This window comes from Paenibacillus sp. FSL M7-1046 (assembly GCF_038007405.1).
Classification (GTDB): domain Bacteria; phylum Bacillota; class Bacilli; order Paenibacillales; family Paenibacillaceae; genus Paenibacillus_AQ.
Map to the genome: position 1 here is coordinate 7,090,683 of NZ_JBBOXB010000001.1, position 230,686 is coordinate 7,321,368.

Consider the following 230,686-nt stretch of genomic DNA (forward strand, 5'->3'; position numbering starts at 1 on the left):
GGCATATTGACCGACGCCGACAGTCACTGTGCAGAGAGAAGACTCTGCCACCTTGCGGATAAGCTCCTCCAGCAGATTCAGGAAGCTGTCCTGCGGGAGATTGCACAGAATTACAAACCGGTGATGCGAAGCGGCAATCAGTGTACCCATCTTGGCATTCTCAACAATGGATTTAATCAATCCGGCCATTTGCCGCGTCTTCACGCGTGCATCCTCCTCGGACAAATCACGCATCTTCCATTCCAGATCATCAATCTCTACAACTGCCGCCGCTGCCCCCTTCAGCAACAACGGAATCAAGGCGCTGCGCAGATGCGGCTCAGCGGGTTCAGGGGAGGTTTCATCGAACCAGCGTAAGATAAGCTCCTTGTTTACAAGCGACAGTGCTTCGCTTAAGGAACGGTTCTGCTCCCGCTCCTGTTCTATGGCTGTACACAAGGACCCCAGCATTTCGTACAGATCCTTGTCCTTAACAGGCTTCAGCAAATAGCCGGAGGCATTGATCTGAATGGCCTCCTTGGCATAGCTGAAATCCTCATGGCCGCTGATGAAGACAATTTTGATCTTGGGATGGATCAACTTAGCCCTGCGTGCAAAATCCGTTCCGCTCATAATGGGCATACGTATATCGGACAGGATGATATCTACCTTTAGTTGCTCAATGATCTTAAGCGCATTGAATCCGCTATTCGCTATCCCCACTACTGCAATATCGAGCGAGCTTGCCAGCACTCTGCGCCGCAACCACTCCAAATCGACAGCTTCATCATCTACCAGTAATACATTGATACTCATCGAAATTATTTCCTCCTGTGCTTGTACAAGATGCAACCTCGTAATTTATCAGCGGAACTGCTCATCAATCTCCTCGCTGTCCTGAAGCCCAGCGGGAAGCAGAAGCTGAACCGTTGTGCCTGCCCCGTAAATGCTTGCAATGGTCACGCCGTACATGTCCCCGTATCTAAGCTTAATCCGCTCATGCACATTTTTAACTCCATAACCACCGGAATGGTTTGGCCCTTGCATCATTTTCCTGATATCATCTGGCCGCATGCCGATGCCATTGTCAATAACCTTAAGCTCAATACAGCCGCCGACTTTCCGGCCTGTCAGACGAATAGCGATCGACTCACCAAACCAGGCATGCTTGAAGATATTCTCCACAAAAGGCTGCAGCACCAGCTTAATTACCTGCATATGCATAATCTCCTCGTCCACATCGACATACAGAGTGAATGCATCCGCATATTTAACCCGCTGGATTTCCAGGTATGTCTCCACCTGCTCCAGCTCCTTCTCCAGTTCAATGTACACATTGCCCTGGTTCAGCGTCAGCCGGTAGAAACGTGACAGTCCCTCGACCATCTCCGTGACCTTGGCGATTTCGCCCAGATTAGCCAGGCTGCTTATGGTCGAAAGCGTATTATATAGGAAATGCGGATTAATCTGTGCCTGCAGGGCTTCCAGCTCGGCCTGCTTCTTCTGGATCCCCTGCACATAGACGCTGTTAATGAGCCCCTGAATATTGGCGGCCATGTCATTGAATGAATCCGCAATCTGCACAAATTCATCATTACCAGAGAAGCGAATCCGTTTCTGGAAATTCCCCTCCTGGAAGGAACGCACCAAGCCTACGATCCGGCTCATCTTGCGCCCCGAAATACGAGCCACCACATATCCGATCAAGGTCATGACGAGGAAGCTGAGCGTACAGACTGCAATAATCACCTTACGCAGCCGGCCAGCATCCTGGGTTAGATACTTTTGCGGAACCATGGCTTCAATTACGAAATCACTGCCCTTGATCTGCGCATGCAAACTTAGAAAGTTCTCACGTCCATCGTCATAAATGGCTGTTCCTCGCTGGAACAGAATGGACCCGGTAGTCTCTTCCACCAGCCGCAGAGTAATCCCCTCTTCCACGGGGAACGTATCGAAGCCGCCGAACAGATCCTCCAGGGAAACGGTAATACGCACAAACCCGATCACCGTTTTGTTATCACTGAAGCTGACCAGTCTGCGGACATGAGAGAGATTGTCCAGCTTCTGGTCTGTATCAATCTGCAGCCATAAATTATCCCGCATCGAATCCTTAAGAGACCGGTACCACTCACTGCCGGTGATATCCTGGATGGGCAGAATATAATAGTCGCTATCATAGATCGGCTCATCCAGGTTATCCCCTGATATAATATTGAGATCACTGTTCGGTGTATAGAGCATGAAGCGGATCTTGTTTCCGAACAGCTGCAGGGGGGCGGTAATCTGGGGAATAATATCATCGATCATCGTCAGATAAATCTCAAACGGTGTCCCCTTCAGCTCAAGCGCACGCTGCAACTGCTGGCTTCCGAACATGTTGTCCGACATCCGTTGTATCTCATCCATTTGATAGCGGATATTATTTCTGGCCTGCTCCAAACCCGTCCTGATGTTGGACTCTGCCATTTCTGTCCTTGAATCGGTCAGCATCGAATAGGAGATGTAACCGATGAACACATCGGTCAAGAGAACTAGCAGCAAGTAAGGGATCATCATTTTGTAAGTGAAAGGCATATATTTCTTCATCTTCAGCTTAGGCATCATTCGCGAGACATCCTCTGTATGGAATTCGTTATGTCTATATTATCGTTCCACTGGCCGGAAATAAAGGTTCCCCGGGTGCTGCCTCTAGTACAACTTCAGCCGCTGCCAGTCCCATTGATACGGCTTTCACCTTAATGGAGCCTGCTGCTGGTGAAGTCTGAATCAAGGCCAAGCACCAGCCGTTAAAAGCCCGCCGGATCGCAGACTTGTCCGGTTCATGGCTGCTTGGATTCCCGTTGCCTACACCAAGCAGAGACCCGGCGCCCGTCACTTCAAAGCGGATCTCATTATCGGCCGCCGGAACGATATGCCCCTGTTCATCCAGGATGGCAACCCGAACCGGAATCGTATCCAAACCATCCGCTTGACCCTCCAGCCGATCAGGGTACAAGCAAATCTGGTATGGCTGGCCTGCTGTAACAACAGCCTTCTCGGCAATCACATGACCGCCGCGTTTTCCGACTGCTTTTAACTCGCCGGGCTCATATACGACCTCCCACGATAAATACCCGGTCTTGTCCACCTGCTGTTCACCCAGGCTTTTGCCGTTCAGGCTCAGCTCCACCGTATCGGTATTCGAGAACACGCGCACCTCGATCCGCTTCCCCTCCGACCCGGGCCAATTCCAATGCGGAAGCAAATGAACGATCGGCTCATCCTTCCAGACCGCCTGCATATAGTAATAGCTGTCTTTAGGGAACCCGCAGGTGTCCATCAGCCCGAAATGCGAGTTCACGCACGGCCACAGATATGGAGTAGGCTCTCCCCGGTAATCGAACCCGGTCCACATGAAGACGCCAGTCAAAAAGCGGTTATTCACAAGATCACTCCACGCCTGCTGCGGGGTGCATCCCCATGAAGGAATATTCGTGCCATATTCGGAGCAGTAGCCCCTTACCGGGTCATCTTCATAGATTCCCCGGGTTGCGGTATAACTGGCACATTCACTGCCGATCATGAGACGCTCCGGATACTGCTCGTGGTCGCGGATATCAATGTTGAGGTGTTCCCGGTGCCCGTAATTGTAGCCTGTAATCTCTACCGCATCATTGTAGCCATTCTCATTCCAGCCGTGGTTCATCGCAGCAGAGGTCGGCCTTGTCGGATCTATCCGGCGGGTAGTATCTGCGAGCGTCTTGAGTATCCGGGCGCCCGTTACGGTGCCTTCCAAAACCTCCTCATTCTCCAGACTCCAGATGATCACACAAGGGTGATTCCGGTCCCGGTAGAGCATCCGCTTCAGTTGACTCAGGCCGCCAGGGCTGCTGTCAAGCTTGCGGTTCTCATCCATGACCAGCATACCGATCCGGTCGCACATATCCAGCAGCTCGGGAGTCGGCGGATGATGTGCACTGCGATAGGCATTAGAGCCCATTTCTTTAAGCAGTCTGAGCTTATATTCGATCAGGCTGTCCGGCAGCGCCACGCCGACCCCGGCGAAATCCTGATGATTGCATGTCCCTTTAATCAGCAGCGGTTCTTCGTTCAGAAAGAACCCTTCATCCGCATCGAAGCGGATGCTGCGGATGCCGAACACCGTCTCATACCGGTCAAGCTCTTTTCCTTCATATATGACAGTCGATTCTGCCTTGTACAGATATGGTGATTCAGGACACCAGAGCATAGGCTGCTCCACTTCGAAAATCTGCTCCAGTTCCGTCTCGGTGTACCAGTCCGCATAGGCGTCCTCCATCTTAGCACAGACCTGCAATCCGGCACCATCATATATCACCGTGCGCAGGGATACTGGAAGGCCCTCTGTGTAATCATTGCGGATGCGGGTGCGGATATTGACCATAGCCTGTTCTTTGGTAACTTCCGGTGTCGTTACATAGGTGCCGTATTCGGCCACATGCAGGCGGTCTGTATTCTCCAGCCAGACATGTCGGTAAATGCCGCAGCCCTCATACCACCAGCCTTCGCATTCTGTTGCATCGACTTTGACGAGAATGACATTTCTGCCTTCCTCGCCGTAACGGAGAACATCCGACAAATCATAACTGAAACCTATATAACCACCATGATGCGAGCCGATCAGATGACCGTTGACCCATACCGTGCTGGTGCCGGATACTCCGTCAAAGCGTACTGTCCACTTGCTCCCGGCAGCGTCTGCCGGAAGCTCGAAGGTTTTGCGGTAATAGCCTATCCCGCCCGGCAAATAACCATGGCTGCCGTCCCGCGAGCCCAGCGACTCATCCTGAACATATTGCTGCTCTACACACCAGTCATGCGGCAGATTCACAGAACTCCATTCAAGCTGCTGTTCACCCATCCCTTTATCGTTAAAAGCGATATCCAGCCACTCCCCCTCCTTCAGAGAGCTCGCATCGGTAATACCGCCTGTCATCCCACCCTTGACTGCGTAGGGAATCCGGATCTCCCCTTTGTGAAAACTCCAACTCCCATCAAACATGCTTTTGCTTCTCACCGTTTTAAGTTTCATTCTGCAACTGCCTCCTCGTTGAACTAATATTCATATTGTAGAGTAGATTAGCATTTCGCAGTTAGTACAATGCTAATAATGAATAGCACAAAATGAATAATACCGGGAGCTGCCGTTGCCAACACAAAAAACACCCCAAGATCATCTCCCATTCATACCCTACAACAAGGGTACATTCTCTTGAAGGTGTTTTAATTTGTCTCACATTATAGGGTCAGTCCCTACTTCTCCAATAATAAAAGAGAATTATGTTTTTCTTCATTATTCATCTGGAGCTTTACACGGTCTTTCACAAGGGCTTCGCGTTCCCAAATCCTAAGAATAACCGAACACAAAGAATATTTTCGCTATTTTGTATGTTCAACCATAATACTCAACACATGTATGAATGTCTCAAGATCGTCCTTGGAAATACCTGCGATTGTTCGTTTTTGAACATTTCGCTTACCCCAAAACATATAAATTCTTATCTTTTAAAATAAACGCTACTAAAAAAATTATTGCTAAGAATGGTTTTTAAGTCAATTTCAGAGGTGTCTATAACATAAATTGCGGGGAGCATTGAGTTAACTGGTTTCTCTAAAATAATGTTACTGTAATCGATAGCGATTTTTTCTTCTGTGGTTACGAGTACTGTTTGGTTAAACATCTGTGTCTGTTGATAACCACATAGATCTGTCAATAGAATCTCAATATTGTTGCTTTGCCTATTTGAGTTACGTACAACCCCAATAATATCAGAGCGATTTATCGGAGGATCGTAATATTGAAAATTATCTCCTTTACAGATGAAAATATCATTAAAATAGCCAATAACTCTATGTGCTATATAATCATTATTAGAGCTATAAACAATTGTATCTCCAATTTCAGGGCTATTATTAAATATATCTACGTCTAGAAGATCTCCTTCCTTGTACGTCGGTAACATGGAAATACCACTTGAATGTATTTTCATCAAGATACCAGTACTATATTTTTCGCAGTTAAATCATTTAGAAACAGCTCAATATCGGTCATTATATTTGGTAGATGAACTGTTTCAATTGCAAAAAAATCTCTAACAGTTGATACACATGATGCTAAGTCTATAGGTCCATCACACAATTTTTTAAAAATAAAAACCGATACATTATCATCAAGGATAAATCCAACATCATCAAGGGATAGGATGACTTTCTTATCACGAATATCATAAAGTAGCTCATCGTTTAGAGTGTACATGATAATTAAACTCCCTCACTGTTAAAGTATAGATACATATGTTCCATAATAATTTCTTTGTTAACTTCACATTCTTTAGAATCTATATTCTGAGGATCTGACCCGTTAGTAGCATAATAATGTGTAGCTCTACACGACCCCCCACATAAATACTTAAATGAACAATCGGAACATTTTTCAAAGGAGTTTACCATGAATTTTTTGGTATCTACAGAATTGAAGCGGTTGGCTAAAATACTTTTTAACGATTCAGAGCGAATGTTGCCTAGAAAGAAATCGCTTGTATCTAGTAATTTGCAAGTATACACATTCCCTGCTGGATTGATGGAAAACTCACTAACCCCTTGGCCACAGTGTAAATTGTAGCAAAACGGTGTGATTTTGTTTGCCTTTGTCTGAATAGATAGCTTTTCTATTTGGACTCGCTCTGAGATAGTTAGAGTATTTTGACTTTGTTTTCCTCTCCCCATTTCACAGTAGGACCCGATATTTACTTGAATATTATGTTGATTAGCAAAGCTGATCATGTCACTGATATCGTACTTATTCCACGAGGTAATAGTTTGGTTAATGTTTATATTGGTATATCCGATATCAATTAGATTTTGTATGGATTGCTTGGCTACTCTGTAACAACCCGTACCTCTATTCATATCATTTTTCCCTTCATCTAATGAATCAAGGCTAACGGTGATTTTGGTGCATCGATCAGCAACAAATTGTGCTCTCACCTTATTAAAAATAGCACTTCCATTAGTGATTATTTTGCAGTTTAAACCTAATGAGAAGGCACAGTCTAAAATCTCGTAAAAATTTTTCTTCAGACCTACTTCTCCGCCTGTAAAAACAATTTCGTTTATTCCAAGTTCTGTTAATTCATTGAATACAGTTTTATACTCATCGACGGTGAGCTCACTAGTGATGCATTTACTACTCTCAGCCTCTGCATAACAATACACACAACTCAAGTTACATCGATCTGTCATTACAATATATACAACACTGGGGAGAGAATTTTCAATTGCAGATAGGAACGTGGAGTTAAGGGAAAGCTCATTATTATCAAAAATTCTGTACAATTTAGTCTTTCTTAACAAATCTAAATTCATCGTATCTTCTTTATTTTGAATTTTTCTGAATTCCTGGTATTCTTCATGAGTTAAGCAAAGCCAACCGTTATTATTGGAATTATGTATAATAAACTGATTCTTATACTCGTAAACATTGACCATTGATAACTCTCCTTTTAGACAAGGTATAGCAGGGGAAAATTAACCTTATCTGCCCATGCCTACAAGCATTCCACAAGCACATGCTAGGTAAGCAATCTTATTCATTTCTTTTACTTCAGGTTTTTCATACTTCATATCTACGCCCTCCTTTATTAAGACTTTAATTCCTGGTATAGCATGTCTTCTTAATCGCTGCTTGTATAAGTAGTGCTGGAAATCATTAAGTAGATTATGCACCTGCCCCGACTAGCATTCCGCATTTGCATCCGAGAGAAACTTCATTGATTAATTTCAAAGTAGGTTTAGTGTATTTCATTATTTTTCCTCCTTTCAACTTGTTTCCTTTTCCCCTGCTACATTTTTTGATTACAATCTATTTATAATATAACTATAAATATTTTACAATACTTAGTTTAATAAAATTATTTAATGGGATTAAAGGGATAATAAGTAATTATTATTACTTATAAATGTCAATTTAGTTATAATATGGTGGTGTTATGAGGTGGAATTAAAAAAATAAAACAAAAAATTTAACTGTTTCACAATTCTTTAAATTTCATTTTTACATTGAAAAATAATGAAATTTGTGGTATCTTTCGAAATTATAAGATTACCGGAAAGCAGTTTAATAAAGGGGGTAAATTCCATATGAAGGATTTAATTACGAAGAATAAAAAATTCGTTGTAATTACCATACTGTTAGTAGTGCTTACTTCTATAACTGCTACAATTACTCCAATCATCATTCAGTTTTCATCCAATCAGCAAACGGAAGTAAGTACTAATACATTCGGAGTTGTTATTGCTGCAATGTTTGTTTCTTTTGTACTGCAATTTACTTTTTTAATTTACAGGCAGAACTATGCTGCAAAGTTTAATACAGAGCATCTATCCTCACTTTTACGGAAAATGTATAAAATGAACTATGATGCGTACAGCAAGCTTGAACCCACATACTTGATTAACAGGATTTTTTCAGCTGTGGATACCTTATATTTGTTCATAATCTCCAGTTTTGAAGGCTTAACTCAATCCAGCTTTATCATAATAGTTTCCCTTATATTGGCTTATTCAGTTCACTGGTCTATATTTTTATTTTTACTGATTCTTATCCCCATTAATTATTTTGGATTCCGTTTTATAAACAAAAACTTAAAGCGAAAGATGGAAGCTATGCAATATGAAAGTGCCACTGCCAACAAAGATTTAGTATCTACGCTGTCAAATGTCGATAATATCAAACAGCTGCCCAATTATGCTTTTTTGGAGAAAGCTGTACTGCCTGGAATAGGGAAAATGTATCAGACATTGGCTAATACAAATAAGTTTGCACAGGGTTCCAGCTCTATCATTGATTTTATCAATCAGCTTTTTCAGAATATAATATACGTAACTATCGCTTATTCAATCACACAGGAATGGTTACCGATGAGTAGCATTGTCATTATTGGCGTTGTATTACCCTTATTTTTTAACTCCTTAAGAGGATTAACTGAAGTTAATCTAAATCTAAAAACATTGGAAACGAGTCTAGACTTCATTAAGAGTGATTTGGACGACAATATAGAGGTGGATAGTTCTATTCATATAGATTCAATTGATTCGATTACATTAGATAATCCTGAGTTTAAGCTTGGTAAGTTAAGTTTCAGATACCCGCTACAAGAAAGTGTATGCAGAGGCCAAGTCGTTTATCTTAAGGGTCCTTCAGGTTCCGGAAAATCATCCTTACTGAAGCTTTTGCTGAAATTCCGGCCCAGTAATGGAATCAAAATGAATAACACTCCAATACATAAAATCAGTAATGTTTCTTTAAGATCAAGAATAGCTTATCTATCTCAAAATACGACAATCTTATCAAGAAGTCTGGAGGAGAATATTGGATTCGGTAATTTGCTGACGAATGAGCAGAAAAGCATGATTGAAAAATCAAAGGTTTTAGAGGCAATACTAAAAGTAAAGGATTGGAATACTCTGTTAACAGAGAACGGGGCTAATTTATCAGGGGGAGAAAAGCAGAGGATTGCCATTGCCAGAATGCTGCTGAAGGATGCGGATGTATATATTTTAGATGAAAGTACAAGCAGCATTGACCAAGCTTCGTCTGATGACATTTTTAATGCTCTGCTGACTATGGCAAAGGATAAGATTGTGATATATACTTCTCATGTTAGTGATTCTGTTAAGTATGCAACCAAAATGATTTCAATAGAGACGGAGAACAAAAATGAAGAACTATTGGACAGTCGAGGAACTGGCAAAAGAATTACAAGTGACCACTAGGACAATAAGTAATTATTTGAAATCTGGTGAACTTACGGGTACTAAAGTGGGCGGTCAATGGCGGTTTACGTTAGCAGATATACGAAAGCTGACTGGAGATGCAAGTCTTAATAATCCATTTACTGAATTTATCGAAAATTTCAATACCCCTGAGACTTTTAAACAATCTTTGTTAGCGTTAAATATTCCAATAAAAAATCAAGAAGAACTCGAAACGATTAGAGATCAGATAATTGAGCAATATAATCAGGTGTATTCAGGCGGAAACCGGAAGTTTTATTATGAACTGCTCTCACCTGATTATTTTAGAGTGGTGCTGTCCGGGCATATAAAGTATACTTTGAATTTTGGATCGTGGATTGAACAAAAATTTTATTAGGGCCTGTACGAAAACTGTACAACTCGTGAAAATCTAGTAAAATAAGGGGTATGAGACGAAGATACGAGTTAACGGATGAAGAATGGAATATCCTTGATCCCTTGCTACCCCCGGCCCGAAAAAAACAAGGAGGTCGTCCGCCCAAGGATCGGCGCCAGATGCTGAATGCCGTGCTATGGGTTGCGCGAACGGGAGCACCATGGCGAGATTTACCGAGCACATATGGTCCTTGGTCTTCCTCCTATAGTTTTTTTCTGGGCATGTTCATGGCATTTTTGACGCTACTTTCTTTTCGTTTATGGCTTAAATAGGTTTGCGTCCAGGCCCTAGTATGTTTTCGGAACGAATTTTACTTGCAGCAGAGATATGCGTCGAATGTGTAGAAATAATAACCTGAGTGTTTTGATAGCCATACTTTTCAAAGAGAGTTTTTTGAATATACGTGTGAATATGATCCTCGGGTTCCTCTATAAGCAAAAAATGAGCTACTTTGTCATTAGATTGTTTTAATTCGTACTCAAGCAATTTAACGAAATATAAATTAAATTCGCCCCTCCTAAGCTCAACTCACTCATTTGTCCATGATAACCACTATCTTCATTATCACCAACCCAAAGAGTTAATGATTGTAGTAGTCTATTTATTTCAGACGGCAACTAAGACTTGATTTCTATATTTGGTGCATATGTCATTCCTACAGCCTTCAAAACAGTTTGCTTCACTCGTTCACGTAAAATCTTGAATAGGCTCAAGATTACCGTTTAAGATTATAGCCTCTCCAGCGAAGTCTCTTGGCTGAAGTTACATATTGTTCCTTATATATTCGGCAGGCCTCTCCAGATTAAAACATCCTCTTTCCGCCCGGAACTACTGGAGTCTACCTCGCCTGTCTATAATGGCTTTGGATTTCGTCATGGATAAGGGACTCATTCTACTGATACAGCCTCAAATCCTTTACGTTTTACCCACCTTCTTCCCTTACCACTATCACGTATCAACGAAAGAAATGAAATTCACTTCACATTGAGTAACATACAATTAGCTAATTTCCCAAACCTTCTTTTTCCTCCATGGTTATTCCTTGTCATAAATTATGGATAAATATCCATAAAATGAAAAACCTCAATAAAAAACGTGAGAGCAACTAAAGCATCCCACGTTATTACATTAATCTTAAAACAATATTTAATTGTGAAATCCTTTAGAAACCTCAAAATCGAATATTTATATGAATATTTGTATTAATATAACTGATTGTATTTTTAAACCATTAGATGTATAAAATCTTTTTTTTCTCTTTTCATGAGTCATTATTTGCAGCTTTCGTGGTCATTTCTTTGGTGATCCATCACAACAATCATTCTTGGTTTCTTTTGAACCTACTTCTTACCCACACCGGCTATACCCGCAGTTGCTGCAGGTCTTACAGCCTTCGATGTTAACCAGCGAGGCGCTGCCGCAGGATGGGCAGAGGTCGCGGGAGAACGCCCCATGGCTGTGTGCGGCATGGCCGCCGTGGCCGTCGTCCGCTACTGCCGCAGACGGTACGCTCGCTTTCAACTCGGCGTTCAGCGCTTCGTTGAAATCCTCCAGCTCCAGCGTTGCCGCGATCGGAGCTGGGACATGGTCGTCATGTGCATTGTTCAGCACATGTGTTTCCAGTGCCTTCGCTACCGCGTCGGCGATGGACTCGACGCGGTTCGCGCCGAAGCCGATGGCGCCGGAGCCGCCGATGCCCTTGAGATGCTTGATCAGCAGCTCCACCTTCTCGCCGTGGTCGCCGTAACGGAGGAACAGCGAGCAGACACGGCCCAATGCTTCCGCCATGGCGAAGACGTCGGAACCCGCTTTGCCGACATTCAGGAAGATTTCTGCCGGAATGCCATCCAGGTCGTTGATAGTGATATACGCCATGCCGAATGGCGTGTTGATCTTATAGGTTGCGCCGCGCAGCACCTGCGGGCGTTTCTTGTACTGCTTGTCGACAACATTGGCATTGGCCTGTGGCGCAGGGCTTGCTGCCACAACCGCACTGGCCGGTGCAACTTCTACTGCCTCCGGTGCAGCCGTTTCCGCTGCCGGAGCCTCTTTCTTGTCTTCCTTCTTCGTGGTTTCCAGCACTTGCACATCGCGGCTGCCATCGCGGTATATAGTTACACCTTTGCAGCCCAGATCGAAGGCCATTTCGTACAGCTCGGCAGTTTCTTCAACGGTGAAGTCTGACGGGCAGTTGGCGGTCTTGGAGATCGAGCTGTCCACCCAGCGCTGAATGGCAGCCTGAGCACGGATGTGATCCTTAGCCGACAAATCCATCGAAGTTACGAAATAATCAGGCAGCTCTTCACCCGGATGGGCTTCCAGCCATTCCTGTGCGATCGGCACGAACTGCTCGTCGTAGCCGAGACGGCTTTGACGGAAATATTTGAAGGCAAAATAAGGCTCAATACCAGTCGAAGTTCCTACCATTGTACCTGTGCTGCCTGTAGGCGCCTGGGTAATAACGGTAACGTTGCGCATGCCGTGCTTGCGGATGGATTCACCCACCTCCGGATAAACTTCGGTGATATTTTTCATAAATCCGCTCTGCAGATATTTGTCGGTATCAAACGCCTGGAACGAACCCTTCTCGCCGGCAATTTCCGCTGAGGCCAGATACGCTTCGCGGGCCATAAAGCCGTACAGCTTGTCCAGAAACTCCAGCGATTCAGGACTGCCGTAGCGGATGTTCAGTTTGATCATCAGCTCAGCCAGACCCATGGTTCCAAGGCCTACGCGGCGTTCCAACTTCTGGTTGGCTTCATTTTCCGGGAAATGATACGGCGTCTTGTCAATGACATTGTCCAGGAAACGAACAGAATAACGGGTAGTCGTCGCCAGATCGGCCCAGTCCACATCATGATTCTCCGCATCGTAGAACTTCGAAAGATTGACAGCAGACAGGTTGCAGACGCCCCAGCCCGGAAGTCCTTGCTCACCGCACGGATTGGTACAAATAATCGGATTAAAGTACCAGCTGTTAGACATTTGATTGTAGTATTCCATGAATACTACGCCCGGCTCTGCCGATTTCCAGGCTGATTCAATAATCGTATGCCATACATCGCGTGCTTTAACTGTACGGTAAGGAATGACCCGGCGGCCGTCCGCTTTCCATTTATCGAGGTCACCGTCCCAAATCGTATCATAATCAGGGTCAGTCGTATCCGGGAATACAAGCTCCCAGTCGAGATCTTCTTTAACAGCTTTCATAAAAGCGTTGCTGACACATACTGAAAGGTTGGCATTGGTCACTTGACCCATAGTCTGCTTCACAGTAATGAAATCAACCACATCCGGGTGCCAGTCATTGATCATCAGCATCAGCGCGCCACGGCGGCTGCCGCCCTGCTCAATCAGGCCGGTCGTATAGCTGAACAGCCCGCCCCAGGAGACAGAGCCGCTGGATGATCCGTTCACGCCTCTAACGATAGCACGGCGGGGACGCAGCGAAGACAGGTTAATCCCCACACCGCCGCCGCGGGCCATAATCTCGGTCATTTCCGACAGTGTCTGCATAATTCCGCCGCGGCTGTCTTTAGGCGAAGGTACTACATAACAGTTGAACAGCGTCAGCTCTTCACTGGCACCGGCACCTGCGGCGATCCGGCCGCCCGGTACAAGCTTCCAGTCATCGAGAATGGAGCGGAACTTGCCTGTCCATTCGTCCTGAAGCTCAGGCGTTTTCTCTACCGAAGCCATGGCGGCTGCGAGCCGGTCCCACATTTCCTCCGGAGTTTTCTCTATATTAAGCGTAAGCTTTTCTACATCCGATTTCACCAGTTCACCACTACGTGTCTTCACGGTAACAATCCGTCCGCTGCGCTCCACAATTTCGCCAACTTCCTTGGTAGGGAATTTGGGATCGTCTTTGGTCAGAACGAGAACAACATCGCCTACTTTGGCATTATTGCTGTCCGCATCCTTCCACGCATACCGGTCCAAAAATATTTTCTCGCTAAGGCCCTCAAGGCGCTGCTTACGTTTCACTGTACTCAATAGAAAAACCTCCCGGATGTATGATATGTAAATCTTCCGTTCCATGATGTGGGCTTACGTTTTGTGACCCACAACAAAAACTTCCAGCTGCCCTGCTTGTGCAAAGGAAGTTCCTCTTGTCAATAACAAATAACCGGCAAATGCTCTGATAAATCAATATTTCAAGCATTTGTAACAATATATTGTGTGCGTCAGCTTTTAAACTATACCACATATTGTATCGGAGGTCTTTTTCGATATAAGAAGCCCCGTGGCGAAAAATCGGCATTCATGACGCCTTTTCTCACTCTTGCTCGTTTTTTTATAAAATCAGAAACTAAAAGTTTCATCTGCGGGTGAGTGAATCTTTAATATGCACAACTCTTTCGCAATCCATATCAGGTTATGAATTCTCTCTTTTACGAGCATACTACTTCTACGCTAGTTCGATATGATACAGCGCCGGAGGAGGCTGCAACATGACGCAATTATCCCGCAATTCCCTGACGCAAGAGCTCAATACACCCGTACCGCTGCTGCCTGTTCCCCTATCCTTTGAGCGAAACTGGCTGCATGATCTGGAGTCGAGACTGGAGAAAGGCGGGCCTTGGGGAGACCTGAGGTTATCCCGGCTTGCCGTTCAGGGCGAAGAATCGGGCCTTGTCACCAGCTTCGACGAGCTGCAATGCCTGAAGCATTTATCAGGTCTGTCTCCGCTTCCCCACCAGCTTGATACCGCTCATAAGGTACTCTTTGAAATGTCGGGCCGGGCGATTCTCGCCGACGAAGTCGGACTCGGCAAAACGATCGAAGCTGGTCTCGTGCTTAAGGAATATTTGGTACGCGGACTGGTAAGCAAAGTGCTGATTCTGGTTCCCGCCTCGCTCGTCCTGCAGTGGGTTCGCGAGCTGAACGCCAAATTCGGCATTACTGCCGTAGCACAGAAGAAGTCCTATTCCTGGGGAAATGACATTGTGGTCGCCTCCATGGACACCGCCAAACGTGATCCGCATAAAGAACTGCTGCTCGGCAGCGAATACGACATGCTGATTATCGACGAGGCCCATAAGCTGAAGAACAAGAAGTCCACCAACTACCAGTTTGTTCAGCAGCTGCGCAAAAAGTACTGTCTGCTGCTCACCGCCACTCCTGTACAGAATGACCTCGGCGAGCTGTTCAACCTGATCACCCTGCTGAAGCCGGGGCAGCTTGGCAATCAGGGGGATTTTGCCGCTAATTTCGTCGTGGACAAACGCCAGCCGAAGAATGAAGTCCAGCTGAGGGGCGAGCTGTCCAAAGTTATGATCCGCAACCGCCGCGGCGAGGGCCCGGTCAACTTCACCAAGCGCAAGGTCCGCAATATTCCGCTCACGCTCTCACCGGAAGAGAAGGTATTATATGACGGCGTTACCGCCTTTGTCAAAGACCAATATCAGGAATCAGGCGGCAATCTCAGCAGCATGCTCTCTCTGGTTACGCTTCAGCGTGAGGTATGCAGCAGCCGTGATGCTGTATTCATTACTCTGGTGAACCTGATCAAAAAGCTGCCTGCCGATTCTCCGAAACGGGAGCGGATGATGGAGCTGCTGCAGAGCATCCGCACCGTCAAGACGAATACCAAAGCGGAGAAAACGATGGAGCTGATCCGTGAAATGAACGAAAAGGTTATCGTCTTCACTGAATACCGCGCCACACAGGAATATTTGCTGCAATACTTCCGCGAACACGGGCTGCAGTGTGTGTCATACTCCGGCGGGATGAACCGCGGCAAGAAGGACTGGATGATGGATCTTTTCCGTGGACGGGCCCAGGTCATGATTGCTACGGAAGCTGGCGGCGAGGGCATCAATTTGCAGTTCTGCCACCATATGATCAATTTCGATCTGCCGTGGAACCCGATGCGGGTCGAGCAGCGGATTGGCCGGGTCCACCGTCTGGGCCAGGAGAACGATGTGGTCATCTACAACCTCTCCACAGAAGGCACCATCGAAGAGCATATCCTGCATCTGCTGCATGAGAAAATCAATATGTTCGAGATGGTTATCGGCGGTTTGGATGTGATCCTGGAACGTTTCGAGAAAAAGGAATCACTGGAGAAAAGCCTTTATAAAATCATGCTTGAAGCCCGCAGCGACGAGGAGCTGCGCAGCGGACTCGACCACATCGGCGAATCCATCAGCGAGCTGACCCAAGGCATACAGAATGAAAGCGAGGCCACCTGATGACCCTTTCTCCGCAGCAAGTCCGCAAGCACGTCATGGATTATCTGGAAGCAACGGAGTGCTCGATCCTTGAGGTATCTCCGCTGCATGTGACAGTGAAGCTCTCACCGCGCGCCGACCGGATGCTCACCGACCGGCCTTATTATTGGGGGTTCGTGGAACGCACCGGCGTCGATCCGGAGACGTTGTCGTTCACCTTCGTCTTCGACCCGGAGAAGTACGACAGCTTGGCCGCGCAGGCCGCTCCTCCGCCCCGGGCACAGCGGGGTGCGGCAAACCGCCCTGCGGCCGGGCTTCTGCCGGGCGCAGGAGGCAACCTTGGCGCGGCAGAGATGGAAGCCGGCGCGGACAGCCCGGCGGCCGGTTTCGGGCAGCCGCCATCCGCAGGGGCGGCTCCCGCTGAAGCAGATCCGCAGGACGGCATTCTCGCCCGCTACTTCGGCGTTGTGCCGGTACTGCCGCGGATCGGCCCGGGCATGATCCGCCGCGAGGATATAGTATACGGCAGCAAGCGGCTGAAGCAGATCTGGGCCGCCGCGCGTGATGAGGGCAAATGTCTGCAGCTGTTCGAGGACCCGGGAAGCAGGCAGCGGATGACGTTGTTCTCTGCGGCCTATGAACCGTGGCTCGGTGTCTGTTACAAAGTAGAGATGACTTGCGATCTGAAGCGGGAAGAGCTGCATTTTATAGGAATATCCTTAACCAGCGGGATCATTGCCGCCGACTTTGGCACGAAGCTGAATTCACGGGAATTAACTCCCCGCTTGCCGGAGAATATTCACATCCAGCCCTCGGAGCTTACCATTACCGCCGGGGCCGACCGGCTGGAGGCTTATTTGACTTCACAGCTTGCGAAACTGGACTACAGCTGGGCGGAGGAGGCCCGGGAAAGGCTGCGGCTTGAGCTGAGCATCGTAGACATTTATTATGAGGAGCTGCTCAAAGAACAGGACGAAGAGAAACGGCTGGCGATCCAGGAGCAATACAACCGCCGCCGGAAGGAGACCTCCTGGCAATACGAGCCGCAGGTTGCAGTTTCTGCCGTAACCTACGGCCTGTTCCATCTGCGCAGCACATAGAATGCGACCCTGCTCGCTAAAAGCAGGCAAAAAAACAGCGGAATTCCCGCAGCCCGGCGCGACATCATGCAACACCCTTTTTAGAGCTTGTCCGCTACAATTAATTTATACCCGTTCCATGAATATGATTTGATTTGGACCAAGAAAGGTGAACGACGACATGACTATAAAATCAAGGCGGAAGGCCGTGCCTGGTCGTCGCGGCCGCTTCCTCCTCATTCTGTGCCTCTGCACAATCGGACTGTCGGCAAGCTCTGCCTTTCCGGCTGTCTATGCCGCTAAGGACACCCGCGTCACTGTCACACAAGCAGTCTCCCATAATGCGTTGGCCTCACTTGCGATCAAGACGCAACCATCAACGGAATCGCTGCAGGACTTCACCAAGCTGACCATCCGCAAGCTGTCCGCCGATGCTCCCTTCACAAGCTGGAAAGAAGCCCGCACCGACTATTATCCGCTGGGACCGGGCACACATAGCTGGCTTGTTAATATCATGGACGGCGAGCAGCGCATCGGATACCTGATTGTCTCGGCTACAGAGCAAGGCGGTTATATGCTTAGCGAATACGGCACCGGAACCTCCGGGCTGCCTTACAGCTTGACCGATCTGCGCCAGTTTCTGGTGCAGGAGGAACTCATCACTTCAGATTATTCAGGAAAGCTTGAACTGACGGCTCTTTACGCCTCTTTGCTCCCGGTGTGGAAATTAACGCTCGACCATACGGATATATATATCAATGCTTCGGTACCGCAAGTTCTGCCGTGGAGTTCAGACAAAGCAGAAGAGGTCCTGAAGGTACAGTTAGATGGAGTCAATACATTCTCCGGGCTGGACTCGAACTGGTCTCCCCTGCAGACCTACCGGAGTGAAGGTCTGGATGATCCATACGCTGATTTGCAGTGGCTGACCAGCCCCAAGCTGAAGCTGGACAGCGCAGAAAACTTCACTGTTCTGCTGAATCAAAGCGGCAGTCTCGTCTTTCAGTCTGCTGGCAGGAATGATACGACCGGAGCGCCTTTTATGATTACGGGGTATCAGCGCTGGCTGCCTGCCGGTTCCAGCGGGAAGACAAGCGGCAGCAGTCCGGCCATCGTCTATGCCGCTGCGGGTCCGAAAGGCAAACGTTACCTTCCTCTCTCAGCGCTTCAACAAAGCGGTACCCTGCACCAGCTGCCTCTAGCCGGCAAAACAGTGATCGGTGCGCTTACAACTTCAAAACGTTAAGCTTACCCTTTTTTAGTACAACGTCTTTCCTGCTAGTATGCAACAAAACAACCTTCCACAGTGCCATATACAGGGCACCTTGGAAGGTTGTTTTCAGTTCAAGCTGTACTTGCGATTTGCCGGTACTCTTGCACCCGGATCATTTCTTGTCGTTCCGGCTCCATTTGCTCCGCCAGATCGACCAGCCGAGCGGCAGCATGCCAAACCATTTCTCTGCCCACGGCTCTTTCTCAGCCTTTCGGCGCGCCCGGCTGGCACGCGGATCTTCGATATAAACGACTACCTTTTCCGTAATATACTTCACCAGTTCATCACCGCTGGAAGCCATTTCGCCACCTCCTGAAACTGAATGCTGAATTTGGGGACTCACCTTTGACTCCTGTCTGTCTGGATATCCATGTTCCTAGTGTGCTCTAGAACAGCTATATCTAAACCGTGATACTGCTTTTCGTATAGGTTTGCCTGTTCCAGCACAATCTAACAAAGTATCCAGTCCGGTCAAAAGATCATTTCCGCACAAGGAGGTCATCCACTTGAATTACTTGAAGTACCTGAACCAAATCAGAACCCAAACCACCCGGGGAAGCGGTACACTGCGCCGGCTGTTCGTTATCGTGTCATCCGCCCTGCTGCTTACGCTTCCCCTTGGAAATGCAGGGATTGTGCAGGCGTCTCCGGTGCCTTCAGGAGCCGGGGCGAAAGAAGAGCGCCAGCATATGCTCGGCCATGATCAGCGGATCATTCTGATTGATGCCGGGCATGGGGGAATTGATGGTGGTACGTCATATGGCACCATCCTTGAAAAGGATATCACGCTCGCCATCTCCCGCCGTTTGTTCCTGCTGCTGCGCAGTGACGGCTTTGACGCGATCCTTAACCGGACCGGCGACTATGCACCCAGCGATGAGAACCGCTGGCTGCGCAGCTCCTCCCGCCATTTGCGGGACCTTGCCCAGCGCAAGGAGCTGGCCGAGACGCTTCCGGCAAATGTGGTGGTCAGCGTTCATATTAACTGGGCCGCTTCCCCTTCCAAACACGGGCCACTAGTGCTGTACCGCCAGGAAGGCCGCAGCTTCCTGCTGGCCAGATCGATACAGGACCAGCTCAACCATCTCTATGATGTGAAAGAAACCCCGAGGCAAGGCAAGCCGTTTTATCTGCTCAATAAAATAACCGCCACAACAGTGATCGTTGAGGCGGGATTTGTGAGCAGCCCGAGCGACCGCGAGAAGCTTTGCAGTCCGCAGGGCCAAGAGGAAATTGCTGAAGCAATTGCTAACGGTATTGCCGGGTATCTTATGGAAGTGTAGGCTTCGAGTTCCATTGCCATTCGTCCCGGACCAGTTCGGAAATGCCTACAAACTCGACACTGTCCTTTATTTCGCCAATGCCGCTGCGGATGCCCGCAGCGGTCTCTTTGCCCTGGATGCCAACATGGCCGATCGTTATACAATAGTTCTGGTTCAGAGCCCTTTCCTGCACCAGCCGCATTTGTTTCACGACATGGCTTGCCGTATGGACATCGTCCAGAAAGATATGATTCTCCACGGGCGGCAATCCGATCTCCCGGGCCATTCTGCCGGCTACCGAACGGTAATTCGTATGGCTGTCCACAAAAAATATTCCGCGTTCCTTGCAGACCGCCAGCACAATCCCCATCACCCGCTCATCACCGGTCACCTTGGAGCCCATGTGATTGTTGATCCCCACGGCAAAAGGAACATTGTCCAGTGCAGCCTCGACCTGCTTGCGTACCTCGGCATCGCTCATCCGGGTCAGAACCGCACCCGGACCCAGCCACTCGGGTTTGCCTTGCTTCGGTTCCATCGGCAAATGCACCAGCACATCGAAGCCCTGCTCATGTGCGCGCCGTGCATCCTTCTCTGTAGTCGATAGAAACGGCATTACGGCAACAGTGATCTTAACCGGCAATTTGAACATTTCCTCCGTACCACGCATGTCATTGCCGAAATCATCGACAATGATGGCTACCCTGCTGCGGGTATGTTGTTTATTCTCCTGGGGTCCTTCAGCCTTAGCGCTGCCGATCACGGCGGGTTCGGCAAGGACGGATGAAGACACTACAGACCGGCTGCCCCTGGCGTGATGTGAAACTGAACCAGCTGATATTCCGTGTGCAGTGTCGGCCGCCGGAACCAGCGCCGTCATCAATGCGACAACAGCAATGAATGGATACAGAATGGTGCGTTTGCCCGTATGATTGCTCTTTTTCAAGAGGATCTCCTCCTTCGTGCTATGGTGCCATTGTTCTCATTGTTTGGAACCTGAAGGAGAAATATGTACGGGACAGGCACGCAATAATTAACAATCGTTATCCGGCCTGCTGCCCTCGGCGGTCAGCGGCAATGATCGCATCAAATACATCCTGCGGGGATACCTCAAACGGCATATTTGCCATCGGGCTGTCTGCCTCGCAGCTGGCTTGGGCCGCAGCCATAAGTTTCCCCGGCTCCATCTCAGAAAGGCCCATTTCCTTAAGAGTTACAGGCAGGCCGACCTCCCGGCAGAAAGCAACAACGGCAGCGATCTCCTCCTCCGCTGCATGCTCCAGCATCAGCTGCGCCAGCGTGGCGAACGCCACCTTTTCCCCGTGAAGCATATGCCGGCATTCCTCAAGCACAGTCAGTCCGTTATGAATGGCATGGGCAGCGGCAAGTCCGCCGCTCTCAAAGCCGATGCCGCTAAGGTAAATATTCGCTTCCACGATATGGCCGACAGCCGCCGAGGCTATTCCTTGGCGGGCATCCTCTAATGCCTCAGCTCCTTCAGCGAGAAGCGTATCCAGACAAGCACGCGCCAGCGCAAATGCGGCGATCGAGCTCTGTCCTCCTGCATGGGTCACAGCGCCGGAATTACGGCAAGCCCTTGCTTCAAAAAAAGTGGACAACGCATCGCCCATTCCTGCCGCCAGCAATCTCGGAGGGGCTTTAGCAATAATATCTACGTCGGCGATTACGGCATTGGGACTTTGCATCAGAGGGAGATAGCGGTCAAACTCGCCCTCCTCCGAATAAAGTACCGACAATGCGCTGCAGGGCGCATCCGTAGAAGCCACTGTCGGAACAATGACCACCGGCAATCCGGTATAACGGCTTACGGCTTTGGCCGTGTCCAGTGTTTTGCCGCCGCCGATGCCCAGAATTACACCTGTCGCGTTCAAGTCCAGCTCCGCAACAATTTGCTCCACCAGCTTTAGACAACATTCTCCCTTGAACTCACGCTGAACAAGCGGCATAGACTCAGCGTCAAAGCTGCTGACGATATCATTTCCGTAGGTAGCGAGGATGTAAGGATCTACAATGGCATAAGCCCCTGTGGCTCCCATTTGTCTGCAATAAGCGCCCAGCTTCGAGATTTCACCGCCGCCTTGAATATACTTTGACGGGGAATAGATGACTTGGTTCATATAAAGTTCCTCCTTTTTCCAATCCTTATCAGTTTAAGGAAGAACCCGCCGCCCGGCAAGGACAAAGCAGACATCATTTGCACTTTTCTAATCCCCTAATCTATTCAACTTCAAGCCCAACTCTCCTTGACTTGGAGTCGGCTCCAAGTTATACAATGAGCGCATCATCAACCGTCAGGCCTAAGGCCACTATTACTGCACTTTGAGGAGAGATTACTATGACAACACAAACACAGCGCGGAACTGCGCTGATTACAGGAGCCAACAACGGAATTGGCCTGGAGCTGACCCGCAAACTGCTGGGTGAAGGCTGGGAGGTGATCGCACTTATCCGCTCAGGATTTCCCGAAGAAGATGCCCCTATCCTTGAAGCACTAAGCAGCAAGCGGCTGCGAATTTATAAGGCGGACCTTTCAGATTTTCATAGTCTGGGAAAAGCGCTCGGGGAGGTTGTCACAGCTGAACCCCGGATCGATCTGCTGTTCAACAACGCCGGCGGCAGCTTTGCGGAATTGAGTTATTCCAAGCAGGGGCGTGAGCTGCACTTTGAGCTGCAAACGGTGGTCCCGTACATTATAATGATGGAACTAAAAGGACTGCTCCTGAAAGGAACTCATAAAACGGTGATCAATACTGCATCCAATGCGGTTCTGACACTGAAGGAATTTAATCCGGATACCCTGGAACGTCCATCATCCTTCAAAAAGCTGTTCGGCCCCTACGCTACTTCCAAAATGGCTCTTTCCCTCTGGACCAAAGAAATCTCCACGCAGCTAGCTGCTGAAGGAATAATGATCCGCAGCGCAGACCCGGGGGGCAATAATACGATCCGCAGCGGCAAAAAATCGGGTTTACCTTTTTATCTGAAGCCGATTATCAAGCTGTTCTTCCCCCATCCCAGTTATGGGGCCGGTCTGCTGTACAAAGCGGCTTTCGGCAAGCACAGCCATGTGCCCGGAGTATTTCTCGTCAAAGACGAGGTGAGCAGCCTGAAGTTCGCCTCCGAGAGCCGCAAGGTTCTGGAAAAAGTACAGGCCATTTATGAACATGAGTATGTTCCTGCCTACAGCAACTCTTGATAATGAACTGTTAGGCTAAGATGTGTTAAAAAAATAAAGGGTTCCGCATATTATGAATAATATGTGGAGCCCTTTATTTTTAACTATCGATCCCCGTCAGCGGAAATGGTGGCAATCTAATTGTTGTGCAACCAGTCCTTATAGGTATCTGCGCGTAATTGCAGTTCACGGAATGCTAGAAATGGGGAAGGTGTTAGGTGGTTCGTTCGCTTTAGCGGCAAATTGTTTAACACTTCCGTACATCTTCATATCATCAAGATAACGGCTGTAGAAATCACCAAAATCTTCACCGTACAAAGTCCAGATGCTTGAAAAAGTCTTATCATCATCATGGAAGATTGTAAAGCTGGGTGACAGGCTGTCCCAATAACCTAACCGGCCTTCAGAATCAAAACAGGTGCGAAACTCACTATGGTGGTTTACCAGCGTAGTTATCATGTGGATTAGTGCCGGGTACAGCTTAATCCCCTTATTCTTAAGTTCTGAAAGCAGACGGGTTATGTCAATATTTGACGTCATGCTATAGGTGCATCTGACATTGTTTAAATAATGTTCAAAATAGGGCTTTCTACTCCAGTTATTCATGACAATGTGATTAAAATTCATATATTCTGACCTCCTAAAATTATTGCATTTTTCATTTTAGGAGGTCAGTTCGACTGATTTCACCATATCCTCATCACAATCCCTTGAGAAATTATATTATGCCGATGAGTATACCATCATCATAACCAAAACATCAAGAATATCCCAATCCTTTAAATGCGCGCAGCAGCAGCAAATTTTCAATCGCAATACTCGCTTTCCACCAGTTTTCGGCGACTGCAAATTCTTTCTCATAAGCAGCCCAGCTCCAAGTTAAATTCCAAACCCCCTCCGGATTTCGGGTGCTCAGTATGTAGTCCAGCTCTTGTTGAACCAGCGCTGCGTGATCCGCGGCACCCAAACTATCCGGAGTTTTGATAAATGCAGAAGGTCTGCAGCTGTATCCGTTCCAATTCCCGGCTCCGCGTGCCAGCAGCACTGCGATTTGGGCTCTGGCAGCTACTATTAGCTGCGGATAAGCGAAAAGCTCCTCGACCTTAGCGGCAGAGATACACTCCAGCATCGTGAGCACACATTTCAGCGGATGCATCTCTATATCGGGATGCTCCAGAAACCTGCCTGCCAAATCTTTGGCTCTTTGCATGCCTTGTTCATAGAGCCGGCTGTCTCTGTCAGCAAATTTGAGGATTGCCCCGGCCAGAATCGCTGTCGGATTATACATACTGCGGGCAGTGCTGTTCGAATCCGTATGCCACCATGGGGCATGAGGGTAATCATTATTGGAGTCCACTACATTCCTCCAGATACCTTCATCCATCTCGGCTCCACTGTCCAGATAACTCATCATCCCTTGAACGATCGGATGGGTCCGGTCATCAAAATGAACCTCCAGCAGCTTCTCTACCGCTGTCGCTGTCTGAATCGGTGTGGAGTTCGGATTCCAGGAGTCGGCTTCAAGCGCATGTCCAAAACCGCCGTCTTCATTCTGATAAGCAGATAAGGCCTCCAACACTGCGGACAAAGACCCTTCTTCAAAATGGAACCTCCATCTGGCGAGATCCAAAGGGCGGGCATTGCGGTAAAACCAGCTGCGAATTCTGTTGTAATCCATAAGCGGTAAACTCATTATGATTCTCCTTCCCGTAATTCGATCAGCCTGTAAGTCTTTGGAGCTAAAGTATATACTTGTATTAAACAAAACCCGCTATGTAGATAGCTATGACATCACTCATTATGTATAAAAATGATGTACAATCTCTATTTCTGAGTCCTAGAGGATACATTGATATTAAACTTGTGAGGTGACACGATGTTTAAGAAGTTGATAGCAGCTGTACCCTTGCTGCTTGTATTACCGTTTTCCACAACAAATATCTATGCGGCCACTCCGCTCCATATCGTAGCAAATTCAGTTGATTATTCTGTATCTCAATTTATGATTAAGGAAAATCATGTTTATTGCAGTATTGAAACCCTTTCAAGTATGATGGGCGCATTGAATTCTTGGGTATTTAAGGATGAAAAATCAGTTAGTTTTGTTACGCATTTTTCCGAAAAGGGAGCATCCGATAAATTTTACGCCTGGTTTTTTAACTCGAAGAAAGTTGAAATACAATCAAATCAAGCTGAGGAAGGAATCATTAAAAGCATTACAATGAAACATCAAACGATTGTTTCAAAAGATGGAGAAACGCTCATCCCACTACGGGATGCAATTCTGGCATTAGAAAAGTCTATTTACTGGGATAAGGAGTCGAACAAAATAACGGTAACGGGTAAAATAAGCTATTGAGCGTCTCTTCCGCTGAAGTCTGCGGGTCTGGACAGTGCAGCTGGTACAGGTCGATATAATCGGTTTGCAGCCGCCGCAGACTGTGCTCTACCCTTTGTCTAATCCACAATCTGGATTTTTCGCTTTGGTTCAGCCTCCGCCCATGGGCATACCGTTAGAAAATTTGCGGTTATGTTAATATTAAAAATATGTACATGCATAACATATAAAGAAAAAGCGGGTAGAGGAGTGAACTATGAACAAGACTAAGGATGCCGCAGGTGTGTTCTCTTTTATGAAGCAGCTGTTCCAAAAAATCAAACTCGACGATGTGCAGGGTATTAGTGCGCAGTTGACTTATTATCTGATCCTCTCCCTGTTTCCTTTCCTGATCTTTATTATGACGCTGATCGGTTACGCCCATATTTCTATCGAGGACAGGATTGTAGAGCTGCAGCAGATCATGCCTGCCGAAGCCGTCTCTATTATTGAAGAGATTCTGCAGGATGTATCCGAGGGACGGAGTGAGGCCCTGCTGTCCTTCGGGATGCTGGCCACGCTGTGGGCTGCCTCCAAGGGCATCAACGCTATCATCAAAGGGCTTAACCGCGCCTACGATATTGATGAGAGCAGGGTGTTCTGGAAAATACGGGGGATTGCTTTCCTGGCCACCATGATCATCGGTGTTGTTGTTCTGCTCAGCATTCTGCTGCTCGTACTGGGGAGCTGGCTGAAGACACAGATCTTTCTGCTCGCTGATCTGCCTTACGGGCTGCAGAAGGTATGGGATCTGCTGCAGTATATCATACCGCTGTTCGTGCTGTTCGTCGTGTTCACTCTGCTCTACTGGATTGCACCCAGCCGGAGGCTTACACTAAAAGAGGTCATGCCCGGCGCGATGTTCTCCACCATCGGCTGGATCACAACCTCCATTCTCTTCTCCATTTACGTCAACCAGTTCAGCGATTTCACCAAAACCTACGGAAGTCTGGGAGGCGTCATGATCCTGCTGATCTGGCTGTACATCAGTTCAATCATTATACTGGTCGGCGGCGAGATCAATGCGCTCCTGTTCAATCGCAGGCCCATCCGCAAATAGATTTCGGTGAGGCTAAGGTATTTTAGACTACACCATTCTTCGCTTCATCGTGCGGTTTGACGGCGTCTGCCCCGGCTATCTCCGGCAGGTATGCCCCTTCTTCTTGCAGACGTCTGCGCAAGGTAGGGATATCCACGGCATGTACGTCATTGTCAGGAAGCTTCACTGCCAGTGCTGCGGCAATCCCGGCGGCTTCGCCCATGGCCAGACAGACCGGCATCACTCTGACACTGCCTTGGACCTCGCGCACACAGGAGATGGAACGCCCGGCGACCAGGACGTTTCTCAACGTCCGCGGGGTCAAACAACGGTAAGGAATGCCATGCGATTCGCCCGGACCGTAACGTTTAATGACTTCCTGCTTGCCTCCAGCCTGCTTCTCTTCCTTTTCCGTCCCATGGATATCAATGAAATAGCTGTTGCGGCAGATTTCATCCGCGAAGCTGCGGCGGTTCACATAATCATCCACAGTCAGTACGTAATCCCCGGTAATTCTTCTAGTCTCCCGCACTCCCATTAATGAACCTGTACTGGCTACATAAGAGCTGCCGAAGGAAGCCGGCATAAACTCGGCAAGCGCATCCCTGTAAACTGCGGCAAGTTTCCTTCCCTGCATCAGTGCAGCCGATACCGAAAAGGCATCCGTGTTGTCCACTTCCCATAAATGGCCGGCATTGAAGCCTACCGTACGGGGAGCAATCATATTGTTGCAGATATGCGAATCCGGGATCATCGGATATTTGCCGGACCGCAGAATGTCATAGATCGGACTGGTTTTGTTATTGCCATGCAGCAGCGGTCCGTTCAGATAAGCATATTCATCCACATTCCCGAGGTTGAAGCAGTGCGTGGCCGGCATGAGGTCACCGGTTTCGATATCGCCCTTGAGGTATTCCGCCCCTGCCCAAGCCGCAACATCGGCATCTCCTGTACAGTCGATATATACCTTGGCCTGCATAGCCTGCAGGCCGTTTTTGCTGGCCGTAATCAGTGCTTCCACTCTGCCGTCTTCACCGGTTTCCACAGAGCCAAGCAGGGTCTGGAACAATACAGTTACACCGGCTTCTTGAACCAGCTCATCGTAGATGACCTTCAGCTTCTCCGGTTCAATCGGCACCCAGTCCATGGCATCCTTATCAACATGCGGCATCTGAGCTTTCAGGGCTTCAAATACTTTCATCGCCAGCCCTCTATAGATGATAGTCTCCATGTCGGAGAATGGACACCATGCCGGCACCAGTCCCGAGGTTCCCATTCCGCCAAGGCTTCCCGTCGCTTCAATCAGCAGTGTTCTTGCCCCTTCACGCGCGGCGGCAGCGGCGGCCGTGCAGCCCGCAGGGCCGCCGCCCACAACGATCACATCCCAGTTGTCCTGGAGCGGAACTTCATTGCTCCGCATCCTGTAGGTTTTCATTCTGTTTTCCTCCAAACACTCAGGCTTTTATTTAGCGGATGCCGCATACCAGTCATTAACTTCTTTGACACTCGCTTCTCCGCCAGCGGCATTGTACTTTTCAACAAATGTTGTTACCGCATCAGGGGACTCCTCACCTACGATTACCTTGACGGCAAAATCATTGATCATCTGCCCCAGTGAAGCATTGCTCTTGGAATATTCCGGCAGGGATGGAGCAAGCGCAAGCGGATCGGAGATTCTGGCCTCTGCTGGCAGTTCATTATTAAGGAAGGAGAAGCCGGCAAACAGACGTGCATCCTTCTGGACACGGGCCTGCCAATAGATTGGATACAGCTTTTCGTCGATACCGGTCAGATAGTTGCTGGCATTGCCCCGTTCATCCGTGAACAGCGGCAGAATCGGGCTGTACACGCCATCTTTAAACGTATGATGTTTGCCTTCCTCTCCGATGGCGATCAGCTTGAACGTTTCTTTCTCCAGCTTGGCATTGATCCATTTAATCGCATCTTCCGGATGTTTGGCAGATTTCGGAATAAAGGTAATGCGGTCGAACCCGCCGCTCATCCCGAGGCCCATTTGCCCGTCTTTCCCTTTTAAGGCAGGAAGGTAGGCAAACTTGGCGTCCGGGAAATTCGCAGCCAGCGCATCGGCAATGCCCGGAATGTCATACCAGGGAAGCTGAATCACACCCACCTTGCCGCTGGTGAACTTCTCCTTCAGGGTAGCATCCTTGTTTACTGCAAATTCCTTGTCCAGAAGACCCTGCTTATACAAATCGGACATATAAGTTAAATATTCCTTGAATCCCGGGTGCAGCGGTGTCGGCACCAGTTTGCCGTCGACCTGGTTCCAGCTTGTGCCAATTCCGAATGCACCGGTAATATTGGCTGTCGTTGCGAGAGCACCGTCAATTGACATCGGTGCGCCGTTGCTGCCGTTGCCGCCGGGATCTTTTTCCTTGAACGCCTTGAGCACTGCCGTAAATTCATCCAGCGTCGTCGGCATCTTAAGCCCCAGCTTGTCGAGCCAATCCTGGCGGATCATCAGATCGGCCCCGGCAAATTGCGAAGAACTGTTCGGAATAGCGTAGATTTTGCCGTCTACCTTCATGGCATCAAAGGACGCCTCCGAGATAGAAGCTTTAATATTGGGACCAAACTCATCAATTAGCGGTCCCAGATCCACCAGGGCACCCATTTTGGCGTAATCGGTATACACAGCTTTTTCACCGGAAATGGTAATGACGTCATAAGGCTCACCGGAGGAAATCAGCAGGTTAAGCTTATCCATCGCTTTGTCCGCCGGAAGCATTTCGTATTTCACCTTGTAGCCGGTCTGTTCTTCAATCACTTTGGCAAGCGGATACGTGTTGTAATCATCCTTTGACCACAGATTGAGCGATTTCAGCTCAGGTTTGGAATCGCTTTCAGTTACTGCAGCGGTTGTAGCCGCCGGAGCCTTTGCCCCCTCCTCTGTTCCCTTGCTCTCTTTGTTTCCATTGTTGCCCGATGAACCGCAGGCCGTTGCTGCAAGCAGCAGCCCGGTGCACATCATGAGAGACAATCCTTTTCTATATTTCATCCTTATAACCCTCCTCCAATGATATGGGGTGATGCTGTATATGAAACGCTCTGTCAAAGAGCGGCTTCATAGCGCAAGCTGCGGGGACAAGACTCAGCCTTTTACAGAGCCGATCAGCACCCCTTTGATAAAATACTTCTGCAGAAACGGATACACAAACAGGATCGGGACAGTGGAAGCTACCACAGTCGCTGCGCGTATGCCTTCCGGTGACATATTCATGAGATCGTCCACGCTTTTGTTCACGGCATTGGCCGCACTGGCATCCATTACGACATCCTGCAGATACAGCTGCAAAGTCTTAAGCGCGGTATCGTTGATATAGATCATCGGGCCGAAATAATCATTCCAGAAGCCCACGGCATAGAACAGGGCAATGGTGGCGATAACCGGCATGCTGAGCGGCAGGATGATCCGGAACAGGATAGTGTACATCTTGGCACCGTCAATCCGTGCCGATTCCTCCAGCGCTTCGGGAAGACTCTCGTAATAACTCTTGATAACCAGCATATTAAAGACACTGATCATCCCGGGCAGAATCAGCACCCATAGATTGTTGATCAAATGCAGCTGGCGCATCAGCAGATAATTGGGAATCAGCCCTCCGTTGAACAGCATAGTGAAGATGAACAGCACCATAATGAAGGAAATACCCGGCAGATTACGTTTGGATAACGGGTACGCGGTAAGTGCGGTCATCAGGATCGAAATAGCCGTTCCTACTACAGTGACACCAATGGATACACAGAAGGCGCGTATGAACATCGAGGAGGAAATAACCTCCTTCAAAGTGTCAAGCTGGAATCCCACAGGCAGGATGCCCACCTTGCCGGAAGTGATTGCCCATTCTTCACTGACCGATTTGGATAACACGTTCAGCAGCGGCAGAAGCATAATAATCCCCAGGGCGATCAGGAAGACATACACGGAGATATCGAGCACCAGATCTCCTTTGGTTCGTTTGGTCATTGTTATCTTCTCTCCCTTCCCGGATTACCAGATTCCGCGCTTAAGCAGCTTGCGGCTGATATAGTTGCCTGAGACAATCAGGATGAAGCCGACGACGGAGTTAAACAGCCCGACTGCTGTACTGAAGCTGTAGTCCATCTTGCCAAGACCGATCCGGTACACGAAGGTTCCGATGACATCGGCTGTTTCATAAACCACCGGATTGTACATAGTGAGAATTTGCTCTGTACCCGCGTCGAGTACTGAACCGAGACGGAGTATGAACATCAGCACCACCGTCGGCAGAATTCCCGGAATGGAAATATGCAGCATCCGGCGGATTCTGCCCGCCCCGTCAATGGCAGCCGCTTCATATTGCTCCTGATCGATACCGGCAATGGCGGCAATGAAGACGATGGCATTCCAGCCCGTTTCCTTCCAGCCTGCGGTAAACACCACGAGACTGCGGAAATACTCATTGCTGACAAAAAAACTGATCGGCTCTCCGCCAAACGACTGGATGATGTTGTTGACCAGCCCGCCCGATGTAGAGAGGATGGTCACGAATAAGCCTGAGATAATGACCCAAGACAGAAAATGCGGAAGATAAATGATCGTCTGAATCGTCCGTTTGAAGAACATCAGCCGAACCTCGTTCAGCACCAGCGCGATGAAGATGGGAACCGGAAAGAGCAGCACAATTTTATAAACGCTGATTAACAGCGTATTCATGAACACCCTTCCGAATTCTTCCGACTGGATCAGCTTATGGAATTGCTCAAGCCCTACCCACTCGCTGCCCTTGATGCCCTCAAAAATGTTGAAATCCTGAAAAGCAATCAGCACCCCGTAAAGCGGTGTATATTTGAAGAGCAGGAGAAACAATAATCCGGGGATCAGCAGTACATAATAATCCCTGTTTCTCCATGCATATCTCCACCTGCTTGCGGACCTGATTCTGGTTGGCTTAACCTTGCTCTTCGGGTTCAAATCCGTGACACCTGCGCCCAAGATGGCTCACCCCCAACTGTTTATGGGTTAATTATAAAGATCTACCCGGGTCCTGTTGTAGGAGGTAAAGCGATTATTTCTGGTCTCAGGCGACTGTAAAAAAAGCTGCTGGAACTATTCTGATGAAACCGCTTTAAATCTCACAGTAACAAGGGTTCCCTTTCCGATCTCCGTCTCAATGGACAAGCCATACCGGTTGCCTGAGAAATAGCGGATTCTTTCATTGACATTATAGAGCCCAAACGAGCCCTCCAAACTGCCCGGCTGACTCCCGGCAGATGGATCGATCAGCAAACGGTTGGCCTGATCCTGGCTCATTCCGGTCCCGTCATCAGAGACTGTGAGCACGATATCCCCCTGCTCATGAGCTGCTGTGATCATGATTCCCCCTTGTTTTTGCTTTGTCTTGCGGATGCCGTGAAGCAAAGCGTTCTCCACCAGAGGCTGCAGCGTCAGCTTCGGCATCATATATTGTTCAAGCCCCGGTTCCGCATGAATAGTGAACGTAAACGTGGATGGAAAGCGGTTTTGCTGAATCTCCAGAAATACCTTGGCCAGATTCAGCTCATCCACAATGCTGACGTTGTCGCGCCCTTGGTTCAGGCTGAGCCGGAAATAACGGGCCAGCGCTTCAATCATCTGGCTCGTGTCCTCAGCGTCATGGGCAATGGCCGACCAGTTGATCATATCCAGGGCATTGTACAGGAAATGGGGATTGATCTGCGCCTGAAGTGTGCGAAGCTGAGCCTCCCGCTCCTGCATCTTGGCCTGATACGATTCTTCCATCAGGTTATTGACCTTATGAATAAGATGGTCCACACTGCGCTCCAGCAGCCGGAAATCACCATCAGGCATAGAACGGCGGTCTTCCAGCCAGCCGATCCCTTCCTTGCGGATCATTTTAAGAATCATCTGCACTCTGCGCTGCATGCCTTGAATCATGAACATGAAGAGAACAAAGACCAGTACCAGGAACAAAACCGTAATTCCCGCGAGTGTAGCAATACTGGTGAACTGATTCATCGCTGTAGCCCTGTGTGAAATCTCAGGCTCCGATACCTGTGCGACCAGCTTCCAGCCAGTCGTTCCGATGGTGGTGTACACTACGTTTACTTCTTCACGGCCTAACGAGTGCTTTAGTATGCCTTCCTCCGAGTGTTCGATGGTATCAAACAGCTCTTTAGGCAGGGCATCCGCGTCCTTTTGCAAATTCCCTGCTTTATTATCCGACTTATTCAGACCGGCACTATCTGAACTGTAGATCAATCTGCCGCTGGCATCCGATAGAAAAGGAGCGTACTTGTCCGAGAACTGCAGCTCCGACATAATCTCCCCGATCAGACCTTCGGACACATCCATCACGAGAATACCTACAATCTCTTCATATTCCTGGGGATTGCGCAGCATCCGGGCAACGGAGAAAATATTCTTTTTACCAATGTCGTTATACTTCTCCTGATAAACACCGGTCCAAACCATCCCCCCACCGGCCTCTATCACCGATTCATACCATGGATATTGCTTTGCATCCTCAAAGGAATACAGATTAATTCGGTCTCCGGCATACAGGCGGGAAGGATCAACAAAAAACCGCAGGCGGAAAATATCCTCATTCTCCTGTGCGGTTTCGGCCAGATTGCGGAGCTCCTTAATTTGTTTTAGCTGCTCCGTGATACTGGCTTTCTGGAGCAGATTATCGTAGAGGATTTGGTTCATAAACACTGAATTGCTGCTGTCGCGGATGTGTTCCAGCTTGTAGGTTAAATTCAGCCCTGCCTGCTTAAGTGTAAGCTGCATCGAACGGGTAACTTCCTGTTCCAGAATTTCATTGGACCGCTGATAGAAGGAGGCCAGTAAAATGGACACCGGCAGCAAGATTAGCAGGGCATAGACAAGCAGCCACTTTCTTGCGGCCAGAATCCCCTGTCCAAGTCCAGTCAGATAGCTCCATCCCAATTTCATAAAGGTGACACCTCATTTCTCCGGCCTTTTTGTCGTATCGCCCTTGGGAGGCTCAAGTTCTAATTTTGCTGTTCTCTGTAGGCGCTGGGTGTGCTCCCGGTCATTTTTTTGAACAGCTTGCTGAAATGGCTGGGATCGGTATAACCTACGGCATAGCAGACCTCGTAAAATTTGTTCTGCGGATCTCTCAGCAGCATTTTCGCCTTTTCAATCCGTACTTTGGTCAAATATTCAAACACGGTTTCGCCCGTTTCCTGCTTATACAGCAGCCTTACATAGGTAGGACTGAGATATACGCCTGCTGCAATATCGGCGATCGTCAAATTGTCCGCATATCTCTCTCCGATTAGGCGGCGGACCCGTTCAATGACCTCACTGGACTTCCCGCTGCGTTTGGCCTCCACAAAATCACAGACATGCCGCAAATACGATTCCGTATACCGCAGCAAATCCTGTATCGTTTCCTGGCGCATAACCAGCTTCCAGGCTTCCATTTCCCGTTTCTCCCACTCTGCCGTCATGCCGTTCAGCTCCAGTAGCACCTGGCTGGACTGCAGAATCAGGTGGAGACTGACATTCTGCGCGTAACGGGAGCCCTGCCCCCGGTTCAGCTCCAGCAGACCAAAGATTCCACTCAGTTCCCCCTGCAGCCGGCTTTGATCGCCTGACTTAAGGGCAGTGATTACGCGTTCGCTCCATTCCGGCTCAAAGCGGTAACGCAGATTCTCTCCAGACTCAATGTTGTCCATCGTCAGAATGCGATTTTTACCCAGATACCATTTCTGGTCGGCGGCAGCTCTTGCCTGCTTATAGGAGGCCGGCACCTCAGAAAGGCTGCCTACTCCATCCCCCACCCCGATGGTTACGCTCAGCTTCAGCCATTTTCGCAGATTGTCGCGGATCGATTCCGCCAGCAGCAGCAATTCGTTCTCGGGAGAGCGGTCAGCTGAAAGCTCCGCATTTTCTCCAGCTTCTCCTGGCCGGGGCACTGCATCTAGAATATCTGCCGCCCTGCCCGCAAGCTCCGGTTTGAGCTCCCGGTCCGCCTCCTGCCCTCCAAAAGACTGGGTCAACAAAATGCCGACATACTCTCCCGGCTCCTTCTCAAACGTCACACCGCGCATTTGCTTATCCGTTAACTCTTGAATGATATTCAGCACCGTATAGGACAAAAGCTGTTTATCCCGCTCACTGCGTGAATCCATTACCTGCGGAACATCATCAATTACAATGACCATAATGATATAGCTGTCCGCAGAGAGCAGCGGCAGTCCCAGAAATTGCAGTTTATCCTGAACCTGGGCCATGTTGATGTTATCGCTGACCACCGACAGCAGAAATTTCTCGCGCAGCAGCGGCATGCTCTGGGTTAGCTTAACCTGCATTTCCTTTACCCGGTCCCGCTCCCGCCTATCCGCATCCAGTGCAGCAGTCACTTTTCCCATCACGGCGTACAATTCTTTCCTGCTGACTGGTTTGAAAATATAATCAGCCGCATGCATCTGCAGCGCCGATTTCAAATACTCTGCATCGTTATGCCCGCTGATGAACACAATTTTGGCATCCGGCAGCAGTGCACGGACCTCCGCAGCCATCGTAATTCCGTCCATAGAAGGCATTTGCACATCCGTCAGCACAATATCCGGTCTAAGCTCACGTATGAGCGTAAGCCCTGTATCTCCGTCATCCGCGGTTCCGATCAATTGAATTCCTTGTGCTGCCCAGTCTACATAAGTGCGCAGCCCGTTCACCACCGAGGGCTCATCATCCACAATGACTAATGTTTTCATATTCTCAGTTCCTCTCCTATATGAGATTATTTGTTTCACAGAATTAAATACCTTATTTCATTGTAAAAAATTTCAACCGATTAAGATATTCTTCTGCAAAAATAATACAAAGTAGGATTAATGGATTGTAATCCCCCTCATTTCTTATTTCCCGGGAAAGTTTCTTTGCATGATAAGTCACGTCGTGATATAGTCACGTTATGACATAGTCGCGATGAGACATATATTTTGTGAAAAAGGTGATCCTGGTGTCCTCCATTGAAAAAGCACTTAAAAAGTACGTGCCGATGACCGAGACAGCATTCTACATTCTGTTGTCCCTGACCAAACCGCGCCACGGATACGGAATCATCAAGCATGTTGAAGAATTGTCAGGCGGACGGCTCAGACTGGGGTCAGGTACGGTCTATGGAACATTGACCAAAATGAACAAAGACGGCTTGATCACCGTATTTGCCGATGAAGAGAGAAAAACGGTATATGAGGTATCGGAGCTTGGAAAAAAAGTAATGACCGTAGAAATTGGCAGATTGAAAGAACTGCACAACAATGCGATTAACTGCGAGGAGGAATTCTTATGAAGACTGTATTTCGGCCTTTCTGGAGCTATGACTTGCTCAAAACAGAAACCTGGCTGACCGGGATGGCCAGCCAGGGATGGCTGCTTGAAGGATGGAATATTAAACTTCGGCGGTTTATTTTCCGGCAGGGTAAGCCGGGTAACATTACCTATCAAATCGGGTATGCTCCATCAGCTCAAACCTCCTTGTCCACCTATCTGGCCGCTGAGGGCTGGACAAGGAACGTGCATCAAGGGAAGTGGACCATTTATGCCAATGAACGGCAACCCGGCCAAATCAACGCCTACCCCTCCCGCCAGGAAGCGATCAAGCGAAACCGGAAGATTTCTTATTTTTTCATGGCGATTATCGTTTATTTGTTATTAATTGCACTAATTCCGCTAATCACGATAGGTTTTTCCCTTTCCCAGGATACGCCCCTACGGGTAGTGAAAAGCCCCATGTGGCTGGTTACCTATATCGCTGCAGCCTTCGCCATCGCTCTGCTGGTACTCGCGTTCTATTCCGTTATCAAGATCAGGGCAGCCAATAAAACATTACGCGGGGACAATCAAGACAGCTACGCACTTGACGTACAGCCCGACCCTGCCGGGCCCAAGATCATCCGGATCAAACTAGCCTGGATGTACGCTCCGGACCGGCTGGAGCAGTGGCTTGAGAACAAAGAACGGCTTGGATATAATCTGTGTAAAGTCGGTCCAGGCGGAACGCTGTTCTATTTCTGCAAAGGCAGCCCACGGCGGATGAACTATCATGCCGACTATCAAGTGATTTCCGATGAAGGTTATTTGGAGCTGCACAGGGAGGCCGGCTGGAAGAACGTCTACAGTTCCCTCTCCTCCTTGCAGAAATGGACGATCTGGAGCCGGGAATATTCGGAAGGCGCTGAGCGCCCTGAAATATACAGTGATCAATTCCACCGCTTGAAGCACGCCCGAAAAATCGCCATCAGCTACACTTCGCTATTCCTCCCGATGCTTCTGCTCTATAGCGTGAATTTGGGGGCATTCATTGATGGCATGCTAAATGACGGAATCACCGCTTCCCTGGCATGGAACACTTCGCTAATGTTCATCTGCATGCTCCTCTTCGGGTCGTTCGCGGGCAGAACCTGGCTGTATTACCGGCGTCTCAAAAACAGTAAACCGTAAAGGACAAAATGCCAATATGAAAACAATCACCCTAGCAGCTATCACTAAAAGCCCGTTAAGACGCTCGCTCTACCATTTCACCAGAGCGCGCAATCTGCCGGGTATTGCCGGACTGGACAGACTGGCCGCATCCGTGCTTTTGGACCCTGAGCATGCATGCGGTGTGCACCGGACGACACTGCAGCAGTCCCGCTATCAAGGCCGCTCAGTCTGGTTAAATGCCCATCTGCGGATCACTCCCGAGGCCATGGACCCGGAAACAACACCGGAGCAATTCCGCGCCTGCCTTGACCGGCATGTCTTCCTGTGGCCGACAGAGCGTGATTGCCTTGCCATGGCTGCTATGTACTCCCGCAGAGAACCCGGCGAACATTTTGCCATCCTGAAATTCTCCGCCTATGAACTGCTGAGTGATCATTTCGAGCATATCAGGCTGTCCAAATATGACTCCGGAAGCTCCCCCCGTTATCCGCACCGGATGTCTTACCGCAAGAGCTGCGGGATGCTGCTGCCCATTGAACGTTTCATGGAAGCTGCCGGACATTCGATCCCAACCAAACCTTCCGAGATCAAAGAAGTGCTGGTTGAACAGCAATTGACTCCGGTAAGCCGCTATCTGCAGACGGTATATTGCTCCGACCCCGGGCAAGTCCCCGAGGTCTGGAAGCCGCTTTTTATGCCGGGATACCTGTAAAATAAAAACCAATAAACAACAATCCGGGCATTAAGGTTGCCGGGAAGCCTTTGAATCCCTTTTTATCTTTAACAGCAAGAATCACGGCAATGTTCAGCAGCTGTCCTGCCAGAATAGGCAATACAGCAAATAACAGGCCGAACTCACTGTCCGATTTCAATGCAACCATTGTCAGCATCGAATAAAAGACCAAATCCCCCACACCGATGACCGGAATCAGCCCCCGTTTCCCGGGAACCGGAAGACAGATGGACAGCCGCACGGCTGTATTATTCTGTCCCATTAGTTTGGCATTAAGTGTGAACCGCCCTCTCTTGGTGAAACTAAACACATCCATTACCACCACTCCGAGGGCAGCACCAATAATCGCACTCTCCGAGACGAATATGTAGGCTGACAGCATATACGCAAGAAACAGTGCGCAGACGATGTTCAAACCATTGTGCAGATAAATAACAGTCCGGCTGATACTCTTCTTCCAGATCCAAATATTTGCCGCAAACGCAGCTATGAATCCGGCAATGGCAATCGCATGTGGCAACTCACGGACAATTCCCGCCAATGTCGTTATCAGCGCCGTAAGAAAAAATATATAGGTTAATTCCCAATGCATCCTGTTCTTCGCAGCATCATCCATTGTGATCTTCCTCCAGTGTTAAGTAACCCCTTGTATTCCCGCTTCTCCCAGATCGGCTACATCTGTTTGCTGTATTTAATCATGTAGAAGAGTTGCGTAAAATAGCCAAATAAATAAAGGCCAATGGTAGTCAACACCACCCATAGAGAAATCCCTGCAAAGATAAACAGAAACGGCAGTGCAATCATGACCACAAACATAATATCGAAGGCTTTGGCCTTGGCTTTCATCCGGATAGCTGTATTGCGTTCGTCGCGGAAATCAATCACAGCCTGCTTTTTGAGCTTGGGGTGCTTCCGGTAATACCCTTGAACGATAAGATTAGCGGCACTCATACTGAACAGCCCCGAGCCTATCCCCACACATATTCCGGCAAGCTTTTCTGTACTTTCATCAATCACCAGAAGTCCGGCTACAGTCAAAATACCTCCAAGCAGCAGCAGAATAGTAAACAGCCAAACTGTCTTGTTCATTTTCATTCCGATTCCTCCTCATAGATAAAAATATCTTCAATGGCCAGCTTGAAATAGCGGGCAATTTTAAAGGCTAGAATAATGGACGGATTGTATCTCCCATTTTCGAGCGAACCAATGGTCTGCCGCGAAACTTCTAATGCCTCGGCAAGCTCCTCCTGCTTGATCCCCCGCTCCTTGCGAAGCTGCTCCAATCTGTTTTCCATGCTTTCACCTCACTGGTTACGGAAAGTTAACTTTCCATAATAATAGCATTCACCTTTTTCAATGTAAAGTACACTTTCCATTTCCTCATAACTCTAATAAATACAAAAAAGGCCCTTGATGGCATCACTGCCAAATCAAGAGCCTGCTAATACGGGCAGAACTATTTAAAAAAATTCTCTATTTCCTTAATAATAGTTTCAAGGTTTCTGTTGTTTTGAAAATGGCTTGCATTTTCCAGGACAATAATTTTTTGCAGCTGATTAAAAATCTCTTTCGACCTTGGAACAACCTGTTCAGCAGGGAAAAATATATCTTGATCAGCGACAATTAGTAAGGAAGGTGCGGTGTACGCCATCAATTCTTCCTTGGTTGCATACTTGGGAAATACCGTTTCCAACCGGACATAATCATATATGTATTGTATCTGCAACAACAAATCTTCATGGATTTCATCGTCGAACATTGCTGCACAAGCCTTATATAAATTTCTATCGGTAGAAATCACTTTATATACAGCGAGCGGAATAAGTATCTTCCTCATCATGCCGGTCATTTTACCTCCCGCAATACCTGAAGGTACAAGAAATACTGCTTTTTCAATACGCTCAGGTGCGTAGGCAGCTAAACGTATAAGTATTCCGCCTCCGTACGAGGGTCCAATAAATTTCGCCTTCGCTAGACCCAGACCATCCATAAAATCACAAACCCACTCAGCATATTCATTTGTTTTGGGATTGAGCCGGATTTCATCACTTTTGCCCGGATGTCCGATGGTATCTGGCGCAAAAATACGATAGATCTTAGACAGAGGTTCAAACCACTTGAGCGTTATTGGATTTACTACATTTCCTCCATGAAAGCAGATTAAGGGTGGTGCCGTTTCATCACCCCCGACTAAAATATGGGTTTTGCCAAATCGCGTATCCACGTATCTGCTCTCAAATTTCGTATCCAGCCGGGATTGCAGCTTGTCATAGATGTGAAGTATTTTTTCTTTACCCAAGGGACTTTTATAGATTGACTTCATCGCTCCACCCTCCCTTCAAAAATCCTCTCCGCAAGACTTTCGATAAAGAAATGCACCACTTCTTCATGATGCTCTCCGCTAATCTCATTTTTATGAAGTACTGTGAAAAATATCGCCCTCATAGCAGATGATACAAAGCCTATATCACATTCAACCTCAAGGTACTTTAAGAGCATTGAGATTTCGTCCTCGTCATCCGATAGATGTTCTTTAACGGTTTCTTCCGGCAGCTTTTGGATCAGAAGCTCGTAATCACCGTTTTGAAGATTTAGAATCCACGGGTTTTTCTGGACCTCTATAAACATTTGCTTAAGACCCTGGATAAAACTCTGCTTTGGGGGCTCATTAGAGGTTTTTAATGCTTCAAGCATTGCATTCTTTATACGTTTATCAACGTTTTTAAGAACATCGAAAAAAAGCAGTTCTTTTGATGGATAAAATAAATAAAAGGCACCTTTTGATATCCCCGCCATTCTGACGAGCTCGTCCACGCTGGTTTTTTTAATTCCATACTTTCCCCAGCATATCTCAGCCTTGCTTAGGAGCCTTTCCTGTATGATCTCCTTTTCTTTATCGCTAAATTTCTTCGCCATGCCGCCTCCTTAATACTCTATGACCGTTTTTGACTTTATAGTCATATAATAACGTTTTCACTCCTTGAAATCAATAGGCATCCCTGTTTTCTTGCCCCGGGTTCTTATACTCCATAAGAGCTGAACAAAGACGTTCACATGCCAGGAGAAAAGGCAACTAACGCTGGCGGCACGTTCAATTCGCCTAAATATACTAAGCCAGACAAAAGAAAAAACCCTTCCTAGGAAGGGTTTTCTTTGTAAAGCACGATGCGGTCAAGAGGACTCGAACCTCCACGATATTGCTACCACTGGCACCTGAAGCCAGCGCGTCTGCCAATTCCGCCATGACCGCATATTATGATGACTCGCTTTCGCGGTCACAAGATAGATCATATCATACTGAGAAATCGGAGTCAATCTTTTTTAATTTTTCATTGGTTTCATTAATTTTTGGTTAAATATTGCTTTTATTGATGAACAAGAGGTATAATAAGAACAAAGGTTCGCATAATATAAATGAGGTGATTTATAATGGCGACTACCAAGAGAAGTACACTAATCACACCAGCTATTCCTGAAGATATAACCAAAGACGAATTGTCCCTTGTCAGAAGCTATCTGCTGCTAACGTTTATTCATAAAGTATTTGAACGGGATTGCCGGGTGATCGGCAAGAGTGGTCTGTTTAAGACGCCTCAGCTTTACATGGAACTGGTGTCCAGCGCAACCAAGAAGACCTCGCTAATGCTGCAAGAGGTAACCCGTGAGCTGGCTTCACATCATTTGAAGATCACCACCATCCGCCAGGATCAGCGCGGCGTTGAAGCACAATATGCCTGCCGCGGTTATGTGGGAGAGATCAACATCCCGTGGCCTGGATTCCGCAATGAAATGATGCTGCGCATGCGCGCTTATCTCGGATTAAATCCCGAGCTCACTGTTCTCCCTAAGGAAGACAGCGTCGAACAGATGGCTATGTCCATCTAATAGCATAATGAAGTATATAAATAATGACAGCCCTTATCCATAACCGGACAAGGGCTGTCATGCTGTGAGTTGCTTATATATTGTCCGGATCTTGTCTAGGCTCCGAGAAAGGCTGATACACGTAATTACGGTCAAGCTTCACTACCCGCTTATTGGGACGGCGCACCATTACCTGTGACTCGTCCCAGGCCAATACAATACCCTTGACGTCATTGCTCTCCAACGCATCACGTACGACACGTATTTTCTCTCCGGATATCCGGTACGCATCCAACTGTTCATCACTGATCATGTGGTAATACTCCCCTCTCTCCGTTAGTTAGCTTGTCCATTGTCTCCCGCAATTCACTCATGAAAAAGGCCCGAATGATAAATCATCTGGGCCTCAGTTCCTTACTAGAAAGCAATTCTGTATGTCTTATGAAGATACTATATCAGCGCTTCATTCTTCTCAAACCAGAAATCAAGAACTTTAGCGGACATCACACGTTCTTCCAGATATTCAACCTGATGATCACTGAAGTTCTGTTTCCAGTTGAAATCCAGTTCTTTACACAAACCTGTGATTGTCAAAAGTTCCGACCAGGCTACATAACGTTTGTACCAGAAAAATTGAGGATGTTCAATCATATAGGGATACAGATCGTCGAACTCCGTGTGTTTACAATCCAGCGCACGCTCGAAATGATCCTTGGCCTCGGATAATTTATCTATAAAGAATTGCTCTGTCACCGGTTCTTTCCCCATTGTGACGCCTCCTCTCCTATGTCTAATGTTTATTATAAAGGAAAAGTCATAGGGTGAAAAGCAGATGTTTTAAAAATAGGCTATACACCTATTAATTGCCACTGCTTAGTCGCCAAAGACTATTGTTCCTTCACTTAGAGACATAATTCTGACCAGCGACTCCAGACGGATGCCCTGTTCCCGGATGGTGCGGGCTCCTGCCTGAAAGCTTTTTTCCACTACTACGCCCAGTCCCACCAGTTCGGCCCCCGAGCGCTGGATGATCTTGATCAGTCCGCGTGCTGCATCACCATTGGCGATAATATCATCAATAAAAAGAATCTTATCATCCGGGGAGATATACTGGCGGGACAACATAATATCAGTAACGATTCCCTTGGTGAACGATGGTACTCTTTCGCACAAAGCATCAGGATCGGCGAGCAATGTTTTTTTGCGGCGGGCAAATACAAGCGGCACCTTCATTTCATAAGCGGTGGCAAATGCCACGGCAATACCCGAGGACTCCACGGTAACTACCCGCGTAACTCCGGCGTCCGCAAATCTCCCGGCAAACTCCCGTCCCATTTCCATCGTCAGCATGGGATCCACCTGATGGTTGAGCAGACCGTCTAGTTTCAGCACCTGATCCGAAACGACGACCCCTTCCTGCAAAATCCGCTGTTTCAATACTTCCATGACTTTGAACCTCCATTACCCTTTATAATTTCAGACATTCCACTCTAATACACCCATTTGCCATTAGGCGGAAGTCATGTCCTTCTGTTCCTCATCATAACCTGTACTATACGGACTGCACAAGGCAATCCTGCGGGCGGTGCCCATTTTTTATATTCATAGCATTGAAGGAGGCGAGCCATGAAATCTCATGTCCGCACATTGCAAATCGCTTTCACTTATATTGGCACCATTGTAGGCGCCGGCTTTGCCACCGGCCAGGAAATCCTCCGGTTTTTCACCCGGTACGGCCACTGGGCAGTATTAACCATTCTGCTCGCGACGGTGCTCTTTATTTGGCTGGGCACCAAGATGATGGTGATTGCCCGGCGCATCGAAGCCGATTCTTATGAAGACTTTAACCGCCATCTCTTCGGCGAGCGGGTTGGCAGCAGCATCAGCCTCTTTACCTTGATCGTTCTCGTCGCAGTCAACAGCATTATGCTGGCAGGGGCAGGGGCGATATTTCAGGAGAATCTGGGATTGCCGTTCCAGGCAGGTCTGTTGATTACAATATTCGGCTCATACTTTTTACTGAAACGCGGAATTTCCGGTATCCTGCAAATCAACAGTGTTGTCGTGCCCTTAATGCTTACTTTGTCGCTAATCATCATTTCCAATACGCTCGGTGTGCCGGGAGCAGGGCGCTTTCTGTTCCTTGAAACCGATCGCAGCATCTTCGGGGCGTGGATGTCGCCGCTGCTCTATACCGCCTTCAACCTCGGGATGGCCCAAGCCGTGCTTGTTCCGCTGGCCCGCCATACCGATGAAGAAAAATCCCTGGTGCGGGGCGGCATCCTCGGCGGGGCAGGGATCGGGTTCATGCTGCTGGCCGCTCATTTTGCCATGAGCTCGCAAATGCCTGGCATCCTGCAGTTTGAAATCCCTATGGGCAGCATTGCCTTCCGGCTAGGCCCCCTTGTGCAGAGCATTTATCTGCTGCTGATCTTTCTGGAAATCTTCAGCACTTTTGTGGCCAATATCTATGGAGTCGGAGTACAGCTTAAACAGCATTTGCCAATCGCCCCGTCCCTCGTCACTCCCCTGCTGATGCTGATCTGTTATTTATTCAGCCAATTTGGCTTCAGCTCACTATTGGGAGTTTTCTACCCTATATTCGGTGCCTTGGCGCTAGTCTGGGTTATTATGCTGCTGCGCGCGCCTATGTCTCCTCCGCCCCGGATAGCTGACCCTTCCGGCCCGGAAGGCAAAGCCATCACCATTGTAGCTGTCAAACCGGTGATTCGGATCACACGGAAATAACAGCTGGAAGGATGAAGCAACTATTCCCTCCGGATGAATCCACTTCAGCGAGAAATAGAAGGATAATTTATAGCGTAAAGCATATAATTTCTTTTAATTTAAAGAGCCGTACGGCCGCTTGGTTCGCAGCCGTACAGCTTCTATACAGAGATCACAGCGGCTGCCGGTATCAAACGTGCAGCCGCTTCGGCTACATGCCGGTGGCAGGTCATCATGACAATCTGCCGGGAAACCGACAATTCACCGATCAGTGCCAGTGCCGCATGCAGGCGGCGTTCATCAAAGTTGACGAACAGGTCATCGAAGAGCAGCGGCAGGCTGGCCTGGCGGGTCATCGTCTCTGCCAGGGCCAGACGGATAGCCAGATACAGCTGTTCCGCCGTTCCCCGGCTGAGCAGTCCGCTGTCCAGAAGCCCGGCATCCTTATGCTCCGCCTTCAACTCCTTGTGCCCAAGCGTCATCACGATTCTCAGGTATTCCCCTTCCGTCAGCTTGTTGAAATACGCCGAAGCCAGCTGCAGTACCTGCGGCTGCTTCTCCTGCTCGTAGATGCGGCGTGTCCTTCCCATCAGTTCGGCCGCCAAGGCTGATACAGCATACTGTCCGGCCAGAAGCTTCAGTGCCGCCCGCTGCTCCTCCAACTGCTGGAGGACTGTGTCTTCCAGGCAGCGCTCCTTCAAATACTCGCGCTCCTGCAGCAGTTTGCCCCGGTGCTGAAGCAGCGCATTGCGTTCTTCCTCAATATTTGCCGCAGTATCCTCCGCTGCTGACCGTTCCCGCTCCAGCGCAGCAGCATCATGATGCTCCAGCAGCTTCTGTAGTTCAACCGCTTCCCCGTTCTCCCATCCGCCGAACATGGCCAGCTCCCACTGGCGGATCGATCTGGTCAGCTCCAGACGCCGCTGCACGGCTGACGAACGGCGCAGAAATTCCTCGCCGTCCGTAGCACCGCCCTCCTGCAGCAATCTGCCGCTGCGCTCATTCAATACCTCAAGTGCTTGACGGCCCCCGGCAAGCTCCACCTGTACTTCATGCAGCCGCTCTTGGGCAGCTTCCCGGCGGAGCAGTTCCGTCTTGAGCTGGTCCCAATCCCGCTTTCTGATCTCCAGCCAGCTCAGCAAAGTGAGTGCGGCAGTTCCAGCGACAGGTTCTATTAATGGCAGAACCCGTGTATTACCTGTACTTGCTGTATCGTTCAGGAATAAAACCTCAGTATTTACGAATGGCAGCAAACCCGAGGGATCTGCTGTGCTTGCTGCAGTGTTGTCGGCGGCAGCTGATGACAGTTCGCCCCCCGGCGCTGCCTCATGCCATAAATTCAGGCATTCTTGCTCATAAGCAGCACACTCTTCTTGCAGCTCCTTAAGCCGTGCCGCCAGCTTACTCTCCTGGCGCAGCAGCTCGTTCCCCTGCTCCACTCTGGCGAATATATCCGGCAGCCCTTCGGGCGACAAGCCTTCCGGCAATCTATGCTGGCGCAGCCATGTTTCATAGCTCTCATCCAGATGGGTAAATTCAGCCTCTGCACGGTCCATCTCTTCGGCCAGCGCCCGCTCCTGCCCGGAGAGTGTCTCTACCTCTGTCAGGCAGGTTTCCCGCTCCCCGGACAGCCGTTCCACACGCTGCCGCCAGGCATTCCAGGCTTCCATGAGCCTGCGAAGCTCCTTCATGCCAGCCTCCAGCCCGCTTGCTTCAGGGCTGGGCGCTGCCGCCGGCCTGCGGCCCGGCCGGCTTAAAGCACTCTCCGGCTCCGCAGCGGAGAGCAGCAGCCCGCGCAGCCGCAGCATCTCCGCTGCGGCCACGCTCCCGTCCCCGCCATGCTCCGGCGGGGACGTTCCCGGTCTGCGCGCGGCGTGCAGACCGGCCCACAGGGCGAGGTCCGCGGCGGCCAGCAGGCCGAGCGCGGTCCAGGCGCTGACCGGCGGCGCACCGGTCAGGTACAGCGCAGCCGGCAGCAGCAGCGTCAGCGCTGCGCCTGCCGCAAGCAAGCGCCGGTACAGCGCAGCCCGGCGCTCTCCCGCGCCGGAGCCGCGCAGCGGCCCTGCCCCGCCGAGCTGCGCTTCGCGCCAGCGCTCGGCGGCCTGCTGCAGCTCGTCCCACAGCTGCAGCACTTCACGCGGGCTGCGCGGGGCGAGGCCCGCGAAGTCTGCGGCGCCGCTTGCGTGCTCGCGCGCAAGCGAACGTTCCGCCGCCTGCAGCGCAGCGCCCGCGGCGGCGAGACGGGAGCGGAGGCTCTGCCGCTCCGCCTCACGCGCTTCCATTCGCCGGTCATACCCGGCGAAGGATGCCGCGAAGCGCCGTGCGGCTTCACGATCCGCCGCCGCACCGGAGAAGTCCGCCAGCTCGGCTAGGCTCCAGCCTGCGCCAATCCCGCGCAGGATGCGCTCCAGATGCTCATGCAGCGCAGCAAGCTCGCCCGTGAGACGCTGCCGTTCCGCCCTCCGGTCCTCATAACTGGAACGCCGGCGGTCCAGACGCTCAAGTGCCGGGCCTTGAGCAATCAGCAACAGATCCGGCGGATGTTGGGCAAGCTCAGCGATAAGCTCCTGCTCCAGACGCTCCATGCGGAATACCGCTGCTTCGCTACTGCGGATCTCCCCTTCAAGGGACTGCCAGCGAACTGCACCGTTCTCCGGAAAGACCTCAATCACCGGCAGCTCTGCCAGCTCCAGCCCCGCTTCCCGCCACTTCAGCCACAGCTCGCGGATGTCCTGCACCTTCCGCAGTTTGACCAGCATCTCCCCGGTGGAAGTCCGCAACTTTTCCAGCCTCGCCAGCTCCAGCTGCGCATTATCCAAAGCTGCAGTATTCTCATTATACCGGGGAAGATAAGAACGGCTCTCAGCCATTTCACGTTCCAGCTTGTCGATGCTTTGCAGGATTTTGGCCGCATCCTGCACTTTGCCGCGCGGCTTATACAGCTTCTCGGCTTCCTGAATCAATCGCCGCTCGGCCCGCATAATTTCGCCGCCGCCGCCCATCCCGGCATGGAATAAATAGCTGCTCATCTCCTCGGACTGCAGTGCCCCAAGCTCCTGAAGCTCGTCCAGCGATACGGCAAACAGCTGCCGGAACATGCTTCTGGAAATGCCGCAGAGCAGACGGCGCTCCATTTCCGCTTGCCCCACTTCCTCAGACCGTCCATCCGGATAGCTGACAGTAATATTCAGCTTTTCGCTGCGTCCCGCCGTCTCTCCACCTGCGGCGTAACGGCGGATTCTCCATAGGCCTCCCTGCTCGTCATTCGCCGTCAGCATGCCGCCATGCAGACCACCCTGTGTCGGCTCATACCTTTCCGCCAGATTCACCCTGGTCGGGATCCCAAAAAGCATCGCCCGGATGAACTGCATCGTAGTACTTTTACCAGCCTCATTACGTCCAAACAGAACGGTTACGCCCTCCTGCAGCTCCAGTTCCCGGTTATGCAGACGCCCGAAGCCTCCGATCTGCACATGCTGTATCTTCATCCTGTACTCCCCCGCTCCTGCCGGTTGGTAGAATGCCCGGTCCCTTCGCTGGCTGTATCCGTTGCACCTGGCAGTCTGATGTCTGCTTTCTCCCCCTCAGCGGTCTCTTCCACCCCGCTAAGCAGTGTAATCCCCAGCTCTGACGCGCTTTTCAGCCAGCCCCGTTTCTCCTCTTCATCTGCCGAGGACAGCAGTCTGCGGAGCTCCTGGTTCTCCATGAGCGGCTTCAATGCACTTCCGATCAGTTCATCCAGTCCTTCCGTCGTCTCCCCGCTGCGCCCCGACAGCCTCAGCATTTCACCCAGGAAGCTATCTTCCCGCAGCAGGCTTTCCCGGTCTATCGCCAGACCCGTTTCCACCGAGAAACCCTCGGTCCACACGAGACCGGCATATTCTTTCCGCTCCGCACGTTTCGCTTCACGCCGCTGCAGCTCAGAGAGCAAATCATCCGCTGCACCCTTTTCTGCCAATATCCTGTGCACGCCTCCCCTGCCCGTAAGCCGAAAGCGCACAACCGACATCATTTGCGGAAGCCCATTCCTGATTTCCTCAACTGCCTGCTCGACAGCTTCAACCCATTTCACCTCATCCGCTAAGCCTTCAATGGAAATCTCCCGCACCTGCCAGCGGACGGAATCCAGTTCATGAAACTGGAGAGATGCAGATCCTGCTTCATCCACATCCACTACATAACAACCTTTGGGTCCGGTCTCTTTAATGCTGCGGCCCTGGATATTGCCCGGATACACTATAGACGGACGCTCATGCAGAATACTGCGTTTATGTATATGTCCCAGCGCCCAATAGTCGAATCCCCGGCTGATCAAATCCTTGCGGGTGCAGGGGGAATAGGTTTCGTGCTGAAGATCCCCATCCACGTTGCCATGCAGCAGCGCAATATGAAACAGGCTGCTTCCCGTCCTGCGGCTAAATTTCAAGGCAGTATTCTCCGTTACCTTTGCTGTTGGATAGGAAATTCCACTGACCACAGCAGCCTCCTTCCCGTCGCTCCGGCGGCGGGCGATGGCCTGTCCCGGCTCTCCGGAACTAAATACAGTAACATGCTCTGGCGGTTCTGTTGCCAGACGCGGCCCGTCGAGCGGATCATGGTTGCCATGAATCAGAAAGACCTGGATGCCATGCCTTCCCAATTCCTGCAACGCTTCCTGAAACCGCAGCTGGCCCTGCAGCGAAGCATCGGAGATATCATACACATCCCCGCTGATGACCACAAAATCAACTTCTTCATGAACGGCTACGTTAACAAGCCGCCCGAGGGCGGCGAAGGTGGACTCCCGTAAATAGGAGCGTATAGCCTGCGGAAGCTGCGCCAATCCGGAAAAACGGCTGTCTAGGTGCAGATCCGCGGCATGCAGGAAACGAAAAGGAATCATCTGCTCACCCTTTCGTTCCCGGCTGATATTGCAGATAGGTTTTTTTGAGCTCATTGGCCACCCGGGTCAGCGAATACAGGCTTTTTGCTTTATCCCAAGCCGAACGGGACAGCTCATAGCGGTAACCCGGATCGCTGATTACTTTTTCCAGCGCATCCGCCAATGCCACCTCATCGTCAGGATTGACCAGAAGTCCGTTCACCCCGTCCTCAATTTGTTCCGGAATCCCTCCCACATTCGTGCCGACAAGAGCCAGACAGCTGAGCGCCGCCTCCGCAAACACCGAGCCAAAAGCCTCCGCGCGTGAAGGGAGTACAAAAATATCAAAAAAAGGCATGAATTCTTCCGGATGCAAAGTGTATCCGTAAAAAATCGTCTCATTATAAATGCCCAGATTCTGGGCTAATGACTCCAGCTCACCGCGGCTGGGACCATCCCCAATGATGTGCAGCACATACTCATGGCCCCGTTTGTTCAGCTCGGCACAAGCTTTAAACAACGTATCTATCCCTTTGGCCGGTACAAGCCGGGTTACGGTCACCAATTGCGGGATGCTGTTGTCATGCGGAACAGGCTTGAATCTTTTCTCATCGAAGCCGTTTGGAATGACGCCAACGCTCGAGGGCTGGTCAATATATGGCGCTAAATAATCGGCAAAAGAGCGTGAAACCGTCATCAGGCGGTCACTGACATGCTCCAGCTCACGGTATACCGAGACAAGAAATTGATGCTCCGGACCGCCTTCTTCAATGATTCCATTCAGAATCAGCTCACGTTCATAGCTGGAATGCAGGGTTTGGATCAGCGGGATTTCCGGATAGATCTTTTTCATCGCCAGACCGGCAATCGGATGATGGGCATGGATCAGATCATACTTTTTGCTCATCCGCAGCTTCGTCCACCATATATAATCGCGGTAGGTCTGAATATATTTTTGTACAACCGGACTTTCGCCATACTTAGTCCAATCAAAGGTCTCAAATACAATCTCTTCGCGCCCCTTGCCGCGAATCCGTTTGGGCAACCAGAAGAGATCCATATCCCAGCGGCTGGAACGGAAACGTTCCTGGAGATAAGGAATCATTGAAGAAACACCACCGGGCTGTTCCGGCGGGAAGAATAGCGCTTGCAGCAAGTTCATCTGGTACATCCCCTTTACAATTGCCCTGATTACAGTGAGACCCGGCAATTATGATATAGTAATAAATATGTACAATTACTGGTACGCTAAGGTCCCCTACCTTGATTTTATCGGTATCCACCTGAAACAGCAACCAAGAAGAACGCTTGAGCCTGAATTGATTTTGACAAGAGGAGAATGAATGATGACGGAAGAACAGCTGCCCGCCGCTTATACCACTGCCATGAGAGAAATGCTGGGGCAGGAGGCGGACGCTTTTCTGCAAAGCTATACTTTGCTGCGGACCCAGGGTCTGCGATTCAACACTTTAAAAAGCCAGCTTGGAACCGGCATCCGCGCTGCCGAACATGCGGTTTCCTTATTCGGCCTTACACCGGTACCTTGGTGCCCCTCAGGGTATTACTACGAACATCCGGCCCGGCCCGGACGGCATCCCTACCACACCGCCGGACTATATTATATTCAGGAGCCCTCGGCAATGTCCGCGGCCGAGCTGTTGGGGCCGCTTCCCGGTGAGACGGTGCTGGATCTTGCCGCCGCTCCCGGCGGAAAGACGACACATATCGCCTCTCTAATGCAGGGACAAGGTCTGCTTGTGTCCAATGAGATCCACCCCGAGCGGGCCAAAATTCTGGCCGAAAACGTCGAACGCCACGGCATCTCCCACGCACTGGTGACCAGTGCAGCTCCAGGGGAGCTGTCACGGCGTTTCCCGCAGGTCTTCGACCGGATTATGCTGGATGCCCCCTGTTCTGGTGAAGGTATGTTCCGCAAAGATCCCGCTGCTGTAAGCGAATGGTCTCCGGGCCATGTCGAGATGTGTGCGGCAAGACAATGGGATATTTTGCAGGATGCCTATATCATGCTGAAACCGGGCGGCAGCCTGGCGTATTCGACCTGTACCTTCAACCGCAGCGAGAATGAAGATACCATCGCCCGGTTTATAGAGCACTATCCCGATATGGAGCTGATTGCCGGGAAACGCCTCTGGCCGCATCTGGAGAAAGGCGAAGGACATTTCGTCGCCCTGCTGCGCAAGGCACCTGCAGAAGAAACTGCAAATAGCCGCAGTAAACGGGGCAGCGGACGGGGCAAAAATAGCCCGCGAACAACCTCCTCCGTGCGCGATGCTTACCAGCAGTTTCTGGGCTGGGCAGCGGAGCATCTGCCAGGATTCACCGGCCAGGGTGTACCTCTGCTCTTTGGAGAATCCTTGTACCTGCTCCCGGAGACATTTAACGATAGCCTGCATACCGGTCTGCTCGAAGGCCTCAAAATCCCGCGGGCCGGGCTGCATGTGGCCCATCTGAAGAAAAACCGGATCGAACCGGCCCATGCTCTGGCAATGTCTCTTCAGCCCAGTCAAGCTGCACGTAGCTGGGACCTTCCGGCCGATAGTCATGAAATTCTGGCCTGGCTGCGCGGGGAGAGCCTGCCGGTTCCGGCTGAGCTGCATGGCTGGACACTGGTCACCGTTGATGGACTTCCCGTTGGCTGGGGCAAAGCCAGCTCCGGTCAACTGAAGAACCACCTGCCCAAAGGGCTCCGGATCTTAAAAGCCCATATTGACGAGCAATAGGCAACTAACCAGTTCCTGATGCCTCCCCCGGCATATGATGACATTATCCCAAGGACGCCGCAGCATAACTGCGCGGCATGGGAACTAGACATGAGTTAAGGGAGGAATCAGACATGGGTGCACATCCAGGCTTCACATCGACCGGTGCGATTTTGGTGCTCTTTATTTTACTTGTCATCATTTCCCGTTCGTTGTTTGTCTAATTCCGATCGAGCAGCAACGCACAGTGGTACCAAGCGGCCCGTCGTCCCTTTAAGGGGCGGTGCAGCCGCTTTTTTGCATTTCTAGTTCACGGCTGTTTATATCTAGCAATGTTTTATCTGTGATCGCAGATTGGATAAAGCAGATCAAATAAGCAGAAAAAAAAGCATAAACCAGCGCCTCAGGGCACTAGTCTATGCTTCCACACTTAGTTTCACACTTCACACTCTTACTTCATACTTACTCAAGTATTACGATAGGCAGTACTTCACCAGCGCGTCACGGACCCCGCTGTCGTTGTTGGTTCCAGTAACCGCGTTTGCCGCTGCTTTGACCTCGAGTGGTGAATTGTCCATCGCAACACCCAGTCCAGCGTAGGTAAGCATCGAAATATCATTATAATAATTCCCGATTGATAAGACTTCCTCCTGAGGAATCCCAAGCTGCACAGCCAGATTCTTCAGCGCATTCCCCTTGGAAGCCTCGGGATGCATGAAGTCTACAAAAAATTCGCCACTGCGCAAAATGTTGTACTGCTGCGTCCAAGTGCCCCATTCACGCTGTGCTTCATCCAGAATGTCCGACTGGGTGAAAACCGTAAATTTCACAATCGGTTCACGAAAATCATCCCAGGCCGGCAGTGAAGCAGGTATAATCCGGAAGTGCTCGTACATAAAATTAGCCTCTTGGGTCAGATTCTCCACATTATCGACGTACATATCAAAAGCGGTATTAACATCGAAATGGATATCATGCTGCCGGCAATAATCAATGTAAGGGTCGAGTCCACGGGCATCCAGCCCGAATTGATGCAGCACTTTGCGGTCATTGACACGGACCGTCGCCGCTCCGTTGTGGCCCAGCACATACCCCGACAGGCCCATTTCTTCCATAAATGGAATCGAGTTCTGCGGGCTGCGGCCTGTGCATAATACTATCTGGCCGCCTAGCCGCGTAACCTCAGCAATTGCCTCTTTGTTCTCATCACTTAAGTGGTGATCATCATTCAACAGTGTTCCGTCTACATCCAGCGCAATCAGTTTGTATCTCATACCCCACCATCCTTGTCTGTCTTTTATATCTATATTTGCAAGCTTACAAAACACCCGTCAACTAAGACACGTACTTTAATTAAGCCGGTATTAAATCAGCAGCGGGGCTATTTCTCATGTTTCCCGGCCGTCTGCACCAAGCAGACTCAGCTCTTCTGCCGTCAACTCCCGGCAAGCGCCCAATGGCAGGCTTTCGTCCAGCTTCAACTCCCCCATAGACACCCGCTTCAGAAACGTCACTTTTTTGCCTACCGCAATAAACATCCGCTTCACCTGATGGAATTTCCCTTCGGTAATGGTTAGGGAGATTTGTGAGGTGATTTTGCCGCCGCGCTCCCTGCCAAGGATACTCAGCTGTGCCGGGAGAGTCACATAACCATCTTCCAGCTCCACACCGGCGGCAAATGCAGCCACATCCGTTGCGTCTACTTCGCCCTCCACGATAGCCTCATACGTCTTCGGCACATGTTTTCGCGGGGACAGCAGCTCATGGGCGAGCTTGCCGTCATTGGTAAGCAGCAGCAGTCCAACCGTATCCTTGTCCAGTCTCCCGACCGGAAACGGCTCGAACTGCGCATACGCCGGCTTCAATAAATCAAGAACAGTCCGGTCCCGTTTGTCTTCTGTAGCAGACAAGACGCCCGGGGGCTTGTTCATCATCAGATAGATATGCTCGCGGTACAGAATCGGCTCCCCATTGAGCTCTACCCTGTCAAGATAGGGGTCAACATGAAACCCGCTATCCTTTACCACAATCCCATTAACAGTAATCAACCCCTGCTTCGCCTGCTTGCGGATGTCACTGCGGGAACCTGCGCCCATATGGGACAGCACTTTATCGATCCGTTGTTTCTTAGCGTTATTTCCCGATGCCCCCATGCCTATGTCCACCTCCAGCCAGCCGGATATTCATTCTTCAGCATTCCGTCCTGCCACTTCGCCCAACCTGCGCTGTACCCGTCGATACAGACCAGCACATACCCTTTGAGTACACTGCCTGACTTCACAGACAGTCGTTCTGCCGGAATGGACAACGTTTCGCCTTTAAGATAGGAGACCGCCTCACCGCTGCTGCCGGACAGGGAAAGACTGCGGCAACTCTCCTCCGGGTGCAGGGCGGTAGCGAGCGGATGCCCGGGAATAAACCGGCCGCTGCGCACATGGCCCGCATACCAGCCTGGACGGATCGTCTTCAGTCCATCCAAGGCTTCCTTCGGCAATGGCGAGATGTACAAATGTTCGCCGAACCATACGGGATATCCCGCAGGCTGCCAGCCGAGCTGCTCCTTGAAGAAATCGGCATAAGCGGCAAGCAGTGCCTCTTCTCCTATGCTTTGCTGTTCTCTGCCGGAGCCGTTGCCGGATTTGCCAAATGCACGGCCGCCTTTGCCGCCGCGTCCTCTTTCTGTTTTGCCTCCAGCTGCTTTAGCTGAAGGTGATGCTTTGCCTGACTTGCTCCGCGCAGCGATCCCAAGCGCAATGTCCCGGTCTCCGCCTTCCTCTTCCGGAACGAGGCCTCCATCATGGCGCAGCACGGCCATGAAATGCCCCTCGCCCTTGACCTTATGCGGCCACAGCCGGGCCGTCTCCGGCAATTCGCCGAACCCCGGGGCGAAAGAGCCTGTGCCGCCTGCCGGAACCAGTGAGAACCGGGGATGTGCGGCCAGAAAATCGGCTATCGTCCCCTCATTCTCTTCTACTGCAAACGTGCAGGTCGAATAGACCAATGTCCCGCCGGGCTTCAACGCCGCAGCGGCAGAGACAAGAATGTCCCGCTGCATCGCCGCATATTTCTCCGGCGTTCCCGGCTCCCACTGCTTCACCATGTCTTCATCCTTGCGGAACATGCCTTCACCGGAGCATGGCGCGTCGATTAGAATCCGGTCAAAGAACCCGGGGAATGCCGCTGCGATCCGTTCCGGGCTTTCATTCAGTACAATGCCATTGCGGACACCGTAAAGCTCCAAATTTTTGGCCAAAGCCTTGGTCCGCTCCGGATGAAGATCATTGCTGACCAGAAGACCTTCGCCTTGCAGCTTAGCGGCGATCTGCGTAGATTTGCCGCCCGGTGCGGCACATAAATCCAGCACCCGGTCACCTGGCTGCACATCAAGCAGCTCCACAGGAGCCATTGCACTCGGCTCCTGAATATAATACAGGCCGGTATGGTAATACGGATGTTTGCCAGGTCTGGCGCCTTCCCCGGTATAGAATCCGGTCGGACACCAGGGAATCGGCTCCAGCTCAAAAGGTGCTAGCGCCAGCAGGTCCTTCACCGATATTTTCAAGGTATTGGCGCGGATGCCGCCATAAGGAGTTTCCTTGTAGGTCTCCGCAAATTGTTCATACTCCGTTCCCAACAGTTCTTTCATCCGCTGCGTGAACGAGCCGGGCAATTGTGCCGCCATGTTGCTTTCCTCCTGCTTTTTGTTTCTGAATGTAGGAATGAAGAATTCAAGGAACACCCCGGTGGAGTGCTCCTTGTTGTCTTGCTGTATTTATTGCTTCATTTGCGGTGCGGTGAGTGAGCCGGCCGCTGGGGCCCCCTGCGCTGCGGCAAGTTGGGTATAATCCGGGCAGCTGCAATCTTTACAGCCTCTTCCAGGCCGGGATCTGCAATTTCAAGGGTCAGATCATAATAGGGAAACGGCTGTTCATCATAACCTTCCAGCTTGCGGACATACTGACCAGTCTCCTGTACAAGCTTCGCAAGATGAATTCCCAGTGTTTCATCCGGATACTTCTGCAGCACAATATGTGCCCCGCCCAGCATAATCCTCCCGCCGCGCACATTCCCGTTGCGGAAATGATACAACCCGACCGCTACCTGAAGAAGTGCTTTGTACAGCGGATCACGGTCTTTGGCCAGCCACAGCTCTTCAAGCACCTCATGACATTCGAAATAATCTCTGTCTCTATTGAAATAGACCAGGTACGCCAGATAGAGCGGTTCATAGACCATCCGGCAGACTGTCCTTCTTCGCATTAGAGAGCAGCTCACGCACATGGTCCAGCAATTCCTTCATCGCATCCATATCCTGGGCCTGCCAGATCACATTGAAACGTTCCTGGCTTTCAATCGCCTCGTTCACCAGATGATAGAAATACAATTGATGAATCGCCTTGAGCAATTGAGTCGTCATATTGGAATTTTCTTCGAAGGTTTTTTGAGCCTCCAGAATTTCTTCACGGATGCTGGACATTTCACTGTCCAGTATGGAAGCGGCCTCTGCCGCCGTCTTAAGCCGCACCCGCATTTCATCGGGCAGGCTTTCACGGTATTTATAGTTCAGCGAATGCTCGATGGTTGCCCAGAAATTCATCGCCAGTGTGCGGATTTGAATCTCGGCGAGTACAATCTTTTGCCCCAGAGCCGTCTGAACAGGATATTTAATAATCATATGGAAGCTGCGGTAGCCGCTTTCCTTGTAATTGGTGATGTAGTCCTTCTCGTAAAGCACTTCAAGATCCTTGCGGGCACGGATATACTCTGCCACTCTGCGGATATCCTCAACGAATTGGCACATGATGCGTATGCCGGCGATATCCTCAATACCTGTCTCCAGATCTTCCATCTTCACATTCAGCCGCTTGGCCTTCTCCAGAATGCTGGACAGCCGCTTCACGCGTCCGGTTACGAACTCGATCGGCGTATATTCCTCTCTCTTCTTGAGCTCCGAGCGCATCGTCTTGAATTTAACCTTGAGTTCCTCCACAGTCTGTTCATATGGAAGCAAAAAAGTTCCCCAGTCCCTGCCGTCCATCGCCTTCGTCCTCCTGTCCATTCATCCTTCAGTGATGATCAGCGCCCACCGCTTCTAGGATATTACGGAATCCGTCCCGCCGCAGAAGCTGCCTAAGTCCGGCATGCAAACTACGGTTAACCTCCGGTCCTTCATAGATGAGAGCTGTATAAATTTCAACCAGGCTGGCACCTGCCCGGATTTTGTCATAAGCATCCTGGCTGGTAAAAATACCGCCTGAACCAATAATCGGCAGCTTGCCGCCGGTCTGGTGATAAATGCTGCGGATAATCTCCGTGGAACGGTCGCGCAGCGGTTTGCCGCTGAGGCCCCCTGTCTCTCCGGCTTTGTCACTCTTCAGCCCCTCGCGGTTGAGCGTGGTGTTCGTAGCGATCACGCCGTCCACACCGGCTTCAGAAAGTGTATGTACCATATATTCAAGCTCGGTGTCGCTGACATCAGGAGCAATCTTGACCAGCAGACTTTTGGCCATACCGCTTTTCTCACGCTGGAGTTCCATTTCCTCTTTCACTTGGGCCAGCAGGTTCGATAATTCACTGCCATGCTGGAGACTCCGCAAATCCGGTGTATTCGGAGAGCTGATATTAACCACAAAAAAATCACCGTACGGATAAAGCGTACGGATACACTGCCGGTAGTCCTCATGTGCTGATTCATTTGGGGTCACTTTATTGCGCCCGATATTGACCGCCACAGGAATTCTGCGCTTCTTCAGCACCTTCAGCCGCTGGGCCATAGCCTCTGCGCCTTCATTATTGAAGCCCATCCGGTTAATCAGCGCTTCGTCCGGAAGAAGACGGAATAACCGCGGGCTGTCATTGCCCGGCTGGCTCTTGGGCGTAACCGTACCCACTTCCATAAATCCGAAGCCAATTGATGAGAAGCCGCCCACCGCTTCAGCGTTCTTATCCAGTCCTGCCGCAAGACCCACCGGAGTAGGGAAATGCAGACCGAACAGGTCTACCGCAAGATCGGCTGTCTCTGGAACGCCGTACATCAAGCGCATGGCCGCGCTGCCGCCCGGAACCAAGGCCGCTTTGTTCAAACCGCCTATGACGAGATGATGTGCCTTCTCCGGGTCCATTTTAAAGAAAATTGGTTTACCTAAATTTCGATACAGCACCGTTCTCGCTCCTTCAAGGGATAATACGTGATGTCCCGCGACTCCCCGTTTCTATAGGTTTCTTCTTAATTTTATCCGTTTCGGGAAGAAAAGAAAAGTTTTTTGCCCAGGTGATGCCTGCGAGCGAAATGCAGAGTATAGTATTTTTCTTGCAAACGCATTACAATGTAAGGGTAATCACCGATCAAGAGAGAAAGAAGGATGACCAGTATGTCAACTAAACGCAAACCTCCTACACTCCAGCAGAAGAAGGAAGAAGTCAACCGCAAAGCAATCCTGTGGATTAGTGTAAGTCTGGCCTTGCTGATTCTTCTTATTATTGTTCTATTTCTTGTAGCAGGTAATTAATTCAGCCAGTGGTAGACTTTGTGGGGGTTGGTCTGATTTTGAGGTGCTCCAGAGGGATAGGCTTCCTCCGGAAGCAGCAGCTCCTCAGGCAGAACCCCTTTAGTAATCTGAACCTTCGTTCCCATCGGTACCATGGCGAATAATTCCTCCACATCTTTGCGGTTCATCCGGATACATCCCAGCGATTCATCTTTGCCTATGCTGTCAGGCTCATTTGTGCCGTGTATGGCATAGTTGCTGTCCGAGAGCTGCATCCCGCGGCTGCCGAATTCCCCGTTGTCATGGCCATTCGGATTGACCACCTTGTCTGTGATCGTAAAAGTCCCTTCAGGGGTTTTGTCGCCGCCGAGTCCAATCTCATAGTTCCGCAGAATTATCGAGCCGCTGGTCACTGCCAGGCGGTGTTTTTGTTTATCTACAATAATAGTCAGCGGTCCTGTAAAAAAGGGCATTTCCGACGCCGCATCACCGCTTGCTTCAGGAGACTTGCTGCCCTGGACAGCTGCAGGAATCCCCGTTGCCGTGGCAGTATCCGGCTTGGCAGTAGCCGCCGGGACCTGCGGGACTGCCGGGGAAGCTGCCGCACGCAGCGAGGCAAACTTCGCTTTCATCAGCGGAGTCGTCCCCCCCAGCCAATTTCCCGGAAACGGCGCCTCCAGCTCCCCAAGGGATTTCGGCAGCACGCCCTTGCTGCTCTTATAGGCTCGCATGGCGCTCCACAGCACAGCCAGCTCCTCCTGGTCCTCCTGCCATCCTGCCGCCTGTTTCTTCAGCTCTGCTGAATCCGGGGGCTGGCAGGCACAGACCGCCGAATTGTAGGATTGGTATACAATCCGACCTTCCTTACTCTTCTCCAGCGTTGCCTCGAGCGGCAGCTTCTTCTTCCATATAAGCCATTTGCCGGAGCGTTCCATTCGCAGGATCGCCGTTGAGCCGGTCGGCTGGCTGCTCTGCAGCAAGCCCGCCAGCGCCTTGCCAGGTCCGGCAGCGTCCCCCGGCTGTGCCGTAAAGGCCAGCTTTACCGGATCCGGGGCCGGCTGTTCTCCAGTCTCAGGCACGGCTGTTGCCGTAAGTTCCTCCGGTAAATCTGCCGGAGCTCCGCCGGCAATCTCTGGAGCCGAGTTGTCCGTCTCACCGGGGCCGTGAAGGGTACCCGGCGCAGCTGCATCCGGCAGAAACACCAGCAGCAGCAGCACTAGTGTAAGCAGAATACGGCGCATTCTCTGCTTGTTCTGGTGACGCTGCCGGGCAGCCTGGAGCAGGCCGTCTTCATATTCACGCAGCATTTCGGCCGGCACCTTGCTGTGCTCGAAAGCTTCGTATACTTCACCGGCCTGATTGAAGCAGTAATTCGCTTTGCCTTGCTGGCCGTTCTTATAGTATTCCTTACCAAGCAAGTACCATGCCATCTTGTTTTCAGGATGCAACTGAACATACGCCTTAAGATGCTGCGAGTTTTTCATCGGGGCCTCCGCGGGTTTGTGATTCTTTCCTTATATATATCGGTCAGTCCATCAAAAAAAGACATCCCCCAACCGAATTTACGCCGGCGAAGAGATGTCTTTATGTAAATATAAGGTTCGCGCTGAGCGATCCTTATATCCTGTAGTCAACGAAAAACCTCTTGGATTAACCTTCTTTATTAAAAGGAGCATCCGCAATTTTGATGGAGTCCGTTGGGCATCCATCTGCAGAATCCTGCAAATCGTCGAACAAATCATCCGGAATTACAGTACACCCGCGATTGCTGTCATTCTCGTAGATCACTTCTGCCAGACCTTCATCATCATAATCAAAAATATCAGGGGCCGTCGCGCCACAAGCACCACAAGCGATGCAAGTATCTTTTTCGACCCAAGTGTATTTAGCCATTTTTCCTCTGCCTCCCGTTAAACAATACAGCCTGCTGTAGCAGCCTGTTATTTTTCTCATATTAATATAAATAGAATACAATTTCAATGAGTTTTCAATTCGTTTCCATTTTCGACGCATATTCCATTGCTTGAATGTCCGTGCCGGGCAAGGCTTTTCTCATGTTTTATCAGGATCAACACTTTCGAGATTGTCCTTCTGCAGTGAGGTGCCGCGCTCCTTGTGATTGCGGAGGCGGGCCGAGTGGCTGTCACTTAGCATTCCGGCCGTCAGCACCGCATTCTCGCCGAATTTGTTGCGCAGCATATCCATCGTTTTGTTCAGGGACTCCTTCTTCGGCTGACGTTCATAATCGAACAAATCCAGCTGGATAGCGGAGTCCTCCTTGGGGCTCAGTCCCTGCAAGGTAACACCTAGCAGGCGCACCGGCTTGTCCCCCTTCCAGTGCTTGGCAAACTGCTCGCACACCGTCTTATAGATGTCTTCAGCACTTTCTGAAGGAGTCTCTAGCTGGCGCGACCGGGTAATGGTCTTCATGTCGGGTGTGCGGATCGTAAGCTGCACACCTGCTGCCACCAAGCCCTGCTTCCTCAGCCGCCGGGCAACCTGGTCGCTAAGATTCAGCAGAATTGGCCGGGCCTCTGCCAGACCGACTACATCTCTCGGCAAGGTTGTCGTATGCCCGATCGACTTGCTCTGTTCGCGCTCGGGATTCACAATGCCGTGGTCAATACCGTTGCCCGCCCGTTTCAGCCACGAGCCCATGACCCCGAAATAATCCACCAGCATCTTCTCATCAGCCGCAGCCAGCTGGCCGATGCTGTAGATGCCAAGCTTCCGGAGCTTTTCGGCTGTTTTTCCGCCGATGCCGAACATTTCATTACATGGCTTGTTCCACAAAATATCCGGCACATCACGCAGCCGGAGGACGGAGATTCCGTTGGGCTTTTTCAAATCCGAAGCAATTTTGGCCAGCAGCTTATTGGGGGCAACCCCAATGGAGCAAGGCAGCCCAAGCTCCTCCATGATCCGGCGCTGGATGGCCCCGGCAATCTCCAGTGGAGTCCCGAACTGTCTGGAGCCGGTAATGTCGAGATAACATTCGTCTATTGAGACTGCTTCAAGCAGCGGAGTATAGCTGTAGGCAATCTGCATGAATGCATTCGAATACTTGCGGTATAGATGAAAGTTCGGTTGAATAACAATTAACGATGGACAAATCCGGAGTGCCTTCTGCACCTGCATGCCTGTTGAGATTCCCAGCCTGCGTGCAGCATAGGAGCAGGTAACAATAATCCCTCTTCGCAGCTCCACGCTTCCGGCAACTGCCGTCGGTTTGCCTTTGTATTGCTCCGGATCCTCCGCCTCATGCACTGAGCAGTAGAAAGCATTCATATCCACATGCAGAATAACCCTGCCGCTCGTTGGGTAATACTGATCCACGTTCTGCACAATATCTACCTTCTTATCTTCAGGGTTTCCATTGTCGGATTTAGCATACCTCTTCAACTGCCGGAAGGTCAACAAAAGCAGAAACGCTGTAAAGTTCTTTGTTACATTCCCGCGTAAAAATGCTATAATATAAAAATTCATTTCCCTTAAGCGGATGCTTCCGAAGTAAATTTTGTACGGAGTAAATCCAGGAAGCCATTCTCACAAAACTTTTAGGAGGACTCCCATGTCTAAGTCCATCTCCATCTTCGATACGACACTACGCGACGGCACCCAAGGCGAAGGCATCAGCCTGTCGGCGGATGATAAGCTGAAGATTGCCAGAAAACTCGATGATCTGGGTGTGCACTACATTGAAGGTGGCATCCCGGGAAGCAACAATAAGGATATCGAATTTTTCAAAAGGGTCAAGGAATTTCATTTAAATGCCAAAATCACCGCATTCGGCAGTACCCGGCGCAAGAACTCTGTAGCCGAGAACGACGACAATCTCCAAAGAATGATTGATGCCGGCGTACCGGCGGCTACTTTGGTCGGGAAATCGTGGGATTTCCATGTGCATACTGCCCTGCAAACTACATTAGAAGAGAATCTGGCGATGATCGGCGACTCCATCGCTTATCTGAAACGCAAAGGCCTCGAAGTGATTTTCGATGCTGAGCATTTCTTCGACGGCTATAAGAACAATCCGGAGTATGCAGCTGCCGTCCTGGCTAAAGCACGGGAAGCCGGTGCGGACTGGCTGGTCATGTGCGATACAAACGGCGGCACACTCCCGAATGAGATTCAAGACATTGTATCAGGTATGGCCGGGAACCTTCCGGGCGCTTCATTGGGTATCCATACCCATAATGATTGTGAGCTTGCGGTCGCCAATACGCTCAGTGCCATTGGCGCAGGTGCCCGGCAGGTGCAAGGCACAATCAACGGTTATGGTGAGCGCTGCGGCAATGCCAACCTGTGCTCGATCATTCCCACTCTGCAGCTTAAGATGGGCTATCACTGTATTCCGGGGGATTCCCTCCCCCAGCTGACCAACACCGCACGCTTCGTGAGCGAGGTCGCCAATGTGAATATGCCGGTTAATCAGCCTTATGTTGGAACGGCCGCATTCGCCCACAAAGGCGGCATTCACGTCTCTGCGATTATGCGCGACTCGCGTACCTATGAGCATATTGCTCCTGAACTGGTGGGCAACAAACAGCGCGTGCTGGTCTCTGAGCTGGCCGGCCAGAGCAATGTCCTGTCCAAAGCCCAGGATATGGGCCTCAGTCTTGACCCAAGCAGCGAACAGGCCCGCAAGGTGATTGACAAGATCAAGAACCTGGAGCATCAGGGATACCAGTTCGAAGGCGCCGACGCCTCACTAGAGCTGCTGCTGCGTGAAGCCACCGGCGAGATGAACGAGCTGTTCACTTTTGAATCCTTCAAAATGCTTGTGGAGAAGACAGCCGGCAGTCCGGTCGTTTCCGAGGCCTTCGTCAAGCTGAAGGCCGGCGGAGAGAACCTGTATACCGCTGCAGAAGGCAACGGTCCGGTCAACGCGCTGGACAACGCCCTGCGCAAGGCGCTGCTGCCCTACTTCCCGCAATTGGATGAGATGCATCTCTCCGACTATAAGGTTCGTGTGCTGGATGAACAGGATCAGACCGCTGCGAAGGTACGGGTTCTGATCGAATCCAGAAATTATACTAATACCTGGAGTACGGTTGGAGTATCCAGCAATGTCATTGAGGCCAGCTGGGAAGCATTGGTCGACAGTATGCGCTATGCCCTTTTGGGACAAATCTCACGCGAAAACGACAAGAAGTCCAGCAGTGAGCCTAGAGGCTTAGTCAACCATTAAAGATTCGGCCACAAATACCTCAGACAAAGCCCCCCTGCAGCCGGGAAAATACCCGTTCCGCAGGGGGGCTTTAATAGTTGCCGTTTCTTTAAGAGCCGGTTAGTGTGATGATTTTCTTCTCCAGCTCTTCGGGAGTCAAGACACCGAGAATGATCTCGGAGATCACCCCATTTTTGTCAATCAATACATTGGTAGGAAATACTGCACCATTATATTTATCGAACACCTTGCCCTTTAAATCAAACATGACCGGAAAGGACAGCATATATTTTTTGATGAAACGTTCGGCGTTGGGCTTATAATCCTGGCTGGTCACATTGATTCCATAAATATCAAGAACATTCTTATATTTAACAGCCATTGCATTCAGCTCTGGAGCCTCCAGCTGACACGGTTCACACCAGGAAGCCCAGAAATTAAGCATCAGTGCCTTCTCCCGAGGTCCCCCTACGTCATAAACAGTGCTGTCGTTTCCCTGCAAAGTGAAGGATGGAGCCAGTAAGCCAGCACCTGCACCGCTTTCCAGGTTGGTCGATTGCTGCACTACTGGTACTGACTCGGGCTCAGCCCTGAATTCATGCGCAATGACGAGAACGGCCAATATCACAATCAAGGCCATAACAGTTACATTTCGTTTATTCACAGCTCTCATGGGAAGACCGTTCCTTTGCAAATGGGATGGTTTGCTCCTATTGTACCCCCAATATGTGCAGTTTCAAACCATCCTTTACATCCAAGTAAAATCAGCTTCTTCCGTAACAAAAAAAGAGGATTCCGTCAGAGACGAAATCCTATGAAGAGAGAGGGGTGAATATATGACAGCATACCAGGGAAAAACCCAGCCCATCAGACTGGATAGCTCCGTACAGCTCATGCTGGGGAAGCATTTGCTGACCTGTTATCCGCATGAAGCTTGCGGCGTACTGCTGGGTGCTGCCGCAGCGGGCGGCATGCACATCAAGGACTATGTCCCCATGAGCAACGTAGCGCCTGACCCGCTGCATGCCTTCGTTCCTGATCCCCGCGAATGGGTAAAGGCACTCTATAACGACCCCGCCCCTGTCGGTTTGTTCCACTCCCATCCCCATTCTGCCCCCTGGCCTTCTCCCTCCGACATTAAGGGACTAAGCGCACTGGGTCCCGAATTCAAGGTATACCTGATCGGTTCTCCAGGTACGGACAAGAATGAGGAAATAACGTTGAGGGGCTTTCATATCGACCGACTGTCTGATTCAAGTGGAACAGCGGTTTACCGGCTGCTGCATGCTCCGCTCTATGCTCTGCTTAAATAAGCATACAGATCTCCCAAGGTATCGACCTGCCGCTTCTGGGAGATCTCGTTCAGATAAGACACCCATAGCCGCGCCGTCATTTTGGCATCCTCCAGCGCATGATGCCGCCCTTGGATCGGAATTTCGTGTACGGCAAGAAGTTCATCCAGCGTATAATTGCTGCGGTGCGGCTCAAGCCAGCGGGCCAGCATCATCGTATCCAGCACTCTGTGGGTAAGCTGCACTTTGGAGGTTTTCCATAATGCAGCATTCAGAAAAGACTTGTCATGTGCACTTCCGTGCGCCACCAGCACCCGCTGGCCCACAAAGGACATGAAATTATGCAGCCCGTCCATTAACGACGGTGCAGCGGATGTCATCTCTTTGGAAATCCCCGTAAGCTTGGTAATATTATCCGGTATCGCCGTCTGGCAGTTTACCAGTGTATAAAAACACTCATCTTCTTTTATTTCTTCGCCTACTACACGAATCGCACCAAATGACATAATCTCATCCCCATGCTGGTGGGAGAAGCCTGTCGTTTCCAGGTCAAAAATAACGGTCTCAAGTTCAGCGAGAGGGGTATGCAGCACTTCAGGACGCCGTTTCTCGCGCATCAGGGAACGGATAAAGGCCATTTGCTGTGCCGTTTGCTGTGCCGATTCCCCGCCTCTCATCGAAGCGATGGCGGATGGCATTCCGCCTTGTCTCAGGTTGTTCCAGAATCCGCCGCCTTTGTTCGGCTCCTTCATGACTGTCTCCTTTCCGCTGACCGGAGCTGACGCTGCAGTGCCCTGTGCAGGCGCCTGACGAGCAGCAGACTTTCCCGCAGCTCGGACATGAGCTGCTTATTCTTCAGATCAATTTCAGCAATATAATCACTGCTGGACAACAATCCGTCGTTTACACTGTAGGGAGTGTTCGCACGCATCCGCAGCGCGGTCAAAAATGCCCGGCGGATATCTTCAAGGTGCTGGTACTTGTCAAGCGCCCCCAATACTTCCAGCCTCTTCAGCGTGGAGCTGTCCCAGACTCCTTCAAATAAAGACAAATGTCTAACAATATTGACGAGCGGAATATAAACACCATATTTAACATCAAATCCCCCGGCGTAATCGCCGAACCGTTCCGTCAGTACCTGTCCAAGAAGATTTAGTGTCGCCTTGTGGCGGACCGTATTGCGCAATACCGCCGTGGACAGCTTCTCGTTGCCGATAAATCCCGCATGAAAAGCTTCCCGCCACTCCGCGGATAACTCCGCGTTCCCGGCTACATGGCGCATATCGGAGGAAATAATCAGATAACGGATCGGCTCCCATTCCAACTGGTCCATCCAGCTCTGCAGCTGTTCTCTCCATTCCGTCAGTGTCTTGCACCAGAGCGGCTCGGAGCACATCACCTTGCCGCTGCATTTCTCATAACCCACTTGTTCAAATAAATCCGACAACATCGCTCCAAAGGCCCGGAAATAACTCTTCTTGAGCCCATCCGGTTCCCCTTCCACAATCAGGCCGTTATCCTGATCACTCCAGAGCGTAGCTTCCTGCCTGCCTGCGCTGCCAAACACAATAAAGGAATAGGCGCAGGGAGGCGGGCCGTAGCCCGCCTCTTTCATCTGCGCCTCACATATGATTACTGCCGCTTTCGCAATACTGTCATGCATTGCATTGACACGGGTCATCCATTCCTCGATTGGAACAACGTTTAACTGTGCCAGAAGTACGGTTTGACAGGCCGTGCGCCTTGCCTTAAGCTCCTGCGGCGAACCGGCCGTTGCGATGGACAAGTAATTTTTATCTTCATTCCACTCTGCTGACTCCATCGAAGCCACTCGGTCCGCCCCCCATCTATGAAGTAGTTAATTTTTAAGGGTCTTGGATTCCGATTCTGCAATCAGTTTCATTTGTTCAGGATAACCGTAAGTACCATGTTCACTGATATCAAGGCCCATCAATTCTTCCTCTTCGGTAACACGCAGGCCGATAGCCAACTTAATTACGTAGAGAATGATGAAGGACAGAACTGCTACGAAGACAAAGGTACCTGCCACACCCAGCACCTGTACGCCGAGCTGGTGGAATCCGCCGCCGTAGAACAATCCGGGTTTACCAACAAGCGCGCCTTCCGCAATCAGATCAGGTGTTGCGAACAATCCGGTGGACACCGCTCCCCACATCCCAGCGATACCATGTACAGAGAAGGCATAGATTGGATCATCAAGGCCGGCACGTTCCAGCCATTGTGAAGTCATGAAAGTGAATGCTCCCGCTACAAACCCGATAAGAATTGCCGCCCAAGGCACTACGAATGCGCAAGCGCCTGTGATTGCAACCAGTGCAGCCAGAACACCGTTCAGCATTGCCGGGATATCCGACTTGCCGAAGTAGAGCCAAGAAGCGATCAGTGCAGCCAGACCGCCAGCCGCAGCTGCCAGGTTAGTTGTCAATGCTACGTGGCCGAAGAATCCGCCCATTGGAGACAACGCGCTACCAGGGTTAAATCCGAACCAGCCGAACCAGAGGATGATAACACCGAGTACTGTGAATACTTGGTTATGTCCCGGAATAATAACCGGCTTGCCTTCTTTGTTGAACTTGCCAAGACGGGGTTTTAGCAAGATTGTCGCGACTACAGCCGCCGTTGCACCTGTAAGATGGACAACCGTTGAACCCGCATAGTCCTGCATACCCAGTTCAGCCAACCAGCCACCGCCCCATACCCAGTGAGCTACGACAGGGTAGATAACTACAGAGAACAGAATTCCGAAGATAATGTATACACTAAGCTTAGCACGTTCCGCCATACCACCGGATACGATGGCCAGAGAAACTGCGGCAAAAGCCATTTGGAAGAGGAATTTAACGTTTAAGGTTACATCTGAGAATGCCAGGGAATCGAATGATGCTGCTTGTGTTTCACCACCATAGAAGAAGCCTGTAGTTCCGAAGAACCCGTTGCCGTTACCGAAGCCCAGGCCAAAACCCAGTGCCCAGAAACACAAGCTGGCAATTGCGAGTGTCAATACGGTCTTACCAGCTACGTGGCCCGCGTTCTTCATCCGGACTGAACCGGCTTCAAGCATCGCAAACCCCGCTTGCATAAAGAATACAAGAATAAATGCCAGGAAAGTAAACGCCGTATCCAATCCGATTTGGAGATCCGGTGCTGCCGGACCTTCAGCGGCAAATGCGCTGACCGGGTAGACCATCAGTGTAATCATGGCCAGAAACATCATTATCATCTTTTTTTTCATTCTTTACCCCACTCCCCAATGTTATATTTTCTAACAAAGCGTGAAACTCTTAATGTCATTATAATCAGAAGTCAGGTAAATTGACAAGACTATTTTTATGAATGTTGCGATTTATTTCTTGAGGCACATGATTTCTTCACTGTTTGCCTGTAGCTACGCATTTCCGCTGTTAAATCACAGGTTTCCAGCCATCAGCAAACCTTATTCATGCAAACGCATACAGCAAAAGCGGACTTCTCCATGTATGAATATGTGTTTTTATTAATGTAAATGTTCCAAGATGCTGTATTGTATGTTAAGTATTCTGAACATATATCAAGTGATTGGCGCTTATTTTGCCGAATCCCTTTCTTTTCATGAGCAAAAGAAGCGGCACGCTCTTCTGTCAATTCAATAAACATGACACAATATGTAACATAATTACAGAAGCCACTCCAGCCTTGTGAATATACCGCAGTTCGTAAGGTCTAATCGGTGTACAATCTTAATAGAAGGAAGACCTGTTTTTCCGAAGGTATCTTTGGCTTTAACCCTGCATATACTTAAAGTAAGTGTCACGTTTGACTGTACGGTTTATCATTTGATATCATTATAAGTATAAATATAGTAAGAAGAGCGCCGGACCAAACCGGCCGGATTCTGTTAGCGAGGTGAGAAGAACATGGGGATATGACCCTGTACCGGATTGGCGAACTGGCCAAAGCTGCAAGCATCAGTGAACGCACAATCGATTATTATACGAAGCTGGGACTCATTGTACCAGAAACCAGAAGCATGAAGAATTATCGGCTGTACAGTCATGAAACTTTAATCGCTCTGGAACGTATCAATCAGTTAAAGCATGAGAAATATACATTGGAAGAAATTAAAACCATGATGAGCAAGTGGAATTCAGCCGCACCAGAAACCGATGTTTCGGATAAACTCGTGGAGCTGGAGCTGCAGATGCAGCGGCTTGAGCGCGAAGTGAAGGCACTGGAACCGATGATCAGCGGACTGAAACCGGTCCAAGCCAAACGAGCGCTGGCTGCACTGCTTCCGCAGGGCGTTGCGTGCATGGAGGCGATCCGGCTGCTGCTTTTGCAGGGGCCGCCAATGTAAATAGTATTTTTACACCATAGTGGAGGAATGTTATATGATGCCTTTGATGTATTTGTTAGTTATTATCGCTTTTCTATTCTCGTTATGGGCTCAGTTCAGAGTTAAAGGCAACTTCAATAAATGGTCCAAGGTTGCCAACATGAACGGTTTGACAGGTTATGAAGCCGCACGGCGCATGCTTGATGCCAATGGCCTTTATGATGTACCGATCGAACCTGTGCGCGGCACCCTTTCCGACCATTATGATCCCGTCCACCGGGTGGTGCGCCTGTCGGAGCCTGTATATTATGAAAGCTCCATCGCCGCTGTCTCTGTCGCATGTCACGAGATCGGCCATGCCATTCAGCATAAAGAACATTACCCTATGCTCACCCTGCGCCACCGGATGTTCCCGGTTGTCAATTTCGCTTCCGGCGTAGCCCCCTTCATGCTGTTGGCAGGATTTATTTTCAGCTCATTGAATCTCATTGGTCTGGGTATTATCTTCTTCTCGGCTGCAGTAGCCTTTCAGCTTGTTACATTGCCGGTTGAATTCAACGCCAGCAGCCGGGCCCGTCAGGTCATGGTTGAGCAAGGCTACATCCGCAACGAGGAAGAGCGTGGCGTAGCCAAGGTCCTGAATGCAGCTGCCTTAACTTATGTTGCTGCCGCTCTGGTCTCCCTGCTTGAACTGCTGCGTCTGATCATGATGTTTTTGGGAAATCGTGATTAAGCTCATCTAGTTAACCCGCTGTCAATATACAGAGCAAATACCCCGGAAGGCTACGAGCCGACCGGGGTATTGTTATTTCTGTCTTTGAAATACGTCAGCAGGAAAGTGCGGAAGGAGCGGGCTACCAGCGGCAGCTTGCCCTCACTGCGGTGAATGATTCCCACCGTTCTGGTCACAACGGGATCTATCACCCTCACTTGAGCCGGCTGCATAGGATTAGTCTGATACAATGCCGTTTCCGGCAGCAGGCTCACTCCCATGCCAGCGGCAACCAAACCTCGTATGGTATCAGTCTCTCCGCCCTCAAAAGCAATCTGCGGCTTGAACCCTGCCTGCAGGCAGGCTTGCCATACGATCGGCCTCAGTGAATATCCCTGGCTGAACAAGACGAACTTTTCTTCCCGCAGCTGTTCAAGCCGGATTACCTTCTCTCCGGCAAGCGGATGATTCTGCGGAAGGATCGCGAACAGCTCCTCTGTCATTACAATATCTCCGGCGACATGACCGTCATTTTCGGGGAAGGGAGAAATAAAAGCCAGATCCACTTCACCGGACAGCACGTCTTTAATCAAAGACGGAAAAGACCCCTGCTTGAAACGAAACTTAACCTGAGGATAATGCCGGCGAAACTCCGCCACAATGGAAGGTATAAGATGCGTACCCAGGCTATGCGGAAATCCGATGCGGATCTCTCCCAGCTCCGGGTCCAGAAATTCATGCACCTCAGCTACCGAGCGCTCCAATTCCTTCAGCACCGATTCTACCCGTTTGCAAAAAAGCTGCCCCACCGGGGTGAGCTGCAGATTGCGCCCCTTTTGCATGAATAAGTCCACTCCAAGCTCCTGCTCCAGCTGATGAATCTGGCGGCTAACCGCAGATTGCGCCACATGCAGCTCCTCTGCCGCCCGGGTAACATGCTCTTTTTGCGCTACCTTCAAAAAATATTGCAGCTGTCTAAGTTCCACGAATCCAACACCTCCTACCTTCGGCTTTTTTTGAATACCCGTATCATAAGTCCATAAAGAAAGAACCCGGCCACGAGGCCGCCAATATGGGCTGTATAGTCCACATGAGGTGTGGCGAAGGACATAATAATCCCCATCACCAAAAGCCCGTACAACGTCTTACGTGAGCTCTCATCCATCATCGCTCTCTGCAGCAGTGCAATATAGAGGAATGCGCCGTATATGGCGTAGATCGCTCCTGAAGCCCCTACTGACACCGTACCGTAATCCACCACTGAACGGCTGCTGACCGCGACTCCCAGAAGATTGGCAAGGAAACCGCCCGCCAGATAGAGCAGCGCGTAGCGCCACCAGCCCATCAGCCGCTCCAAAGGCGGAGCAAACACCAATAACGCGAAACAGTTAAAGAACAGATGGGCAAAGCCATTGTGCAGAAACATCGCTGTCGCATAACGCCACAATTCCTCTTTCAGCGGGCTGACATTAACGGTTCCCCCATAATCAACCAGTGTCTGGATATTTGTCGAGCCGCCGTTCAACGTCAGAACAATAAACATAATCACATTCGCCAAAATAAGCAAACAGGTTACCGGATAATACCGGAGATAGCTTCTCCACTTTTCATATCGTATGAATATCATAACACCCACCCTTTATGTAAGTTGCCGGTTCGGTTGGACATCCAGCTTCTAAAAAGATTATAATTTATTGTGGCAGTAAGAATCCAATATTGCAATTCAAGGAGGAACCAAGGATATGACGCAAGAAAGAACAGGCGTGGCCGCATTTAAAGGCAACCCCATCACACTGGTGGGTCCGCAGCTCAAAGCCGGAGATTCCGCACCACAGTTCACAGTGAGCAAGAATCTGCTGGAAGATACTTCCCTCAGTGATTACGCCGGCAAAATCAAGCTGATCAGCGTGGTGCCTTCTCTGGATACCGGTGTATGCGATGCGCAGACCCGCCGCTTCAACAGCGAGGCCGCAGAGCTCGGCGATGATGTCGTTATTCTCACCATCAGTATGGATCTTCCGTTCGCCCAAGCCCGCTGGTGCGGCGCCGCCGGCATTGACCGGGTCATCACACTGTCTGATCACAAGGAAGCAGCCTTCGGACAAGCCTACGGCGTCCTGATTAAAGAATTCCGTCTGGACATGCGTTCCATCTTCGTAATCGACAAAAACGATACTTTGGCTTATGTGGAGTATCTCGGCGAAATGTCCGAGCATCCCAATTACGAGGCCGCTATTGCAGCTGCAAAGGAACTGCTGTAGCCTCCAGCCGAATTGTATTTCATTCGTAGTACATGAAAATCTATAAGTTCTTATTCTTAAAAAAAAGCGGCAGAAGGTCATCCTTCTCCCGCTTTTTGCTTATGGGTAACCTTATTGTTCAATGACAGGCTGCATCTTCACACTTCACGAAACCGTATACAATCTCTGAACAGAAAAGTGCAGCTTGCCTTTATTCTGTCTTGTATTTGCCCAGCTTCCTATCAAGAGACTGGTACAGACGCTGAATTACTCGATAGTTGGCGCCCAGGTCGCCAAGCGAACCTCTGGATGCCGAGTACATATCTACGCCGCAACGCACCGGCGAGGTATTTAGCACCGACACAGTAATATCCAGCGTACGCCCGAATGCTGTTCTCTTCTCAAGCGTAATCTCTCCTACAGATTGCACTTCATGAAGCACTTTGAAGCCAGGAATCTTCTTCAGCGTTGAGGATATTTCTTCCCACGCCTTATCTCTAGAAAGAGTGTAGTAACGCGTCTTTAATGCCGGATCTTTTGCACGGTCGCTTGTTCCGTCATGACTGCGAAATAAACCGACCAAGGTTCTTTTCAACGACAAAATTCTTCCCCCTCTTCAAATCCCAAGTTCATTAGTCTAAGTGTAACACTCTTATCCCAGGAACAAAAGGGCATTGCTCACTTTCACCTTGTTCACTATAAACAAAAAGGTACCCCATCCCCGCGGGTAAGCGGGTAACAGGGCACCTTGTCAAAAACAGTAGAAAACCCGCCTATGCCGTCCGGCTACAGTGTCTTCTGAACCTGCTATAGCAGGTGGGTGACCGCAGAAGTCGTTTTTGAATTCCCCGCGTCGTATAGACAGGGCCTTTCAGCCGCGCTTCGTATAGATCTCCCAAGACATTATCATTGGTTCAAAACAACGAGCAACCGTAAACGTACATCGCAGGATTTGTTACTATTATATTGCGTCTTGACGAAAAAGTAAACCTGTATGCGCTTTAATTTACACTGGAATAAATTTCTCGCCTAATTTCGCGGCTTATGTGTAATTAATGTTAAATCCGTTTTTTATCTTTATCTGAATCGTACTCATCATCGTCGTCATCATCGTCGTCATCATCTTCATCGTAATCTTCTGCCTCAAGCAATTCCGCAGCTTCTCTTTCAGCGGCCTCCTGGGCTTCCAGTTCCTGTTGCTTCTTCTTCTCCACCTGCAGTTGCAGCTTGTTGTATGTAGCGTAAAAGTTAAAGAAGGCGAAAAAGGCAATCAGTGTAGGAATACACAAGGCGTAAAGCACCGGATACTTCAGACCTATATAGACAAGAACCGCTGCACCAATAAGCGTGGAGAATACGCGGATCGGCCGGGCGATTGTCAACAAAACGGAGTTGGTCACCACTTCTTTGAAGGTCATTTGATAATGAACCACAATCGAGAAGAAATTAAACATGGAGACGAACAAAATAATCATCAGCACCAGCATCAAAATACCGACGATTCTGAAATTCGCCATTTGCGTCATGTATACGGTCACATCTACGTACATCACAACAAACAGCACTGTGTAAATTAATCCCCCAAGCATACTCTTGAAATAATTTTCTTTGTACCCCTGGAAAAAAGTGCGGAATGTGCTAACATCGCTATTGCCCATAACCCATTTGCGTACAACCGTAAATAGTGCCGCTGTTGCCGGGAACACCGTAAACGGTGCCAAAATACCCATCGCCCAGTTCAGTGTGATCTGTTCATTGGGGCCGCCTGCACCCGATCCCCACATAATCATCTTCATTACTCCCATGAACAGAAACGGAACCGAACAGATTGCCCACAAAATGTTACTGAAGGCGATACGTGAAATCCATTCCGTGACGCGGTATAGACCGCCCATTGCTCCTTTAAACTCCAATTCCCTTCCTCCTGTCTGTCTCGCGCATACTGCGTATCTTAACTATACCTTATTTGACCCGGACTTTTCCAGCGCCCATTCTTAAGATTCTGGGTTATGGTCTATGCAAGCCCGACGATCCGTCCATATATTAGGAACGTAACCATTACAATCACCTTAATTCAAAGGAGGTTTTACCTATGTCCTCACCAGTTGGCTGCAACGTCTGGACTTCCACAGGCACTATCCTCGTTCTGTTCATCCTGCTCGTTATTATCACCCGTACTTTTGTTATCTAAGGCATGAAACACAAAGCCTAAATATGTTCAATTGTACAAAAAGAAGACGAGAACCGTTAACCGGTACTCGTCTTCTTCCATTATTGCCGGTGCTGCTTAAATGTCGTAATCTTCGCGTTTAGCCGGACGAGTACTTGTGCTGCTTGGACGCGCCGATGGTTTGCGGTCGGCACTGCTGTCGCGGTTGCCTTTGTAACCGCCGCTGCTGCTGTTGCTGCCGTAGCCGCTGCTGTAACCACCACGGGTTGTGCTGCCGCTGCTACTGTCGCGGTTGCCTTTATAGCCGCCGCCATAGCTGCTGCCGCTATCACGGTTGCCTTTATAGCCACCGCCTGTGCCGGAACCAGTGCGGTTGCCGCCATAGCCGCCATTAGGCTTGCGGCCGCTGCGGATGTCATTCTTGCCGCCGCGGCGTTTTGCGCGGATCGGATCTTCCGGTGTCAATTCAACCTGTGTATCCTTGTTGTCGCCGGTAAGCAATTTCATTGCTGCGGAGAGCAGTTGTACAGAATCATATTGCTCCAGCAATTGAATCGCGATGCCTTTGTATTCGTTCAGCTCGCCGCCTTCTTCAACCATTGCCAGCAGACGTTCTGCAGTGATGCGTTGTTTGCCTTCAATTGCCTCAGCCATTGTTGGCAGCGGTTTGCGGGTAATCCGGTGACGGGTTACACGCTCGATCAGATGAAGGTGGTCCATTTCACGCGGAGTCACGAATGACCACGCTGTTCCTTCTTTACCTGCACGGCCTGTACGGCCGATACGGTGTACATAACTTTCCGGATCTTGCGGAAGGTCAAAGTTGATAACATGTGTTACACCGGAAACGTCGAGTCCGCGCGCCGCTACGTCAGTAGCTACCAGCACATCAATGCTGCCGTCACGGAATTTACGCATAACCGCATCACGTTGGTTCTGGGACAAGTCGCCATGCAATCCGTCAGCGGAATATCCGCGTTTCTGGAGGCCTTCGGCAAGCTCGTCAACCCGGCGTTTGGTACGTCCGAAGACGATTGCCAAATCTGGGGATTCCATATCGATCAGACGGCTCAGTGCTTCAAACTTCTGGCGCTCAGGAACTTCGATATAGGCTTGGTCAATCAATGGAGCGCTGATTTGTTTTGGAATTACGGAAACATGTTGCGGGTTCTTCAGGAACTGTTGGGCGAGACGTTGAATGTTAGGAGGCATTGTTGCTGAGAACAACATGGTTTGACGTTCTTCCGGCACGAGCTTGAGGATCGTCTGGATGTCTTCCATGAAGCCCATATCCAGCATTTCATCAGCTTCATCCAATACGATGGTCTGCACATCATCAAGACGGATCGTCTTGCGGTTGATGTGATCCAGAAGGCGTCCAGGTGTTCCGATAATGATCTGTGGTTTCTTCTTCAATCCGCGGATTTGACGGCCGATATCCTGTCCGCCGTAAATAGCCAGTGAACGCAGACCCTTGAAGCGGGTCAGTTTGCCGATTTCTTCAGCAACCTGAATCGCAAGCTCACGGGTTGGCGTCATAATTAGCGCCAGGATTTTTTCTTCTTCCCGAGCAATTTTGGAGATGAGGGGAATACCGAAAGCGGCTGTTTTGCCCGTACCGGTCTGTGCCTGGCCGATCAAGTCTGCTCCAGTCAGCGCGAGCGGGATTGCCTGCTCCTGAATGGGTGTTGCTTCCTCAAATCCTAGCTCTGTGATTGCTTGAAGTACTTTTGGCTCCAAGCCGAATTCTGCGAATGTTTTCAAATTATTCATGCTCCTTCTATACAGTGGACATTCCACATGCTTGTCTGTATTCTTAAGTAGCGGTAAACACATTTATAGGCTGTCCAAACATGCCGTAATCTCTGCATGGTTTACGCGTATTGGGACGAAAAAATGTCCTATGATCAAGCTTGGTTATTTAGCCTGAACAATTGTAGCTTCACATCCGAAGCAATGCAAAAGTACCATTGTAACGTTCTACTCAAGAATATCCTATACATTATATCACAAACCCGATCAGGAATACCAGTGTATTCCTTACTTTCATTACTTACATTACACGTCAGAGGTGAATTTGCTTGTTACGACTAAGACAACTAGGAAATTACCTTGCCATCATCCTGGGTTCGGCGATGATAGCAAGCGGCTTCAACCTGTTCTTAATCCCCCACCGGCTGCTAAGCGGAGGGGTATCCGGTGTTGCAATGTTAGTGGGTTATTTCACACCCCTTAACATCAGTCTGCTATATCTGCTCTTCAATGTGCCGCTGCTTGTGGCAGGGTGGTTTCAGCTCGGGCGCAGATTTATTATTCTCAGCATTGTATCCGTAGGGGCCACAACTTGGCTAATGACGCTGGTACCGCAGACAGCTGTAGCCTCGGATATGCTTCTTGCCTCCGTTTTCGGCGGAGTGCTGGTAGGTGTCGGCAGCGGTATTTCCTTCCGGGTTGGAGGATCTACGGGCGGCTTTGACATTATCGGCTCCATTATTACGCGCTACCGCGACTTCCCGATCGGGAATGTGCTTGTAGGGCTGAATGGTATTGTCATTCTGGCCGCCGCCTATTTTGACGACAATTGGAATTTAGCTCTTGCGTCGATGGTCTCCATTTATGTAACCGGAAAGGTCGTTGACCTGATTCACATCAGTCATGTTAAAGTGACTGTCTATATCGTAACCACAAGGACAGACGAACTGCTTCAGCAGCTTCTGGGCCTGCAACGCGGGGTCACAAAGATCAAAACAGAGGGCGCTTATTCTCATGTTGAACGGGACATGCTAATGACAGTGACTACCCGCTACGAGCTCGCAGAGCTTAAAAGAATCATTAGATCCAGCGATCCCCAGGCTTTTGTGAACATTGTGGAAACCGTTGGAGTCATGGGTTCCTTCCGCAAAAGATCACATTGAAAGAAATGCGCATAAATTAAAACTGTGATATATTATACTCACGCAGGACCCTTACAATTTCATGAAGATTGGGATTTACCCCTCTTTTTTCCGGCACTTCGTTTTACGGGTGTACCCTGAATTCAATTCAGTACCATTCGAAAAAGGAAAGGGTGATTTTTATGGAAATGGAAACGGTAAAACTGTCAGCAATCGTCATGAGGTGGTATCCTGATATGATGCCGTTTCTCAAGCAGAATGAATTGAATTCCGTAATCGTTCTGCGTGACGGTCTGAGTATTCTGGAACCGGCAGATGCCATGGATATCATCCATTACAGCATTTGCGAGCATCAGAATTCTGCGTATCTTCAGTGAGTAAAACGTTTCGAAGCAATCTTCATAGTTGCCGCTTGGGGTTCGGCTATGTGCCGGGTCCGGGCGGCATTTACTTTTTAACAGGACCGTTTAAAATCTGTACATCCCGTTTATAAACAACAAGAGCGGTTATTTTTAACAGCCAAAAATTACAGGGATTGTTACAAGTCTGTTCTTTTTGGCAGCTGCCGTTCCTTTATACTTTAAGGGAATGTACATAAAGGGAGAGAATAGCAAATGAACATCACCTGGGCATTACTGATGATGGCCCTGGGAGGCGTTGGCGTGCCGCATGGCGGACACGACTCTGACGTGACGGCTGCATTACAGTCCGCCACCAATCCCCCCATCATCGCAGAGCACAGCAGCAATCCAAACGGAGCATCGGCATCACCAAACGCCACAGGCGGCACCAATTCCCCTACTCCGGTTACAAGCGCTTCACCCGGAAATGAAGCAGGAGGTACTGACGGCGCGATTCTTGCCGATCCGCAGCCGGATGCCCCCAAGGTTAAAGGTATTTATGTGACAGCCTACAGTGCAGGCGGAGCACGGATGGAAACGCTGCTTAACCTGCTTGATAAAACAGAATTAAATTCCATGGTCATCGATATTAAGGATGATGCGGGATATATTACCTACAAGACAGACAATGCGGAACTTCAGAAGCTGGGTCATCCCCAGCCGTTCATCGGTGATATCAACAAGCTGATGACCCGCCTAAAGGAGCATGACGTATATCCGATTGCCCGGATCGTAGTCTTTAAGGACTCTGTTCTCGCCAAGAAGAAGCCGGAAATGTCATTCGTAAATACAAATGGCACAGTCTGGAGCAATAAAGGCGGAGACAGCTTCGTCAATCCCTATAATGAAGATGTATGGAAATACAATGTAGACATCGCCAAGGAAGCCGCCAAATTGGGCTTCAAGGAAATCCAGTTCGATTACGTCCGTTTCCCGGAAGGCTTCGAGAAACGTGCTGATACTCTTAAATATACCAAGAATGACAGACCACGTGTAGAAATCATTGGCGACTTCGTTAAATACGCCAAAGCAGAGCTAAATCCGCTGGGCGTACGGGTATCAGTTGATATTTTTGGATATGCCGCTTCTGTTCCCGCTGCGGAAGGCATAGGCCAGGATTTCGTGAAAATATCGAAGAATGTGGACGTCATCAGCCCGATGGTATACCCAAGCCATTATTCAACAGGATGGTTCGATGTGAAAGACCCTGACAAAGACCCTTACGCGACCATTAAGGGTTCTATGGTCGATACACATAAGAAGCTCGACCCTCTGGGAAGCTACAAACCGATTATCCGTCCCTGGATTCAGGACTTCACCGCAAGCTGGCTTGGAAGCGGCCATTATGTGAAATACGGCAAGACGCAGGTGGAAGACCAGATCCGGGCTTTGAAAGACGAGAAAGTGGATGAATTCCTCCTCTGGAATGCCAACAACCGTTATACTTCGGGTGTAGATTACGAGAAATAATGACTACAGCAATTATCCTTGATGAAATCAATCAGCAAATATAAGCCAAGGACCCGGCGCCCTGCCGGGTCTTTTACTGATAATATAAGGATTTATAGGTTACACACTTTTATAAAATTCAGATGACGAGGCACAAACCGATGATACATACTACTTCTCTTAAACAAAAGGCAAGCCAATTCCTGCATATTTTATTTCCTATTCTTGTTACGCAGATTGCATTGTCAGCTATTACTTTCTTTGATACCAATATGTCCGGCAAATTCGGCACGGATGATCTGGCCGGCGTAGCCATCGGTACCAGCTTATGGATCCCGATTCAAACCGGGCTTAGCGGCATACTCATGGGTATAACCCCGATTGTGTCCAATTTAATAGGCAACCGCCGGGATAAAGATGTCGCTTATCAGGTGACCCAGGGCATCTGGCTCTCACTGATTGTTTCTCTGCTCGTCCTCGTGATCGGCGGTTTCGCTCTGTCGCCTGTTCTTGATTTTATGAATCTGGAGCCGCAAGTACGGAATATCGCTTTCCGCTTCCTATGTGCCATTTCCTTCGGTATCATCCCTCTGTTCGGCTACACGGTAGTCCGCAGCTGTATCGATGCATTAGGGCAGACAAGAGTTTCGATGTTCATCACGCTAATTGCTTTACCTGTCAATGTTGGGCTGAACTATCTGCTTATCTTCGGAAATTTCGGTTTCCCGCGCCTTGGGGGAGTCGGAGCCGGGGTCGCATCGGCTATCACCTACTGGGTGATCTTCGGAATTGCCCTGACCTTCATTTACCACTCCGAGCCCTTCAAAAGCCTGCAGCTGTTCCGCAAGTTCTACGCCATATCGCTGAGCAGCTTCAAAGAGCTGCTTAAGATCGGCGTGCCTATCGGATTTTCCATCTTTTTTGAAACGGCGGTTTTCTCGGCAGTAACACTGCTCATGAGCCGGTTCGACACAGTAACCATTGCAGCTCATCAGGCGGCGATCAACTTCGCCTCCACCCTGTACATGATTCCGCTCAGCATCTGCATGAGCCTGACTATTCTCGTCGGCTTTGAGAACGGGTCCGGCAGGCAGAAGGATGCCCGCCAATACGGCATTATGGGCATCGCCTCGGCCGCCGTGCTGTCGCTGCTGACTGCTCTCGTCCTCTTGTTCGCCGGCGATTCGGTTGCCGGACTTTATTCCGACGAACCCGAGGTCATCTCCCTGATTCAGCACTTTTTGATTTACGCGATCTTCTTCCAGATCTCCGATGCCATTGCCACGCCGACGCAAGGGGTGCTGCGGGGTTATAAGGATGTAAACCCGGCATTCATCATTTGCTTCGCCGCCTATTGGGTAATTGGCCTGCCTACTGGCTATGTCCTGGCGACTTATACCGATATGGGCGCCTACGGCTACTGGGTTGGACTGATTACCGGTCTGGCGATTGGAGCCATTCTGCTGCTGACACGGCTAGTCAAAGTCCAGCGGCGGTTTGCCTTGATGTTCGGTGAAAATAAAGTTTAGACTGGAGTCGTTGATTTAATGCGATTTTAAAATTGAAAATCGTCAGCTTTTGAATAATAAGTTTTAGACTGATCCATTAAACGAAGCAGCGGCGGACCAAGACTTGATAAATATAGTCTTAGACTGCCGCTGTTATCATTCAAATACAGTACTCCGTTAGTTTAATCATTATATTCAACGATTAGCATAACGACGGTCTTAGTCAGGTCTCACGATCGGCCCCGTTCCATCTCATCATTGCTGCCAAAGTATAAATGCTGAACTCTTCCGTTCTCTTCCCCCACAAATTCCACTTCCGCTAAGTCCTCACGAAAGAAAAAGCGAGTGTCGTTCAGGGGATACATTGCGAGAGGCATACCATTATTGAGTCGCATATAAAGCCGGTCGTCCTCCACGACTACATCAGCGAATATAACTTGCCCCGCCAATTCATTGTTGAACCGGTACCTCCCAGCATAACGCTTGTATACAGAGGAATCGACTTCAGCGATGATTCTCTCTGCCGAGGGCAGCGGAATCTCGTAGTCCTCACCGCACAGGATATGCTCCATCGCATCAACCACTTGCTGGATATACTGAAGGTCTTTCTCCTGTCGGGTAAAGGACTGGCGCGGTACCCATAGGTCCGTTTCCAGTCCCTCCCCTAAGAACTGCTCGTGAGGTTTTCCCTCAAGCAGTTCACCCCGCAAACTTCGTCGAAAGGGTTATGTGACGTATTGCATATCAGACACTTTCATCGGTAACCGTCTGCGTTTTTCAGGGGATGAACTTTCCAGTCCCAATATAGCCCCAGTACGCCATACAGGTATTCGTTACTCCATCTCCGCCATCCAATGCTACTTTTCCCTCTCAGTTTCCTTCTGGTCAGTAGTGTCCGGAGTTTTATCTCTGTATAGTCCCGTACTTCACTGAATGCATCACTAGTGTTTCCCACTCGGAAATAGTTCACCCATCCTGCCAATATCGCATTCAGTTGCTTTACGATGTCCATGGCTGGTTTCGCACCTCCGTTTTGAATGACTTCACGGATTCGTGCTTTGACTACTATACAGGCTTTCTTTTTCGGTGTCATGAAGATGAAGTACCCGGATTTACTTCTGTTCTGAACTCTCCGTAGGTCAAACCCCAGAAAAGTGAAGGCATTTACCATTCGGGTTTTCTCCAGGTTGATTCAACACCCAGTGGTTTCAATTGTTCGTGCAGCCGCTGCAGTGCCAGTTCTGCCCATCCTCGTCTGCTAGAGTGTCCGCTCACAGTGATCAGCATGTCGTCGGCAAACCGATGGTAATTGACGGCTTCGTAGTTCCCTTCCGCCGTAAGCATTCGACCGTTTCGAAAGTCCGCCAGTCCAATCGTCTGCTTCAGCAACACTTCTCCTTGATCTATTAGTGTAATTTCATGATCAATCAATTCTAGAGTACTTTACATCCGACTCACCGCCTGCTTAATTAAGAAAAGTCTCGACAATCATTCGCAACCTACCAGAATTGGTTGTTCTGGCACAAACAAATTAAATACTATATGATTAAAGTTGTTTTTTTGCGATTGTGTGCGGCAGGATCGGACTCTCACTGTTTACTTTTCCCATTTTTGCAGCTTTTCAATTTCAGCTTATCCGATTGATTTTGGGGCAGACGGCAGCATGATAATATGGATGGAAAATCTATGAAATGACAAGCCACAGAGAAAGAGAGGTAGACTGCAATGAATTCTATTTTGCTGGTGGAGGATGATTTGAGCCTGATTGACGGACTGGAGTTTTCCCTGCAAAAAAACGGGTTTCATGTCGATATCGCCAGAACCGTAAAGGAAGCTCTTCCGATCATAGAGCGGCAATGCCACGATCTGCTCCTGCTGGATTTGACCCTGCCTGACGGCAGCGGTTTTGATATATGCAAAAAAGTGCGGCAGTCCTCCGCCGTGCCCATCATCTTCCTGACCGCATCCGACGAGGAGGTCAACGTGGTCATGGGCCTGGATATCGGCGGCGACGATTACATTGCCAAGCCGTTTAAGCTGAACGAGCTGATCTCGCGGATCAACGCTCTACTGCGCCGGTCCGGCCTAAGCCATACACAGCAGACGGTGCTGCAGTCCAACGGCGTGACGGTCAGGCTGCTGGAAACCTGCGTGTTCAAGGATGACCGCGAAATCGAGCTGACTCCTGCGGAATACCGGCTGCTGTGCCTGCTGATGCAGCATCCGAATGCGGTGCTGCCCAGAGAAATGCTGCTGGACAAGCTATGGGACAATAACGGCAGCTTTATCGACGACAACACATTGTCCGTCTATGTGCGGCGGCTGCGCAGCAAAACCGAAGACGACCCGGAGAACCCGCAGTTTCTCCTTACCGCACGCGGTCTGGGCTACAAATGGAAAGTGACGAAATGAGGGAACAATTGATGGGGATCATGGTCGGCAAAAATATAAAGCTTCTGTTTGCTGCCATCGCGGCCCTCCTGCTCGGCGCACTGCTTGCCGGGCAATTGACCGTAAAGCTTATGGCCGACGATTACAAGCAGCGCATGCTCGCCCACGATTCCGAATTGGCCGGCTATTTGACCGAGAGCGGCCTCCCGCCGCACCGCATCGCCGCCCTATTCACCGCCTCCAAAACCGAAGAACAGGCCGCAGCCGGGCAGCGGCTGCTGAATGGCGCCGCCTATAACGGCGACACTCCAATCAGCCTGCTGCCCGAAGTAGCCGGCTTTCAGCAGAAGTACGCGCTGCTGCTACTCGCCCTGTCCGTCTGTTTCGGGCTGGCGCTTCTTACCGTCCTGCTGCTGTTCATTCTGCGGCAGAACGCCATGCTGAAACGGGCCAATGCCGCGCTCATCGGCTTTATGGAAGGCGATGTCAAGCTGCGGCTGGACGATCAGGCCGAAGGGAGCTTCTCCCGGCTGTTTACATCCATCAATATGCTGGCCACCTCCCTGACCGCCCATATCAGCAGGGAAAGACAGAACAAGGAGTTTCTGAGAGACATCATTTCCGACATCTCACATCAGCTCAAAACCCCGCTGGCCGCGCTGCTGATGTATGGCGAGATCATTCAGGATGAACGAACCGGAAACGATGTCGTGGACAAGTTTACTTCAAAAAGTCGGCGCGAACTGCTGCGGATGGAGCATTTGATCCAGAGCCTGCTGAAGCTGGCCAGGCTCGACGCGGGCGCGATCGCACTGGAGCAGGCTGAACAGCCGCTGCGGGCGGTGCTGGAGGCGGCAATGCAGGGCTTCCGCACCCGCGCGGAGCTGGAAGGCAAGACGGTGGTTCTCAGCTGCCGTGAGGACATCCGTCTAAACTGCGACAAGGAATGGCTGCTCGAGGCGGTCAGCAATATTGTCAAAAATGCGCTGGATCATACGGAAGCCGGGGACAAGCTGGAGATCGCCGGCGATGAGACCCCGCTATTTACCGAAATCACGATCACCGACAACGGAACAGGCATTCATCCCGAGGATATTCATTCCGTCTTCAAGCGCTTTTACCGGAGCCGATTCTCCAAAGACAAGCAAGGCGCCGGCATCGGGCTGACGTTGTCCAGGTCGATTGTGGAAAAACACGGAGGCACCATTACCGTAGAAAGCAAGCTCAGCAAAGGAACGGTTTTTCGCATCGTTTTCCCCAAGCTTACAATTCTGTAAGCCACCGTTCACCGGGGTGTAAGGCAGCCATGCTATCATCTCATTAAATCAAGCGAATGAGGTGTTTATGTTGGATATACTTGTAACCGAACGGTTATGCAAAACCTACGGCAAAGCCGAGACCAGGATCGATGCCCTGAAGGAAGCTTCCTTTACGGTAGCCAAAGGAGAATTTGTTTCGATTGTCGGGCCGTCCGGCTCAGGCAAAAGCACACTGCTGAACCTGCTCGGCGCGCTGGATGTACCGACATCCGGCAAGGTGCTTCTGGATGGCCGCGACATTTATGCGATGAATGAAAATGAATTGTCGGTGTTTCGCAGACGCAACATCGGATTTATTTTTCAGGCCTACAATCTGGTACCGGAATTGAACGTGGAGGAAAATATGGCTCTGCCGCTGCTGCTCGATTATCAGAAGCCGGATAAACAGCATATCGGTGAGCTGCTTGATATTCTCGGGCTGGCGGAGCGCAGGCATCATCTGCCGAACCAGCTGTCCGGCGGCCAGCAGCAGCGGGTGGCTATCGGGCGGGCGCTGGCCACAAAGCCGGCTCTCATCCTGGCTGATGAGCCGACGGGCAACCTTGACAGCAAAAACAGCGGCGAAGTCATGAATCTGCTACGGCTGTCCGTTGCCAAATATCGCCAGACCTTGATTATGATCACCCATAATACCAATTACGCCACCTTTGCCGACCGTGTGCTCGGTGTAGAGGATGGAGTCGTAACCGAGCTTGGAGGCGACCGATGATCGGCCATTACCTGGGCCTGGCCCCCAGGTATCTTGCCGCCCACCGGAAGAAGACCCGCCTCACCATTACTAGCGTTGCCATTGCTGTTGCACTCGTGACTGGTATTTTCTCCATGCTGGAGGTATTCCAGCAATTTTCCAAAACCCAGATTATCCATGATCGCGGCAACTACCACATTGCGATTATCCAGCCTTCCGAACAAGAAATCAATATGCTGGCCATCCGCAAGGATGTCAACAACGCCGGAAGATGGCTGAACTTCGGACAAGTGAAGGCGAACGAAATAAACAGCGCGGCAAGTGCAATAGACCCCTCTTTTGCCAAAAATATGAACATCACTCTGGTTGAAGGCCGCTACCCGACCGGGGACAACGAAATCATGATTGAACAGTGGGCAGCAGACAAGCTGTACCTGAATACCAAGCTGAACGGGACGGTCAACATCGCTTTTTCCGACAAGATCGTGCGGAATTTCACCGTAAGCGGAATATGCAAAGATTTCGGCAATATGAAGGCGAGCGGCAATCCGGGCATCTTTATGTCTATGGCGGCAGCGGATAAGCTGAAAAAAAGCCTTCTTACTAGTGAGTTGTACGTGATCGAATTCAAAAACCGGGTCAATATTGCTGCTGCAGAAAAAAATATCGCCGAGACACTCGGAATCGACAAAGACAGAATCGACCGCAACAACCGTCTCCTGGCCGCGATCGGTCAGAACAAGGGAGGGGCGGCAACTCAGCTTTACGTGACCGGCGGTATTTTATTCTGCATCGTCCTGATCGCCGGAGTCATGATGATCTACAATGCGTTCAACATCTCGGTGATGGAGCGGATACGACAGTTCGGCCTCCTGAGATGTATCGGCGCTTCTCCAGCCCAGATCAGAAAGCTGGTCAGACGGGAAGGGCTGGCCATTACCGTCAGGGCCATTCCCATCGGAGTGCTCACCGGAATGCTGCTCACTTTGGGCTGTTCGGCCATTCTGAAATATTACAATGCCAGTCTGTTCGCCGATATTCCGTTGTTCACATTCAGCGTTATTGGCATCGCCACTGGCGTCGCTGTCGGTCTCCTGACCGTGTTCTCAGCCGTTCTGCTGCCTGCCCGCAAAGCCGCCCGCGTCGCTCCAGTCCGTGCTGTAACGGGCAGCAATGACCTGAAAATTTCCGTCCGCAGAAAAAGAGGCTGGTTGACCAAACTGTTCAAGGCGGAGATCGCAATGGGCATTTGCAATGTTGCCGCCAAAAAGAAAACCCTTATCCTGATGGTCTGCTCCATCGCGGTCAGCATCGTTATGTTCATGGGATTCCAGGTCTTTGTTGATTTACTCCATTCTGACCGGAAAACGACCAAACCGTACACACCCGACATTTCGCTGGTCGCCAAGCAAGGCGATCTGGACGGCGCGCTGTACGACAAGCTGCAACAGCTGGACGGTTTGAAAAAAGTATACGGGAGAATGTATGGTGATGTTGCCGCCAGCTTTGACGCCTCAAAGCTGAGTGAAGCCTATAAGAAGGAAATGGGTGGGGTCGATGTTACAGCGGACGGACGTTTTGTTCCGCCTGAGAAGTCCTGGCTGATTTCCTACGATCAGGCGCAGCTGGATTGGGCCAAGGAGGAATTGCTGGAAGGCGAACTGTCGGAGGAACAGCTTAACTCCCTGAACGGAATTATTGCGGTAGCCCTTCATTACCGGGGCCGCAGAGCGGATACGACCAGCTTAAAACTCGGCGACAAAGTAACCATTGAGACCAGCGCCGGCTTAAAGGAAATGACCGTACTGGGAATTGTGCGCTCGCTCCCTTTCAGCAACAAGGAAAAAACATTGACCAGTTTCATTACGACCGAAAAGCTGTTCCGCGAGCTGACCGGAAAAAGGGCCTACCAGGTGATTGATATCCAGTTGAAGAAGTCCGGCCAGGAGCAGGCTGTGAATGAAATCAAAGCGGTGCTGGACAGCGACACTACTTTTCAAGACTATCGCCAGCGAAACGCTGAGCTGGATCAGACCTTTTTTACGATGGCCGTGTTTATCTACGGATTTGTAGGAGTCATCGGCTTGATCAGCGTGCTGAACATCATCAACACCATGAACACCAGCATCGCCGCCAAAACCAAATATTTGGGCGTCATGCGGGCGGTAGGCATGTCCGGCGCCCAGCTCAGCCGGATGGTGCTGGCCGAAGCCGCTGCCTACAGCCTGACCGGCGGGATCGTCGGCTGCCTGCTCGGCACCGCCTTGCAAAAGACACTGATTGAAAGCCAGCTCACCCGGTTCCAGATTATCTGGGAGATTCCGTACCTGCAGATCGGCCTCATTCTCCTGCTCGTCCTGGCAGCAGCGGCAGTTTCCGTCATCGCCCCGTTGAAACGGGTGAAAAAACAGGGCATCGCCGAGGTGATCGGCTCGCTTTAAGGAAATGGTATCCTGACTCGACATTGGTTTATTGGGTCAGGATATTTTTTGCTGGAATTGTGAATGGTAATTTATTAGAAAATTTCATTAAAGTAGCAATGGGTGAGCCTTTGATGTAATCGCCAGCTTTTCCCCTGCTCCGCACGGAGCGTGCCAGTTTCCAAAGCACTCCGCGCTCCATCTAACGAAAAGTCTCGTTCATAAGTTCCTCGTTATACGCAAATTACTGAATTTGTCACTGCCGCCAAGATGCAGCGGAACGTAGTGATGGCAGTGAACATCGGAAGCGAACAAGTACATTTCCGTAATTTCGAATTTTCATAGTTTCATGCTATATCGACTGATTCGGTTATCCATATATTCGATGCTTCGGTTCATATAATTAATCCAAAAAAGGAACAGCGCGCTCATCCGCGACTGTTCCTTTTTTTGAGTTAACGACTTTTTACAAGCATCTCTACCGCTTCCTTAATCACTTTATCCGGTGAATTGCCCTGCTCCAGCTCCTCCTGAATGCATTGCTCCAGATTAGCGCCGATAACAGCACCCACAGTGCGGTCTACAGCTGTTCTTATTGCCGTCAGCTGGGTCACAATCTCCCGGCAATCCTGCCCTTCCTCCAGCATGCCCAGCACACCACGTACCTGGCCCTCAATACGCTTCAATCTGTTTTTGATGCCTTTATCATATTCCATACATCCCACATCCTTTAGATAAACAAATTCACACCCGAATCCTCAGCGGCTCCCAGATAACTGGCTACCCCGCCAAAATCAACGCCATCCATTAATTCTTCCTGCTTGATGCCCATGATGTCCATACTCATCGTGCAGGCAATGATCTTTACGCCGGCATTCAGCGCACCCTGCATCAGCTGTTCCAGAGAGTCCACATTTTTCCGTTTCATTGCATGCCGTATCAGCCTTGCACCCAGCCCGCCCATGTTCATTCTGGACAACGGCAGCTTTGTGGTACCCTGAGGCATCATCATTCCGAACATTTTATCCAACCCTTTTTTCTTAACCGGAGAAGCATTTCTCTGACGCAGAACATTCAACCCCCAGAAGGTAAAGAACATGGTCACCTGCTTGCCCATCGCTGCCGCACCGGAGGCAATAATAAAGGAAGCAATCGTCTTGTCCAGATCACCGCTGAACACAATCATCGTCGTACCCTCCTTGGCTTCAGAAGGCACTGCTGGCAAGGCTTCTCCCGTCACCCTGTTTAACCCTTTACGTACAAGAGCCTTCACTTTCCCTTCCGACACATCCACCGATTCCAGCGTATTCTGCGTCTTGAGGCACCACTGCTTAATATCTGCGGCAAAACCGAAATCCGTAGCAGCAATCTCCAGCTGCTGTCCTTCCTGCATGGACTTTACAGTCTCATATACTTTGAGTATAGGGCCCGGACACTGCAGTCCGCAAGCATCCAGCAACAGCAGCTGCTCCCCGCTGCCGCTTTGTGCCCTGTCATCTAAAGATTCCGGAGAAGTTGGTAAATGGGCTGCCGTATCTGGGCTGCTCTCCTCTGGCGGCAGGATGTCCTTCACTGCCATGACAGCATACGTTTTGTATCCACCATCAACATTCTTCACTCTGTATCCATGCTGACTCAGCATTCTTGCAGCAATATAGCCTCTAAGCCCTACCTGGCAGGATACCGCGATCTCCTGATCCGCTGGAATCTCGGCAAGCCGGTTTCTCAGTTCGGACAGTGGAATGTTTACTGAGCCGGGAATGGAACCTGCCAGCCGTTCCACCTCGTCCCTGACGTCGATGATCAGTCCGCCCTTGGCGGAGAAAGTATCCACCTCATGCCACTGCAGATTACTGACTAATCCATCCACAACATTGGAAGCGGCATACCCGGCCATATTGACGGGGTCCTTAGCCGAAGAATATGGCGGTGCATAAGCCAGCTCTATATCTGCCAGCTCGTTCACTTTCAGCTTGCCGCGAATAGCAGTGGCAATGACATCAATCCGCTTGTCAGCACCGTCTGCCCCCACAGCCTGTGCTCCGTATATATCACCATTATCTGGATTGAACAGCAGCTTCATGGCAATCGGGGATGCCCCGGGATAATAACCCGCATGTGAATTGGGATGGATATGAATGGCCTCATAAGGGACACCGAGAGCTGTGAGCGTCTTCTCATTGTTCCCCGTAACCGCTGAGGTCAGGTTAAAGGTCTTAATGATTGCCGTTCCCAAAGCTCCATCATAGGAGATGGCGTGACCGTTGATATGATCTGCCGCTAGACGGCCTTGCCGGTTCGCTCCCCATGCCAGAGAAACCATAGTGGCGAATCCATGATTGCGGTCCTTGACCTCGATGGCATCGCCGACGGCATAAATATCGGGATCGCTGGTCTGCAGGGTAGAACTGACCTTAACCGCGCCGCGGATTCCCAGCTCTAGACCGCTGTGGCGGGCAAGCTCATTCTCTGGAGTGACTCCAATTGCCATAATGATCATCTCGGTCCTGATCACGTCTCCAGAAGAAAGGCGCAGCATTCCGCCCTGTTGCTCAAAAGCCTCCACTCCCTCATTCAGCCTTACCTCTACGCCGTGCATCCGGAGATGCTCTTCCACAGGTTTGGCCATTTCCGGGTCCAGCGGATTCAAGAGCTGTGCACCGCGGTCAATAATCGTCACCTCAAGTCCACGTTCACGAAGGTTCTCCGCCATTTCCAGTCCGATAAAACCTCCGCCGATAACCGTGGCATGCTTAGGACGCATACTGTCAACATAAGATTTAATCCGGTCCGTATCCGGGATATTTCTTAAGGTGAACACATTCTTGGCCTCGGAGAGACCTGGAATATCAGGCACAATGGGTCTGGCTCCCGGGGACAGAATCAGGATGTCATATGGAATCTCCCCCGTCTCACCCGTACGGACATCACGGTAATGAACAAGTTTATGCTGGCGTACAATTTCCGTTACTTCAGTAAGCACACGAACATCTATGTTAAATCGTTCCTTGATACCCTTGGGCGTCTGAAGAAACAGCTTATCGCGGGAATCAATTGTTTCACCAATATAATAAGGCAGTCCGCAGTTGGCAAACGATACATGCTCCCCGCGTTCAAACAGGATGATCTCATCCTGTTCATTCAGTCTCCGCAGCCTCGCGGCAGCTGTCGCTCCACCGGCAACGCCACCGATAATAATGATTGTTTTACCCATATTCTTATCCTCCTTATAATTATACCCCATGGGGTATATAATATACGGGTGGGGGTATATTGTCAAACACAAAAAACCGCCTATCTCTAGGCGGCTTGTGAAGCAGCGTTTGCTGCTCTCTTGTATTCTATTGGGAAAGACGGGAAGCCAGCTCGTACAATTCCGTATCGAAATCTTTCTTCGTATTCACCACAGTATCGATATCGGTAAGCGTCAGCTCGCCTTTAATAATGCCGCAGCCTTTATCCGATTCACCTTCGAGCAGTTTGCGAACAGCAAAGTCACCCAAACGGCTTGCCAGGTTACGGTCTCCTGGAGTCGGAGTACCTCCGCGCTGAATATGACCCAGAACCGTTACGCGGGCATCCAGTGAAGCATGGCGGTCTTTCAACGCTTGTGCAACGTCTTCGCCCTTGCCTACACCTTCAGCGACAATAACGATACTGTGGCGTTTGCCTCTGGCAAAGTTGTCACGCATCCGGTCAGCCACCTCGTTGAGGTCATAAGGCATTTCCGGTACGAGAATGGTTTCGGCTCCGGAGGCCAGGCCTGCATGAAGAGCAATATCTCCGCAGTGGCGTCCCATAACTTCTACAATGGAGGAACGCTCATGCGAGGACATGGTGTCACGAAGCTTGTTAATGGCATCTACAACTACCCCTACTGCCGTATCAAAGCCAATCGTGTAGTCCGTGAAAGAAATGTCATTATCAATCGTACCCGGCAAAGCCATTGTCTTAATTCCCAGCTTGCTGAGCTTGTTAGCCCCTTTGTAAGAGCCGTCACCACCGATAACTACAAGGCCGTCGATGCCCATTTCGTTCAGGATGTCCGCACCTTTCTGCTGACCTTCAGGCTTCACGAATTCAAGACATCGCGCAGACTGCAGAATGGTACCTCCACGTTGAATAATATCGCCTACACTGCGCAGATCCATCGGGAAAATGTCCCGGTTCAGCAGACCCTGATAGCCGCGCTGGATACCATACACTTCAACCCCGTAAAAAATTGCGCTGCGCACTACCGCGCGAACAGCGGCGTTCATGCCCTGTGAGTCTCCTCCACTGGTCAATACTGCGATTTTTTTAACATTAGTCATCCTGTTTGTTCCTCCTTAAAATTGTGCAGTGCCCATCCCTTCTTGAGGAAATGCGCTCCACGACATCTAATACATGTGTTTGCGGATCCAGCGGCTGTTCACAAAAAAGAACAGTCTGGTCAGCGGGCTCTTTCTCATCAGACGCTTCGATACCGTGCGAACCTCCCGCTGTTCGCTGACTTTCGGATCGGATAAATAAAGTGCCAGAAGCCCCTCAATCACCATGCGGTGCATGGAGGTCTCGGGAAGATTACGGACATCCTTACGGGCCCACTCCACGATGGAAGCGATCCGGTTCAGCATAGTATCTGAATTGTCATAATAATTGCAGAAATTAAGATCACCGCCGGCCCGGTCTTCATCCTGATCGATCAGGTAATCCAACATAATGTGCAATCCGCAAAGATGCGGAAAATACGCAGCACGAATCGAAACCGATGCCGATTTAGTCAGCTTGGGGTCGCAAGAGGCCAGAAAAAGCATAAATACACCCAGCGTGGAACCTGTTGCTGCTGCAAACTCATTCCATTGAAGATGCGGAGCACGCTTTCCCTCTTTCGCCCACCACTCCTTCAGGGCATCTTCCCTGAGTTCGGGGCTTATGTGCTTATAAACCTGCAAATCCGTATACAGTACAGCCAGATCATGAATCTCCGCGACCGCCGAAGCATACCCGGGCAAAAGCGCGGTCATCTCCTGACACTTGCGGACCAGCCTGTACAAATATCCGCCGTCATTCTGCTCGCTGCGCAGCGCATAATAATTAATAGGCTCTGCACCGGGGGTAATTGCGTCCAGCATGGATTGATGCAGCAGCCTGAAATCGGCAGGATCCAGCGAAGTACTGCGATCACATAAGTTGTCCAGATAATCACTGATCGTTTGATATGCGACAATTAACGGAATCAATATATGTCTCATTGACAAATTACCGGCGGCATAAATCCCGCCGCCTTCACAATGAAACTGTTTCGTTTCAATGCTGGCAAGCGCTTGCTTGCGGAGCTCGGGATCGGGAATCCCTTCCGCATCCTGGCGCCAGAAGCCCAGACATTCCCGCACTTCCGGCAGCACGTACTTGTAGACCCTGTTCATAAGCCCAATAGGGCCCCGCGGGCTAAGGTAACGGCCTTGCTCAAATTCACTCAATGACAGTGCCTCCACATTGTTGTCTCCTTATCCAAATCATCATTATTATAATATCATCAACGTATTTGTACAAACAACAAAATCACTTTCGCAAAAGGTTGAAAGATTCAGAAATACCTCAATTTTAACAAACATGCCGACTTTTCTTTATGCTATACTATCCGTATTTGATATCCGGAGGAGTGCAACTTCATGTATTCAGGACGGACCGGCGGCCGGTACAGCGATCAGAACTGGCTGCGATCCTTTATGTTCACACTTTACGGCACAAGTGTGCTGGTAGTTTCGTATTTCCCGCTATTCTATACCCATCTGGGCTTCAGCAGCCCTCAGGTCGGACTGATATATTCTGTCGGACCGCTGATCTCCATTCTTTCCAATCTGTTCTGGAGCATGGTCAGCGACCGGCTGGGCACGATCAAAAAGATCATGGCTATCCTCCTGGCAGGTCAATTGGTAACTGCAATAATGCTGGCTAGGGCCACCGGCTTTACAAGTGTTATGCTTATTATTTCCCTTTTCTATTTCTTCTATTACCCGGTTTTTCCGCTTGCAGACACTATGGCCATCAAAATAGCGCAGCGCCACGGACGCAACTTCATCGCCATACGCGTGTTCGGCTCTCTCGGGTATTCCTTCTTCGCGCTCACCATCGGCTACGTTCTGCGGGCCTTAGGTCCTTCCTACAGCATTACCGTCTGTCTTGTTATCATTGCTGCCGCACTCCTTATCACCTTCGGGCTGAAGGATGCCAAGCGGAATGATGAAGCAACCGGGAGCAGTGTCAGCTCTGGAGAGCCCCCTGTCAAGAGCGGCGGACTTAAAGAAATTTTACTGCAAAAGGAAGTGCTGTGGTTCTTCGGCTGTGTATTCGTACTCGCCCTCGGCCACAGAATGAATGAAGCTTTTCTAACACTCAGCCTGAAAGGAATGAATGCCGGTGATGAAGTCATCGGCTGGGCACTGCTCGCTTCGGCACTTAGCGAAATCCCTGTCTTCTTTTTGCTCAGCAAATATGGAGAAAGATTCAAAGAGCTGCCGCTGCTCGCGATTGGCAGCCTTATGTATGCCTTGCGCTTTCTGCTTATGTCGCTGGCCGATGTTCCAGGGGCCATTATCGCTATTCAGGCGATGCACAGCATTTCGTTCGGAGTTTTTTATGTGACGGCCGTCCGGTACATTACACGGATCATTCCCGACCACCTGCGTGCAACAGGACTCGCTCTCTTCACGGTGGTGTGGTCCAGCGCCTCCGGCCTGCTCAGCGGCACATTCGGAGGCCTGATTTTTCAGGACGCCGGACGAGAAGTTTTTTACCTGGTGGCCACGGGCTTTTCGCTGCTCGCCTTCCTTGGGTTTCTCGGCAAGCATCTCGTTGATGTTGGAGGAGGCCCCGGACGTTATTTTAACCGTAAAATAAAACCTGCCGCCAGCAAGCCGCCGGATTCGCCCTTCCCGCCGGCTCAATAAAACAAGAGACCTTACTGCCCAGACTATGGCAGGTAAGGTCTCTTCTCTATAATAAAAAACCCAAATAAAAAAACACAGTTCCCGAAAGAACTGTGTGTCTTGTAAGTTGATGGTTACCACTCTTGCAAGTGCTTTGCCATAAATCAAATATATATTGCGGCTGACAGCTGAACTGTCCGGCCGTTTCTTATAATTTAACTACGTTAGCTGCTTGAGGACCACGGTTACCGTCAGTGATATCGAATTCAACTGCTTGACCTTCGTCCAAAGTCTTGAAACCGTCGCCTTGAATTGCTGAGAAGTGAACGAATACATCTTCGCCGCCTTCTACTTGAAGGAAACCATAACCTTTTTCTGCGTTAAACCATTTTACTGTACCTTTCAAATGAACAACCTCCTAAAAATAGCGCCATATATGGCGTATGCTTACATTATAACCCAACTATTCCTGCAAAGCAATCCATGAATTTCCTATATTAGTGATTTCATTTGCTTTTCCCTTCCCCGGTGCGTTATCATTGAGCCAAAAGCCAAAAATCGCCAGGGTGGTAATGATAATGATCAAAAAACATGAAATATACAAAACAGACAAGTGGAACATGATGACTGTCGAGGTTCAGGGACGCTACATTATTCTCCGTGAAATTTCTGATCAATGGGGAGAAGAAACGCATACCTTTATGAGCCGTCCGGCCATGATGCAATGGGTCAACAACCGGTTCAACAAAGAATCCTATAAAGATAATGAAGAAGAATACAAGAATATCATCACTGCCTTCAAGCAGGTATAACCGGACATGGATAACGAGAATCTCGTAATATATGTAGTCGTTGTTCTATGCCTTGGAGCTGTGCTGATTATGGGCAGGGACAAGATGCCGCCGCGCATGAAGCGCGGCATGGCCCTGACTGCCGTAATCCTGATTGCCATGGCTTTTGTCTTCATTATTTATAGCTTGTTGGCATAACTTCTGTAAATTGTGCTTAAGCGTTAATAATCAGAATTTGGCAGGGCATACTAAGCCGACTTTAAGATCTAGGAGGCTGCAGTATGTCCTTTCGCGCCAAATCTCTGCCGCTTCTGCTTGCGTTCAGCCTGCTGCCGGGCAACTATTCCGCTTCAGCTGCGCCGCAGAAGATTATGCCTACTACATCCCATCATTCAAGGAGGATTTCTATGGAACAATTATTGAAGAGAAGTGAAGTGCCCGCCGAGAACCGCTGGAAGCTTGAAGATATGTTTGCTTCACAGAAGGAATGGGATGCAGAATACGCTGAAGTTAAAGAGCTGATTAAGAAAACAGCCGATTTTCAGGGAAAGCTTGATTCTTCCGACAAGCTGAAGGCCTGCTTCGAGCTCGATGACCAGCTGTCGTTGCTGACTGAACGCCTCTATGTATATGCGCATATGCGTCAGGATGAAGATACGGCTGCCCCAACCTATCAGGCACTTACCCAAAAAGCGAAAAAGCTTAGTGTCGAAGCCGGAGAAGCTCTCTCTTTTGTAACACCTGAGATTCTGTCCCTGCCGGATGAGACTTTGGACCGGTTCATTGCTGATCCTTCCTTATCGGCTTACACGTTCACTTTGACGGAAATGAAGCGTGAAAAGGCGCATGTCCTGTCCAAAGCAGAAGAAGCCCTGCTCGCCCAGGTCGGCAATATCTCCCAGGCACCGCAGACGATCTTCAGCATGCTGAACAATGCGGACCTGAAGTTTCCCAAGGTCAAGAATGAAGAAGGCAAGGAAGTAGAGCTGACACACGGCAGCTATATCCAGTTCCTGGAGAGCCCTGACCGCGAAGTTCGGCGGAATGCTTTTAAAGCAGTCTACGAAACTTACGGCAAGCAAAAAAACACCATTGCCTCCACCCTTAGCGCAAATGTGAATAAGAACGTATTCTACTCACGTGTGCGCAAGTATCCCTCCGTTCTGGAAATGTCGCTGTACGGTGACAACATTCCAAAAGAGGTATATACCAACCTGATCGACACCATTCACGAAAGCCTGCCGCTGATGCACCGTTACATGAAGCTGCGCCAGAAGCTGCTCGGGGTTGACGAGTTACATATGTATGACCTGTTCGCTCCGCTTGTGGACGAATATAAGCTGGACATTACCTTTGAAGAAGCCAAGAAAATCACCAAAGAAGGCCTGAAGCCTCTCGGCGAAGATTACCTGAGTGTGCTGCAGGAAGGCTATGACAATGGCTGGATCGATATTTACGAGAATGAGAACAAACGCACCGGCGCCTACAGCTGGGGTTCCTACGGCACCCATCCTTATGTGCTGCTGAACCATAACGACAACCTGAACAGCATGTTCACGCTGGCGCATGAAATGGGCCACGCCCTTCACTCCTACTATTCGGACAATGCGCTGAAATACCGGGATGCACAGTACACCATTTTCCTTGCGGAAGTGGCTTCCACAACCAACGAAGCACTGCTGATGGATTATCTGCTGAACAAGTCGACTGATCCGAAGGAAAAAATGTACCTGCTTACCTATTATGCCGACCAGTTCCGGACTACAGTATTCCGGCAAACAATGTTCGCCGAGTTCGAGAAAATCATTCACCAGCGCGCGGAAGACGGCGAATCGCTTACTCCGCAGGATCTTTCGGCTGTGTACTATGACCTTAACGTCAAATACTACGGCAAAGACATGGTTGTGGACAAAGATATCGAAATGGAATGGGCACGGATTCCGCATTTCTACAACAGCTTCTACGTCTACAAATATGCTACCGGCTTCTCGGCTGCAACCAGCTTCGCGAAGCAGATTCTTGAAGAAGGCAAACCGGCGGTGGACCGCTATCTTGGCTTCCTGAAGAGCGGCGGCAGTGACTATTCGATCAACATTCTGTCCAAAGCCGGAGTAGATATGTCTTCTCCTGAACCGATCCGCGAAGCTATGAGCGTGTTCGAAAGCGTGATTGAGCAAATGGAACAGTTGACCAAATAAGGCAGAAAGCTTAGTATTACATTAATCCCTTGCCCTTTGCGGGCGAGGGATTTATATTGTCATACCGTCTAGGAGGAAATCATATGAAATTGCAATGGTCGCTTATTCTCGGTCTTTTCTTCGCTCTGCTTACTGCTGTGTTCGCAGTCATGAACGTCGATACGGTACCGGTTAATTTCGGTTTTGATGTTGTCAGCATCCCGCTCATTCTTGTCATTCTGGGCTGTGCGCTGATCGGTGGAGTCGTCGTCGGTTCTTACGGCATTTTCCGCCAGTATAAGCTGCAGAAGCAGATTAAAGGACTGACAGCAGAGCTGAACAAACTGCGTGACGCAGGCAGTTCACTGGACTCTCTGGGTACACAGTATGACAGCCTTTCCACAGAACACACTACTCAACACTAGGTCTCTATTCCTTAATCATGAACAGGAGGGCTTAACCTTGCTTACCATTCAGCCTAATGAAGACTATATTCTCTCTATTCTCAAAAAACTGCTGGATACTCCAAGCCCCAGCGGATTCACGGCCCAGGTCATGAATCTTGTGGCTGAAGAAGCAGCAGCCTTGAACGTGCCTTTAAGCTGGAACGAAAAGGGCGGCGTTATTCTGACCGTCCCCGGCCTTGATCCTTCGCGCACCATCGGTATCAGCGCCCATGTGGACACCTTAGGTGCTATGGTACGCTCCATTAAACCGAACGGAACACTTCGCCTCACTTCTGTCGGCGGATTTACCATGAGCAGCATTGAGAATGAATACTGCGTCATACATACCCGTACCGGGTTGACCTACACCGGCACCATTTTGACTAGCCACCCTTCCGTCCATGTCTATCCGGATGCGCGCGATTTCAAACGCGTAGAGGAGAATATGGAGATTCGCATCGATGAACTTGTCTCTACCAAGGATGACGTACTGAAGCTCGGCATTGCCGTCGGAGACTTCATCTCCTTTGATGCCCGCGCAGTAATTACGCCGAGCGGTTATATCAAATCCCGCCATCTGGACGACAAAGCCAGTGTAGCCGCTCTGCTCGGCCTGCTGGAAAGCATGAAACGCGAAGGCTGGAAGCCGCTGCACAATCTCTCCCTGCTGATCTCCAATTATGAAGAGGTCGGACACGGAACCGCCTGGATCCCCGGAGAGATCAACGAGTTCATCGCTGTCGATATGGGCGCGATGGGTGATGACCTGAGCTGCAAGGAGACCGATGTGTCCATCTGTGCAAAGGACTCCTCCGGCCCTTACGACTATGCCATGACCGGCCGCCTGATCGATCTGGCGAATAGTCTGGCTATTCCGTTCGCGGTAGATATCTATCCGCAGTACGGTTCCGATGCCTCCGCTGCGTTAAGAGGCGGCAACAACATCCGTGCCGCGCTGATCGGCCCGGGCGTGCATGCATCACACTCCATGGAGCGCACGCACAAGCAGGCCGTGCTCAATACCGCTAAGCTGCTTGCCGCATATGTCGGTACAAACTGAAACCGGCAGCAAGCTGCAGCGGATTTTACGGCGCAAACACTGGCTGATTGCCGTTGCGGTACTGCTCATGCTTATCTTGATTACGGTGATAGCCATTATAATGGCTAAACCGGATACACAGCATGCGGAGGTCTTTGACGGCCTCCCTCATGCCTATTCCTATCTGGAGGCGGAATCTTCGGGTAAGGTTCAGCTGCACATGATGTCGCTGGCACCGGAAGATATTGTCCTGCGTCCCGCCGGTGCCCCCTTGCGGCAAATCGCCGCATATGGCATTAACGGCGGCTTCTTCTATGGGACCGATCTCCTGTCGATAGCCATCATGAATGATAATCCGTCGGGCGGAGCCCGGGGAGCCTACGGCTCCGGCTGGTTCAATGCCAAATACGCCCGCGGAACGATGGTTTGGGACGGCGCAAGCGGCAAGCTGTCAGTGCAGGTCGTTTCTTCCGGCGAGGAACTGGAGGTCAGTGACCGCTCCAACTATTGGGCACAGGGCGGGATCAGCATGAATCTGCAGCATGAAGAGCTGTGGGTGTTGTCTGCTGCCGCAGAACATCTTCCTAATGCCGATGAGCAGCGGATGCGCTCCGGCCTGGTCTACGATAGTGCAGGCAAGCTGTGGCTGATCGTCACTCCAACGCTCAGTACGGCGGAAGAGTTCCGCACAGCCGTACTGCAGCATGTCCCCGGAGAAGGCAGGGAAGGCATCTTCCTGGACGGTGACGGCTCCTCGCAGATGAACGCCGACGAGGCTGTATTGACCGGCGATTCGCGTCCGGTGGTGCAGATGATTGCCGTGGCCGGGGGCAAATAGACGGATTAGCAATTTAAAACATGAAGGCAGGCTCAGTCAGCGGAATCGGACTGGCCTGTTTTTTTAAAAGATAAGAATTTATATGTTTCACGCTATAAATTATCCTTCTATTTCTCGCTGAAACGGATACCGTCCTTTTGAGGACGGCGAAGCCGTTTCCACTTGTTGTGCAAATCAATTTTAATCCATTTTACCGGCAGGGTTGATACCTTGGATCGCCGAATTTATTACTCCGGTCCAGAATTGTGAGCCGCTCCCCGGACCTGGCGATCAGGTAACGGATGATTTCAGTTCCTTCATCTGTATCTACGTCAAAGGACAGGTTGGCTGTAACCCTAAGTCTAGTTGATGTACGACTCGTAACCCGAAGTCTCCGGGGATAGTACGGCAGGGGGCCTGTATCTCCTGCAATCACATACAATCTTCCATTTCTTGTAACAGTCATCAGATTACAGAACATTCTATTGCTCAAAGCAATACCCCAATATCTTCTGAAATAAGCTATCACCTTGGCTCTTGTACTGAATCTCAGCGGCAGCCGTAAATATTCCCTTCCGTCCACTATGATTACTCTGTTAGTATCAGCCGAGTAAAACACTTCAACCCAGACCGACTCCGCATTCTCTATAAACCTTTTCAATTCACTGACAGACTGAGTTATTCTTGGCATAACATCTCCTCCTCCCTATTACTGTATTACGCTAACAGCAATTGGACCGGGTGATAGACTACATAGGTTAAGAGAATTTATCCTCTGTAAAATGAAAACGATAAACTTTCATAGCCGCATATCAAAAAGCAAGCCGGCCTCCGTTAGCAACGGAAGTCGGCTTGCTTTGTATGTTCATGTTCATCTTATTCTCTTACCTGATCCCGGATCTTAAGCTTTGCCGGCGATTCGCTCTGCCAGCTCGTTCAGATACGTCCAGCGCTCCATCAGGCGTTCCAGCTCTGCTTCGCCTTGCCGCTGCTTGTCTACAAGCTCCTGCAGCCGGCCAGAGTCGGCAAAAGCGGCTTCCATCTGCGCGGTGATATCTACCAGATGCTGCTCCGCCAGCTCGATTTGCTCGTCGATCCCCTCATATTCCCGCTGTTCCTTGAAGGTGAACTTCAGCTTCTCCCGGGCTGGAGGGGAGGTCTGCGCATTCTGGCTCTGTTCCGGGGCTGAACTGCGTTTGCCCGCACCCGCTGCTTCGTCTTTGCCATTATCACTGCGGACAGTAACGTTCTTCGCCAGCCACTCCTCATATTCACTGTAGTCACCGACATGCAGCCGGATCTGCCCGTTCTCAAAGGCGATCAGCTTATCCACCGTACGGTCCAGAAAATAACGGTCATGCGATACAGTGAACACTACGCCAGGAAATTCGTCCAGATAATCCTCCAGAACGGCGAGCGTCCCGATATCCAGGTCATTGGTCGGCTCGTCCAGCAGCAGCACGTTAGGCGCCCCCATGAGTACACGAAGCAGGTAGAGGCGTCTTTTCTCACCGCCGGACAGCTTGGAGATGGGTGTCCACTGCATTGCCGGAGGGAACAGGAAACGCTCCAGCATCTGTCCGGCCGTTATGACGCTGCCGTCAGCTGTGCGGATGATCTCCGCCTCTTCCTTTACATATTCGATCGCCCGCATGGTGTCGTCCATATCTTGATGCTCTTGTGTAAAGTAACCCAGTTTGACCGTTGCACCCAACTGAACCTCGCCGCTGTCCGGCTGAAGTTTGCCGGCAATCAGGTTAAGCAGTGTCGACTTGCCGCTGCCGTTCGGACCAACAATCCCTACACGGTCTTGCGGTACGGCGATATAGGTCAGATCTTTAATCAGTGTCCGGCCATCCAGCGCTTTAGTAAGATCCTTCATTTCAATGATTTTGCGGCCCAGCCTGGTCGAAGCCACGGAAATATCCATTGCTCCAGCCGAAGCGCCGCCCTGGCTATCCTTCAACTTCTCAAAGCGGTCGATTCGTGCTTTCTGCTTCGTGGACCGTGCTTTGGCTCCGCGGCGAATCCAGGCCAGCTCTGTGCGCAGCAGATTCTTGCGCTTCTGCTCGGCCGACGCTTCCCGCTCCTCACGGTCCGCTTTCAGCTCCAGGAACCGCGAGTAGTTCGCTTCATAGCGGTACAGACGCCCTCCGTCCAGCTCCAGCATGACACTGGCTACCCGTTCCAAGAAATAACGGTCATGTGTAACCATCAGCAGCGCTCCGCGCCGCTTCTGCAGATACTGCTCCAGCCAAGCCACAGAGTCAGTATCAATATGGTTGGTCGGCTCATCCAGAATCAGCAGCTCGGAAGGAGTAATCAGGGCGGCCGCGAGTGCTACACGCTTGCGTTGTCCCCCCGAGAGCGTCTCCATCAAGGCGTCAAAACGGGTGATGCCGAGCTTCGTCAGCACGGTTTTGGCTTCACTCTCCAGATGCCAGGTTCCGGCGGCATCGATAGATTGCCCGATCCGCACCAGTCTGCCCTCCAGTCCGGCGTCGCCGGGGTTCTTCTCCAGCAGGGCCATAATCTCCATATATTCACGCATGGTAGCAAGCTCAGGATCATCTCCTGCAAATACCTGCTGCAGCACGGTATTGCCTGGTTCATAGGGCGGATTCTGCGCCAAATACTGCACCCGCACACCGTTGCCGATTGCGATTTGTCCTTCGTCGGCGGTATCCAGCCCCGCGATGATTTTTAAAAAGGTCGACTTGCCTGTTCCATTCACACCGATAACACCAATCTTGTCCCGGTCATCCATACCAAACGATGCATCACGGAACAAAATTTTCTCTCCATAACTTTTGGAAAGATGTTCCACGGTCATAATATTCATACGCTGTCCTCGCTTGCCTTATATTTTCATTACCGGATTTATGCTGCCTTAGTTGACCCTATTGGCCGTTTAATAGCCATTCTCCGCATTCAGACTGCCGATTGCCCCGTGAATAAACAGCGCCGCAGCAAATTTTGCCCGCTTATACGCGTCCTCTTCCGTAAAGGAGGGTTGAAACAGAATATCCATCTTCAGCCGGTCCAGCATCCCGATATAGGATTGAGCCATCAGCTCCGGTTCGGAGGCCCCGCCTTCCAGGAGCACCTTCACCACGGCCTGCATATATTCCTCCATAAAAAGCGCCATATAGGCCACCAGCTCCGGGTTGTTGTTGGGAGCCCGGAAGAACAGCTTGGTGTGCTGCTTGCGCTCGTAATAATACATCAGATGATGTTCGGCGATTACCGCCAGCTTCTCTGTCGGAGCTGTACAGTCCTCCAGCTTGTGCTCAAGCTGCTGCATGAAGCCCTCGCAATCGCGGCGGGTAACAGCCATAAACAGCTCTTCCTTGCTTTTAAAATACAAATAGACTGTACCCTTAGCGATTCCTGCATGTTCCGCCACTTCGGACATTTTCGTCTCGTAGAAACCTCCTGAACCGAAAAGCTCATAAGCGGCATCCAGAATGGCAGTATGCTTGTGATTTGCTGCACTGCTCATCCGGTTCACCTCCTGACTATATGGCGCATTGCTGTATTGTTGACTTTCTAACTGGCTGTAAAACCGATCAGCAGCGCGGCAGCGCCGCCGATGACCGAACTCAGTGCATTGACCGCGTCGTTGTCCATCCAGCGCCAGCCCCGGGCATACACCGTGCGCTGACCGCAATGCTGCGAGGCTTCCACCTCGCGGCCGCATTTGGTGCAGCGGTTCATCCGCTGCACTGTAGCGCCCAGGATCGAGTCGGCGAAAGCGCCGGCGAGACCGCCCACAAGTCCGGCGAGCGCAAGCCGCAGGAAGGAATGGTCCGGCATGCCGGAGGCCGCCCGGAGCGCCCAGGAGGCAACTCCAATGAAGGCTCCGCCTGCGGCAGCGGCCAGAGTGCCCGGCAGCGATACGCCGCCGGAGGTTCCTGCCTGGAGGATTTTGCCCGTGAGCACCGACCGCGGAGGTTTCTTGGACAGCGTACCAATTTCTGTGGCCCATGTATCCGAGGTCACGGTTGCCATTACGCCGATAAAGAGAAATCCCCAAATCTCCAGGGGATAAATGGCATTCAGCAAGACGAGCAGCATGCCCATTCCGCCGTTGGCAAATACTTGCCCGGCATCCCGGCGTCCTGTCTTGTCATACGTCAGCTCCAGTTCGGCCTTATTCTCATGGTGAAGTTTGGATAACATACTGGAAGAGATGAAGAACAGCAGCAGGATGCCGAACCAGAAGGCATTTCCGGCACCAAAATAAATGGTCCCCATAACAACCGCCGCCAGCATGCCGGACAAGCTCAGCGACTGTTTGGCATAAGCCGCTCCGGCGACCAGCAAAGCGCCGCAGGCACCGATCACCCATAACATAGATTCAACTCCGCTTCTGCAAGAATAAGCATCTTCCGGAGACGAATCTCCGGAAGACGAAGACTGATTAAGGTTAACCGATCAGGCAGGTGCCCATAAGCTTCTCGCCCCAGTACAGCTCAAAGGAATCGCCTGAAACAACCGGACCTACCCCGGCAGGGGTACCCGTGAATATCACATCATCTTTGCCAAGCCCGTAGCGGGCAGCAATGAATTCAACAATCTTTTGCAGCGAGAAAATCATGTTCTTCACATTCCCGCGCTGCACTTCCACCCCATTCTTCAGCACGGTGAAATCTGTTGCTTCCAGCTCCTCCTGCTCGGGAAAAGCAATATAAGGGGTGAGCGGAGCAGCGTTCTTGAAGCCTTTGGCAGCCGTCCATGGCAAGCCTTTCTTCTGCAGATCATTATGCACGTCACGCAGGGTGAAATCCAGGCCGAGTGCCATGACATAAACCAGTTCCTCCACGCTCATGCCCGGTACATAATCACGCGCGATGCGCAGTACCAGTTCACCTTCATAGTGAATAAGTCCGGCATCCTGCGGGAGATGAATAATGGCCTTATCGAGAGATACCGCTGCATGGGAGGGCTTCAGGAAGATCAGCGGCTCCACCGGAACCTGGTTTCCCAGCTCCTCGGCATGTAATTTATAATTGCGTCCAACGCAGTATATGTTATTAACATCTGCACACATTATAATCAGCTCCTTTTCCCGTCAATTGGTAATGTCCTTAAGCTTTCAGAAAAGTTTCGCCCCAGATATCCGGACGGTTCGTACAGATCATAATATCGGAATGCATTTCAGCCAGACGGCGCATCTCCTTCGCCTTGTTCACCGTCCAGGCCATCGTTTTGACACCGCGTTCGGCAAGCTGCTTCGCCAGTCCCGGATTCAGCCGTGCAAAGCTGATGGACAGAAAGGAGCAGTCCAGCTCCTTCAGCTTACGGGCGGGATCACCGGTTCTGGAATCATAAATCAGACCGGTGCGAAACCGCGGATCCAGCTCCTTGATCCGCTGCAATGCCCCGGCATCAAATGAGGTCAGCACAACATCATCCCGCATCCCTGTGGAAGAGACAAGGTCAATGACTGCCTTCTCCAGACCCGGATACATATCACCGCTGGTCTTCAGTTCAATATTCAGGCGCAGCCGTCCGGAAGCAAGCTCAAGCACCTCTTCCAGCGAAGGGACCCGTTCTCCCCGGAAGGCACGCCCTTTCCAGCTTCCCGCATCCAGGCGCCGGAGATGCTCAAATTCCATGTTCTTAATCTTGCCGTGTCCGTTCGTCGTCCGGTCCAGCGTAAAATCATGGATGACGACTGGCACCCCGTCTCTGGTGAGCTGAACATCAATTTCCATCCAGCGTACATAAGGCAGAGCAAGCGCCATGCGAACGGCTGCGAGCGTATTCTCCGGTGCTTTCCCGGAGAATCCACGGTGGGCTACACACATGTTTTTCATCATAAGTACCTCCAGCAGAAGTATGGTCTGTCTCCGGATTCCCCCGTGAATTCTGCAGGGACCGGTGCGAGCTGCTTACGACTATCTTGTTGGTTTAGCCCTATTTGCCGGCTTGTACGACGGTTCCGTCGTTTCTGATGGTTACGAGTCCTGAAGATAAGGATTGAACTTTATTCAGCAAAAGCTGTCCATCCACATCATTCATAGGCACCGGCTGGCCTAATTCGGCGTCCATCGGGCTCAGTTTCAACGAACACTCGCCTTTGACAGTGCATTGTGCCTGAAAAACAGCGGTCTCCCACGTAGCAGGAACCTTGGACCGTGTGAAAATAAAATTGCCTGTGCTGTAAGCGATCCATTTGCCCTTGTACGGCTCTATCCCCTGCAGCACATGCGGGTGGCCACCCATCACCAGGTCTGCTCCGGCATCAATAAAGCTGTGTCCCAGCTCCTGCTGGGTCGCATCATATTGTTCAACCCGTTCCTTCCCCCAGTGGACAACTACAACGACCAAGTCAGCCTTCTTCTTGGCAGCGGCGATGGCCTTAAGCCCTTCTCTGCTGTCATAGACAGAAGCAACACCGGGCTTCTTCGCTCCGGCGATCCAGTCTGTATGAGGAATGACACGTGTGAAGCCAAGCAAGGCTATCCGGATTCCCTGGCGCTCAAAATATTGGGTCGTATAAGCTTCCTTGCTGTCGGCTCCTGCTCCTACATAAGGAATCCCCCGCTTGCTGAGGTTGCTCAAAGTATCCAGCAGACCTTGCTCCCCTTGATCCAGCGTATGGTTATTGGCAAGATTTACCGCATCCACACCGGCTGACTTCAGCGCATCCAAGGCCTCTGGCGCTCCCTTGAATACAAACTGCTTGTTCTCGGCGCTCACGCCACCCGTAGTAATCGGTGTTTCCAGATTCACTACGGTGAGATCATCCTTCTTAAACATTCCATTCAGGGCAGAATAGGAATAATCATACCCTTTCTTCTGGAGCAGTTCCCCGACCTTGCCGGCAAAAATGACGTCCCCGGCAAAATTCAGCGTGACTGTGTCTCCGGCATTCTCCGGCAACCCGGAAACCGCATCGCCGGTATTCTGGCCGCCAGCTCCGCCATCTCCATCGTCTCCGGAACCTATTGCAGTCTCTGGAGCTCTGCTAGCCTCGGGGGACGCCGTTGCCTCTGCTATATTCTCCTGTGCCGGTGAAGCCTCTGGAGAGGGTTCTGGAGTAGGTTCAGCACTAGCTGTGACCTCAGGAGTTACGGTCGCCGTAGCTTCAGGCTCAGGTGTCACGGCGTCCGGTGAGGGCGAAACTACCGCCTCTGACGGCGGTGGCGGGGCAGCATTCTCTTTGTCGTGATCTCCAATAAAATAATAGGTTAGCATAGCGGTCATCAACAAAAGCAAACTTACGTTGGTCCACGCCCAAACCCTTCTGCGCCGGCGTTTAGTGCTGCGCTTATTGTTCTGTCGTGTGCGTGATCTCGGCGGATACATGGGTACAAACAATCCCCTTTGCCTTTAAATTGGTTCTATTATAGCATAACTCATGCTGCTCCCTCCAAGATAGCCGGACGGGAATTCTATAATAAAAAAACGGTGAAGCGCCACCACCTCCGCTTCACCGTTTGGTTCTAACCTCTGGATGCGCCCACAGGTGCGGGCTGCTTGTTCAAGCTTCCGGCTGCGGCTTCAGCCGTCTCCTTGGCCTGTTTGATGCAATCAGGCATCCCGATGCCATCATAGCCGGCGCCAAAAGCATAGACGCCCGGGAGCTTCTGCGATAGCTCACTGCGCAGCCCTGCGATACGGCCGGGATGGCCGACCGGATACTGCGGCATGGAATGCTTCAGCCGGGTAATCTCCGTGAAGAGCGGCTGTGCGCCCACTCCCATAATTTCCCGCAGATCCTTGCGCACCAGCTCCGCAAGCGCCTCATCCGGCAGCTCAACATTCTGTTCATCGCCTGAACGGCCGACATAACAGCGCAGCAGCACCTTGTCCTCAGGGCTTGTATGCAGCCATTTGGTAGAAGTCCAGGTGCAGGCGGTAATATTGCGCCCTTCCTTACGGGGAACAAGGAACCCCGAGCCGTCATATTCCGTAATGATATCCTTCTTGGCAAAGGCCATTACCACATTGGCTACCGATACATAGTTGACGTTATCCAGTGCGGACACATCCACATGGGGACGGAGCAGCTCAGCGGCAGCAAAATTCTGCACGGTGACGTATATATCGTCAGCCAGCAGCGTTTCGCCGTTATCCAGCTCTACCGCGTAGCGCGGAACGGATTCGGCTGCAGAAGAGCGGCCGCTATCTGTGCGGACGGTAATACGGGCGGCACCTGTTCCGGTACGCTGCTCCACATCATGCAGTTCATGAATCAGGGCATGAACCATACTTTGCAGTCCTTTACGAAAGGTCAGGAAGGCGCTTTTTTTGGTGCCGGTATGCGTCTCGACAGGCTTGCGGCCCGTAGTCATCCCGCGGATAAGACTGCCGTATTGGCGTTCCACCTCACCAAACTGGGGGAAGGTTGCCTGTAGGCTGATCTTGCGCATATCTCCGGCATATATACCGGCAAGCAGAGGTTCGGTCATATTCTCCAGCACCTCAGTGCCAAGACGGCGCTCAATCAGCTGGCCGAGCGATTCATCTTCGCTGCTCCGGCGCGGCGGAAGAACGAAGTCCAGCATCGCCCGCATTTTGCCGCTGAATGACACAAGCCCGCTCTTCAGGAACGGCTTCAGCTCTGTAGGAATGCCGAGAACAAGCCCCGCCGGCATCGGGTGGAGTTTGCCGCGCTGCAATATGTACGTCTTTTTGGCATTCGGATTGGTGGTGACCAGCTCATGATCAAGCTTCAGCTCCTTGGCCAGATCGCTCATGGCCGTTTTGCGGGCCAGAAAAGAATCCGGCCCTTTCTCAACGACGAAGCCGTCACGTTGCAATGTTTCGATCTTGCCTCCCAGCACCTTCTCCTTCTCGATCAGCACAATATCCGGCTGTACGCCGGCTTCCCGGTAGTGTTTGCGAACGTAAAAAGCGGCGCTGAGGCCGCTGAGGCCGCCGCCGATGATGACTACCTTACGGGGGGAACCCGTCATGACTGGCTCACCTTCAGTTGACTGGCTTTGGTGCGCACCACATCGCTGAGGACCGACATATAGGCCGGGTCGCTGTTCAGCGAATCGGTGCGCATCAGCCGCAGATCCAGTTCCGAAGCCAGTGCCTGAGCCTCAATGTCGAGGTCATACAGCACTTCCAAATGGTCGGAAACAAAACCGATCGGGGCAGACAACACGTATTTCACCTGAGCTTCGCCAAGCTCACGCAGCGTATCCAGAATGTCCGGGCCCAGCCAAGGCTCAGCCGTTCTGCCCGCGCTTTGCCAGGTAAACTGCCAGGAGGTTACACCGGCCTGCTCGGCAATCGCTTTTGACGTTTCCAGCAGCTGATCCCGGTACGGATCGCCCATGGCCAGAATCCGTTCAGGCAAGCTATGGGCGCTGAACAATACACGAACCTCATCCCGGGCGGCGCCGGTCTCTTCAAAGAGGTCAAGCTTGGCAGACACTCTGCGGGTGAGCACATCAATCAGCTCGGGATGCAGATGATAGCTCTCCACAAATTCCATGTTGACTCCGCTGGCTTCAGCTTTTTCCCTGGCACGTTTAATGTAGGTTCCTACACTCATTACCGAATAATGGGGGGCAAGTACAATCCCGACCGCCTGGGTGATGCCATCCCGCGCCATAGCTTCAACACCGTCTTCGATAAACGGGTGCGCATGCTTAAGCCCCTGATAACACATATATTGAACATCCTCACCGCTATGGCCGCTGTTGAGCGCCTCCTGCAAAGCCTCCACCTGCCGGTCCGTGTTCTCTCTAAGCGGGAAAACCCCGCCGACAATGGCCTCATAACGGTCCTTCAGTTCTTTCAGCTGCTCGGCTGAAGGTGCATTGCCGCGCCGGATGTGGGTGTAATAAGCCTCTACACCCTCCAAACTTTCAGGCGTGCCGTATGACATCACGAGAACTCCGATTTTTGCTGTCACAGATTCCATCCCCTTTTACGAATAATGTCCATACTCTGCAATCTGCTGTTCATCCTAAGCTCTTGGCTGTGCAGCTTCCTTCAGCGCCTGCTCCGAGTACTCGTGCACATACTCAGTCAACTCCCTTAGCGTGTCCAGAGAAGCCTCGGGAAATAAGCCGTGACCCAGGTTGAAAATATACCCCGGCTCCCGGATGCCTTCATCAATCAGTTCCTTGGCCCGCTCCTTCAGTACCTCCATCGGTGCTGTAAGCAGATAAGGGTCCAGATTACCCTGGATCGCAAATCTGCCGCCTGTTCTTCGTCTGCCTTCACTCAGGCTCACACGCCAGTCGACTCCGATGACATCGGCCTTAAGATTCGTTAGGCTTGGCAGCAGTTCGCCGGAGCTTACGCCGGGAAAATAGATCTTAGGTACATCGAGATCCGAAAGTTCGGCAAAAATACGCGTAATGGTTGGCAGGACATATTGTTCAAAATCACGGGGAGCCAGAGCTCCTACCCAGCTGTCGAACAGCTGGAACGCTTTACCGCCGCTGCGGACATGGGCACGCAGATAGGCGATCACCATATCTCCCAGCTTCTCCATCAGCTTCTCCCAGACCCGGGGCTGGCTGAACATCATCTCTTTCGTGCGGTGATAGCTCTTGGAAGGCCTGCCTTCGATCAGATAGCTGGCAATGGTAAACGGCGCGCCTGCAAAGGTAATCAGCGGCACCTCCAGCTCCTTGTCCAACATGGCAATGGTCTTGAGGATGTGGCTGAGATCCCCTTCTACATCAATCGGCTTCAATCTGTCCACATCGGCTGCGGAAGCAATCGGATTCTCGATTACCGGTCCGATATTCTTGACGATGTCGAATTTCACGCCAAGCGACGCCACCGGATTCATAATGTCGGAATAAAGGATCGCCGCATCCACGCCCAGCTTGCGAACAGGCATCAGAGTTACTTCCGCTGCAAGCTCAGGCTGGCTGCAGATTTCCAGCAGCGAGTATTTCTCCTTGATTTTACGGTACTCTGGATCATAACGTCCGGCCTGGCGCATGTACCATACGGGAACATGGTCTGTCTCTTGCTTCTTACAGGCACGGATAAAAGTGTCATTGTAGGTCATCATAAGATCTCCATTAGATTTGATAGGTTATTTGTAAACACATATAACTTATTATGCCCTTTTTAAAAGTAGGTAACAACCACTCCACCCTTCATGGAATGACAATCCCATGACATTACTATGACAAGTGTTGCACCGTCCAGCCAAAAAACTATGATATACTGATAGAATGTCAATTTTTCGTGAATATTTTCTCTTTGAATCCTCTGAAAGGAAGTGAAAGCACTTTGAAGAATTGGGAGACATGGAAAGTCAACCTCATGGTGCTTTGGTTTGGCCAATTCCTGGTAAATGCCGGGATGACCATGATTACCCCGTTCCTGTCCCTTTATCTTGCCAAAGATCTGGGAGTGCAGGGTGATCATGCAATCGGAATGTGGGCCGGGCTTATTTTTGCCGCGAACTTTCTGACCTCATTTCTGTTCCAGCCGTTGTGGGGCAAGCTGGCCGACAAATACGGCCGCAAAATCATGCTCCTGCGCTCCAGCTTCGGCATGGCGATCGTCATTGTGCTGATGGGATTTGCACAGTCTCCAATGCAGCTGCTGCTGCTCCGTTTGCTGAACGGAACCATCTCCGGCTTCAACCCGGCCTCCATCGCGCTCGTCTCGGGAACGACACCTAAACCCCGGATGGGCTTCGCCATGGGGCTGATGCAGTCCGGGTCGGTTGCCGGTACTATTCTGGGACCGCTGATCGGCGGGGCGCTGGCTGACTGGATCGGGTTCCGCCCGATCTTCTATGTCGTCGGGGCGCTGCTGTTCGTCGCCTCGCTGCTGGCCTTGTTCCTCGTCAAAGAGAAATTTGACCGGGTCGAGGCTGCGCAGGTTCCGCAGGTTTCCGTAATGGAAGGCTTCAAGGAGCTGGCCAAGGTTCCGCAGCTTCCGGCCTTGTTCGGCGTTACCTTTCTGCTGCAGTTTGCAATGATCAGCCCGATGTCACTGCTGCCCCTGTATGTGGAGAAGCTGCACGGCTCCGCTGTGAACATCGCCTTCTGGGCAGGAATGGTCAGCGCGGTTACCGGCATCTCCAATATGCTGGCCTCCCCGGTACTGGGCAAGCTGAGCGACAAAATCGGCGCCCACCGGATCTTAACCTTTGCGCTGATCGGAGCTTCGCTGTTCCTGATCCCGCAGGCTTTTGTAACCAGCGTCTGGCAGCTGATTATTGTCCGTTTCCTAATGGGCGTCTTCATGGGGGGGCTGCTTCCGAGCGTCAATGCACTTATCCGTTCCTATACGCCTGATGGCAAGGAGAGCCGGGCTTTTGGCTTCAACAGCAGTACCTTGGCCCTTGGCAATATGCTGGGAGCGGTGATCGGCGGATTCCTGTCGGGCTATATCGGTATTGAGGGCCTGTTCATCATCTCCGGCTGCTTCCTGCTGATCAATACCGTCTGGGTACGGCTCAAGCTGTATAAGAATACGGAGCCGCGGCTATTCCGCTAGCATAGGGAGTAATCCGGCAGGTACCCTAAGCGCAAATCCGGTGTTTACTTTACTACCGCCAAAGCCAGTCCGTCATAGGCGGGGAGCAGTGTACTATTCAGGCGTGGATCAGCCGCTATCATTTCGTTGAAACGGCGCATCGCCTGCACGGCGGGTCCGTTCTTGTCCGTGTTCAAGGTGCGGCCGCGCAGGAAGATATTATCCCCGGCGATGACCGCACCCGGCGAGGCCAGCCTGATCGCATATTCGAGATAATTCGGATAATTCTCCTTGTCGGCATCAATGAAAAAGAAATCAAAAGTCCGGCCCTCCGCTTCGAGCAGCTTCAGGCTGTCCAGCGCAGGGCCGATTTTATATTCCACCGTATCGCCGAATCCGGCCTGCTGCAGGTGGCGCTCGGCCAGTCCGGCATATTCGGCCTTCAGCTCAAGCGACGTCAGGCTTCCGCCGTCCGCTAGTCCGCGGCACAGGCAGATGCCGCTGTACCCGCCAAGCGCGCCGATCTCCAGAATGTTCCTCGAACGGGACAGGCCCACCAGCATGGTGAGCAGCCGTCCATAACCCGGAGCGATGGACACCTCAGGCATGTGGTTCCCGGCGATTGCTTTCTTCACTTCAAGCAGCATCTCATCCTCTGTATAAAGCTGTTCGCTGTATTCTTCTTGGTTAGGCATATGTATTCTCCTTTAGTTCATGTTGTGAAGTCCCGCGCATTCCCCTATACTTAGAAGGATCAGCTGCGCCGTCCTTGACGAGGCGCATATTTAGAATGCCGGCAATACGTTGTATCGCCTTCCGGTAACTACCTTATTGTACTGGCATTGCGTTACCATCTACAAGTTAAACGGAGTTGAGAGCATTTGGGCAAATTACAATTGATCGCCACCGCCCCCATGGGGCTGGAGGCTGTAGTAGCACGCGAATTAAACGAGCTGGGTTATGAGACCACCGTCGAGAACGGACGGGTATTGTTCAGCGGAGATTATATTGACATCTGCCGCTGCAATTTATGGCTGCGCACCTCAGACCGTGTACTCGTTAAAATGGGCCAGTTTCCGGCCAAAACCTTCGATGAGCTGTTCGAAGGCGTCAAAGCGATCAACTGGGAGGACTGGATTCCCGAGAATGGGGAATTCCCTGTGGAAGGCCGCTCGCATAAATCCCAGCTTACCAGCGTACCCGCCTGCCAGGGGATTGTCAAGAAAGCCATTGTCGAGAAGCTGAAGCTTTCGTACCGTACGGAATGGTTCCCGGAAAATGGACCGCGTTATGTGGTTGAGATGATTCTGCTGAATGATATCGCCCTGATCACGCTGGACACGACCGGCCCGGCGCTGCACAAACGCGGCTACCGCCGTCAGGCTACAGAAGCGCCGCTGAAGGAAACGATGGCAGCCGCCCTGATCCAGCTTAGCCGCTGGAACGGCCACCGTCCGCTGTACGATCCTTGCTGCGGCTCAGGCACGCTGCTGATTGAAGCGGCGATGATCGCCTGGAACATCGCGCCGGGACTGCGGCGTTCGTTCCCTTCCGAGCATTGGCCGGAAATCCCGAAACGTCTGTGGGAGGAAGCCCGCGAGGAAGCCTTCGACGCCGTGCGCGATGATTATCCGCTGCAATTAACCGGCAGCGACATTGATCCTGCGGCGATTGAAATTGCCGAAGCCGCCGCCAAAAGCGCCGGTCTCGCCGGTGAAATCACCTTCAAGAACATCGCTGCCGCGAAGGCACGGCCGGAAGGCGAATACGGCTGCATCATTACCAATCCGCCTTACGGCGAACGGCTCAGCAACGACAAGGAAGTCGAACGTCTGACCCGCCAGTTCGGTGAAATGATGCTGTATCTCCCGACATGGTCCTTCTTCGCCATCAGCCCGTCGAAGGAATTCGAGCAATTGTACGGCCGCAAGGCGGACAAGCGCCGCAAGCTGTATAACGGGCGGATCGAATGCCAGTATTATCAATACCTTGGGCCGCTCCCACCGCGCAACCCTCAAAGCTGATTACGATACGGTGCTGTCTCACAGACTGTACAAGAAAACCGGACAGCGATCCTCCAGTAACGGATGGATCACTGCCCGGTTTTTTTAGATATTTCCAACGAGGCTGTTCCCATAAGCCAGATCATGGTTTTTGGAACAGCCTCGTTTTTTGTGTGAAAGATGCTGGACTGCCTAGAACAACAATTTATCCGGATCGGTGCCGATCCGCTCCCCGGCATCCAGTCCGCTGATCGCAGCCAATTCCTCCTGTGACAGCTCGAAATCAAAGATTTCGCTGTTCTCCTTAATTCTGGACGGAGTGACCGACTTCGGAATAATCACGATACGGCTCTGAAGCCCCCAGCGCAGAATAACCTGTGATACGGTCTTGCCATGCTTGTCCGCGATGTTCTTCAGCAGCTCATTCTCCTGCAGTCTGCCTTTCATCAGCGGAGCCCACGCTTCGATCTGAATGTGATGCTGTGCGCAGAAATCATGCAGCTCCTTCTGGATAAACCGCGGATGCAGCTCCACCTGATTGATGACAGGCACGGTGTCACTGTCCTTCAGCAATTCCTGCAGATGATGGATCTGGAAATTGCTGACTCCGATCGCCCGGACGCGGCCTTCCTGATTAAGGCGCTCCAGTGCACGCCAAGTCTCTTTATATTTATCCTTGCCCGGCCAATGGATCAAATAAAGGTCGATCACATCCAGTCCCAGCTTCTTGCTGCTGGTCTCAAAAGCCCGCAGGGTCGTATCATAGCCCTGATCACTGTTCCATACCTTTGTGGTCACGAACAGGCTGTCCCGGTCTACGCCGCTGGCGGCTATCGACCGGCCCACTTCCTCTTCATTGCCGTATACCGCTGCGGTGTCTATGCTCCGGTAACCCAGCTCAAGAGCGGTCGTGACGGCCTTTGCGACCTCCTCGCCCTCTGCTTTGTAAGTGCCGAGACCAAACCAGGGCATGACAACCCCGTTATTCAGAATCGTTCCGTCGGTAAGATGCTTCATACAGTATCATTCCCTCCTATGTATAGATCAGTTTAGACAACAGGTTCATTATACCATGTGCCTCCCCGGTACCCAAACCAGGCAGAGCTTGAGCGGATCGGGCAGAACTGGAAAGGTCCCGCAATGACTGAATAGGACACCTCTGCAAATTTAAAAAATAAAAAGCCCCCGCTTTGTCAGCGGAGGCGAATTTTGTTGTGGATGACAAGTGGTCGGCTAAACAACCGTTCGATTGCCACCCCTCGTGATATATGACGGAGTTATTCCTTAACTGCCGGCTGCTTGACAAAGGCTGCGGCTTTCGCCAGCACCTCATCTTCAGTCGGAGCACTGATGTAACGGCCGTTGATATAGATAAAGGCCCGCTTGCCGCAAGGTCCGCAGTAGGACTTGCAGCCAATCTTGATCTCCGCATCGGGAGCCATCTTGCGCAGCTTGGGAAGAATGCTTTTCATTCTCGTGTAATTGCATTGATCGCAAATTTGTATTTCGTTAGCCATAAAGCAACCCTTCTTTATGTCCGTAAGGTACGGGCGAACGTTTAGTGATCGCCATGATTTCCTTTAGACGGATTAGTGATGACAAAACCTTCTTCAGGGAAATACAGGTAATCAATCTTCACGCCATCCAGCAGCGGCTGGTTCGGATCGAGAATCACATCGATCTCCTTGTCCGTGGATACTACCACATCATTCTCTTTAGGCGTGTCCAAATCCAGACCGTAGTGGGCATGGTCGCCGTGAGCGTGGGTAATGGCTACGCGCAGCTTGAGCTCGCTGTTGCCTTCAAGCTCCATTGTTTTCTTTATCACTTTAGCCGCATTGCGGGTAATTTTGACGTTCATCCTCATCCATCTCCCAGGCATCTTAAATTTAAATACTCAATAATTTATTTTAAGGAAAGTAACCTGTAAAAGCAACCATATCGGCGAAATAGATCAGAATGGAGCGTAAAAAGATTCTCTAAAAATTCATCTTCCGCTCTTCAGGGCAGGATATTTGCGGTCCATCCGTGATACAAACCAGCCCATCAGCAGCATCGTCACACCAATGTCGTCAATCGGCAGAAACGGCATAAAATCGGGAAGCACCCAGTAGAGCAGCACCGGTATAGTGAACAGCAGCTTGTCCCCTATCGTTACATTGGGAGAAATGACATACTGCCAGGAATTACGGAAGATATGGGACCATTGTTTAAGCGAAAGCAGTTTTCTGAATTTCATGACGGTCCTCCTAATAATGATGTAGGTAATATATTGAATCCAGACACTCGGATAATATTGGTCAGGGCTTAATCAGCAGTTATATCCATAAAAAAGGATTCAGCCGCAAAGCACGTATAGGAATGACTGCGGCCGTACCCTTTGCTGTTATATTACGCAAATTTACAAAGTTTGTTTCATTTTTATTTCAAATTTGAGAGTATAGCACCCAAAATAAGCCCGGTTTCCAGCGCCATGTCTTCAAAATCAGCCAGCGGCAGCGGATTTTTGCCGATTCCCAGCTCCACCGTGAAGCCCGGCTTCCGGAAGCGTTGAATGAACCAGTCCTTATAACCGGCATCGCTGCCGCTCAGCTCAACGGCCCGGTAGCCGCTCGCCGCTGCCAGCCTTGCCGCCCATCCCTTGCTCTCCGGCGGCTCATATCCCCGGTAGTTCCAGTAGATCTCTCCGCCCTGGCTGTGCAGAGATACGGCTGCATCACCGGGATACTGCTCCGCCAGCGCCGCCAGCGCGGCGGCTTCCGGCTCACTGAGCGGCGCCGGTCCGCTGTAGTCCCGCGGGGCAGGACCCGGCACTCCCCGGCGCGCCTTTTCCTCTTCCCAGTGGGCCGGAAACTGATCCCCCAGGTCTACGCCGCGGATGTTAGCCTTCCAATGCCGGAAGCTCCGCCGCCCGCAATTCCATTGCAGCAGCTCCTCATAGTGGGGCTGGCCGGGCAGCACCCCCTCCTGCACCAGCTCCACCCCATCCGGATTAGCCATAGGTACTGCCCACAAGGTCCAATGCTTATGCCACTCTTCGGGGCGGTGGCCGTGCCAATCCCTGCCTGCATCATACGCAGCGGCATATTGTTCGATGAACGACATCAGGCACGGCGAGGTCAGCCACTCGTTGGCATGCAGTGCAGCGTTGACGTGGAGGTGACGGGGCCCGCTGCCTATCCGCAGCAGGTGGAGCGGCTTGCCGAGCACACTTGCGCCGATGCTGCCCCTTGTAACAAACGGGTACTTTGCCACCAGCTTGCCGATATCCTGCTCGACATCCTCCGGACCATATTCGCTGCGTACAGACACTACTGACCGCGAAGCCGCCGGAGGAATAACCAGCACTTTGCCCGGTATGCAGCAGCGGCCTGAGGTCACTCCGGGATTCAGCATTTCAAGCTCCTCTATGCTCACATCAAATAAGGCGGCGATCAACCCGGCGTCATCCCCCTCCTGTACAGAATAACGTCTGCGCGGAGCGGAAGGCAGAAACAGGATTTGGCCCGGATATAAATAAGGCTGCCTGCCGGCCCATGGGTTTCCTTGAATTACATGCTCCGGTGTAAGTCCATGCCTGGCGGCAATTCGGCTAACGGTATCTCCCCTGCGGGCAATATATTGCTGCATATGTCTCATCCTCTCGGCCCTCTAGTTGCCGTCGTCCCTTGCCGCCCGGGCGGACAATACCCGCGGAGACAACGGGACACAGCCCTCACCCCTATTGTATGCAGCCCCTACTGCCCTGCATGAAAGAAATGAGCACAGTTCACCCCTTCCGCACAAATAAATGTAAACGCATACAATGAATCCTGAAGTATCGCAAATATTCACTTGTGCAGGACAAAATCACCCTGGCAGGTGAATAAGGTCTTGGAGGTTACGAAAAAAAAGACCCGGAGTGATACCTCCCGGTCTATCATGAACGCCCTTGATTCTGAAATTTCCGAATCTGAGGGATTGTCCCTATTGTTTCCTCACAGCAAAGCCTATAACGAAGATACCTGCCACACAACGGGAGTGCGCTTGATCTGTTCTCCAAGCCAGTCGCGGGCGATCCGCTGGAACATCTCGGCATCTCCGCTGCAGAAAAATTGATGAATCGGACTTTCATCCCCGCGGGCAAGCTTGCCTTTGTCATATAGGATCGTGCTGATCTCCCGCGCGGTTTCATCCGCGGAGCTGATCAGCTTAACACCGGGTCCCATGACCTTGCCAATCGGATCTACCAGGAACGGGTAGTGGGTACAGCCCAGAATCAGTGTATCAATCGGTTCATACTTGATCCCGTTGAGCGATTCCGCCACCGCCGCTTCGCTCTCCGCCGTGCGGAACAACCCCTGCTCGACATAAGGGACAAGCGCCGGGCAGGCCTGACTGACTACCTTAACAAATGGAGACAACTCCTGAAGCGCTGCGGTATAGGCTCCGCTCTTAATGGTTCCGATGGTGCCAATTACGCCGACCTGGCCTATTTTGGTTGCGCTGATCGCCGCACGGGCACCGGGATGGATGACTCCAATGACAGGAATGGACACCTTGGCAGAGATATAGTCAAGAGCTGCCGCAGTTGCAGTATTGCAGGCAATAACGATCATTTTAGGATTAAATTGAATTAGATAGTCCACGATTTGCTCGGTGAACAGTTTCACTTCCTCGGTTGAACGGGGTCCGTAAGGGGCGCGGGCAGTATCTCCAAAATAGATGATTTTCTCCCGCGGGAGCTGTCTCATTACTTCTTTGACAACCGTAAGTCCCCCCACACCCGAGTCCAATATTGCTATAGCTTGCTGCACGAACACACCGCTTCCTTTTACTTGTTTTGTGTAGCTTATGTAAGGCTTAAACAAAGTGTACCTGGCCTTCAGCCCCAATTGCAGATAATACTCCTTTTGCCGTTACAGTTCAAGAGAAGCATTGATCGGCTCCGGTGTCCAGCCCAATATTCCACTGTTGTTCCAGCCGCCAAGAGCCACCTTCCGCCACGTTGCGAAAAGCGGCTCTTGGCCGGAAGCGCGTATATTATTAGGATTCCCTGAGAATGGCCTATCCCGTGAAATCAGGCGATCTCACCGTTGCCTTTGTCATCCTTTACTTCATCCTCCAGAACGACTTCAATCTCCGCAGCGGATTCATCGCTGCCAGCAGCAGCCTCTTCAAAGGCGGCTTCCGCAGCGTCCGATACGGCTTCTGCTTCTTCAACTGCTTTTCCGCTGAGAGTGATATACTTTTCTTCCTCACCGGTATGGATGTACTGCTTGCTCCATTCCTTGACTTCGGTTACAACAGTTTCTACCGCCTCTTTGGCTTTACCGTACAGCTCCGCGCCTTTGTCTCCGGCCTGCCCGGCGACATCCTGCACTTTATCAATGGCTCCGGTGGTACCTTCCGCAATATCTTTACGCAGCTCTTTGCCTGGTTTAGGGGCAAACAGCAGCGCTGTCACTGAACCTACCACACTACCGGCCAAAATACCCCACAGCAAACTTTTGGATTCCTTTTTCATCCTCAATCTCTCCTTTGGATTCAAGTGCCTCTGCCCGGCCACCCGGGCAATCGCCTAGTTCTGGTATATCATAAGCATGGATGTTTTGTCCTGTGACTGATTAAGAGGTCATTTCAGAAGTTTTGTCTTTTTCTCTCGGCGTAATATCGTACCGGCAGCACTGGCCGCCCTCCGCCATACATTCACTGCGCGTAACTTTGGCACCAAGGAGTTCCTCGAACAACTGATGCTCACATTGGCAAGCCTTCCGGTATTGGGTCGCTACCTGGCGGATCGGACAATTATATTCGCGCATAATATAGGAGCCGTCCTCTTCCTTATTCCATTCAGCCATATAACCTCCGGCATTCTGGATGGAAGACAGCTCTGCAACCCGCTCCTCCAGATTGCAGTTCTCCATCATCGGAGCGTACTGGGCCAGCATCCGCCGCCGCCGGCCTTCGAACAGCACATTGACGGCCTCCAGGCCGCTGCCGTGATCCAGCTCCCGCAGCAATTCAAGCGCCAGGTTATGATAGCTTTTGGGAAAATGGTCTTCAGCCCGCTCAGTCAGTGAATAGACATGCAGAGGACGGCCCATGGCCTGGCGGACGACCTTGGTCTTGGCCAGCGATTCCTGCTCCAGCTGCAGTACATGACGCCGTACGCCCATTTCGGTAATTCCCAGTTCCTCCGCCAGCGCACCGATCGTCAGCGGGCCTTTCTTCTTCAGGAGTGTCATAATCAAACGTCGTGTAGATCCGCTTTCCTGCCCCTTTTTCATCCGCAAGGACCTCCTCTCTTTCACGGCTGTCGCCGTGTATAATAGTTGTGCAGCACTGGCTTAGTTCAGGCATTTCCCCAGTTATTGTCCGGTACCCAGTTCCTGGTCCAGATACCTGCGCACTTCCTCCGCGAACTGCTCCAGCACCTGCGGAAGCACACGGGTTAACGGATGCAGCGCGCTGCGCTCCCAGGTATAATAATCCTGCACCAGCGGTTTGCGCAGTGATACGAGCTGGATAAGCACCTCGTAGATTCCGCTGTCACCGAGGACTTTTTCTTCATGGATAATGGAGATAATATCTTCATAGCTGCCGGCATCACGCATGATGAACCCGTCGATCAGGTAGCTGCCGACATCAGTCACAACCTCTATCGCCAAATGCAGGCATCGTTCCTGCACGAGTCCTGTGATAATGCTGCCATCCCATGCAGATGCTGCATGTTGAAGACCGGCTCTGATATCGGGGATTTGGCCAAGTATCATTTCGATTTGCTTCCGGTTGACATAATACACAGCTGACCCTCCAACTCTGGTGGTTTAAGTAGAACGAAAGTAATGGCTGCTACTTTCCGCGTTTGCCGCGGCGCTTCAGCCAGAACAGCATAATAAAGCAGGCTGCCAAAAATACGATCAGATACGTTAAGGCTTCCATCGGATACTCAAGCTCACGCATTTACGTCACCGCTTTCGGTATTTAATGGGTTTTCCTGCCACAGTCATCCTGTTTTAGATTTCGTAATCTACTGCAATCGAAAGCTCCTTGACCTCATTGATATGGGCAATAACTTCTTTATGGACCGGGTGAACCTGGTAAGCCTGCAAATCTTCCATGGATGCTACTACCGTTACAAGTGCAATATCAAAGGAACGCTCGGAATGAATCAGATCGGCACCGACCTCGATGGAGAGCAGCTGCGGAATTTTGCCTTCCATGTTCCGTAGGACCTGAACTGTGGCTTCGACTTTCTCCGGGGACCGGTCTTTCAATTTAAAAAACACGATATGCTTAATCATCTATTTCGCTCCCAACGATTAAATTTGTAAAATGATTATTAAAAATATATCATAACACCATCACTTCTGAAAGAAACTTAAGCATGTATGTAAGCAATTACAGCATTAACCATTGCAGCACTTCAGAAAGTATTGTAGTATAACCTTAAAAATTCGGAGGAAGTATGCCTAAGAATCAACCAGAATCTCACAAAATCCAGGCCTGGTCTCTGATCAACCGTAAATATCTTGGACAAGGTGTACGGGTCAAAAGATTTCGCCGGCCTAAACGCAGCCAAATCCGCAACCGTGTGCTGCTTGCCATCCTGATGGCCAAGGACATTAAGCTGTCCCGGCTTGCGGAAGAGCTTTCCGTCTCCTCGCGCAGTGTAAGCGCCTGGGTGTACGAGGGCCGCATCCCCTCCAGAACCAATCTGGACAAGGTCTGCCGCCTGCTTGGCTATCCGTCCCACATCCTGTTCAACGAGGCACTTGTACGGCAAAGTCCGATAGTCTGCCAGCCGACACCTTCACGGTTTATGAAAAGAACACTTGCGGGCTCACCCCGCAGCAATGTCATTCTTACGGGTCTGTGCATGGTTTACGATTTCTCCGTCACCGATGTCAGCATCTGGATCGGTGTCCATCCCGGTACCTTCCGCAAATGGCTGCATCAGAGCCATCTCCCAACCCTCGCACTGCAGGAGAAAGCAGAGAATTTCTTCCGTATCCCGCGGCATATCCTGTTCGCCGATTGCGAGCTGCATTAACCCGATTAAACCGCAGGTTCATCCAGCAAATACCTGTAGCTGCTTGTCCTAAGTACATCTTCTCAACACACAAACACACAAGGTCCTTCTTCATTGCGAGAAGGGCCATTTGACGTTTCCTCCGGCTCGGGACTGCTTTGTGCAGCTATGCTTTTTATTTTATGAAAAAGGCCATACTACAAGGTGAACTCACTTTGAGCTAGTAATAAACAGGAGGAACGCGGATGGAATGGAACGGTATACTGACTGCCGGTTTTACCGAAACATGGGAAGTGGCAGCCGGAGTGTTGGGTCTTCGGACCTTATTTTCGAACACAGCTTTTATTGGCCGGTCTGGATCGGATTGGATTCTGGTCGACACAGGACTTGGAAACTTCGCAGGGAGCATTATGCACACGGCCTGGGAGCAGTTTGGCAAACCGCCCCAGGCGATTGTGCTGACGCACGGGCATTTTGATCATGTCGGCAACCTGAAGGAGCTGCTGGAAGAATGGAAAGGAACTCCGGTGTATGCCCACCCCCAGGAGCTGCCTTATCTCACCGGAAAAGAGGATTATCCTCCGGCTGATCCATCCGTTGGCGGCGGCCTGATGGCCGTAGCAGCCCCGCTTTATCCGCACCGTGGGATTGATCTCGGCGCAGCTGTACATCCGCTGCCGGAAGACGGAAGTGTTCCCGGGGCCAAAGGATGGACATGGGTGCATACGCCGGGGCACAGCCCGGGGCATATCTCTCTTTTCCGTCCCGAAGACAGGGTGCTTATAGCAGGAGACGCTTTAATTACAGTGAAGCAGGAATCAGCATTTGCGGTAATTACACAGCACAAGGAACTGCACGGTCCTCCGGCTTATTTCACATTAGACTGGGTGGAGGCGGAGAAGTCTGTGCGCAAGCTCGCACTTCTCGATCCGCAAGTCTTGCTTGCCGGGCATGGCCTGCCCATGGCTGTTCCAGAGCTGTCGCCTGCATTGGCTCATTTATGCAAGACATTCAAGGAGCTGTCTGTCCCGGCTCAAGGGAAATTCGTTTAGGTCTGAACCGCGTGGCCGGCAAGCTGAAATCCGGTTGCGCGGACTACAAAAAAAGCGTCTTACTGCCAGGGTTCTATCCTCTTTTGCATGCGAGAATAGTTCTAAGTATGTATTCATGGCTTCCGCCCTGCGGACTGTGCAGCGAATCCGTAAATGTGCCGGTCTCAACAATCTCCGTTCCGGCAAAATGCTCCCGCAAATCGGCATCGCTGAAAAAGTGGGCATATTTCCCTTCCTTATACTCGTAGGTCCCCGGCTCCAGCCTTCTTCCGCAGCCATAGTTCGGATCTTCATCAGAGAAGCTGGTGAAGTAGAGCAGGCCACCGGGCCGCAGCTGCGCAAGAGCCGCATCAATCAGGCGGCACCGCTCACCGGAAAGAAACAAGTGAAGCACATCGTAACAGTAGACAGCGTCCACCTGGTGCTCCAGCTGAGGCTCCAGTGCCGATCCTTCGATAAACCGTGTGCTGCTGTCCCATTCCACAGCAAGCTTCAGCGCAGCACTGCTCAGCTCTATGCCGTAAGTGTCAAACTGAGACGAGAACACCTTCGTATTGCGGCCATAGCCCGCACCCGGAACCAAGACGGACTTGATCCCCTGCTCAAGGAACCACGCTTTAGCCCGCAGCGCCGATCCGCTGGGCTGTTCTCCCCAAATCATACCTTCTCGGGCAAATCTGTCGCTCCAGTATTGTGACACATGCTTCGCCTCCTCTATTCCCGGATTTTGACCCTGTACCAATATTGATAAATCTCCTTGTAGCCCAGCTTGTCATATAGGGCCGAAGCGCCCTTATTCGCCTGTACCACCTGCAAAAAGGAGGCTGCGGCACCCTGGGCCTTGGCCCAGTGGAGCAGTCCAAGAATCAATTGCTCCGCCATCCCTTGTCTGCGGTGAGCCGGAGCTGTGACGATATCATACAGCCCTATGTATCCATGCTGGATTACCCCAAGCCCGCAGGCAGCCGGAAGACCACTCTTGAGCAAGAGAGCGTAACCTTGCTTTAAACAGGAAGCGGTCAGCATTCGGCGCAGCGTCTCCCGGTTCCCGGAGGACAACCCGGTTAAATCAGCGAAGACCTCCAGCCACTCCTCTGTCAGCTCGCTGCGGATCTGCAGCGTATAGACGTTGCGTAATTCAGGCAGGTCCTGCAGGTCAAGAACACGGACGGATGACGGCTCGATGAGGCTATATCCCTGCGACTCCAGTTCCTTATCCAGACCGGCAGGCCGGGCATACGGAGTGATTTTGAATACGGGATTCAGTCCGGCGTCCTCATAATATTGTTCTGCAAGCCGGATCTTCCGCAACATTCCAAGTCCGGCATCCTGTTCCTCCGGGCCGTAGAGCGGGTTGACCGAATTCGCCCGTTTCGTGTAGCCCGCTGCCGAACGCAGCACCCAGCCCTCCAGCATTACGCTCTGCTCCGCAGGCCAGGTATTCAGCGTAATCTCTTCTATTGACTTGTACAAACTTCTTCCTCCCTTCTCAGCTGCGTTTGCTGCGCATCGCATTCAGCAGCTTTACGCCTGCATCCTCATGTGACGTAAAGTGATCATATTCAGGTGATTCCTTGGCATACAGGGAGATTTTGCCCTCGGCATTAAAGTGCACGCCCCAGCCGTACCGTTGGCAGCATCGAGGCCCGCAGGCAGGGGTGGCTTTTGGAGAACAACTGTCCCCATATTTCGTCCTTTCTGCTGATCCGCTCTTCCTCCGGTAAAGAAGCTCATACTGAATCCCCCCTTCTGGAATCAATCCTGCTTTTCTTCTATAATAATCCACTCCACAAACCCATTGCAAAGATAATGAACACAGCAAAGCGGCCAATCCCCTGTAAGTCGAGAATTAGCCGCTTCTTCAAAGCTGAAACACAACACCTGATTTTACCAGCTGGACTTGGTTATGCCGGGGATTTGACCCTTCAGTGCCAGATCCCGGAAGACGATCCGTGAAATCTTAAATTTGCTTAAATACCCTCTGGGCCTGCCGGAAACAGTGCATCTGTTCTTTTGCCGGGTAGCGGAGGAATCGCGTGGCAGCTTCTGCAGGGCCATATAGTCTCCTTTGGCCTTCAGCTCTCTCCGTCTATCTGCGTATTTAGCCACCAATTCCTGCCGTTTTAATTCTTTGACTACTTTTGATTTCTTGGCCATATTGTTTATCCGCCTTCCGTTGTTTGAATGAGTTGCCAATGATGAATCCTGCTCTATTCGTTAAGTGCCTTCTTCAGCGCTTCCAGGTTCTGGCGCATGATGCCGATATAATCAAGGTTATTGCTGCGGTCCTCATCCGTCAGTCCTTCGATCGGATTCAAGACAGCGGCCTTGGCACCAATTTCCTGGGCAATAGTGTCAGCAACACTGGAGGAAACCAACGTCTCAAAAAAGATCGTTTTTACGTCATGGGCCTTGGCGAATTCAACAATTCCGGCCATTTGGGCAGCGGATGGCTCCTGTTCCGGAGAGAGGCCGGCAATCGGCACCTGTGTCAGGCCGTACGCCTCAGCCAAATAGCCAAAGGCGGCATGCTGGGTAATAAAATCTTTTCGTTTTGTATCCTTGAGTCCATCCTGAAACTCTTGGTGCAGCGCCTCCAGTTTGGCAATATAGGCATCGGCGTTGGCTTTGAAGGCAGCAGAGTTCGCTGGGGAAGCAGCAGACAACGCGGCTTCGATAGTACGCACTTCCTTGATTGCAAGTTCAGGAGCTAGCCAGACATGGGGGTCCAGACCGCCGTGATCATGAGCATGGCCTTCCTCCGCATGTTCACCTTCTTCGTGATCATGAGCTTCTTCAGCATGTCCGGCTTCCTCATGTTCGTGATCATGGGCTTCCTCGCCATGTCCGGCTTCCTCATGTTCATGACTGTGAGCATCCGCTTCTTCCTCTGAGCCTTCCTTAATTTCAAGCCCTTTGCTGGCTTCCACGGTGACCATTTTGCTGCCCGAAGCACTGTCCAGTACTTGCTCGACCCAGCCCTCCATGCCGGCTCCGTTATAGACGAGCACATCGGCATCCGTAATCTTGGCCATATCCTGTGCTGTCGGCTCCCAGTCATGCGGCTCCATGCCGGCCGGAACCAAGACTTCAACATCGGCAAGCTCGCCTGCAACATTCTTGGTGAATTCATACATCGGATAGAAGCTGACCTTAATGTCCATCTTGTCTGCTGCCGGAACGGCAGTTGTCTCGGCTGCTGGCGCATTAGAAGCAGTAGCAGCAGTAGCGGCAGGATCTGTGTTATTGTTTTTACCGCAACCGGCGGCAATCAGCAGGGTTGATAGGGACAAGACGGCAAGATAGCGGATATTGAATTTAGACTTCATAAATGTTAACTCCTGTTCTTATATGGGTTTATGGAATTTGCTTAAGGATTTATGTGTGTTACGGCGGTTCCGCCGCCTGCTCAGCTTCTGCACTGCGATGGCGGTCAGCAGGAACAACAGCAGAATGAGGGCAATCGTGCCTCCGGGAGGCGTATTGATATAATAGGATGTTGCCAGGCCGCTAAAAACACCAGTGAGGCCCACGCCGATGGAAATCAGAACCGCAGCGGTGAAGCCGGAAGCGATACGCAGCGCAAGCGAGGCTGGCAGCACAATAAGTGCGGACACCAGCAGTACCCCTACCACCGGCATCGCCGCCGCAACGGTCATCCCGGTGAGCACAGCGAACGAAAAGGATAACAGGCCCGTATGCACGCCGCCGATGCTCGCCGTCTCTTCATCAAAGGTCAGGCTGTAGAGCGGCCGCCGCAGCAGGACGAAGTACAGCAGGCCTGCTGCTGTGACGATAGCAATCAGTCTAAGCTGGGTATCACTCACAGCTACGATAGAGCCGAACAGATACGAGCTGAAGCTCTTGCTCAGATTCTGCTGCAGGCTCATCAGGACAACTGCCAGCGCTAGCCCTGAGGTCATAATAATGGCAACCGGGAGCTCGCTGTATGTACGGTAAGAACGGCGCAGCTGCTCGATGACGATACCGCCGATGACAGCCACCGCGAAGCCGCTGAGTACGGGATTCAGCTGCAGCACTGAGCCCAGCGCCACACCCGCGAGCGACACATGGGAGAGGGTATCGGCCATCAGCACCTGACGGCGGAGCATCAGATATACGCCGAGCAGCGGCCCGATGATCCCGATCAGGCCCCCGGCCCAAAATGCACGCTGCATGAATTCGTAACCAAGCATTGCCAGCCCTCCTGTTCCTTCCGTTCCAGGCTGATCACTGTATCTAGATAAGCGCTTGTCTCCTCCAGGCCGTGCGTGACCATAATGACGGTGCGCCCGTGCTGGCTGACATAATGTCGCATCAGCTTGTAGAACCCGGTACGGCTGGCGATGTCCATGCCTGTGGCCGGTTCGTCCAGCACCAGTACCTGAGGCTGTCCCGCGAGCGCACGGGCGATGCAGACCCGCTGCTTCTGCCCGCCGGACAACTCCCCGATCCGGCGGTCACGGTAGTCCCACATCTCCACCTGTCTCAGGCTGCGCTCGACAATTTCCTCCTCACTTTTCGTAAACCTGCCGAACAAGCCAAGCCGGGCGTAGCAGCCGGAACGGACCAGTTCAATAACCTTGCTGGGAAATCCGGCATTGAAGGAAGCCACCTGCTGCGGAACATAGCCGACAGCAAGCTTGCCCCCTCCTGTGATCTCCCGGTTCAGTGTGACTGTTCCGCTCCACGGACGCAGCAGCCCCAGCAGCAGCTTCAGCAGCGTGGTTTTTGCCGCACCGTTCGGGCCGGTAATCCCGATGAACTGCCCGGCTTCAATATCAAGCGACAGGGAGTCAATCACAGGCTCATTCCCGTAACCAAACACCACATCCCGCATGGATGATAAAATCATGGCACATATCCTTTCTTTCCTAATCCGCTTGGATTAATCGTAAACATTACGTATTGACTCCAAACATATTATCGTAATGATTACGATTTGTAAACCCATTACGGCAAATTAATCGTAATTCATGGAATCCAAACAAGTGGAAACGGCTTCGCCGTCTTCAAAAGGCCGGTATCCGTTTCAGCGAGAAATAGAAAGATAATTTATAGCGTGAAGCATATAAATTCTTATCTTTTTAATAAAAAAGGACCCATTCCCCACTCTCATGTGGAAACAGGTCCTTCTAAATGCAAACTGGCTGGAGGCACCCTCTATGAGATCTGCTCTCTACTTGTGCTCGATTACCGCCTCTACTCCTGAGCGGCTGCCAGCAGCTCCTCAGCAGGCCAAGGAAGCGGATTATTGAACTGGCTCCAGTCCTGCTGCAATTCTTCTCCGGTCAGCAGACAGCGGTCCAGTCTGGCTTCAATCGCCGCACGGTCCATGGCCACTCCGATGAACACAATCTCATTCATCCGGTCGCCCCACTGCTCGTCCCATCTAGCCTTCACGTCAGGCTCGGTCGCCAGCACTTCAAGCTGCTGCTCCTTCGGCAGAGTCGCCAGCCAGTAACCGGCCGGACCAAATTGGATAGAAGGCCCGGCCTGGCTTAAGCTCGCGGCGAGATCTCCCTTCGCGGCCAGCCAGACCAGCCCTTTAGCCCGTACAACTTCTTCCGGCCAATTGCTGAAGAAAAAGCTTAATCTCTGCGGGTGGAAAGGTGTTCTGCGCCGGTAGACGAAGGAGCCAATGCCATATTCTTCGGTCTCCGGTGTATGCTCCTCCTTATTCAGCTCCGCAATCCAGCCGGAGGACATACTTGTCTTCTCAAAATCAAACAAGTGCGTATTGAGAATCTCCTTGGGGTCAACGACACCGTTAACCGTACGGATGATCTTGGCGCCCGGCTGAAGTCTGCGCAGCACAGCCTCAAGCTTGTTCAGCTCCTGCTCTTCAACGAGGTCGCATTTATTGAGCAGCAATACGTCGCAGGTCTCAATCTGATCAATAAGCAGATCTACAATATCGCGGAAATCCCCTTCGCCTGCCGTCATATTACGGTCGATCAGACTGTCTCCGGAAGCGAAATCATGCCAGAACCGGTTGGCATCCACAACGGTGACCATCGTGTCCAGTCTTGCGAGCTCCGTCAGGTCAATATCCAGATCAGGATTGGCATACGTAAAGGTCTGCGCGACCGGAACCGGCTCGCTGATCCCGGAGGATTCGATCAGGATATAATCAAACCGGCCTTCCGCGGCCAGATTACTCACTTCACGCAGCAGGTCGTCGCGGAGTGTACAGCAGATGCACCCATTGGACATTTCCACCAGCTTTTCCTCGGTCCGGGAGAGAGTGTTGCCGGATTTTACCAGACTAGCATCGACGTTGACCTCACTCATGTCATTGACAATGACAGCGACCTTCAGGCCGTCTCTGTTGTGCAGAATATGATTGAGCAATGTAGTTTTACCGGAGCCCAGATATCCGCTGAGCACGGTAACAGGAATTTTATTCATAGATTTACTCCTTAGACTTTTAGATGGGATAGGGATGACAAATGAAAAGTTATGTGCAGCGCAAGGCGGCTTCAGAACCCAGACTGCATAACTTAGCGTGTCTCCCGGTGCAGCGTAACCCGTTTCAGACGCGGACAATATTTCTTCATTTCGATCCGTCCCGGCTGGGTTTTCTTATTCTTGGTAGTGGTATAGTTGCGGTCGCCGGTTTCTGTGCAGGCCAAAGTCACAATTACTCTCACAGCGTTCATCTCCTTTTATTTAATCGTAATGTTTACGATTTACACATTCTACATGTTTGAGTCCCCTGCTGTCAACATGGGCATGCAGAAAATTTCTACTCTCTCAAATATGTGGTCTTTCCTTAGATCAAATTACGTATATATGGAAATATGAAAATATGATTCTTGCAATTGCAAGATTCAAACGGGAGTGTGGACGATGAAGATACCGGTGATTATATTAAGCGGATTTCTGGGGAGCGGAAAGACGACCCTCCTGCTCACTCTGCTGAAAGAGAGCAAGGCACGGGGACTGAATCCCGGTGTAGTGATGAATGAGCTGGGCAAACGCGATGTTGACGGCTACATTCTGCAGGAGCATACGGGGACAAGTGTGGAAAAGCTGCTGGACGGCTGTGTCTGCTGCAGCCGCAAGGACGAACTGCCGGGAAGCCTGAATGCACTGCTCGCCCGGCGGCCGGATATGATCTTTATCGAGCTTACCGGCGTCGCCGATCCCGAAGAGATCTCAAAGTCGCTGCAGGAGCCTTCCTTCAGCGAGCGGCTGGCGCTGCACTATACAGTCACCCTTCTCGATGCCGAAAACATGCTTGAGTACAACAGCCGTTTTTCTGCCGACAAGCAGCTTGTCCGGACACTGCGCAAACAAATCAGCGGGGCCGATCTGATTATCGTCAATAAAAGTGATCTTGTAGAGCCGGAAACCTTATGGAAAATTGAAAAGGCCGTCCGCAAGTATAATGCAGAATCCGAGATTGTGTTTACCCACTACAGTGAAATCAACGTGGCTCCGCTGCTGGCCGGCATCACTGCCCGGACATCCCGTACCGCAGCTGCCCAGCGCAGCTCCCGCAGCATCAACGGGTCCGTGCTTAAGCGGATGAACGCCGGTCAGCCCCATGGTGCAACCGCTGTGCATGAACCAAGGCTTGAAGCCGAACCCTCATATTCGCAGGTGGCTGCTGTGACACTGACATTCCCGCAAGCGGAAGATAGCGGAATCTACAGGGAACAGCTGGAGGGCTTCTTCCGCGAATGGGGCGGCAGCCTCCTGCGGGCCAAAGGACATGTACGGCTGAGGGGTCAGGCTGAAGTCCAGCTGGTGCAATTTGCCGGAAACCGGGCAAGCTGGGAACCGTCGCGTTATCCCGGACTGCCTTATGTCGTCTTCATAGGGTTGCATTTGGATGAACAGCAGCTGACGGAGCGCTGGTCTGCACTGTTCGGTTAATACCGCATGCCGGGAAGGAGCCTAAGATGCCTTGACAACCTTTTCTCCGTTTAAAATACTGCCGCTGCTCATTCCCGCCGTCTTCCTGATTATTGCGGGCATCGTGTGGCTGCCGGAGCACCCGGAGCTGCTGGACAATGCCTATGTGGATACGTTCAAAACAGCTTTTATCGGCATTCTGCTGGAAGCCCTGCCGTTTGTGCTGCTGGGTGCGCTGCTGTCTTCCCTGCTCCGCGTATTCGTTCCGGACGAGATCATCTCACGCTGGATTCCGCGGAGGCCGGTTCCGGCGATCCTGTTCGGCTGCCTGCTCGGCATCCTGTTTCCCGTATGCGAATGCGGCATGATCCCGCTGGTCCGACGCCTGATGCATAAAGGAATGCCGCTGTATGTTGCCGTTGTATTCATTCTCTCCGGACCCGTGGTCAATCCCGTCGTTTATGGGGCGACACTGACGGCCTTCCGCTCCCATCCCGGACTCGCTTATGCCCGTATGGGTCTTGCGTTTGCCGTTGCCGCGCTGATCGGCCTTATCATTTACATCACGGTGAAAAAGTCGCCGCTGCGGCTTTCTATTCAGCGTGAAACCGGGGAACGCCATGAACAAGGCACACGCGGAGGTAAACTGGTTGCCGTCTTCGTGCACACATCGGACGAGTTTTTTGAAATGGGCAAATATTTGATTATCGGCTGCCTGCTGACCTCCGGCATTCAGAGCTTTATGAATCAGGGCAGTCTGGCCGCTATTGGGGAGAAGCCGCTGGGTTCCTATCTGTTCATGATGGGGCTGGCCTTTGTCCTCTCCTTATGTTCAACCTCCGATGCCTTTGTCGCTTCCACCTTTCTGCACACCTTCCCGACGGGATCACTGCTGGCATTCATGGTGCTTGGACCGATGCTGGATTTCAAAAATTCGCTGATGCTGCTCTCGCTATTCAAGACGAAGTTCGCGCTTTACTTATTTTTTCTTATCTTCTCCGCCGTCTTTATCGGATCGGTGCTGGTTTCATTAGGGTTATGATGCTATTTCTTACAAAACTTTCAGGAGGGCCAAGATGAACGATTCCGGCAGCATCCGGTTCCACTATCTGCTCAGGGCGGTTATTCTGCTTCTCTTTGCTCTCTACATTGGGCATCTGGTCCAGCAGGACGCGCTGCATTATTATGTCGCCCCGAAGCTGGCGCGCTGGATTAAGCTCTGTCCCATCCCCCTTGCGCTCATGGCACTCAGCCTGGGGATTCAGGCCTTGTTCGGCAAAAGCAGTGTCCTGTGCGACTGTGAGCACCGTTTGCCCCGCACCGGGCTCAGAAGCAGCGCGCTTTACGGATTGTTCCTGCTTCCGCTGCTGCTCGGCTTCCTGCTTCCCGACCGTGCTCTGGGCAGCGCGGCCGCAGCCAAAAAAGGCATCGCCTTATCCTATACCACGGTGGAACCGCGGGAAAAAGAGTCATTCGCCGCAGCCAATCCTTATCAGGCGGAATTCGCGGAGCTTGCCGCCAACCTTCACGCACAGGATGTCATTACGGTTTATCCGGAAATTTTCTCCGAAACGTTCGGAGCAATCGACCTGTATAAAGGCCAATTTGCTGGTAAAGAGATCACCGTCTCAGGTTTCCTGTACCGCGAACCGGCGGTGGCCGGCAAAAGTTCGTATGCGGTCAGCCGTTTTCTCGTCCAATGCTGTACTGCCGATGCCACTCCTTTCGGAATCCTGCTTGATCCGCAAACACAAATAAGCCTGCCCGCCGATACCTGGATTGAGGTTCGGGGCAAGCTTCAGGTTGTGAAATACGGCGGCAAGGAAATCATGCAGATTGATCCAGACAGCATTACAGCGATTCCCCAGCCTTCCACTCCTTACGTGTACACCAATGCCGACTCGGTGGCCGCATGGGAGCAGATTCAAAGTTTACCGGCAGCTAAATAACTGCGTCCAGCTCATCATCATCATCAATGGATCTGTCGGGGTTGACGACTTCAACCATCAGCCGGGCCGGAATGCAAATAATCTGCTGCCTCGGTCTGGAAATAAAGCCCATCTCCAGGGCAATCGGCAACGGAGCGTCAGAATACGTCATCTGAATTCCGTAATCATACACTTTTAATATATTGTGGCCAAACTTAGTCTTCATCTCAATAATCTGCTCTTCTTTGGTCAAAGAAACAGTTTTATACTCTTTGCCGTTTACTGTAATAACGGCTTTCAAATCCCCTTGTGCATAATGCTCATTCCGGTTATTCATCCATTTGACTCCGTAGATGGAGCCGGCTACAAGTAAAACCAATACAATAATGACAAAATCGCCGCGTTTCATCTTTTGCAATCGCGTTACCCTCTCGCTGGCTATATTTATACGTAAAAATTACGAATAATCTAAATATAGTCAGCGCAGCAGACTTTGTCAATGCTTGCCCAGCCGTTTCAGCAGACTGCGCATCCATACGGTGATCGCCGTATAAACCAGCAACACGACAATCAGCGTAAGGATCCGTTCCTTGGCAGAGCCGTCAGCGAACAGTACGGGACCCAGGCCGAAGAACGTGGTCAGCAGGTAAAGGATCGCGAACAGCACATACAACAACACTCTCACTTGCGGTCCTCCCTCCTTGCTTTTCAACCTTCATTCTTTCAGAATAACCTCAATTGAGGCCAATCATTCCTGACGCCCGTATGGCTGCTTCAGCCTATCTGCGGGAATAAGCCGACCATTCCCTCAGCACCCTGTCCAGCTCCTCCGGCCGGATCGGCTTGGAGATGAAATCCTGCATGCCTGCCCTCAGGCACATCTCCTTGTCTTCTTTGCGGGCAAAAGCTGTAGCGGCGATAATGACCGGGGACAATCCGAGCTCCTCGCGGATTTTGGCTGTCGCTTCAATCCCATCCATGAGCGGCATCTGAATGTCCATAAATACCAGATCATACTGCCCGGTGAGCACGGCCTCGACCGCCATTTCCCCGTTGGACGCCACATCGGAATCATATCCCCGCTTCTTAAGATACGCCTGCAGCAATCTCAGGTTCACAGGATGATCTTCGGCAACTAGAATCGAGAGCGGACCGTACACCCCGCTGGAGGAGCCTTTGTACTTGCTACGGTTCTCCCGCCGTTCCGTAGCCGGGAACGCAGCAGCACCGCCCGCAGTGGTCATTTCTCTTGGAAGAGTGGCATGGAGGGTGAAATAGAACTCCGAGCCTTCACCTTCACGGCTCTCCACGCCTATCGCTCCACCCAGCAGCTCCACAAGCTTTTTGCTGATGGCCAGTCCCAGACCTGTTCCGCCATATTTGCGGTTGATCGATGGATGCAGTTGGGAGAAGGATTGGAACAGCAGGCCTTGGCTGTCCAGCGGAATACCGATCCCAGTATCCGTCACGGTAAATTTAAGAACACACTCGCCGGAATCTCTGGATGACACCAGCTTCACTTGAATCCCGATTTCCCCTTCTTCGGTGAATTTCACCGCGTTGCCGACCAGATTTACAAGTATCTGGCGCAGTCTGGCCTCATCCGTTAACACCAGCGGTGGCAGCGCGTCATCCACCTCGCAGTTTAGCGAGAGCCCCTTCTCTTTGATACGGGGATAAAAGATATCTGTGACGTTCGATACAACCTGGCGGAGATCCACAGCTTGCAGCTCAATCGTCATCATGCCCGCTTCAATTTTACTGAAATCGAGCACCTCATTGAGAATATGCAGCAGCGTCCCACCGCTTTTGGTAATAATCTGCGTATAATACTGCTGTTCTTCGTCAAGCTCGGTACCTTCAAGCAAATCAGCCATACCGATAATCCCGTTCATTGGCGTGCGCAGCTCATGGCTCATAATGGCCAGAAATTCCGATTTGGCCCGGTCTGCCTGCTCGGCAGACTCCTTAGCCCGTACAATCGCCTTCTCTTCAGTAATGTCGCGGAACACAACCACAACACCCTTCCGTACACCGTTATCGAACAGAGGGGTCATCCGGTATTTGACGAGAAAGCTTGAACCGTCCTGTCTCCAGAATACGCCCTCTTTCTCATCATAGGTGAGATGATCTTCCAGCCATTCCCGCAGGGGCTTCCGCCCTCCAGGATACGGCTCTCCGTCGAGCCAGGTCTGCTCGATCGTAGGCAACTTGATCTCTCCCGCCAGCTCTCCGGCTTCGTAGCCAAGCATTGCGGACGCCGCCGGATTGATAAATACCGTCGCACCCTCAAGATTCATGCCAAAAATACCTTCGGAAACGGAATTCAGAATCAGCGCATGCTCATAGCTGAGCTTCTCAATCTGCTCCAGATGCCGTTTGCGCTCCGTAATATCGCTCGTAATGGCAAATACGCCCACGACCCGGCTGTCTACCATTATCGGCACATAAATCATGCTGACCTCGACAACATGCCCATCCCGGTGAAGCAGTCTGCTCTCGAAGGTTTGAGCTACACCGCTTGCAGCAACAAGAAAGCGTTCTGCCACAAAATCCAGCTCTTCCGGATCAAAGATATCGCAGTAGTTTGACAACAGCAGGCTTTCACAGGAATAACCCGTCAAATGCTGCAGGCTGGCATTCAGCGATTGGATCCGTCCCTGCAAATCCATCGCGCTGATAGCCGAAGGGTTATATTCAAACAAAGACTTATAGCGGTTTTCGCTCTCCAGCATCTTGAGCTCATATTGCTTCCGCTCCGAGATGTCGCGGGTGATGCCGACAATCTCCGTATCCCCTCCAGCACCGGTATCAATGTGGCGCAGGGTCGTTTCTGTCCAGATATAAGAGCCGTCTTTACACAGAAACCGGAAGACGACAGGCTCAAGCCTTTCCCCTTTGATGCTGCTGCGCAGATAGGCCTGGACACGGGCTGCATCCTCGGGATGAATATATTCCATTCCCTCGGTGCCTACCATCTCTTCAGGAGTATATCCGAACATCTGCAGACAGACCGGAGAGGCATACAGATAGGTTGCTTTCCCATCGGTTGCATTGCGGGAAATGAAATCCTGGGAATTCTCCGAAATGAGCCGGTAGTTCTGTTCGCTTTCCCGAAGCTGCTGCTCCATTTCCCGATGAGCTGTAATGTCCTGAACCACTCCGCTAATCTGCCTTATGTTACCTGATGCATCCTGAGCCACTTCCCAATGGGCATCGATAAATTTCTTCGTGCCGTCGGCCGCCGTAATTCCGAAGACTGCTCCGCCTTTCGTCCCGTGTTTCACCGAATCAAGCAGCGCCTCCGTAACCTTGGGCAGATCTTTAGGCTCCACACATTCCTTGATGAGCAGCGGATCATAGACGGTATGATTGCTGCAATCATCAGTATGGCCAAAGATACAGCGCATTTCCTTGGAAGCAATCAACTGCTGGCTGGACGCCTCCCATTCCCATGAGCCCATCCGGGCCAGAAACTGGGCATTCGCCAGCATGTCCTCGTATTTCTTCCGGACCGTTATATCCCGGGCAACCGTCAAGACCTGTTGAACCCCACCCTTATCGTCGCGCATGACCTGGAAAGAACTTTCAATCCAAAGATAGTGCCCGTCTTTATGGCGCACCCTGCGGGTAAACACATCGTTGTCCGAATAGAGCAGTCCCTGCTCGGTCATCTCCAATGCGTCTTCCTCATGATAGTAATCCGGCCTTTTTTTACCGATCATTTCATGGGTGGAGTATCCGAGCACTCGTTCAATGGAGGGCGAAACATAATGGATCGTACCCTCAGGGTCAGCGAGAGATATCAAATCGGGCGTATTCTGCGAAATCAGATTATAGAGATAATGCTCCTCCAGTATCTTCTTCTCTGCCAGCTTGCGGTCCGTAATATCCTTCATTTCCGCAATCATATATAAAGGGGTACCCGCAGCTTCATCAAAAGTCAGAAACAAATGCAGTGCCACCCAGAAGACTTCACCATTTTTGCGTGTAAATTGATTTTCGCTGTCTACAGCCGCACCCGGGCTCTGCAGCAATAGGTTTATAATCTGCTCATGATCTGCTGTGTCTTTCTCTTCCGTACAGGAAATATCCAAATACCGAAGGTTCATAAACTCCGCTTCCGTATACCCGAACATACTGCACAGTGCAGGGTTGGCCAGCTGTATCGTCCCATCCTTCATGGACACGACTGCAAATCCTGTAGAAGACCGCAAATACAGATATTTAAAAAGATTGTCGGACAATGATAGAGCCTCCTCTGTGAAAGTGGCGGACAGAAATTAAATGTAAATGTAAGTATATCTTTTTTTCGGTCAATAAGCTTCTAATATGAAGTCTATCATAGAGACAATGGAAACGAATGAGGCAATTTGCTGGAGATTAGACATGCGAAAAAGGGCCTTTTTGCCCAAGAGGAATGAACATGGAGGCGGGAAACCTGTTCGATGCAGTTTGCAGATTCGTACGTAATGTCAGCAGTTTTGCCCGGCAAAAAACCGCCTCTCAGTCACTACGATGACTTTAAGGCGGTCAGTTATATGTTATGCCGTTTGTTTAGTTTTTCGGCTCCAGTGCAGGTCCCGACGTCCTTGCGGGTGCAGCGTGCTGGACTTTCTGCTTCGCTTTATCAATCTCAGGTTGTGAGGGAGTCTCGCCGGTTAAGCGAAGATGCTGAAGAGTTAAGTTCGTTCTATTTCAAACAGATTGCCGCGCTAGCCACTCTGCCCGCCTGGGCTGCCTTCAGTCCAGTCTCCGGGCCGGAAGCAGGAAGGCACAGAACACGGCAAGTGCGCATGACAGTCCGGCGAGCAGCCATTTGTCAGGGTCCCATCCGCCCTTCACGAGCCCAAACAGATAAAAATGTCCGGTCAGACGGCCTTTTGTCATAAAGTCGAGCAGATACCAGGCAAAGCCGACAATGTATCCGCCCGATATGTTGCGGAGCAGTAGAGTGGCCGTCATACCTGCCGATCCGATCGCTACTGCGGTGATGGCAACTCCGCCGATCATCGGCCAAAGGTCAAAGTCCGCTCCGCGCAGATGAAAGCTGGTGAAAAAAACAGCAATGATCAAGAAAACAAACAAAGTAGTGGACAGCCAGCGAAACAGGAAGATAGGGTGATGCCGCACCTTCTTGGCGTAGAGCACCTCACCGATTCCGCCTTCCTCCAGCATCGCCAGATGGGGGTACACGATCAGGCCCAAGAAGCTGATCAATTGTTCTCCCAGCTTGGCGACATCTCCCCATTCCATGAGCTGAGGATCCATGAATAAATGCACGCTGCACAGCAGGGCGATGGACAGCAGCCACGAATAATGGGCGGTCAGCTTCAGGTTATACCAACCAAGCACGCGGAGTGTTTGACCTGTCATGAGGCATCCCCCACGGCCGTTTTAGCTTTTCTTGCAGAGGTTTTGTTCCCCCGTACCCTTCCGGAATCCGCCTGGCTGCGGTTTCTTTCCCAGAGCAGCGCGGTTCCGGCTGCAAGCAGCACCGCAAGCAGAATGTAAAAGCTGCGGTTAATTGCGATCTCATCCACCCAACCTTTATATAAATCAGCGTCCCTTGGCGTGTTAAAGCGGATGATCAACTTGTACAGCCCATAGGAGCCCATAAGCGGCAGCACAGAAATAAACCACCAGACGATCTGCAGGGCGATCGGCACAATCCCCCGGCGGAACAGCATAGAGCCGAACATTCCGAAGGCAATCGAAGCCCAGACTGTAGGCAGCAGCCACCAAGCGGTGTATCCAAGGAAGAGGAAAATCGCCTCCGGCGTCTGCCCCTTCAGTTCCAGGGCATTTACGGTCTGCCAACCGCCGGCAACTGCAAGCACAAGATAAATCAGGGAGAGCATGATCCCAAGCGCGATAAACTTTGAACCGACGTAGGTCCATGACGAAACCCGGCGGCTGTATATCAGCTCGCTCATTCGGCTGGAGCGGTCACGGAGCAGCAGAAAGGCCGAAAGGAATACCGGAAAGATACCAGCCGGGAGTGCGAGGTAATCGCAGAAATACCTTGCGGCTCCGGGCAGCAGCTCTCCGGCCTCTACAACTTCGTTGTAGCGTACAAGCGCTTGCTCCTGCGCTTTCACCGCTTCCTCGTAGTTATCGATACCAAAGCCGAATTCATCCATCCCTCTTTTGTACATACTGCTCCCGCCAAGTTGCTTGTTCAAACCATCAGAAACCTTGTAAACGTCTTCCATCGTGTACTTATCCGAAGCTTTAAGAATGATGTCCAGCTTGGATGCAGCCTCGGTGAGGGCAGCTTTTTCTTGCTTATCCAGCTTGCTCTCGAGCGGAAAGCCGATTCTCAGCTTGGTTGTTGAACCGGCGTCCAGGTCCCAGCCCATCTCTTTCCTCATTTGCGTAGCAAGTTCGGAGGTGTTCCCGGGCAGCTTCCAGCCGTAATAAGGATGTTCCGGGATGCCCATATTTTGCGGCTCTGTCATAACGGGAGGCCGAAGCTCGCTCCAGGTCTGTTCTGCTGCATATTCGGTGAAATAGAAGAAGCAGGCCACTAGTATAAATACATAAAAGACGAGACTGCGCAGAATCATGCGAATCTCTTTACCAATGAGCCCTATCATACGAACGACTCCTCCTTGCGCATCAGGCAAAGATAGGCATCCTCAATAGACGGTATGGCCTGCTGCGCTCCCGGATACGGCTGCTGATCGGCGAGAACACGGATGCGCATTCCTGTGCCTTCCGGCACAGCGGACAACACGGGAAAGCGGTCACGGTCCCGCTCCCACTGCGCCCGGTCAAGCTCCACCGTCCAGACGCGTCCGGCGGCAGCCCCCGTCAGGTCACCGATTCTGCCGTGATAGCGCAGACTTCCCTTATGCAGCACGGTCATTTGCTCACAGGTGGATTCCACATCCTCCACAACATGGGTGGACAGCAGGACGATTCTCCCTTCAGAGAACCGGCTGAGGAGCCGGCGAAAGCGGATCCGCTCTTCCGGATCAAGCCCTGCCGTCGGCTCATCGACGATCAGCAGCTTCGGTTCATGCACCATTGCCTGGGCCACGCCGAGCCGGCGCTTCATTCCGCCGGACAGTGCTTTCACCTTGGTCCGGCGCTGCTCCGTCAGGTTGACCTGCTCCAGCAAATCGTCGATTCTCCGCTTCCGCTCCGAATGCCCCTTCACCCCGGACAAAAGTGCGAGATAATCCATCGCTTCAAGCACCGACATCCCTGGATAAAATGCAAATTCCTGCGGCAGATAACCGACCAGCTGGCGGATCTGCGCTTTGTCCGTCAATGGTACTCCACCGATCATTGCTTTGCCGGACGTGGGTGTAAGTAAAGTTGCAAGCAGCCGCATCAACGTTGTTTTACCTGCCCCGTTAGGACCAAGCAGGCCGTGTATCCCTTCGCCTACTTTGAAGCTGACACCGTTTAAAGCCTGCTTACTCCCGTATGTTTTGGTCAGTTGTTCAATTACAAGTTCCATTCTGGTCCTCTCCCTCACATGCTTTTGACTCCCCATTGCTAATCGCTTTCCTGGTCCCAGGTAAACTCCGTGTTCTCCACCATCAGTCCTATTCCGATCAGGAGGAGTGACAGCAATATGAGCAACACTTGATCAATGATTTCGAACTTGATCATTACAAAAACAACAACCGCAGTAAGTACGATACCCGCCAGCTTAGTATTTCTTTGCCTGTCGAGCTGCCGGCTGTTTCTCTTCACCTTCTCCGCTTCACGTTTGTCAAACTCCAGCAGACGGGCTTTCCGGTACACTTCCTCTAGAAACGCTTGTTCCTCTTCGGCTGGCTTCACAATCCCACTCCTCCTTTTCGTAAATCTGCCTCAGCTTCTTGCGGGCCCGGTGCAGCAGCACCTTGAAGCTCACCGTTGTACGGCCCATAATAGCTGCCGCTTCTGTATAAGACATCTCACCTACATCAACGAGATACACGGCCATCCGGTAATCCGGCTTGAGCGTAAGTAACCGCCGTTGCCACTCCCGGTCCTCCTCGTGCACAATCGCCATCCGTTCGGGATCATCCAAACCGGGAGGCGGCATGCGGTTTCCTTCAGGCAGGTTATCTCCTGTGTAATCCCCTGAAAAGGAGGAATCGGGACGCCTGCGCATCCCTGTTTCAACCGGCAGGCTCCCCTGCCGCTGCCGCTTCCGCAAGGAATCTATGCTTTTGTTGCGGAGGATCGTGAACAGATAGGTTTTAAAAGACGCGCGGGCATCGAATCTCTCCGGATACACCAACAGATAGGCAAAAGAGTCCTGTGCCAAATCCTCGGCGGTATGATAATCCCCGGTCAGATGATAGGCAAACCCTACCGCAGGCTGCCGGTATTGCCGGACCAGCCATTCAAAGGCATCCCGTTCTCCCTGCCGAAACCGGAGCAGCACGGCTGCTTCATCATTCGGGTGACCCGCAGCCTCATCCTCCATAATGGAGCGCTGTCTGTTTCCTCTCTGGATATCGTTCGTCCGAATCCCCTCCTCTCCCGCAGCCTTCTACTACTTATTCGTCCAAGCCTCCGAAATAGTTACAGTGCTTCCGAAAAAAACAAAACGGGTCCGCAAACTGCTGCATCAGCAATCTGCGAATCCGTACTTTTTTGACAACTTCCGCTTGGGAATTCAGTGCTGCCTCTTGAGTCTTTCCTATCAAATTACCTGATGGTTTTTGAAGGCCCGATAAGTAAAGGGCAGGAGCAGGGCTATAACGATGACCGCAAAGCCTGTAGCAAACTTATAGTTGGGAATCTGCTGTCCAAACACCGAATACACCTCGTATTCGGTTACTCTCGTAATGCTGTCAACCATTTTTCCAGGGAGCAGGTTCATCATATGATTATACAAGCGGCTGCTCTTGCTAGCCGGAAAAAACAGCGGGCCGATCAGCAAAATGACAATCACAATGATAACGGGAAATGGGGTGCTCATCCGGCTGGACAGCCAGAGCGTCACCGCCCCCACGATCAGACAGGCCAGGCTGCCAATAAGAATTGCCCACAAATAGGTCTGAAACACCGTGAAAGGAACCGGGGCAAAAAGCTTGATCATCTGCACGCTGGCGCTTCCCCCATCAAATCCAAAAATCCCAAGCATCAAGAGAGTGTAGGTGCCTAATCCCACAGCAAGCAAGCCAAGGGAGACAATCAAGCCGGCTTTCAATTTGGCGGCAATCACCTTATTACGGCCATAACGGGAGGACAAGATTATCGCATCCGCCCCGCTCTGGTATTCACTGGCAAAGACAGGAGCAAGCCAGATTGCAATCACAAACGCGCTGATCAATAAAACAAACTGCAGGTTCTCGAACACATTCTCCCAGCCGGTTACATAGTCCATTTGGAAGGGGACCGGAATCGACTTATTCATCCGCATAAAAAAAGCAGTCTCTTTGGCAGAAGCATTGCCGGGAGTATAATCCCTGTCTATGTACTCTTTCACCTTATCGAGACGTTCCTGATAGAAGGTCTTTGCTGTATTTGGTGTCATGCTGTCGATAATATAATGATCGTATTCACGGGAATGGGAAAAAGCAAACCGGATCAACGTATCAATCTGATAACTCTGCTCTTTGTAGGTTACATAAGCCTCGTTTGTGAGTTCCCCCTTCTCGTTAAGGTTTTTCGGATCATGCATGACTTTTTGATGATGTTTGACTGCAGCCGCTATTTTCTCTATCGTCAGCGGTCCGGCAAGCTGGCGGTTGTATTCCTTTCGGAGCGGGATGGCTTCCAGTCCTTTTAGATCATTGCCGTCCTTGTCCGTTATGTACGCACCCGAAACGAGCGCCCATACTCCTAATAAGGCCACGACGATTACAAGTGTTATGCCTATAAAAAATGATTTCCGTCTCATGATCTTTCTAAGCTCAAACCGGGTCAGAATATCCATAAACTATACCTCCTATTTGACTTCGCCAGCCGCTGCAGCCGATTCATCTTGAAAATGGTATAGAAACAGGTCCTCAAGCGTCGGTGGAACCGAAACTGCATGAGCTGCGGGTTGGACCTTAGAGACAATACGCAGCTCAACCCGGTCCCGCTCATGCCGCAGATTGCTCACACAGTACCGTTCATTCCACGCCTCCGCTTCCCTCGCCGGAACATGGCATAACCAGACATTGCCATCCATCGTAGCTGTCAGCTGTTCTACCGTCCCGCTCATCAGCAGCACACCCTGTTTCATCACCAGAATCTGATCGGCGATATATTCCACATCGGACACAATATGTGTTGACAGGAGGATGATCTTATCGCGGGCCAGATCGGCTAAAAGGTTGCGGAAGCGTACCCGCTCCTTGGGATCCAGTCCCGCCGTTGGCTCGTCCAGTACCAGCAGGCGGGGATCATTCAGCAGTGCCTGGGCGATGCCGAGCCTTTGCTTCATCCCCCCGGAAAAGGTGCGGATTTTCTTGCGGGCCGCCTCCTCCAGAGCTACCATGCGCAGCAGTTCACGGGCTTTTCCCTTCGAAGCCTTCAGGGTCAGCCCTTTCAACGATCCAACGTACCACAGAAACTCTTCCGCGCTGAAATCGGGATAATACCCGAAGTCCTGAGGCATATAGCCCAGCAGATCGCGGTACTGTTCCCCCATCCGGCTGATCTCCTGGCCGTTCATTTGAATCATCCCCGAGGTCGGACTGAGGATGCCGCAGATCATCCGCATCAGCGTTGTTTTACCTGCTCCGTTAGCTCCAAGCAGACCATACACACCGCTGGTCAGCCGGGCCGAAATGCCGTTCACCGCCTGTTTCGCGGCAAAGCGCTTGCTTAGCTCATTTATAGTCAGTTCCAACACGTTATGACCCCTCCTTATTCAATGCTCCCTGTAGCCAGCCTGCCTGCGCGCGGTACTTTCACATTAGGCTGGAAGCGGTCTCCAGACTCCGGCAAGTCTTGCGCAAACCGCGTACCTGCAGTGCTATTCCTGCGGTTGTCACCAGCAGCATCATCTGCCATACTCCCATTGCTGCTGGTTCAAACACCCAAAGCTTAGGGGTAAAGGCAAGTATCATCTGAACCAAAGCCACTATGCCGGCGAAGGTCAGGCAGTAATATCCGCAGCTTGGGATGCGAACCCGATTGAGCAGCCACAGGCAGCCGAGGCAAGTTAAATTAAAAGGCACAAGCAGATAGATCAGCATGGTTGCAACATCACTATGTATCCAAACGCTTAATATCGCTGCCAGCAGGGTCAGGCCCAGCAAATCCGCCATCCCCAGCAGACTCATGCGGACCATCGTCAGCTTCTCCAGGAGATGGCGGGTGCTGAGTTCTATCTCCAGCATATGACAGCTAAGTGAACGGGTCAGCGTATGGATTCCAGCCATTACCAGCAGAGGTGCGGCGATAGAGACCATCATCACAATTTGCACACTCTCACCCATTTCCTGAAGTGCGTTTCGTAGTAACAGCACCATTCCCAGGACGATTAGCAATTGCACGGCCCATACCTTCCAGCTGATGAAGCGAAGCTGGGCCAGATAGAACTCTCCGAACGACGTTCTCCGCCCGGCTTGTCTATGGCGCAGCACCTCCACCGCCCCTCTGGCGGTATCTTCAAGATGCTGCCGTTCAATGGGGGGCGTGGGGTAGTTCTTTAGGGCGTTGACGATGGCCTGCTCTGATCTCTTGTTCAACGGGTTCACTCCTTTCCAAGTGGCTTCTTAGTACAGCCAGCCCGCGCTTCACCCGGTACTGCACCATACACATGTTCACTCCTGTTACGCGGGCAATGTCACGGTAGGTCAGATCCAGGCAAAAGCGCATAAACACCAGTTCCCGCTGCGATTCAGGCAGCAGCTCAAACAGCTCATGCACCAGCTGCTCCCTTTCCACCTGTTCTTCTATAGAACTGCTTTGCTGTGCAGCCCTCCAGTCTGCTGCATCCCCCTCGTCCTCCAGGGATAGCGGCTGCCCCTTCCTTAATTGATCGTTGCATAGATGGCGGGCGATAGTGTATAAGTACGCACGGCATTTTCCGGCGTCAGTATAGCGCTCAATATGGCGGCAAAAGCGGTAAAAGGTCTCTTGAGTTAAATCCTTCGCCTCTTCCGCGTTCCGTACCCGCCAGCAGCAATACTTCTGGATGCCAGCGTAATGCCGCTCAATCAGCGGTGTCAGATACTCGGTTTCCCCCTCCTGGATCCGCCGAATCCATTCCCTTTCATCCACCTCGTCCCCTCCTCTCTAATAGGTATAACTGTTTTTCTGCCGGAAAAAATGAACAGATATTATGTCATTATTGTGACGTTGTTCAATATTCACAAACCCGATCACGCAAGACCCGGAGGAACGGACAGGCAAAAAAAGAAGCAGTGGCTAGAAAGCTCACTGCATCTCAAGATTGCTCAAGGACTGAGGTTAGTATATATTTCTGGTCTCTTTACGCGCTAAATTGGTAATTCGCTTCATGAACATCAGGTGAGGTGATGTTACCGATCGTTTGTATATCTGCAAATCCACTGCAATAAACCGAGTGTACCATGTAAAATCCCCCACTACAGTTCGATGTCTCACATCTCAGCTTCACAATATGCAAAAAGGATGATCTGCTCACCTTTGAACAACTGGGCAGCGGCTACCGGATGAAATCGCGCTTTGCCAAATTCCACAACCTGCCCGACCTGATGAAATGGTAGGGAAGAGTTAAATCCAGTTAGGGTATGATCGGCAGCAATAAATAAGAATCAAATTCATCCCCTGTATATAGAGTAACGTCTGCTTCCCAAACCCTGTCATCCGCCGTCTGAGTCAGCAGTGCGCAGCCGCTCTGATTCTGGCTGCCAATTTCCAGGAGCAACCGATTTCCTTTAGCTACAACAATCGCGCTATCCCATATCTCTATATCCAAGGGGTAGACTTCCCCGGGAATCAGCTTCTGAATCTCATCGAAGCTGTAGTAGGGCTTATATTCCGCCGATATTTGATCATCCGTTTTACGTAAGGAAGCGCGTAGCCAGCCTTGGCTAATGGGGAAATGATCCGTTAGTGCTCCTGAATTAACTACCTCATTGCCAAGAGGGTCAATGTTGCGCAAAGATACAAAAATGTCCATATCATCTGTTGTTGACGATGCCCACAAGCGGAGCTTGATAGGCCCCAGAATCTCTGTTTCGTTCTCGAACGGAGCAGTTTCAAACAGAATACGCTTGGAGTTGTTTTCCTCTCTCGAGAATGCTTTCACCATAAAGGGCTCGGCCCAGTGCCTGGACTCGCGCTCCTTATCGCCATCATAGCAAAGCTGGCTCTTGGCTTGCGGAAGTTCCACTGAAAGCAGCTTTGAGCTTGCATCAAGGTAAAATCGAGTCCATTGGGTACGCTTAAGCGGATACTCATTCTCGTAGCGCCATGTGTAGCTATTACCTCCGCGGGGAATGGCAAGCTTCACCTTCGGCTCCCTCGTTATGCCGGTATCGATTCCCTTGAGCCAATAATCGAGAAATTTTTTCTGCAGCTCACGACCCTGAGCGGTATAGAATTCACCAACATGGCTGCCGATATGCACTTCAAGCCACTTGTGCTCCGATGCTGCATTCTGAAACCCCAGAAAGTTCCCCCGGGTATGCATTCCTGCGCTAAACCAGTTGCTTGCGGATAATAAAGGTACCTCTACTTTGCTTAGATCAGAGAACCGATTCGTCCATGATTGATCACGTAATGGATTGTTTTTGACCATCTCCGGGAAATCAATGCGATTGTCCTGCAGTTGTTCCTCAGAGAGGCTTCCACCGGGATTGTATTGATGTGTCAAAACTCCGTTTTCCCACCAGAATGAAAGAAAGCCGTTTACCTGAATTCCACCCGGATAACAGAAATCCGCATAATAATCTACTGTACCTTCCCAAGGTATGATGCACGCTAAATGAGGAGGTTGTTCGGATGCCACAGCCCATTGGCTCATTGCCAAGTAGGAGATGCCCAGCAGTCCTATCCGTCCATTGCTCCAGGCTTGCGTTCCAGCCCATTCGATTGCGTCATAATAATCCTTCTTTAAAGCACATGATAATATATCAAGCTTCCCTGGAGAATTACCGATACCACGTTCATCTACTCGCAATACAGCATACCCTTGTGGCACCCAATATTCAGGATTTGGTGTTTCCCAGCTAAGTAACGGTCCTTTATCCTGCAAATGGGTATATTCTATTGCAACAGTCGGGTTAGCAGGAGCAAATTGTGAGAAATGCGTATCCTTTCCATACGGACACATCGTCATGATTACTGGAAAATCCCCGTCCGCATTAGGCTGATAAAGATTTGCGGCGAGATAATTCCCATCTCTCATCGGAATCTTTACTTCTTTCCAGGTAAGCTCATAAAAGTGATTACTTCTTTCGTTAGTGTCGATAGGTAGAGGATTCATAGCTTGCCTCCATTTGATAGTTTTTCTTGATACCACTCAATCAATAAGATGTGTTGCATATGCCGAATACATTTCTTCTTTAAATCCAGTCCAGCATTTCCATACCAATGGATAACCCCCCCTTCTTCCAGCAATCGGATTCACTCCTTCTATCATTTCTATAAAAGAAATATTAGTACACATGTACTAAAGTAAGTGTATTCCTACGAGTACACTAATTCAACTCTGATCTTTTTCGAGAAAATCATTCTTAGCTGAGGATTCTCGGCAAACATCTCTGGAATCCTTCCATATCCTTAATCAAGCTACTTATTTCGGCTTAAAGGGCCAATTTATGATATAATGCTTTTGATTTCAAGTGCATATCACAAACGCTATAAAGGAGATAGGTATGGATAATAATTTAAGAGATAAGATCCTTGAGACTTCAATTGAATTATTTAATAAAAATGGATATGCATATGTAACATTGAGGGATATTTCCGATGCGCTAAATATTAGTCCTGGTAATTTGACATACCATTTCAAAAAAAAACAAGACCTCATGATTGGTGTTATGGCAAGGCAGTATGAAGAATATCAAAACTTAAATTTCTCAGCGGAGGTTTCTATCCAAGGGCTGAATCAGCAGTTTTTAATCCTTAGTGCATTCCGCGAAAAATATTTCTTTTATTTCTCCAGTTTTACAGAATTGCCTAAGCTGTATCCTGAGATAGCTAATATGCAAATTAAGGTTGTTAATGATTTCTATACACTTTTTACCGATACATTTACCATATTTGTTAATAATGGAATTATGAAAGAAGAATTATATGCCGGACAATATGAAGATTTGTCTATTTCTTTATTATCGATCAATATGTATGGGACACAGGAAATAATTCTTCTCCAAAAATTTCTTCCAAAGCAGAAAAGTATCTTTTCCATCCTATGGAGCCTTATATTGCCTCATTTAACAAAAGAAGGGATGGATATGTATAGTCGGATGACACAGGGCGATAAAACTCCTCCCCCACAACTATGCTGCAAGCAAGATAAACCGAACGGAGGCTTGAAAGAGTCAATATGTGACCCCCAAGGTACGTAAGATCTGACTAAGACGGCGGAACAGTATCCCTCCCAATAGATGGTGACGTAACCCTACAGTCCTGCCGCTGTCACCTTCTCCATGATGGGCAGCAGCTATACCGTTACTGGCATCGTCGTCCCCGAAGGCAACAGTCAGGCTTCCCTCACTAATTTGAGAACTTGCTCCTCAAATTGTTTCATTTCCATTCATCCCGCTTGCCAGCCATTTTCATTATTCGAACGACACAACCATACTCAGTAAAACGCAAATAAAAAACCCTTCCGAAGAAGGGTTTGGTTTGTAAACTATGATGCGGTCAAGAGGACTCGAACCTCCACGATATTGCTATCACTGGCACCTGAAGCCAGCGCGTCTGCCAATTCCGCCATGACCGCATATTATGAATACAGCGATTTAATCACCGTAATTAAGAATATACTCCCTTTTGATGTAAAGTGCAAGTTTTATTTCCGAAGCAGTACATTAATCACTCGTCTGGACAGGACAATTCCTATTTTCACACTGAAACATTAATCACTGACTAACTTACGTATTCAAAGTAAATTACATATAACACTTCATAAAGGAAGGTTTGATAATATGGATTCTTTGGATCACAAAATCTTCAAGGCACTTATGGCGAATGGAAGAATGACCTGGGCCGAGCTTGCCGGACTGCTTGGCCTCTCTTCTCCTGCGGCTGCTGACCGGGTTCGGAGACTGGAGGAGCAAGGAATGATCAAAGGCTATACGGCGTTGATTGACGCCGAATCTGCCGGTTTTGGGTTGGCGGCGCTCATTGCGGTTTCGCTGGAGCGGCCAACGCACCGGCAGGCTTTTCTGGAATTGGTGCTGAAGCTGCCGGAAATTCAGGAATGCCATCATACGGCTGGAGATGACGACTACATTCTGAAGATCCGCTGCCGGGGAACCCGCGATCTTGACCGGATCATTAGTGAGGAGCTGAAGAGCCTGCCGGGTATTGTGCGGACCCGCACAACGATCATCCTCGGAACGGTTAAAGAAACACCGAATGTCCCGCTGTCGCCTGAAGACACTGCACCATGATCATCTGGCCCGCCCTCTTCAGCGGCTTCGGTTTCGGGTTTATTATTGCCGCTCCTGTCGGTCCCATGTCTCTGCTGTGCATTAACCGGACACTGAAGCATGGCTTCTGGGCAGGCCTGGCGACCGGTGCGGGAATTGCGTTTGCCGATGTACTGTATGCTCTGGCTACCGTCACCAGCTTCCGAATTGTGAATGAGTTTACTTCTGCCTATGATCTGCCGCTCCGGCTCATCGGCAGCCTCTTCCTCGGGGTTCTTGGAGTAAAAACTCTGTGGCCTGGCAAATCCGGTGCCAAACCGGAAGCCGTCCGCAGCGGAATAGCCTACAGCATGTTCTCCTCCTTTCTTCTGACTTTGGCTAATCCGGCCACCATTCTAAGCTTCATGGCGCTCGCAGCTTCTCTTGGAAATACTGTCGGGTCTTCCCTGTTCCTCCCGGCTGGAATTGCGCTCGGCTCCTGCTGCTGGTGGCTGCTGTTATCTGCTATTATCTGCTGGATCAGCGGCAAACTGCCTGATGCCTTCATTCGATCTTTGAGCCTGATCTCATCGGTCAGCCTGATCCTGTTCAGCTTATACGGCATCAGCTTGGCCTTATTGGGGGCAGGGGGGTGAATCCGGCTTGAAACTGGTGATAGGCATAACCAATAAACTCTATTTGATTTATATATTTCACTTATAAGATAACGCATGATACAACAGAAGTATTCCTGTTTGACCTGAAAGGAGACTTCTGATGAATCAGCAATGGAATACCGGTACCTATGATACGGATATGGCCTTTGTTTCCCGCTTCGGAGAATCTTTGATTCATCTGCTGCAGCCGCAGCCGGGTGAACGAATTATGGATTGGGGCTGCGGCACTGGAGATTTGGCCGCTGCCATCGCTGATCATGGGGCAGCTGTTACAGGGATTGATGCATCCCCTGAGATGATAAGCGCTGCCCGCTGCAAACATCCGCAGCTGGAATTTGTGCTGGCGGATGGCCAATCCTATTGCGCAGATGTTCCCGCCGATGCCGTCTTCAGCAATGCTGCTCTGCATTGGCTGCAGGATGCGCAAGGGGCCGCTGCAAGCATTGCCGCCAGCCTGCGGACCGGAGGGCGGTTCATTGCCGAATTCGGCGGGCAAGGCAACATCGCCTCGGTCGTAGACGGGCTGCCGCGTGCTTTTGCCGCCATCGGGTGCAGCGGCAAGCTGAAGCTGCCCTGGTATTTCCCCAGCATCGGGGAATACGCGTCACTCCTGGAACAGAACGGGATGACCGTTGAACTTGCCTTATGCTTCGGGCGGCCAACACCGCTTGCTGGCGGAGAGCAGGGTTTCAGCCGCTGGCTGAACACCTTTGCGGATGGAATTCTGAGCGTGCTCAGCGGCCCGCAGCGTGAAGATGTGCTGGCTTTCATGGAAAAGGAGCTGAAGCCCGTTCTGTTCCAAGAAGACGGCTGGATCATGGATTACCGCAGAATCCGGATTGCCGCCAAGAAACAGTAAGAAACAAAAAGCGTACCGGAGGTTATTTTCCGGTACGCTCTTTGTTTCTTCATACCCGCATACCGTTGCTTCTTTGCTGTTGCTCCTCATTCTCGTCTTGGGATTGGGGGACATTATATCCCTTTCCACGATTATTAGCTACAATGAAGAGCAACTAAGCTTTCTGATAAGTTACGTGAGAGAGGAGGATTTCCGATGAGTCAAACAATACTGATAGTAGACGATGAAAGAGAGGTCGTCGATTTATTGAAATTGTATATAGAGAACGAAGGATACCATGTGCTTGAGGCTTTTGACGGGAAGGAAGCTCTGGAAATCGTACAAAATCATACCATTCATTTAATTGTGCTGGATATCATGATGCCTGAATGTGACGGATTTCAGGTCGTGAAGGAATTGCGCCAGTCCTTGTCGGTACCGGTTATTCTGCTGTCTGCGCGTGTGCAGGATCATGATAAAATTCTGGGACTCAAAATTGGTGCTGACGATTATATCACAAAGCCCTTCAATCCATTGGAGGTTGTGGCGCGAATAGAAGCCCAGTTAAGAAGATATCAATATGTCCAAACGGAGACTACTGCAGCTTCCGAGCTGGTAGAGATTGGCGGACTGGTCCTAGATAAGGCCGGTTGCCAATTGTACAAGAATGGACAACTGACAACGCTGACTTCCATTGAGTATAAATTGCTGCTTCATTTCATGGAGAATCCGGGGCGGGTATTTACGAAGCGGCAGCTCCTTGACAGTGTCTGGCAGCAGTGGTTTGGCGACGACAACACCCTGTTGGTATATATAAGCAAGCTGCGCGATAAAATCGAAGATGAGCCAAGGAAACCGGTCTATTTAACAACGATCCGGGGGCTTGGCTACAGATTTGAAAAGAGATGCTGAGGATGTGCCGGAGAAACACAGGCGTCCGGACGATGCTGCGTATTCACTACTTCCTTTTGGTCATCGTCATCAGTGTCATTGGAATCCTTAGTATATTATATGCATCCAAAGGAGCTGACCAGAGCTACGCAGAGACAGAGATGGATGTGGTGACGGCACAGAATTTGGTGGATGCAAATAATGATGCCGAGAGATTGAACTCCTTGCTTGATGATATCAGGAAAGTCAACGGGTGGATCGAAGTTCTGGATTCCCGGAAACTGATTACGCAATATATAGGGACGCCCCTGGACAAGTCCACACCGGAGTTGATGCTGCTGGACAAAGACCCGGAGTATGCCCCTTATATCAGCTCGGTTGCTTCTTTTTTGCGAAAAGGAGTTTTGTATACCTATGTGGTGAAGATCCCTGTTGATCAGTTGGAAGTGAGCATCTGGAGCAAACAGAGCGGCACCCTAAGGGATAAGCACATTCAACGTTATAACGCCCAAGCTGTACTGGGATTTATCCTCCTCTCCACCATTGTTATTTTTGTATACAGTAGATGGACAGCAAGAAAAATAAGTTATCCGCTGGCAAAAATTGCCGGAGGGATTGACCGCTTAAAAGCGGGTGATTATACAGTTCGCCTTGATTTTAAGCTGGAAAGCGAATTTCTGCAAATCCGTGATACCTTGAATGGTATGGCCGAGAAGCTCGAATGGGCCGGAGAACAAAAAAAGCGGATGGAACTGGACAGGCAGAGAATGCTGGCTGATATTGCCCATGACCTGAAAACGCCCATATCCACCTTATTCGGTTATGCAAAAGCGCTGCATGAAGGAATGGTGAAAGATCCAGACAATCAAAAAAGCTATCTGCTGTCCATCTATAATAAAGCCAAGCGGGTGAATGCCCTGCTGGATACATTGTTTGAGATGACACAGCTTGACCATCCTGAATTTATTTTGGACAAAAAAGAACAGGACATCGGTGAATGTATACGTGAAACCATACTGGACCATTTCCCGGAAATCGAGGAAAAGGGGATTGAACTGGAGGTGGGAATACCTGAAGCAGTGGTGCTCTATCCTTTCGACCGAAAGCAAATGGGACGTGTATTCAGCAACCTGATCGCAAATGCCGTGCGGTACAATCCGGCAGGCACCCGCTTGCGGATCACTTTGGAGGTTCAGCCTGAAGGCCTTTACCTGGAGTTCGCAGACAATGGGAACGGGATTCCCGCGCACACGCAATCCATTATTTTCGAACCCTTTGTCAGAGGGGACAAGGCCCGGTCCAATGACGGAGGTACAGGCCTGGGGCTGGCAATCGCCCAAAAAATTGTCCATCTGCATCAAGGTTCAATTCAGCTTCTGGGTACAACAGAAGAAACTACGATCTTCCACATCTTTCTTCCCCAAATTTAAGGTTACATTAAGTTTCGTTTTAGAATCGCGAAAGTCTGGTCTGTTATGTTTAGGCTGTGAATCATACAACCATTAGCCTACCAGCCCTTATCACTGTTCAAAAGGAGGGATGATGGCATCACCTATTTTGAATAAGAGGAGTTGATGTTATTGTTCAAGCGAATTCTTTCAACTGTAACCGTTCTATCATGTTTGGCCTTTACATTGCAGGCTGAAGCGGCAGAAGCACCTCAGCCTCTATTTTCCGGGGAAGTCTCGTCCTCTGCCGTACAAGCCATGCACCCCTTCCCGGAACATGAGCAATACCAGGCGGGTACCATCAAGCCCAACTATGTTTCCCAGAACCAGTTGGATGACGAGGTGCGCAAAAAATATAATGAATGGAAAACGAGATATTTAAAAAAACATCCCAAAAAATCGGATCAATACTACGTTTTCTACAATCTGGAGAAGGAAGCTGCCCCGGATAATGCCGTATCCTGCTCGGAGGGTCACGGTTATGGCATGTTAATCTCCGCCTTGATGGCCGGTTACGACCCGCAGGCAAAAGATTATTTTGACGGTCTCTATCGGTTCTATAAAGCGCATCCAAGCGTAAATAATCCGGCCTTAATGGCCTGGCAGCAGATTAAGACCGGTGCGGGAGATATTATTGACACACCGCCTAGCAACAGCGATGATGGAAGCCGTTCAGCTACAGATGGAGACATGGATATCGCCTATGCATTGCTGCTCGCGGACAAGCAGTGGGGAAGCAGCGGCCCAATTGATTACTTGAGCGAGGGCAAGGCAGCCATAGCTGCGATCATGAAAGAAGATGTGAATCAGCAGAAATGGAGCTTGAAATTCGGCGATTGGGTAGAAAACAACGATCCCGATTACGGCCTTGCCACCCGTCCCTCCGACTTTATGTTGAGCCATCTTCGGGCATTCGGGAATGCTGCTGGTGATCCCAACTGGGCTAAAGTCGCTGATAACACTTACGGAATTATCCAAACGATCTCCACTAAATACAGCCCTACCACCGGCTTACTCCCGGACTTTGTGGTGTGGAGCAACGGAGGTTACGCCCCTTCGCCTCCAAATCTTCTGGAAACAGACAGGGACGGGTACTTTAGCTGGAATGCCGCACGGGTTCCCTGGAGAGTTCCTGTCGATTATTTACTTTCAGGCGATACGCGGGCATTGAACCAGACAAAGCTAACGAATGCATGGATATCCAAAAAAACAAATGGCAATCCAAGCAAGATTGTAGCGGGATACAAATTGAACGGTGATCCGCTTGACGACAACGATCCCGCAATTGCTTATTCCGCACCGTTTGCAGTTAGCGCCATGGTAGACTCCAGCAATCAAAATTGGCTGAATACACTATGGAAAAGTATTGTCAATGCGCCGACATCGTCCAATTCCTACTATGGCAACAGCATTAGATTGCTCTGCATGATTACGATTTCCGGAAATTGGTGGGACCCCACTGACGCAAGTAATTAAGCCACAAAAGGCAATTTGTCACAGCACAACAGAACCCGCCGTTATTTGGCGGGTTCTGTTGCGTCTCCTACATACCGGTTGCTTCCGGCTCCCAGCCCCGCCACGAGCAGCAGAACACTTGCCGCTACGAGCAGTGCCAACGGGCCGTTCCAGCTGTGCGTAGCGTCATGAAGCAGCCCGAACAATGCCGGTCCCATGGCTGCCAGCAGGTAGCCGATCGACTGGGCCATTCCCGACAGCTCGCTTGCCTCCTGTGTGCTGCGGGTGCGCAAGCTGAAGAACATCATTGCCAGTCCAAAGGCAAAACCTCCGGCAATGCCGATACAGATCGCCCATACCGGCATCCATGCGCTGCTGCCGAACCAAACGCCGGAGATTCCGGCCATGAACAAAACAGCCGTAATAACAACCAGCCCCCGCTGATTCTTCAGTTTGCCTGCCCATAAAGGAACAAAAAAAGTAAACGGCAGCTGGGCCAGCTGCAACAGTGAAAGAATCCAGCCCGCATGACTGGAGGACATGCCCCGCTCACCGAGAATGACCGAGAACCAGGCAATCAGAACGTAATAAAGCAGAGACTGCAGGCCCATGAATAAGGTTACCTGCCAGGCGAGCGGTGAACGCCACATTTTCCCGGCTGAGCCGGGCGTGCTTGTTCCGCTGCCTTGGCCCAGGCTCTTCATCTGCGGAATCCAGAATAGAGTAGCCAGTGCAGCGACAATGAACCATAGGACAAGCGTGCCCCGCCAACCGAACCCTGCCTGGTCCGCTATCGGAACACTAATGCCGGAAGCCACCGCTGCGCATAAATTCATCGAAACCGTATAAATCCCGGTCAGAAGGCCAATACGCCCGGGAAACTTGCCCTTGATCAGTCCCGGCAGCAGCACATTGCATACCGCAATCGACAGCCCGATGATTGCGGTGCCTGCGAACAATGTGAGGGTTCCCGAGGCGGAACGGATCAGGATTCCCATCGACAATGCCAGCAGCGCCAGCATCAGCACGTTGGCAAGGCCAAAACGGCGGGCGAGCTGCGGAGCAAATGGGGACAGCAGCGCAAAAGCGAGCAGCGGCAGTGTAGTTATTGCTCCGGCAAGTGTATTGGATAATCCCAGATCATCGCGGATCATCTCCAGCAACGGTCCGACAGAGGTGAACGGGGCCCGCAGCGCCGCTGCGACAAAAATAATGCCGACCACGAGCAGAATACGTTTAGATCCTGCGTTTCCTTGGGATAAGGTGGATAATGAAGTCTGAATCTTGCGGTCTTCTTGCCTTGCTTTCATGAGGCTCCTCCTGATTGCAGCGAAAAAATCCGTCAAGCACCGGGCTTGTACGGAAATGAAGCTGTTCTATGTATCACGCATTATTACATTATACCCCCTTATGTATGCCGGTGCACAGCTTCTTGGATTCTCAGGATAGCTTAACTATACGGCCTTCCAACTGAAAAAGCCGCCGGTCCAAAAGGACCGGCGGCTTTGGAGAAGATTAAATCAGCTGATTATACCCAGAGAGACTTAGTGATGATTACAAGCAGGATGAACAACACCAGAATCGCTCCAGTGGAAGTGAAAGCACCGCCGTATCCTCCAACATTTTCGCTCATGTTAACTCCTCCTTTATACTTGAATACTTTTAAAATATGTGGAAATATCCAGTCTGGTCTGGGTGAAACGGCAAGAACTTACTCACTTCCCCTGCAATTTAAATTATTCTTGCGGTTGACAAATCGGACAACCCTCTTTAGTATCCTAAGAATAAAGGTAGTTGAGAATCACTCTCAACTAGAATACATAACATTACAGAAAAGAGTGAACAAGAGATGCTGCGTCGTTTTTTTTCCTATTATCGTCCTTATAAGAAGCTGTTTGTTCTCGACTTCACCTGTGCGGTGGGCGCGGGGCTTTTGGAGCTGGCCTTTCCGGTGGCCGTGAATAAATTTATTGATGATCTGCTCCCCGGACAAGACTGGTCGTTAATTCTGATCGCCAGCGTTGCCTTGCTTGCCATCTACGCTCTTAATACCGCAATGAATTATGTTGTCACCTATTGGGGGCACATGCTGGGAATAAATATTGAAACAGATATGCGCAAAAAAATGTTCGATCATATCCAGAAGCTCTCCTTCCGCTTCTTCGATAACAATAAAACCGGGCATTTGCTCGGTAGGATTACCAATGATTTGAACGATATCGGCGAGGTGGCGCATCACGGTCCGGAGGATGTATTCATTGCCGTGATGACGCTGATCGGAGCCTTTATCCTGATGGCCGATATCAATCTGAAGCTGGCCGTGATCACGTTCATTATCGTGCCGATTATGGCTTGGGTCATCATCCATTTCGGACGCAGCATGACCTCTACCTACCACCAGCTATTCGGCAACGTAGGCAATTTCAATGCCCGGATCGAGGACAATGTCGGGGGAATCCGCGTGGTGCAGTCCTTTGCCAATGAAGAATATGAAAAAGAACTGTTCGCTGTTGACAACCAAATGTTCCGCCAGACCAAATTGATGGCCTACAAGCTGATGGCCAAGAGCTCGTCAGTCAGTTATATGATGACACGCCTGATTACAATTGTGGTCATGGTCTGCGGCGCCTGGTTCTTTATTCAGGGAGAGCTGGAGATCGGGGAGTTTGTTGCTTTCATCCTGTTGTCCAATGTCTTTTTCCGGCCGATTGAGAAAATCAATGCCGTTATCGAGAGCTATCCGAAAGGTATTGCCGGGTTCAAGCGTTATCTTGAGGTGATTGATACAGAGCCGGATATCGCCGATAAGCCGGGTGCGGTGGAAGTCGGATCGCTGCGCGGAGATATTATCTTCGGAAACGTCAGCTTCGGCTATGACGACAATCGTTCAGTACTGCAGGAGATCAGCCTGAAGGTCAACGCCGGGGATACGATTGCTTTTGTCGGCCCTTCCGGCGCGGGAAAAACCACAATCTGCAGCCTGCTGCCCCGCTTCTACGACGTCACCGGCGGCAGCATCTCCATCGACGGAATAGATATCCGTGACATGAAGCTGAATTCGCTGCGCAAGCAAATCGGGATTGTGCAGCAGGACGTCTTCCTGTTCTCCGGCACAATCCGTGAGAATATCGCCTACGGCAAGCTGGATGCAGAGCTTCCGGAAATCTGGGAAGCTGCCAAACGCGCCCACCTGGAAGAGCTGATTAGCAGCCTGCCGGATGGCATGGATACAGTGATCGGAGAACGCGGCGTGAAACTGTCCGGGGGACAAAAACAACGCCTGGCTATCGCCAGAATGTTCCTCAAGAACCCTCCGATCCTGATTCTGGATGAAGCCACCTCGGCGCTGGATACGGAAACGGAAGCCGCCATCCAGCAGTCGCTGGCTGACCTGTCGGTGGGCCGTACCACCCTTGTGATTGCCCACCGTCTCACGACGATCAAAAATGCCGACCGGATTATTGTTGTAAATGAAGACGGTATCTCCGAGGAAGGCCGCCACGAAGAGCTGGTCAACGCCGGAGGCACCTACAGCCGCCTGTACCAGGCGCAGTATAATGCGTAAAACGCAGAGAATGAAATAAATGGTCAAGGAAACAATAGCGCAACGTAAGGCCGAGAATTATCCTATGCAGGAATGATAGGACATAGGACATCATGCAGAAATAAGAACAACCTTCCGCTCTACAGCCCCCTATAGGCTGATTGCGGAAGGTTGTTCTGCGTTTACCTGCCTCTTTCCCTACCCCTTCACTGCACTGCCGGCCACCCCTTGAATAATGTACCTCTGCCCCAGCAGAAAAACGATAATCATCGGAATAATGCCTGCTGTCGCTGCCGCCATCATGCCGTTGTAGTCTACGTTGTTCTCAAGAATGAAATTTTGCAGGCCAAGCGGAACGGTATATAAATCCTTATCTAGCAGAAAAACCAGCGCATTCTCGTAATCATTCCAGTGCCAGGAAAAGTCGATGACTGCAAGAGTAGCCAAGGCGGGCTTGGCCAGCGGCAGCACCAGCCGGAAAAAGATCCGGAAATGCCCTGCCCCGTCGATAAATGCCGCTTCGGAAATTTCCGCAGGTACGGACAGGAAGAACTGGCGCAGCATAAACACTCCAAAGATCGTGAACATGCCGGGCAGAATCAGCGCCCAATGTGTATTATAGATTCCCGCCCAATCAAACATCAGAAACTTCGGCACGAACAGCACCTGCGGCGGAACCATCATCATCGACAGGTAGACCAGGAACAGCGGCTCCCGCCCCTTGAACTGAATCCGGGCAAACCCGTAAGCAGCAAAAGCAGAGAAGAACACTGCGCCGGCCGTGCTGATCAGCGATATTTTCAGCGAGTTCAGGTAGTAGGTAATAAAGCTGTCATTCCCGCTCCACACCTTAATATGATGCTCCCAATTCAGGCTGGAGGGAATCCACTGAACCGGATATTTGAACACATCCGCAGGAGACTTGAACGAAGTGCTGATCATCCAGATAAAAGGCACAATCATCAGCAGGGCGAAACCGGACATCACAAGGGTTGTGATGATTTTGCGGATATTAAGGGAAGAATCAGCCTTGATCTCCTGCAGGTAAGGAGCTGCCGGTCTAATCGTTGTTTTTTGCATAGGAAATCCTCCTGAAAATTTGGTGGCGAAGCCATCACCCGGACGCTGAACTGTCTACTCAGTAATGGACCCAGCGTTTTTGGCCGACCCACTGGAACACGGTGAAGATCATGATAATCGCGAAGAGCGCCCAGCTTATGGCGGCGGCATAACCCATCTCGTAATAGCGGAAGGCATTCTGATAAATGAACAGTGACAGCACCGTTGTGCTGTTTCCCGGCCCTCCCTGGGTGATCGCCTGAATGATGCCGAAGTTCTTGATTGTCATGATCAGTCCGGTGATCAGCAGCAGAAAGGTTGTAGGACTCACCAGCGGCCAGACTATACGGCGGATGCTCTGCCAAGGACGGGCTCCGTCGATTCTGGCGGCTTCCATCAGCTCTTCGGGAATTTCCTGCAGGGCAGCCAGAAAAATAATCATGTTGTAGCCCAGCATGAACCAGATCCAGATGATGTCAATCGCATACATCGAGGTTTCCGTCGTGGACAGCCACCCTGGCGGATGGTTAATGCCAATACCGCGCAGGAATCCGTTAATCGGACCCGAGGTCGGCTGGAACAGCAGCATCCAGACAAATGCGATGGCTACGCCGCTGGTAATGTAAGGCATGAAATAAAGCGCCCGCAGCGTTTTTTGAAAATAAACAGATTTGTTCAGAATAACCGCCACTATAAAAGCCAGCAGAATCGACACCGGAACGGCCAGCAGAAAGATAAGTGTATTCTTCAGCGCTACATAAAAAAGCTCGTCTCCCAGCATCCTCGAAATATTGTCCAGACCGACAAAATGAATCTCCGGGTCCATAAATTTGTAATCGGTGAACATCAGATAAAACGAATAGGCGGCCGGTATAATAAAAAACAACAGGACCCCGAGCATATTCGGTCCGATAAACAGATAGCCGAGCCTGCTCTGCCGCTTCATCCATGATTTGTTCATTGTTCCCCCACTCCTTAGCTGTATGATCTCGACTTAAGCATAACAAGCCTCGCGGCGGCTTTTAAGGAACATAACCACCGAATGGATATCACAGAATTACTTAATTTGCAGCTTGTCCGCTTACGGGCATGTGGATGGAAATGTTCTATTCGTGGACAAGTGGAAACGGCTTCGCCGTCCTCAAAAGGACGGTATCCGTTTCAGCGAGAAATAGAAGGATAATTTATAGCGTGAAGCATATAAATGCTTATATTTAAAAAAAACCGCTCCCCATAAGGGAACGGTTCTATGCAGCACAACCGGCTGCGGCTTACTGATTCTGCTTCAGCCATTCATTGTGGCGTTTGACCATACTCTGTACCGTTTGTTCCGCAGTCTGGCTGCCAAGGAAATATTTCTCGTATTCCTGGGCGCGCATATCCACGATTTCCTGGGCAATGCTGCGGACAAAGGTTGGCGTCTTATCGCCGTAGAGCACGAACTCAAGCGAAGCTTTATCATAGGTGTCCGCATGATCGCCTAGCAGCTGGCTGATCGCGGTCTGCTGGTCCACCGCATTGGAGGAAGGCAGGCGGCCTCCGGCCGCCATCGGAATCATGCCGCCGTCGGCATACCATTTCAGGAACTCCCAGGCCGCTTGCTTATTTTTGGATTTGGCGTTGATGGAGATGAAGTCGCCCAGTCCGCCGCTTTTGACGAAATCAGCTGCATTGTCCGCCAGCCTTGGAACGGGAGCAAAGGCGATGGTGAACTCACGCGGAAAATCCGTCATATTGTTGGAGCTGCGGATCAGCCATTCCCCAATGTTGATCATCGCTGATTCCCCGCTGAGGAACATGTTCTCCACAGGCATCTTGGAGGTCAGCTGCTCGCCAAGCGGCGGGGTGGTGGCATCCTCCTGCATCATTCCGTTCAGTGTTTCAAGCCATTTGGTGATCAGCGGATCATCAAGGTTAGAGCTGCCATCCGCCTTGACATAACCGTTCTTCACGAGAGCGGAATCCAGCGGATCAACCAGCGAGGCAGTATGCTGCACCAGCCCGTACTTGAACCCCTCTGCCTTCAGCTTGGCGGCATATTCTCTTGCTTCATCCCAGGTCCATGCCGTTGGTAAGGCCAGACCGGCTTTATCGAGCGCATCCTTGTTCAGGGCAAAGAACAAAGCATTCTTTTTGGTTGGCATCCCGTAGTATTTATCGTCTATTTTCCAGGTAGCAGCATCCGCACCCATTTTCTCGTCGATGTTGTAGTCGCTGAATTCGCCGAGGTCGAGGGCAGTGCCGCCCTTGATGCGTTTATCCAGATTGGTCAAAGTATAATTGACGAACAGATCGACGTTCTGTCCCGTCGAGAGTGCGGTATCAAGCTTCAGGTTGCCGTCATCATCATTGACAAAACGCACGTATTCGACCTGAGTCTCAGGATGCTCCGCATTCCAGGTATCCACAACCTCCTGTGGTCCGTTCTCCGGCGGAACGGCACCCCACATGGTTAACTTCACCGTTTTGCTGCCTTCATTCCCCTGCGCTTCTCCACCAGTGTTATTTTTAGTTCCTCCGCATCCGCCCAGTATCCCAAGCATCAGCACGCATGCTGCCAGCAGGGTCAACCCTTTTTTAGTTTTCATCGTTTCTGTCTGCCTCCCCGTTTTTGTTATGGATTGTGCTTCCCTTACATCCTAGCAGGGACGCTGGAGGCATTTTAGATACAAATCCACCATCCTGGCGGAACAAATATACGGAATTTGCAGCAGTGACCGGGCAAAAATGATCACACATATTTCTTCTATTCCTCACGGTGGCGGTATTGGCTCGGGGTGCATCCGGTCCAACGCTTAAAGATTTTGATGAAATAGTTATCGCTCGGAAAGCCCACCCGATGCCCCACCTCATGCACAGGCAGATCGGTCTCCCGCAAAAACACTGCCGCTTTCTCCATCCGCACACCGTGCAGATAATGGATCAGCGTATGCCCGGTTTTCTTTTTGAATAAGGCGCTGATATAATTCTCTCCCATCATCACATAGCGGGACATGGACTTGACTGTAATATCGCGGTCGTAATACTCTCCGATATATTCAATGATCTTGCTAATCTCCGGATGCGAAACAACAGGCCCGGACAGGGATCCGAAGCCGGACAGCAGCGGATTTTTCACCTCATCTTCAGGAAAAGCCCCACCCGATCCGGGGTTAGCGGTGTCAGGTGCTTCCGCAGAAGCTGCAACAACCGCTGGAATCCCGTCCGCCTCCAAAAGAGCAACATTCCGGTGACTGCCGGCACTCAGCTCGGCGCTAACCTTGCGCAGCGTATCCCGCAATGAACCTACGCTCATTGACAGCTTGAGAATATAATTGGAGGCCCCGTATTCCATCGCTTGGCGGACATATTCGAACTCTCCCATGCAGGTCAGCATAATAAATTTCGTATTCAGCCCCGCTTGACGGGTCTGCTTCAACAGCTCAATGCCGTTCAGACCAGGCATCACGATATCCGCGAGCACCAGATCAGGTTTATCCCGCATGATTAGTTCCAGCGCTTCGGTCCCGTTGCCGGATTCGCCGATAACCATGAAGCCGAGCTCCTCCCAGGAAATAATCTCCCGCACCGACTCTCTTACGAATACCTCATCCTCCACCAGCAGTACGCTCCACATGAGACCTTCCTCCCTTTACTCGATCTTCTTGTCCTGCACATAAGGTGTCGACAGCAGGAAGGGAATACTGAACCGGATCAGGGTTCCCGGTGACAGCTGGAGAATCTCCAGCTCACTTTGGCCCTTGAAGAGCAGCCGCAGCCGTTCCTTCAGGTTGGACAGTCCGATCCCCTTACGGGTCCGGGTCACCTGCAGGCGCCTGGATTCCTCCATGCCGATGCCGTTATCCCCTACCTCCAGCGTAAGCTGCGCTTTGTCATTTCTGTAAATACGGATACTGATCTGCCCCCGTCCAGTCAGAGGGCCGACGCCATGGCGGATCGCATTCTCCACCAGCGGCTGCAGGCTCAGCTTCGGCACCAGCGCATACTCCAGCTCATCGTCAAAATCACAGGTTACCTCAAAGCTGCCCTGATACCGGATCCGCTGAATATGCAGGTAAGCTTGAACCAGCTCGATCTCGTCCTTGAGGTAGACCAGCTCAACCTCAGCATTCAGGCTGACCTCCAGCAGCTTGCCCAGCGACACGCACATTTCGGAGATCTCCTCATTCCCGCTGCGGATGGCGCTCCATTTCATCGTGTTCAAGGTGTTCAGCAAAAAATGCGGGTTCATCTGGGCCAGCAGCATATGGAAATGAACCGCTTCCTTCTGCCGCTCCTCTGCCTTCAACTGGGCAATCAGCTTATTCGTGTCATCCAGCATTGTATTGAAGGTCCGGGTCAGCTCCAGCACTTCGCCATGGCTCCGGCCTTCGGGGATGCGGATTTTCAGGTTTTTGCGGACGACATCCTTCATCTTGTTCTGCAGATGCGACAAAGGACGGGTAAAGGTAGCAGAGATCATAAAGGCCATTAGTACAAATGCAGCTGTGAAGGCAAAAAACGTCAGGAAATAACGCTGCTTCAGCCCGGAAATTTCATTAAACAACACGGCCAGCGGAATCCGGTTGACCATATACCAGTCCAGTGACTCGATATAGACATAATTGATCAGTGTGCCGGTCTTGTCATCGGTCAGATACGCCTGTGCAGGATGGAGGGCAATTTCCCGGGTGATCTCCGGGGCCAGCACCGCTTTTTTGGAGGAGCGGGCCACAGTCTCTCCCTTGCCGGTAATCAGAAAATAATCCTGACTGCTCAGGGATTCCTTGAGGACGGACTGGAACCAGAAGGAATAATCGATACTGATCCGGGCCAGCCCGTAGCGGTTGCCTCCGCTGTCCTTCATATAGGCATAAAGCGAGAGCAGATAAGGGCTGGTAGACACCTCCCTCAGCATATTGTTCTCGTCCCGTGAATCCCACTGGTAGAACAGGCCTTGGGCTTCTGCGGAATCCAATGTTTGCGCTGCTGCTTCACCCGGGAGAGCAGCCTCTCTTTGGACCGTGCCCTGATCTGCAGGGACAACGCTCCCCAGATGGCGGCTGAAGAGCTCACGGTACGGTCCGTAGGCCAGCGCCTGTTTCGGCAAATAAGAAGTGTATACGCTCTCATGAAAGTCCAGCAGGGTGAAATATACGGAAGGATTGTATAGGAAAAAGCTGTTGTTGAGCATTTTGAATTTTTCTTCGATCAGCGCTTTATTCTCTAGAGGCGACCGGTTGCCTGGCTTTGTCAGAACACTGCGGACCGCCGAATCCTGCTCCAGAAAGATCAGCGTCTTGAAGGCTACGCTCATCTGATCCTCCAGCGTTCCATACATCTGCACCAGCTGCTCGTGGCTCTGCTGGCTGATTTTCTCCTCGACGAGGGATTCAATCTGCCGGTAGTTGTATACATTCAGCACACTGAACGGCAGAAGAATAAGGATGAGAAAAGCGCCGAACAGCCTGTATCTCAGCTTCTGGGGTATAAACATCTTCCAGTCCGGCTTCTTCATTTCCGCAGCTCTCTCCCTTCATTTGTGGGCTTATTATAACATCTGCAGGGGTCACCCGGCTGAAGCTGGAGGAAATTGCATTGTTTTGTCGCATCGCTCCTATAGACCGGGGTTATGATGCACTGATTTGTTCTATGCTTCTACAGCCTATGCCGTTTACGGTATTCCGCCGGACTCATTCCGGTGCTGTTCGTGAACACCCGGCTTAAATAGAATCCGTTCTCATAGCCGCATCTTTCGGCAATCCGGGCCAGATTCAGTTCACTGTCTTTCAGCAGAAGGCGTGCTTTGGCCAAACGGAGCGATTTCAAATAGGAGGAAGGCGTTTCCTGAAAAGCTGCGCGGAACCGCCGCGTAAACTGCACGGGGCTTAATCCCAGCTCCCGGGCGAGCTCCAGCAGGCTGAGTGGTTCTGCGGCTCTATCGGCAATGATGGATGCAGCTTCATCCATCATTGCGTCTTCGGAGTATTTACGCCCTCCTGCTTCCGCCCGGCTCTCCATATGAACCGGCAGCCACAGGTCTTTGATAAGATGCTGTTTCCATTCCCTTGCGGCTGGACTATTGTCTTCACTGAGCTGGCGCAAATAGGCATAGGTCGAGCTTAGGCGCTTCGTATCGCTAAGCTGCAGGAGCCCCGGCTGCGGCAGGCTTTCATCATTCTCCGGGGTGAACTGGATGTAATGAAAGGTGAGCGGTGTAATCGTCTCACGAATGAAGGGAATTCCGGGAGGGCAGACGACCAAATCTGCAAACCCCGCTTCACCGCCATGTTCTCCAATTTCGAAGCGGAACAGCCCCTCCTCTACCGCAAAAGCGACCCAGGAATCATAGCAGTCGCTTGGCAGGGCAAAACTCGTCTTCTGCTTCCAGTAGATATGGTCCAGAAGTTTCATGGCTCCATCCCTTTCACGAAATAAAGTATATGCTTAATGATATAATCGTGCATTTCAAAAGTAAAGAAGCAGCTTCATTATGAAATTATAGATATGCATTAAGAATATAATCCTAAGAGGTGCTCATTCATGAAGCAGGAGCTAGTGCAAAATGACATTACGGTGATCGGCGGCGGGCTGGCTGGAGTATGTGCGGCGATTGCTGCCGCGAGACTTGGGCAAAAGGTGGCTCTGATCCAGAACCGCCCTGTGCTCGGCGGCAATTCCAGCAGCGAGGTGCGGGTCTGGGTCTGCGGAGCAACGGCACACGGCACGAACCGCTACGCCCGGGAAACGGGAATTATGGGTGAATTGTTCGTGGAGAACCAGTACCGCAATCCGGAAGGTAACCCTTATCTATGGGATCTGGTCGTACTGGAGGCTGTCAAGGCTGAGTCCAATATCACACTCTACCTGAATACGGATGTCCATGAGGTTCTGGCTGAAGGAGATGAGCAGGAGCGGACGATTACTGCGGTCACCGGCTGGATGATGGGTTCGGAGCGGAGAATCACTTTTAAGAGCAGCATGTATCTCGATTGCACGGGTGATGGCCTGATCGGATTTCTGGCCGGAGCCAAATTTGCCCTTGGACGGGAAGCCCGGAGCGAATACGGCGAAGAGTGGGCGCCGGAGATCGCCGATGACATTACGCTGGGCAGCACCATCCTCTTCTATACCAAAGATACCGGCGTACCGGTGAATTTTGTGCCGCCTTCCTTTGCCAAGGACATCTCACAGACGACGATTCCGATCCGACGCGTCATTAAGAGCGGTGATTCCGGCTGCCACTACTGGTGGATTGAATGGGGCGGCGAGCATGACGCCGTTCATGACAATGAAATGATCCGCGACGAGCTGTGGTCGGTCATTTACGGCATCTGGGATTATATCAAAAATTCCGGCAAGTTCGGCGCTGAGAATATGACGCTGGAATGGGTCGGCTCGCTGCCCGGCAAACGTGAATACCGGCGGTTTACCGGAGACTACGTGCTGAACCAGAATGACATTATCGCCCAGCGCGAATTCGCGGACGGCGTAGCCTTTGGCGGCTGGTCGATCGACTTGCATCCGCCGCAGGGGATGTATGCCGACGCCAGCGGCTCCAAGCATATGCATGCCGACGGGGTATACCATATCCCCTTCCGCTCCCTCTATTCCGCCAATGTGCGGAATATGCTGATGGCCGGGCGCGATATCAGCGCCTCCCATGTCGCCTTCGGCACGACACGGGTGATGGCCACCTGCGCCGTGATCGGCGAAGCGGCCGGAACCGGAGCGGCGCTCAGCAGCCGCAAGGGAATCACCCCGCGTGAACTGCAGGAGCAGCATCTGGAAGAGCTGCGGCAGACGCTGCTGCGCGGCGATGCCTCGATCATCGGGCTGCGCAGCAGCGATGAAGATGATGTCGCCCGCAAAGCGCGGGTCACCGCCTCAAGCACCCTGGGCGTGATTGAGCTGGCACAACCGGGCGAAGCTTATCCGCTGCAGCATGATGCCGCAGTGCTGATTCCTGCCGATCCGGGAATCAGCGGCCTTCAGCTGCTGGTGGATGCCAAGCAGGCCACTTCGGTTACAGCCGAGCTGTGGGACACCGGGCGCAGAGAAAATTACGTGCCGCATACCCTGCAGGCAAGTGCAACTGCCCATGCCGAAGCCGGTGGGCAGCAATGGCTTACCTTCGATCTGCAGTGGCAGCCGCAGGTGCCGCAAAATGCTTTTATCATCATCAAGGCGAACGATGTGGTCAGCCTGTATCATTCGCAGCAGCCGCACAGCGGCGTGCTCGTCTTCTTCAAGGATGAAGAGCCGCATGTATCCAAGGATCTGGAGGACCACTCCACGGATCAGCCCGTGGTGCTGTGGAAGATGCAGGGCAAAGCCCGCCAGCCGTTCTGCTGCCGGATCGGATCGCCGACCGCCGCCTTCGCAGCGGACAAAGCCGTAAACGGCTATCACCGCCCGTTCGGCGGGCCGCAGCAATGGATGTCGCAGCCGATGGCAGGCGGACAGCCGGAATGGCTGCAGCTGCAGTGGGATTCGGTGCAGTCCATCGCCGAAATCCACCTGACCTTCAACGATGATGTCAACGAAGATCTGGTGAACCTGCATCATCACCGCACGGCTTTTGCCATCGTTCCCGAGCTGGTTCGTGACTACCGGGTAGAGGCGCTTGTTGCCGGCGGGGAGTGGACTGAGGTTGCAGCCGGAAGCGATAACCGCAAGCGCAAGGTGATCCACCGTCTGCCGAATCCGGTGCAGGCTGACCAACTCAGAGTACTGATTGATTCGACGAACGGCAGCCGTTATGCGGAGCTTATCGAGATCCGGGCGTACGGGGCCGTTCACCAGTAAGCGGTCCGGCATTCCGCAAAGACAAAAAGCAGTATCAGACCTTCGTCCGATACTGCTTTTTGCAATCTGTCTGTGCATTTTTTTGGCCAAACGAAGCCTACTTTCCCTGCCTGAAACCTGGTCTATTTCTTCGCGATATGCACCTTCAGCAGCTTGCCTTTTACCGTAGTGTCTTTCATCGCTTGCAGCACCAATGCGCCTTTGCCGTTCAGGATATCTACGTAGCTGACGTTATCCTGGATCGTGATGATCCCGATGTCGTCTGCGGTGATGCCTTCAAGCTTCGCTATGGTGCCGACGAAATCGACGGCTCTGAGCTTCTTTTTCTTGCCGCCGTTAAAATACAGCTTCATGATGTTCTCGTTCATGACCTCGGTTTTGCCCGCCTTGCGGACCTGCTGCTTGCCCAGCTTCAGATCAAAGGCCGGTTTGGCGTAGGCCACAGCATCGTCCGAAGGAGCTTTCATTACCGGCAGACTGAAACCGATATAGCCCTCAATGTCCGCTACCCATTTGTGCTCATTCGGTGTAACGAGCGTGATCGCTTTGCCGCTTTTACCCGCGCGTGCGGTCCGGCCGGTGCGGTGGACGTAGCTTTCTTTTTCCAGCGGAATATCGTAATTGATCACATGGGTGATGTTCTCAATATCAATACCTCTGGCGGCCACATCGGTGGCAATCAGATAACGGAACTGGCCACGCTTAAAAGCATTCATGACCTCAAACCGCTCGTCCTGCATCATCCCGCCGTGAATCTTATCCACCGGATACTCCAGATCGGCCATCCCGCGGAACAAGGCGTTCACCTGATCCTGGGTGCGGCAAAAAATAATGCAGCTGTCCGGATTCTCCACGGTGAGCAGATCACACAGCAGCTGGAATTTGGCAGCTTGTCTCACTTCAATCAGTGCATGCTCAATCGACGCTGTCGTGATGCCGCTGGCTTCAATCTCAATATCCGCTGGACTCTGCATATATTTACGGCATAAATTCTTCACCGCCTCCGGCAGCGTGGCGGAGAACAGCATCGTCACCCGTTCCCGGGGCAGCTGCTGGATGATCTTCTCGATCTGCTCGATGAAGCCCATGCTGAGCATTTCGTCGGCCTCGTCGATGACGAGATATTTGATCCGCTGCAGCGGTAGCGTACCGCGTTCAATATGGTCGAACACCCGGCCCGGCGTACCTACGACAACATGCGTCTTTTGCGTAAGTTCAATTTTCTGCGGGGCAAACGGCTGTTTGCCGAACAAGGCGACCGCCTTAATCCGCTTGAAGCGACCGATGTTGGTAATATCTTCCTTCACCTGAGCAGCCAGCTCACGTGTTGGGGTCAGCACCAAAGCCTGCGGCTTGTTCTCCTCCCAATCCACCAGCTCGCAGAGCGGGATACCGAACGACGCTGTTTTGCCGCTGCCGGTCTGCGATTTCACGATCAAATCCTGTCCCTGCAAGGCTACAGGAATCACTTTACGCTGTACTTCAGTCGGCTCCAGATACTTCAGCACATCCAGCGCCCGGATAATCTCTTCATTTAAACCATACTCTCTAAACTGCAGTTCACTCATGTTCACTTCAACCTCTTCTATGCCGATTGTTCCGGTTCAAGCGGGGGTTCCCGCGTTCCTTCCATCTTGTGCATAGTCTCATTATAACAGTTAATGGCTGCCTTGATTCCATTCCTTATAAAATTGCTCCAGAAAGCCCAGCATGAAATCATGCCGTTCTTCGGCCAGCTTGCGGCCATAGGGGGTATTCATCAGGTCTTTCAGTTTCAGCAGCTTCTCATAAAAATGATTGACCGCCGTCCCCTTGGAATAATCGCGGTATTCCTTCTGCAGCGATTCATCGCGCGGCGCGATCTCCGGATCATACACCGGACGTCCCTTCGCACCCGAGAACATCATCGTTCTGGCAATGCCTATGGCGCCAAGCGCATCCAGCCGGTCTGCGTCCTGCACAATCCGCCCTTCCAAGGTCGACATTGGTTCACCCCCACCGCCGCTGAAGGACATCGTCTCAATGATGAGCATGATATGTTTGATTTGGGCTTCATCCGCCAGGTGCTGCTTAAGCCAGTTATGTACTTTATCCAGTCCCGCTTCCTTGGAAGGGTTCAGCTTCTCGTCGGCAACATCATGCAGTGTCGCAGCGACTGTACAAATAAAAACATCCCCCTGCTCCATTTCCGCAATCAGTGCCGCCGTATTCCGCACACGTTCTGTGTGAAACCAGTCATGGCCGGTGGAATCTCCGGCCAGCTGTTCTTTGGCAAAAATCTCAGCCTCAGCAATAATAGGTGAATGATTCACAGTAAATCCCCCTTTTCGTTCAATTGATTATTCTAAACCATCTGCAGTATCACACTTGCAAGGATTTTCACTATCCGCTATAATGTGCTGTAATCCAGTCTGAAAGGGAGTTGATTCCAGTGAACAGCACAAACAGCATTACCATCATACAGAATCAGCTTCATCATCACAAGCAGCGTTAGCACTCCTGAACATCTATCAGGGAGGGCTAACGCATTTCGCGTTTGACCTCCCTGCGGCATCCATAAGCGCGCAGGACCATGAGGTCCGGCGCGTTTTTTTATGCTGATTTATATTTCGAGGTTAAAGGAGCTGCTTAACATGCAAAACATTAAAGGAACCCACGATTATTTCGGCCGGGAGCAAGCGGTCAGACAAAAGGTACAGGCTGTGCTGAGCGGGCTGTTTGAAAGCTATGACTTTGAATCCATGGATACAACACTGCTGAATGAGCTTGAATTGCTGACCTCCAAATATGCCGGTGGAGACGAAATCCTCCGCGAAATGTACCAGCTTACCGACCAGGGCGGCCGCAGACTGGGGCTGCGCTACGACCTGACGATTCCCTTTGCCAAGGTGATTGCCCTCAATCCGGGGATGGAGTTCCCCTTCAAGCGGTATGAGATCGGCAAGGTGTTCCGCGACGGTCCGGTCAAAAAAGGCCGGCTGCGCGAATTCCTGCAATGCGATGCCGATGTGGTCGGGATTGCCGGTCCGCAGGCTGAAGCGGAGCTGCTGCAGCTGGCCGCCGAGGTATTCCGCAAACTGGACATTGCGGTGGTGGTCAAATGGAACAACCGCCGGTTCCTCGGCGAGATTCTGGAATCGGCAGGTGTCCCGGCGGAGGAGCACCTCTCCGTGATGCTGACCCTCGACAAGCTCGCCAAAATCGGCATCGGCGGCGTGCTGGCGGAGTTGTCCGATAAAGGACTAACTCCGGAGGCCTTACTGGCGATTACCGATTTGCTGGAATCCGGCAACCCGGGTTTTGAGGAGCTGACGCGTAAATATGGACTCGCCGGCTGCCCCGGTGCGCTAGAAGTTCTTGCGCTGAAACAGCTGATTGAAGAAATTGGCCTGGACGGCTTCTGTGTCTTCGATCCGTTCCTGTCACGCGGCCTATCCTTCTATACCGGGACCGTCTATGAAATCTTCGACGCCTCCGGCGTTTATACGTCCAGCCTTGGGGGCGGGGGAAGATATGATTCCATCATTGGAAAGCTGGTCGGACGGGAGGATATCCAATACCCTACGGTCGGCATTTCATTTGGCATGGAGTCGATCATGGCCCTGCTTGGAGAGCGTCCGGTGCAGCAGGAGCCGACTGGAGTATGGATTGTTCCCATTGGCGGGAATATGCCTCAGGTCTTGCTCGCCGCTGCAAGGCTGCGGGCCGCAGGCATTCGCGTAACCGTAGATTCCGGTACCCGGAAGCTGAAGAAAACGATGGCCGCAGCCTCAGCAAAAGGCATCCGCTATTGTCTGCTGCTCGGCGAAAGCGAAGCCGCACTCGGCAAGCTCCGTCTCAAGGACATGTCTGCACACAAGGAGGAACTGCTTACCGTGGAGGAAGCAATCTCGCTCATCTCCAGCTAATTCTCCTGGACCAGCAATATTCCGGCAGATTATTCTACTTCCTCGGGCTCAATTACCTCGAACAAAAAGGGAGCGCTCTTTAAATATTCCCTGAGATACGCCTGGGAATAAGGCTGCTGCTCCCGCAGTCCGGGGACTTCCGCCGGGTTCGAGGCATGATGACTGTAATTTGCGATCATAATCATAATAAAAAAACATTCCAGTCTACGCACATATCCGCTTTCCAGCTTCTTCCGGCTAGCATAGCCTTCAATAAACCGCTTGCGCTGCCCAGGGGAAAGCTCCAATAATGCGGCAGCCAGATCATAGAGATAATACCCGTAGCCGCATCTTCCAAAATCTATCGGATAGGGCTGCTCCCCGGCAAACACAACGTTTCCGCTATGCAGATCTCCATGAATCAGTCCATATTGATCTTCGTTTGCCTCCATGCCCTCCAGTTCGGAGAGGATTTTTGCAGCAGCTAACTGATAAGTCTTCCATCCCGTTTCGGATACAAATCCGCTGTAATAACGTCCCAGCTTATCCATCTCACACTTAAAGCTCTGCTCCCCCCATACAGGGCGGATAAACCCAGCCGGAGGAGCGAATCCGGCAGCCGCTATGTGCAAGGCTCCCATCATTGCTCCCATATCGAACATTCTCTGATCCGTCATGTGCGCGCCCGCATGCTCCCCTTCGACCCAGCGGGTAACTGTAACCCACAAGGAAGAGGGATCCTCCGCGGAATCTGCCTTGAGGATATAAGTGCCTGCTGTATTGGCCACCCCTTCCGGCATCGTCAGTCCTTCCACCCGGTTCAGCGCCTGAAGCAGCATCAGCTCCGACTGAATCTCTGCATAGCTCATCCATCGCCCGTGCATCCGCAGCAAATAGCTTCCGCTGCTTGCCGTCTCGATCTTATAAGTGATGTTATCGGACAGGCCGATATACGAAATTGTGGTCCAATCCAGCCCATACTGCGGCAGCGCCCACATCGCGATACTCCTTGCCTGCTTCAATAGAAGCCGTCTATCCTCATCCGTATCACAGCGAAAAGCCTCCAACATTCTGCTTCCTCCTTAACGAATATGTCCGTTTATTATAATGGCAGCGCCGCTTTGCAAATAGATAGACAACTCTTCTAAAGAGATTATTGCACAAAAAAACCGCATTGGAATGTTCATCCCATACGGCTTTTGTAAATCTATTTTTTGCAGTAGATAATTTTTTTGATGCTGTCATATGACAGACAAAATTGCTCAGAAAGTTCACGGGCGGTAGCTCCGCCGGCATGCTGCTCCCTGATTTCATTGTTTCTCGCTGTCAGATACATTCGGCTGCCCGAATTCTCGCCCCATTTCTTCCGCACGCCTTCAGGCTTCGGAATATAGAGCATTCCACCGTGGATATATTTCTGAATTTCCTTCAGCAATACTTCCGGCAGAATCACATCTGCGTTAACATATTTCATTTTATAGCCCGCTCCTTAAAATTAGTAAACGTTTTAAGGGAGCAAAGTCTATAGGAGAAACCATTATCTTCTACAAGATAACTTATGCGGTAATCTGCTTACAGCTCTATACAAACAACCGCGGTTGTTAATCTATAGACTTTGCATAGAGCTGTGTGCCGAAACTTGTCATGGTCCTGTCTCCCTTCCGCTCAAATCCGGCAATGCTTACATTTAATTTACCATAAAATGACTTGAAGATGAAGACGCAGGCCTTCACCCCCTTTTTGAAGAAAGCCTTATTATACCTTCATCTGTCTCTTCAAGTACCACTCCCGGTAGTCCTTGGGATTTCTGCCGCTGTACTTCTTGAAGGCGCTTATAAATTCGTCTGTCACGGAATAACCTGCCAGCATTGCGATCTCAGAGCATTTCAGTGCATTTTCCTGCAGCTGCTGCTCAGCCTGGGCCATTCTCAATTTAGTGACATAGTCATTCAAAGGAATGCCAACATGCATTTTGAATAACCGGCTGAGCTCGGCCTCAGATACATGAAATAACGCTGCGAGAGATGGAGCTTTCAGGTCGCAGGCAAAATGTTCTTTCACGTATTTCCTGATAGCCTCGGCCAGCTCTCTTCCACCGGGTGCCTGCGTCCTGCTCACTTCCGCCATGACTAGCTGTCCCAGTTCCTGCAGCAATTCCTTTGCATGTTCACTCGATGTGCAGGCGGCAAGGGTCATTTGGCTGTTCCATAAATATTTTTGGAGTGCAGTGCCGCCGTATTCAAATTTCCCCGCAGCTCCACCTAGAATCAGCAGCGTACGCTGCGCCAAAAAGCGGCAAACCTCCAGTTGAGAAGCCGCATCGTCCTCCAGAGTGAACAACGAATCCAGCTCCAGGCGGAAAGCAGCACTTGCTGGCTGTTCTAGACTCAACGTCAGCCTCTGTTCCGTCGCCTGACTGAATGCAGTCAACCGGTCACTGGCACGGCTCTGGAGAACCAGCCCTGTGCCGCTGCCGGGAATAGCACTCCGGCTCCCGTTTAAAGCCAGTAAACATGAGGCATAGCCATTCTTTAGCCGCTTCAGTCCTTTGTACTCTGCACCGATTCCTGCGGCAAGCCCCAGCCTCAATCTGCTCTCGACATTCTGCTCAAGCTCTCTGGCGAAGTGCTCAGCTCTTTCATTCTTATGTGACGCATTGTCTTTCATGACAATCAAGAAATACATTACCGGGCTAATGCTTCCGGCATCGCAGAACGGATATACGCCCTTCCACCCTGCAGCCGTCCTGCGGCATATCTGCTGGAAATCCTTATAAAGCTGATTTCGGCGCTTCCGTGGCTCTCCGATTTCTCCTGCCGGAATCTGCAGCTCTACGGCTGCAAATTGCAGCTTCACTCCCTCATCGGCCAGCGGATGGAGCTGAAGCTGCCGCAGCCGTTGTTTAATCTTCTCCGGACTGAACCACTCTTCCCGGACCAGCTGCAGCAGAAAGCTCTCCTGCATAAGCCGGAGCTGATCCAGCCTGCGTGTTTCTCTATCATTAACGGTTAACAGGGGAAACGCTAATCTTACGCCATCCCCATTCAACTCTGCTTGATTATAGCTGTATCCCTTCTCTTCGTCTCCGAGCGTTATCTTAATCATTACATCCCCCCATATCAGCGGCTGCTCTGCTGTACCCTATCCATAGTATGGTCCAAAAAAGGATGAACCTATCAATAGATGTAATGATGATGAACAAAAAAAAAGAACCCCGCCAGTGTGCGGCGGGGTCTAAGTTATAGCTTTATATTTTAAATTTCTCCACCAGTCCCTGAAGCGCTTTGGCACTTTGCGTGTTTTCATCGGCCATCGTCGCCTCATGGAATGTCTTCTCTACAATATCCGCCGTCTTCTCGGCGATATCCTGCACGCCGATTGCACCCTCGTTGACAGTAGCTGCCACCTCATTAACCGCAATCGCGATGCTTGATACCGTCTGGTCCAAGTGATCTGCTGACTCCTCGAACTGGTTCATGAGCGTGTTGATGATGGAGGCGTCACTGTTGTACTGCTCGCTGACCTCTGTCAGGCGCTCATAATCACCCAGCACATTATGGTCAATAAACGTAAGCATGGCTTCGGAATTCTCTTTCATCTGCTCTACAGAAGAGTATACATTCTTGACGACATCCTGAATTCCCGCTGCCGTTTCGGAGGATTTCTCAGCCAGCTTGCGGATTTCTCCCGCAACTACCGCAAATCCCCGCCCTGCTTCACCCGCGCGGGCAGCTTCAATCGCCGCATTTAAGGCGAGCAGATTGGTCTGGCTGGTAATCGACAGAATGGTATCTGCCAGGAGATTGATTTCATTGATCGCGCCGGACTGCTCAATCGCCTTCTCCATTTCGATACGCACCGATTCGTAAATCCGTTTGGCATTGTCCGTAGACTGCACGGCGTCATGCTGCAGCTCCAGTGCCCGCTCGATAATTTGGCTGGTCACTTCCGTCCCTTCCTTGACCTTTCCGGAGATCATTCGGACATTGTTCTCGATTTCATGAATCGCTGCTGTCATCTCTTCTGTTGAAGCTGCCGTCTCTTCCATACCTGCCGACAGCTGCTCCGTCGTGGCTGAATTGTCATGCGCATTCTCTCTGACATCAATGGACAGCTTCTCCAGCGTTTCCGCATTGTCCAGCACCTTCGTGGAGATGGTGATCAGGCTTTCAGCCATTTCCCGGAGCACAGCGCGGGTATGGAACATGGCTTTGGCAATGATTCCAGTTTCATCTTTGTTCTTCAACAGATACTCATACTGCGCATCGTATTTGAGTTCCAGCTTAGCGGTCTGGTTAATCATCTCTGTCAGCTTTATGATCGGGGAAGAAATTCTGCCGGCGACAAGCAGTCCAATGATCAGAGTCAGCAGCAGACTCCCCAGACCCAGCAGGATAATATAATGCGTCATATTGTCTACAGGCTGCATGACCTCCCCGACATCACCAGTCAGCACCAGTGTCCAGTTCGTTTCGGGAATGACGGTATAAGCAGCTTTTTTCTCCGCGTCACCTATGCTGTACTGCACTTTGCCGTCTTCAACCTTCTCTCCGGCTTTCACACGTTCCACAACAGCCTTGATCTGATCATTCTCGACAGGCAATCCAATCTTCGTCTCATCGGGATGATACAGCATATTTCCGGTCTCATCTACCAGATAGGCGTACGAGGAAGGCGCATTTGCCACATTGGCACCGGACAAGTATTTGATAATACTGTTCGCATTGACAGCCGAGGCGACAAAGCCGATCATTTGGCCGCCGCTGGTCACCGGTTGCACAAACGCTACAACGTAAGCCCCGGTGGCTTTTGATTTCAAAGTTTCACTGATGACGGGGGCGCCGGTCTCAATCACGCGCTTTGCATAACTTCTTTCGCTGAAATCCGTACCCACCAGCGCCGTGTCGCTATCTGCTACCGCAATCCCTTTCATATCGGATACAAATATATGCTCAAGATTGCCGGCATCCTTCACGATCCCTTGCAGCTTGGTGTTCACTTCGGCCTGCAGCGCATCTCCATCTGCTATGCCGCCGGTTTTGTTTTGTTGCAGCAGTTCAATAATTTCGGTCTGTCCGGCCACCAGAGCCATACTGCGTTTCTCTTTATCAATCATAGCCGCTATGGTCTCCGCTTTATTGGTGTTGACTTGCTTCATTGCAGATTCGGTAAGGCCCAGAATGGTGTTAGTGGATTTGTTATACGTGAAAGCCCCCATGATTACAGTAGAAAGCAGGGTAACGGCAATCATCATAACTGACAGCTTCATACGAATTCTCATTAATTTCTACGTCCTTTCATACTGGTCTTATAGTCCTGGTTATATTCCTATTTCTATGTAATTTGTTACACTTATTATCGGTCTCCCTAAGAAAACAGTGAAGATTAGATGTAGAATTTCAGAAAATAATAGCGTATTTCGTCGAAAAAATAGTTTTTTAGTATCTTTTTTATTGCTACTCAAAAAAAAGCAGGCCGGAAAGTTATTCCGCCTGCTTATCGTTATAATGCTTCTATGAGGAGATCGTCGTTTCCGTTGGAGATGTTGAGGTTGACTGTGCTACAGCATTTTCGGATTGCATGCGTCTCATCCTGCTGCGGATTACAAATCCTGAGCATGCGGCCAGAATCTGCTGGAAGAGCATCCCGGAAATGACCGGGAGCGCCACAGCGGGAGGGAAATATTTCACCGCCAGCACAGCCCCCGCGCTCAGGTTGCGCATCCCGGAGTTAAACTGCACGGCCACCGAATTTTCGTAATCCCAGTGAAGTCGGCGTGACACCAAGGCTCCAATCACATACCCAAGCACAACCGTTCCAAAGGTGACGAACAGGATCAGCGCGAGTTTGCCGTCCGGATGCTTTAAATACCGGGCAATACTTGCGCCGTTAATCGATACGACGATAAAAAGCCCCACTTTGACAAATGGAGCCAGCGGCGGACCGTACACTTTGCCGGCCGTTCCCTTTGTCCATTGATTCAGCAGCATCCCCGCCAGAGAAGGCAATACGACCATCCACAGCAGTCCCTTCATCATTTCCCCGAGCTGGATTTCCACGCTTGCCCCCATTAGCAGATGCAGTGTACCCGGTACGATCAGCGGTGACAGCAAGGTATCAATGAGAATCAGCGCCAGTGTAAGTGCCACATTGCCGCCGTGCATGGATACCCAGACCACGCTGACGACTCCAGTCGGAATAGCGAACAACAGTACATAACCCGTAACCGTATAGGGATCGCCCGGAAAAAAAGCCTTCGCCGCAACCCAGCCGATCAGCGGCATGACCACATGCAGAATGACCATCAGAATAATCAGCTTCTGCGGTTTGAGCAGTACGGCCAGCAAATCGCGAAAATTAGACTTGAGACTGCCAATCAGTGTCATGAAGGCAAATATCCACGGCACCAGCCAGGTAAAAGGCAGCAGCCTGCTCTCGTTCAGAACGCCAAACGCGATAGCAGCCGGTGTCAGCAGCGGCATTATTTTTTCCAGCAGCGTATTGGAACGCAGCAATCCATTCCTTATTTCATTGAGCATGTTCTTCTACCTTCATGTATGCAGCGGCATACAAGCCTTCTCCATAGATTTCACATTGCAGACTCTATTGAAATCTTAACAGATTCTCATGATTTCTCTGTCTGTTAATCATGGCAATTTGCAGAAAACTACGCCATGCTGTTCGCAATCCCCACGACAATCCAGGATAGAATCAGGATTACATTGCCCCATAACAGCAGTTTCTTGGGAGCTGCAAACCCTTTCCACTCCCCGTCTCTGAGACCCCAGGCATTACTGATAATTAAGGACAAGCCGTTAAAGGCGAGCCAGCCGACCACGGAGCCAAGCGGTCCCAGCAAAGCTGTCGCTTTGGCATAAAAGCCAAGTGCCAGAAACCAGACTAATGCGGTAGCCAAAGCTTTGACATAGGCGCTGCCTGCCCCCTTAGCGACATAATCCCTGTAAGTGCCGTTTTTGATCAGCAGGATGAGCGCATAGGCGAAGTTGGCAACAAAACCACCGGACAACGTAATTACCCAGGAAATAAGGCTGGCGCTGATCTTGGCCGTTCCGTCAGCAACGGCAATATCCACAGCCTGATTCGCATAGGAGAAGCCGATATTCATCGCTGCCGAACCCAGACCGGCAACCGAAGCTATAATCAATCCTCTGGTAAGGCTGCTGCCGGAGCTTGTCCCTTGACCGGAAGCGGTAATCAGCTTTTCCTTGAGCAGACCCGCCTTAGTAATGACTGCAACCCCGCCCAGCATAATCGCCGCACCGATCAGAAGCACGGTGAAGGAACCCGCAGCAGGTATATTTCCAAAGATAAACAGCGGAATTAATGAGCCCAGGGAAGCCGATATGCCCATGTTTACCCCGTAAGTGAGCGAAACCCCGATGGAGTCAATCGCTTTGCCGAACATTATGGAGCTGATCCCCCACAGAAAACCGCAAAAAGAAGCGGTCCACAGCACATCAGGGGAGGTCTGCCGGATGTAGCTGAAGAAGTTAGGCACCTCGATCCATGTCCAGACCACCGGAATGATCAGAATCCCTACCAGAGAGAAGATCGTCCAGAAGGCCTCCCAGGAGAACGGCTGATATTTCTTCATGCCGAGTCCAAAGCTGCCCTGGAAAAAACAAGCCAACAGCAGTAGTAAAAATCCGTAAATCACGTTGTAATCCTCCCGAACTTTGTCTATGTAGTTAAGCTGCAGAATATCTCTGCATTAATAGTGCACATGATGATGATTATACATGAAAGTTTTCATTGTGGGATGAAATTCACAAGAAATATCTCACGCCGCTCTATCAAACCAGCAACAAAAATAGACCGCAGCTGGAATGCCGCGGTCCTGTCTGCTGCAGAGCTGCCGAACCGGCTCTTCCAAGCTGAATCCGGTTCGTCGCAGCTCTCTATAGGCCTTGCGGAAACAAAGCGTCCAGCGCCGGGCAAGGCTGCTTCTCCAGAAACTGCGAGAGCGGCTCAGGCATGTTACTGTACAGCTCGTTCAACGAGGTTCCCTGATAAATGTTGCCAATGATTACCGGGTGGCAAAGCTCGGAGATCAGAATATCGCCGTTGCCATGCAGGTGCAGCTGTTTCTTGCCTTCTATGCAATGCGGGAAATATACCCCAGGCTGCTCCTGGAAACCAAGTGCTTCCATAAAGCGGTCCATACAGGTGAAGTAGAGCGTTGTATCTTCTTTTTTGCGTTCAATCAGCTCATTCACGGCATTCTTCAGCTGTTCGCGGGCAGCAATGGCTTTCCAGCCGGTATGGCCCATGATGATGCTGTTCTGAATTTCGTGCGTTCTAACACCCATAGAGTAGACATGATCGCTGATTTCTTTCATATTGTCTTGTGTTTCATTGAACAGCAGCGTTTCCAGCACGACGTCCACACTTGTCTTGGCGAACATCGTGATGTTCTCTCTGATTTTGTCATAGACGCTTGGATGAATGTTGTAATAACGGGAGAAGGCATCTGCTGTCGTAAAGTTGAACGAGATATGTATCGTAGTCAGCCCGGCAGACACCAGTTGCTCGATGCGCTCCGCATTCAGCAGACTGCCGTTGGAGTTCAATTGGGTCTGGATGCCCCGGGAAGCGCAATAGGATACAATTTCAACGCAGTCCTGAAACTTCAAGGTCACTTCACCGCCGGAGAGGCGGACACGCTTCAGCCCGGGAAGCTCCTCCAGAATCCTGATAACCTCCTTGCCATTGATACTCTGTCCGTCGTTTCTATTATATGCACAGCAGTAATCACAGCGGAAATTGCAGTTCGAGGTCACGCCAACCTCCAAACCTTCCAGTTCATACGTCAGCGGTTTGTTCAGCTCCAGTGATTTATATTTCATGCTCATGTTTGATAAGCCTCCTGAAAATAAGATATCCTGCTCAAGGGTCAACCTTAGAGATTATAAAGGTTTGCAGCTCAAGTTAATGTGATATTTGTTGTATAAAGAACACAATCTGCATTGCTGCCTTCCCTGGAATTCGCAAGAAGAGGCTGCCCGGTGGGCAGCCTCTAGTTCCAAACCGACTATACATTCATCTTCAACCTTCAGATCCAATCTATGATTTCCGGCAACTCTACCGTTCTATAACTCTACCGATTTGCTCATCTCATTCCAAACAGGCTGTCCGATCAGTCCAAGCCGCCAGATGGCGATACCTTTGAGGCCATACCGTTTGGCCAGTCCAATTTTGGCGTTGACGGACGTTGCATTCTCACTGTATACCGAGATACCGAGCACCAGCTTGCTTTTATCCACCTGCTGCAGGGCCAGACGAATGCCTTCATCCACTTTATTCATCGGCTCCGGACCTGACTCATCCTCATACGCATAAGCCATAATCACCAAATCATCGGCCAGCGATGCCAGCGTCTTATAATCATACCCTTTGTAGGAGCCGTTCAGCGGGGGAAGAATAACGGTCAGCTTAAGACCTGCCGCCCGCGCCATTACGGATAATTTTTTGACAAAAACATTATATTGGCTCTGTACCAGCTTCTTGTCGCCAGTCATCCCCAGCCCTTCCAGATCAAGCCCGATTCCCTTAAAGCCTTTTTGTGAAGCCAAATCAACAATGCTGGTAATCGTCTTCTGCTGAAGCTCAAGATCTTCCATATTCTTGGTCAGCTCCAGCTCTTTGTCCCCGGAATAAACCATCAGGTAAGGCGTGGTTCCTCCGGCAGCGGCATTCTGGACGATGGACTCTGGTGTCACATCGCCGTCAGCCTTCGGCCACCAGAAATCCGTACTGGCCGTAGTGAATTGTCCGCTGCGGTCGATCCGGCTCCAACCAAAGGCGACCGCGCTAAAATCAGGAATACGTGAAACCTCGCTATAGGCTCCCTGCGCATAAAATCCAAGCGTATACATATCCTTCTTCGGCGAAGTGATCGATACAGTCTTGCTCGCCTGATTCCAGGATACCGCTGCGCCAAATTGCTGGCCAAAGAAGCTGAGCGGGATCATCGTGGTGCCCCGGATATTTTGCGGAGCTACAGCCAGCTTCACGGTTGCGCCGTTCACCGCTGCATTTTTGCTGCCGAGTGTAAGGATAACCTTAGTGGTCCCGGCGGCACCGCTTGTGGTTGCTGTGATTTTACTTGCGGCCTGGTCCCATACCACCGGAATTCCCAAAGCTTCCGCGATCGCCCGGAATGGCACCATCGTGGTTCCGCTCATCACCGCAGGTTCAACCGGAAAAGGCAGCGGATATCCGTCCAGCATAATGCTGACGCCCGCCGGGGCAGCCTGTGTCGGCTGAGCAGGCAAAGCGGCAAAGCTGCTTACAGAGATTGCTGCACATAATAGCAGCTTCGTTAAGCGTTTCATGTATAAAATCTCCATTCTATGATAGGATGTCAAGTCTCTCAAACCTAGTTCAGTTCCGTCTACCATTTTACCAAAATAGTTATTTTTAGCAAATTAATAGATTGTAACTATCACATAAACGCGCTCAAAAAGACGCCGACGGCCCGTTCCGCATCCACATCAACGGCGACCTCTATGAATTCACCCGCTTTGGGCTGTGCCCGCAAATCGGCAACGACCATTCCGGCGGTATGCTCACCCCGGGTCTCCACGCGGACCTTCATCTGGCGGCAGGTCAGCAGGTCCGGCTGCAGCGCGGCCATCAGCGCCAGCGGATCATGCAGCGGTGCTCCACCTATCAGATAATTCGCTTCGCGGTAGAAATTAAAATAATACTTCAAGGATTCGTCCATGAAGTCAATCAGGGCTTTGTTCTCTTCCTTGCCGAACTGCCTCAGAAGCTCCAGATGCTCTGTGGTGATGAGCGTCTTCAGCGTAACATCCAGCCCGACCAGCAGCACGGGAAGCCCGGAGGTGAATACACGGTCGGCCGCTTCCGGATCTCCCCACAGGTTTGCTTCCGCAACCGCTGTAACATTGCCGGGCTTAAAGACGGTACCGCCCATGGCGACTACTTTCTTGAGTTTCCCGGTTAGAGCCGGGTCCAGATCAAGCGCCAGCGACAGGTTGGTCAACCGCCCCAGCGTTACGAGTATAATCTCGCCGGGATTCTCATCCGCCAGGCGGACTATAAATTCGGCTGCTGTTTCCAGCACCGGCAGCTGAGACGATGGAGGCAGCTGAACACCGCCAATCCCGTTCTCACCGTGCACATGGGTCGAGAAGCCGCCCAGCTCGCGGACGAGCGCTTGGGACGCGCCAAGGGCTACGGGAATCTCATAACCGGGATTGGCCAAGGCCAGCAGCCTCAAAGTATTATCTGCCGCCTGAGCGACATCAATATTGCCGAATACAGTGGTGATTCCTTCCACAACCACATCTGGAGTCCGCAGGGCATATAATATGGCCAAAGCGTCGTCAATGCCGGTATCACAATCAATAATTATGCGGGTTTTACTCATCTCTATTTTTTCCACTCCCATTATGTATCCATATCATAGATTTCATCTTAACACGGGTATCCCAAGTGCTCAATGCCAGGACAGGTCAATGGGAACTGTAAAATGAAAGAGTATCAGCAGGCGCAAAAAAGCCCGACGTATCCCCTGAACATGGCAGTGTTCAAAAGAGATACGTCGGGCTTATGAGTAACAGCTTAAATCCCCTTATTTTACATAAGGTGCTGCAGCCTGACTGAAACGCTCCAGTGCTTCGGCCAGAATGGAACGCGGGCAAGCCAGATTAATCCGCAGATGGCCTTGTCCCTCCGTACCAAAGACTGACCCTTCGTTAAATGCCACTTTGGCTTCACGGTACATCAGCTTCTTCAGACCCTCAGCGTCCAGTCCAAGTGCGCGGCAATCGATCCACAGCAGATAAGTGGCCTCTGGCGTCATTGGCTTCACCTGCGGCAGGTGCTCCGCGAGGTAGCCGATGGCATATTCCGCATTGCCGCTGACATGCTGTATGAGTTCATCCAGCCATTCCCCGCCTTCATTATATGCCGCTTCCACAGCCTCTGGTGTAAAATAAGGAGACATGTGCAGGCTGAGCGCCTTAAGCTTGTACTCAAATTTCCGCTTCAATTCCGGATTGGAGGTTACGATGTAAGAGGTCTGCAGGCCCGGCAAATTGAACGTTTTGGTAGCTGCCAGCGTGGTCAGTGTAATATTCGACAGCTCCTCCGACAAGGAAGCGAACGGAATATGCTTGTGGCCCGGCAAAGCCATATCACAATGGATTTCATCCGAGATCACCGTTACCCCATACTGCAGGCACAACTCTCCAAGGCGCAGCAGTTCTTCCCGCTCCCACACCCGGCCTCCCGGATTATGCGGGCTGCACAGCAGCAGCAGCTTAGCGCCGCCGGCCATCAGCTCTTCCAGTTGGACATAATCCATAACATAACGGCCGTCTTCGAGTTTCAGCGGATTAATGGCCACCTTGCGCTCATTCATCCGGATCACATCATAAAAAGGATAGTAGACGGGCGACTGCAGAATCACCTGATCTCCCGGCTTGCTGAACAGCTCCACCGACAGGCTGAGCGAGGTAACGATTCCGGGGGAATCCGTGATCCAGTCCTTTTGAATCTCCCAGTCATGGCGTCTGCGGTACCAGCCGGCAATCGCCTCTTTATAGGAATCACTCGTCACGCTATAGCCGTATATTCCCTCCTGAACGCGCCGCAGAATCGCTTCTTTCACGGCAGGCGGGCTCTCAAAGTCCATATCCGCTACCCAGAGCGGAAGAATCTCCTTGTCTCCGAACAGCTTCTCGGACTGATCCCATTTGTAGGAGCGGGTATTGCGGCGGTTAACTACTTTGTCAAAATCATACTTCAAGTGAGGTTCCTCCATCCATTATGGCTTTTCAGATTATTGTATCACAGGGGACATCTTCAGGCACCTCTCGCATTAATTCCTATCCAACAAGTGGAAACGGCTTCGCCGTCCTCAAAAGGACGGTATCCGTTTCAGCGAGAAATAGAAGGCCAACCGGATTCCTCCGATTGACCTTCAACTTCTACTGCTCCACCGGAACCCGCTGGATCGACTTCCCTACCTGCTTCAGAATCTCCGCCATCGAAGCCGCATCATTCACATCATAATCGTCAATGTTCAGGCGCAGCACCGGGCAGGCACTGAACTCACCAATCCACTGCGAATAACGTCCGTGCATATGCTCCCAGTAGGAGACATCGGTCTGGATTTCCATCTCGCGGCCACGTTCATTGATGCGGGTCAGGATCGACGGCAGGCTGCCTTCAATATAGATCAGCACATCAGGATGCGGGAAATAGGGCGTCATCACCATAGCCTCGTACAGGCTGGTGTATGTTTCGTAGTCCGTTTTGGACATCGTGCCCTGATCGGCATGCATTTTGGCGAAAATACCGGTGTCCTCATAAATGGAACGGTCCTGCACAAATCCGCCGCCCAGCTCGAACATTTTCTTCTGCTCCTTGAAGCGTTCGGCCAGAAAGTAAATTTGCAGATGAAAGCTCCATCGTTCAAAATCATGGTAGAACTTCTCCAGATACGGATTGTGGTCTACCTGTTCCAGCGAAGTCTGAAAATTGAGACGCTTCGCCAAAGCTCCGGTCAGTGTGGACTTCCCGACACCTACCGTACCGGCTACTGTGATAATTGCGTTATCAGGGATGTTGTATGGGTTCATTTCATAAGCTCCTTTAGGTGGTCGGCGATTGCGGCAAAGTCTTCTTGATTCCCCACAAAATCTACCTGGGTTCCGTCGATGGTCACAATGACGGTTGACGGTTCGCTGACGGCCAGAGAAGCCATCGCATCGTCGTAATCCTCTATTAATTGCTGCAGATAAGCAGGAGCAATCTCCTCTTCGAACGGGCGGCCGCGCTTGGCGATTCTAGTAAGCAGCGTATCAAGATCCGCTCTGATATAAAGAATGATATCCGGTTTCGGCAGATCATCAGTCAGCACATGATAGATTTCGCGGTATTTGTCACGTTTGGTGCCTTTCAGCGTCCGCTCGCCAAAGATCAGGTTCTTATAAATATGATAATCCGAAATAACCGGCTTGTTCTTAGCGATGTACTCGTTCACGGTATCTTCAAGCTGCTTATACCGGTTGCAGAGAAAAAACATTTCAAGCTGGAAGCTCCAGTCGTCCATGTTTTGATAGAACTTGTCCAGGAACGGATTCTCATCCACAATTTCTTTGATGACCGGAAGCTGCAATTCACCGGCCAGCATCGTGGCAAGTGTTGTTTTACCGGCTCCGATCGGGCCTTCCACTGCTATAAAGGGTGCATGTTTCATTAACGCTGATTTCCTCCTCAAGTACGGACAATGCCGGGTACAGCTTGCTGTGATTATTCCATTAAAAAACAGACTAAGCTATTGTATCACAGGAGAGCTTTCTGTGAACGGATGAATTCGTGATTTTTTTTGCAGGCGCTGCTCCAGAAAAGGCCGTATCCGCTTCAGACTTAGCGGATACGGCCTTTTGATTGATATTGCCTTACTCTTCCCGAACAATCGTGAGGTATTAGATTGGTTAGGAAACTTTTTTACCAGTCCTTGCGTCTAACCTTACAGGTTGTTTTATTTCCTATATAAGTCAATTACGCAAATTGTCGAGGAGGATTTCCGTGAAAAAATGGACCATGACTTTATGCTTGTTGCTGAGCTTAACCGCTTCAACGGCTTCAATACATGCATCCGCTGCCGGGAGTGCTGGGAGTGCCGAAGCTGCCGTTACAACCGCCGTAGCAACAGTGCAGGCAACTGCCGGCATTAAGTCCTATGGACCAGAATACCTGATTAAAAATGACGGAAGCCTTTGGATATGGGGTGGCACCAAATCGGTGCCTACTCTGCTTCCGGGGCTGAAGGATGTACAAGCCGCCTATGGGTTTGGCCTACAGGCCGGAGGACTGGCTGTCACAAGGGATAATGCCGTGTGGCGGTGGCAGACCAATCCTAAGACTCTGGCGGTGGAAGTCACTCCTGTGCAGGAGCTGACCAAGGTAACAGCGCTTTCTACGCTTTGGAGCCGTTACATAGCTATAGATGGAAATGGCGCGGTATTCAGCTCTCCCCGAGTATCAGACGAAGACAAATCTCCCCTCTATACAGTTGTTCCCGGCATAGATAATGTCGCTGCGGTGAATGGTTATAATGAATGGGATGGAAACAAAGGCTGGGAACGTATCAACTTCCTGAAAAAAGATGGCACTGTATGGACCTCCCGCGATGAGCTGTCCACCTTTGAGCCTGTCCAGAATTTGACCGGTATCCTCCAGCTGACGCAGCAATATGCGCTTAAAAAAGACGGTACACTTTGGACCTGGCCTATACAGTCCTATGACTCCGCTGATTCCGGAAAGCCATTTCCGTCTGTCCTATCCGCTTCTCGGGTGAGCGGATTGACAGATATCCGCTCGATCCATGGCAACTCGCGGACCATGCTGGCCGTCGATGCTCAATCACGCCTGTGGTTCTGGGGTTCCACCGTAACGGGCTGGCCCGACGGAACCACTTATCATGAGCAGAAAGTCCCCGTGTGCCTTACAGGCATCAAGAACGTTACTGGTGCCTACTTCATGGAACGCTCAATCGTCGCCCTGACTGCAGATGGCAAAGCTTACACGGCCTCCCTTGAAGGCGACTCCATGTCAGCGGATGCAAAATTCACTCTCCTTGCCTCTGATATCACATCTATACAGGAAGGGGAGCGCCATCTTATTTTACAAAAAAAGGACGGGTCACTCTTGGGCTGGGGCGTCAACAAAGACGGACAGCTGGGGTATGGTGAGTATGAGTTCAGTTATAAAACTCCCGTTCCCGTGCAGAAGCCGATTGCAGTATCCTTGAACGGCGAAAGGGTTACTCTAACGAACGGTGTAATTACCCGGAGCGGACAGAACTTTATTCCACTCCGTTCATTGTTTGACAAGATGGGGGCCAATGTCTCTTACAAAGAAGATACGAAGAGTGTCCCTTCAGGCAAAGCAGGAGGCACAACAACCACTGTGGATAAAAAAGTGACGATTACCCGCGCCGCTGGCGATAAACCCGCCATCTCGATCACGATCAATTCTGTTACAGGGGCTACGACCGTGAATAACAAAACGGTAACTCTTGAGACCCCGCCGTTTGTCGTATACGGGACGATCTACCTGCCGCTGCGCTTCATCAGCGAACAGCTTGGTGCATCTGTCAACTGGATGCCGCAGGAAGAGGAGATTGCAATCACTTACAAATAGATCTCCACAGTCCCCGGCTTATCCAATAGCCGATCTAAAGCAGAAAGCGGGCCTCCGCTCCACGTTTCGTGGAAGCGGGGTCCGCTTTTTCCTGGGGTTTATCAATTCAGGATTTCCTCTACTTGTAATGTTAAGATCGCCAGTCAGTCTTAGCAACAATAACGGGCAAAGCTCCCGGTATTATTGTATAAACAATCCTCTTCAAAACCTTTGCGGGAATTTCTGCCGCTAATTCGAGCCATTCCACTCAATCGGGCCATTTGGTTAAATAAGGCGGGAGAAATTCCCGTTAGTTACTCAGATTCCGGTAGTATCATCTATTTAGCGGGCGCAATTCCCGTTACGAATTTCTGAGTTGTCCGGCGGGACAGCAACAAGTTACTTACCGCTCAAGACCGGCAGTAGCATCCATTAGCATCCATTAACATCCATTAACATCCGTCATCATCCATCAACATACGTCACACCGCTCACATTGCGCTGCCCGCCTTAGGTTAACCGCTCTCCAAACCGTGCAGATCTGGTCACCAGGGAATGGTGCAGCCTGCCTCTCAGCCCCGTGAGCCATTCCGGCTCATGCTCCCATTGTTCAGCGGTGGACCTCAAAACTCTGGCATACCCGTACAAATCGGCGAACCGTCTGCACGCCGCCATAGAGGGGCCGTCATCGGGAAGACTAAATTGGCTGCGGTACCCTTCCATAAAGCGCTCTTTCTTTAGTCCAAACTCTTCAGGATCAATCTCCTCTACCAGGCTGTCCAGCGACTGCTCGATATCCACAGCATACCAGTGGTACATGCAGTCATCAAAATCTATCGCGCTGATGGTGTCACTAGCTTCATCATAAAACACATTGTCCAGTTCAAAGTCATAATGGATCAGCCCGTAATTGGCTGTTGTAACCGGGAGCTTGCTGAAATACTCGGCCAGCAGCCGAGCTTCCGCCACAGCCGCCGTTTCCTGCGGAAACGCCTTTAACACATCCACGGTCCAGTCCAGCACATCGCGGTACGACCCTCTCTTGGTTTGTACAGGGCTATACGTGCTGGACAGCTGATGCAGCTTGCCCAAGGCCTCGCCATACCTGAACATGACATGATCGCTTAAGCCGGCATCCTGCAGCTGAACTCCGGGTACACGTACGAAGACAGAAGCATAATACTCTCCCCAGGGAGTCCTCGCTTCTACCAGTTCTTTTCCTTCCAGGGAGGGAACGGCCTCCAGCACGCCATATCCGCAGTCCTTCAGGTAGGAGATGAACTCCAGCTCAGCCAGCAAGTTTTCTATAAGCTTCTCCGACTGCGGGGCAAACCGCAGGAATTGACCGTTCCCGGCACTTCTGAACGGATATATCGCATTGGAGGAGATTCGATAGTACTGGAACAAATGCAGCGACTCCGGATCATAGGTCCAGTTCCCCAGCAGCATCTCCGCCAAACTTTCATTCGAGAATAAATATTTTAACTTCAGCATGCGTTGCAGCAGCTCCTTTTCAGTTCACAATTGGATTAAGTAATCAATTCCTCTTCACCGTCAATGTAATAGTAGATGGATTAGCCCGGCGTTTCATGCCGATCACTCCTTTCACGTTCAAGCTAGCTGGCTTCATGTCTCGATGTTACGCGAGTACTATGCTTAAGAGCAATGGATAAAACAGCTTTAACCATTCAGTGCTGCCGCTTCCCCGTTAACCGCAACCAAAAAAAGGCGCCCCATCACCCATAAACACAGGTGGCGGAACGCCTCGCTATTATAATTATTAAGACAATCTGTTGCTAAAATCGCTATATTCAAACTCTCTGATCACCTTAAGGCCCTCTTCTTCGTTATACGAAGCAATGGCCGGCAGGTTCACACCATTGAACATATGATTCTTCACCATGGAATAATGCGCCATATCGAGGAAGACAAGCTTGTCGCCGTATTTCAGCGGCTCCGGGAATGAATAGTCCCCGATCACATCTCCTGCCAGGCAGGTCATGCCGCCGAGTCTGTACGTATAGGCATGTTCGCCCGGCTCTCCGGCGCCGATAATGTTCGGACGGTACGGCATCGCCAGCACATCCGGCATATGGCATTCGGCCGAAGTATCCAGAATGGCAATATCCATTCCGTTATGCATCGTGTCCAGAACGGTAGCCACCAGGTATCCGGTATTGAGGGCAACCGCCTCACCGGGCTCCAGATAGATCTCGACATTATAGGTTTCCTTCATATGCAGGATGCAGCTGATCAGCTTCTCCAGATCATAATCGGGACGGGTAATATGATGGCCGCCGCCGAAATTCAGCCATTTCATGCCATGCAGGTACTGTCCGAATTTCTCTTCCACGACCTTAAGCGTACGCTCCAGCGTATCCGAGTTCTGCTCGCACATCGTATGGAAATGCAGGCCATCGATACCCTCAAGCTCATCGGGACGGAAGTTCGGCAAAGTTACGCCCATCCGGGAAAAGTTGAAGCATGGATCATAAAGCGGCACTTCAATCTCGGAATATTCCGGATTGACACGGATGCCGCAGCTGATTCTCTTCGGAGCATTCTGCACCCGGTCCTTGAACCGGCTCCACTGATCAAACGAGTTGAACACTATGTGGTCGGTATAACCGAGCAGCTCATCGAACTCACGGTCCATATAAGCAGGCGCGTAGACATGCACCTCTTTGCCCATTTCCTCGAAGCCCAGCCGGGCTTCGAACAAGGAGCTGGAGGTCACGCCATGCAGGTACTGTCCGACAAGCGGGTACAGGGCATGCATGGAGAAGCCTTTTTGCGCAAGCAGAATTTTCGCACCACTACGTTCTTGCACGTAGTTCAGTGTCTCGAGGTTCTTCTTCAGCAGCCGTTCATCCACAAGGTAAGCGGGTGAAGGCAGCGAGCTGATATCGATATCTATATCCTTCATTACGTTACGCCCTAATCCAGCAGCGTTGGCGAGAAATCTTCTTGCCAAGGCAGCCCGTGTTTGTTCAGTGCATCCATGAATGGATCCGGATCGAATTCTTCTACGTTGTAGACGCCCGGTTTCTTCCAGATGCCTTTTATAATCAGCATAGCCCCGATCATTGCTGGAACGCCGGTGGTATAGGAAATGGCTTGGGAGCCAACCTCTCTGTAGCATTCCTCATGATCGCAGACATTGTACACATAGTAAGTTTTTGGCTGGCCGTCTTTAGTGCCTTGAATGATACAGCCAATGTTAGTTTTGCCTTTGGTTCTTGGTCCCAGGGATGCCGGGTCAGGCAGAATCGCCTTCAGGAACTGCAAAGGAATAATTTCTTTACCTTCATAAAGGATCGGCTCAATGGAAGTCATGCCCACATTCTCAAGCACCTTCAGGTGAGTGAGATAGTTCTGTGAGAAGGTCATCCAGAAACGGATTTTCTTCACACCCTTGATGTTGGCAGCCAGGGATTCCAGTTCTTCATGATACAGCAGGTAAATATCCTTGGGACCGATCTCCGGGAGATCGTAGACTTTTTTCTCGGACAGCGGTGCAGTTTCAATCCACTCGCCATTCTCAAAATAACGTCCGTTAGCCGTAATTTCGCGGATATTGATTTCAGGATTGAAGTTGGTGGCAAACGGATAACCGTGGTCGCCCGCGTTGGCATCAACAATATCAATCGTATGGATTTCGTCAAAATAATGCTTCTGCGCATAAGCCGTGAACACACCGGTTACACCAGGGTCAAAGCCGCTGCCGAGCAGCGCGGTAATTCCGGCTTTCTCGAATCTTTCTTTGTACGCCCACTGCCAGGAATACTCGAATTTAGCAGTATCCTGTGGTTCATAGTTGGCGGTATCCACATAATGCACTCCCGTTGCCAGACAAGCATCCATAATGGTCAGGTCCTGATATGGGAGAGCGACATTAATAACGACATCCGGCTGGAAGCTCTTGATCAGTTCAATGACCTCGTCCGTGTTATCTGCATCGAGCTGAGCAGTAGAAATCTTCGTCTGGCCTCCGGCCAATTTATCTTTCAGAGCATCACATTTCGCAAGGGTTCTGCTCGCGATACAGATCTCTTCAAATACATCCGGGTTCTGACAGCATTTATGCACAACAACACTTGCTACGCCGCCAGCGCCAATAATTAACGCTTTTCCCAAAATTAACAACCTCCCAAAAAAAGTTTTGTCAGCGTTGCTTCAGAAGAATAGCTTTATACAAAACTTGCTTCGGAAGCATGGGCTATTCCATATGAAAAATCAACAAGGCTGATTATACAGAATACTTTTGAATAAATCAATAAAAAACGACAAAAACTGATGCCTTTTCTGTAAAATCTACGGGTTTCCTTATTAATACTCTGTAATTCATAGTAATACATGAGAATGCTCTGTTTTTCTCGGCTTCTTCTGTTCATTGCGCCAAAGAAGCAGAAGCTATATTGAACGGATACCCGTATACAAGGCCAACCGGACTATTGTATCACAGCAGGGGTCTGCTTCATACGATTTATTTTAAAATCAATGAATTTCCTCACCTCCCTTGCAGCTCCGCAAAAATCTGCCGGGTCTCGGATGCCTCCTTATGGTTATAAACCACATAGAGGTCAGGCAATCTGATTACAATGTACGGAGGGGATTGTTTATAGAGGTATAGCTTGCTTTTGCCGAAATCATCGAGCTTAAAGTTTCCTATAGCCACTTTGTCCGTTCCAATACTGTTAGTCCTTCAGCCGCCTTCCGGCAATTGATCCACCAGCTTCAGTTCAAGAACATCCTCTAGTGCAAAACTGTAGTTGTACATCGGAAATTGAATCTTAACAGTTCCGCTGTCACCGATCTTCATTACAGGTGTAGAGAACTCTGCCTGGACACTGATCCATCCGGTCCCGATGATTACTACCGCCACAAACACAAAAAGGCCGTAATATATATATTTACCCGTTTTTGTCCCTATATTAATCGTAGTGCCAATTCCAATCCGCTTCGGCACCATAATGGAACGGTCATTAGGGTTATTATAGGTTGTCCCGTTCATCCAATACTCATCATCATCCGTGTATAAAATCTCCTGTTCCCCCGCAAGCGCCACCGCCTCAAGTTTCTTTAAGCTATTATGTACACATACAACGCCCAGTATCGGTACAATCGAAAAACTGAACATGCCTAGGCTCCATATAATTCCTGCAGTGCCTTCGTTCAGGGTTTCGGCATAGGCAGTGATTGCTGCGGTACAGCTGCCAACCAAAGCAATTCCAAACCACAGGCGGGACCAGCGGCGGCGGGCGGTCTGGTTAAGGAGGATGTTGATCTCGCTGTTCACGGTATATACCCTTGGTTTCATTCTGTAAAAGGAAGCGGTTATGATGAAGAGGAGCAGGGTCATTCCCAGCGCAGTACCTCCCGCAGCATGTACAATGTACGAGGCATCCCCAGAAACGTTGAATCCAAAAGGAAGGAGTGCAATTAACGCCGGAACAAGGTACCAGAACAGAGAGAGTTTCGCCTCTTTGCTGTGCAGAGCATTAGATAGTCTGGTGTCCATTCGTATGATCCGCTTCTCCCCGACGAACCATTCATTTTTCCGTTTCAGTTCAGCAAATGACCGGTGCGTCCGGACAAAAGGGATTCGGAGCAGGGTCATCATCAAGCCTGCCCATAGGAACAGGTAGATGACTGCTAAAGAAACGTAGGCATGCACCAGCAGCATGGGCAACAGCATCAGCAGGGTGAGTGCACCGTACCTTATGTACATTGTCCTGCACAAATTCTGCAACCTCTGCAGTTCCTCGTTGTGCAACGCATGAGCAGGCAGGCTGACTCCAAACCACAGGATGCCATTCGGCTTGCTTGAGCTCCAGTACATCGCAAAGGTGACAAAGAAGATGAACAAAGCGATTCCCATCAGAAATACAGTAATCATTGGATACCTCTCCTATTCCGTAAGCATGCCTGGTTTAAATGCCACCGTAGAGAAAATCCCTGCGCATAGCTGCATGAACTCCTCCCGCCCGACTCCCTTCAGACTTGCTTCAGAGATGACCAGACGAAGCTCATTTTCCAGTTTGGCTTTGAATTCAGGCTGTCCATTTCCGCTTGGCGAGACGGTCGCCCCATGCCTGCGGTCTATGGAAATGAAGCCTTCATTCTTCAGAATGGCGTAAGCCTTGTTTACGGTCATGGCATTTACACCAAGGTCTGCGGCCATCTGCCTGACCGTCGGCAATTTCTCGCCGCATTCCAGCCCGCCGCTGCCAATACCGATCACTATCTCATTGCGCAGCTGGACATAGATCGGAAGTTCGCTTTTGAAATCTAGAGTTATAATCATATAAGCTCTCCGTTTCAGATTATTTGTATTACATATAGTAATACAAATAATACTTAGTGTCAAAGCAGACATCCTCTGTCTCCCCCCTCGAAGAGTCCCTGGTTGATCCTCTCTTCATATCTACTAAAAAAAGGAGCCTCCCTCAGCCGCCAGCGCGGTTTTCGGAAGACTCCTTATATGATTGCCCCGCCATTGATTCACTCACCACAGGATTAGACTCTGCTGCCCCCGGCATGCTCTGCTCCAAACAGCCAATACAGGGCTTGCGGAAGCTGCTGGCTGAAAAACACACTGTCATGTGTTCCTATGGGGTTGGTCTCAAAGCGCAATGTCTCCTCGCTAAAGCCCTGCTCCAGCAGCAGCTCATGCGCGAGGCGCGACTGTGGGACCATTTGCTTTTGCAAGTTTGTCTTGTACAGTCCCTCCAGCTCTCCGACATACATATAAATCCGCTGTTCCGGCATTGTCCTGCTCTGTCCCCGTATGTAATTCACGATACCTTCATACCAGAACGATGCGGAGATCAGCCCGATCCTGCCAAACACATCGGGATAAAGGTAAGACCCATAAAGTGTGATCAATCCGCCGAAGGAGCAGCCAAGCAGCCCCGTATGCTCTGGTCCTGGCAAAGTATGATACCTGCTGTCGACATACGGCTTGATCCTCCCGACAAGTTCCTTCAAATATTCTCCGCCGCCACCGCCAAAATCCGGTCTGTCCGGCATCAGGGCCGGCGACGGCCATGGTGTGTATTCATGATTCCGGTCATGCGGGGTAATGCCGACAAAAATCAGTTCCGGCAGAGCTTTGGTTATAAATAAATGCTCCAGGTAATTCAGCGAATGCTCCATCACTTCGCCATCATCCTGCAGATAAACAACCGGAAACCGTCTGCCCTCTTCCCCATAGGACATCGGAGTATAGAGGGTCAGGCTGCGGCCTCCAAGCTCTTCCTGTCTATAGGTTCCTTCCATGATGCCAGCCTCCTTCAAGCGCATCTATTTCGTGCGTGTCTTGAACAAAAGTAAAATGAAATACGGCACACCGATGATAGAGATGACAATGCCCACCGACAGCTGAGCCGGAGCGAACACCGTTTTGCCAATAAAATCGCCGATAACCACCATCAGCATCCCAATCATGCCGCATAAGGGGACGATGTATTTATAGCTGTTGCCGATCAGTCTTCTGGCGATATGCGGTGCGATCAGGCCAACAAACCCGATGCTGCCGGACACGGAGACACAGGCGCTGACCAGACCGACACAACAGAGCAGCAGGATTTGCCGTTCTCTGCTTACAGCGACACCCAATCCCTTTACACTCACTTCATGCAGCTGCATTAAATCAAGAACAGCTGCACGTCTCCAGATCACTGGAATTAATATCACCAGCCAGGGCAGGGTCGAAAGCACCTGTCTCCAGTTCGCGCTGTACACGCTGCCGGCCAGCCAGACGGCGGCCATCTCAAAGTTTTGCGGGTCCATTTTGAGTGAGACAAACAGGGTAATTGCCCCAAAGCCGGATGCAAGCGCGATGCCCACAAGAATCAGCTGCTGCGGATTAAACTCACCGTTCTGCCTGGCGAAGATATAGAGCAGAACGACGGCAACCAGCCCGCCAACAAATCCGAACATCGGCATGGACAGGACCGCAAACCAGTCCGGGGTCTTCATCGTCCCTGCTGCAAAGAACATGTACAATACGACAAAAGCTCCTGCGGCAGCATGAATGCCGAGAATTCCGGGATCCGCAAGAGAGTTGCGGGTGATGCCCTGCAGTACAGCTCCGGCGATTCCCAGCCCGAACCCGACAAGGGCGCCAAGTACAATGCGCGGCAGACGAAAATCAAAGATAACGAGGTCATGATCTTTGGCGGGATTAATCCGCAGTAAAGTACGGAGCACATCCTTCGCTGAAAGGTCGAAGGTCCCGTTGGTCAGGCTGATGTACATGAAACACAGCGTGAGTGCACACATGATCAGAAACAAGGACCAGAAAGCAAGCCGCTTTGGTTTCGGTGATAGTGAGGACTTGCTCAAGTCTGGCCGCCCCCTCTCGTCTTAATTAAATAGAGGAAAAAGGGAACCCCGAACAAAGCGGTGACTACACCGATCGGCGTTTCAAACGGAAAATTCACGAACCTGCTGATGAGATCGCATGCAGCCAGAAACAGCGCGCCCAAAAAAGCGGAAAAAGGAATGATCTTGCGGTAGTCCTGACCGATCAGATAACGCGTAATATGCGGGATTATGAGGCCGACAAAGGCTATTTTCCCGGCAATGGCCACTGAGATCCCCGTCAGAATGACGACACTCAGCATCGTCAAGCCTTTTACCACTGTGACCTTAAGGCCGAGGCCTGCAGCGGTCTCGTCACCAAGCGAGAGCATCGTCACGGAACGGGCCATCATCAGGCCCAGAGCCAAGCCGACCACGGCAAACGGAATTGCCAGCTTGATTAACGCCGGGTCCATCATATGCAGCCGGGCGTTGTACCAAAAGCTGATATTTTGCGAAATTTGAAAATAGGTAGCAAGCGCCTGCGACACCCCTCCAAGAAATGTGCCGATAATAGTACCCAGGACGGCCAGTGACAAGGGCGAGGCACCGCCGGGCAGCAGCTTGGCCGTACCGAAGACCAAAGCTGCCCCCAGCATCGAGCCTGCCAGTGAATAGAGAATCATCGTCATGGATGAAGCGCCGGGCAGGAACACCATACATAGCGTAATGGCAAATACAGATCCGTCGCTAATCCCCATAATTGAAGGAGAGGCCAGATAATTCCGGGTCATCCCCTGCATTAAGGCCCCGGATACGGCCAGGAACGCGCCGATCAGCAGCGCCCCGGCCACCCGCGGAATCCGCGAGGTCCGGATAATCAGATGATCAATATTGTCCCCGTCCAGATGAAACAGCGCATTCCATACCGTGCTATAGCTGATGGATTTAGTGCCATAGAGCACCGACAAGACACCGACGAGTATAATGAGGACGACCCCCAGCACCAGCAGGGAGGTCGTCTTTAGTCCGGCAGATAATTTCATATCATCCCACTCTTTTGTACAATCTCAGATTACTTGTTCAGCTGCTCCACTGCAGCCTGCAGGAAGTGTATGCGGCTCCATGCCGGTCCGCCTTCGGACAACGGATCAATTACATTGACGAAAGACTTGTTATTTTTCATCGCATTAATTTTTTGGATAATCGGATTGCTTTGCAGGTCTTCCAGCGCTGTTGCAGTCTCGGCATTCTCATCAGCAGCAAATTGGATAAACAGGATATCCGGATTCATTGACGCCAGCTGCTCGACCGAAATACCTTCCTGTGCTTTCGCCGCTTCTACCTCTGCCGGAACACTCAGGCCGAGATCGTTATACAAGATAGGGTTAACAAACACCGCCGCAGGGAAAATAAACATTTGTCCCGCACGGATACGTACTGCCACTACCTTCTGATCCTTCAGCTTCTCACCAAGCTCTGCCTTTGCACTTTCCAGCGCTGTCTGATATTTGGCGATTTCCGCCGCAGCCTGCTCCTGCTTGCCAGTCAGCTCTGCCATCAGATTCAGGTTCGCTTCCCAGTTGCTGGCGATATGCGAGACTTGAATGAGCGGAGCGATTTTCTTCAGTTGCTCTACTACTTCAGGCTTGAACTTCGTAGTCCCGAGGATCACATCCGGCTTCAGCTTCAGGATGGTCTCGAAGTTCGGCTCGGTTTTCTCCCCGATCGATTCAGCCTTGTCCGTAATGGCCGCGAAGCGTTCCGGAAATTCACCGCTGAACGTAATCGCGCCGACTGGATGCACATCCAGCACCAGCGCATCCTCCATGGCTTCCATAGCTCCGGTAATAACAATCCGTTCTGCTGATGCGGGTACCGTATATTGCTCCCCTAAATACTCAATCGTGCGCGTGCCTGCTTCAGCTGCTGCCGGTGAGGCTTCTGCCGTTGCCTCTGCCGTTGCCGCCGGAGCTGCTGTTGCGGTTTCCGCAGCATTTGCGGCCCCATTTGCCGGCGTATTGTTGCCGTTGCCTCCGCACGCTGTAAGTACCAGTACAAATAATGCTATCAGTCCTGCTATCCCAAATGATCTTTTCATCTTTCTATAAATCCCCTTCCACTCTGTAAAATGTCCAATCTATATCACAACAAGTGATAATGATTATCATTTTCGATTATAACGAAGGGTCTGCTGCCGTACCATGGACAAAAGGCGGAACATTTATGGACGATTGGCTGCAAGCAGCTGCAGCGTCTGCCGGAGCATCCGCAGCTGCGCATAAGCGGAATGCTCACGCCAGGGATCGGAGCTCATATGATGCACCCGGTGTCTCTGAACCGCAGAAAGCTTCAGCCATAACGGATGATTCTGCAACTTCTGCCACTCGCCCAGCGTATCGTTCTCTCTGCGGATCAGCATGAACAAATGATCTGCCGGCAGATCCGCAAGCTCTTCTAGTGTTACCGGCACATTATAAATATCTTCGCCGGACTTAAAGGCCGGCTTTAATTCCAGCTCCCGGTAGAGCATGTCCAGCATGCCGTAATTGCAGTACAAATACAGCTTGCTGCCAAGCATCCGGATCACAGCAACAGATTCATCGCCCATCGCTTTGTGCAGAAGCTCTTTGGCGCTGCGCACCTCACGGTCATACGCTGACAGCCACTGCTCCCCTTGCCAGCTCTCGCCCAGAACCTGCGCCAGTTCCTGAAACTGCCCACGCCAATCACAGCTGCCGCCATGACTATAATAGACTGGAGCTATCATCTCCAGCGCGGTTTTCTCCTGCTCCTTCAGCTCATCCCGGGCGATGATCAGGTCAGCCGGATGCTGGCTAAGCAGATCAATGTTAGCCTGCCATTCCTGGTTGTTGCGGTACGCGCTGATATGCACGGGAATATCTCCGCGGTAGTTCAGATAATAATATTCCGTCCATTTCGGATGCAGCGCCGCCGCGTAGGGTGTCAGGTTCAGCGGCAGCAATTGTCCCAGCACCGCCGGGGTATAAGCAACCAGCTTCCGGTGACGGCTTTTCATATAGACTGCAGGCGGCAGACCGATCATCTTTTTGAATTTCCGGCTGAAATAGAACTCATCGGCATACCCCACCCGGTGAGCGATATCCCGCAGCTTCAGTCCACTCTCCGCCATCAGTCGTTTCGCCTGCTGCAGCCGCAGTTCGGCGGCGTATTCCACTGCACTTTTGCCGTATTTCCGCTTAAACAGGTCCACAAAATACTTGGGGCTGAGCTCGGCGGCTTGCGCCAGCTCCTGGGTCGTCAGCGGCTCCGTGAAGTGATCCTCTATGTACTGCTTGGCCTGCTCCAGTGCCCTTCCCGTATCTCTGGGTTTCTGCCGGCAGCTCATACGAATCACATACAGCAGCTCCTGAAAATCTATTTGCGCGCGAAAGCTGATGTTCTGTTGTCCGGCCCCGGATATCCGAAAAACTTCACTACAGACGGAAGAGATTTGCTTAGCTGGAAAGTGTGGCAGTATGGTATCCGGCGGAAACAGAAGTGCGTCATGGATTGCATGGTCACGAACGTTCTCCGGCTTGCCGTAATGATAGACTTCAAAATAAAAAATATGCATATCCAGGCTGGCGGCCGGTTTGGCCGTTCCGATCGTTTGCTCCGGCAGGCATAAACAGACTGAACCTGCGGACAGCTCCACCAGGCGGTGATCCACATGAATCCGGACTGCTCCGCCTGCCACCAGAATCAGCGCATAGCAGAAATTCAGCTGCTGGGGCAGCCGGACCTCCCCGTCTCCCCTCAGTGCCTGAACCGACAACAGTCTGAAGGACAACTGATCCCAGTCCGGCAGAGTCTCAGCATCCTTTTCAGCGGGAGAAGTTATTTCTGGTTCCATTACTTTTAGGTCCATTGTTATATAACACCACCATTACAGAACTTTTATATTACTTTATTACAAACAAGTATAATTGATAATCGTTCTCAATGGCAATGACGAGAATACTTCATGAGATGCAAAAAATCCCCGAACCCCTTGTTAGGGGCTTCGGGGATCATCCGGTTACAGCGGAACATTACGGTCTTACTGCCCGAATCCGACGCGGGGACGCTCCCGCTCCTTCGTTTCCACGGCTACGGCACGGATAGAGCTGATCGGAATGTACAGTACCTGATATTCCGTACGGTATTTCACGAACCGCTCGTCGATCTCCTCCAGAACACCCCCTCTGACACTGGAACCATCCAGAAAATTAACAGTGACCTCTTGCCCTTGCAATGCTGCCAGCATACCCATCCGCTCCATTCGCTTAAAGTTTGGTAATGATTTTGTCAATAATCCCGTATTCCAGCGCCTCTTCGGACGACAGGAAATAATCCCGGTCCATATCCTTTTTGACCTTCTCCAGCGGTTGTCCGGTGCGTTCTGCAGTGATCCGCACAATCTTCTCCCGGATCTGCAGAATACGCTTGGCACTGATTGCGATATCACTAGCCTGGCCTTGTGCGCCGCCATGCGGCTGGTGGATCATAATCTCACTGTTCGGCAGGGCGAACCGTTTGCCTGTAGCCCCGGAGAGCAGCAGCAGCGAAGCGAAAGAAGCCGCAAAACCGGTGCAGATCGTATTTATCTGCGGTTTGATTACCTGCATCGTATCATAAATTCCGAACCCTGCGGTAGTTGAGCCGCCCGGACTGTTAATGAACATCTGAATATCCTTATCCGGCTCATCCGCCGCCAGAAACAACAGCTGGGCAATAATGCTGTTAGCCAGCTGATCGTCAATGGCCGCACCCACGAATACAATCCGGTCTTTCAGCAGCCGGGAATAAATGTCGTAAGAGCGCTCGCCCCTGCTCGTTTGTTCAATCACATAGGGAATAATACTCATTCTTATAAACCTCCTGTAATGTGCCTTAACTTTATACCCTGTAAACGGATCATGGCGGGCAAAGGATACGGGACATACAGAATTTTTAAATTTACGGATGATGCGTATCTTTTATGATGAGCTATTCGTTTATATAATAGAGGGAACAAATTAAATGGGATAGCCAGAAGGAGATGCGTAAGCGTGATGACCCTTGAAGAGTACAATACCGTTAACCATACCGGTGAGAAAAGTCTGCAGTCGCTTGGAGCAGTCCTGAACCGCTATTGCCTGACACTTACCCGGTCCAGCATTGAAGCCGAGGATTTGGCTCAGGAGACCTGGGCCAAGGCGCTGGGATACGGCAAATTTCCGGCCAATCCGAATCCCGAAGCCCTGCTGCTGCGGATCGCCAAAAATACATGGATTGATGCTGCACGGCGACGGGCTTCCCTGAGCCGCGCTCTGGAGCGCGGGCATTCACAGGCAGAGCCGTTAACGGGCGGAACGATTTCCGAAATTGAAATGGCCTTTCAGGCCCTAATGAAACACCTGTCTCCGCTGCAGCGGACGGCCTTTCTGATGCGGGATGTGCTGGGCTATTCTGCGGGTGAAACGGCGAAACAACTGGAAACAACCGAAGGTGCGGTGAAGTCGGCGCTGCACCGGGCACGGCTGGCACTCGCAGCCGTTAGAGAGGATCTGTCGGCGGACGGCGGGCCTGCGGTTCCGCTGGATACCGATTACCGGCAACTCTTGTCGGCGCTGGCCGATGCTTATGAGCAGGGTCAAATCCCTGTCATGCTGGAGCTTCTCCGCCAGGAACATTCAGCAGAACTTACGATGGCTGTAAGCACAGGTACCGTGCAGGCGCTGCACTTTGCCGGCAGCAGCCGTTCAACCGCTAGCCGCAGCAGCAGCACTCATGCCGGGCTGCGGATGGCCGCCTAACCCAAGGCTTCAGGCGGGTCAGCTATTTCAATTTATAAAGGAGTGTATTGAATGAGGAACATACTTGTGCTTGGGGGAACCCGATTTTTTGGCAAACGGCTGGTGGAACGGCTGCTCAGGGAGGGAGACAGCAAGGTAACGATTCTGACCAGAGGCCGGGCGGAAGACGACTTCGGGGAACAGGTCTCCAGGCTGAATGTGGACCGTACGGACGCCAAAGCGCTTGCCGAAGCCGTCGGGGATACCCCTTGGGATGTGGTCTATGACAATATCTGCTTTTCACCGGATGAGGCTGATGCTGCAGGCCGTATTTTTGCCGGCACCGTTAAACGGTACATCCTCACCTCAAGCTTGTCGGTTTATGATCCAAGGCCGGAAGCTTTGACTGAAGCTGACTTCGACCCTGAAGTATACCCCTTGCGATTAGGTGCGAAGGAGGACTTCAACTATCAGGAGGGCAAAAGACTGGCCGAAACGGTTTTGCTGAAGCAGGACGCATTCCCCGTGGCTACCGTGCGCATTCCCATGGTGCTGGGCACGGATGATTATACGCGGAGGCTGCATTTTCACATCGAGCATGTCCGCGAAGGCCGGCCGCTCGGCATCCCGAATACCCAGGCGGCCATCTCCTTCATCCGTTCGGATGAGGCAGCGGACTTCTTGTATTGGCTTGGCTTCTCCCAACTGACCGGACCGGTAAATGCATGCTCGGACGGGACTCTTACCATTGGGGAGATCCTCACCATCATTGAAGCAGCCACGGGTAAGCAGGCGGTGATTGAAGCCGAAACTGCAGATGAGGATATGTCTCCCTTCGGCATTACCGAGTCTTGGCATATGGATACAACAAAAGCCCGCTCGGCGGGCTTTCCATTCCTTGCACTCAGTGACTGGTTTCCGGAGCTGGTGACCCAGCTCAATGCTTCACTCGGCAATCGCGAGTAATTTTTCCGTTGGTTCGTTGAGTTCATTCCAGTGTTCTTCTAATACCAGCAGCTGACCGGATGGCGGGATGTCCCCGGTCTCCTCTTCAATTTTGAAAATATTAATTTCCGTGAACAGCCGCTGCGAAATTTCGTTAATTTCCACTGCCTGCCGGGCAATATCGCGGATCGCCTTGTCCTGCTGCGTGCTGGAAGCATTGACCTCCTGAACGCCCGCAGCTGTCTGCTCGGCTACGGATGCTACAGAGTGAATGGATACGGCAAGCCGGGAATTAATCTTCCGGGTCAGCTCCACCTTATGATGAATTTGTCCAATTTGTCTGCTGATTCCGGTAATCGAACCGTCAATCGCCTCGAAAGATGCAAGGGTTTCCGCTACCTGGTGATCCTGCTGCTCGAGGCTTTTTTTCGTCTCCAGCATGTAGCCCTGAAAGTCGGTCATACTGTTCTGAAGCTCATGAATGATCTCGCTGATATGTATGGAGGAATCTTTGGTCTGGACCGATAAATGCCGGACTTCGTCCGCAATAACGGCAAATCCCTTGCCGGAAGCTCCGGCCCGCGCAGCCTCAATCGCAGCATTTAGCGAGAGGATATTTGTCTGCTTGGAAATTTCGGTAATGGAATTCGTGATCCGGGTAATATCCTGGGATTGCTCCACCAGCTTCTCCAATGCTTGATACACCCTGCCGATGGAATCACGGGAATGCCGGGAAATCTGCTGCAGTGCGGTAACCGTCTCAGACCCTCTGCGGGTATTGTGATTGGCCGTTTCACTTGTCGTGAGCATGGCACCGGTATGATCCGTAATCTCATCCACTTCCCGTTCCAGCTCTTGCAGCAGGACTGCACTTTGCTCGGACTGAACGGCTTGCTGATCCGCGCCCACGGAGATTTCCTGTATCGTTCTGACAATATCCTGATTGGTATCCGCGGTAATGGATGAGGATTGCTGGAAGGAATGCGAATAATCCGCCAGGGAAGAAGCAACGGACAGCGTCTGCCGCAGCATCTCCCTGACCCGGGTAACCATATGGTCAAAATGATAGCTCAAACGTCCCAGTTCATCATTATAAGGAGAGTTGATCTGCTGCCGTAAATCGCCATCGGCAATTTGCCGCAACGCATCCTGGAGCCTGCGCACCGGTCTCAAGAATGAGCGGATCAGCAGCCAGGCCAGCACCAGTGTAAACAGGAAAACTCCACCTGCGGCGTAAAGCACAATGGATACCGTTTGATCCAGCAGTGCAAAAGAATGATCCTGTGCCCTCTCGGCGTTCCCCGCGGCAGCGTCATACAGCTTCCCGTTGGTCTCCAGCATCGATTGATTTACAGCCGTTGCCTTCATATGCAGGGCGTCGATTTGTTCCAGCACCGTCAGTGGATCAAGGCTCTCATCCTCCATCGTCTTGACCAGTTCCCCGAATAACCCGGCATATTCTCCGGCCCGGGTCCGGAGCAGCTGCAGCTCTGCGTACGCAGGCGTCTCCTGTTCAAAATCCATACTGGCAATCTCATCGGTGAGCCGCTGCTGCTTGTCCTTAAAAGGTGCGGCAAGCTCCACATCACTGGATCCGGCCAGCGAACTTTCCAGACCGTCCAATTCCTGCAATAGCTGCGTGATCGTTTGAACGGTGATTCTTTTTTCCATCTCCGTCTTCTGCCGTTCCATAGAGAGCTCCACCTGATTAATCTTGTGTCCCTGGTACAGAGCCACCCCCAGGAAGATGAAAGTTATCGCAGAGAATACCAGAATCAACTTCCATTTCATAGATAGGTGCAGCAAGCTTCTTTTCAAGCGTATCATCCCTTCGTATCACGCCTACTATAGGTATATTTTACTAATAAGGTCATTATAGGAGCTGGATATTAAATACTCTCCAAGGTTTTGTATGCGGATCGTAAAGAATCTGTTGCGAAAATGTTAACAAAACCTGCACTGTGTGCTCAAAATCCCCCCATGTCCCCATATCCGCTGAACGTCCGGTCGCTATGCTCCCAGCTATTTCAACCTGCTTACGGACCTCATGGACGTTATTCCCTCCCAAAGAGCCGCCAAAGCTTCCATCCGGACCGGAATGACGCTATTTCACTAAATCATCGTAGTTGGAGCGTTTTTAGGGCAAATAAGTTTTCAGGAGTCCGCAACGTCAGAAATAAAGCTTTTTTTGACAAAATAAGGGCGCTGGGGTCCGAGTCCTGCTGTTCAAACACGCAAGTGGAAACGGCTTTACCGTCCTCAAAAGGACGGTATCCGTTTCAGCGAGAAATAGAAGGATAATTTATAGCGTGAAGCATGTAAATTCTTATTTTTTAAAAGCAAAACAAGCCCCCGGAATTCTCCGGAAGCTTGTTCTTGACCCATTACTTATTCTGATTCGTCCGCTTATTGGGCGCTTTCTTCCATATACATGACTTCCCACAGATGCCCGTCAATATCCTGGAAGCTCCAGTTGTACATAAAACCGTGATCTACCGGATTGTTAAAAGGCTTCCCGCCTGCAGCCAGCGCCTTCTGCACCAGCTCGTCCACCTCGGTTTTGCTGGAGGCAGAGATAGCCAGAATTACTTCTGTCTGACCGGATGTGTCGATGATCTTTTTGGAGGTGAAGGTGTTGAAAAACTCCTTGACCAGCAGCATCGCAAAGGTGTTGCCGTTGATGATCATACAGGTTGCGTTCTCATCGGTATACTGCGGGTTGAACTCAAAACCTAAAGCGGTAAAAAAGTTAATCGAATTCTGCAGATTGTCTACCGGCAAATTAACAAAAAGCTGGCCTGCCTGAAATCCCATTCTTCTCATCACCTCGGTAATTATTTGAGTGTATTCCGCTCGATTATAACATGAATTACCGGAGGATGCCTCTAGTTGCGGGAACCCCGGACTCCAGCGCGTTTGCACAATTGCCACACTTTGCAGAGTTGATATTGGAGCTATACAAGAGTACCTTAGAATTAAGCGCAATATGAAACGCATCTGTAAAGGATACCCCAAGGATTACAATCCAAAGAAGCAGAATGCAATCTCTGTTAACATGAAGAGTTTAAGATGGAGCTATCTAAGCGTAAAAGGGGTGGAGCGATGCCTAATATTTGGATGCATTTAGAGTATGGGCAGGTGCTGGCGGAACAATTCGCGGATCAGTTTCCTTTTCTGGGCGGGCTGAAGAAGCGGCCTGAATTGTACCAGCTTGGCTGCCAAGGACCTGATTTACTTCTATACCACAGCTTTCTGCCGTGGAAAAAAGATACCGGTGCCCTCCGGCTGGGCGACCTTATGCACTCTGTACACTGCGGTCCGGTGCTGCTGGAGCTCTGGCAAAAAATCCGCAGCCTCCCTCCTCCTGACCTTGCAGAAACACAGCAATACTTCCTTGGATTTCTGACACATCATCTGCTGGACCGCAATCTTCATCCCTACATTAACTGGAAAGCGGGCTACAAGCACCGCAACCACCAGCGGTTTGAGATCGTCCTCGATACCGTGTTCATGCAGCGGCTGAAGCAAATCGATACCTGGCGGATTGCAGCTTGGAAAAAAATTCACGTCGGCTCGCGGCTCCCCCATACCGTTCACACTCTCCTTCATGAAACCGCAGCGGCCTGGTATCCCGAAACAAAGGGCCTCCCGGATGAGATCTGGCAGGAGGCGTACCTGGATATGGTTCTGGCCCATAAATGCTTATATGATCCCAAAGGCTGGAAGAAGTCGCTGCTAAGGGGAAAAGCGCGCCACCATTTCTACCAGCCGCTTTCCCCAAGAGACGAGCAGTTGGATTATTTAAACGAAAAACATGCCGAATGGCGTCATTCCGCGCTGTACTCTGAGGTCCGGACGGAAAGTGTCTGGGAGCTCTGGGAACAGGCGCTGGCTGAAGGGCGGAGTGTGCTGCAGGCCTTGGCCGATTGGCTGAACAGCAAGGTGCCTGCAGAAGCAGCCCGCGCGCTGGAACAGTTCAAGCGGGTGCTCGGCAACCGGTCTTATGATACCGGCAAGGATTGCAGCAGCAATCTCAAGAATCAGTTCGCCGAACCGATCTGGGATTCCGGTATTAGCTCGTAAGGACATTTATATTCATTCAAGGGTGGAGCTCCGAAAGGGGCTCCTTTTCGTATTATTAGGTCAGCCAGAAACCTCTGGTTGGCCTATTTTTCTTGCCCTGCTCACGAAAAACCCCTGACGCTCAGGAAGCGCCAGGGGTAGTCAAAGAAATCCGTTGCCGATTTCAGTCGGCAAGCTTGAGCAGTGCAGCCAGCATCTGCGCGGTTTCCTCACGCGTAGCTGCAGCCTGCGGCGCAAAGTTAACACCGCCATCCGGGGCGGTTTTGCCCGAAATGATCCCCGCCTGCTGGACAGCTGCAGCAGCTTCCAGCGCAAAAGAACTAATGGACTGCCGATCTGCGAATACGGCAGTGCCGCCGCTCACGGGCAGAGTCCAGTTCCGCTCATCCGCCAGACGGATAATCATAACTGCGAGCTGTTCGCGTGTAACCTTCGCCTTGGGTGCAAACTTCCCGTCTCCGGTGCCGTTTACGATTCCGCTAACGTTCGCCCAAGCGATTGCCGCTGCATAATAGTCATCTGCCTTCACATCTGTGAAGCTGCCGGACACTGCCGTGTTCAGCTCCGCTCCGGCCAGACGGGCCAATAGCAGGGCTGCGTCTCCACGGCTCAGGTTGCTCTTCAACCCAAACTGGCTTTCGTTGATTCCGGAAATAATGCCGCGTGCCGCCAGATACGTGATAGAGTCTTTGGCAAAGCTGGCAGCAGTATCGGTAAAGCCCGGGTTGCTGTAACCAACTGCATAAGCAGAGAAATGAGCGGAACGGAAGGTCAACTGGCCGGTCACCGCATTATAGCGGCTGCCAGGAAGCACAATCAGCTCGCCTGCCGCCGTAACATTGTAGGCCACTACCGCATTGGTATCCTCCGCAGATGACAGTGAATACGGGATACTCACCAACGCTTTCCCTTCCCCAAAGCTGGAAAGGGTACGGCTACCGGTTCGCACTGTAAGGTTGATAACCGGACGGCTGCCGACTGTACTCCGCGCGGCTTCGCTTATACCTCCAGCGGGATTGCCCATAACACTGCCAAGATCGGTTCCACTAATAGATAGTTTTACCGGTTCACCGTTTGCCGCAGTGTTCACTGCAATTACCGAAGTGCGGTCAAGCGAGACGGTTCCTTGACCGGCTGCGAATGTCACACTCTGCACAGCGCTGCCGGAAATCGCAGCCCAGACTGCGGCGGGAACCTCCAAGGTTACGGCTTTGGCCGCACTGCTTGTTGCAGCAACGCGGAAGACCAGCTCTTTGCCGGCAGAAGTTTTCAAGGATTCCAGCGCTGCTGCCACGGCTTCGGCAGTAGCGGACAAAGTTGCCGCTCCATCCGTACCTGCTGCGGCCTTGAGTTCAAGAACAACCTTGGAGCCTTCAACAGTTACCGCCGGGGGTTGAGCTGCAACTGCCGGGGTCTGCCCCAGGGAGCCACCTGAACCCGGATTCGTAATGACCGGATCAGCCGCCGCTACTGTCACCAGCGATTCGGCTACGCCATACCCATCCGCACTATATACGGAAACGGTCACTGTTCCCGCTGCCAGCGGAGTTACCGTCCCCTTCTGATCTACTGCAGCCACTGCAGGATTAGAGGAGCTCCAGCTAAGCGGTGATTTCTCCGGCGTTCCAGCCGCAGGAGTAACCTCAGCTTTGAGCGTTGCCGCTGTTCCTCCGGCTTTTAGAGAGAGTGACTTCTGGTCCAGCGTAACCTTTGTAACGTTTAATTGATATACCGCTACAGTGCCCCCTACCTCATTGGCTACCAGCACCAGCGGAAGTCCGGTCGGACTGTCCGTTGCCGGAATGAACTCGATGCCCTCCGGCCCGGTGTCCGTAGCGATATTATTTTTCGGTGTGAATTCACGGGAATTAATATAGTTGAGAAACTGCGGCTGCTCAGGATTACTGACATCGTAAGTCATCAGGCCGCCAATGCGCTCCAGGCCGATGAAGGCCAGCGCTTTTTGCCCCACCTTGCCTACTTTAACATATTCAGGCTCCGGTCCTTTTTTGGTGCTGCGGCTGTCCAGCGTTGTATTGCTGTTGCTTGCATTGAAGTAATCAGGCAGCCGCTCCGCTGTAATCCGTTCAAAATCACTGCCGCTGTCATACACCTGCTTCAGCGTATTAGCCTCCCATACTGAGAAGGAACGGCCCCCGTACAGGTACATCCCGTCATGACCCATATCCGACATGACCTCTACACCGTCATATTTCGTATTTCCGTTCAGGAACAGTGCAGCCGCAGAGTCAGGTTCAAGCGAACCCTTCATTTTGCCGATCGTGCTGACATTTTCCTTGCTGTCCCATTCCGTGGCATCGCCCTCATTGGCCGTGAACAAGTAGGTCTTGCCGTTAACGGTGTACTGGCTGATCCCATCCGGCATATAAACGCCGTAGAACGGGACATTTTCCAGCCTGCTCTTGCTGTCCTTCACGAGGTCAAGTCCATTTAGCGGATCGCTCAAATCCTTAAATCCAAGCCCCTTGACCCACAGCAGCTTGCGGGAAGCAATATCGACTGCAGCTACTGCATTGTTCTCCTGAAGGGTGATATAAGCGGTCTTCTGATCTTCGGACAGCTCGATAAATTCCGGCTCCAGATCACGGACTGCCGCTTCCTTTGTCCCCTTCCCTGTAATTAGCTTCGTTGCCGGATCAACCGCCCCGCGGATATGCACGAGATCGTCGATCCGCTCAGGGTTGTCGAACTTGACGTAATCTGCTGATTTCGCAGTCGTGTCAATGATCGTCACACTGCCTTCGGGATCACCCTCCAGTGTGCGGGGCTCGGCCTCGTCAGCCGTAAGAATAAAGCGGCCATCCCCGGTGAATTTGATCATATCGGGCTGGACTCCAGCCGCATAGGTATCCAGCAGCTTACCGTCATAATCCAGCACAAGAATTTTGCCGTTCTTCATGGCATCCGCTTCCTGTACGGCTACAGCAATCCGCTTCGTTGCCGGGTTGATGTCCACACTGGTCAGATCGCCATAGCTGAAGCCTCCGGTTTCCGCCAGCTGCTCCACGTTGATGCTCTTTTCCTTTTCCGGATGGATGCCATCCTTCAGATTTACGATATCTACTGTCGCAGGATGCGTCGAACCGTTGACCAGATAGAACTTTCCGTTATCACGGTTATACTTGACAATCTCCGCCACACCGCCGTCTTCATTGGTAACCCCGACGGAATATCCGCCAAGCTTTGTAATGCTGATAACATCCGCCGTTGGCTCTCCCGCCGGTTTATCCACCGTCAGCGGGAGGCTCCCCTCCACCTTCATAGCAGGAACACTGCTGTCGTACACCGAGACGCTGACCGTTGCCGGACCTGACGTCACCGGAGTTCCGCTGATTTTGCCGGATGCAACGTCCAGGCTCAGACCTTCAGGCAGCCCCGCCGCCTCAAAGGTATAAGGCAACGTCCCGCCATATACGGACAGTGTCACCGAATACGGGGACCCGGACGTGGCCGCAGGCAGAGACTGGTCCGCCAGGCCAAGAGGCTGAACAGCCACGCCCCATGCTCCGTCGGCACCGCTATGGGGCTTCATCCGATTCAGCGTTCCCGCATCCAGTGAATCGAAGCTGATTTGCTTAAGATCCGTTTTATTGTTGTCTGTATCGGCAAAATCGCTACGGCGCACCGACTTCTGCTTCGAGGTGCCGCCGGATTTGCCGGTAGGATAGTCGCTTTCATAGCCGTCGATGGTTGAGCCGTTGTCATTGCCGGCCGTGCCGATCATATCCACGTAGGAATCCGGTTTATTCAGGAACGGATTTACCGTTTCCAGCAGCGTGGTACTGTTCAGCAGCACCACTTTCATTCCTTTATTGTAAAAGAGGATATCACTCCATACCTGGTCGCTTTTGCCGCTGATATCGCTTTTATAGTCGGGGTTCACTTTGCCGTCTGTAATCAGATAAGAAGAATGCGCGTTGATCGTGCCCGTCAGCTCCAGCTTGCTCCAGGCACCGTTCATGGTTGGATCTGAGTATTGCACGGACCAGCCGCTCAAATCCACAGCAGAATCCGTAGGATTATAAAGTTCGATATAGCCCTTGGAGAAGTAGCCTCCCGTTGTTTCGACATCCCCGCCGCCATATATCTGGTTCACAACAATATGGGGAACGGTTACATCATAAACGCCGCCAGCGGAATACGGAGTGCCGGACCCGGGTGCTGCTGCAGCTGTTGCCGGACCTGCGTTCCACGCCGGGCCCACTGCCAGTTCTGCGGCAATCAGCAGAGAAAGGATTGTTTTGCCTGTTGAATTCAAGTGATTGTCACTCCAATACTCTATAGATTTTTTTCTACTATAGAGGACGAGTATGTTCTGATTTGCCGATTTGCATAAACGGAGTGTAAACCCCAGAATAAATCGCCACATGATGACGGAAATGAGTTGATTCCCCGATAACCTCACTGAAATATTCGCCTGTTATGATCAAGACAACAAGAGTACCGGGAGGGATTATCCATGCGTATTGCCTTGTTTACGGACACCTATCTTCCTCAAACCAACGGAGTCGCCCGCACGCTTCACCGGCTTGCCGGCCATTTACACCGCCGCGGCATCGAGCATCTGCTCTTCACCCCGAAATCCGCCCCTGAAGAACATTTCGCCGATCCCGTCCGTCCGATTGCCAGCATCCCCTTTTTTCTGTATCCTGAGTGCCGGCTGGCGCTGCCCGGTATGTCCTCCATCCAGCAAGAGCTGCGGTCCTTCCGGCCTGATCTGCTGCATATGGCCACCCCGTTCAACATTGGTCTGTACGGTCTCCGCTATGCCCAGAAGCAGAACCTCCCTCATGTTGCCTCCTATCACACCCACTTCGACCGTTATCTCCAATACTACCGGATGAGAAGAATCATTCCGCTCTACTGGAAATACATGAAATGGTTCCACCGTTCCTGCGATGCCATCCTGGCCCCTTCGCGGGAGACAGAAGCTACGCTGCGTTCCCATGGCTTCACCCGGCTGCGGTTATGGTCGAGGGGAATTGACTGCGGTCTGTTCACACCGGAGAAACGCAGCGGACAGGTACGGGAGCGTTACGGAATTACGGCACCGGTAGTATTGCTTTATGTAGGACGGATTGCTCCGGAAAAAGATATCCCCACTCTCTTAACCGCCATGCGGCAGCTGCCGGAATCCACGGCTGCGGCGGTTCATCTGCTGGTGGTGGGAGACGGCCCGCTGCTGCCGGAGCTGCGGGCGCAGGCGCCGCGCAATGTCACCTTCACCGGGGGCAAGCACGGGGAGGAGCTGGCAGAGCTGTATGCCTCGGCAGATGTATTCGTGTTTCCCTCCAGCACGGAAACCTTCGGGAACGTTGTTCTGGAAGCGATGGCCTCGGGCCTGCCTGTGATCGCTGCCGGGGCAGGCGGCACAACGGATCTGGTCTTGTCCGGTGTGACCGGGTCATTGTTTGAACCGCATCATCCGGGAGAACTGGTGAAGGAAATATGCACTATGGCGGATCAGCCGGAGCAACGGATGGCTATGGGCCGGGAGGGACGGCGGCTCGCGCTCGGCCGCTCCTGGGAGCATATTTTTGACGGCCTGATCCGGGATTACGAAGAGGTGATTGAGAACCGGCGCTTGAAGAACCGAACGGGGATATTTACAGCCTAGCGTTAAGAGGTTGACGGATTTCCCCCGCTGGTGCGGGGAAGGATCACATAATTCTGCCCGCAAAAAACAGCGCGTTTCTTCCCCCTCCGGAAGGGGTGGAGAAACGCGCTGCATTCCTACACTGTACAATCAATAATTACAACATTCTGCTAAACTCTTTTATGTAATAGTAATCGTACGAAAAAACAGCTTTGTTCTTCACTTTTCGGTATCCAGACCTTTGCAGAGCGCCAATTCTTTGGTCTTACCTTCGGCATATTTATTCAGCAGATTACTGGCATGGTCCGCCATTCGCTGGCGCAGTGACAGAGGTTCAAGCACTGTAAGCTGATGGCCGTACAGCAGCAATGTTCCGAACCAGCCGTTCTCCTCTTCCGGGACGGTGAAGCCCATGACCAGTTCCTGATCCCGGACTTCTAACAGCACCGCATTGGGGAGCAGCTCCTCCATCAGCACCCTGAGACCTGCCGGACATGCAAGCTTAACGGTTATGTACGGCCGGTGATCCTGCGCCTCCGCCAGCAGACTTTCCGCATCTCGATGCATTGTTGAAAAGGTCCCGTCCGTGGCCCGAAGCTCCCGGATTCGGGAAAGACGGAACAGCCGGTATCCGCAATGGTCACAGCAATAAGCGAATAAATACCATGCATGCCACTTATAGGTTAAGAGCAATGGCTCGACAATTCTGTCTGCCACCTCATTCCTTGCATTGGTGTATTGAAAGTGAAGCACCTTTTTCTGGCGGATGGCATGCTCTATAACTTGAATCGCCTCTCCCGTGCCCGCACCCTCCCTTAGAACCCCCAAATCAAGCTGAATGGGCTGCGGCACTGCCTCCTTCTCCGGTGTTAAGGACATGATCTTCTCCATGGTATCTTCTGCGCGTCTGCTGCTGTAGCCCGATACCAGCCCCTTCAGGGCGGCCAGAATATAACCGTAATCCTCGGACTGAAGCAGCTGTCTGTTCATTTTGAAGCTGTCGAGTATGTAATAACCTCCGTTAGTGCCTTGCAGCGATCCCACCGGAATCCCGGCGAGCCCAATAGATTCGATGTCACGTTGAATCGTACGCGGTGATACCTCGAATTTCCCGGCCAGTGCACGGGCACTGACCACCTCCCGATTGAGCAGATAGACTACGATTCCCAGCAAACGGTTAATTTTCATCTGATTCACCTGTTTCTTCTCGTCCCGCCTTGAATGCCTGAAAGATGGACATTAGTCCAATACGCTGTTAAAAGATAACAAAGTCATAGTCTGACGAAACTTCTGAAGAGAAGAACTATTAAAATAGACTCCTCGAAAAAGGAGTCTTGTCTAATCATAGTATGTGTCCGAAACTTCATGAACAGTTCGAAAATAAAATGATTTGTACTTGATTATTAGTTTATTTGATAGAAAACTATAAGTCTATATTTTATTTGAAAATACGGTTAGTCTGAGGTTATACCCGGCCGGGAATTGCTGAAGAGATGAGGTTCATTATGGTAAGTAAAGAACTGTTAGGCAGAGCTGCAGAATCCTTTGGGTTTGAAGTTGATACATTGGTTTTCCTTAGCAATTCTTGTAATGAGGTGTACCGGTTTTCCAAAAACAATCAACTCTGCATCTTACGATTATCTGAGAAACCTCCTGCATATGTGGAAAAAATAAAAGCCGAAGTGGATTGGGTATATTATTTGGCGCAGAGCGGCGTGCATGCCTCATTGCCAATCCAAACCTCGGATCAACAATTCGTTGCTGTTTACAGAGAGCAGAATCAATGTTATATTGCTACAGCTTTCCATATGGCATCTGGACGTTTTTTTGATAAAAACAATCTGTGGGGCCCCCCCGATATTCAATAAATGGGGAGAAACCATGGGAAGAATGCATCTGCTCACAAAATCCTATAAGGCTGCAGATGATGCTGTACAAAGAGATGACTGGGGAACATGGAATATGGATAACCCTTATTTACAACAAGGCCGATATCATATCCTGCTTAAAAAGTTGAAATCTCTGGAGAATACGATCGCTTCCCTGCCTAAAGATGCTCAATCGTATGGATTGATCCACAACGATTTTCATCCCTATAATTTTCATATCAACAATGATGACATTACGGTTTTTGATTTTGATGACAGTATATACGGCTGGTTTGCGCTGGATATTGCAATTGCGGCAACTCATGCCGTGTGGTGGGGGTCTCCGGCCGAGGACCGAAAATCTAAAAATGAATTTGCAAAACGATTCTTGGATGAATTTTTAACAGGCTACTTCAAGCATAATGACTTAGATACCTATTGGGTTAAGCAGATTCCTATGTTCATGGACTATAGGAATATATGCTCATACTTCTGGTGGCTAAATAGCTGGGACGGAGATGAGAGTCGCCTGTCTGAATTTCAGCAAACTGCAATTACCCAAGCCATAAATCTTATTCAATCTGGTCAGAGATTTGATGGTTGCGATATACAATTATAGGCCACCCTTTGTTCATCCATAGCCTCCGCTATTACTATTGTTGGGTCGTTTAATCCTTTATTTAAGGATCATTTAATGTGGAACATCTAATTCCTTATATATCAAAAAAGAGGCCGGGCATCTGCCCGGCTTCCACTTCAGCTGTCTATTGCAGCCCCATTCATTGACTTCGGATTTCTACTTCACCGTAGCATTGTACTGGCCGATTTTCTCGGTAATCTGTTTGCCGGCATCCTCCAGCGCCTGTTTAGGCTCTTTTTGTCCGTTCAGCGCTTCTTCAATCGCACCTTCAACAATCTGGCGTGCTTCGGGGAATACGCCCATTACCGCACCCGAGGTCGCCGCTGAAGCACTCGAAGCATGAAGCTGGTCAACAGCAGTCTGGAACTGCGGATATTTCACCATATTATCCTTGAGCACCTGCTGCTCATAAGCAGCCTTGTTAATCGGGAAGTACCCGGTGCTTACACTCCATTTTGCCTGAACCTCCGGCGAGGCCACATATTTGATAAATTCCCATGCCGCCTTCTGCTGCGCTTCCGGTTTGTTGTTCATAATATACAGGCTGGCTCCTCCGACAATCACTCCGCCGTCCTTCGCCGAGGCAGGTTTCGGCAGGAAACCTGTGCCGACTTCGAATTTGCCGCCAGCCGCCTCTACCATATTGCGCAGCGAAGCCGTAGAGTTCAGTGTCATCGCTACCTGACCTGCGGCGAACGCGCTGTCCGTATCATCTGTGTCCCGTCCCAGATTGGCGACTACTTTATCGTCGACCATCTTTTTCCACCATTCCAGTGTGCTTACACCGGCATCCGAAGCCAGCAGCGATTCTGTGGCAGCGGCGTCGCGCCCATTGCCGTTATTAACATAATCAGCGTTCTGATTGGCAAACAGCTGCTCCATGAACCAGCCGTAGATGGCAATTGTCGCTCCGGCTTTACCGTCTTTGCTTAATGCTTTGGCAGCGGCTTCGAATTCCTCAAATGTCTTAGGCGGGTTCTCTGGATCAAGTCCTGCTGCTTTGAAAGCATCTTTATTATAATAAAGAATCGGATTGGACGTATTGAACGGCATCGCATTTAACTTATCGTCAATCGTATAGTATCGGATAATGTTGGGTTCCAGACCTGACAGATCAAAACCGTCCTGGTCGATAAACTGCTGCACCGGTGTGATCATCTTCGAATCAATCATAAACTTGCTGCCGATTTCATAGACCTGGATCAGATCCGGTCCGCTGTTCGAGCCGATGGAGGCTTTCAGCTTGTTCAAGCTTTCATCATATTTACCCTGGTACACCGCTTCCACCTCGATGCCGGTCTGGCTGGCATTGAAGTCGGAGACAATCTGATTAATCGCTTTTTCACCCGCACCGGACATAGAATGCCACCAGCTGAGTTTTACCGGAGCGGCAGCGGCACTGACTTCCCCATCGCTGCCTGAGGAGGTGCTGCCGGCTGCATTATTGTTCTCATCTGCATTTGAATTGTTGCCGCAGGCAGCAAGAACCAGCATCAGGCTCGCAAGCAATGGAACCATACCTTGTTTGAATCGTTTCATTCTAAGTATCTCTCCCTTTTCCCCTATAATTTGGATTGAAGAAGCTATATACGTATTCATCATCTGCAATAAGCAGCTGACTAGCTTTTAGCTCTGCGCATCCTATCACTTATCCCTTCAGTGCACCGGCCGCCATGCCCCGGACAAGCTGCTTCAGCCCGAATACCAGCAGCAGCAGCGAAGGCAGAATGGCCAGTGTGATTCCGGCAAATACCAGATTCCACGAGGTCGATTCCTGAAATTCAAGCATGGAGATTCCGATCTGCACCGTCCGCATCGGTTTGCTGTTCGTAACAAGCAGCGGCCAGAGATAGGAATTGTACATGTTCAGAAAAGAGTAGACAGCCAAGGTGCCCAGTGCCGGTCTGGAGAGCGGCAGCATATGAAACAGAAAGTAGCGAATATGTCCGCAGCCGTCGATTTTGGCTGCCTCAAACAGCTCTTTGGGCAGCTGCATAAAGAACTGCCGCAGCAGGAAGGTGCCAAAGGCCGTCGCCAGAAAAGGTATGGTCAGGCCCTGGTAGGTATCCAGCCAATTCAGGCTGCGTACAGTCAAATAATTGGGAATCATCGTCACTTCCCAAGGAACCATCATCGTGGCCACGAACAGGCTGAACATCAGTGATTTCCCTTTGAAATTCATTTGAGCGAAGGCATATGCTGCGAGACTAGCGGTGATCAATTGGCCGATCATGACAATGCCGGATACCAGAAAGGTATTGCCAATAAAGGTGGCGATCGGAATAATATCGAACACTTCGCTAAAGTTCTCCGGATGAAAGGAATGCGGAACGATGGACGGCGGATAAGCGCTGGCCTCTTCCGGGGCCATAACGGCCATGAAGAAGCTGTAGAATACGGGATACAATACCAGTGCCGCCACCACAGTGAGCACACAGTAGGTAAGTACTTGTCCTGCTTTTGGCTTTTTCATTGATAGTGCACTTTCCTTTCCACCCATTTGAACTGGATCAGCGTCAGCAGCATAATAACCAAAAACAGCATCAGTGCTTGGGCGCTGCCCGTTCCGAAGCGGAAGTTGACAAAGGCCTCACGGTAGATGGAGTATACAAACACGTTGGTACTGTTCATCGGTCCGCCGGCGGTTAAAATATTGATCTGGCCAAACGCCTGGAAGGCACTAATGATCGAAACCACGAGTACGAAAAACAAGGTCGGGGACAGCAGAGGCAGGGTGATCTTGCGAAATACCGTGACTGCTCCCGCTCCGTCAATTCTGGCACTCTCATAGATTTCGTCCGAAATGCCCTGCATTCCGCTCGACAGGATGATGTAATTGAACCCGAGATTCATCCATACCGTCATTAATGAGATAGACAGCAGCGCGGTATCCGGATTCACCAGCCACGCCACCGGCGTCATTCCGGCAAGCTCCAGCAAATAATTCAGCATACCCAGCGTGGGATGAAACAGAAATTTCCAGATCACTGCCGCCGATCCAACAGACAGCACCATGGGCAAAGAGAAGGCGAACTGGAACAGCCGTTTGCCGCGCAGCTGATTGTGGGTAAGCGCCGCGAGCACAAGTGCAAGCAGCAGGCCGGTCGGGACCGTCAGGAGGGCAAACAGCGCCGTCACCCGGATACCGTCCAGAAATAGTCCTGAAGTGAAAAGGGCATTGAAATTATCAAAGCCGACATACGCTGCGATTCGTCCCGCCGGGTCCGTACTATGCAGACTTAAATATACGGATTTCAGCAACGGATAGAATAAAAACACACCGAACAGCAGCAACGAAGGAGCCAGGAACAGGTAGGCAAGCATATTCTCCTGAACCTTCAGCTTGCTTAAATATGCCGGCCGTAAGGGAATTCCAGCCGATGCCGCTTTTTCTCTTGCAGGCAGGGTTAATGAATTCTCTAGTTCACTCAAAATGGAAGCCTCCTAATGACCTAACAGTCCGCTTTTATCTTCTTACTACCTCTGCAAGTGTAAAGCTTGGATGTCAACGCAGCATCAGGAGGATGGCAAGCCAGCGTTAAAATTATATAAATTTTGTAAACGGAGAGATAAATTATCTCAACTATTTATACAAAAAAAGACCTCCTCGATTTCTCAAGAAGGTCTTTGCTTACACTTGTTGTTCCGCCGCTTTCTCCTGATTCAGATTCAGCCATTCCTTACCTAGTACACCATAGGCAAAAGTATCATGCCATTTCGGCATACCTTGTTCATCGGTTTTAAAATAGCCCGTCTGGAGAAAATGCCCCTCCCGCCGCAGCTTCAGCCGTTCGAGCAGCCGCCAGGATGGTGTATTCCGCGGATCGCAATGGGCGGTTACCCGTCTAATTCCTAGAGTATTGAAGCCGTACTCCAGCAATGTGCGGCAGGCTTCAGCCGCATAGCCGCAGCCCTGATACTCACGGTTGAACACGTAGCCGATCTCCCAAGTCTGAAACTCCTGCGGTTGCTGCTCCTGAAAGTATAAGTTGCCAATTACTTTGCCTGAATCCTTGAGGCACACAGCCCAAAATGCCTGATCCGTGGAACGTCTCACCGCCTCAGCATGGCTGTCTTCTTCATTGTAAACACCATAGGGCTCATATTCTACAACCTCTTCACAGGCAAGATATTCATGCAGGTCCTGCCCATCTTCTGCTCTGAATCTCCTAAGCACTAAACGCAACGTTTCCAAAACTTCCATTAACCCTCACCCTTTGCTGCTTTGATTATGAAGAGACCTTCATCTGCAATTGCTGCTCGATAATACCTCTGATGTTATCGACTACATTTGTGATACTAAATTTATTAACCGATTCTTTGACGAATTGCGGATCGGGCAGGTGTTCCGGCTGATCTACGATAAGCTGCATAATCCCAGCCATTCCTTCCACATCCCCGACAGAAACCAGCCAGCCGTTGCCCTCAGGAATAACAATTTCCGCAGGTCCATGCTGGCAATCCGTACTCAGACATGGAATGCCCCGGGCCATAGCCTCCAGCAGCACCAGCGGGAACCCTTCGAAGTTGGAGGTCAGAACCAGCGCTGAAGCTCGGGGAATTTCCGCCCAAGGATTCTTCTTCCAGCCGAGCCATTCCAGACGATCGTTGATACCATATGATTGCGCCAGGTTGTATACTTCTTCCCGGTCCGGTCCATCTCCAACAATGATCGCCTTCCATTCTCCCTCCAGTTTGGCAAGGGAATCAATTAAATCTCTCACACGTTTTTGCCTATTCTCCAGCCTGCCGATGTACAGAAAGGTTGGAACCTCCGGCCGTGCAACCTCCAGCACTTCTACATCAACCGGGTTGTGGGTGACGAAGATCTTACCCTGGGCTTCACTGCCAACCACCGCTTGAATCTGCTCGGCAATCCCTTTGCTGATCGACAGATGGAAATCGGCGTATTTCAGCAGCTGCACCTTCCAGATCGTAGACAGTTCATTATGCACCCAACTGCCAACAGGAATCTTCCGGTTCAATATTCTCGTCATCCATTTGCAATAGCAGACCACATTGGGATCACATCCGATAATCACTTCCGGCTGATACTGACTAATTTCCCGGAATAGCGGAAGTGTGAAGCTATAGCGCCGTCTTAAGGCATTGTCCGTACGCTGATCTCCGATCTCCACACAATCCAAATCACGCAGCCAATTCTTGTCCAGCGATCCGCCCATAAGAAACATCTTGACCTCATCCTGATTTCGGACAAGCTCCTGCATCACGGTTCTAAATACCGCCTCCATTCCGCCTAATCCGGAACGTTTATTGCTGACAATAGCGATTCTCATTTGGCAACCTCCTAGTGGTTGGGTTAATGTGACTTCATGAAACAGAAGCTTACAAAACCGGCATCAAAGCAAGGAGAAACATGGAGAACCACTTACAAGCCATGACCAAGCTGCACCATTATCAAACCAATCCAAAATCTTCCTTCATAATATATCAATAATTATACAGTATTATCAATATATTCTGATTACATCTGTAAATCAAAAAACTGCCCTCCCTGCAAGGGAAGGACAGTTCTCGAACAATCTGCCGGATACTCAGAGGTTATGTAGGCTCAAAAAATAGAAGAGATATTAAAGACGGGTACTCGAATTCAACAGTTTCAAGGGAAGTGACAGCCTGATTATGCTCCTCCAACTTGATCATTAAGGATTACAAAATGAGACGGATTTGAAGGCAACACCGGCAAAAATAAAATGGCTAAAAAACTGGTAGCTACTAACAACAAGGTCAGCTTCTTTTTCATTTTCCCACACCCTTTTTAATAAATTTGTGATACTGTGTCAGTGATTCAAACAACGCATACTCTTTAAATCTCTCAGATAAGCCTACACAAATGATTATATCACAAACTTTGCTTTTTGTTGTATAATTTCCCAAATAAAAACTGACTATTTGACAAAGATAGACAGTTTTTTTCATCAGGCAATTACTTGGATGTCTATATAGGCTCAAAAAGGGAAATCGCTACAAAGCTAGTTACTACTTATAACAAGGTCAGCTTCTTTTTCATTTTTTTCCCACACCTTTTGAATAAATATTTGATACTGTGTCCGTGTTTCAGGAAGTGCATATTTTTTAAAACTCTCAAATAGGCCTACACAATTGATAATAGCATTATTATTGTTTTTCGCACTGTACGATTCCATACTTTCCAATAAATACCTAAATCCTTCTGCATACATTGCTTTATTTAGGTAATATTTTGACAACTCGTAACTAAACCGTGCTGTTTGTTCAGGAATAACCTGCCGGGTATAAACATCGGAAGCCAGATCTTGTTCATAAGAGTGAATCTGAGATTCGAATTCAACTAAAATGTGATCGATATCAAAAGAATACTGATTAGCTGCTTCAATGATATTGAGGAGCTCAGTAAAAATTTCTTTTTTGCCTTTAGTAATTTCAACAAGGTCAGAAATCACACTTTGATCTCCGCCTCGAAGCTTATTTATATAGGTATTGACTTGTGCCCAATGCTGAAACAATTCAATCCAATGTAACGTCTCAGGGTCCGTCTCTTTGACCCAACTAAGATCGGCATAGGCATAGGTGCATTCCAAGGCTTGCTGAAAATCCCCTCTGGCGTCCCATACACTTGCAAGAAGCAGGTTCGAATAGGCTATGTATACAAAGAGCGGTAGGCTGGTTGCCAAGTCCTCTTGCATTCTTTCTTCTTTGCGGTGTTTGCTAAAATACTGTATCCGGGCCTTCCGGCCCATCTCCTGGGCAAGCTCCTCAACCTTGTCCCACCGCCGTAAAGAACGGTAGATATTCGCTAAATCTTTAAGCGCATCCAGCTGATCCTTCTCATCCAAACGTTCGACAAAAGGTTCAAACTGACAGGCCGCCTTAAAGTTCTGGATTTGGTCATCTCCAATGCTAAGCGTGAAGAGACGGTATTGGCAGAAGGCCAAACGTTCGGAATGCTGGCGGATTTCACATCTGGCTACATTATCATACAGAATCGCGGCAGAGTCATTCCAGTTTCTCTTGAAAAAATCATTGGCAACATCAAAGAGTAAGGGTGCGTAGGTCAATTCCTCCAGAAGAATAGTAACCGTCTTCAGAACACAATCCAGTTTATTTAATTCTGCGCAGCGGTAAAGAAACGGGCCAATTCTTCGCCAATTAGGCGTCGCTTCTATCATGCTTTCCTGAATATAGTTTTCGTAAAAATAACCCGCAGGCAACGAAAGCACCGCGGTCACCCTGTCAACCTGATCCACGCTCATTACCTTATTGCCCTTTAATATGGAGCTTATAGATCCTACATTTATACCGATGGTTCTACCCAGATTACTCATATTCCAGCCTTTTTGTTTCATGAGGTTATCCAACTCGCTGCGGATCGTGGTTGTAGCTATCAAGTAAACCACTCCTTAAGAATCAACTCGTAGCAACATATGAGAGAAATTTTATTATATTACAAATATAACCATAGTTTTACCGTTGGTCAATTGAAATATATATTTCATAGTTTTGGCATCATCGTGTATAATGGTAATCTGTTTTTTTTGGCAATTCGGTTTCCATTGTATTGCAATAAAGCAAGACGGGGGATCTCTCCCCCGCATCCATTCCTTCTTATGCAGATATGTCAGCAACCAAATTTTTCATCCATTTTCTGGAGTATATTCGTATCAGTCCAATGCTAAGTCTAACCACTTCTTCCATGGACAATATCATGTACACCAGAAATACAGGTTGTTTCCAGACAAATGACATTAATAATCCGGAAGGGACACCGATCAGCCATGTCGCAGTGGATTCCATCGCGAATACAAACTTGCTGTCACCGCCGCTGTTGAGAATGCCGCCCGCCAATATCATGTTGGCAACCTTTACCCACAGGAATGCAGCGAATACCCAAACTAGGCGGGTTCCCATGAGATGCGCTTCCTCTGACACCTGAAAGATAGATACATACAAAGGCGCAAATACGGCAATCAACACGCCGATTCCAAGGGAAACCAGGATACCCAGCTTAATGAACCGCTTGGAAAAATCCAGTGCCGCATCTTGCTCGTCGGCCCCCAGCTTATTCCCAATCATGATGCCGGCCGCGCTAGAGAGCCCGGATAATAAACCGATACTTAAGCTCTGAAGCGGATAGGTTATCGTCATCGCGGTTATTTCAGAAGTTCCCATCCGGCTGTAAATAATGGCGTACACAGTTTCACCCAGCACCCAAATCAGCTCGGTCAGTACGATCGGATACGTAGTGCGAAGGAACTTCCCAAGAAGCGTCCCGGATGCCCCGAACCAGTCACGGATATGGGTTGCTCCGGGAAGACGAAGCTTATAGGCAGCTGCGATGATAAAGCAGCATTCAAACAAACGGGCGATAAGTGTAGCAATGGCTGCTCCTTTTAACCCCCATTCCGGAAAGCCGAATTTCCCGAAAATTAGCAGATAGTTAAGTATAATATTAATACACACTGCAGCTATGCTGGTTATCATAGGGAGCTTCACATGTCCTGTAGCACGCAATATAGCGGAATAGATCATCGTCAGCATGACCGGAATATAACTCAGAGAGATCACTTTCAGAAAACCGGACCCCTCTGTGATCAGCCGCTGGTCCTTAGTAAATAAGCTGAGACTGAATTGCGGGAAGAAATGAATGGGCAACGTGAAAATAATCGAGATGCCCATCCCTAGAAGCAGTCCTAATCCCAGCAGCTGCGCTGTGCTTCTCTCATCCTTCTTCCCCCAGAACTGCGCGGCATAAATGGATACTCCTGTCGCCAGTCCGGCCAATACTACAGTTATAATCCCGTATATTTTTATGGAGATGCCTACAGAAGCAACGGCCACATCGCCGAGTTGTCCGACCATCAGCTGATCGGTTAAGGTTAGCAGTGCCATAATCAGGCTTTGCAGAGTTACAGGAATTGCTATTTTATAGATATTGCTATAAAAATCCGCCTTTGAATCTTTTAACATTACCGGGCCCTCCCATCGTCGTCATACAGCCTTTTGATAACGAAGCAGTGTATAGTTTTTTTGCGGGAGAACTTCGACAACCTTGAACTTCTTTGCAAAGCTCAGGTCATTATATCCCTTGCCGTCAACAAGCGTTATATTGGTCTCGCCTCCGATAATAATCGGCAGCTGCATTAAGATGATTTCATCTACTAAACCCTGGTCAAATACATTCCAGTTTAGAAAACCGCCGCCCTCTATCATAATGCTGTGCACGTTGTAGCTCTCCTCCAATTCACGGAACAAATTCACAAAATCTACTTTGTCCTCTCCGCAGATTAACACCTCTTTGTTCCTGTCCTTCAAAATACTTATCTTCTCAGGATCCTGGCCATTTTCAGTGGTAACGATCAGCGTTCTGCCGTTGTCGGCAAAAACATGACTGTCCAGCGAAATATCCATATGTGAGGTGGGGATAATCCTCAGCGGGTTATTATTCTCCTCATACCGGTTTGTCAGCATCGGATCATCATTTTGTATGGTATTTTTCCCTACCATGATAGCGTCAACCAAACCCCTGAATTTATGAATGTATTCAATATCAGGTTCCTCGAACATACTGAACAATTGTTTGCTGGACTGCCCCGCACCTAAAGTAAGCTTTCCGTCGATTGACACTTGGCTAAAAATAGTTGTTTTCATGGTTTTCCCTCTTCTCTATAGAGTTTATTGATTGCTGCTGCTGCTCACATGCTCTTCCATTAACACCAATAATCTCGCGGCGTCTTCTTGTGATAAATGTTTTAAGCCTGCGGATATGGCATCCCAGACACCCCTCATAACCGGCTCAATTGGCATGTTACGCGCATTTTCGAGGCAGGAAATCAGTTTAGCCCTGACCGGTGAGGCGGTAACCCTGATGTCCTCCAACACCCCGGTATGCACTGGAATCCGCTGTACCCGCTCCGCCCATTCCCGTTGACTGCTTTCACTCAGCAGATAAGCCGCAAATGATAGAAGCTCGTCCGCTTGCTCCGATTCCAACGAATTCTGCGGAAATACCAGACCGATGGACGAAGCCATCGAGACTGCCGGGTTGCCAATAATAGTCGGCAGCGCACCTACAAGCAATCTGTCTCTCATATGAAGGTCTAAATAATTGTAAATCCATTCCCCGCAAATGATGGCACCAATCTCTCCGGCGATAAAACGGTCCAGAAGTTCAGTTGAACCGTGAAAACTGCCAAGCACCCCTTGGGCCGTTTGCCGCTGAACAAACCGCAGGGCCGCTTCCATTTCCGGAGTTGACAAATCGGGTTTCCCATCCTTCAGCGGCCAGCCTCCAAATGCAGTCAGGAATGGGATAAAGCAATACGGGTCCGCCAGATCAGAAGCGACCGGTACAATTCCCTTAGTCTTGAGCTCCTCCGCCTGTTGTTCAATCGCTTCCCAGGAAGCGGGCGCCTCCGGATAGATTTCCGAGTTGCAATAAAGCACCAGATGATTGCCTTTCAGAATAGGAATACCATACTGTCTGTCGCTCGACCGCATGGAGTAACGGATATCCTTATCAGTGGAGCCGGACATGGACCAGAATTTCTCTGGAATCTCCGAATACATGGCTGCTTCCCCATAGCCGGCCATGTCTGCCGGAACCAGCGCCATTTGCGGACCAGCCCCGGCAGTTTTTATCTGCTGCAAGCCAGCGGTCAGTATGGAGATATTCATGACTTTCGGAATAACGGGAATGCCGAATTCAGAGCTATACTCACGGCAGAGCTGCTCCAACACCTCTATGGAGGTATCTCCCTTCCCATCGAATTCATGCCAGATATTCAGTTGCTGTTGCTGCACGGTGTGTTTGTCCATAGTAGTCCTTCCTCCTTGGTCATTTGTTTAGTTCCATTAAAAGTACCAGCGCCTGATAAGGCCGCATCTCATAGGTTTCTTCGCTGCCAGGCTTGTTCCATCCGCCCTGTTCGCTTTCTATCAGCAAATTTGTCTTTTTAGCCCCCGGATAGATAAGCTCAGTCTTTAATGTCTGCACTTTTTCCGGGTTCAAATTAAAACAAACACTGAACAGCTCATCTTTCAAATAGTAAGAGTAGATCATAATATCGCCTTGTGAATCGGAAAGATAAAAGTTCGTAGGCTTCAGCAGATTAGAGTATTGTCTCTTTATCTGCTTCAATTGCTCCAGGATCGGCAGCAATGTGGACTCATTAGTCCAGTTGATCGTCATGGTATTGAAAAAAGCTTTTGGAATATCTGCACCGCCGGTATTGTCCCCGAGACCGCAATTGAGCGGCTGCTCCTCATATACTTCCATTCCTGTAGTCAGATAGGGGATTCCGTTCGGAAGGAAATAATTGAACACCGTCATGAGACGGGCCAGCTCCATCCCTCCCCGGCTTGTAATTCTTGGAGTATCCGCCGTTTCCGAGCAGGCAAATACGTGGATCTGCAACTCCGGAAGTTCCCGCAGGTACTCCTCCAAACGTTCGACACGGATATCGGTCATGATGTTCCACCCGCTGCCTAACATCACATTGTATCCGGTTCTTGCCGCTTCACGGTGGTTGCGATTGAATAAATCCTCACTGATCAGAATCGCTGTTGGCTTAATATCTTTAATCACCTTGAACATAGATTCCTGTAAGGGAACCGGGAGCGTGTGTCCAATATCCATCCGGAAACCATCAATGTTATAAGTGTTCAGTTGGAAAGAAGCAGCCTCTATCAGCGTGTTCCACAATTCCCGGTTCGGCTCCTCTCCCGGGTATACATTACACTTGATCGTATCAAAGAGTACGTATGGCGGCTGTCCTTCAGGTAAATAAGAGCGGACCAATGGAGAGGGATCATTGTACAGACGAAAGAAGGCAACATCTGTCCAGATTGGCTGAACATCATTAATCCAATCCGAATGTGCGGGGGCCGGGGTAATCCCCATCTCACGTTCGATCATCGGTAATATGGATTCGCCTGACTCAAGCGCGCGCCGTTTGAGGTCACTCCAAAGGGCTGCATCCAGTTCATTCGGCGGCAGACGGAATTGATTCAGAAAAACCAAGGTTTCATCGCTGCGGTAAATGGTTTCCAGCTTATCAGGTGTGCATTCGGCGAAGAACTCCAATTCGGCGATTTTCGGCGGCTGGAATCCCGGCAGCACGTTAAGATCAATCCAGTAAAACCATTCCGGGTGTTCTGCCAAAAAAACATTATCTCTTGCACTCACCCGCGGAATTAAATCAAGTACTACTTTGATATCCAGCAAATGGCAGGCCTCAACCAAGGTCGCCAGCTCATCATGGATGGTCAGCTTCTCCATACCGTCCAGCAACGAATCATGTAAATTCTCATCCAAATCAAACAGGCTGTACACGGCATACGGCGAACCAATATCCCCCTTGAGATTCAAATGGCTGTACTGGGTTACAGGCAGCAAGTACAGGATATTGACATTCATTTTTTTTAGCATTGGTAACAGAATCATAAATTTCAGAAACGTTCCGGATTGGATATTTCCGGTATGGCTATAATCCCAGGCTGAGGTATAACGGAGCAAGGAGCAATAGATGACACTATTATCTAAATCTGTCTGGTCAATATTGACATAACCCGAAGACAACTCAAGCAAGTACTGCAGATGCTTAACCATAAATCCTGCCGGATCAACGAGAATTTCGCCATCCTTGTTATCCAAGGCTGACAAATAGCCGCACTCGTTCCACAGAGCGGGTATCCAGATGGGTTCCACTTTTTTAAATTGGCAGCCAGCAAAATATTCAAGCATCCGGTTTATTCTTTCGTCCTGTCTGATCATTGAGCGCATCTCCCTATGAAAGTTCATTTCAGAAAACGAACACCGTTTTTAGAACCGGCTTGTCCGAAGAAGCTGCATGATCCGGCACATGTCCCAGCAACTCCTGAATGGCGGTCCCGGATTGATTCAAACTGTACTTGCGTGTAATCAGGGAGGATACTTCCGGTACATCCTTCGCAAACTGAAATGCATCCTCAAAGGTGTTCAAATATTCACCGGCTCCCAGAAGCCGTATTGCGTTCTGGGTGTAAAAAGTCGGTGAAATTGTATACTGATATTTTCCATTGATGCCGAAGGGGATTATCGTACCGCCGCGCTCCACCCACTGCTCCGCCATTTCCATCTGTGTGCCCACCGTATCCATTACGATGTTAAATTTCTTCTCTCCCAGTAGGCTGGAGACCAGCTCCGGGGTCAGCTCCTCCGGCGGGCAGGCATAGTCAGAGATTTGCTTCGCCTTTGCCAGCCGGCCTGCATTGATTTCCGTGGAAATAGTGGTGCATCCCATACGTTTAGCAACTATTTGACATAAAAGCCCCATAGGACCGGAACCCAGAATTAACACCGAGTCACCTGCACTGACCCTTCCCTCACGGAAGTTATGCAGAACACAGGCGAGTGGTTCAGTGGCCAGTGCCGCTTCCCAACTCATTTGTTCAGGTAATTTATACAAATACTTTTCTTCAGTAACGAACCAGGGAGCAAAAGTGCCATTTTTGTTCAATCCGGCAATCGGCATGCCCCGTCCATCCGTTCCTATGCAGAGATGTTCCTTGCCTTGACGGCAAAATCTGCACTCGCCGCAGCTTTGATTGGGATCAATGACTACTCTGTCGCCTATTTTCAGGCCTGTCACATTCGCCCCGGTTTCAATGACAGTCCCTACAGCTTCATGACCGCGTATCACTCCAGAAATACCAGGTTCTTTTCCTGTGATAACAGCCAGATCGGTTCCGCAGATCCCCGTCATATGAATTTTCACCTTGACATCAGTTAAAAGTGTGATCGCCGGGATGTCCAGTTCAGACAGATTCAGTCCCTCGGAACACCATACCAGTGCCGGCATCTTCTCCGATACTGCATATTCTGCTTGTTCTGATTTCATTGCCTAATCCCCTTTCCTCTCCCTTACATTCACTTTCTTTTCTTTTCACATAATTTCAAATATTTTCACACCAACTCAGTACGCCCCCTTTATCTCTCGAAAAAGCATAAATCAGAAGTTGTGCAAACGTTTGTACTATTGCATTTTTTATCCTAACATATTTTATTTGAAATGTAAGGAATTTTTTGTCGAATATTACATCATTATTATTTTTTTCTATTTCATATCATTAATAATCACCAAAATATGACTGCATTCGTTTATGGGGTCCATCCATCTCAGCCCGGGAATCCGGAATAAATTTCGGTTCAACTGGCTCGCTCAGCGATAGAAAGCCAGGCTAGGCCTGGCCTTCTTGGTCTAATTCACTTATAAGTTGTCTCTCGCCGATCTATTATTTTCACTCTTAGCGTTTCTTCTATCCGTATCATTTGGCAATCTGTCCTGCCTGTATATTGCATTAAAATTTTTTCTGCAGACCACTCCCTGCCGCGCAGGTTACGGCTTTGATCCAGCAATGTTACCTATTTGCGCACGGAATTCGCGAAAATATGACAAAAACTGATTTCCGAAAAAGCGCGACTTTGAGCCGACATAAAAAACCGCAGCGACATTTGCTGCGGTTTTCCGTTCCAATATACTATTTTCTCCAAACTCCCCGCCAAGGGAATAACCTGCAGTTTTATTTACGCAGGCCTCCCAGGATGGCTCCCTTTGCAAAAAGCCGCTCAATATGACGCTCCACCTCAGGATCCGGGATTAACGGCGGGGCCTGATGCGGTTTCGTACGGGCGTCTATAATGACATTGTCGCAGGACCAGTGCTTATTCTCCACTACACTGTTCACGCCATATATATCATGCGAAGGGTTGCTGCGGGTGAAGGTCGCCCATAGGAAATTGTTCAGGGTCCCGCTCATAAACCCGCTGTCATCACACAGAATAATCATCGGCAAGGAAGGGAGCGGACCTTGTTCCTCAATGGCAGTGCACAAAGACCTTAGCTGCTGCTGCGCTTCCTTGTAATTAATGAATGCCGGACCTTGCAGGGCAACAACGCCCGGCATCACCATTCTGGCCTCACCGAAGCCCTGCAGCCGGGACAGAACCTCCGGCACTTCTGTGCACAAGCTTCGCTTCTGCTCTCCCACTGCTGCAAAAATCACCTTGCTGCCGCTGTTCATCCCTGTGCCGGAATAATCAAGCGTATCAATCGTCGTATTCGTCTGAAAATGAATGTCGCGGTGAAGGTCAATCCGCTCCAGAATATAGGTCAGGAATTCAACCACATTATGAGTACTTATGGCCCGGTCCTCCTCGGCCGTAATGAACAGATACTTGGCCAGGCTAAGCTGGCCGGTTCCCAGGATCCGGTTGGCGATGGTAAGAATCTCCGCCGGCTGCTTCAACTGCTGATAAGGTGTGTACCGTTCGCTGCCAACGGCAAACAGCAGGGG

212 protein-coding genes, 2 tRNA genes, 1 other RNA gene and 2 pseudogenes (2 of these 217 only partly in view) are annotated in these 230,686 nt (G+C 50.8%); 63 read left to right on the top strand and 154 right to left on the bottom strand.

What is annotated here, in order from left to right; genetic code table 11:
• From NYE29_RS31820 to NYE29_RS31845, 6 genes are all read right to left on the bottom strand, one after another.
• A protein-coding gene (locus NYE29_RS31820) for a response regulator (protein WP_340899089.1) crosses the window boundary here: on the bottom strand, window positions 1–795 show its 5' portion. The gene continues 765 nt to the left of window position 1, outside the view; the window shows 795 of its 1,560 coding nt (coding positions 1–795); its start codon is at window positions 793–795; its stop codon lies off the left edge, out of view.
• A 48-nt stretch (window positions 796–843) separates the two neighbouring features.
• Window positions 844–2,586, bottom strand: coding sequence for a sensor histidine kinase (locus NYE29_RS31825; RefSeq protein ID WP_083675758.1), 1,743 nt, complete (start codon window positions 2,584–2,586; stop codon window positions 844–846).
• Between the two features lie 34 nt (window positions 2,587–2,620).
• Window positions 2,621–5,032 (bottom strand): beta-galactosidase GalA, encoded by a 2,412-nt coding sequence (gene galA / locus NYE29_RS31830; RefSeq protein WP_340899091.1) that lies wholly within the window; start codon window positions 5,030–5,032, stop codon window positions 2,621–2,623.
• 466 nt (window positions 5,033–5,498) lie between these two features.
• Window positions 5,499–5,990: a S26 family signal peptidase gene (locus tag NYE29_RS31835; RefSeq protein ID WP_340899092.1), complete on the bottom strand. Its 492-nt coding sequence runs from the start codon at window positions 5,988–5,990 to the stop codon at window positions 5,499–5,501.
• Window positions 5,990–6,256 carry a hypothetical protein gene (locus NYE29_RS31840; protein WP_340899093.1) on the bottom strand — a complete coding sequence of 89 codons (267 nt, stop codon included), beginning with the start codon at window positions 6,254–6,256 and terminating at the stop codon, window positions 5,990–5,992. The genes NYE29_RS31835 and NYE29_RS31840 overlap by 1 nt, the downstream gene beginning before the upstream one ends.
• A gap of 5 nt (window positions 6,257–6,261) precedes the next feature.
• Entirely contained in the window at window positions 6,262–7,488 is a 1,227-nt protein-coding gene (locus tag NYE29_RS31845; RefSeq protein ID WP_340899095.1) for a radical SAM/SPASM domain-containing protein, read from the bottom strand.
• A gap of 651 nt (window positions 7,489–8,139) precedes the next feature.
• Here NYE29_RS31845 and NYE29_RS31850 point away from each other — a divergent pair.
• The 3 genes from NYE29_RS31850 to NYE29_RS31860 are packed head-to-tail and all read left to right on the top strand — an operon-like array spanning window position 8,140 to window position 10,464.
• Entirely contained in the window at window positions 8,140–9,774 is a 1,635-nt protein-coding gene (locus tag NYE29_RS31850) for an ABC transporter ATP-binding protein (RefSeq protein WP_340899097.1), read from the top strand.
• Entirely contained in the window at window positions 9,719–10,153 is a 435-nt protein-coding gene (locus NYE29_RS31855) for a helix-turn-helix domain-containing protein (RefSeq protein WP_340899098.1), read from the top strand. The genes NYE29_RS31850 and NYE29_RS31855 overlap by 56 nt, the downstream gene beginning before the upstream one ends.
• A 50-nt stretch (window positions 10,154–10,203) precedes the next feature.
• Window positions 10,204–10,464 carry a transposase gene (locus tag NYE29_RS31860; protein ID WP_340899099.1) on the top strand — a complete coding sequence of 87 codons (261 nt, stop codon included), beginning with the start codon at window positions 10,204–10,206 and terminating at the stop codon, window positions 10,462–10,464.
• On the opposite strand, the gene NYE29_RS31865 is transcribed toward NYE29_RS31860, so the two are convergent.
• Entirely contained in the window at window positions 10,457–10,678 is a 222-nt protein-coding gene (locus NYE29_RS31865) for an AAA family ATPase (RefSeq protein WP_340899100.1), read from the bottom strand. The genes NYE29_RS31860 and NYE29_RS31865 overlap by 8 nt on opposite strands.
• An 861-nt stretch (window positions 10,679–11,539) precedes the next feature.
• A complete protein-coding gene (locus tag NYE29_RS31870; RefSeq protein WP_445322192.1) occupies window positions 11,540–14,233 on the bottom strand; it encodes an adenosylcobalamin-dependent ribonucleoside-diphosphate reductase in 2,694 nt (897 codons plus the stop codon).
• A gap of 413 nt (window positions 14,234–14,646) precedes the next feature.
• Here NYE29_RS31870 and NYE29_RS31875 point away from each other — a divergent pair, with 413 nt between their 5' ends.
• From NYE29_RS31875 to NYE29_RS31885, 3 genes are all read left to right on the top strand, one after another.
• Window positions 14,647–16,389: a DEAD/DEAH box helicase gene (locus NYE29_RS31875; protein WP_340899103.1), complete on the top strand. Its 1,743-nt coding sequence runs from the start codon at window positions 14,647–14,649 to the stop codon at window positions 16,387–16,389.
• Entirely contained in the window at window positions 16,389–17,468 is a 1,080-nt protein-coding gene (locus tag NYE29_RS31880) for a YqhG family protein (protein ID WP_340899105.1), read from the top strand. The genes NYE29_RS31875 and NYE29_RS31880 overlap by 1 nt, the downstream gene beginning before the upstream one ends.
• A 160-nt stretch (window positions 17,469–17,628) precedes the next feature.
• Window positions 17,629–18,693, top strand: coding sequence for a hypothetical protein (locus NYE29_RS31885; RefSeq protein ID WP_340899106.1), 1,065 nt, complete (start codon window positions 17,629–17,631; stop codon window positions 18,691–18,693).
• A 139-nt stretch (window positions 18,694–18,832) separates the two neighbouring features.
• On the opposite strand, the gene NYE29_RS31890 is transcribed toward NYE29_RS31885, so the two are convergent.
• A complete protein-coding gene (locus NYE29_RS31890) occupies window positions 18,833–19,021 on the bottom strand; it encodes a YqzE family protein (protein WP_038589726.1) in 189 nt (62 codons plus the stop codon).
• 205 nt (window positions 19,022–19,226) lie between these two features.
• Here NYE29_RS31890 and NYE29_RS31895 point away from each other — a divergent pair, with 205 nt between their 5' ends.
• On the top strand, window positions 19,227–20,003 hold the full coding sequence (locus tag NYE29_RS31895) for an N-acetylmuramoyl-L-alanine amidase (RefSeq protein ID WP_340899109.1): 777 nt from the start codon (window positions 19,227–19,229) through the stop codon (window positions 20,001–20,003).
• On the opposite strand, the gene NYE29_RS31900 is transcribed toward NYE29_RS31895, so the two are convergent.
• Entirely contained in the window at window positions 19,990–20,928 is a 939-nt protein-coding gene (locus NYE29_RS31900) for a divergent polysaccharide deacetylase family protein (protein ID WP_340899111.1), read from the bottom strand. The genes NYE29_RS31895 and NYE29_RS31900 overlap by 14 nt on opposite strands.
• Before the next feature lie 97 nt (window positions 20,929–21,025).
• Window positions 21,026–22,120 (bottom strand): glycerol dehydrogenase, encoded by a 1,095-nt coding sequence (locus tag NYE29_RS31905; RefSeq protein WP_340899112.1) that lies wholly within the window; start codon window positions 22,118–22,120, stop codon window positions 21,026–21,028.
• A gap of 218 nt (window positions 22,121–22,338) precedes the next feature.
• Here NYE29_RS31905 and NYE29_RS31910 point away from each other — a divergent pair, with 218 nt between their 5' ends.
• Window positions 22,339–23,199 carry an SDR family NAD(P)-dependent oxidoreductase gene (locus tag NYE29_RS31910; RefSeq protein WP_340899113.1) on the top strand — a complete coding sequence of 287 codons (861 nt, stop codon included), beginning with the start codon at window positions 22,339–22,341 and terminating at the stop codon, window positions 23,197–23,199.
• Window positions 23,200–23,364: 165 nt separating this feature from the next.
• Here NYE29_RS31910 and NYE29_RS31915 read toward each other — a convergent pair whose 3' ends face one another.
• Both NYE29_RS31915 and NYE29_RS31920 read right to left on the bottom strand, forming a co-directional pair.
• Window positions 23,365–23,805: a CatA-like O-acetyltransferase gene (locus NYE29_RS31915; protein WP_340899114.1), complete on the bottom strand. Its 441-nt coding sequence runs from the start codon at window positions 23,803–23,805 to the stop codon at window positions 23,365–23,367.
• A gap of 133 nt (window positions 23,806–23,938) precedes the next feature.
• Window positions 23,939–24,871: a hypothetical protein gene (locus tag NYE29_RS31920; RefSeq protein WP_340899115.1), complete on the bottom strand. Its 933-nt coding sequence runs from the start codon at window positions 24,869–24,871 to the stop codon at window positions 23,939–23,941.
• Between the two features lie 183 nt (window positions 24,872–25,054).
• On the opposite strand from NYE29_RS31920, the gene NYE29_RS31925 reads away from it, so the two are divergent.
• Complete coding sequence (locus NYE29_RS31925; RefSeq protein WP_340899116.1) at window positions 25,055–25,537, top strand: hypothetical protein; 483 nt, start codon at window positions 25,055–25,057, stop codon at window positions 25,535–25,537.
• Here the strand turns inward: NYE29_RS31925 and NYE29_RS31930 are convergent.
• On the bottom strand, window positions 25,479–25,646 hold the full coding sequence (locus tag NYE29_RS31930; RefSeq protein ID WP_340899117.1) for an aldo/keto reductase: 168 nt from the start codon (window positions 25,644–25,646) through the stop codon (window positions 25,479–25,481). The two genes, NYE29_RS31925 and NYE29_RS31930, sit on opposite strands and share 59 nt — an antisense overlap.
• A gap of 126 nt (window positions 25,647–25,772) precedes the next feature.
• Here NYE29_RS31930 and NYE29_RS31935 point away from each other — a divergent pair, with 126 nt between their 5' ends.
• Window positions 25,773–26,615: a YihY/virulence factor BrkB family protein gene (locus NYE29_RS31935; protein ID WP_340899118.1), complete on the top strand. Its 843-nt coding sequence runs from the start codon at window positions 25,773–25,775 to the stop codon at window positions 26,613–26,615.
• Between the two features lie 22 nt (window positions 26,616–26,637).
• Here NYE29_RS31935 and NYE29_RS31940 read toward each other — a convergent pair whose 3' ends face one another.
• The 6 genes from NYE29_RS31940 to NYE29_RS31965 form a co-directional block, all read right to left on the bottom strand.
• Window positions 26,638–28,029, bottom strand: coding sequence for an FAD-dependent oxidoreductase (locus tag NYE29_RS31940; RefSeq protein ID WP_340899119.1), 1,392 nt, complete (start codon window positions 28,027–28,029; stop codon window positions 26,638–26,640).
• A gap of 27 nt (window positions 28,030–28,056) precedes the next feature.
• Entirely contained in the window at window positions 28,057–29,613 is a 1,557-nt protein-coding gene (locus tag NYE29_RS31945; RefSeq protein WP_038589719.1) for an extracellular solute-binding protein, read from the bottom strand.
• Between the two features lie 93 nt (window positions 29,614–29,706).
• Window positions 29,707–30,582: a carbohydrate ABC transporter permease gene (locus tag NYE29_RS31950; protein WP_340899120.1), complete on the bottom strand. Its 876-nt coding sequence runs from the start codon at window positions 30,580–30,582 to the stop codon at window positions 29,707–29,709.
• Between the two features lie 24 nt (window positions 30,583–30,606).
• Entirely contained in the window at window positions 30,607–31,518 is a 912-nt protein-coding gene (locus NYE29_RS31955) for an ABC transporter permease (protein ID WP_076112383.1), read from the bottom strand.
• A 168-nt stretch (window positions 31,519–31,686) separates the two neighbouring features.
• The gene (locus NYE29_RS31960; protein ID WP_340899122.1) at window positions 31,687–33,534 is read right to left on the bottom strand and encodes a sensor histidine kinase; all 1,848 of its coding nucleotides are present in this window, start codon (window positions 33,532–33,534) and stop codon (window positions 31,687–31,689) included.
• Between the two features lie 59 nt (window positions 33,535–33,593).
• A complete protein-coding gene (locus NYE29_RS31965) occupies window positions 33,594–35,324 on the bottom strand; it encodes a response regulator (protein ID WP_340899123.1) in 1,731 nt (576 codons plus the stop codon).
• A gap of 287 nt (window positions 35,325–35,611) precedes the next feature.
• Here NYE29_RS31965 and NYE29_RS31970 point away from each other — a divergent pair, with 287 nt between their 5' ends.
• The 3 genes from NYE29_RS31970 to NYE29_RS31980 are packed head-to-tail and all read left to right on the top strand — an operon-like array spanning window position 35,612 to window position 37,750.
• Window positions 35,612–35,905, top strand: coding sequence for a PadR family transcriptional regulator (locus NYE29_RS31970; protein WP_052092522.1), 294 nt, complete (start codon window positions 35,612–35,614; stop codon window positions 35,903–35,905).
• Window positions 35,902–37,056 (top strand): DUF2812 domain-containing protein, encoded by a 1,155-nt coding sequence (locus NYE29_RS31975; RefSeq protein ID WP_340899124.1) that lies wholly within the window; start codon window positions 35,902–35,904, stop codon window positions 37,054–37,056. Before NYE29_RS31970 ends, NYE29_RS31975 begins: the two co-directional genes overlap by 4 nt.
• A 16-nt stretch (window positions 37,057–37,072) precedes the next feature.
• Window positions 37,073–37,750 (top strand): DUF7002 family protein, encoded by a 678-nt coding sequence (locus NYE29_RS31980; protein ID WP_340899125.1) that lies wholly within the window; start codon window positions 37,073–37,075, stop codon window positions 37,748–37,750.
• Here NYE29_RS31980 and NYE29_RS31985 read toward each other — a convergent pair.
• From NYE29_RS31985 to NYE29_RS32010, 6 genes are all read right to left on the bottom strand, one after another.
• Window positions 37,731–38,387 carry a hypothetical protein gene (locus NYE29_RS31985; RefSeq protein WP_340899126.1) on the bottom strand — a complete coding sequence of 219 codons (657 nt, stop codon included), beginning with the start codon at window positions 38,385–38,387 and terminating at the stop codon, window positions 37,731–37,733. The genes NYE29_RS31980 and NYE29_RS31985 overlap by 20 nt on opposite strands.
• A 56-nt stretch (window positions 38,388–38,443) precedes the next feature.
• Window positions 38,444–38,866, bottom strand: coding sequence for a hypothetical protein (locus NYE29_RS31990; protein ID WP_340899127.1), 423 nt, complete (start codon window positions 38,864–38,866; stop codon window positions 38,444–38,446).
• Window positions 38,863–39,066 carry a helix-turn-helix transcriptional regulator gene (locus tag NYE29_RS31995; protein WP_038589712.1) on the bottom strand — a complete coding sequence of 68 codons (204 nt, stop codon included), beginning with the start codon at window positions 39,064–39,066 and terminating at the stop codon, window positions 38,863–38,865. The genes NYE29_RS31990 and NYE29_RS31995 overlap by 4 nt, the downstream gene beginning before the upstream one ends.
• A gap of 161 nt (window positions 39,067–39,227) precedes the next feature.
• Entirely contained in the window at window positions 39,228–40,094 is an 867-nt protein-coding gene (locus NYE29_RS32000; protein ID WP_340899128.1) for an alpha/beta fold hydrolase, read from the bottom strand.
• Complete coding sequence (locus tag NYE29_RS32005; protein ID WP_076112337.1) at window positions 40,091–40,687, bottom strand: TetR/AcrR family transcriptional regulator; 597 nt, start codon at window positions 40,685–40,687, stop codon at window positions 40,091–40,093. The genes NYE29_RS32000 and NYE29_RS32005 overlap by 4 nt, the downstream gene beginning before the upstream one ends.
• Before the next feature lie 250 nt (window positions 40,688–40,937).
• A tRNA-Leu gene (locus tag NYE29_RS32010) sits at window positions 40,938–41,021 on the bottom strand.
• A 179-nt stretch (window positions 41,022–41,200) separates the two neighbouring features.
• Between NYE29_RS32010 and NYE29_RS32015 the strand changes: the two genes are divergently transcribed.
• The gene (locus tag NYE29_RS32015; RefSeq protein ID WP_340899129.1) at window positions 41,201–41,656 is read left to right on the top strand and encodes a hypothetical protein; all 456 of its coding nucleotides are present in this window, start codon (window positions 41,201–41,203) and stop codon (window positions 41,654–41,656) included.
• Window positions 41,657–41,729: 73 nt separating this feature from the next.
• On the opposite strand, the gene NYE29_RS32020 is transcribed toward NYE29_RS32015, so the two are convergent.
• The 3 genes from NYE29_RS32020 to NYE29_RS32030 all read right to left on the bottom strand — a co-directional run bounded on the left by NYE29_RS32020 (window position 41,730) and on the right by NYE29_RS32030 (window position 43,081).
• Entirely contained in the window at window positions 41,730–41,948 is a 219-nt protein-coding gene (locus NYE29_RS32020; RefSeq protein WP_076112335.1) for a hypothetical protein, read from the bottom strand.
• A 137-nt stretch (window positions 41,949–42,085) separates the two neighbouring features.
• On the bottom strand, window positions 42,086–42,403 hold the full coding sequence (locus NYE29_RS32025) for a hypothetical protein (protein ID WP_038589706.1): 318 nt from the start codon (window positions 42,401–42,403) through the stop codon (window positions 42,086–42,088).
• Window positions 42,404–42,508: 105 nt separating this feature from the next.
• Window positions 42,509–43,081: a xanthine phosphoribosyltransferase gene (locus NYE29_RS32030; RefSeq protein ID WP_038589705.1), complete on the bottom strand. Its 573-nt coding sequence runs from the start codon at window positions 43,079–43,081 to the stop codon at window positions 42,509–42,511.
• 180 nt (window positions 43,082–43,261) lie between these two features.
• Between NYE29_RS32030 and NYE29_RS32035 the strand changes: the two genes are divergently transcribed.
• Window positions 43,262–44,383, top strand: coding sequence for a YkvI family membrane protein (locus tag NYE29_RS32035; RefSeq protein ID WP_076112334.1), 1,122 nt, complete (start codon window positions 43,262–43,264; stop codon window positions 44,381–44,383).
• Window positions 44,384–44,523: 140 nt separating this feature from the next.
• Here the strand turns inward: NYE29_RS32035 and NYE29_RS32040 are convergent, their stop codons facing one another.
• The 3 genes from NYE29_RS32040 to NYE29_RS32050 are packed head-to-tail and all read right to left on the bottom strand — an operon-like array spanning window position 44,524 to window position 50,385.
• Complete coding sequence (locus tag NYE29_RS32040) at window positions 44,524–47,850, bottom strand: AAA family ATPase (protein WP_340899133.1); 3,327 nt, start codon at window positions 47,848–47,850, stop codon at window positions 44,524–44,526.
• Window positions 47,847–49,298, bottom strand: a complete 1,452-nt coding sequence (locus NYE29_RS32045; RefSeq protein WP_340899135.1) for a metallophosphoesterase family protein — start codon at window positions 49,296–49,298, stop codon at window positions 47,847–47,849. The genes NYE29_RS32040 and NYE29_RS32045 overlap by 4 nt, the downstream gene beginning before the upstream one ends.
• Entirely contained in the window at window positions 49,249–50,385 is a 1,137-nt protein-coding gene (locus NYE29_RS32050) for a glycosyltransferase family 4 protein (RefSeq protein WP_038589703.1), read from the bottom strand. The genes NYE29_RS32045 and NYE29_RS32050 overlap by 50 nt, the downstream gene beginning before the upstream one ends.
• Before the next feature lie 184 nt (window positions 50,386–50,569).
• Here NYE29_RS32050 and NYE29_RS32055 point away from each other — a divergent pair, with 184 nt between their 5' ends.
• Window positions 50,570–51,964, top strand: a complete 1,395-nt coding sequence (locus tag NYE29_RS32055; RefSeq protein ID WP_340899137.1) for an RsmB/NOP family class I SAM-dependent RNA methyltransferase — start codon at window positions 50,570–50,572, stop codon at window positions 51,962–51,964.
• A gap of 113 nt (window positions 51,965–52,077) precedes the next feature.
• A complete protein-coding gene (locus tag NYE29_RS32060) occupies window positions 52,078–52,167 on the top strand; it encodes a YjcZ family sporulation protein (RefSeq protein ID WP_218642532.1) in 90 nt (29 codons plus the stop codon).
• A gap of 249 nt (window positions 52,168–52,416) precedes the next feature.
• On the opposite strand, the gene NYE29_RS32065 is transcribed toward NYE29_RS32060, so the two are convergent.
• The 6 genes from NYE29_RS32065 to NYE29_RS32090 form a co-directional block, all read right to left on the bottom strand.
• On the bottom strand, window positions 52,417–53,217 hold the full coding sequence (locus NYE29_RS32065; RefSeq protein WP_340899139.1) for a Cof-type HAD-IIB family hydrolase: 801 nt from the start codon (window positions 53,215–53,217) through the stop codon (window positions 52,417–52,419).
• A gap of 114 nt (window positions 53,218–53,331) precedes the next feature.
• Window positions 53,332–54,096, bottom strand: a complete 765-nt coding sequence (locus tag NYE29_RS32070) for a pseudouridine synthase (RefSeq protein ID WP_340899140.1) — start codon at window positions 54,094–54,096, stop codon at window positions 53,332–53,334.
• A gap of 2 nt (window positions 54,097–54,098) precedes the next feature.
• A complete protein-coding gene (locus NYE29_RS32075; protein WP_340899141.1) occupies window positions 54,099–55,625 on the bottom strand; it encodes an RsmB/NOP family class I SAM-dependent RNA methyltransferase in 1,527 nt (508 codons plus the stop codon).
• Window positions 55,626–55,723: 98 nt separating this feature from the next.
• Window positions 55,724–56,179, bottom strand: a complete 456-nt coding sequence (locus NYE29_RS32080) for a DUF309 domain-containing protein (RefSeq protein WP_340899864.1) — start codon at window positions 56,177–56,179, stop codon at window positions 55,724–55,726.
• Window positions 56,169–56,981, bottom strand: coding sequence for a GTP pyrophosphokinase (locus tag NYE29_RS32085; protein WP_038589698.1), 813 nt, complete (start codon window positions 56,979–56,981; stop codon window positions 56,169–56,171). The genes NYE29_RS32080 and NYE29_RS32085 overlap by 11 nt, the downstream gene beginning before the upstream one ends.
• 28 nt (window positions 56,982–57,009) lie before the next feature.
• Window positions 57,010–58,104 carry a quinone-dependent dihydroorotate dehydrogenase gene (locus tag NYE29_RS32090; protein ID WP_340899142.1) on the bottom strand — a complete coding sequence of 365 codons (1,095 nt, stop codon included), beginning with the start codon at window positions 58,102–58,104 and terminating at the stop codon, window positions 57,010–57,012.
• A gap of 210 nt (window positions 58,105–58,314) precedes the next feature.
• Here NYE29_RS32090 and NYE29_RS32095 point away from each other — a divergent pair, with 210 nt between their 5' ends.
• The gene (locus tag NYE29_RS32095) at window positions 58,315–58,452 is read left to right on the top strand and encodes a hypothetical protein (RefSeq protein WP_179091796.1); all 138 of its coding nucleotides are present in this window, start codon (window positions 58,315–58,317) and stop codon (window positions 58,450–58,452) included.
• On the opposite strand, the gene NYE29_RS32100 is transcribed toward NYE29_RS32095, so the two are convergent.
• From NYE29_RS32100 to NYE29_RS32110, 3 genes are all read right to left on the bottom strand, one after another.
• Window positions 58,449–59,861 (bottom strand): L,D-transpeptidase, encoded by a 1,413-nt coding sequence (locus tag NYE29_RS32100; RefSeq protein ID WP_340899143.1) that lies wholly within the window; start codon window positions 59,859–59,861, stop codon window positions 58,449–58,451. The genes NYE29_RS32095 and NYE29_RS32100 overlap by 4 nt on opposite strands.
• Window positions 59,862–60,081: 220 nt before the next feature.
• Window positions 60,082–60,324 carry a ferredoxin gene (locus NYE29_RS32105; RefSeq protein WP_076112325.1) on the bottom strand — a complete coding sequence of 81 codons (243 nt, stop codon included), beginning with the start codon at window positions 60,322–60,324 and terminating at the stop codon, window positions 60,082–60,084.
• Window positions 60,325–60,483: 159 nt separating this feature from the next.
• A complete protein-coding gene (locus NYE29_RS32110) occupies window positions 60,484–61,776 on the bottom strand; it encodes a DNA polymerase IV (RefSeq protein ID WP_038599352.1) in 1,293 nt (430 codons plus the stop codon).
• A 226-nt stretch (window positions 61,777–62,002) separates the two neighbouring features.
• Here NYE29_RS32110 and cimA point away from each other — a divergent pair, with 226 nt between their 5' ends.
• A complete protein-coding gene (cimA, locus tag NYE29_RS32115) occupies window positions 62,003–63,622 on the top strand; it encodes a citramalate synthase (RefSeq protein WP_076112324.1) in 1,620 nt (539 codons plus the stop codon).
• 88 nt (window positions 63,623–63,710) lie between these two features.
• Here cimA and NYE29_RS32120 read toward each other — a convergent pair whose 3' ends face one another.
• Window positions 63,711–64,265 (bottom strand): TlpA family protein disulfide reductase, encoded by a 555-nt coding sequence (locus tag NYE29_RS32120; protein ID WP_340899144.1) that lies wholly within the window; start codon window positions 64,263–64,265, stop codon window positions 63,711–63,713.
• Window positions 64,266–64,437: 172 nt separating this feature from the next.
• On the opposite strand from NYE29_RS32120, the gene NYE29_RS32125 reads away from it, so the two are divergent.
• Window positions 64,438–64,914, top strand: coding sequence for a M67 family metallopeptidase (locus NYE29_RS32125; RefSeq protein WP_340899145.1), 477 nt, complete (start codon window positions 64,438–64,440; stop codon window positions 64,912–64,914).
• On the opposite strand, the gene NYE29_RS32130 is transcribed toward NYE29_RS32125, so the two are convergent.
• From NYE29_RS32130 to NYE29_RS32140, 3 genes are read right to left on the bottom strand one after another with little or no spacing between them, the layout of a single operon-like run.
• Complete coding sequence (locus NYE29_RS32130) at window positions 64,896–65,645, bottom strand: exonuclease domain-containing protein (RefSeq protein ID WP_038589680.1); 750 nt, start codon at window positions 65,643–65,645, stop codon at window positions 64,896–64,898. The genes NYE29_RS32125 and NYE29_RS32130 overlap by 19 nt on opposite strands.
• Complete coding sequence (locus NYE29_RS32135; RefSeq protein ID WP_340899867.1) at window positions 65,642–66,715, bottom strand: DUF294 nucleotidyltransferase-like domain-containing protein; 1,074 nt, start codon at window positions 66,713–66,715, stop codon at window positions 65,642–65,644. Before NYE29_RS32135 ends, NYE29_RS32130 begins: the two co-directional genes overlap by 4 nt.
• A 36-nt stretch (window positions 66,716–66,751) precedes the next feature.
• Entirely contained in the window at window positions 66,752–68,146 is a 1,395-nt protein-coding gene (locus tag NYE29_RS32140) for an ammonium transporter (RefSeq protein WP_038589677.1), read from the bottom strand.
• Between the two features lie 669 nt (window positions 68,147–68,815).
• Here NYE29_RS32140 and NYE29_RS32145 point away from each other — a divergent pair.
• Window positions 68,816–69,247, top strand: coding sequence for a MerR family transcriptional regulator (locus tag NYE29_RS32145; protein ID WP_076112320.1), 432 nt, complete (start codon window positions 68,816–68,818; stop codon window positions 69,245–69,247).
• 34 nt (window positions 69,248–69,281) lie between these two features.
• On the top strand, window positions 69,282–69,959 hold the full coding sequence (locus NYE29_RS32150; RefSeq protein WP_379142704.1) for a zinc metallopeptidase: 678 nt from the start codon (window positions 69,282–69,284) through the stop codon (window positions 69,957–69,959).
• 50 nt (window positions 69,960–70,009) lie between these two features.
• On the opposite strand, the gene NYE29_RS32155 is transcribed toward NYE29_RS32150, so the two are convergent.
• Window positions 70,010–70,924, bottom strand: a complete 915-nt coding sequence (locus NYE29_RS32155; RefSeq protein WP_038589672.1) for a LysR family transcriptional regulator — start codon at window positions 70,922–70,924, stop codon at window positions 70,010–70,012.
• Window positions 70,925–70,938: 14 nt separating this feature from the next.
• Entirely contained in the window at window positions 70,939–71,565 is a 627-nt protein-coding gene (locus NYE29_RS32160; RefSeq protein WP_076112319.1) for a rhomboid family intramembrane serine protease, read from the bottom strand.
• Window positions 71,566–71,680: 115 nt separating this feature from the next.
• On the opposite strand from NYE29_RS32160, the gene tpx reads away from it, so the two are divergent.
• The gene (tpx, locus tag NYE29_RS32165) at window positions 71,681–72,199 is read left to right on the top strand and encodes a thiol peroxidase (RefSeq protein WP_076112318.1); all 519 of its coding nucleotides are present in this window, start codon (window positions 71,681–71,683) and stop codon (window positions 72,197–72,199) included.
• A 190-nt stretch (window positions 72,200–72,389) separates the two neighbouring features.
• Here tpx and NYE29_RS32170 read toward each other — a convergent pair whose 3' ends face one another.
• The 3 genes from NYE29_RS32170 to NYE29_RS32180 all read right to left on the bottom strand — a co-directional run bounded on the left by NYE29_RS32170 (window position 72,390) and on the right by NYE29_RS32180 (window position 74,091).
• Window positions 72,390–72,779, bottom strand: a complete 390-nt coding sequence (locus NYE29_RS32170) for a DUF1499 domain-containing protein (protein WP_340899150.1) — start codon at window positions 72,777–72,779, stop codon at window positions 72,390–72,392.
• A gap of 161 nt (window positions 72,780–72,940) precedes the next feature.
• Window positions 72,941–73,133: non-coding RNA, 6S RNA (gene ssrS / locus NYE29_RS32175), on the bottom strand.
• Window positions 73,134–73,236: 103 nt separating this feature from the next.
• The gene (locus NYE29_RS32180; protein ID WP_340899151.1) at window positions 73,237–74,091 is read right to left on the bottom strand and encodes a YesL family protein; all 855 of its coding nucleotides are present in this window, start codon (window positions 74,089–74,091) and stop codon (window positions 73,237–73,239) included.
• Between the two features lie 179 nt (window positions 74,092–74,270).
• Here NYE29_RS32180 and NYE29_RS32185 point away from each other — a divergent pair, with 179 nt between their 5' ends.
• Complete coding sequence (locus tag NYE29_RS32185; protein WP_144024380.1) at window positions 74,271–74,369, top strand: dihydroorotate dehydrogenase; 99 nt, start codon at window positions 74,271–74,273, stop codon at window positions 74,367–74,369.
• Between the two features lie 96 nt (window positions 74,370–74,465).
• Here the strand turns inward: NYE29_RS32185 and NYE29_RS32190 are convergent, their stop codons facing one another.
• Window positions 74,466–76,112, bottom strand: coding sequence for a DEAD/DEAH box helicase (locus NYE29_RS32190; protein WP_340899152.1), 1,647 nt, complete (start codon window positions 76,110–76,112; stop codon window positions 74,466–74,468).
• 317 nt (window positions 76,113–76,429) lie between these two features.
• On the opposite strand from NYE29_RS32190, the gene NYE29_RS32195 reads away from it, so the two are divergent.
• The 4 genes from NYE29_RS32195 to NYE29_RS32210 all read left to right on the top strand — a co-directional run bounded on the left by NYE29_RS32195 (window position 76,430) and on the right by NYE29_RS32210 (window position 80,621).
• Window positions 76,430–77,263: a YitT family protein gene (locus tag NYE29_RS32195; RefSeq protein ID WP_340899153.1), complete on the top strand. Its 834-nt coding sequence runs from the start codon at window positions 76,430–76,432 to the stop codon at window positions 77,261–77,263.
• A gap of 161 nt (window positions 77,264–77,424) precedes the next feature.
• The gene (locus NYE29_RS32200; protein ID WP_038589654.1) at window positions 77,425–77,619 is read left to right on the top strand and encodes a hypothetical protein; all 195 of its coding nucleotides are present in this window, start codon (window positions 77,425–77,427) and stop codon (window positions 77,617–77,619) included.
• 237 nt (window positions 77,620–77,856) lie between these two features.
• Window positions 77,857–79,113 (top strand): putative glycoside hydrolase, encoded by a 1,257-nt coding sequence (locus NYE29_RS32205; RefSeq protein ID WP_340899154.1) that lies wholly within the window; start codon window positions 77,857–77,859, stop codon window positions 79,111–79,113.
• 140 nt (window positions 79,114–79,253) lie between these two features.
• On the top strand, window positions 79,254–80,621 hold the full coding sequence (locus NYE29_RS32210; protein ID WP_340899155.1) for an MATE family efflux transporter: 1,368 nt from the start codon (window positions 79,254–79,256) through the stop codon (window positions 80,619–80,621).
• A 209-nt stretch (window positions 80,622–80,830) separates the two neighbouring features.
• Here the strand turns inward: NYE29_RS32210 and NYE29_RS32215 are convergent, their stop codons facing one another.
• Together NYE29_RS32215 and NYE29_RS32220 are read right to left on the bottom strand one after the other, a co-directional pair.
• Window positions 80,831–81,310 (bottom strand): DUF3471 domain-containing protein, encoded by a 480-nt coding sequence (locus NYE29_RS32215; protein WP_340899156.1) that lies wholly within the window; start codon window positions 81,308–81,310, stop codon window positions 80,831–80,833.
• Window positions 81,311–81,354: 44 nt separating this feature from the next.
• Window positions 81,355–81,973, bottom strand: a pseudogene (locus NYE29_RS32220) (group II intron maturase-specific domain-containing protein); the annotation flags it as partial.
• A 352-nt stretch (window positions 81,974–82,325) separates the two neighbouring features.
• On the opposite strand from NYE29_RS32220, the gene NYE29_RS32225 reads away from it, so the two are divergent.
• From NYE29_RS32225 to NYE29_RS32240, 4 genes are all read left to right on the top strand, one after another.
• Entirely contained in the window at window positions 82,326–83,012 is a 687-nt protein-coding gene (locus NYE29_RS32225; protein ID WP_340899157.1) for a response regulator transcription factor, read from the top strand.
• Window positions 83,009–84,268, top strand: coding sequence for a sensor histidine kinase (locus tag NYE29_RS32230; protein ID WP_340899158.1), 1,260 nt, complete (start codon window positions 83,009–83,011; stop codon window positions 84,266–84,268). The genes NYE29_RS32225 and NYE29_RS32230 overlap by 4 nt, the downstream gene beginning before the upstream one ends.
• Before the next feature lie 70 nt (window positions 84,269–84,338).
• Window positions 84,339–85,019: an ABC transporter ATP-binding protein gene (locus tag NYE29_RS32235; protein ID WP_340899159.1), complete on the top strand. Its 681-nt coding sequence runs from the start codon at window positions 84,339–84,341 to the stop codon at window positions 85,017–85,019.
• Window positions 85,016–87,439, top strand: a complete 2,424-nt coding sequence (locus NYE29_RS32240; RefSeq protein ID WP_340899160.1) for an ABC transporter permease — start codon at window positions 85,016–85,018, stop codon at window positions 87,437–87,439. Before NYE29_RS32235 ends, NYE29_RS32240 begins: the two co-directional genes overlap by 4 nt.
• Window positions 87,440–87,652: 213 nt before the next feature.
• Here the strand turns inward: NYE29_RS32240 and NYE29_RS34695 are convergent.
• The 5 genes and pseudogenes from NYE29_RS34695 to NYE29_RS32260 all read right to left on the bottom strand — a co-directional run.
• Window positions 87,653–87,814: pseudogene (locus tag NYE29_RS34695) on the bottom strand (group II intron reverse transcriptase); the annotation flags it as partial.
• Between the two features lie 59 nt (window positions 87,815–87,873).
• Entirely contained in the window at window positions 87,874–88,134 is a 261-nt protein-coding gene (locus tag NYE29_RS32245) for a metal-sensitive transcriptional regulator (protein ID WP_038589645.1), read from the bottom strand.
• Between the two features lie 14 nt (window positions 88,135–88,148).
• A complete protein-coding gene (locus tag NYE29_RS32250) occupies window positions 88,149–90,632 on the bottom strand; it encodes a CoA-disulfide reductase (protein WP_340899162.1) in 2,484 nt (827 codons plus the stop codon).
• 127 nt (window positions 90,633–90,759) lie between these two features.
• A complete protein-coding gene (pfkA, locus tag NYE29_RS32255; RefSeq protein ID WP_038589639.1) occupies window positions 90,760–91,731 on the bottom strand; it encodes a 6-phosphofructokinase in 972 nt (323 codons plus the stop codon).
• Between the two features lie 66 nt (window positions 91,732–91,797).
• Window positions 91,798–92,880, bottom strand: coding sequence for a tetraprenyl-beta-curcumene synthase family protein (locus NYE29_RS32260; RefSeq protein WP_340899163.1), 1,083 nt, complete (start codon window positions 92,878–92,880; stop codon window positions 91,798–91,800).
• Window positions 92,881–93,072: 192 nt separating this feature from the next.
• Here NYE29_RS32260 and NYE29_RS32265 point away from each other — a divergent pair, with 192 nt between their 5' ends.
• Window positions 93,073–94,350, top strand: coding sequence for an MFS transporter (locus NYE29_RS32265; protein WP_052091991.1), 1,278 nt, complete (start codon window positions 93,073–93,075; stop codon window positions 94,348–94,350).
• A gap of 187 nt (window positions 94,351–94,537) precedes the next feature.
• Here the strand turns inward: NYE29_RS32265 and NYE29_RS32270 are convergent, their stop codons facing one another.
• Complete coding sequence (locus NYE29_RS32270; RefSeq protein ID WP_019911834.1) at window positions 94,538–94,735, bottom strand: cold shock domain-containing protein; 198 nt, start codon at window positions 94,733–94,735, stop codon at window positions 94,538–94,540.
• 172 nt (window positions 94,736–94,907) lie between these two features.
• Between NYE29_RS32270 and NYE29_RS32275 the strand changes: the two genes are divergently transcribed.
• The 6 genes from NYE29_RS32275 to NYE29_RS32300 all read left to right on the top strand — a co-directional run bounded on the left by NYE29_RS32275 (window position 94,908) and on the right by NYE29_RS32300 (window position 99,620).
• On the top strand, window positions 94,908–95,141 hold the full coding sequence (locus NYE29_RS32275) for a hypothetical protein (protein ID WP_154117809.1): 234 nt from the start codon (window positions 94,908–94,910) through the stop codon (window positions 95,139–95,141).
• 6 nt (window positions 95,142–95,147) lie between these two features.
• Window positions 95,148–95,318, top strand: coding sequence for a hypothetical protein (locus NYE29_RS32280; protein WP_179091794.1), 171 nt, complete (start codon window positions 95,148–95,150; stop codon window positions 95,316–95,318).
• A gap of 209 nt (window positions 95,319–95,527) precedes the next feature.
• Window positions 95,528–97,318, top strand: a complete 1,791-nt coding sequence (pepF, locus tag NYE29_RS32285) for an oligoendopeptidase F (protein WP_038599338.1) — start codon at window positions 95,528–95,530, stop codon at window positions 97,316–97,318.
• 83 nt (window positions 97,319–97,401) lie between these two features.
• Complete coding sequence (locus tag NYE29_RS32290) at window positions 97,402–97,722, top strand: LapA family protein (RefSeq protein WP_038589630.1); 321 nt, start codon at window positions 97,402–97,404, stop codon at window positions 97,720–97,722.
• A gap of 37 nt (window positions 97,723–97,759) precedes the next feature.
• Complete coding sequence (locus tag NYE29_RS32295; protein ID WP_340899165.1) at window positions 97,760–98,803, top strand: M42 family metallopeptidase; 1,044 nt, start codon at window positions 97,760–97,762, stop codon at window positions 98,801–98,803.
• The gene (locus NYE29_RS32300; protein WP_076112309.1) at window positions 98,787–99,620 is read left to right on the top strand and encodes a hypothetical protein; all 834 of its coding nucleotides are present in this window, start codon (window positions 98,787–98,789) and stop codon (window positions 99,618–99,620) included. Before NYE29_RS32295 ends, NYE29_RS32300 begins: the two co-directional genes overlap by 17 nt.
• A 190-nt stretch (window positions 99,621–99,810) precedes the next feature.
• Here the strand turns inward: NYE29_RS32300 and NYE29_RS32305 are convergent, their stop codons facing one another.
• The 10 genes from NYE29_RS32305 to hemE all read right to left on the bottom strand — a co-directional run bounded on the left by NYE29_RS32305 (window position 99,811) and on the right by hemE (window position 110,598).
• Window positions 99,811–100,290, bottom strand: a complete 480-nt coding sequence (locus tag NYE29_RS32305) for a DL-endopeptidase inhibitor IseA family protein (protein ID WP_340899166.1) — start codon at window positions 100,288–100,290, stop codon at window positions 99,811–99,813.
• 210 nt (window positions 100,291–100,500) lie between these two features.
• The gene (locus tag NYE29_RS32310) at window positions 100,501–102,441 is read right to left on the bottom strand and encodes an ABC-F family ATP-binding cassette domain-containing protein (RefSeq protein ID WP_340899167.1); all 1,941 of its coding nucleotides are present in this window, start codon (window positions 102,439–102,441) and stop codon (window positions 100,501–100,503) included.
• 69 nt (window positions 102,442–102,510) lie between these two features.
• Entirely contained in the window at window positions 102,511–103,101 is a 591-nt protein-coding gene (locus tag NYE29_RS32315; RefSeq protein ID WP_076112296.1) for a TetR/AcrR family transcriptional regulator, read from the bottom strand.
• A gap of 47 nt (window positions 103,102–103,148) precedes the next feature.
• Window positions 103,149–103,955 carry a DUF92 domain-containing protein gene (locus NYE29_RS32320; protein WP_340899169.1) on the bottom strand — a complete coding sequence of 269 codons (807 nt, stop codon included), beginning with the start codon at window positions 103,953–103,955 and terminating at the stop codon, window positions 103,149–103,151.
• Between the two features lie 73 nt (window positions 103,956–104,028).
• Window positions 104,029–104,652 carry a fumarylacetoacetate hydrolase family protein gene (locus tag NYE29_RS32325; protein ID WP_340899170.1) on the bottom strand — a complete coding sequence of 208 codons (624 nt, stop codon included), beginning with the start codon at window positions 104,650–104,652 and terminating at the stop codon, window positions 104,029–104,031.
• A gap of 37 nt (window positions 104,653–104,689) precedes the next feature.
• Window positions 104,690–105,421: a glycerophosphodiester phosphodiesterase gene (locus tag NYE29_RS32330; protein WP_340899171.1), complete on the bottom strand. Its 732-nt coding sequence runs from the start codon at window positions 105,419–105,421 to the stop codon at window positions 104,690–104,692.
• Window positions 105,422–105,521: 100 nt separating this feature from the next.
• Complete coding sequence (locus NYE29_RS32335; protein ID WP_340899172.1) at window positions 105,522–106,814, bottom strand: CapA family protein; 1,293 nt, start codon at window positions 106,812–106,814, stop codon at window positions 105,522–105,524.
• A gap of 239 nt (window positions 106,815–107,053) precedes the next feature.
• The gene (gene hemG / locus NYE29_RS32340) at window positions 107,054–108,529 is read right to left on the bottom strand and encodes a protoporphyrinogen oxidase (protein ID WP_340899173.1); all 1,476 of its coding nucleotides are present in this window, start codon (window positions 108,527–108,529) and stop codon (window positions 107,054–107,056) included.
• Window positions 108,526–109,482, bottom strand: coding sequence for a ferrochelatase (gene hemH, locus NYE29_RS32345; RefSeq protein ID WP_340899174.1), 957 nt, complete (start codon window positions 109,480–109,482; stop codon window positions 108,526–108,528). Before hemH ends, hemG begins: the two co-directional genes overlap by 4 nt.
• 54 nt (window positions 109,483–109,536) lie before the next feature.
• On the bottom strand, window positions 109,537–110,598 hold the full coding sequence (gene hemE / locus NYE29_RS32350) for a uroporphyrinogen decarboxylase (protein WP_340899176.1): 1,062 nt from the start codon (window positions 110,596–110,598) through the stop codon (window positions 109,537–109,539).
• Between the two features lie 227 nt (window positions 110,599–110,825).
• Between hemE and NYE29_RS32355 the strand changes: the two genes are divergently transcribed.
• On the top strand, window positions 110,826–112,046 hold the full coding sequence (locus tag NYE29_RS32355; RefSeq protein ID WP_038589591.1) for an MFS transporter: 1,221 nt from the start codon (window positions 110,826–110,828) through the stop codon (window positions 112,044–112,046).
• Window positions 112,047–112,090: 44 nt separating this feature from the next.
• Here the strand turns inward: NYE29_RS32355 and NYE29_RS32360 are convergent, their stop codons facing one another.
• Window positions 112,091–112,720 (bottom strand): O-methyltransferase, encoded by a 630-nt coding sequence (locus NYE29_RS32360; RefSeq protein WP_340899180.1) that lies wholly within the window; start codon window positions 112,718–112,720, stop codon window positions 112,091–112,093.
• A gap of 186 nt (window positions 112,721–112,906) precedes the next feature.
• Here NYE29_RS32360 and NYE29_RS32365 point away from each other — a divergent pair, with 186 nt between their 5' ends.
• Window positions 112,907–114,049, top strand: a complete 1,143-nt coding sequence (locus NYE29_RS32365) for a THUMP domain-containing class I SAM-dependent RNA methyltransferase (protein ID WP_038589585.1) — start codon at window positions 112,907–112,909, stop codon at window positions 114,047–114,049.
• A 171-nt stretch (window positions 114,050–114,220) separates the two neighbouring features.
• Here NYE29_RS32365 and NYE29_RS32370 read toward each other — a convergent pair whose 3' ends face one another.
• From NYE29_RS32370 to NYE29_RS32415, 10 genes are all read right to left on the bottom strand, one after another.
• Window positions 114,221–115,045 carry an aldo/keto reductase gene (locus NYE29_RS32370; RefSeq protein ID WP_038589582.1) on the bottom strand — a complete coding sequence of 275 codons (825 nt, stop codon included), beginning with the start codon at window positions 115,043–115,045 and terminating at the stop codon, window positions 114,221–114,223.
• A gap of 260 nt (window positions 115,046–115,305) precedes the next feature.
• Complete coding sequence (locus tag NYE29_RS32375; protein WP_038589579.1) at window positions 115,306–115,545, bottom strand: DUF1450 domain-containing protein; 240 nt, start codon at window positions 115,543–115,545, stop codon at window positions 115,306–115,308.
• 41 nt (window positions 115,546–115,586) lie between these two features.
• Complete coding sequence (locus NYE29_RS32380; RefSeq protein ID WP_038589576.1) at window positions 115,587–115,889, bottom strand: HesB/IscA family protein; 303 nt, start codon at window positions 115,887–115,889, stop codon at window positions 115,587–115,589.
• A 126-nt stretch (window positions 115,890–116,015) separates the two neighbouring features.
• Entirely contained in the window at window positions 116,016–116,267 is a 252-nt protein-coding gene (locus NYE29_RS32385) for a hypothetical protein (protein ID WP_038589573.1), read from the bottom strand.
• A gap of 182 nt (window positions 116,268–116,449) precedes the next feature.
• Window positions 116,450–117,658 carry a M14 family zinc carboxypeptidase gene (locus NYE29_RS32390; RefSeq protein ID WP_340899868.1) on the bottom strand — a complete coding sequence of 403 codons (1,209 nt, stop codon included), beginning with the start codon at window positions 117,656–117,658 and terminating at the stop codon, window positions 116,450–116,452.
• 359 nt (window positions 117,659–118,017) lie between these two features.
• The gene (gene racE, locus NYE29_RS32395; RefSeq protein WP_038599336.1) at window positions 118,018–118,824 is read right to left on the bottom strand and encodes a glutamate racemase; all 807 of its coding nucleotides are present in this window, start codon (window positions 118,822–118,824) and stop codon (window positions 118,018–118,020) included.
• 263 nt (window positions 118,825–119,087) lie between these two features.
• The gene (locus tag NYE29_RS32400) at window positions 119,088–119,534 is read right to left on the bottom strand and encodes a YtxH domain-containing protein (RefSeq protein ID WP_076112285.1); all 447 of its coding nucleotides are present in this window, start codon (window positions 119,532–119,534) and stop codon (window positions 119,088–119,090) included.
• 100 nt (window positions 119,535–119,634) lie between these two features.
• The gene (locus NYE29_RS32405) at window positions 119,635–120,297 is read right to left on the bottom strand and encodes a helix-turn-helix transcriptional regulator (protein WP_038589567.1); all 663 of its coding nucleotides are present in this window, start codon (window positions 120,295–120,297) and stop codon (window positions 119,635–119,637) included.
• A gap of 81 nt (window positions 120,298–120,378) precedes the next feature.
• Window positions 120,379–120,813 (bottom strand): DUF86 domain-containing protein, encoded by a 435-nt coding sequence (locus NYE29_RS32410; protein WP_076112284.1) that lies wholly within the window; start codon window positions 120,811–120,813, stop codon window positions 120,379–120,381.
• A 213-nt stretch (window positions 120,814–121,026) separates the two neighbouring features.
• Window positions 121,027–121,314, bottom strand: a complete 288-nt coding sequence (locus tag NYE29_RS32415; protein WP_076112283.1) for a Dabb family protein — start codon at window positions 121,312–121,314, stop codon at window positions 121,027–121,029.
• A 164-nt stretch (window positions 121,315–121,478) separates the two neighbouring features.
• On the opposite strand from NYE29_RS32415, the gene NYE29_RS32420 reads away from it, so the two are divergent.
• Window positions 121,479–122,063, top strand: coding sequence for a helix-turn-helix domain-containing protein (locus tag NYE29_RS32420; RefSeq protein ID WP_038589560.1), 585 nt, complete (start codon window positions 121,479–121,481; stop codon window positions 122,061–122,063).
• 224 nt (window positions 122,064–122,287) lie between these two features.
• Entirely contained in the window at window positions 122,288–123,094 is an 807-nt protein-coding gene (locus NYE29_RS32425) for an MBL fold metallo-hydrolase (protein WP_340899190.1), read from the top strand.
• A 73-nt stretch (window positions 123,095–123,167) separates the two neighbouring features.
• Here NYE29_RS32425 and NYE29_RS32430 read toward each other — a convergent pair whose 3' ends face one another.
• The 9 genes from NYE29_RS32430 to rpmG form a co-directional block, all read right to left on the bottom strand.
• On the bottom strand, window positions 123,168–123,794 hold the full coding sequence (locus NYE29_RS32430; RefSeq protein ID WP_083675752.1) for a class I SAM-dependent methyltransferase: 627 nt from the start codon (window positions 123,792–123,794) through the stop codon (window positions 123,168–123,170).
• Window positions 123,795–123,808: 14 nt separating this feature from the next.
• Window positions 123,809–124,567 (bottom strand): GNAT family N-acetyltransferase, encoded by a 759-nt coding sequence (locus NYE29_RS32435; RefSeq protein ID WP_179091791.1) that lies wholly within the window; start codon window positions 124,565–124,567, stop codon window positions 123,809–123,811.
• Between the two features lie 16 nt (window positions 124,568–124,583).
• On the bottom strand, window positions 124,584–124,880 hold the full coding sequence (locus tag NYE29_RS32440) for a DUF6157 family protein (RefSeq protein WP_340899195.1): 297 nt from the start codon (window positions 124,878–124,880) through the stop codon (window positions 124,584–124,586).
• A gap of 101 nt (window positions 124,881–124,981) precedes the next feature.
• Window positions 124,982–125,251, bottom strand: a complete 270-nt coding sequence (gene rpsN / locus NYE29_RS32445) for a 30S ribosomal protein S14 (RefSeq protein WP_076112279.1) — start codon at window positions 125,249–125,251, stop codon at window positions 124,982–124,984.
• Window positions 125,252–125,304: 53 nt separating this feature from the next.
• On the bottom strand, window positions 125,305–126,423 hold the full coding sequence (locus NYE29_RS32450) for a metal ABC transporter substrate-binding protein (protein WP_340899201.1): 1,119 nt from the start codon (window positions 126,421–126,423) through the stop codon (window positions 125,305–125,307).
• Between the two features lie 18 nt (window positions 126,424–126,441).
• Window positions 126,442–127,296, bottom strand: a complete 855-nt coding sequence (locus tag NYE29_RS32455; RefSeq protein WP_340899869.1) for a metal ABC transporter permease — start codon at window positions 127,294–127,296, stop codon at window positions 126,442–126,444.
• Window positions 127,242–127,949, bottom strand: a complete 708-nt coding sequence (locus NYE29_RS32460; protein ID WP_340899203.1) for a metal ABC transporter ATP-binding protein — start codon at window positions 127,947–127,949, stop codon at window positions 127,242–127,244. The genes NYE29_RS32455 and NYE29_RS32460 overlap by 55 nt, the downstream gene beginning before the upstream one ends.
• Before the next feature lie 347 nt (window positions 127,950–128,296).
• Window positions 128,297–129,505, bottom strand: coding sequence for a GTP-binding protein (locus tag NYE29_RS32465; RefSeq protein WP_340899206.1), 1,209 nt, complete (start codon window positions 129,503–129,505; stop codon window positions 128,297–128,299).
• A 92-nt stretch (window positions 129,506–129,597) separates the two neighbouring features.
• Window positions 129,598–129,747 carry a 50S ribosomal protein L33 gene (gene rpmG, locus NYE29_RS32470; protein WP_038589539.1) on the bottom strand — a complete coding sequence of 50 codons (150 nt, stop codon included), beginning with the start codon at window positions 129,745–129,747 and terminating at the stop codon, window positions 129,598–129,600.
• A 199-nt stretch (window positions 129,748–129,946) separates the two neighbouring features.
• On the opposite strand from rpmG, the gene NYE29_RS32475 reads away from it, so the two are divergent.
• Genes NYE29_RS32475 through NYE29_RS32485 form a run of 3 tightly spaced genes read left to right on the top strand, consistent with a single transcriptional unit; the run spans window position 129,947 to window position 132,906 of the window.
• Window positions 129,947–130,978, top strand: a complete 1,032-nt coding sequence (locus tag NYE29_RS32475) for a CobW family GTP-binding protein (protein ID WP_340899208.1) — start codon at window positions 129,947–129,949, stop codon at window positions 130,976–130,978.
• A gap of 31 nt (window positions 130,979–131,009) precedes the next feature.
• The gene (locus tag NYE29_RS32480) at window positions 131,010–131,999 is read left to right on the top strand and encodes a permease (RefSeq protein WP_340899210.1); all 990 of its coding nucleotides are present in this window, start codon (window positions 131,010–131,012) and stop codon (window positions 131,997–131,999) included.
• A gap of 34 nt (window positions 132,000–132,033) precedes the next feature.
• On the top strand, window positions 132,034–132,906 hold the full coding sequence (locus tag NYE29_RS32485; protein ID WP_038589531.1) for a TIGR03943 family putative permease subunit: 873 nt from the start codon (window positions 132,034–132,036) through the stop codon (window positions 132,904–132,906).
• Here the strand turns inward: NYE29_RS32485 and NYE29_RS32490 are convergent.
• The 13 genes from NYE29_RS32490 to NYE29_RS32550 form a co-directional block, all read right to left on the bottom strand.
• Window positions 132,899–133,294, bottom strand: coding sequence for a NusG domain II-containing protein (locus NYE29_RS32490; protein WP_340899870.1), 396 nt, complete (start codon window positions 133,292–133,294; stop codon window positions 132,899–132,901). The genes NYE29_RS32485 and NYE29_RS32490 overlap by 8 nt on opposite strands.
• An 87-nt stretch (window positions 133,295–133,381) precedes the next feature.
• Window positions 133,382–133,570: a DUF6954 family protein gene (locus tag NYE29_RS32495; protein WP_340899213.1), complete on the bottom strand. Its 189-nt coding sequence runs from the start codon at window positions 133,568–133,570 to the stop codon at window positions 133,382–133,384.
• Window positions 133,571–133,664: 94 nt separating this feature from the next.
• Window positions 133,665–137,132: a PAS domain S-box protein gene (locus tag NYE29_RS32500; protein WP_340899214.1), complete on the bottom strand. Its 3,468-nt coding sequence runs from the start codon at window positions 137,130–137,132 to the stop codon at window positions 133,665–133,667.
• A gap of 496 nt (window positions 137,133–137,628) precedes the next feature.
• Window positions 137,629–138,261 (bottom strand): hypothetical protein, encoded by a 633-nt coding sequence (locus tag NYE29_RS32505; RefSeq protein ID WP_340899217.1) that lies wholly within the window; start codon window positions 138,259–138,261, stop codon window positions 137,629–137,631.
• Window positions 138,258–139,484 carry an ABC transporter permease gene (locus tag NYE29_RS32510; protein WP_340899219.1) on the bottom strand — a complete coding sequence of 409 codons (1,227 nt, stop codon included), beginning with the start codon at window positions 139,482–139,484 and terminating at the stop codon, window positions 138,258–138,260. The genes NYE29_RS32505 and NYE29_RS32510 overlap by 4 nt, the downstream gene beginning before the upstream one ends.
• A complete protein-coding gene (locus NYE29_RS32515) occupies window positions 139,481–140,356 on the bottom strand; it encodes an ABC transporter ATP-binding protein (protein WP_340899220.1) in 876 nt (291 codons plus the stop codon). Before NYE29_RS32515 ends, NYE29_RS32510 begins: the two co-directional genes overlap by 4 nt.
• Window positions 140,357–140,394: 38 nt before the next feature.
• On the bottom strand, window positions 140,395–140,685 hold the full coding sequence (locus tag NYE29_RS32520) for a hypothetical protein (protein WP_340899221.1): 291 nt from the start codon (window positions 140,683–140,685) through the stop codon (window positions 140,395–140,397).
• Window positions 140,615–141,319, bottom strand: a complete 705-nt coding sequence (locus NYE29_RS32525; RefSeq protein WP_076112266.1) for an RNA polymerase sigma factor — start codon at window positions 141,317–141,319, stop codon at window positions 140,615–140,617. Before NYE29_RS32525 ends, NYE29_RS32520 begins: the two co-directional genes overlap by 71 nt.
• Before the next feature lie 219 nt (window positions 141,320–141,538).
• Entirely contained in the window at window positions 141,539–142,777 is a 1,239-nt protein-coding gene (locus tag NYE29_RS32530; RefSeq protein ID WP_340899222.1) for a hypothetical protein, read from the bottom strand.
• Between the two features lie 12 nt (window positions 142,778–142,789).
• Window positions 142,790–143,683 carry an ABC transporter ATP-binding protein gene (locus tag NYE29_RS32535; RefSeq protein ID WP_340899224.1) on the bottom strand — a complete coding sequence of 298 codons (894 nt, stop codon included), beginning with the start codon at window positions 143,681–143,683 and terminating at the stop codon, window positions 142,790–142,792.
• Window positions 143,684–143,741: 58 nt separating this feature from the next.
• Window positions 143,742–144,524: a hypothetical protein gene (locus NYE29_RS32540; RefSeq protein ID WP_340899225.1), complete on the bottom strand. Its 783-nt coding sequence runs from the start codon at window positions 144,522–144,524 to the stop codon at window positions 143,742–143,744.
• Complete coding sequence (locus NYE29_RS32545; protein WP_340899226.1) at window positions 144,460–145,059, bottom strand: RNA polymerase sigma factor; 600 nt, start codon at window positions 145,057–145,059, stop codon at window positions 144,460–144,462. Before NYE29_RS32545 ends, NYE29_RS32540 begins: the two co-directional genes overlap by 65 nt.
• 484 nt (window positions 145,060–145,543) lie before the next feature.
• On the bottom strand, window positions 145,544–147,250 hold the full coding sequence (locus NYE29_RS32550) for a CocE/NonD family hydrolase (protein ID WP_340899228.1): 1,707 nt from the start codon (window positions 147,248–147,250) through the stop codon (window positions 145,544–145,546).
• Window positions 147,251–147,641: 391 nt separating this feature from the next.
• Here NYE29_RS32550 and NYE29_RS32555 point away from each other — a divergent pair, with 391 nt between their 5' ends.
• A complete protein-coding gene (locus NYE29_RS32555; RefSeq protein WP_340899230.1) occupies window positions 147,642–148,337 on the top strand; it encodes a TetR/AcrR family transcriptional regulator in 696 nt (231 codons plus the stop codon).
• 293 nt (window positions 148,338–148,630) lie between these two features.
• Here NYE29_RS32555 and NYE29_RS32560 read toward each other — a convergent pair.
• A tRNA-Leu gene (locus tag NYE29_RS32560) sits at window positions 148,631–148,714 on the bottom strand.
• Between the two features lie 205 nt (window positions 148,715–148,919).
• Between NYE29_RS32560 and NYE29_RS32565 the strand changes: the two genes are divergently transcribed.
• The 6 genes from NYE29_RS32565 to NYE29_RS32590 all read left to right on the top strand — a co-directional run bounded on the left by NYE29_RS32565 (window position 148,920) and on the right by NYE29_RS32590 (window position 154,675).
• Complete coding sequence (locus NYE29_RS32565) at window positions 148,920–149,387, top strand: Lrp/AsnC family transcriptional regulator (RefSeq protein ID WP_340899232.1); 468 nt, start codon at window positions 148,920–148,922, stop codon at window positions 149,385–149,387.
• Window positions 149,384–150,001, top strand: a complete 618-nt coding sequence (locus NYE29_RS32570; RefSeq protein WP_340899233.1) for a LysE family translocator — start codon at window positions 149,384–149,386, stop codon at window positions 149,999–150,001. The genes NYE29_RS32565 and NYE29_RS32570 overlap by 4 nt, the downstream gene beginning before the upstream one ends.
• A 121-nt stretch (window positions 150,002–150,122) precedes the next feature.
• Window positions 150,123–150,881, top strand: a complete 759-nt coding sequence (locus NYE29_RS32575; protein ID WP_340899234.1) for a class I SAM-dependent methyltransferase — start codon at window positions 150,123–150,125, stop codon at window positions 150,879–150,881.
• Window positions 150,882–151,076: 195 nt separating this feature from the next.
• The gene (locus NYE29_RS32580) at window positions 151,077–151,772 is read left to right on the top strand and encodes a response regulator transcription factor (protein WP_340899235.1); all 696 of its coding nucleotides are present in this window, start codon (window positions 151,077–151,079) and stop codon (window positions 151,770–151,772) included.
• A gap of 32 nt (window positions 151,773–151,804) precedes the next feature.
• Window positions 151,805–153,181: a sensor histidine kinase gene (locus tag NYE29_RS32585; RefSeq protein WP_340899236.1), complete on the top strand. Its 1,377-nt coding sequence runs from the start codon at window positions 151,805–151,807 to the stop codon at window positions 153,179–153,181.
• A gap of 150 nt (window positions 153,182–153,331) precedes the next feature.
• A complete protein-coding gene (locus NYE29_RS32590; RefSeq protein ID WP_340899237.1) occupies window positions 153,332–154,675 on the top strand; it encodes a glycosyl hydrolase family 8 in 1,344 nt (447 codons plus the stop codon).
• 41 nt (window positions 154,676–154,716) lie between these two features.
• On the opposite strand, the gene NYE29_RS32595 is transcribed toward NYE29_RS32590, so the two are convergent.
• Together NYE29_RS32595 and NYE29_RS32600 are read right to left on the bottom strand one after the other, a co-directional pair.
• Window positions 154,717–155,964, bottom strand: a complete 1,248-nt coding sequence (locus NYE29_RS32595) for a CynX/NimT family MFS transporter (RefSeq protein ID WP_340899239.1) — start codon at window positions 155,962–155,964, stop codon at window positions 154,717–154,719.
• A gap of 218 nt (window positions 155,965–156,182) precedes the next feature.
• Window positions 156,183–156,287: a YjcZ family sporulation protein gene (locus NYE29_RS32600; RefSeq protein ID WP_218642530.1), complete on the bottom strand. Its 105-nt coding sequence runs from the start codon at window positions 156,285–156,287 to the stop codon at window positions 156,183–156,185.
• Between the two features lie 216 nt (window positions 156,288–156,503).
• Here NYE29_RS32600 and NYE29_RS32605 point away from each other — a divergent pair, with 216 nt between their 5' ends.
• Complete coding sequence (locus NYE29_RS32605) at window positions 156,504–158,219, top strand: ABC transporter ATP-binding protein (RefSeq protein WP_340899240.1); 1,716 nt, start codon at window positions 156,504–156,506, stop codon at window positions 158,217–158,219.
• 177 nt (window positions 158,220–158,396) lie between these two features.
• Here NYE29_RS32605 and NYE29_RS32610 read toward each other — a convergent pair whose 3' ends face one another.
• The 6 genes from NYE29_RS32610 to NYE29_RS32635 form a co-directional block, all read right to left on the bottom strand.
• Entirely contained in the window at window positions 158,397–159,278 is an 882-nt protein-coding gene (locus NYE29_RS32610) for a carbohydrate ABC transporter permease (RefSeq protein ID WP_081965780.1), read from the bottom strand.
• Between the two features lie 58 nt (window positions 159,279–159,336).
• On the bottom strand, window positions 159,337–160,218 hold the full coding sequence (locus NYE29_RS32615; RefSeq protein WP_340899243.1) for a carbohydrate ABC transporter permease: 882 nt from the start codon (window positions 160,216–160,218) through the stop codon (window positions 159,337–159,339).
• 310 nt (window positions 160,219–160,528) lie between these two features.
• Window positions 160,529–161,845, bottom strand: coding sequence for an ABC transporter substrate-binding protein (locus NYE29_RS32620; protein ID WP_340899245.1), 1,317 nt, complete (start codon window positions 161,843–161,845; stop codon window positions 160,529–160,531).
• A gap of 158 nt (window positions 161,846–162,003) precedes the next feature.
• On the bottom strand, window positions 162,004–162,873 hold the full coding sequence (locus NYE29_RS32625; protein ID WP_340899247.1) for a response regulator transcription factor: 870 nt from the start codon (window positions 162,871–162,873) through the stop codon (window positions 162,004–162,006).
• 15 nt (window positions 162,874–162,888) lie between these two features.
• Window positions 162,889–164,754 (bottom strand): sensor histidine kinase, encoded by a 1,866-nt coding sequence (locus tag NYE29_RS32630; RefSeq protein WP_340899249.1) that lies wholly within the window; start codon window positions 164,752–164,754, stop codon window positions 162,889–162,891.
• A 140-nt stretch (window positions 164,755–164,894) separates the two neighbouring features.
• Entirely contained in the window at window positions 164,895–165,650 is a 756-nt protein-coding gene (locus NYE29_RS32635; protein WP_340899250.1) for an AraC family transcriptional regulator, read from the bottom strand.
• Between the two features lie 129 nt (window positions 165,651–165,779).
• Here NYE29_RS32635 and NYE29_RS32640 point away from each other — a divergent pair, with 129 nt between their 5' ends.
• Window positions 165,780–168,044, top strand: coding sequence for an FAD-dependent oxidoreductase (locus NYE29_RS32640; RefSeq protein WP_340899251.1), 2,265 nt, complete (start codon window positions 165,780–165,782; stop codon window positions 168,042–168,044).
• 122 nt (window positions 168,045–168,166) lie between these two features.
• On the opposite strand, the gene NYE29_RS32645 is transcribed toward NYE29_RS32640, so the two are convergent.
• The gene (locus NYE29_RS32645) at window positions 168,167–169,612 is read right to left on the bottom strand and encodes a DEAD/DEAH box helicase (protein WP_340899252.1); all 1,446 of its coding nucleotides are present in this window, start codon (window positions 169,610–169,612) and stop codon (window positions 168,167–168,169) included.
• A 90-nt stretch (window positions 169,613–169,702) separates the two neighbouring features.
• The gene (locus NYE29_RS32650; RefSeq protein WP_340899254.1) at window positions 169,703–170,356 is read right to left on the bottom strand and encodes an HD domain-containing protein; all 654 of its coding nucleotides are present in this window, start codon (window positions 170,354–170,356) and stop codon (window positions 169,703–169,705) included.
• Between the two features lie 321 nt (window positions 170,357–170,677).
• Between NYE29_RS32650 and NYE29_RS32655 the strand changes: the two genes are divergently transcribed.
• Entirely contained in the window at window positions 170,678–171,952 is a 1,275-nt protein-coding gene (locus NYE29_RS32655) for a histidine--tRNA ligase (RefSeq protein WP_340899256.1), read from the top strand.
• Window positions 171,953–171,981: 29 nt separating this feature from the next.
• Here NYE29_RS32655 and NYE29_RS32660 read toward each other — a convergent pair whose 3' ends face one another.
• The 12 genes from NYE29_RS32660 to NYE29_RS32715 form a co-directional block, all read right to left on the bottom strand.
• Window positions 171,982–173,001 (bottom strand): phosphotransferase enzyme family protein, encoded by a 1,020-nt coding sequence (locus NYE29_RS32660; RefSeq protein ID WP_340899257.1) that lies wholly within the window; start codon window positions 172,999–173,001, stop codon window positions 171,982–171,984.
• A 137-nt stretch (window positions 173,002–173,138) separates the two neighbouring features.
• Window positions 173,139–173,405 carry a CD3324 family protein gene (locus NYE29_RS32665; RefSeq protein ID WP_038589454.1) on the bottom strand — a complete coding sequence of 89 codons (267 nt, stop codon included), beginning with the start codon at window positions 173,403–173,405 and terminating at the stop codon, window positions 173,139–173,141.
• Between the two features lie 281 nt (window positions 173,406–173,686).
• Window positions 173,687–175,036 carry a helix-turn-helix transcriptional regulator gene (locus NYE29_RS32670; RefSeq protein WP_340899259.1) on the bottom strand — a complete coding sequence of 450 codons (1,350 nt, stop codon included), beginning with the start codon at window positions 175,034–175,036 and terminating at the stop codon, window positions 173,687–173,689.
• Between the two features lie 142 nt (window positions 175,037–175,178).
• The gene (locus NYE29_RS32675; RefSeq protein ID WP_340899261.1) at window positions 175,179–177,212 is read right to left on the bottom strand and encodes a methyl-accepting chemotaxis protein; all 2,034 of its coding nucleotides are present in this window, start codon (window positions 177,210–177,212) and stop codon (window positions 175,179–175,181) included.
• A gap of 232 nt (window positions 177,213–177,444) precedes the next feature.
• Entirely contained in the window at window positions 177,445–178,470 is a 1,026-nt protein-coding gene (locus tag NYE29_RS32680) for a bile acid:sodium symporter family protein (RefSeq protein ID WP_076112232.1), read from the bottom strand.
• Between the two features lie 128 nt (window positions 178,471–178,598).
• Window positions 178,599–179,609 carry an L-rhamnose/proton symporter RhaT gene (locus NYE29_RS32685; protein ID WP_076112230.1) on the bottom strand — a complete coding sequence of 337 codons (1,011 nt, stop codon included), beginning with the start codon at window positions 179,607–179,609 and terminating at the stop codon, window positions 178,599–178,601.
• A gap of 241 nt (window positions 179,610–179,850) precedes the next feature.
• Window positions 179,851–180,804 (bottom strand): radical SAM protein, encoded by a 954-nt coding sequence (locus tag NYE29_RS32690; protein WP_076112229.1) that lies wholly within the window; start codon window positions 180,802–180,804, stop codon window positions 179,851–179,853.
• A gap of 237 nt (window positions 180,805–181,041) precedes the next feature.
• A complete protein-coding gene (locus NYE29_RS32695) occupies window positions 181,042–182,286 on the bottom strand; it encodes a stalk domain-containing protein (protein ID WP_340899263.1) in 1,245 nt (414 codons plus the stop codon).
• A gap of 110 nt (window positions 182,287–182,396) precedes the next feature.
• Window positions 182,397–183,347 carry a nucleoside hydrolase gene (locus NYE29_RS32700; RefSeq protein WP_076112226.1) on the bottom strand — a complete coding sequence of 317 codons (951 nt, stop codon included), beginning with the start codon at window positions 183,345–183,347 and terminating at the stop codon, window positions 182,397–182,399.
• A gap of 204 nt (window positions 183,348–183,551) precedes the next feature.
• The gene (locus tag NYE29_RS32705; RefSeq protein WP_340899264.1) at window positions 183,552–184,730 is read right to left on the bottom strand and encodes a MalY/PatB family protein; all 1,179 of its coding nucleotides are present in this window, start codon (window positions 184,728–184,730) and stop codon (window positions 183,552–183,554) included.
• Between the two features lie 181 nt (window positions 184,731–184,911).
• Window positions 184,912–185,565, bottom strand: coding sequence for a deoxynucleoside kinase (locus NYE29_RS32710; RefSeq protein WP_076112223.1), 654 nt, complete (start codon window positions 185,563–185,565; stop codon window positions 184,912–184,914).
• Window positions 185,562–186,185 carry a deoxynucleoside kinase gene (locus NYE29_RS32715; RefSeq protein WP_076112221.1) on the bottom strand — a complete coding sequence of 208 codons (624 nt, stop codon included), beginning with the start codon at window positions 186,183–186,185 and terminating at the stop codon, window positions 185,562–185,564. Before NYE29_RS32715 ends, NYE29_RS32710 begins: the two co-directional genes overlap by 4 nt.
• A gap of 332 nt (window positions 186,186–186,517) precedes the next feature.
• Between NYE29_RS32715 and NYE29_RS32720 the strand changes: the two genes are divergently transcribed.
• Window positions 186,518–188,134, top strand: coding sequence for a stalk domain-containing protein (locus tag NYE29_RS32720; protein WP_340899265.1), 1,617 nt, complete (start codon window positions 186,518–186,520; stop codon window positions 188,132–188,134).
• A 489-nt stretch (window positions 188,135–188,623) separates the two neighbouring features.
• Here NYE29_RS32720 and NYE29_RS32725 read toward each other — a convergent pair whose 3' ends face one another.
• From NYE29_RS32725 to NYE29_RS32780, 12 genes are all read right to left on the bottom strand, one after another.
• Complete coding sequence (locus NYE29_RS32725) at window positions 188,624–189,607, bottom strand: phosphotransferase enzyme family protein (RefSeq protein ID WP_340899267.1); 984 nt, start codon at window positions 189,605–189,607, stop codon at window positions 188,624–188,626.
• A 286-nt stretch (window positions 189,608–189,893) separates the two neighbouring features.
• On the bottom strand, window positions 189,894–191,030 hold the full coding sequence (gene nspC, locus NYE29_RS32730) for a carboxynorspermidine decarboxylase (protein WP_379143227.1): 1,137 nt from the start codon (window positions 191,028–191,030) through the stop codon (window positions 189,894–189,896).
• Between the two features lie 20 nt (window positions 191,031–191,050).
• Window positions 191,051–192,250, bottom strand: coding sequence for a saccharopine dehydrogenase family protein (locus NYE29_RS32735; RefSeq protein WP_076112218.1), 1,200 nt, complete (start codon window positions 192,248–192,250; stop codon window positions 191,051–191,053).
• A gap of 568 nt (window positions 192,251–192,818) precedes the next feature.
• Window positions 192,819–194,012: a DUF5808 domain-containing protein gene (locus NYE29_RS32740; protein ID WP_340899271.1), complete on the bottom strand. Its 1,194-nt coding sequence runs from the start codon at window positions 194,010–194,012 to the stop codon at window positions 192,819–192,821.
• A 12-nt stretch (window positions 194,013–194,024) separates the two neighbouring features.
• On the bottom strand, window positions 194,025–194,420 hold the full coding sequence (locus NYE29_RS32745) for a GntR family transcriptional regulator (RefSeq protein WP_076112215.1): 396 nt from the start codon (window positions 194,418–194,420) through the stop codon (window positions 194,025–194,027).
• Window positions 194,421–194,632: 212 nt separating this feature from the next.
• Window positions 194,633–195,394: an alpha/beta hydrolase gene (locus NYE29_RS32750; protein ID WP_340899272.1), complete on the bottom strand. Its 762-nt coding sequence runs from the start codon at window positions 195,392–195,394 to the stop codon at window positions 194,633–194,635.
• A gap of 24 nt (window positions 195,395–195,418) precedes the next feature.
• Window positions 195,419–196,399, bottom strand: coding sequence for a FecCD family ABC transporter permease (locus tag NYE29_RS32755; RefSeq protein ID WP_340899872.1), 981 nt, complete (start codon window positions 196,397–196,399; stop codon window positions 195,419–195,421).
• Between the two features lie 59 nt (window positions 196,400–196,458).
• Entirely contained in the window at window positions 196,459–197,466 is a 1,008-nt protein-coding gene (locus NYE29_RS32760) for a FecCD family ABC transporter permease (RefSeq protein WP_076112212.1), read from the bottom strand.
• Window positions 197,467–197,495: 29 nt separating this feature from the next.
• The gene (locus NYE29_RS32765; protein ID WP_340899274.1) at window positions 197,496–198,521 is read right to left on the bottom strand and encodes an ABC transporter substrate-binding protein; all 1,026 of its coding nucleotides are present in this window, start codon (window positions 198,519–198,521) and stop codon (window positions 197,496–197,498) included.
• Between the two features lie 123 nt (window positions 198,522–198,644).
• Complete coding sequence (locus NYE29_RS32770) at window positions 198,645–200,297, bottom strand: AraC family transcriptional regulator (protein WP_340899275.1); 1,653 nt, start codon at window positions 200,295–200,297, stop codon at window positions 198,645–198,647.
• Between the two features lie 186 nt (window positions 200,298–200,483).
• Window positions 200,484–200,690, bottom strand: coding sequence for a hypothetical protein (locus tag NYE29_RS32775; protein ID WP_038589412.1), 207 nt, complete (start codon window positions 200,688–200,690; stop codon window positions 200,484–200,486).
• A gap of 19 nt (window positions 200,691–200,709) precedes the next feature.
• Window positions 200,710–201,291 (bottom strand): ATP-dependent Clp protease proteolytic subunit, encoded by a 582-nt coding sequence (locus tag NYE29_RS32780; RefSeq protein WP_340899277.1) that lies wholly within the window; start codon window positions 201,289–201,291, stop codon window positions 200,710–200,712.
• Between the two features lie 186 nt (window positions 201,292–201,477).
• Here NYE29_RS32780 and NYE29_RS32785 point away from each other — a divergent pair, with 186 nt between their 5' ends.
• Window positions 201,478–202,221, top strand: coding sequence for a sigma-70 family RNA polymerase sigma factor (locus NYE29_RS32785; protein WP_340899873.1), 744 nt, complete (start codon window positions 201,478–201,480; stop codon window positions 202,219–202,221).
• A 51-nt stretch (window positions 202,222–202,272) separates the two neighbouring features.
• Window positions 202,273–203,166: an NAD-dependent epimerase/dehydratase family protein gene (locus NYE29_RS32790; RefSeq protein ID WP_340899278.1), complete on the top strand. Its 894-nt coding sequence runs from the start codon at window positions 202,273–202,275 to the stop codon at window positions 203,164–203,166.
• On the opposite strand, the gene NYE29_RS32795 is transcribed toward NYE29_RS32790, so the two are convergent.
• Window positions 203,146–204,936, bottom strand: coding sequence for a methyl-accepting chemotaxis protein (locus NYE29_RS32795; protein ID WP_340899279.1), 1,791 nt, complete (start codon window positions 204,934–204,936; stop codon window positions 203,146–203,148). The genes NYE29_RS32790 and NYE29_RS32795 overlap by 21 nt on opposite strands.
• 615 nt (window positions 204,937–205,551) lie before the next feature.
• Entirely contained in the window at window positions 205,552–205,959 is a 408-nt protein-coding gene (locus NYE29_RS32800) for a VOC family protein (RefSeq protein WP_038589401.1), read from the bottom strand.
• A 288-nt stretch (window positions 205,960–206,247) separates the two neighbouring features.
• On the opposite strand from NYE29_RS32800, the gene NYE29_RS32805 reads away from it, so the two are divergent.
• Window positions 206,248–207,228 (top strand): zinc dependent phospholipase C family protein, encoded by a 981-nt coding sequence (locus NYE29_RS32805; RefSeq protein WP_340899280.1) that lies wholly within the window; start codon window positions 206,248–206,250, stop codon window positions 207,226–207,228.
• Between the two features lie 163 nt (window positions 207,229–207,391).
• Here NYE29_RS32805 and NYE29_RS32810 read toward each other — a convergent pair whose 3' ends face one another.
• A complete protein-coding gene (locus NYE29_RS32810) occupies window positions 207,392–211,507 on the bottom strand; it encodes a choice-of-anchor I family protein (protein ID WP_076112201.1) in 4,116 nt (1,371 codons plus the stop codon).
• 201 nt (window positions 211,508–211,708) lie between these two features.
• Between NYE29_RS32810 and NYE29_RS32815 the strand changes: the two genes are divergently transcribed.
• Window positions 211,709–212,866, top strand: coding sequence for a glycosyltransferase family 4 protein (locus NYE29_RS32815; RefSeq protein ID WP_076112200.1), 1,158 nt, complete (start codon window positions 211,709–211,711; stop codon window positions 212,864–212,866).
• A gap of 198 nt (window positions 212,867–213,064) precedes the next feature.
• Here the strand turns inward: NYE29_RS32815 and NYE29_RS32820 are convergent, their stop codons facing one another.
• Window positions 213,065–214,033, bottom strand: a complete 969-nt coding sequence (locus NYE29_RS32820; RefSeq protein WP_076112199.1) for a helix-turn-helix transcriptional regulator — start codon at window positions 214,031–214,033, stop codon at window positions 213,065–213,067.
• A 317-nt stretch (window positions 214,034–214,350) separates the two neighbouring features.
• Here NYE29_RS32820 and NYE29_RS32825 point away from each other — a divergent pair, with 317 nt between their 5' ends.
• A complete protein-coding gene (locus tag NYE29_RS32825) occupies window positions 214,351–214,713 on the top strand; it encodes a hypothetical protein (protein ID WP_340899282.1) in 363 nt (120 codons plus the stop codon).
• Entirely contained in the window at window positions 214,673–215,332 is a 660-nt protein-coding gene (locus NYE29_RS32830) for a phosphotransferase enzyme family protein (RefSeq protein ID WP_340899283.1), read from the top strand. The genes NYE29_RS32825 and NYE29_RS32830 overlap by 41 nt, the downstream gene beginning before the upstream one ends.
• Before the next feature lie 177 nt (window positions 215,333–215,509).
• Here NYE29_RS32830 and NYE29_RS32835 read toward each other — a convergent pair whose 3' ends face one another.
• The 13 genes from NYE29_RS32835 to NYE29_RS32895 all read right to left on the bottom strand — a co-directional run.
• Window positions 215,510–216,892, bottom strand: a complete 1,383-nt coding sequence (locus NYE29_RS32835; protein ID WP_076112195.1) for an ABC transporter substrate-binding protein — start codon at window positions 216,890–216,892, stop codon at window positions 215,510–215,512.
• 109 nt (window positions 216,893–217,001) lie between these two features.
• Window positions 217,002–217,826, bottom strand: a complete 825-nt coding sequence (locus tag NYE29_RS32840; RefSeq protein ID WP_076112193.1) for a carbohydrate ABC transporter permease — start codon at window positions 217,824–217,826, stop codon at window positions 217,002–217,004.
• Entirely contained in the window at window positions 217,823–218,677 is an 855-nt protein-coding gene (locus NYE29_RS32845; RefSeq protein ID WP_438496546.1) for a carbohydrate ABC transporter permease, read from the bottom strand. The genes NYE29_RS32840 and NYE29_RS32845 overlap by 4 nt, the downstream gene beginning before the upstream one ends.
• A gap of 307 nt (window positions 218,678–218,984) precedes the next feature.
• Complete coding sequence (locus tag NYE29_RS32850; RefSeq protein ID WP_340899286.1) at window positions 218,985–219,557, bottom strand: GNAT family N-acetyltransferase; 573 nt, start codon at window positions 219,555–219,557, stop codon at window positions 218,985–218,987.
• Between the two features lie 25 nt (window positions 219,558–219,582).
• Window positions 219,583–220,650 (bottom strand): glycosyltransferase, encoded by a 1,068-nt coding sequence (locus tag NYE29_RS32855; protein ID WP_340899288.1) that lies wholly within the window; start codon window positions 220,648–220,650, stop codon window positions 219,583–219,585.
• Window positions 220,651–220,994: 344 nt separating this feature from the next.
• Window positions 220,995–221,117, bottom strand: coding sequence for a hypothetical protein (locus NYE29_RS32860; protein ID WP_340899290.1), 123 nt, complete (start codon window positions 221,115–221,117; stop codon window positions 220,995–220,997).
• 229 nt (window positions 221,118–221,346) lie between these two features.
• Window positions 221,347–222,741: a helix-turn-helix transcriptional regulator gene (locus tag NYE29_RS32865; RefSeq protein WP_340899292.1), complete on the bottom strand. Its 1,395-nt coding sequence runs from the start codon at window positions 222,739–222,741 to the stop codon at window positions 221,347–221,349.
• 217 nt (window positions 222,742–222,958) lie between these two features.
• Window positions 222,959–224,320: an MATE family efflux transporter gene (locus tag NYE29_RS32870; protein WP_076113165.1), complete on the bottom strand. Its 1,362-nt coding sequence runs from the start codon at window positions 224,318–224,320 to the stop codon at window positions 222,959–222,961.
• Window positions 224,321–224,341: 21 nt separating this feature from the next.
• Window positions 224,342–225,001 (bottom strand): RibD family protein, encoded by a 660-nt coding sequence (locus NYE29_RS32875; RefSeq protein WP_340899294.1) that lies wholly within the window; start codon window positions 224,999–225,001, stop codon window positions 224,342–224,344.
• A gap of 24 nt (window positions 225,002–225,025) precedes the next feature.
• Window positions 225,026–226,168 (bottom strand): sugar ABC transporter substrate-binding protein, encoded by a 1,143-nt coding sequence (locus NYE29_RS32880; protein WP_340899295.1) that lies wholly within the window; start codon window positions 226,166–226,168, stop codon window positions 225,026–225,028.
• A 19-nt stretch (window positions 226,169–226,187) separates the two neighbouring features.
• On the bottom strand, window positions 226,188–228,125 hold the full coding sequence (locus tag NYE29_RS32885) for an alpha-amylase (RefSeq protein WP_340899296.1): 1,938 nt from the start codon (window positions 228,123–228,125) through the stop codon (window positions 226,188–226,190).
• Window positions 228,126–228,153: 28 nt separating this feature from the next.
• On the bottom strand, window positions 228,154–229,230 hold the full coding sequence (locus NYE29_RS32890; RefSeq protein WP_340899297.1) for a zinc-dependent alcohol dehydrogenase: 1,077 nt from the start codon (window positions 229,228–229,230) through the stop codon (window positions 228,154–228,156).
• A 682-nt stretch (window positions 229,231–229,912) separates the two neighbouring features.
• On the bottom strand, window positions 229,913–230,686 hold the final stretch of the coding sequence (locus tag NYE29_RS32895; protein ID WP_340899298.1) for a UbiD family decarboxylase. 1,062 nt of this gene lie beyond the right edge of the window; only the last 774 of its 1,836 coding nucleotides appear in the window; its start codon lies beyond the right edge, outside the window; it ends in the stop codon at window positions 229,913–229,915.

Bases quoted from the DNA above. Each gene is read 5' to 3' on its own strand.
- NYE29_RS32490 (WP_340899870.1), bottom strand. From the start codon at position 133,294: ATGAAACGCGGCGATTTTGTCATTATTGTATTGGTTTTACTTGTAGCC.
- NYE29_RS32885 (WP_340899296.1), bottom strand. From the start codon at position 228,125: ATGATCAGACAGGACGAAAGAATAAACCGGATGCTTGAATATTTTGCT.
- NYE29_RS32585 (WP_340899236.1), top strand. From the start codon at position 151,805: ATGCTGCGTATTCACTACTTCCTTTTGGTCATCGTCATCAGTGTCATT.
- NYE29_RS32080 (WP_340899864.1), bottom strand. From the start codon at position 56,179: ATGGTCTATGAACCGCTCTATCTGGCGTACCTGGTCTATTTCAATAGA.
- NYE29_RS32755 (WP_340899872.1), bottom strand. From the start codon at position 196,399: ATGTGTGCACTCACGCTGTGTTTCATGTACATCAGCCTGACCAACGGG.
- NYE29_RS32065 (WP_340899139.1), bottom strand. From the start codon at position 53,217: ATGAGATACAAACTGATTGCGCTGGATGTAGACGGAACACTGTTGAAT.
- NYE29_RS32450 (WP_340899201.1), bottom strand. From the start codon at position 126,423: ATGAAGTCTAAATTCAATATCCGCTATCTTGCCGTCTTGTCCCTATCA.
- NYE29_RS31870 (WP_445322192.1), bottom strand. From the start codon at position 14,233: ATGGAACGGAAGATTTACATATCATACATCCGGGAGGTTTTTCTATTG.
- NYE29_RS31990 (WP_340899127.1), bottom strand. From the start codon at position 38,866: ATGAAAATGAACAAGACAGTTTGGCTGTTTACTATTCTGCTGCTGCTT.
- NYE29_RS32265 (WP_052091991.1), top strand. From the start codon at position 93,073: ATGTATTCAGGACGGACCGGCGGCCGGTACAGCGATCAGAACTGGCTG.
- NYE29_RS32385 (WP_038589573.1), bottom strand. From the start codon at position 116,267: ATGAAATTCAGAAAACTGCTTTCGCTTAAACAATGGTCCCATATCTTC.
- NYE29_RS32185 (WP_144024380.1), top strand. From the start codon at position 74,271: ATGTCCTCACCAGTTGGCTGCAACGTCTGGACTTCCACAGGCACTATC.
- NYE29_RS31965 (WP_340899123.1), bottom strand. From the start codon at position 35,324: ATGAAAACATTAGTCATTGTGGATGATGAGCCCTCGGTGGTGAACGGG.
- NYE29_RS31960 (WP_340899122.1), bottom strand. From the start codon at position 33,534: ATGAAATTGGGATGGAGCTATCTGACTGGACTTGGACAGGGGATTCTG.
- NYE29_RS31980 (WP_340899125.1), top strand. From the start codon at position 37,073: ATGAAAACAATCACCCTAGCAGCTATCACTAAAAGCCCGTTAAGACGC.
- NYE29_RS32745 (WP_076112215.1), bottom strand. From the start codon at position 194,420: ATGATTATAACTCTAGATTTCAAAAGCGAACTTCCGATCTATGTCCAG.
- NYE29_RS32150 (WP_379142704.1), top strand. From the start codon at position 69,282: ATGATGCCTTTGATGTATTTGTTAGTTATTATCGCTTTTCTATTCTCG.
- NYE29_RS32660 (WP_340899257.1), bottom strand. From the start codon at position 173,001: ATGTTGGAGGCTTTTCGCTGTGATACGGATGAGGATAGACGGCTTCTA.
- NYE29_RS32550 (WP_340899228.1), bottom strand. From the start codon at position 147,250: ATGAATCCTCTACCTATCGACACTAACGAAAGAAGTAATCACTTTTAT.
- NYE29_RS32565 (WP_340899232.1), top strand. From the start codon at position 148,920: ATGGATTCTTTGGATCACAAAATCTTCAAGGCACTTATGGCGAATGGA.
- NYE29_RS32695 (WP_340899263.1), bottom strand. From the start codon at position 182,286: ATGAAACGCTTAACGAAGCTGCTATTATGTGCAGCAATCTCTGTAAGC.
- NYE29_RS32025 (WP_038589706.1), bottom strand. From the start codon at position 42,403: ATGGGGAAAGAACCGGTGACAGAGCAATTCTTTATAGATAAATTATCC.
- NYE29_RS32030 (WP_038589705.1), bottom strand. From the start codon at position 43,081: ATGGAAGTATTGAAACAGCGGATTTTGCAGGAAGGGGTCGTCGTTTCG.
- NYE29_RS32600 (WP_218642530.1), bottom strand. From the start codon at position 156,287: ATGAGCGAAAATGTTGGAGGATACGGCGGTGCTTTCACTTCCACTGGA.
- NYE29_RS32610 (WP_081965780.1), bottom strand. From the start codon at position 159,278: ATGCAAAAAACAACGATTAGACCGGCAGCTCCTTACCTGCAGGAGATC.
- NYE29_RS32510 (WP_340899219.1), bottom strand. From the start codon at position 139,484: ATGATAGGGCTCATTGGTAAAGAGATTCGCATGATTCTGCGCAGTCTC.
- NYE29_RS32640 (WP_340899251.1), top strand. From the start codon at position 165,780: ATGAAGCAGGAGCTAGTGCAAAATGACATTACGGTGATCGGCGGCGGG.
- NYE29_RS32690 (WP_076112229.1), bottom strand. From the start codon at position 180,804: ATGAGCATGAAATATAAATCACTGGAGCTGAACAAACCGCTGACGTAT.
- pepF (WP_038599338.1), top strand. From the start codon at position 95,528: ATGGAACAATTATTGAAGAGAAGTGAAGTGCCCGCCGAGAACCGCTGG.
- NYE29_RS32425 (WP_340899190.1), top strand. From the start codon at position 122,288: ATGGAATGGAACGGTATACTGACTGCCGGTTTTACCGAAACATGGGAA.
- NYE29_RS32405 (WP_038589567.1), bottom strand. From the start codon at position 120,297: ATGAAAAAGGGGCAGGAAAGCGGATCTACACGACGTTTGATTATGACA.
- NYE29_RS32845 (WP_438496546.1), bottom strand. From the start codon at position 218,677: ATGCTTGCCTACCTGTTCCTGGCTCCTTCGTTGCTGCTGTTCGGTGTG.
- NYE29_RS32050 (WP_038589703.1), bottom strand. From the start codon at position 50,385: ATGAACTTGCTGCAAGCGCTATTCTTCCCGCCGGAACAGCCCGGTGGT.
- NYE29_RS32400 (WP_076112285.1), bottom strand. From the start codon at position 119,534: ATGAAAAAGGAATCCAAAAGTTTGCTGTGGGGTATTTTGGCCGGTAGT.
- NYE29_RS32280 (WP_179091794.1), top strand. From the start codon at position 95,148: ATGGATAACGAGAATCTCGTAATATATGTAGTCGTTGTTCTATGCCTT.
- NYE29_RS32380 (WP_038589576.1), bottom strand. From the start codon at position 115,889: ATGAACGTCAAAATTACCCGCAATGCGGCTAAAGTGATAAAGAAAACA.
- NYE29_RS31850 (WP_340899097.1), top strand. From the start codon at position 8,140: ATGAAGGATTTAATTACGAAGAATAAAAAATTCGTTGTAATTACCATA.
- NYE29_RS32325 (WP_340899170.1), bottom strand. From the start codon at position 104,652: ATGTGTGCAGATGTTAATAACATATACTGCGTTGGACGCAATTATAAA.
- NYE29_RS32800 (WP_038589401.1), bottom strand. From the start codon at position 205,959: ATGGGATTTCAGGCAGGCCAGCTTTTTGTTAATTTGCCGGTAGACAAT.
- NYE29_RS32130 (WP_038589680.1), bottom strand. From the start codon at position 65,645: ATGAAGGAGCCGAACAAAGGCGGCGGATTCTGGAACAACCTGAGACAA.
- NYE29_RS32570 (WP_340899233.1), top strand. From the start codon at position 149,384: ATGATCATCTGGCCCGCCCTCTTCAGCGGCTTCGGTTTCGGGTTTATT.
- NYE29_RS32465 (WP_340899206.1), bottom strand. From the start codon at position 129,505: ATGAATAAAATTCCTGTTACCGTGCTCAGCGGATATCTGGGCTCCGGT.
- NYE29_RS32005 (WP_076112337.1), bottom strand. From the start codon at position 40,687: ATGGCGAAGAAATTTAGCGATAAAGAAAAGGAGATCATACAGGAAAGG.
- galA (WP_340899091.1), bottom strand. From the start codon at position 5,032: ATGAAACTTAAAACGGTGAGAAGCAAAAGCATGTTTGATGGGAGTTGG.
- NYE29_RS32855 (WP_340899288.1), bottom strand. From the start codon at position 220,650: ATGAGAATCGCTATTGTCAGCAATAAACGTTCCGGATTAGGCGGAATG.
- NYE29_RS32225 (WP_340899157.1), top strand. From the start codon at position 82,326: ATGAATTCTATTTTGCTGGTGGAGGATGATTTGAGCCTGATTGACGGA.
- NYE29_RS32710 (WP_076112223.1), bottom strand. From the start codon at position 185,565: ATGAACCCATACAACATCCCTGATAACGCAATTATCACAGTAGCCGGT.
- NYE29_RS32740 (WP_340899271.1), bottom strand. From the start codon at position 194,012: ATGATTACTGTATTTCTGATGGGAATCGCTTTGTTCATCTTCTTTGTC.
- NYE29_RS31945 (WP_038589719.1), bottom strand. From the start codon at position 29,613: ATGAAATATAGAAAAGGATTGTCTCTCATGATGTGCACCGGGCTGCTG.
- NYE29_RS32825 (WP_340899282.1), top strand. From the start codon at position 214,351: ATGGTAAGTAAAGAACTGTTAGGCAGAGCTGCAGAATCCTTTGGGTTT.
- NYE29_RS32275 (WP_154117809.1), top strand. From the start codon at position 94,908: ATGATCAAAAAACATGAAATATACAAAACAGACAAGTGGAACATGATG.
- NYE29_RS32000 (WP_340899128.1), bottom strand. From the start codon at position 40,094: ATGAAGTCAATCTATAAAAGTCCCTTGGGTAAAGAAAAAATACTTCAC.
- NYE29_RS32605 (WP_340899240.1), top strand. From the start codon at position 156,504: ATGCTGCGTCGTTTTTTTTCCTATTATCGTCCTTATAAGAAGCTGTTT.
- NYE29_RS31920 (WP_340899115.1), bottom strand. From the start codon at position 24,871: ATGAGTTTACCGCTTATGGATTACAACAGAATTCGCAGCTGGTTTTAC.
- NYE29_RS32625 (WP_340899247.1), bottom strand. From the start codon at position 162,873: ATGTGGAGCGTACTGCTGGTGGAGGATGAGGTATTCGTAAGAGAGTCG.
- NYE29_RS32890 (WP_340899297.1), bottom strand. From the start codon at position 229,230: ATGAAATCAGAACAAGCAGAATATGCAGTATCGGAGAAGATGCCGGCA.
- NYE29_RS32330 (WP_340899171.1), bottom strand. From the start codon at position 105,421: ATGAAAAACATGTGTGTAGCCCACCGTGGATTCTCCGGGAAAGCACCG.
- NYE29_RS32125 (WP_340899145.1), top strand. From the start codon at position 64,438: ATGACAGCATACCAGGGAAAAACCCAGCCCATCAGACTGGATAGCTCC.
- NYE29_RS32620 (WP_340899245.1), bottom strand. From the start codon at position 161,845: ATGAAAACTAAAAAAGGGTTGACCCTGCTGGCAGCATGCGTGCTGATG.
- NYE29_RS32795 (WP_340899279.1), bottom strand. From the start codon at position 204,936: ATGAAATGGAAGTTGATTCTGGTATTCTCTGCGATAACTTTCATCTTC.
- NYE29_RS32675 (WP_340899261.1), bottom strand. From the start codon at position 177,212: ATGAGAATTCGTATGAAGCTGTCAGTTATGATGATTGCCGTTACCCTG.
- NYE29_RS32700 (WP_076112226.1), bottom strand. From the start codon at position 183,347: ATGAGTAAAACCCGCATAATTATTGATTGTGATACCGGCATTGACGAC.
- NYE29_RS32580 (WP_340899235.1), top strand. From the start codon at position 151,077: ATGAGTCAAACAATACTGATAGTAGACGATGAAAGAGAGGTCGTCGAT.
- NYE29_RS32515 (WP_340899220.1), bottom strand. From the start codon at position 140,356: ATGGAACTTGTAATTGAACAACTGACCAAAACATACGGGAGTAAGCAG.
- NYE29_RS32070 (WP_340899140.1), bottom strand. From the start codon at position 54,096: ATGGGGGCATCGGGAAATAACGCTAAGAAACAACGGATCGATAAAGTG.
- NYE29_RS32300 (WP_076112309.1), top strand. From the start codon at position 98,787: ATGTCGGTACAAACTGAAACCGGCAGCAAGCTGCAGCGGATTTTACGG.
- NYE29_RS31835 (WP_340899092.1), bottom strand. From the start codon at position 5,990: ATGAAAATACATTCAAGTGGTATTTCCATGTTACCGACGTACAAGGAA.
- NYE29_RS32870 (WP_076113165.1), bottom strand. From the start codon at position 224,320: ATGTTAAAAGATTCAAAGGCGGATTTTTATAGCAATATCTATAAAATA.
- NYE29_RS31855 (WP_340899098.1), top strand. From the start codon at position 9,719: ATGAAGAACTATTGGACAGTCGAGGAACTGGCAAAAGAATTACAAGTG.
- NYE29_RS31970 (WP_052092522.1), top strand. From the start codon at position 35,612: ATGACCGAGACAGCATTCTACATTCTGTTGTCCCTGACCAAACCGCGC.
- rpsN (WP_076112279.1), bottom strand. From the start codon at position 125,251: ATGGCCAAGAAATCAAAAGTAGTCAAAGAATTAAAACGGCAGGAATTG.
- NYE29_RS32775 (WP_038589412.1), bottom strand. From the start codon at position 200,690: ATGCTGGCAGCATTGCAAGGGCAAGAGGTCACTGTTAATTTTCTGGAT.
- NYE29_RS32880 (WP_340899295.1), bottom strand. From the start codon at position 226,168: ATGGACAAACACACCGTGCAGCAACAGCAACTGAATATCTGGCATGAA.
- NYE29_RS31995 (WP_038589712.1), bottom strand. From the start codon at position 39,066: ATGGAAAACAGATTGGAGCAGCTTCGCAAGGAGCGGGGGATCAAGCAG.
- NYE29_RS32135 (WP_340899867.1), bottom strand. From the start codon at position 66,715: ATGGAGTCAGCAGAGTGGAATGAAGATAAAAATTACTTGTCCATCGCA.
- NYE29_RS32665 (WP_038589454.1), bottom strand. From the start codon at position 173,405: ATGAAATATGTTAACGCAGATGTGATTCTGCCGGAAGTATTGCTGAAG.
- hemE (WP_340899176.1), bottom strand. From the start codon at position 110,598: ATGACCTACAATGACACTTTTATCCGTGCCTGTAAGAAGCAAGAGACA.
- NYE29_RS32415 (WP_076112283.1), bottom strand. From the start codon at position 121,314: ATGATTAAGCATATCGTGTTTTTTAAATTGAAAGACCGGTCCCCGGAG.
- NYE29_RS32055 (WP_340899137.1), top strand. From the start codon at position 50,570: ATGACGGAAGAACAGCTGCCCGCCGCTTATACCACTGCCATGAGAGAA.
- NYE29_RS32290 (WP_038589630.1), top strand. From the start codon at position 97,402: ATGAAATTGCAATGGTCGCTTATTCTCGGTCTTTTCTTCGCTCTGCTT.
- NYE29_RS32555 (WP_340899230.1), top strand. From the start codon at position 147,642: ATGGATAATAATTTAAGAGATAAGATCCTTGAGACTTCAATTGAATTA.
- NYE29_RS32200 (WP_038589654.1), top strand. From the start codon at position 77,425: ATGGAAATGGAAACGGTAAAACTGTCAGCAATCGTCATGAGGTGGTAT.
- NYE29_RS31860 (WP_340899099.1), top strand. From the start codon at position 10,204: ATGAGACGAAGATACGAGTTAACGGATGAAGAATGGAATATCCTTGAT.
- NYE29_RS32250 (WP_340899162.1), bottom strand. From the start codon at position 90,632: ATGGGTAAAACAATCATTATTATCGGTGGCGTTGCCGGTGGAGCGACA.
- NYE29_RS32750 (WP_340899272.1), bottom strand. From the start codon at position 195,394: ATGGAAGGAACCTATAGACAGGAAGAGCTTGGAGGCCGCAGCCTGACC.
- NYE29_RS32835 (WP_076112195.1), bottom strand. From the start codon at position 216,892: ATGAAACGATTCAAACAAGGTATGGTTCCATTGCTTGCGAGCCTGATG.
- NYE29_RS32840 (WP_076112193.1), bottom strand. From the start codon at position 217,826: ATGAAAAAGCCAAAAGCAGGACAAGTACTTACCTACTGTGTGCTCACT.
- NYE29_RS32315 (WP_076112296.1), bottom strand. From the start codon at position 103,101: ATGAGCAGTGCAGCAAATCACAAGCATACTGCCATTCTGGATGCCGCT.
- NYE29_RS31925 (WP_340899116.1), top strand. From the start codon at position 25,055: ATGTTTAAGAAGTTGATAGCAGCTGTACCCTTGCTGCTTGTATTACCG.
- NYE29_RS31950 (WP_340899120.1), bottom strand. From the start codon at position 30,582: ATGACCAAACGAACCAAAGGAGATCTGGTGCTCGATATCTCCGTGTAT.
- NYE29_RS32785 (WP_340899873.1), top strand. From the start codon at position 201,478: ATGACCCTTGAAGAGTACAATACCGTTAACCATACCGGTGAGAAAAGT.
- NYE29_RS32205 (WP_340899154.1), top strand. From the start codon at position 77,857: ATGAACATCACCTGGGCATTACTGATGATGGCCCTGGGAGGCGTTGGC.
- NYE29_RS32095 (WP_179091796.1), top strand. From the start codon at position 58,315: ATGTCAACTAAACGCAAACCTCCTACACTCCAGCAGAAGAAGGAAGAA.
- NYE29_RS31975 (WP_340899124.1), top strand. From the start codon at position 35,902: ATGAAGACTGTATTTCGGCCTTTCTGGAGCTATGACTTGCTCAAAACA.
- NYE29_RS32045 (WP_340899135.1), bottom strand. From the start codon at position 49,298: ATGAGCTCAAAAAAACCTATCTGCAATATCAGCCGGGAACGAAAGGGT.
- NYE29_RS31840 (WP_340899093.1), bottom strand. From the start codon at position 6,256: ATGTACACTCTAAACGATGAGCTACTTTATGATATTCGTGATAAGAAA.
- NYE29_RS32035 (WP_076112334.1), top strand. From the start codon at position 43,262: ATGAAATCTCATGTCCGCACATTGCAAATCGCTTTCACTTATATTGGC.
- NYE29_RS31935 (WP_340899118.1), top strand. From the start codon at position 25,773: ATGAACAAGACTAAGGATGCCGCAGGTGTGTTCTCTTTTATGAAGCAG.
- NYE29_RS32715 (WP_076112221.1), bottom strand. From the start codon at position 186,185: ATGAAACATGCACCCTTTATAGCAGTGGAAGGCCCGATCGGAGCCGGT.
- NYE29_RS32145 (WP_076112320.1), top strand. From the start codon at position 68,816: ATGACCCTGTACCGGATTGGCGAACTGGCCAAAGCTGCAAGCATCAGT.
- NYE29_RS31915 (WP_340899114.1), bottom strand. From the start codon at position 23,805: ATGAATTTTAATCACATTGTCATGAATAACTGGAGTAGAAAGCCCTAT.
- NYE29_RS32575 (WP_340899234.1), top strand. From the start codon at position 150,123: ATGAATCAGCAATGGAATACCGGTACCTATGATACGGATATGGCCTTT.
- NYE29_RS32040 (WP_340899133.1), bottom strand. From the start codon at position 47,850: ATGAAGATACAGCATGTGCAGATCGGAGGCTTCGGGCGTCTGCATAAC.
- NYE29_RS32460 (WP_340899203.1), bottom strand. From the start codon at position 127,949: ATGATTTTATCATCCATGCGGGATGTGGTGTTTGGTTACGGGAATGAG.
- NYE29_RS32015 (WP_340899129.1), top strand. From the start codon at position 41,201: ATGGCGACTACCAAGAGAAGTACACTAATCACACCAGCTATTCCTGAA.
- NYE29_RS32680 (WP_076112232.1), bottom strand. From the start codon at position 178,470: ATGCTCAATGAAATAAGGAATGGATTGCTGCGTTCCAATACGCTGCTG.
- NYE29_RS32670 (WP_340899259.1), bottom strand. From the start codon at position 175,036: ATGATTAAGATAACGCTCGGAGACGAAGAGAAGGGATACAGCTATAAT.
- NYE29_RS32245 (WP_038589645.1), bottom strand. From the start codon at position 88,134: ATGGAATATGATAAAGGCATCAAAAACAGATTGAAGCGTATTGAGGGC.
- NYE29_RS32230 (WP_340899158.1), top strand. From the start codon at position 83,009: ATGAGGGAACAATTGATGGGGATCATGGTCGGCAAAAATATAAAGCTT.
- NYE29_RS32085 (WP_038589698.1), bottom strand. From the start codon at position 56,981: ATGGACGGCAGGGACTGGGGAACTTTTTTGCTTCCATATGAACAGACT.
- NYE29_RS32525 (WP_076112266.1), bottom strand. From the start codon at position 141,319: ATGGAGGATGAGGCTGCGGGTCACCCGAATGATGAAGCAGCCGTGCTG.
- cimA (WP_076112324.1), top strand. From the start codon at position 62,003: ATGTCTAAGTCCATCTCCATCTTCGATACGACACTACGCGACGGCACC.
- NYE29_RS32375 (WP_038589579.1), bottom strand. From the start codon at position 115,545: ATGGCTAACGAAATACAAATTTGCGATCAATGCAATTACACGAGAATG.
- NYE29_RS32210 (WP_340899155.1), top strand. From the start codon at position 79,254: ATGATACATACTACTTCTCTTAAACAAAAGGCAAGCCAATTCCTGCAT.
- pfkA (WP_038589639.1), bottom strand. From the start codon at position 91,731: ATGACTAATGTTAAAAAAATCGCAGTATTGACCAGTGGAGGAGACTCA.
- NYE29_RS32530 (WP_340899222.1), bottom strand. From the start codon at position 142,777: ATGGATATTCTGACCCGGTTTGAGCTTAGAAAGATCATGAGACGGAAA.
- NYE29_RS32390 (WP_340899868.1), bottom strand. From the start codon at position 117,658: ATGCAGCAATATATTGCCCGCAGGGGAGATACCGTTAGCCGAATTGCC.
- NYE29_RS31880 (WP_340899105.1), top strand. From the start codon at position 16,389: ATGACCCTTTCTCCGCAGCAAGTCCGCAAGCACGTCATGGATTATCTG.
- NYE29_RS31885 (WP_340899106.1), top strand. From the start codon at position 17,629: ATGACTATAAAATCAAGGCGGAAGGCCGTGCCTGGTCGTCGCGGCCGC.
- NYE29_RS31985 (WP_340899126.1), bottom strand. From the start codon at position 38,387: ATGGATGATGCTGCGAAGAACAGGATGCATTGGGAATTAACCTATATA.
- NYE29_RS32815 (WP_076112200.1), top strand. From the start codon at position 211,709: ATGCGTATTGCCTTGTTTACGGACACCTATCTTCCTCAAACCAACGGA.
- NYE29_RS32075 (WP_340899141.1), bottom strand. From the start codon at position 55,625: ATGGCGGCACAATTGCCCGGCTCGTTCACGCAGCGGATGAAAGAACTG.
- NYE29_RS32320 (WP_340899169.1), bottom strand. From the start codon at position 103,955: ATGTTATGGGTGATCGGTGCCTGCGGCGCTTTGCTGGTCGCCGGAGCG.
- NYE29_RS32305 (WP_340899166.1), bottom strand. From the start codon at position 100,290: ATGCCAAGAATAACTCAGTCTGTCAGTGAATTGAAAAGGTTTATAGAG.
- NYE29_RS31875 (WP_340899103.1), top strand. From the start codon at position 14,647: ATGACGCAATTATCCCGCAATTCCCTGACGCAAGAGCTCAATACACCC.
- NYE29_RS32020 (WP_076112335.1), bottom strand. From the start codon at position 41,948: ATGATCAGTGATGAACAGTTGGATGCGTACCGGATATCCGGAGAGAAA.
- NYE29_RS32505 (WP_340899217.1), bottom strand. From the start codon at position 138,261: ATGACAGGTCAAACACTCCGCGTGCTTGGTTGGTATAACCTGAAGCTG.
- hemG (WP_340899173.1), bottom strand. From the start codon at position 108,529: ATGACGGGTTCCCCCCGTAAGGTAGTCATCATCGGCGGCGGCCTCAGC.
- NYE29_RS32805 (WP_340899280.1), top strand. From the start codon at position 206,248: ATGCCTAATATTTGGATGCATTTAGAGTATGGGCAGGTGCTGGCGGAA.
- NYE29_RS32760 (WP_076112212.1), bottom strand. From the start codon at position 197,466: ATGAAATTATCTGCCGGACTAAAGACGACCTCCCTGCTGGTGCTGGGG.
- NYE29_RS32765 (WP_340899274.1), bottom strand. From the start codon at position 198,521: ATGAAAAGATCATTTGGGATAGCAGGACTGATAGCATTATTTGTACTG.
- NYE29_RS32850 (WP_340899286.1), bottom strand. From the start codon at position 219,557: ATGGAAGTTTTGGAAACGTTGCGTTTAGTGCTTAGGAGATTCAGAGCA.
- NYE29_RS32360 (WP_340899180.1), bottom strand. From the start codon at position 112,720: ATGCCTAACCAAGAAGAATACAGCGAACAGCTTTATACAGAGGATGAG.
- NYE29_RS32630 (WP_340899249.1), bottom strand. From the start codon at position 164,754: ATGAAGAAGCCGGACTGGAAGATGTTTATACCCCAGAAGCTGAGATAC.
- NYE29_RS32595 (WP_340899239.1), bottom strand. From the start codon at position 155,964: ATGAAAGCAAGGCAAGAAGACCGCAAGATTCAGACTTCATTATCCACC.
- NYE29_RS32820 (WP_076112199.1), bottom strand. From the start codon at position 214,033: ATGAAAATTAACCGTTTGCTGGGAATCGTAGTCTATCTGCTCAATCGG.
- NYE29_RS32105 (WP_076112325.1), bottom strand. From the start codon at position 60,324: ATGGCTAAATACACTTGGGTCGAAAAAGATACTTGCATCGCTTGTGGT.
- NYE29_RS32645 (WP_340899252.1), bottom strand. From the start codon at position 169,612: ATGAGTGAACTGCAGTTTAGAGAGTATGGTTTAAATGAAGAGATTATC.
- NYE29_RS31905 (WP_340899112.1), bottom strand. From the start codon at position 22,120: ATGAACCAAGTCATCTATTCCCCGTCAAAGTATATTCAAGGCGGCGGT.
- NYE29_RS31845 (WP_340899095.1), bottom strand. From the start codon at position 7,488: ATGGTCAATGTTTACGAGTATAAGAATCAGTTTATTATACATAATTCC.
- NYE29_RS32140 (WP_038589677.1), bottom strand. From the start codon at position 68,146: ATGAAAAAAAAGATGATAATGATGTTTCTGGCCATGATTACACTGATG.
- NYE29_RS32060 (WP_218642532.1), top strand. From the start codon at position 52,078: ATGGGTGCACATCCAGGCTTCACATCGACCGGTGCGATTTTGGTGCTC.
- NYE29_RS32100 (WP_340899143.1), bottom strand. From the start codon at position 59,861: ATGGCATGGTACTTGCTTGGTAAGGAATACTATAAGAACGGCCAGCAA.
- NYE29_RS32780 (WP_340899277.1), bottom strand. From the start codon at position 201,291: ATGAGTATTATTCCCTATGTGATTGAACAAACGAGCAGGGGCGAGCGC.
- NYE29_RS32160 (WP_076112319.1), bottom strand. From the start codon at position 71,565: ATGATATTCATACGATATGAAAAGTGGAGAAGCTATCTCCGGTATTAT.
- NYE29_RS32770 (WP_340899275.1), bottom strand. From the start codon at position 200,297: ATGGAACCAGAAATAACTTCTCCCGCTGAAAAGGATGCTGAGACTCTG.
- NYE29_RS32790 (WP_340899278.1), top strand. From the start codon at position 202,273: ATGAGGAACATACTTGTGCTTGGGGGAACCCGATTTTTTGGCAAACGG.
- NYE29_RS32475 (WP_340899208.1), top strand. From the start codon at position 129,947: ATGAAGATACCGGTGATTATATTAAGCGGATTTCTGGGGAGCGGAAAG.
- NYE29_RS32240 (WP_340899160.1), top strand. From the start codon at position 85,016: ATGATCGGCCATTACCTGGGCCTGGCCCCCAGGTATCTTGCCGCCCAC.
- NYE29_RS32310 (WP_340899167.1), bottom strand. From the start codon at position 102,441: ATGAATATTATGACCGTGGAACATCTTTCCAAAAGTTATGGAGAGAAA.
- NYE29_RS32635 (WP_340899250.1), bottom strand. From the start codon at position 165,650: ATGAAACTTCTGGACCATATCTACTGGAAGCAGAAGACGAGTTTTGCC.
- NYE29_RS32370 (WP_038589582.1), bottom strand. From the start codon at position 115,045: ATGAAGCATCTTACCGACGGAACGATTCTGAATAACGGGGTTGTCATG.
- NYE29_RS32655 (WP_340899256.1), top strand. From the start codon at position 170,678: ATGCAAAACATTAAAGGAACCCACGATTATTTCGGCCGGGAGCAAGCG.
- NYE29_RS32875 (WP_340899294.1), bottom strand. From the start codon at position 225,001: ATGAAAACAACTATTTTTAGCCAAGTGTCAATCGACGGAAAGCTTACT.
- NYE29_RS31825 (WP_083675758.1), bottom strand. From the start codon at position 2,586: ATGATGCCTAAGCTGAAGATGAAGAAATATATGCCTTTCACTTACAAA.
- NYE29_RS32615 (WP_340899243.1), bottom strand. From the start codon at position 160,218: ATGAACAAATCATGGATGAAGCGGCAGAGCAGGCTCGGCTATCTGTTT.
- NYE29_RS32725 (WP_340899267.1), bottom strand. From the start codon at position 189,607: ATGCTGAAGTTAAAATATTTATTCTCGAATGAAAGTTTGGCGGAGATG.
- NYE29_RS31940 (WP_340899119.1), bottom strand. From the start codon at position 28,029: ATGAAAACCTACAGGATGCGGAGCAATGAAGTTCCGCTCCAGGACAAC.
- NYE29_RS31910 (WP_340899113.1), top strand. From the start codon at position 22,339: ATGACAACACAAACACAGCGCGGAACTGCGCTGATTACAGGAGCCAAC.
- NYE29_RS32485 (WP_038589531.1), top strand. From the start codon at position 132,034: ATGAACGATTCCGGCAGCATCCGGTTCCACTATCTGCTCAGGGCGGTT.
- tpx (WP_076112318.1), top strand. From the start codon at position 71,681: ATGACGCAAGAAAGAACAGGCGTGGCCGCATTTAAAGGCAACCCCATC.
- NYE29_RS31890 (WP_038589726.1), bottom strand. From the start codon at position 19,021: ATGGCTTCCAGCGGTGATGAACTGGTGAAGTATATTACGGAAAAGGTA.
- NYE29_RS32335 (WP_340899172.1), bottom strand. From the start codon at position 106,814: ATGACCGCTATGCTAACCTATTATTTTATTGGAGATCACGACAAAGAG.
- NYE29_RS32860 (WP_340899290.1), bottom strand. From the start codon at position 221,117: ATGAAAAAGAAGCTGACCTTGTTGTTAGTAGCTACCAGTTTTTTAGCC.
- NYE29_RS32420 (WP_038589560.1), top strand. From the start codon at position 121,479: ATGCCTAAGAATCAACCAGAATCTCACAAAATCCAGGCCTGGTCTCTG.